The following is a 164,772-nucleotide window of genomic DNA, read 5'->3' as shown; positions in this document are numbered from 1 at the left end:
AATATTTATTCTTTATTTATCGTGAATGAAATCAAGGTAGTTTTGAAATAAGTGTTGAAAGTCTTCCAAACCACAGCAAGCCATACTCTCATCCTGATAAAGATGGAGATCTTCATCAAGCATTTCATCATCTGCATGTTGTAAAAAATTTGCTTTTACGATAGCTTCATCGTTATTTAAAAATAAACTATATTCACGCCCAATAAAACGCATATTTCTGGAATGTGTGGATGATGTAAGTTGAGTTAAGGCCACTTGGACTTGTGGAAGAATATCTGGTTGCAACGGCACCTCGATATTAAACCAATGGGCAAAGGCTTCGTATCCCATGGAACATTGAGTAAAAACCTTGCCGTAAAGATTATTAAATTGAAAATCCATATTAAATACTGAAAGAAGAACCACAACCACAAGTGCTTGATGCATTTGGATTGGTCACCACAAAACGTGAGCCTTGTAAGCCTTCTGTATAATCAACAGTTGCACCAATAAGGTATTGTAAACTCATCGGATCAACGACTAAATGAACACCATCTTTTTCGATAGTAAGATCACCTTCATTAACTTTTTCATCAAAAGTGAAGCCATATTGGAAACCACTACAACCACCACCCGTGATGTAAACACGGAGTTTTAAATTTGGATTTTCTTCTTCACTGATGAGTGTTTTTACTTTGGTTGCAGCTGCATCAGTAAAGATAAGAGGGATAGCTAAATCTGACATAATTTATTCCTAAATATAAATTTATTATTATTGATATAGATAGGTTATTATCTTACAAGACGTCTAGGCATTCAAGGAAAGGCAAAGATTTTTTCTAAAAAATCATAATAATGCTATAATACCTTAACATTTTAATAAGATTTACCAAAGAGGAGATTTTTATGCGTATTCCTTTGAGAAATGAAGAAGAAATTGAAAAATTACGCGAAGCTTGCCGTTTAGCTGCTGATGTACTTATCATGATTGAACCTTATGTAAAAGCAGGCGTAAGTACAGGTGAATTAAATGATATTTGCCACCGTTATATGGTAGAAGAACAAAAAACCATTCCTGCACCATTAAATTATCATGGTTTCCCAAAATCAGTATGTATTTCAATTAATGAAGTTGTATGTCATGGTATTCCAAGCGAAAGCAAAATCTTAAAAAATGGCGATATCGTAAACATTGACGTTACCGTGATTAAAGATGGCTATTATGGCGACAATTCAAAAATGTATATTGTTGGTGGTGAAACCAATATCCGTAGCCAAAAACTGGTTGATGCAGCACAAGAAGCACTTTATGTTGGACTTCGTACGGTTAAACCAGGCATTCGTTTACGTGAAGTGGGTAAAGCAATTCAACAATATACCGAAGCTCAAGGTTTTTCTGTTGTTCGTGAATATTGTGGACACGGGATCGGGACAGAATTCCACTGCGCACCGCAAGTTTTACATTATTATGGCGATGACGATGGCGTTGTGTTAAAAGAAGGTATGGTATTCACCATTGAACCGATGATTAATGCAGGTAAAAAAGAAACCCGCTTAATGAATGATGGTTGGACAGTGAAAACTAAAGATCGTAGTCATTCAGCACAGTTTGAGCATCAACTCGTAGTAACGAAAGATGGCTGTGAAGTGATGACGATTCGTGACGAAGAAATTGAAAGTGGACGTATTCAGCGCCACATGGTAAATCAATAATCACGCCACAAAATTCGGAAAAATTTATGCAAAAGGTAGGGTAATCTACCTGTTTTAATTCATATAACAAAAAACCTCGCTATTTTGCGAGGTTTTTTTACGGATTAATCGATTAGTCAATGCTTGGTTTAATTGTTAATAAGTTACAGTGTAACCGACTAATCACATGTTCCGCCGTATTACCAAGGAAAGCAGCCGCAAGTCCACGACGTCCTACGGTGCCTAAAACTACCATTTCTGCCTCGATCTGTTTTGCTACCTCTGGAATCACTTCTTCTGGGAAACCTTCAATAACATGCGCATGATCACTAGCAATACCGAATTTTTCACAAAGTACTTTCATATTCTCTTCATGTGACTGACGTTCACTCTTTTCAGTAGCTTTGTTTTGGAACTCAGGCATATCAATCGTAACATTAATTGCAGATGGTGGATAAGCACTTACAAGATGAACATTGCCACGTTCTAAATTATTTGCAATCGTCATGCCTAATTGGACTAATTCATCATTAAAAGTCACATGGGTTGCATCATCATCTCCTACGTTAACCGCAATCAGGATACGACGTTTATGTTGCCAATTTGTATTTCTTACCATCATAATTGGCGCTGGGCATTTACGCAGAAGTTGCCAGTCTTGTGGCGTAAAGAGAAGTGCGCTAAGACCTTCATCTTTAGCAACAGTATATTTTACGACAAGTTTAAAATGTTCTTTATCAACTGCTTCTGTTATCGCATCTGCTTCATTACTATTCCAAACAACTAATGTTTTAAATTGAATATCAGGATCATGATATTGAGCTAAAATTGGCTGAATTTCTTCACTACGTTTAGCAATAATACTATCACGCATCTTACGTTTATCTTCTTCGCTTGAAAGCAATTCAGACATCTCATATGCAATATCATATACCGACATGAACACTGTAATTTCAACTGGTTGAGGATTTTTTTGTTCTCGTGCCAATGCAACAGCACGATCCAGCGCATATTGTTTAGTTTTATTAGGTTCTAATACAACAAGCATTTTATTGAACAGCATAGATTGCCTCCATAGAATGGTACATTTTTGCTAAATGTTATACCAAAGCGACGAGAAGTGGAAGAAATAAAAATGAATAAAAAGAAGGGTATATTTTTATCACATTAAAAATATACCCTCATACATTAAGTGTTAAGCAATATTCAAACTTTGACATTGCGAGATACTAGCAAGGCTACTTAAGGCTTCCATATCAAGAATCGTAATGTATTTACCTTGTACATTTAAAATTCCCATTTTTTGGAATCGGCCGAGTAAACGGCTAATTGTTTCTACCGTTAAGCCAAGATAATTACCAATATCACTGCGCGTCATGGTTAATCTAAATTCACGTGCTGAAAAACCACGTGCAAAATAACGATTAGAAAGATTTTTAATGAAAGCAGCTAAACGGGTTTCGGCACTCATCTTAGATAAGAGCAAAATCATATGCTGGTTATCTTGGATTTCTTGGCTCATTAAACTCATCATTTTACGGCGTAATTTAGGAAATTTACCACTTAGCTCATCCAAAATTTCAAATGGAATTTCACAAACCATAGCGGTTTCTAAAGCCTGAGTAAAACTAGAATGATGCATTGAGAAGATACCATCAAAACCGACCAAATCACCGGGCAAATGAAACGCAGTAATTTGTTCTTCGCCTGTTTCGCTGATGGTATAAGATTTCATTGTTCCTGAGCGAATAGCGTAAATAGAAGTTAAAGGCTCACCCGCTTGGAAAAGAACTTGATTTTTTTGTACAGGTTTTTTTCGCTCAATGATATTATCCAATTGATTAAGTTCAAAATCATTTAGCGAAAAAGGGATGCAAAGTTGACTAATACTACAATTTTGACAATGAATGGTGCAGTTAGACGTTTGTCCTTTGCGTTCATTTTTTAATTCACCATATAATTTATTCATTTAAGTTCATCTCAGTGCGATAATGCGATAAAATTGATCTAACGCAATAAATGATATCATTAAATGTGCCAGTTAAAAAGTTATAATTTATAATAGACCAGTTAAGAAGGACGAAAAATGCCCGCAGAAATACTTACCAAGAAACGTCTTATCCAGCTTATTGCTGTGTTATGTGTACTTTTAAGTGCTTTTTTTTACCGCACTTATCATTACACACCGCCTGCACAACATACGGAAGTGGTTAAGAATACGAGCAAATAACATAACTAACTGTGCGTGTTGAAAAAATACGCTTGCATAGTTTATGGGAATCTTATAAAATCCACGCACTATTTTATGAAGTGCCTAAACTTCAGTGTTTAGACACTTATTTATTTTTTGTCTTCTGTTTCTTAGGGTATAAATAAAAAAATTCATACTTCCTGTTGCGACAGAAATGATTAGCTATAAACAATAGAGGAAAAGACTATTAAAAACGTAAGAAAAGCCCCAGCGGTTAATCGCCCAAATCGTATTAATGATGAGATTCGTGCGAAAGAAGTTCGTCTAATTGATGCAGAAGGTGAACAAGTAGGTATTGTGAGCCTCAAGAGCGCATTAGAACAGGCAGAACAATCAGAATTAGATCTCGTTGAAATTAGCCCAAATGCTGAGCCACCTGTTTGCCGTATTATGAACTATGGCAAATTTCTTTATGAAAAAAGCAAATCATTAAAAGAACAGAAGAAAAAACAGAAAGTTGTACAAGTGAAGGAAATTAAATTCCGTCCTGGTACAGACGAAGGCGACTATCAGGTAAAACTACGCAGCCTGATTCGCTTTTTAGAAGATGGGGACAAAGCTAAAATCACAGTTCGCTTCCGTGGACGTGAAATGGCTCACCAACGCTTAGGCTTTGAAGTACTAGAGCGTGTTAAAAACGACTTAGCGGATATCGCAGTCGTTGAAGCAGCACCTGGTAAACTTGAAGGTCGCCAAGCAATTATGGTACTTGCCCCTAAAAAGAAATAATGCGGCAATTCAAGTAATAAGTCATTAGTGCTTATTCGCCCATTATATTTTGATTAACAATATCAATGCGGAGTTTTTAAACAATGCCTAAAATTAAAACTGTACGCGGTGCAGCAAAACGCTTCAAAAAAACAGCGTCTGGCGGCTTCAAGCGTAAACAATCTCACTTACGTCATATTTTGACTAAGAAAACCACGAAACGTAAACGTCATCTACGTCATAAATCAATGGTTGCAAAATCAGATTTAGTATTAGTAGTAGCTTGCTTACCATACGCATAAGCAACGTACGGAATCGTAAAATTTTAGACAAATTATAGACAAATAGGAGATTTAATAATGGCTCGTGTAAAACGTGGTGTTATTGCAAGAGCACGCCATAAGAAAGTTCTTAAGGCTGCTAAAGGTTATTATGGTGCACGTTCACGTGTTTATCGTGTTGCGTTCCAAGCTGTAATCAAAGCTGGTCAATATGCTTACCGTGACCGTCGTCAACGTAAACGTCAATTCCGTCAATTATGGATTGCACGTATCAACGCTGCAGCACGTCAAAACGGTTTATCTTACAGCAAATTCATCAACGGCTTGAAAAAAGCTTCTGTTGAAATCGATCGTAAGATCCTTGCTGATATCGCAGTATTCGACAAAGTTGCATTCGCAGCTTTAGTAGAAAAAGCGAAAGCAGCACTTTAATTCTGAATAAGAATTAAAAAGAGAATAGCGTGGGTAATGCCACGCTATTTTTTTATGTGTAAAATAACAAAATTAAATCAGACAAGGGGAGTAGAGAAATGCAACAAAAAATTCATGCACATTTAAACGAGTTACAAAATGTTTTAGAAAAATATGAATTATGGTCACTTGTACCGCCAACTGCAGACGCACTTGCAAGTACAGAACCATTTGCAATTGATAAATTAGACGCTCACGAATGGCTACAATGGATTTTCATTCCAAGAATGCGGGTATTACTTGATGGGAATTTACCACTACCAACACAAATTGCGATTAGCCCTTACATTGAAGAAGCACTAAAAGATCACGATAATTTAGCAGATTTATTGGCACCATTATTGGCAATTGAAGAATTATTGCAAAAGGATAAATAAATGCTAGATATCCTTTATCAGGATGACAATATCATCGCTGTGAATAAACCTGCTGGAATGCTCGTGCATCGTAGTTGGTTAGATAAACACGAAACGGTTTTTGTTATGCAAACCTTGCGTGATCAAATCGGACAACATGTATTCCCAATTCACCGTTTAGATCGTCCAACATCTGGGGTGTTACTTTTTGCGTTAAGCAGTGAAACTGCAAATTTATTGTGTCAGCAATTTACGCAGAATCAGGTACACAAAACCTATTTAGCGGTGGTGCGAGGGTATGTGGAAGGCGAGGGTGAAATCGATTATGCACTAAAACCGAAATGGGATAAAATTGCTGATAAATTTAGCCAACGGGATAAAGAAGCTCAATCTGCTCAGACAGGGTATTGTGCATTACAAAAAGCAGAAATGCCGTATGGCGTGAAACGTTATGCAACTTCGCGTTATACTTTACTGCGTCTAATGCCAAAAACAGGACGTAAACACCAGATCCGTCGTCATTTAAAACACATTTTTCACCCAATTTTAGGGGATACTCAATATGGCGATTTACACCAAAATCGTGCTTTTAAGGAAAATATTGGTGTAGAACGATTAATGTTACATGCAGAAACATTATCCTTTACGCATCCTTATACAAATGAACAAATAACATTACATGCACCACTGGATGAAAATTGGAAAACAGTATTGGATCAATTACAGTGGACAATGCCCTAAAATGAATTTATGCGAGGAACTTTTATGTTAGATATGTCATTAGTAAATTTAACCCACGAACAGCAGCAAGAGGCTGTAGAGAAAATTCAAGCATTAATGCGTGAAGGCGTCAGTAGTGGTGAGGCGATTGCTTATGTTGCTGCAGAACTTCGCAAGGCACACCAAAGCAAAAAATCAATTGGAGAAATGCACGCTGAAGACGAAAGCGATAAGTAAAATCAATTAGTTATCTTATCGTTACGCCGTAACAAAATAAGCCCAATAAAAAACATCACGCCCCGATTTTCGTAAAAATTTTGTGAAAATCGGGGCGTGATTTTATCTTGTTGAGTAAATATCACGAATAATATTTCTGATTTGTAGAGATTAAATATTGGTAGTGGTGAGGCGATTGCTTATGTTGCTGCAGAACTTCGCAAGGCATACCAAAGCAAAAAATCAATTGGTGAAATGCACGCAGAAGACGAAAGCGATAAGTAAATCAATTAGTTATTTTATCGTTACGCCGTAACAAAATAAGACCAATAAAACATCACGCCCCGATTTTCGTAAAAATTTTTCAGAAAATCGGGGCGTGATTTTATGGTTTTATATTGCTTATGAAATTAGATGGCAAGACCACTGAGGTAGAAACCGACTAAAACAATAGCAATAATCACGGTGCCAACATTAAGTTTATGCCAATCACCTTTTACGATGCGACCAAGTACTAATGAGGCAAAGCCAAGCATGATACCTGTTACGATATTACCTGTTAACACGATAAATACCGCACAGATTAGACCGCTCATTGCGCCAACGCCGTCATTAAAATTGATATGGCGTACATTGCCCATCATCAATAAACCTACGTACATTAATGCAGGCGCGGTTGCGTAATTTGGAACGAGTGATGCAAGCGGTTGTAAGAAAAGCATGCAGAGGAAGCCAATTCCAACAACAACCGCAGTTAGACCAGTACGTCCGCCAGCAGCCGTTCCTGCAGCAGATTCGATATAAACTGCAGTAGGTGTTGCCCCTAATGCACCTGCTACGATACTCATAATAGAGTCAGAAGCTAGGGCTTGACCACCACGAATGATGCGATGATGACTATCTACAAGTTTTGCTTCTTCTGCTACTACACGGATAGTCCCTGTTGCATCGAATACCGCGGTCATTACTAATGCAAATACCACAGGTAAAATGGCTGGCTGTAATGCGCCTTTTACGTCCATTTTGAAGAAAAGGGAATCATCGCCAAAGTGTGGAATACGGAAAAAATGACCAGAGAATTTTACATTTGGATCGAAGATCATGCCGATAATGGTAATACCGATAATCACCCAAAGAATACCGCCTTTAATTTTACGATTTTCTAAACCGATAATTGTCACTAAGCCAAGGAGTGACATCCATACGGAGAAAGAAGTAAATTCACCAAATTTGATTGGTAAACCTGCGGTATTAGGTACAACGATACCCACGCCGTTAGAGGCAATTAGCAAAAGGAAAAGTCCAATACCAATCCCTGTTCCTTGGGCGATACTGATAGGCAGGTTTCTTAAAATCCATGCACGGACCCCTGTAATAGAGATACCAGTAAAGATAACCCCCATAACAAAAACAGCACCAAGCGCAACGGGAACGCTAACGTGCTGTCCTATAACAAGACTAAATGCCGTAAAGGCCGTCAGGGAAATGGCGGAACCGACAACCATAGGCGTGTTTGCCCATAAACCCATTAGCAATGAGCCAAGACCTGCGACTAAGCAGCATGCAATAAATGCACTTTCTTCAGGAAAACCTGCAGTGTGGAGCATATGGGGGAGAACGATAATGGAGTAAACCATCGCGAGGAAGGTCGTAAGACCTGCGGTTACCTCTTGGCGGACGGAAGATTTGCGATTCGATAAATCAAAGAACGTATCTAAAGACATTTGTGTACCTAGCTTTCTATTTTATAAAAGTGATACGTCCATATTTTAAAATTAAATGACAAAATAAGCAAATAATTGCGTAAAAATATTTTGAGAATTTTCCCCTTTTTCTTCATAAAAAATTTATACTGTGCGCATCGCAGTTTTTAGCAACAATAACAAGATGAAAAATAAGCATTATTCAATTTATTTAAAAGAAATCTTTAGCCGTAATATGCTGATTTGCGTATTTACAGGCTTTAGTTCAGGTTTACCGCTCTATATTTTAGTGTCATTACTGCCAGTCTGGTTACGAAAAGATGGTGTCGATCTGAAAACAATTGGCTTTTTTACGTTAGTGACGTTGCCTTTTACGTGGAAGTTTTTATGGTCACCATTAATGGATAGATATGTTCCGCCATTTTTGGGACGACGTCGTGGCTGGATGCTGATAACACAAGTCTTGTTATTAGTTTCACTTATGTTGTTTGGATTTATCAATCCAAAGACGGAAATGGGATTATCACTGCTTGCGGGGCTTTCCACTTTAGTTGCTTTTTTCTCAGCGAGTCAGGATATTGTTTTAGATGCTTATCGCCGTGAAATTTTGCCTGATAAAGAATTGGGGCTGGGTAATTCAATTCATGTGAATATGTACCGTGTGGCGGGATTGGTACCTGGGGCATTATCTTTAATCCTTGCTGATCATTATAGTTGGTGTGTCGTCTTCATTATTACGGCTTTATTTATGCTGCCAGGGCTATTTTTAACGTTAGTGTTAAGTTATGAGCCGAATATTCCGCTCAAAAAACATCGCACGCTCCGCGATAATGTTATTGAGCCTTTTAGTGAATTCTTTCGCCGAAAAGGGGCAAAAGCAGCACTGGGTGTGCTTGTTTTTATTTTCCTTTATAAACTTGGCGATAGTATGGCGACGGCATTGATTTCTCCTTTTTATTTAGACATGGGGTTTAGCCCAACGCAAATCGGGATCGTTGTCAAAAATGCTGCGCTTTGGCCCATGATTGTTGCTAGCATCGTAGGTGGCATCATCATGCTGAAAATAGGGATTAATCGTGCATTGTGGTTATTTGGTGTAGTGCAACTTGTCACTATTCTTGGTTTTGCATGGTTAGCGCATTTTGGGCATTTCGACCATGTCGATATGAAAGCACTATTTAGCCTAGCACTTGTAGTATCGGGAGAATATATCGGCGTAGGATTGGGAACTGCTGCTTTTGTTGCCTATATGGCAAGAGAAACCAATCCACTTTATACCGCAACGCAATTAGCATTATTTACAAGTTTTGCAGCATTGCCACGTGCAACTTTTAACAGTCAAGCTGGCGCATTAATTGAATATTTTGGTTATTATCATTATTTTTGGTTTTGTTTCTTTCTCGCCATTCCAGGAATGCTATGTTTATTTTGGGTTGCCCCTTGGAGTAATAAAGATGGAATGAATAGTACACGTCAGGAATTAAAGGAAGAAGATGCAAAAATCATTGCAGAAAGCGAGAAAAAAACGCCCAATGCGTAAAGGATGCGCAGTAAACGGTAGAGATTAAGACGTATTTTCGGTAAACTAGGCAAGTTTTTTTACATAACCAAGAGGTTTTTATGAATATTATTCTTTTAGGCGCACCAGGTGCAGGTAAAGGTACTCAAGCACAATTCATCATGAATCAATATGGTATCCCACAAATTTCGACAGGGGATATGTTACGTGCTGCGATTAAAGCTGGAACTGAACTTGGTAAACAAGCAAAAGAATTAATGGATGCAGGTAAATTAGTACCAGATGATCTTATCATTGCATTAGTTGAAGATCGTGTAAGCCAAGACGATTGCAAACACGGTTTCTTACTTGACGGATTCCCACGTACTATTCCTCAAGCAAATGCATTAAAAGAAGCAGGGATTAAAATTGATTACGTTTTAGAATTTGATGTCCCTGATGAAGTTATTGTTGAACGTATGAGTGGTCGTCGTGTTCACCCAGCATCTGGTCGTTCTTACCACGTTGTTTACAACCCACCAAAAGTGGAAGGTAAAGATGATGTAACTGGTGAAGATTTAGTGATTCGTGCAGATGATAAACCTGAAACTGTATTAGATCGTTTAAAAGTTTACCACGAAACAACTCAACCTTTAGTTGATTACTACCAAGCTGAAGCAAAAGCACACAAAACAAAATATTTCCGCTTAGATGGGACTAAAAAAGTAGATGAAGTAAGCAAAGAATTACGCGAAATTTTAGGGTAATTTTTTACTTATTCGTAAATAAAAAAGAGAGCAGTTAAATGCTCTCTTTTTTTATGAACGGGCATAAAATCACGCCCGCATTTTCAGAAAAATTTATGTATTATTTAGCGTAATAACCACCCATCGCACTATAAATTGCATTTTCGGTTTGAATAAGTTTATTCTTCGCACCGAGTAAAGCTAATTTAGCTGCGTTTTCTGAATTTTTCGCATTTAACCAGTCACGTAATTCTGTTACGCCAACGGTGTAACGATTCTTATAATATCGAGCCATATAAGCCGACGTATTATAAATGCCTTCTTCGTTATTAAATTGTTCTTGGGCTTGTTGGTAAGCAAAGTAGTTCTTATCGATTTCGTTTAGCGCTGTCGTAATACTTTGTTCAAAATTTACTTTCGCTAAGTTGTATGCGGCTTCTGAAATTTTTACGTTCCAACGAACCGTATTCCAGCTAAGGAATGGAAGATTGACTGAAACTAAACCAGAGGCAAATGGGCTATGTAAAGTTGTACCAATACGATCACTGCGTCCACCTAAACTTGCGCCAAGCGTAATGGTTGGGAACCAACTTTTTTGGGTTGCTTTCGCATCTTTAAAGGCACTATTTAATAAATAAAGTTTAGATTTAACATCAGGACGATTTGCGATAACCGAAACAGGGACGTTTAAATTTACGCCAGCAAGTTTAGTGTCTAATAGATTCGGTAATTGAATATTAAGTGGATCGCTTGGTTTTAAATTTAAAAGATTGCGCATCATTGCTTGCACAACTTTTTGTTGGTCTTGTAATTGGCTTAGATTATTTTCTGCCGCTAAAACCGCACGTTCTGTTTGGTTAGTGCTTGCTCCATCTACCACACCTTGTGCTTTTTTATTAAGCATAATGTGGTTGATTTGTTGGTAATCGTGAATGCTTTGTTCGGTGATTGTGATCGCTTCTTGTAAATAGGCAAGTTGATAATAAGTGCCAACCACAGCGTTAACTAAAGAAAGTTTTGCTGATTCTAAATCTTCTATGCTTGCAGAGTGTTGCCATTCAGCGGCAGAAGTTTGATCTGCCATACGTCGCCATAAGTCAAGGGTATAGCCTACATTGATACTGCCGTTGTAAAGTACAGGCGTGGTTGATGGTGGGAACCCGCCATTTGGATTTAATTGAGTATTTTGACCCGTTTTAATATTTTTTTGTGCTGAAGCACCAACGGTACCGCTAAAAGTTGGAACAAGGCTTGCACCGACTAAATTTGCTTTATATAAGGCAACATTTACCGCAATTGCTGCTTTAGCTAAATCTTTGTTATTAGCAAGGGCTTCTGCAACTAATTTATCAAGTTGGGGATCGTGATAAAGTTTCCACCAATCTTGATCTAATTTATATTGATCGGTAATTTTTTGATATGACTCGAAAGTTTTTTCACTTTGTTTATGTGAATCATCAATATTGGCACATCCCACTAAAAAGATAGAGAGTGCAACTGCCGTAGCAAGTTTTGTAGGCTTAAACATATTTATTCCTTATGCTATTCATCGTTATTACTTATGGATTTTTAACGTAAATATCAAAAAATCACATGCAAGATTGCAATGTAATGAACGTTCGTTCACCGCTGTGCAAATTTTACAAGGCAAAATGAGGAAAAGCAACCTCTGCTTTGTATTCTCTTTTTAAAACAGGTAGAATAGCAACACTTTTTTGTCAAATTTTATTGAGGTCAATAATGCACCATTCTGAACAATTAGAAAATACAGAGGCTCGTCCAACAAACTTTATTCGAAATATTATTGATGAAGATCTTGCAAACGGTACTTGTACACAGGTTCATACTCGATTCCCGCCTGAACCAAATGGCTACTTACACATTGGACACGCTAAATCTATTTGTTTGAACTTTGGTATTGCAAAAGATTATAACGGATTATGTAATTTACGTTTTGACGATACCAACCCAACCAAAGAAGAAGTAGAATACGTTGATTCAATTAAACAAGACGTTGAATGGTTAGGGTTTAAATGGGCAGGTCAGCCACATTATGCTTCAGACTATTTTGACGCTTTATATGGATATGCGATTGAATTAATCAAAAAAGGGTTAGCTTATGTTTGTGAGCTTACTCCTGATGAGATGCGTGAATACCGTGGGACTTTGACAGAACCAGGTAAAAATAGCCCGTATCGTGATCGTAGCGTAGAAGAAAACTTAGCCCTTTTTGAAAAAATGAAAAATGGGGAAGTGGAAGAAGGTAAAATGAGCCTTCGTGCGAAAATTGATATGGCATCGCCGTTTATGGTTATGCGTGACCCTGTAATTTATCGCATCAAATTTGCAACTCACCACCAAACTGGCGACAAATGGTGCATCTATCCAATGTACGACTTTACGCACTGTATCTCTGATGCGATTGAGCGTATTACCCATTCTATTTGTACATTAGAATTCCAAGACAACCGTCGTTTATATGACTGGGTGTTAGATCATATTTCTATTGAACGCCCATTACCGCACCAATACGAATTTTCACGTTTAAATTTAGAATACACACTCACTTCTAAACGTAAGTTACTCAAATTAGTAGAAGATAAAATCGTAGATGGTTGGAATGACCCTCGTATGCCAACAATTTCTGGTTTACGTCGTCGTGGTTATACGCCTGCATCATTACGTGAATTCTGTCGCCGCATCGGGGTAACAAAACAAGATAACGTTGTAGAATTTAAAGCGTTAGAAAGTTGTATCCGTGATGATTTAAATGAAAATGCACCACGTGCAATGGCGGTAATTAATCCATTACGTATTGTTATCGAAAACTTTGACGGCGAAGAAGTGCTAACTGCACCAAATCATCCAAATCGTGAAGAAATGGGCACACGCCAATTACCATTTACTCGTGAACTTTTCATTGATAAAGCAGACTTCCGTGAAGAAGCAAACAAACAATATAAACGTCTTGTTTTAGGTAAAGAAGTGCGCTTACGTAATGCTTATGTGATTAAAGCAGAACGTGTTGAAAAAGATGAAAATGGTGAAATCACAACCGTTTACTGTACATACGATCCTGAAACACTAGGTAAAAACCCAGCAGATGGTCGTAAAGTAAAAGGTGTAATTCACTGGGTATCTGCAAAAGATAACGTACCAGCTGAATTCCGTTTATACGATCGTTTATTCACTGTACCAAACCCAGGTGCAGCAGAAAATATGGAAGATGTGTTAAATCCAGAATCTTTAGTGGTAAAACACGGCTTTGTTGAAAAATCACTTGCTAATGCAGAACCAGAAAAAGCGTATCAATTTGAGCGTGAAGGTTACTACTGTGCAGATAGCAAAGATAGTACAGCAGAGCATCCAGTCTTTAACTTAACCGTAAGTTTGAAAGAAAGCTTCTAATATGATGAATTGCCTAGCCTAAAAAGCTAGGCAATTTTTTTTAGCCAAATTTTATTGAGGTAAGCAAAATGGCACGAAAAATTATTCTTGATTGTGATCCAGGTAATGATGATGCGATAAATATTCTTTTAGCATTATCCAGTGATAAATTAAATATACTGGGCATCACGACAGTTTTTGGCAATGTTGATGTAGAGAAAACGACACGTAATGCAAATTTAGTCTGTTCTCTTGTTAATAAGGTCGTTCCACTTTACCAAGGTGCATCAGAACCGCTTGTCTTACCTCGCATTGACGCTGCAGCTGTTCACGGTAAAAGTGGGTTATCGGGCGATCCTGATATAAAACCAATATTGTCTGTAGAACGCCAACATGCGGTTGAATTTATTATTGAAAGTATCTTACGCTATCCGCATGAAGTCACTCTTGTGCCAACCGCCTCTTTGACCAATATTGCGTTAGCGATGAAACTTGCTCCGCAAATTGTCCCTTTGATTAAAGAAATCGTGTTAATGGGAGGAAGTACAACATTCGGTAACCGTACACCTGCGGCTGAGTTTAATATTCTCGCTGATCCTCATGCTGCTGCAGTAGTATTCAGAAGCGCAGCACCCGTTACAATGTTTGGTTTAAACGCAACGCATCAAGTTTTGGCAACCCAACCTATTATTGATAAATTCTATACGCTTCAGACTAAAGTCGGTGATTTTGTTGCAGGGATTTTAGAACACTATAAAGCGTTTTATGAAAAACGATATGGTTTAGCAGGGGGCGCATTGCATGATCCGCTAACCGTTGCTTATCTGCTTGCACCAGAACTTTTTCGTTTTCAACCGATGGTGGTGGAAGTCGATACCTCCGAAACGCATAATATGGGACGAACAACTTGTGATGTGTGGGGATCTTGGCACGATGAGAGTCTGAAAAAAACGAAAGTTGCCGTAGAAGTAAATGCACAAGGTTTTTTTGAATTATTACTCACGCAGTTAAGTAAATTCGCATAAGTTATACTATAATTACAGGATACATTACGATCGTCGCTCATTGGGCGACGATTTGTTTTAAAAGGAAAGATAATGATAAAAACAGATGAATCAATTACGCCTCAATTTTGGGAAAAAAAATCACTTTTAGAAATGAACGAGGCAGAATGGGAAGCTTTGTGCGATGGTTGTGGTAAATGCTGTTACCGTAAATACCTAGATGAAGATGATGAGCTTTACTATACACGTATTGCGTGTAATCTTTTAAACACAAAAACAGGCAAATGCACTAACTATCCAAAGCGTTTCGAATATGAAGATGATTGTACAAAATTAACTAAAGATAATCTCCCTGATTTTACGTGGCTCCCTAAAACTTGTGCTTACCGTTTAATCTACGAGGGCAAACCATTATTTGATTGGCACCCGTTAATCTCAGGAAATTCTAAATCAGTTAAATTAGCAGGAATTGGTATTAAGAACGGGATTCATGAACGGGATGTTATTGATTGGTTCGATTTTATAATCGATGGAGAGTAATTTTTAATATATTTGTTTTTTTAACGATGCCATGTTTTATAAAAAATATGGCTCGTTTTTTTATGGAATTTTTTATTAAAAATAAGTTTATATAAGACACACCTTCCGAGTATTCTAACATCAAATATTCAATTAGTAAAAATTAATAAGATAATAAAGATAAATACCTCTGATGTTGGATAAAATAGTCAGTTATAGGTATTAACTAGATAAAAGTTTTATATTTAGAATGGCACATTAATTATTGATGATGAAGATTTTATAAGTTTATAAAATTTTTTATAAATTTATAAAAATTTTAGTCACCCTCTGTAAAGTTATGGATTGTTATTGGGGAATTTCTGATGAATAAAATTTTTAAAGTTATTTTTAATAAAACGACACAACGATTTGTTGTTGTATCTGAATTAGGCAAAAGCACAAATCGAGATAAATCACAAGTTCTTACAAAAACAACCTCCCTTATTAATAGATCTATCCACAGTATCTTTATGCTTAGCCTAGCTGCTTTAACAGTACAAAATGCAATGGCTGATAGTGTAGCAATTGGAAAAAATGAATATTTTAAAACCACGGCAACAAGCTGGGATAAGGGTGCAGCGCAAGGAAACGCAGTTGCATCAGGAGAAAATTCTGTTGCTGTTGGAAATAACTCAAGCTCTGGCGGAACAGTTTCTGTTGCAGTAGGTAGTCTAGCTAATAGTAGTGGTTACGGTTCAGTTGCGATTGGTAACGTTTCAAACTCTCAAGGGGGATATTCAACTGCACTAGGTGGTGCTGCTCAGGCCGTAGGATTAAATAGTACAGCTTTAGGTAATACGTCATCAGCAGCTGGAAATAATACTGTTGCCGTAGGTTATTCTGCAAACGCTCAATCGGATAATTCTACTGCTATTGGTGAAGGTAGCCAAGCCACAGCTCAAAATAGTAGTGCGTTTGGTAATTCAGCTATAGCGAGTGGCAACAATGCATTAGCGGTTGGTATTGGTGCTCAGGCAACAGCTTTAGATACAACAGTGTTAGGTACGTTAGCCAAAGCAACACAGCAAAATGCAATTGCCATTGGTGCGAATGCTTTGGCACAAGGTGCAGAAAGTATTGCGCAAGGGAATGAAGCACGTGCAATGATGGATCAGAGTATTGCTATTGGTTATAACACAAGTGCAGAATCTAATAATAAACAGGCTTCTCGTGGTATAGCAATTGGTTACAATACACACGCCGAAAATGAAGCTGCCTTAGCGATAGGGAGTTCATCAATGGCGAGTGCAGATTCCTCAACTGCCATTGGTCGAGGGGCAATTGCCGCAGGAAATGCAGCAATCGCCATTGGTAACTATACGAGTAATGAAATCAAACAGTATAGTGATGTTCAAGATGTCCCGCTCACACTACGTACCTTAGCCTCAGGTAATAATTCGCTCGCTTTAGGCTCTTCTGCTCATGCTATGGCAGATGATTCTGTTGCCTTAGGTTCAAACAGTGTTGCCGATCGCACTAAAGGTTTGGAAGGCTATGATGTAAGCCTTCCTTCTAGTAATGGCATAAGCCCAAATACCTCTCCAATTTGGAAAGCTACAGAGGCAGCAATCGCCGTAGGGAATGGCGCAAAAGTTACTCGCCAGATTACAGGGGTAGCTGCTGGTACTAAAGATACGGATGCAGTCAACGTTGCTCAGCTTAAACAAGTAAAATCACAATACGTTGCCGATAACGGATCCATTATTTCTCGTAAACCAAGTGAAGTTCTTTCCCTTACAGGTGGAGCAACAACAGGCGTAGCAGATAGTATTAAAACGACAGGCGATGCGAATGGAACAATTCGTTTCCAAGTATCTAATACGCTTAATGGAATGAATAAGATTACGTTTGGTATGCCTAATCAAGCTAACTCAAATGACACGGTTTCTATTAGTACTAATGGTATTAGTGCTGGTAATAAAGTGATTTCTAATGTCGCAAGTGGTGGCACAACGACAACGAATGCTGCAAATATTGGTGATATTGATAAAGCTATAAATCCTATTAAGAAACAAGTAGGAGAAAATCAGCAAAATATTCTTGATAATAAAAATAATATCAAATCGAATAAAAGTAGTATTAATACCATTAATGAAAAATTAAATAATGGTCTAAGTTTTGTTGCAGATAATCATGTTGCTGTTAGTAAAAAATTAGGTCAAACCTTAGAACTTAGTGGTGGTGCAAATCAAAATAATTTAACTAATAATAATATCGGTGTAAATGTTGAAAATGGAAAAATTAATATTCAACTTGCAAAAGATATTAAAGGATTAAATTCTATTATTGCAGGTAGTACAAAAATAGATACTCATGGTGTAGTTATTACGAATGGTCCATCTATAACGACAGCGGGAATTGATGCGGGTAATCAAGTGATCTCCAATGTTGAAAGTGGAGGTAATACTGATACTAATGCTGCAAATATTGGTGACGTGAAGAAATTTATTCACCCAATTCAAATAGAAGCAGATCAAAATAAATTAGATATTTTAGATAATCTAGATAAAATCTATCACAATGTTAATCTTATTTCTGATAATACCAATAAAATCACAAGCAACCAGAAAGCAATTAATAATGTTGAAACAACTGTCAATAAAGGAATAAGTTTTAGCGCAGATAGCGGTAATGTTAATAAAAAACTAGGTGGTACTTTACATCTTACTGGTGGTGCAAATAAATCAAAATTAACTACCGATAATATTGGCGTGAATATTGATAATCAAGGTAATGTTCATATCCAATTAGCTAAAGATTTAACAGGGTTAGATTCTATTCAAATTAAGAACGGTCCGTCTATTACAACATCAGGTATTAATGCAGGTAATAAAGTTATTTCTAACGTGGCAAGTGGTGGCAAAACGGCAACGAATGCTGCAAATATTGGTGATGTACAAAATGCAGTAAAACCAATTAAAACTGAGCTAACCCAGAATAAAAAGGATATTGCAAGCAATCTTCAAAATATTGATACCAATAAAGAAAAGATCGCTGAAAATGCTAAGAATATTCAAGGTAATACATCAAAAATCACTACCAATGAAAATTCAATTAATACCATTAATACAACCTTAGAAAAAGGAATCAGTTTTAGTGGTGATACTGGACATGTCAATAAAAAATTAGGTGAAACCTTAGAATTTATTGGTGGAGCAAAACAAACAGATTTAACCAAAGGTAATATTGGGGTAAATGTTGAAAACGGTAAAATAGATATTCAACTTGCTAAAGATCTTAAAGGATTGGATTCTGTTACCGTCGGTAATACTAAAATTAATAATCAAGGCATCTCTATCACTGGTGGTCCATCTATTACAACATCAGGCATTAATGCAGGTGCCAAAGTTATTTCTAACGTGGCAAGTGGTGGCACAACTACAACGAATGCTGCAAATATTGGTGATGTACAAAATGCAGTAAAACCAATTAAAACTGAGCTAGCCCAGAATAAAAAGGATATTGCAAGCAATCTTCAAAATATTGATACCAATAAAGAAAAGATCGCTGAAAATACTAAGAATATTCAAGGTAATACATCAAAAATCACTACCAATGAAAATTCAATTAATACCATTAATACAACCTTAGAAAAAGGGATCAGTTTTAGTGGTGATACTGGACATGTTAATAAAAAATTAGGTGAAACCTTAGAATTTATTGGTGGAGCAAAACAAACAGATTTAACCAAAGGTAATATTGGGGTAAATGTTGAAAACGGTAAAATAGATATTCAACTTGCTAAAGATCTTAAAGGATTGGATTCTGTTACCGTCGGTAATACTAAAATTAATAATCAAGGCATCTCTATCACTGGTGGTCCATCTATTACAACATCAGGCATTAATGCAGGTGCCAAAGTTATTTCTAACGTGGCAAGTGGCGGTGATGTTGGCACTAATGCAGCGAATATTAGTGATGTCAAAAGATTTATCGCTCCTGTTCAATCTGAAGTTAATACCAATAAATTAAATATTAAAAATAACTCGAATAAAATTGATGAAAATGCAACGAAGATTGCGAATAATGTTTCATCAATTAATACGATTAATTCTACCCTTGATAAAGGGCTAACTTTCATTGGTGATAGTGGTAAAGTTAATGAAAAATTAGGTGATACATTACATTTTACTGGCGGAGCGAATAAATCAAAATTAACTACTGATAATATTGGCGTGAATATTGATAAACAAGGTAATGTTAATATTCAATTAGCTAAAGATCTTAAAGGATTGGATTCTGTTGCTGTTGGTAATACTACGATCAATACACAAGGTATTACTATCACTGGCGGTCCATCTATTACTACATCAGGCATTAATGCAGATAATAAAGTTATTTCTAACGTGGCAAGTGGTGGCAAAACGGCAACGAATGCTGCAAATATTGGTGATGTGCAAAATGCAGTAAATCCAATTAAGGAAGATGTTCAAGTTAATACGAACGAAATTACAGATCTTAAAAATAACACCATTCAATTGGGGGGAAATAATAACTCTACCACGGATAAACAAAAACTTTCCCAAGCGAATGGCATAAAATTTGATATTTTAGGAACCGATGGTATTAATACGCAAGCAACTGCGAATAAAGTTACGTTAAGTCTTGATAAAGCAACGGTGCGTGGCTTAGCTCAAGAGGCGATAAAAGTCGTTGATGGTCAACACACTACAGTAACTGAAAAAACAGTGGGGAATACAAAACAGTACGCAGTTAATGTTAAAACAGATGGTTCGATTACTACTGGAAATAAGGGTATCGTAACAGGTGGTGTAGTCAAAGCAGCACTTGATGATCAAGTATTGGGTTATTCTGCAAATAAAGATGCAAAAGCGACAAGCCCACAAAAAACCGTGAAGTTGAGTGAAGGGTTAGATTTCAATAATGGTCAAAATACTACTGTTACGGTTGGGAATAACGGTCAGGTTACCTACAATATTAAATCTGATTTAACAAATATCCATTCTATCGCAAATCAAGGAACTAAAATTGCATTAGGTGACAACGGCGTGACCATGAGTAATGGTCGTGGTGCTGATGTGCAATTACACGGTATCCAAGCAGGAACGAACGCAACAGATGCGGCCAATGTTGGGCAATTAACAAAAGTCGCAGGTAATACGGATGAGATTAGTGTTGAAACTTCAACTAATACGACAGGCGGTAAAACCTATACGCTTAGCCTAGCTCCACAGTTAAAAAATGAAATTGCCCAAAATAAAGCAGAAGCTAGCAAGCATAGTTCTATTGTTGCAGAAAACGATAGCCTAACTGTGACACATGCGACAACAAATACCGCTGGCGGAACAGAATATAAAGTAGCTGTTAATCTTGGTACAGTTAGTGATAGTAATCAAACCCAAGCGGTTAGTGGAAGTGCAGTTAAAACTTATGTTGATGCGAAACAATTTGGCCTAACTGCTGGCGATGGACAACATATTTCTAAAGCACTAGATGACACTATTGTCGTTAAAGGTGCAAATAATCAATCTAATATTGTCACAAAAATTGAAAATGGTGCTTTAACGATTGGTTTAACCCAAGCCGCTCAAAATAAACTTCAACAAGCTGAGATTAACAAAACTGCCATTGCTAAAATTGGCAATATTGTTGGCATGGACGGAATTATTGTTTCTGGAAATCCAAATGTTAAAAATGGTACGGTTACATTAAAACTAGATAATGCAGTCGTACAAGCAGAGGCGAAAAAAGCGATTAAAGTTGTTAGCGGTAATCATACTTCTGTCACTGAGACTACAGATGGAACAGCAACACATTATGCAGTGAATGTCGTTACCAACGGTGAAGTGAAAGAAGGAAATACGGGTATTGTCACTGGTGGTGTCGTTAAAACAGCGCTTGATGATCAAGTATTGGGTTATTCTGCAAATAAAGATGCAAAAGCGACAAGCCCACAAAAAACTGTGAAGTTGAGTGAGGGGTTAGATTTCAAAAACGGTCAAAATACTACTGTTACTGTAGGGGATAACGGTCAAGTTACCTACGATATTAACTCAAGATTAACAGATATCCATTCTATCGCGAATCAAGGAGCTGAAATTGCATTAGATAATAATGGCGTGACCATGAGTAATGGTCATGGTGCTGACGTGCAATTACACGGTATCCAATCAGGAACGAACTCAACCGATGCGGCTAATGTAGGACAATTAACGCAAGTGACAGGGACCAATGGCGAGATTAAAGTGACGGGTACAAAAAATGCCGCAGGTGGCAAAACTTATACCGTTAATATTGATCCAAGCCTTAAACAGCAAATTAATGATAATACCGCACAAGCAGCTAAACATAGTGAAGTGATTTCGCCTGATCATACGATTAGTGTTACTCAAAATGCAGAAACGGCAGCTGGCGGAAAAATTTACCAAGTTGAAGTCAATAAGGGCAATATTGCTGTTAATGCAACAACCGGGGTAATTACACAACCTACTGATGCTGACAGTAATAAATTTGTGGATGCAAAATCATTGAGTGCTGCTTTAAGCCATATGGGCTTTGTAGTGAAATCGGGTAGTGATAAAGTCAATGAAGGTCAGATCATTCATTCTGGAAATGAAATCACTTTTACCGCAGGCGATAATATGCAAGTGATCCGTAATGGTAGTACCTTTACCTTTGCGACCAGTAAAACGCCAACTTTCAATAGTATAACAGTGGGCAATTCTACGAATAATCCTATTATTATCAATCAAAATGGTATTAATGCTGGTGACAAAGTCATTTCCCACGTGAAAAGTGGTGGAACAATTGCAGATAATGCTGCCAACATTGGTGATGTACAAAGTGCGGTAAATCCAATCAAAGAGGCAACGCAAGTTAATCATCAAAATATCACCAAATTACAGAATAATACCCTTCAAATTGGTGCAGGAAATAACACGGTAACGGATACTCAAAAACTCTCTAAAGCAGGCGGATTGAAGTTTGATATTGTCGGTGAAGATGGCGTAAATACCACAGCGACTGGCAATGAAATTAAAGTGAGCTTGGATAAAGACAGTGTTCGTCATCTTGCTCAAGAAGCGGTAAAAGTAATTGATGGTACCCATACTACGGTTACAACTGGAAAAGCTGGCAATGCGACGACTTACCAAATCAATGTGAAAACTGACGGTAAAGTCGTAAATGGTAACGAGGGTATCGTTACTGGTGGTGCGGTTAAAACTGCCCTTGATAATCAAGTAATCGGTTATTCTGCAAATAAAAAAGCGGACGCAACGCAGGCTCAGCAAACGATAAAACTTAGCCAAGGACTTGATTTTATTAATGGTACCAATACAACGGCTAAAGTTGAGGCGGGTGGAAAAGTAACATATAACGTTAACGCCAATTTAACAGGTATGTCTTCCATCGCAGGAAATGGTTCAAAAATTATTTTCAATAAAGATGGAATTACGTTAGGTAATTCAGCTCATCAAGCACCAATTGTACTACACGGCGTAAAAGCAGGTGAGCAAAATACCGATGCTGCTAATGTTGGACAATTAACTAAAGTAAAAGGGACAACAGGACAACTGGATGTTGGCATTTCTGGCACAACGGCGACAGGAAAAACCTATACAATTAGCCTTGATCCTGCTGTAACGCAACATATCCAAACGAATACGATTGAGGCGAAAAAACACAGTTCTGTTGTGGCTGAAGGTAATGGACTCACTGTCACCAATACCACTGAAAATTCAGTAGGAGGTACGGAATACAAAGTAGCATTAAAACTAGGTGATGTAGCCTCTACAAATACAACCCAAGCTGTAAGCGGTAGCGCTGTTAAAACCTATGTTGATGCACAAGAATTTGGGCTAACGGCAGGAGATAACAATACATTATCTCATCATTTAGGTAATGCAATTTCTGTAAAAGGTGCAGATAATCAGGCAAATATTGTGACGAAAATTGAAAACGGTGCCTTGACTATCGGTTTAACAAAAGCAGCCCAAGATAAACTTCAACAAGCTGATACCAATAAAAATGCCATTGCAAATATTGGCGATATCGTAGGGGATAACGGTATTACAGTTACAGGAAATGCCAATGTTAAAAATGGCGCAGTAACCTTAAAACTGAATGATAATGTCGTTCGTGGATTAGCTAAAGAAGCCGTGAAGGTGACTCATGGTAAAAATACGACGGTGACAGCTTCAACAGTGGGTGATGCGACAAACTATGCGGTAAATGTAATTACAGATGGGCAGGTTAAAGCAGGCAATAATGGTATTGTTACAGGGAATACTGTCCATGCTGCGCTTATGCCAATGGCAAAAGATATCGCTGGAAATAAAACACAAATTCAACAAAATGCTCACACCATTAATCAAGGATTACAATTTGGTGCAGACAGTGCTACGGCAACAGGGGCAAATCCTGTTACTAATAAATTGGGTTCACAAATTGATATTAAAGGTGATGGCAAAAACATTCACACTACCGTTGCTCAAACCATCAGTAACGGCAAAACAGACACAATAATTTCCGTTAATTTAGCAAAAAATTTAACCGATTTAAGTGGCGTGCATATTGCGAATGGTCCATCAATGACAACCGCAGGGATTAATGCGGGGGATAAACAGATTACGCATGTAGCAAGTGGCTTACAAGGGCAATCTATTGATAAGGCAACAGGTAGTACATTACAAAATGCGGCTAATATTGGCGATATTCAAACCGCAATTAAACCGATTGAGCAAGATGTTGCGACAAACAAACAAGATATTACGACCAATAAAACTACAATTGTGCGTAATACGCAACGTATTGACACAGTTCAATCTACTTTAAACAAAGGTCTTTCATTCAGTGCAGATAGCGGTAATGTAAATAAACGATTGGGCGATACCTTACATTTTGCGGGTGGAGCGGATAAAGCTAAGTTGACTGATCATAATATTGGCGTAAATGTTGAAAATGGCGTGATTCAAATTCAACTTGCTAAAAATTTAACGGGATTAGATTCAGTTACAGTGGGTAATACCAAATTAGACAATACTGGCATCACTATCACTGGCGGTCCATCAATAACAAGTACAGGTATTAATGCAGGTGATAAACAAATTACCAATGTTGCAAGTGGATTAGGTCATCAAACCCTAGATGATGCAGATTCTGCAACATTAATGCATGCAGCTAATATTGGTGACTTGAAAAATGCGATTATGCCAGTAAAAGAAGCAGTAAATGTAAACAAAACGAGCATTACTGCTCTAGGTAATAATACGATTGTGTTGGGTGGCGATAAAAATTCTCGCACTGAACAACAACATCTTAATAAGCAACATGGTTTGCAATTTAATATTGTTGGCAATGATGACATTGTGACCACAGCGAGCGGTGATCAAGTTGCAGTTCAGCTAAGCTCAGCAACAAAAGCGAAAATTGATCATGCTGCCGATAATGATTTGAGCAACCTCACATCAAAAGCGGATAAAGTGATTACAGGTTTAGGGACTATTGTAAAAACGGATGGTATTGCGTCTGTTTCAGAAACCCAAAATGCGCAAACTGGACAAGCAACTTATACGGTAACTGTACAGGCGAATGGACACGTAGCGGCAGGTGATCAAAATGCCGTGAGCGGTGATACAGTACATAAAGCATTGGTAGCGGGCAATGCGGCATTAACCGACAAAGGATTTAGCTTAGCGGGTGATGCAGGTAATACGGTACATAAAAATCTTGGTGAAACGATCAAACTTGCGGGCGATACTAATATCACCACTACGGGAGTTAACCAAGCAGGCGAAGTTAAAATTACATTAAATAAAGCATTAAAAAATCTGAATTCCGTGCAGGCTGGCAATACGACATTAAATAATGATGGTGTAACTATTGCCAATGGACCCGCTATGACAAGTACAGGCATTAATGCGGGTAATAAACAAATTACTAATGTCGCAAGTGGCTTATCGAATGGTCAAACCTTAGAAAATGCTACACAAACGACATTACAGCATGCAGCGAATCTTGGCGATCTTAAAACAGCGATAACCCCAATTCAACAAGCGGTTACGCATAATCAAACATCAATCGCAACCAATAAAACTACGATCGATAATGTGCAGACCCAAGTTAATAAAGGATTGAATTTTGTTGGTGATAACCATAATGCTCAAAATACGGCGACAACAATTAATGAAGCTTTAGGCGGAACATTAAGTATTGTTGGTGGTGCAGATAAATCTCAACTTACAGATAATAATATTGGTGTAAATGTTGAAAATGGCAAAATTCGAGTTCAATTAGCACAAAATCTTACGCACTTAACGGGAGTACATATCCTTAATGGTCCAGCCATGACAACCGCAGGAATTAATGCGGCTAATAAGCAAATTACTGATGTTGCAAGTGGTTTAGGTCAGGGACAAACCTTAGAAAATGCGGATCAAGCAACGTTGCGTCATGCTGCAAATATTGCTGATCTTAAACAAGCGGTCACAACGGTTAAAACGGATATGAGCAATCAAACACTTGCTTATTCTGCAAATAACACTGCTGCAAAACCACAAAAAACAGTTAAGTTAAGCGAGGGACTGAATTTCTTCAATGGTAGTAATACCACAGTAACTGTTGCTGATAACGGTAAAGTCACTTACAACCTAAATTCTGCATTAACAAATATCCAATCTGTATCAGGTGAAAATGCACAGATAGCATTAGGGAAAAATGGTATTACTGTTGGCGATAAAGCGCATGCTCCAGTTGCAATCCATGGCGTGAAAGCAGGTCAAGCACAGACCGATGCAACCAATGTGGGTCAATTAACTAAAGTTGAAGGACAAAGTAAAGAAGTTATTGTGAAAGGTACTGCTAATGCAACAGGAGGTACTACTTACCACGTAAGTTTAGCACCGAATGTGACACAAGCAATCGCAGATAATAAGGCTGAAGCTGCCAAACACAGTGAAGTTATTTCAGAAAATCATTCACTTAACATCACTGCGGATAAAACCACAGCAACAGGCGGTAAAATTTATAATGTTGAAGTTGCAACTACGAATTTAAATGTGGCGAATGGCAAAGTTGTTATGCCAAGTCATCAAGCCGAAAATAACGTAGATGCTGCCGCATCGAATAAATTTGTGACGGCTGGCAATATGGCAAATGTATTAAATAACATTGGCTTTACCCTTCAAGCACAAGGAAAAAATGGCTCGCTTATCAAAGCGGGTAGTCAAGTTAATTTAGCGAATACCGATGGCAATATTCATATTGAAAAAACAGCGACCAATGGCGATGTAACCTTTAATTTAAATAAATCTTTAAATCTTGATGCTCAAAATCAAGGTAGTGTGAGTGGTTTACAAAATCATCTTGTGGCGACTACCGATGCTAAAGCGGTCAGTCCAACGATCTCTACTCAAATCGAACATCAGGCTGCTACTGTGGGTGATGTTTTGCATGCTGGCTGGAATATTGCTCAAGGAACAGTAAATAAAGGTGTGATTAACCCATATAATACTGTAAGTTTTGCAAATGGAAATGCTACAACTGCGACTGTAAGTACCGAAAAAAATGGTCAAGTTTCCGTAAAATATGGCGTAAATGTTGATGACAACACCATTAAAATTAAAGATGGAAAACTAGAAGCGATTATTCCGAAAAATACGGCAATCATGGATTTACAAGTTGGGGCGGATAATACGCAAAATTCAGCAACACAGAAAGTCGCACCGATTACGCTTGATCAAAAAAATCATGCAATTAGTATTTTGGGTACTGATAATGAAGTGACAACTCAAGTAGTCGGTAATAATGTCAAAGTAGCGCTTGCTTCAAAAGTGAAAAATGAACTAGCGAAAGGCTTATTACATACAACGGTTTCTAAAGGTAATAACATCACTATTACCCCAACTAAAGCGACGGCAACACAAGGTGCAAATTATCAAGTTAGTTTGAACGCTGATTTGAATGGTATTGCCTCTATTCGCAATGGAGATACGGCAACAGGAACGCAAATTACACTAGATGCTCACAGCAAGAATGTGAATGTCCATGATGCTCATATTAGCCAAATCCAATCAGCGATAGCAGATCAATCTGGACAAAACTATCTAGACAAATTGCATGCTGCACAAAATCAAGCAACTACGGCACAAGATGCTGTAAATGTAACGGATTTAGCAAATACAGCCACGGCGCTTAATAATACGATTGCCAACAAAGTCACAAATCTTGAAATGCAATATCAAGGCGACAATACGCAAGTCACGATTAAGCGTAAACCTAGTGAAATCTTAACATTGAATGGCGGTGCAACGAGTGGTCTAGATGACAGTATTCAAACTGTTGGTAACGCAAATGGCTCCATTACTTTTAAAGTATCCAAAACGCTTAATGGAATGAGTAACATTACCTTTGAAAAACCAGCAGATAGTCAAAGCAATTCACCAGCGGTATCTATTGGTAAAAATGGTATTAGTGCGGGCAATCAACAAATCAAACATGTATTAAGTGGTGGCGATATTGACACCAATGCTGCAAATATTGGCGATGTGAAAAAAGCGATTGCACCTGTGCAACAACAAGTCACTCAAAATAAAGCGAGTATTGAGCTTAATACCAACGCATTAAACAAAATGGGAACAGTTGAAATCGCAGGTGATGGTGGTTTAGAAATTACTAGTGCAAATAAAAACCTTAAAGATGGTAACGTCACTATTAGCCTCAATAGTATCAGTGTTGCGAATCACTTAATGGACTCTGCAGCGGCTAAAAATGCGTTACAAGCAGGTCTTGGTGATGGCGAAAATAAAGCAGGCGATAAAGGGCTTATCAATGGTAATACATTACATGATGCACTTGGTAATCTTTCTGATGGCATCAAAGCACAAGGTTTAAACTTCGTTGGTGATAATTATCAAGCAGCAGATACCAATACTCAAATACACAAACCTTTAGGTAGCACCCTTACAATTGTTGGTGGCGCTTCTAAAGGTGCGTTGACGGAAAATAATATTGGTGTAAATGTTGAAAACGGCGAAATGAAAGTGCAATTGGCGAAAGAATTGAAAGGATTACTTTCTGTCCAAGCCGGAAGTACTGTTCTTAATGATAATGGCGTAACCATAAAAAATGGACCATCAATCACCAAACAAGGTATTGATGCAGCTTATCATATCGTGCGCAATGTGTCTGCGGGTAACATTAGTGATAACTCAAATGATGCGATTAATGGTAGTCAATTTAAAAAATTAGGTAACTTACTAGGATTAACCACCAATGCGGCTAAAACAGGATTTAATTTACCGCACTTCCATTCTTTAAAAGATATTATGGGAGCAAACACCGTTGCACCGACTTCTTTTACTGGCGCAATTGATAACCTAACGGATGTAGTGAATAAAGGATTTATCTTTGAAGGTAACAGTAGCCATGTCGGAAAACATGGAAATCAGCAATATCTTGGTTCAACCTTGCATATTGTAGGTTCTACTGTGCCAATCCAAGATGATAGTGATTATTCATCACAAAACTTGACGACTGTATATGTCAAAGATGCGCAAGGTAACGGTAAAATTATTATTAAAATGGATGATAAACCGACCTTTAAAGCCGTAACATTGACAAATGGTGCAGGTGCAACTGTCGTTAGCCCTGATGGTTTAACCATTGAAGATCAAGCTGGAAAAAGCCATATTTCGCTTACTCAGCAAGGTCTAAATAATGGTGGGCATGTTATTTCAAATGTCCATGCAGGCAAAAATGTGACAGATGCGGTTAATGTTGGACAACTTGATCATGCTAAAGCAGATTTAACTAACAGTGGATTACAATTTGGTGCAGATAAAGCGAGTACCGCAACGGGTTCAAATCCTGTTACGAATAAACTTGGTAGCCGAGTCGATATCAAAGGAGATGATCAAAACATTTCTACAACCGTATCGCAAAATGCACAAACGGGTGATACCACGATTAAAGTAAAACTTGCGCCGAAGATTAGCGTGGATAGTGTTCATGCAAAAGACAATATTCAAATTGGTGACAACGTCACAATTAATCGCAATGGTCTAACCATCAAAAATGGTCCGTCCTTAACAACAGATGGATTAAACAATGATAATAAACAAATCATTAACGTGGCGAGTGGATTAGGCGATACGAAGTTAAGTGATGCTAAAGGTAGCATGCTCACGAATGCCGTGAACGTAGGCGATTTAAAACAAGCCGTTAAAGATATGGATACGCATATTTCTGACCAAGTGAATAAAGTAGGTTTGAAATATAAAGCTAATGACGGCAAAACGCATCATCTCAACTTGAATAATGACGTATTAACTTTTAAAGACGGTAAAAATACGAAAGCGTCAATTAATGCTAATGGTGAGGTGAGCTACGATGTAGCACCTGATTTAACAGGTATCAAAACAATCAGTGGCGGTCCAAATGGTGCGAAAATTAGTTTAAGCCAAAATGATAAAACGATCAGTATCCATGGCGGAAAATTAACAGATGTTGCCAAAGGACGGGTTACGAAAGATTCAACAGATGCTGTAAACGGCGGTCAATTGTTTGATACGAATCAGAAAGTTGCTGAAAATACTGCAAACATTCAAAGTAACACGACAATGTTAAAACATGGTCTAAATCTTGTTGGCAATAGTGGATCAGGCAACCAACAATTAGGTTCTACACTAAAAATTGAAGGTAGTGCTAAAGATGAAAACGCAACTTACAGTTCCGACAACATCACAACCACCTATCAACAAGATGATCACGGTAATGGCGTTGTGAAAGTTGAAATGAAAGACAATCCAACCTTTAAATCAGTGGATGTTGCAGGAAATAACGGTGAAGAAGGCACGCACATCTCAAGTAAAGGCGTAACCGTTAAATCGGCAGACGGTAAAGATCAAGTATCTGTTACGGCAAAAGGCTTGAATAATGGTGGCAACGTGATCTCGAATGTTGCAGACGGCAAAGCGCCGACAGATGCTGTAAATCGTCGTCAACTGGATAAAGTGGAAAAAGATGTTGATATCTTGAGAAAAGGCATCGTAGGTAACGTAGGCAGGGAAATTTCTGATATGCAACAACGTATCAGTAAAAATAGAAAAGAAGCGAATGCAGGTAGCGCTGCCGCTATCGCAGCCGCCAACTTACCGCAACCATTCTTAGCTGGTCGTAGTATGGTGAGTGCAGCTGTAGGAAGCTATCGCAATCAACAAGCGATTTCTGTTGGGTTATCTCGTATTTCAGATAATGGAAAATGGATTATTAAAAGTTCACTTTCCGAAGATACGCAACATAATTTTGGTGTTGGTGCTGGTTTTGGTTATCAATGGTAATTAAAAACTAAATAAAATTAAAATAATCACGCCCCAATTTTCATAATTTTTTTTGAAAATTGGGGCGTTTTTTTATTTTTAAAAAGAAAATAATAGGGAATTGATACAATATTTTTGTGACTTTAAGAAAGTAATAAAACAAAAACTAGTGATAAATAAAAAAGTATTTGAGCAAGATATATTATGAATATTAAAAATTATCCATACCACCTTAGAGTAAAAATTAATATATTTTATAAAGGAGTATTTAGAAAGTATCTTTTTTAAAATAATGGATTTTGTAATAATATTGTTAATATTCAGTTAAATTAATAACTTATAGTATAAAATTAAATATAAATTTCAATATATTTTACCTATCAATATCATAGCTATAATTTTTTATAATGTTTTTTATTAATTAAATTTTTGCTAGGGAGCCTTATGAAATAAGGCTCCCTATTATATACATATGTATATAATTCTTTTGGATTAAGATGATTTAAATTAATTTTATCATATTGTTTAATAAAATTAATGATGTATCTTTGCAACTGATCAACAGTTTAGCATTAACACATGATTGATACCCCGACTTATTTAACTTTTAAGTGTTAGGTTGAACGTTGATATTAATAAAACTTGGGATGATATATTCCCTATATATTATTTTTTATAAACATAAGAGGTACTCATGTTAAACACTATTTCTACCAAAGCTTATATTGCAACGACAGAAGCTTTACGTTCTGGTATTCAACGTTTCGCACGTGATGAACGTGGTGTAACTGCGATCGAATACGGACTTATTGCTGTAGCAGTAGCGGCATTAATTATTGCTGTTTTCTACAACAAAGCTGGTTTTATTCATAAATTACAAGATAAATTTGGCGAGTTAACATCAGCTATTAGTTCTACTAATGCTAATTTAGCAGTTGAGTAGCTTTTATTGGTTCTTATTTTTTATGAAAATTAAGAATAAAAACTACCCATCCATTTAAATTTAACATTGTGAAATTAGTTTTTTTTATTTTTTTAATCGTTGCACTTTTGTGCAATTTGATTTGGATAAGCTGGACGGATATAAAATCACGCCTTATTACTAACCGCGCCATTCTTCTTACCGTCCTGCTTATCCTACCTTTTAGTTATATCTTATGGAGTAAAGTCTTTATTGTTCCAGCAGTCGTTACGCTGTTAATAGGGTTTATTCTCTTTATGCTAAATAAAGTAGGGGCGGGAGATGTTAAATTACTTTCTGTTCTTATGTTAGCCGTACCTTCCGAAGAAATAATGCCTTTTTTATTCTTAGTAACTGTTATTGGAGCAGTAATCGCAATTATGACGATAGTCTGGTTACTCTTTCATAAAAAAAGTTTTATGAAATATAAATTATCTTATGGTGTTGCTATTTGTGGAGGTTTTATTCTCAATTTTGCTCCGTATATCTTATCGGTTTATTCGCATTTCTAAGAATAAATTCCAATAGTTTAGTCCTTTAAATTTAAAGTTATTGAATTCGTTCTTATCCATTAGTTATCAGGATTTATTATGAATTATCGTTTACTTTTTATTATTTCTTTTCTTATTCTTGGCGTTGGCGTCGTCGGGTTATTATTTCTTGGAAAAGATGATCGTCCTGAAGTCGTACAGCAGGTTTTAACCCCGAAAGTGGTATATAAAGATGTTGTATTAACGACAGCAACGGCAACCCGTGATATCCCTAAAGGAACACTGATTCAACCAAGTGATTACAAGATTACTAACGAAACATTAAAACTAAAAGAAGGTGATGACAATAGTACAGCCACACCAAGTTTAGCTTTTAATTTACGTCAAACTATTGCCGACGGTGGAACAGGATCATTACTTGGTTTCCTTGCTCAAGAAAATATTACTAAAGGTTCTATTATTGACCCAAATAGTATTCTTTCACCTAAGGCAGAAAACTATATTTTAGCAAGCCTTGATCCTGATACTCAATTAGCTTATGTCTTGCCAATTAATGCTCGAAATACTTTCTTATTAACAACATTAAAAGCAGGTTCAAAAGTTTCTCTCTACGCAAGTTTTTCAGAAATTTCACCTGGGCAAGAAAGTCCAAAAGGGGATTTAGTTAAAGTCGTAGATTACGTTACGGTATTAAAAGTTAATCCGCCACAAAAAGATAAAGATCAAGATCAACAATCGTTAGGCAATATTATTTTAAAACTCAGTGCTAAAGATTTAAAAAACCTTTATCAATTACCGCGCGACATTATGTTGTTGCCTTTACCAGCCAAAGAACCTCAGCCTATTGATAGTCGTGGTTTATTAATTCGTCAATTACGAGGATAGATTATGCGTAAGTTTCTTGTATCAGCACTTTGTGTCATGAGTGCTTTCGTTAGTGCGTCTGCCATGGCAAAAGTGATTTATTTAGCCCCTGGCGATAGTCAACAACTTAATTTTGATGAAAAGATTGGCACGATTTTTGTAACAAATCCAAATGTCGCAAATTATAAAGTACTAGGTGATAAATCCTTATTACTTTATGCCAAACAAGAGGGCGAAACACAACTTGATGTATTAAGTCGTGAAGGTGAAAAATCGCTTCTAAAAAGTATGGTTTCAGTGACTGAGCTAGGTAATCTTACTCGTGCTAATGAGCAGATCAAAATTCAATTTCCAAATAGCCAATTACATATTGTGAAAATGGGTAAGGCCTATGTGATCGAAGGAAAAGCGGCGACCGAAGAAGAATTGCAAACCGTACAACGTATTGTTGCCGCTGCCGTAGATAGCAAATCTGAACGTGTCGATCGTGATTTAGATAAAGACGGACTTGGCAAAGATTTGTTGACTAAATATACCTACGATAATGTCATCAATAATGCAACGATCACTAAACCAAATCAAATTAATGTCCGTTTAAGTGTGGTCGAAATTGATCGCAATCTTGCTGAAAAACTAGGCGTATCTTGGGATAACTTAACCATGCGTATGGGTGATGTGCTGAAAGCACCTTGGACATGGGTAGGAAGTTTCTCAGGTGCATCAGGTGCCGCTGTCAAATTTACTGCGGGAAGCATGAGCGGATTTATCAATGCCTTAAATAGCAATGATAATGCCAAAGTTTTAGCAGAACCGAATTTATCGATGCTATCTGGTGAAAAAGCCTCTGTACTCATCGGCGGACAAATTCCATTTATTCAATACGATCGTCAAGGTAATCCAACAGTAATTTATAAAGATTACGGTATTGATTTAAATGTAGCAGCTAAAGTGCAAACCAATGGTCGTATTCGTATTGCACTCCAACAAGCCGTAACTGATGTACTCAATAAAAGTGTACAAGGTATTCCTGTCTTAGCGACAACAAGTAGTAAATCTATTTTTGAATTAGCGAATGGTGAAAGCTTTATTATCGGTGGCTTATATAACAAACGCCAATCTCAAGCGGTATCTAAAGTACCGTTCCTCGGTGATATTCCAGTACTAGGCGCTTTCTTCCGTGATACTAGCCAAAGCAAGCAAGAAAAAGAATTACTGATTGTGGCGACAGTCCATCTTGTGAATCCAGTTCAAGAAGAAAACATTGATTTACCTGATTTTGAAGTCGCTGGTACGTTAGAAAATTTCTTTAACTTAACCCCGCTTAAAAAAGTGTATGAACGTACTCAAGTAACGAATTTCCTACAACGTGGAGGATTTATCCAATGAGAAAAATTTTAACTGCTTGCACCGTAGGTCTATTGATAGCTTCTGCTCAAGCTGCTGAAAATTATCCAAATGTAGTGATTCCGACACAGGGAAGTATCGCACCAATTTTGACTCAACCTCAAGATTATGTGCCTGCACCTAATCAGGACTATACCAGTTTCAGTATGCAGTTACTTGCATCATTGGGAACGAAAGTGCAATACCCGCTGCAAATTATCTATAAACCGACACATAAAAAAGAAGCGGTAAATTTACGCCATTTTTTGGTTAATAACGGTGCGAAATATCGAAATATCCACCTTGTGCCAAATCGTACGGCAATTTATCCATTATACGTGCGTGCAATTGTTCATATGCCTAAGCAAGCAAATTGTTTGAGCTATAAAGAAATGGATGAGCAATTGGCGGATACCAATAAATTACAAAGTGCACGTCCTTGTTACAGCATTAACAACATGCATTTACAGACAGCTTTTTAGGAGCTTTATATGTTATTACTCGATAGTGAAAATGCAACTATCAATAGCGCTCGTAAAGTCGTAGTTATCTCTACTTTAGACAGTGTACAAAATCAACTTTCTCAATTGTTACGTTCACACGGTATTGAGCAAGTTGAAGTGATTAATCGTAGCTTACAAAGTGAAGATATTGTTTTAAATGCTGAAGAAACCGTAGGGGTCATCATCGATATTGGTGATGACACAGATGTCCAGCATATTACAGAACAGGTAAATGCGATTGTGCCACAACAAATGTGGTGCTGCCTTGTTGGTTGTAGCGACTCCATCAGTTTAGCGCAAAAACTTTTAGAGCAAAATATCCTCTATTTCAATCGTGATAGTCAATTGAACTTGATGATGAACCGCATCGTTTCTAGCACGATGAATATTCCGAATACCCGTAATACGGTAAAAGTATGCGTGTTAGGGTGCAAAGGTGGTGTAGGTGCAAGTTTTATTGCGTCACAGATTGCAAATGTTATTGCCGAAAATAAAAAAGTGCCTGTGCTTTTAGCGCAAGGTACAAATGGTACACAGGATCTCGACTTGTTATTTGATAAAAAATTAGCAGGTGGGGTAGTTGCATTTGAAGAAAATCTCGATTTATTAAATGGCGATTTTAAACAACTTTCATTAGAAGAAAGACAGAAATACAACTTTATTATCTACGATCAGCCAATTTTTAATGTATCAAAAGACGAACAAATAGGCTTTTTTGATATTGCCAATAGTTTTGTTCTAGTAGTGGATCGTCACCCTAATTCTTTGCGCATTGCAAAACGTTTTTTAGAACTATGCGAACGCCGTAAAGCACAAACAGGACAACTTATCCGTACCTTTATTTGTGTGATTGATAGCCGTATGGAACATGCAACCTTGATGTCAAAAGCTGATATTGAAAGTTTGCTTGGTTCGCCTGTAGATGCCGTTATTCCTTTTTTACGAAAAACGTCCGCACCAACTGTGTTGAGTATTAAGCTTTCTAAAAACATGACAAAAAGTATCACCGAGCTAACCCTCAAAATTATTGGGGTGCTATCACGGACAGCGAAAAAAGAAAAAAACAGTGTATTAAAAGCAATTTGGCAAAAAATTCTACGATAACGAGGTGGTATAGATGTTATCTCAAGAACAACAGGTTTTTTTTCGTGATGGGATTTTAAGTAATCTGGAAGTAAATCGTCTAGATACATTAAAAGAAGATCGAGAAAAATTAGTTAATGAACTCTCACAAATTGCCTTTCAAGTTGCAGCGAAGTCAAACCAATATTTAACAGCTGCCGATGCATTGTTAATGGCAGAAATGATAGGCGATGAATTACTTGGATTCGGACCATTACGTAGCTTAATGGAAGACGATACCGTCAACGATATTTTAGTGAATGGACCTAAAGATGTATGGGTAGAACGTCAAGGGATATTAGAAAAAACTGATAAATATTTTATTAGTAATGAACAACTTACGGATATTGCCCGTCGTTTAGTTTCTACTGTTGGGCGACGCATTGATGATGGTTCGCCATTAGTAGATAGCCGCTTGCCAGATGGTAGCCGTTTAAACGTGGTTATCCCGCCAATTGCTCTCGATGGAACCTGTATTTCTATTCGTAAATTTTCAAAGAATAAGAAATCGCTACAAGAGTTAATGAAATTTGGCTCTATGACGTTACAAATGGCGAATTTTTTGATTATCGCTGCACGTTGCCGAGTAAATATTATCGTGGCAGGGGGAACAGGTTCAGGTAAAACGACATTACTTAATGCCTTATCCGCTTACATTTCACCGACAGAACGTGTGATTACGATGGAAGATACCGCAGAATTGCGTCTTGATCAGCCTCATGTTGTCCGCTTGGAAACTCGTATTGCAGGGGTGGAACAAACAGGTGCAATTACCATGCAGGATTTGGTTATCAATGCATTGCGTATGCGTCCAGAACGTATCATCGTTGGGGAATGCCGTGGGGCAGAAGCATTTCAAATGTTACAAGCAATGAATACTGGGCATGATGGTTCAATGTCAACACTGCATGCTAATAGCCCACGTGATGCCATTGCTCGTTTGGAAAGTATGGTAATGATGTCTAATGCTAATCTACCTTTAGAGGCGATTCGTCGCAATATCAGCTCAGCGGTCAATATTCTCGTGCAAGCCTCACGTTTAAATGATGGTTCACGCCGTATCACCAATATTACGGAAATTATGGGAATGGAAAATGGACAAGTGGTTTTACAAGATATTTTCACTTTCCATCCATCAGCGGAACGTACGAAAGAAGGAAAAATTCAAGGCGAATTTATTAATCATGGTTTGCTTTCACGCAGTATCGTTGCACAACAAGCAATGGTTTTTAACTTAAGTGATGAATTAAAGTCAATTTTTGCGGAGTCCGTATGATTTTATATTACATCATTTTCTGTTTTGGTGGTTTGCTCCTACTTTATACGTTTAAACGTTTTTCAAAAACAAAACGCAAAATTAATCCTAATGAAACAAAAGTAAGTCCATTACAAACAGCTTGGCAAAAAACTAAGCAACAAGCAGCATTATGGCACTATTACTTTATTGACGGTAAACAACAGAATTTAATGCGTAATGTATTAATCGTTTGTATCGTTTATTTCATTACCTTAATTATTAATACGCAGTTTATTCGTTTTAATAGTTTTATGGTTACCGCAATTTTTGCAGTTTTATTTGTCATTACAGTTTGGAAATGGGGACGCCGCCGAAATCGAAAAGATTTTGAAGTTTCTTTTCCCGAAGTTATTCAAGTTTTAAATAGTGCTACAACGGCAGGGGCAGGACTTTTACAAGCCCTTGAACGTTGCGGACGAGATATTAAAGGGCGTCTTGGTGATGAGTTTAAATATATTTATCGCCGTTTAGCTATTGGGGAAGATGTAACTACTGTATTAGAAGATAGTTATACACGTTGGCCTTATAAAGAATTTTATTATTTCATTACTATTGTTCGGATTAACCTTGAAAAAGGCGGACAAATGAAAGAAGTCATTAATCGTTTAGGTCGTGTAATTGCCGATAGTAGAAAAATGGAGCAAAAAAAACGAGCAATGACATCAGAAGCGCGTATGTCTGCCATGATTGTTGGAGCGTTTCCTTTATTTTTCTTCATCTTTATGAAATTCCAAATGCCAGAAAACTTTGACTTTGTTATTTCTGATCCGAAAGGACGTTTAGTGTTGTATTACGTTTTAGGTTCAGAATTATTTGGTATGGGAATTATCTGGTGGTTAATGAAGAAGGCGACGTAATATGCTAGCAAATATTCTATTTTTCTTACTTATTCTTGGTGGCTTTATTTTAGTCATGGCATTCGCTTTTATTGCAAAACGAAAATATCAGCGCTATCGAGAAATATTACATGGTATTCGACCTAAAGAAAAAAGTGATGAAAATACTCATGGTAAACGAAAACAGCAGATTGAATTAGAGTTATTAATCATTAGTAATAATAAATTTCTAAGAATATTAGGGCTTATTGATAAAAACATTAAATTAAAGTTTTTAATCGCAGGGTTCGTAGTGTTATTAGTTTCGTTATTGAGTCAAGATCTTGATGATATAACAAAAATTATTACCTTTATCGTTGCTTTAATCTTAGCCATTATTATTCCTGGGATTATCACAGGGATCGTTGTTAAATCACGCATAAAATCCATTATGGTTGATTTACCTGGTTTTATTGATTTAACAGCAGTTTGTGTGCAAACAGGTATGAGTATTGATATGGCATTAAAACGTGTTGCAACGGATTTTAAAGTATTAAATCCCGATTTAACTTACGTCATGCTACGTATTATGCGTAAGGCAGAAATTACAAGTTTAAGTCAAGCATTAGATGAACTTGCTATTTCCTTACCAACCAAAGAAATTCGTATGTTTGTTACCGTAATGCAACAAAGTTTAAATTTTGGTTCTTCTATTTATAATCAACTGATTCAATTATCCGCAGATATTCGTGAATTACAGTTATTAGAGATTGAAGAAAGGTTAGGAACGTTAGCTGCAAAAATGAGTATTCCACTTATTTTGTTTATTATGTTCCCAATTATTATATTAATTCTTGCACCAGGTATGATGCGAGTATTCCCGCAAGCCGGTCTGTAAATATAAATTTATCTGATGAGGATAGGATTATGATTTTAAAAAAATTTTCTAAAACAACATTATTATTAGGTTTTTCTTTGGCATTAACGGCTTGTGTTAGTCATAGTAATAGTTATTCAAATATGAGCCAATCGGGAGAAATGCAAAAGCAAATTAATTTACCCGCTTTATTAAGTGACGTAAGCTTAAAAGAAAAACTATATACTTCTACACGGAGTTATGAGAAATTAATTAATTTATATAGAGGGGTATTAAAAGTATTACCGCATAATGATACTGCAACACGAAATCTTTATCTCTATAAATTATCACAGGCTTATTTTGACAAAGGCGATAATAAATCGGCTATCTTATATTCTCAGCCATTATTACTTGTTCCAAGTTATAAACAAAAAGCGATGAGTTTAAAATTAAAAGCCTTAATCCAAGCGGGGAATTATCGTGAAGGGTTAGATGTTGCGAACGAACTTATTCGTCTTAACCCGAATATGGCAGATACTTATAATAGTCAAGGGATTGCTTATGCCGAATTAGGACAAACTACCCAAGCTGAAAAGAGCTTTAATAAAGCACGTTCCTATTTCCTAGATGATCAAATTGCGATTAATAATCTTGCAATGTTAGATATTGTAAGAGGACGTTATAAAAATGCGGTACGTTTATTATTACCTCTTTATTTAAGTAATAATAAAGATCAACGTGTTGTATATAATCTCGTATTCGCATTAATTAAAAGTGGTGATAGTCGTTACGCTTTAGAAATTATTAAAAAAGAAGGTTTAAATACCAATGGTGCAGCGTTAGTAAATGCTTTAGAAGATACGCAACGTATTTCTCGACATATTACTTCACGCCACTAATTGACCGAATAAATTATTGCTATAAAAGGAGAGCGGGGTGCAATTACTTCAACGGATTTCCCAATTTAAACGCCAACAGAAAGGTGTTGCCAGTATTGAATTTGGTTTAACGATAGGTGTTTATTTGTTAGTAATTTTCATGATTTTTGAAATGGGGCGTATTGCGATAACCAATGCTTATTGGGATTTAGCCGTTACTGAAGCAGTACGCATTACTAAAAATCAAGATCTCCGCTCATCTGGCGGCGATTATGCTCAAGTTTTAAAACAGCAAATCGTCCGCCAATATAATCGTTATAGCGATAGTACTGTAATGGGAATTTTTGCCGCTAAATTACAGCCACCAGCTGTGACGGTAAATTATGCAGATAATATGCAAGATCTTTTAAAAGCCGTAGCAAATCCAAAAGGACAAGGGTTTACGAATAATAGTCGTAATGCACCTTTAGCACGGTATTTAATTACCTATAATTATCATTTTATGTTTGGATTACCTTTTTTAAATAATCCTGTAAATCAGTTATTTACTCGTCAATTTTTTGTGGTTCAAGAGTATGAGCGTTCAGACTTTAATTAAATTTCAGCTTATCCGTTTTTATCGTGATATGAGTGGTGCGGTGATTATCGAATTTTTCTTTTCGATTATTGTGTTGCTATTGCTTTTTTTCTTCATGTTTGATTTAGCTTTCACACGAGGAGAAATTGGGAAATTAGATAATTTATCTTATTCAATGGTGAATCTATTACGTGAACGAACACAACTTTATAGTGTAAATGGACACGTTAATGAAAATCTTTCTCCAGCAGAAATGCGAAATGGAAAAATTTTCTATCAAGATGTAGATAATTTTCGCATGCTGGCGAAATCAATGTTTTATGGCGATCCGCATGATAAACGTCCGCTTTATATTGTTTTAGGCTCTTTACAATTTGCAAAAACACCGCTTGATGCGAAACCACGCCTCGCAAATCCGACAACTATTTTGCAGGGCGATACAAACGTTTGTCATCCAACGACAGATTTAAAAACTTTACAGAATATTGCTCCCCGAAGTGAAGTGGATAACCAACGCATTTTACCGCTTTATCAAGTGACGGTTTGTGTACCATCGAAAAGTCTATTTAAATCATTCTTAGCGGGTAAAAATTATACGGAAGGTTTACTCCGTTCATCATCGGTTACCGTAGGGCGTTAGGAGAGAATGATGAAGCAGAAAAAATGGTTTAAACACTCACAAATTACGCAAAAACTTACCCATAAACTTTATGATTTTTATCATGATGAATCAGGGGTTTATGGTGTGATGACAGTATTATTAACGGCTGGATTAATTGGTTATATCGCTTTTGTTGTCGATGGCACGGGAATTTTGCTTGATAAAGCCCGTTTTACTCAAGGGCTGGAGCAAGGCGGATTATTTTTAACTGCTGAAGATAATTATTATCGTGGCAATAAAAAAACATGGGAAGTTAATAGTCAAGCAAGTTTTCCAACAGGAAACTTAACTGCTCATCAAAAGAATTTAATCAAGGTATTTGAAGAAAATGCTAAGGCTAACCACCTTGATTTTCAGGGAAATAAGCAGAAACGAGATTTTGCATATAAACAATATTTGCGCAATATTCAGATGTTAGAAGAATTAGTGCGCAGCTATTATTTACCTGAAAGTTATGTCGATTATACCACAAATGGGAATGCGCAGAATAATTTTAATATTGATGATCACTTTAGTTATCGTTGTGATTATCTTAAATCTGGCAAAGATGTAACCAATAATATTGGATGTGTTGTTAACGGGGATTTCATGCGTCCATCATGGCTTTATTGGGGCGATAAATATAAAAATGAATATGGTACAACCTTTAATCGAACTGAAAAGATTACCGCTGATACTATTTTCGTTACCAAAAAACGTGAAAATGTCCCTGTTGATATTATTTTTGTGAGTGACTTGTCTGGTTCAATGAATGAGGGGTTAAGTACTTCGCCAAATTCAACCAGTAAAATTACGATGCTAAGACGTGTATTTAAACAAATAATATCTGATATTTTAAAACCAAGCCAAACTAGTATTCCAAACTACAATCGTATCGGATTCGTTGATTTTGCATTGGGTGCTCAACAATGGCATGGAGATAAGCAATATTGTACATTACCTTATGTTCTGCCTGATACAAAAATGGAGTTTTATCGAATAGTGCATGATTGGTGGAAGGGTGATTATTACCAAGAGGTTAGTGCAACATTAAAAGATCAGATGGAATATAACTATTCGCATGGTTATGAATATAGGGACTGGTCTAGGTTTGAAAATGGTATTGATTATCTTAATACATTGAGACTTATAGATACGTTGAGTGGTAGTAATTTAGATACAAAAAATATGGTCGTTTTCCCCAAGGGAAGAATTTGTCTAGGGAAAAATAAAAATGATATATCAACACATGCTTGGTATAACAGTACTTCTCAAGATTTAGCTAAAGCTATTAATGATTTTAATCGTATCACTCCCGACGGTGGAACGTTATCATCAGCAGGATTAATTCTAGGAACGAATATGATGATGAATGTAAATCCAAAAACTGCGAATTTAAATACTAATACAAAACGTTTAATTGTTATTTTATCTGATGGCTATGATGAGGGCGCAGATGGTGATCCATCTTCAATTACCCAAACTCTGATTGCACCAAATAGCGATGGCTCGTTACGTGCAGATCGTTTTAATAATGAGGGCAAAAATGAGATGGGGCTTTGTGATCGGATTCGTCGACGTGTTAATACCTTACAAAAAAGCGAATATAAAACTTTTAATACAAAAATTAGTTTTATTGCTTTTGGATATGGCTCAAAAAAAGAATTAAACTCACAAGATAACCAACAAGCCGCAGCTCAACAAAGAGAGGCGTGGCATAAATGTGTTGGTGCGGGGAATTACTATTCTGCTAGCAACGAAAATGAACTTCTCGCTGCTTTCCGAGCTGCGACATCGGTAACGGAAGAAGTTGGGTCTGTTAGCGATCAAAAATTACAATTTGCGAATTAGACAATCTTTTCATTTTAGGTAATAACGCCTCAAATTTCATAAATTTTTTTGAAAATTGAGGCGTATTTTTTGTTATACCAAAATGAAAAAATATTCATGAATTTCAAATAGTTTGGAGATTAACTTCAAAAAGAATTTAAAAATCATATCCTTATGAATAAACAGGAAATAAATTTCCTTTAATTATGCGTGTTCACTCTAATAAATTAAACCTCTAGAGGTATTAACCCGCTCAAAATTTTATATTAAATAATATAAACGTTGATCAATTGTACAAGATTTTACACAAAATAGGTTAAGGGATTAATCATTGTATAAAATAATACATAATGTATAATCAATGCGCGCATTTTTTAATTAATTTCATTTCCAAAGGACTTACATATGAATAAGATCTTTAAAGTTATTTTTAATAAAAATACGCACCAACTCGTTGTTGTTTCTGAATTGGGGAAAAGTAAACATCAAGGTACCTCTCTTGCGAATTCATCTACGTCATCATCAATTAAACATGGCGTTGCGATAGCAATTCTAGGATTATCCACGTTGGCATTAAGCATTCAAATGGCATTTGCACAAGATGCACCGATGACAACAAGTGCTAATCAAATTGATCCAAATTTGATTGTTGGCAACGACCCAACATCAAACGATGACATGTTAAGAAGTCGAACTATCAAAAATACGCAAGTACATGAAGTCGGTGAAAGCCCTTTTACGGAAGAACCATTATTAGCAACAGATACAGTCAAAAAGACATGGTTAACGCCTGATAATTTACTCGTAATCGGTAAAGTAAGAAAGAGTGAAACATCATTTTTGCATCAGTTATCACATCTAACGGGGCATCAAGATATTGATGCGGTAGATATCGAAGAATTAAAACGTTTCTTTTTATTAGGCTACATTAAGGGAAATACTAATACTGGTGGAACCTCCAATAATAATCAATATTGGCGATCTACTATTCAAATTATTGGCGCTCAAGCGGATGCCAATAGTCACTATTCATCAGATAACTTAACGACGGTTTATTCCAAAAATGGAAGTGCTGATAGTACGATTACAATCAAAATGAAAGATGATCCTACGTTTAAACAAGTGACTCTGAAAAATGAGGCAGATCCACTAGCAAAAACGATAATTGATGGGCGTGGTGTCATCATTCATACTGCAGACGGCGGAAAGGTAAGTTTAACTGCACAGGGTTTGGATAATGGAAATAATCCAATTCGTAACGTAGGCGATGGCGTACAAGATACGGATGCGGTGAATCAGCGACAATTGAAAGCCGCAACGGCAGGACTTGCGGATAAAGGTTTAAAATTAAGTGCTAATAGTGGGGATACTGTAACCAATAAATTAGGCAGTGAAATCAGTGTTCAAGGGTCTGGTAACAAAGCGGATTTGGAATACAGTTCAGAAAATATAAAAACTAAAATAAATCAGAGTGCCGATAAAACAACGATTGATATTATGCTGGCGAAAGACTTAATTGATTTAGATGGGGTCCATATTAAAGATGGACCTAGTTTAACCCAAATGGGAATTGATGCCGCCGATAAGCGCATTTCCAATGTTGGAATGGGAAAAATTACTGCTAATTCTGGCGATGCAATTAATGGTAGCCAGTTTTATGCATTAGGTAATATTTTAGGCCTAACGCCAAATAAAATCTTAACAGGATTTACCCCGCCCACGTTCCAGCCTCTTATTAAAACGAATGGGGATATAGGGGCAGAAGCAATAGACTATCAAACCGCAATAAATGATTTAATCACGAAGATTAATCAAGGATTTATAGTTAATGGGAATAGCATGCTCCCTAACACTACGAATCAGCAATATCTTGGCTCAACAATTAATATTATTGGTGCTACGCCAAGTGACGGTGTCACATATTCAGATAGAAATATCACCACGGTTTACCAGAAAGATTTGCAGGGTAATGGAACTATTACGATAAAAATGTCGGAAACACCAAGTTTTGAGCAAATTACACTAGGAAAAGCCAATTCTCAGTCACATACTATTGTTGATGGTAATGGATTAATTATTCATTCTGCCAATGGCGGTAAAGTTACGGTTACAGAACATGGTTTAGATAATGGGGGAAATGTCATTGCGAATGTGGGCAAAGGTGTGGCACCTACAGATGCTGTAAATAAATCTCAATTAGATGAAGCAATTAAAGATTCAATTGTTGATGTCACAGACAAAGGATTGCTTTTTGGTGGTAATAGCGGACATACCGTGACGAATAAATTAGGATCAGAAGTCATTATTAAAGGGAATGGTCATGAGGACGATTACCAATATAGTGGCGAGAATATAAAAACCCGTGTTAATCAAGATGCATCTGGAAAAACCACGATAGATATTCTACTGGCTAAGAATTTAGCGGTAGAAAGTGTGACAGCACATGATCATGTAATGATTGGTTCTAATGACCAAAATGTTACGATAAAAGATTATGGTATTCATATTCAAAATGGACCAAGTTTAACTGTTGGTGGTTTAAACAACGCAGGGAAAGTCATTTCTAACGTGGCAGATGGGGTAAATGCGCAAGATGCAGTAACGATTTCACAACTAGAAAAAGTATATAACGTTATTAAAGATCAACTGGATAAAGGACTTGATTTTTCAGGAGATACAGGAGAAACGGCTAATACGGCTATTGGTTCTAGTGTAGAAATTTTAGGGGATCAAAATATTCAAACGCATGTTGAGAAAACGGCGGATGATAAGACGAAAGTGAATATCCACTTAAATGATCATTTAAACGTTAAAAACATTACCTTAAAAAATGATTCAATAGGTGGCACAACGATAGTTAATCAAGAGGGAGTGGCAATAAAATCTGCGACTGGTGAAAAGAGTGTTAGTTTAACAAGTCAAGGATTGGATAATGGCGGTAATGTAATTTCAAATGTGGCAGATGGTAAAGCTCCCACTGATGCAGTGAATGTTAAGCAACTCGATATTCTGGCGAATGATGTACAGGATTTGAAGAAAAATATTGGGGTCAATGTTGGGAGAGCGTTATCTGATATTCATCATCAAATTAAAGAAAATCGTAAAGAATCGCATGCAGGGATAGCTGCGGCTATTGCTACGGCTAACTTACCACAATCATTTTCTGCGGGAAGTAATACGGTAAGTGCTGCAGTTGGTATTTATCGTAATCAACAAGCGATCTCCATTGGTGTATCTCGAATTTCTGATAATGGTAAATGGACAGTAAAAAGTGCCATTACGCAAGATACGCAAAGTAATTTTGGCGCAGGAATGGGGTTAGGGTATAACTGGTAATTCTCTTGTCTGTTAAAACAAAGAGCCTTAATTGTCTAAAATGATAATTAAGGCTTTTTTCTTTTTAATATATATAAATAAATAACAAAAATTGAAATAGGATTCTTCTAAAATCAAGGAATATTACCGGTACAGGATCTATAGTAGCACCACAAGGTGGCGTAGCATTAGGTGCATTAGGTGCATTTTCTATTGCCGATCGTGCGGGACTCCCTGTTGATTGGACAAATGCAAAAGTTGGTGATCGCCCAGCAAGTAAAATATCTGTGCTAAATGGTGTGATAAATCAAAATATCGATCCGATGAAAGGACAAGTTTTCGGTCTAGGGTCGTTATCTGACATGAAAGCGATACAACATACTGCCGAATACACAAGGGGGCAATTTCTGTTGGTGGCGTAGGACAAGCTACAACAGGTGATAATCCTAAAGATCCAAATACTGATAAATATCATAAATGGCTTGGCACGGCTTATGGACCAGAAGAAGAATATACTCGACAAATCACACACGTTGCGGCGGGTTCAACAAATACGGATGCAGTTAATGTGGCCCAATTGCGTGGGGTTGCGGCCGTCATTCCAACTTATATTTACGTTAATACGAATAATCCTAATCAACCTTCAGGGCTTGATCCAGAATTTGGTGGTGCGCCAGATGCTAATAAAACTAATCACGGTATGGGGAATGTAAAAGCGGGGGCAGTAAATCCTTATGATATCACCATTGGGGTAAATGCAATTACTATACCTGATAGTACAACATCTCATACTGGGCAAGCTATATCGATTGGGCATAGTAGCACGGCAGCTGGTCCATCAGCGATTGCTATGGGGGCTTCCGCATGGTCGCAAATGGAAAGTATTGCAATTGGTAATGCGACTCAAGCAAATGGTATTGCTTCATTAAGTATAGGGTCAGGCGCAAAAGTCAATCTTGATAATAGCAAAAAATTCTAACGATAATGGGGGCGTGGCAATTGGGCATAATGCAATTGTTAATCATAAAAATGGAATTGCATTAGGTGATTCTGCCTTAGTAAGCACGTCAGGGGGAATTGCGATTGGTTCAGGATCTAATGCCGATACCGCAGGAGGTATAAAAGGATTTAATCCGCTTTCTTTAAAGGGTAAAAAAACCAATAACACCAGATACCAATGCCTTTCTTTCTACTGCAAATGTAGGGGCAGTTTCCGTAGGGGCTAAAAATAGTGAAAAAACAATCTACCGTCAAATTACTCATGTTGCCGCAGGTTCAAAAGATACAGACGCGGTCAATGTTGCACAATTAAAAGATCTGATTGTGCTCGGCTTAAATGTTTACGGTAATGAAAATCAAAGCGGAACGACAACAAATGGTCAATATCTTGGTTCTAGTATCAATATTATTGCTAATCCAGCCAATGGCGATATTCAGAAAGATTATTCTACTCAGAATTTGACAACGGTTTATTCACAAAATCCTCAAGGCGTAGGGACCATTACGGTAAAAATGAAACAAAAACCGCAATTTCAACAAATTACTTTAGGTAATGGTACCAATAAACCTAACACAGTGATTAATCAACAAGGTGTCACCATTACACCTGATACAAAAACGAACCCTCAAGCACAACCAGTATTCATTACTTCGGGTGGTTTAGATAATGGCGGAAATCAAATTAAAAATGTAGCAAATGGCATTCCGAAAGGAAAAACATTAACAGATGCGCCGAGTAGCAATGGTGCAACGATTGGCGATCTAAAACATGCTTTATCACCACTTCAAAACAATACCATCACGTTAACGGGTAATACAGGTGCTACAACCGCTGAAAAACTTGATCAAAAAGGCGGTTTAAACTTTAAGATTGCGGGAGATGAAGATATTACTACTAGTGCAAGTGGTAATGATGTCACCATCCAACTTAATAAGGATACGAAAGCGAAAATCGATAATGCCGCAGACAAAAACTTATCGAATATCACACCAGCAGGCAAGAAAGTTATTACTAGTTTAGGTACAATCGTTGCTCAAGGTGACAACGTCACAGTAAAAGAGACTGAAGATAAAACGACAGGACAACATACCTATACTGTATCAGTTGATAAGGACTTAAAAGGACTAGATGGAGTTCATATCATAAGCGGTCCATCTATGACGAAAAGTGGTATTGATGCAGGTAATAAAGTCATTACGAACGTTGCCCCTGGTAAAATTACACCAGATTCAAAAGATGCAGTGAATGGTAGTCAAATTGATTCATTAGGTAAAACGTTAGGTTTAAGCCCAGACAAAAATGGAACAGGTTTTGAAACACCGAAATTTACTCCGATTACCCAACCAGATGGAAAAGTGGGTATAGCACCAACCGATTACAAAAATGCGATTGGTAATGTTACTAATGCATTAAACAAAGGCTTTATTATCAATGGTAATACTTTGGGGCAAGGAACGAAAGATGGTCAACAATACCTTGGTTCAACCCTTAATATTATTGGTCAAAAAGCCATATCAGGTGTCACCTATTCAGCTGACAATTTAACAACTGTTTATACAAAAGATGCTCACGGAAATGGTACTGTTCTGATTTAAATGAAAGATCAACCACAATTTAAACAAGTGACTGTTGGTGATGGTACAAGTAAACCAGACACTGTGATTAATCCAAAAGGTGTCACTATTGCACCAGATACCAAGGCTAATCCAAAAGCACAACCAGTATCCATTACCTCAGGTGGTTTAGATAATGGCGGTAACCAAATTAAAAATGTCGCAAGCGGATTGGGTGGCGAATCTATTGATAGAGCGACAGGAAATGTTCTTAAAAATGGGGCAACCATTGGCGATATTAAAAAGGCGATGCAACAAGTTAACGCTATCGATGATAAAGGATTAAGTTTTGGAGCGGATAAGGCAGAAACAGCACAGGGTAAAAATCCTGTAACCAATAAGTTAGGCAGTGAGGTCGATATTCATGGAGATGGTGGCAATATTACCACCACTGTTTCTCAAACAGATAAAGACGGCATTAAAACGGATATTAAAGTAAAACTCAATTCTCATATTACCGTTAAATCTATTACTGGATTAGATAATGGATCTTTAAAATCAGGTTCAACAGATGCAGTTAATGGTGGTCAAATTCACTCATTATCTCAAGTTTTAGGTATTCATCCGAAATCAGATAATAGCGGTTTTGACGCCCCTAAATTCGATAAAATTTATGGTATTAATGGAAAACCACAAACAGAAGACAGTAATTTTACGGATACGCTTAATCATGTTATTACAACTTTAAATAAAGGATTCATTATTCATGCAAATCGTAATTTAGCCAATGGTCAGCAATACTTAGGTTCTGCATTATCCATTATTGGCGCCTCTGAAACTGGATCAGAAAAGGATTATTCATCTACCAACATTACAACGGTTTATTCTAATAGCCAAGGAAATGGAACAGTAAAAATTATGATGAAAGACAATCCTGATTTTAAACAAATCACTGTAAAAGATGCTGCTGGTGGGGCGAAAACTACACTTAATCCGAATGGCATTATTATTACCCCTTCAGCTGGAAGTGATACCAAACCTGTATCAATTACTTCAAAAGGTTTGGATAACGGGGGTAATCAGATTCATAACGTAGCTGCGGGAAGTGCTAAAAATGATGCCGTTAATAAAGGACAACTGGATAATGTCGTAAGTAAAGCTATCAATCAATCTACAACGGACTTAACCGATAAGGGATTGAAATTTAACGGAAATGAGGGTGGTCCTGTTACCAATAAACTTGGTAGTGAAATAGATATTAAGGGGGCGGGTACTAAAACAGATAGTGCATATAGCGGAGAAAATATCAAAACAAAAGTTAGCCAACAAAATGGTAATACAGCGATTGATATTATGCTAGCGAATGATTTAGAGAATTTGAGTGGCATTCATATTAAAAATGGTCCATCTATGACTGAAAAAGGGATTAATGCTGGTGGCAAGGTAATTACGAATGTTGGTGAAACCTATAAAGATATGCATGCTGCAGCTACAGTTGGTCAATTGAAAAAACTGTATCTTGACATTAAACACGGTGAAGCGCTACCTGCTAAAGGCTTAGATTTTTCCGCAGATACTGGCGGTTACGTAAATAATCCATTGGGTTCTACAGTGGAAGTCTTGGGGGATGGTAGCAATATTCAAACACATATTGAGAAAACAAAGGATGAGAAAACAAAAATTAATATTAATTTAAGTGATCATATCCATGTAAAACAAATTACGATACAAGATACTCCAGAACAAGGCTCAACAACGATTAATGATCATGGCGTAACAGTAAAATCAGCCGATGGAAAACAAGTTTCTGTTACCGATAAGGGACTTGATAACGGGGGCAACGTGATATCAAATGTTGCAGAAGGAAAAGCACCAACCGATGCCGTGAATGTAAAACAACTTAATGTATTATCTAATGAAATCAATACACTAAAAAACAGCATGGGAGGAGATATTGGTAAGGCCCTTCGTGATATGCGTCATCAAATTAAGCAAAATCGGAAAGAATCGAATGCAGGAAGTGCATCTGCTATTGCAGCAGCAAACTTACCACAACCATTCTCCGCAGGACGAAGTATTGTTGGCGCAGCAATTGGAAGTTATCGTAATCAACAAGCAATTTCTATCGGGGCTTCTCGAATTTCTGATAATGGTAAGTGGATCATTAGAAGTTCGATTACACAAGATACGCAGCATAATTTTGGTGCTGGTATGGGATTTGGATATCAATGGTAGAAAGTCGTTAAATTTTAGCGATGAGGGGGAACTCAAGGAAGAGCCCCATTTTTACATGCCGATAAAAAGAAAAAAAACCAGCCCGCAGGCTGGTAGGAAAGTAGTTTAGCTATTTATTTATAGTAACTAGTTATAATGATTAGGAACTTTATGAATACCAAGCTGTTTAATACATCGCTTGATGGGGTGCATGATATAAAAAAATAATACCCTTGCAAAGTGTAATGTTAATATTTATTGATTTATGTCAGAAAAAATATTTTTTTTAACTTTTTATTCATTACCTTATTACATTATGTGATCTACGTCACAGTGTAACTTGTTATTTTTTCTTAAAATATTAAAGATTATCAATCATACCAAAGAGGGTTCCCCATGAATAAAAATATTAAGTTACTTGCTTTAGCAGTAGCATTAGGTACGACGGTTTCTTTTTCAGCCAATGCAAAGGTTAACGTCCCTTATACCAATCAAGGTTTTTACACAAATGCACCATCTCAAGTAGCGGTGCATTTTGTTTCTGTAAAAGATATTGAGAATAGTCTTAAAGATCAGAAACCTATGACGGTAACCTTTGATATCGATGATACACTTGTATTCTCCAGCAGTTATTTCCATTATGGTTTTGATTTTGGTAAAGAAATGGGTTGGGGTAGCACACCAAAAGAAGTACTCCATTCTCAAAAATTCTGGGATTATATAGCAGACAGTGCTGATAAACTTTCTATTCCTAAAGAATCTGCGAAAAAAATTATCGCAATGCACTTAAAACGTGGGGATAAAATTGTATTTATTACTGGACGTACACCTCGTTCTGATGCCAAAAATGGAACAGTAACTGAAACGTCAAGAGTTCTACAAAAATACTTCAATATGCCGTATCCACCAGTGATTTGGTACACATCTGATACCCCACGTGATGGTTATAAATTTGATAAAACTTATTACCTCAAAAAAGTTGGCTCAAGCCTACATTATGGCGATTCAGATGTCGATATTCTAGCAGCACGTGAAGCAGGAATCCGAGGTATTCGTGTACAACGTTCTGCATCATCAACAAATCCACAAAATTTAAATGGTGGATATGGTGAAGAAGTAGTTATCAACTCTTCTTGGTAATCCCTCTTTAAAATAGGTAGGCAACGATATGAAAAAATTACTTTCCACAATCGCTTTATTATCAGCAATTCCAGCGGTTAATGCTGCACAATACGATGTATTCATTGATTTTGGAAGTAAGGTACAAAACAATGTTGCTACAATTTCTCACGCTCTTGAGGGCGTGGGAATCAATAGCCTTTATAATGAAGGTTATGTTGTACATATGACATTGTATCTTACAGAATATCAAAAAGAGGCATTACCTAAGATTAAAAAAGTTGTTGATAATGTAGCAACACAATTTTCACCATTTAAAGTTCAATTTACTGGATTACATGCAACACCAGGATATTGGCTAATGATGGATGCACAAAAATCACCAGAATTACAAAAACTTTCTGATAGTGTTGTCAAACAACTTGTTGATATTCGTGATACAAGTGCTGAAATCCCTGCATGGGCAAAAAATATCCCAGAAAAAGCAGCGAGTTTCAAAAAATATGGTTCACCGAATGTCTTTGCCAACTTTGATCCGCATATTACATTAACTACACCAGTAAATAAGATTGATTTAAGTCAATTTTTCCGCAATTATCCATTTACGCCATTTAAAGGTGAAATTAAAGGAATTGGTATTACGGAAGCGAATGATTTAGGACAATCTAAAACCGTAATTTACTATAAACCGTTAAAATAACCGCAGGATCACCATTTCTCCCTATCTATCGCCGTCATATTTTTGTAAAATAGGCGGCGTTTTTTCATTGGAGATAAATAAATATGTTAAAAGTTGCGATTGTTGCAGAATATGCATTAGCCGAAAAAGTAGTACAAGCTATGGAACACCATCATTTTGGTCAAAAAGTTGAACAGTTAACAACAGTGACTTTTAAACCTTTTGATGAAGATAAAGATCTTCGCTTTCATAAAAAAGCGGTACCAGAAGTATCAGTCGAAGATGTTGTATGGAGCGAGTTTGACTATGTATTATTTGCTGCAACATTAGAACAAGCACCTGTTATTGCCAAAGCTGCAGATGAAGGTTGTATTGTTATTGATATGTTAGGTGTATGTGCAAATTTACAAGATATTCCATTGGTTGTGCCATCAATTAATGATGAGCAAATTGAACATATTCGTTATCGAAATATTGTCGCACTACCAGATGCACAAGTCACTCAAGCCGCACTTGCATTAGATTCATTGGTAAAATCACAAAGCATTCAACAAGTTGTAATTACTTCATTATTGCCAGCCTCTTATGTTAATGAGGAATGTGTAACAGAATTAGTTGGTCAAACTGCACGTTTATTAAATGGAGTACCACTAGAAGAAGATCAGCAACGTTTAGCGTTTGATGTATTCCCGAAATATAAACTGTCTGTTCCAACCCAGTTACAGCGTATTTTCCCAGAATTGAATAACGTGATTTTCCACCAAGTTCAAGTTCCAGTATTTTATGGACTTGCACAGATGATTACAGTGAATTTTGATCTTGATGTTACACTATCTTTAAAACATCTATGGGAAGACGAAGAAATGTTTGATGTTCAGCTCCAAAAACTGGTCACACCAGTGAGTAATGGATTAGCTGAAAATGAAGAAGAAAGTGCAAAATTACACATTTGCCAAATTCAAGAACATCTACGTGGTATTGAATTTTGGAGCATTGCTGATGAGCAACGTTTTGATATCGCTAAAATGACCTTAGAATTGGCCGAACGAGTGACAACGTCACTTTAATTGGTGATATAAATTCGCTTAATTTATCTTTTTGTGTTTTAATAACGCAATATTTTTTCATTTTTTCAACGCATTATCATAATAAAGGAAGCATAATGAGCTGGATTGACAGAATTTTTAGTAAACAAACCTCCTCGAGTGGTAAAAAAGCAAATATTCCAGAGGGGATTTGGACAAAATGTACGGGATGTGATCAAGTTCTGTATCGTGATGAATTAACCCGACATTTAGAAGTCTGCCCGAAATGCGGACATCATATGGCAATTGATGCGCGCTCCCGACTATTAGCATTTTTAGATAAAGATAGTACGCAAGAAATTGGTGCAGATCTTGAACCTAAAGACGTGCTTAAATTTAAAGACTTAAAACGCTATAAAGAGCGTATTGCTCAGGCTCAAAAAACTACAGGTGAAAAAGATGCATTGATCGTGATGAAAGGTACATTATTTGGTATGCCTGTTGTCGTATGTGCCGCAAACTTTAATTTTATGGGTGGCTCAATGGGATCTGTTGTAGGTGCTAAATTTGTACTTGCAGCAAACGAGGCCATGACACTAGGTTGTCCATTAATTTCTTTCTCCGCAAGTGGCGGTGCGCGTATGCAAGAGGCACTTATCTCGCTTATGCAAATGGCGAAAACGAGTGCAGTACTTGCTAAATTAAAAGAGGCGGGTTTACCATTTATCTCTGTTTTGACTAATCCGACATTTGGTGGTGTTTCAGCAAGTTATGCGATGTTAGGCGATATTATTATCGCAGAACCAAAGGCTTTAATTGGTTTTGCTGGTGCTCGTGTTATTGAACAAACAGTTCGTGAAAAATTGCCAGAAGGCTTTCAACGTGCAGAATTTTTATTAGATAAGGGTGCAATAGATATGATTGTCAAACGTGCCGATATGCGAGATAGCATTGCAGATCTATTAGCAAAACTAATGCATAGACCGAATCCTCTTATGCCAGTAGAACAACCTCAAATTTTATCAGAATGTGAAACAGGTTGTGATACAGATACTGAGGAAATGTAGGGTACAACCATGCAAAATCATCATCCAATGATACTTAATGAAGAAACGCCACTTAGCCAGTGGCTTTCTTATTTAGAGCAGGCTCATGAAAAAGTAATTGATCTTGGATTAGAGCGAGTGGCGGAAGCTGCACGTGCGTTAAATCTTACAAATATTGCACCTTTTGTAATCACAGTCGGTGGTACGAATGGTAAAGGGACAACTTGTCGTTTACTTGAAATGTTACTTTTACGGGCAGGTTATAAAGTAGGCGTATATTCATCTCCCCATTTATTGCATTATCGTGAAAGAGTACGAATCAATCATCAATGCTTGCCTGATGAAGAGCATTGCAAGTCATTTAATTTTATCGAGAAAAATAAACCGAATTCCTTAACCTATTTTGAATTTGGAACGTTATCAGCCTTTAACCTTTTTAAAAAAGCAAAATTAGATGTGGTCATTCTAGAGGTTGGGCTTGGCGGTCGTTTAGATGCAACGAATATTATTGATAGTGATGTTGCTGTTGTTACGAGTATCGATATTGATCACACTGCTTTTTTAGGCAATACACGTGAAGAAATTGCGTTCGAAAAGGCAGGTATTTTCCGTGCAAATAAACCCGCTATTGTTGGTGAGCCAGATGCACCAATGACACTATTAAATTATGCGAATGAATTAAATTGTAAATTGTTCTGTCGCAATCGTGATTGGTCTTTTTCAGAAACAGGCGATACTTGGGAATGGCATAGTAAAAATAAACAATACAAGCATCTTCCTAAACCGACGATTCCACTAGCTAATGCGGCCACGGTCATTGCAACATTGCAATCTTTACCGTTCTCCATTGGCGATGAAATTTTAAAAGAGGTGCTAGAAACCGTTGAATTAACAGGACGTTTTCAAACAGTTTCTGCAGAGTTACGCCAAAAAATTGCACAAAAATATCAGCTAAATGAAACGATGATGCCAAACCTTATTTTAGATGTTGGGCATAATCCGCATGCGGCAAGATACTTATCAGAACGTATTACGCAATTACGTAAAAAAATGATCACGCCCGATTTTTCGGGGAAATTTTATGCACTTTGTGGGGTATTGCGTGATAAAGATTTAGCGGGTATTTTAACGCCATTAATTCCAGTTATGGATGGTTGGAATTGTTTAACATTAAATGGTGAACGTGGACAGTCTGGTAATGTGATCGCAGAAAAGCTAAAAATATTGGGCGTAGATTCACCAATAAAAAGTTTTGATGTTTTGGATCAAGGATTAAGCCAAATTTTATCAGAGTTAAAGAGGGAAGATACACTGATTATCTTTGGTTCTTTTCATACCGTCGCAGAGTTTTATCTTCTTATTGAAGAATAAGTGACGCCGTCACAATAGTTTATAACTAAATTAGGGAGTTTTCTTCATGGCATTGTTTAAGAAAATTCCTTATAATCCTCACTAATCGTTGTTTTAAAGGGAAAACTGATGTTTACATTATTAAAAAATTGGTATATTCGGCGATTTAGCGATCCGCAAGCAACAGCATTTTTAGCAATTCTCATTTTTGCGATTTTAATTGTTTATTTTTTTAGCAACTTGTTGGCACCATTATTTATTGCAATTATTTTTGCGTATTTACTTGAGTATCCAATTTCTTTATTACAGAATAAATTTCGCTTGCCACGTTTATTGAGTGTGATCATTGTCCTTTGTACGATGCTCGGGGTTGTTTTTGTTATTTTATTTGGATTATTCCCGATTTTATGGAGCCAGCTTGTGAAGTTGGTGACTGATTTACCTACAATGTTTAATAAAGCAAATATCTGGTTGTTAGATTTACCAAAACATTATCCAGAATTTGTTGATTATCAAATGGTTGATAGTATTTTTTCTGGAATTAAAAGTAAAATAATGGGATTTGCAGAAACCGCACTGACTTTTTCTGTTTCTTCATTAGTGAATCTTGTGACGCTAGGCATTTACGCATTTTTAGTTCCATTTATGGTCTTTTTCTTATTAAAAGATAAGAAAGATTTGATTGATTATGTTGTTCAATATTTGCCACGTAATCGTGCATTAGTTCGTAAAGTTTGGACAGAAATGCAATTACAAATGGCAAACTATGTACGTGGAAAACTTTTAGAAATATTAATTGTGAGTATTGTAACTTACGCTATTTTCTTATACTTCCACCTAAATTATGCCGTTTTACTTTCTGTTGCTGTGGGTATTTCTGTTCTTGTTCCATATATTGGTGCCGTACTTGTGACAATTCCTGTTGCATTAGTGGCTATTTTCCAATTTGGGACCACATCAACATTTTGTTATTTGATGATTGCTTATGTTATTACGCAATTATTAGATGGTAATGTCGTTGTACCATTTTTATTTTCTGAAGCGGTTAATCTCCATCCATTAACAATCATAGTATCTGTACTTATTTTCGGTGGATTATGGGGTTTTTGGGGCGTCTTTTTTGCGATCCCATTAGCTACGCTGATTAAAGCCATTGTAACATCTTGGCCATCGACTGAATCTGAAGTACAGAACTTGTAATTCTAGAGGAGTATCTGTATTGAAAAAAGGTATCATCTACCTTATTGTCTTTATGACAGCATTATTACTATGGGCAATGGATATGGTCTTTTATGAAGGCGATACACGTCCTACGAAAACATCTGATGCTTTACCAAGTAGTTATAATAGAGTAAAAAAAGATGACTTATTAAGAGTAGGAGTGGTTGCCAATCCCGTATCCTATTTTATTACCTCTAAAGGTGCAACTGGACTTGAATATGATTTAAGTCATGCGTTTGCAAAATATTTAGGGGTAAAAATAAATATTACTGAATATCCAACAAGAGAAGCGTTATTTCATGCATTATCTGAACACGATATTGATATTGCTGCATCAAATTTGTTATTTGATCCGAACAAAACTGCATTATATCAGCTAGGTCCTGCATATTATTCTGCCTCTTGGCAGTTGGTTTATCATAAAGGGACGTTACGTCCCAAAAATTTAAATGATTTAAAGGGTACCTTAGTGGTATCTAAAGGTTCTGGATTAAATGGATTACTCTTAGAACTAAAAGATCAATATCCCAATTTAACTTGGCAAATAGAAGATAAGACAGAAGAAGAATTATTGATAAATGTAGCAAGCCGTAAAATTCCTTATACTATTGCAAATTCTATTCTTGTTGCTACTAAACAGTCTATTCGCCCTGATATTGCCATTGCATTTGATGTCGCAGACGAAACAACCGTGCATTGGTATTTAGCGAAAAGTGATAAATTTGATCTCCAAGCAAAATTATTAGACTTCATGAATAAAGCAATGGAAGATGGCACCATTGCTAATTTAGAAGAAAAATACGTTAGTCATTTAAAAGAATTTAATTACATTGATAGCCGAACATATGTTGATGCAATCAAGAATATTTTGCCAAAATATAAACCATTTTTTGAAGAATATCGTGGTAATTTAGATTGGCGATTACTTGCCGCGGTTGCTTATCAGGAATCGCATTGGAATCCATTAGCCACATCACCAACTGGTGTGCGTGGTATTATGATGTTGACAAAAAATACCGCAGAAGCAATGAATGTTCCCGATCGACTTGATGCAAAACAGAGTATTCGAGGCGGTGCAGACTATCTCAATTTTCTGGTACAAAAAATGCCGGCTGAAATAAAAGAAGATCAACGTATTTGGTATGCCCTGGTTGCTTACAATATGGGGTTAGGGCATTTGTTTGATGCACTACAATTGACGAAAGATTTGGGCGGAAACCCCTATAATTGGTTGGACGTTAAAAATAACCTACCTTTATTAGGTAGAAGAGAGTATTATAGTAAATTAAAATATGGACATGCCAGCGGTATCCAAGCATTCCAGTATGTAGAAAATATTAGACGTTATCTTCATATTTTAAATAACTATTACCGTGTTAAAGCAAGTGAGGACGGAGAAGGGAATTTGCTACATGAAGAAGAGCAAGTATCACCACCGCCTCCGCCAGAATCTCAACCAGCAGAAGAAGCAGCCAGCAAGTCAGGCATGTGATAATTAGAGGACTGATTATGAAAAGAAGAAGACAAACCAACCTAAAAACAAAAGTATTACATCGTATTCATCGTCGGCTTCTTCGAATAAAACATGTTCGTGATACACGCAGAATGATCGGCTACAGAAGAACAGTTCATTTTATTTTAGAAAGTGACGACTAATAAAAAAACCGCAATTTATGCGGTTTTTTATTTGCATTACGGGCAACAATGTTTAGTAAATAAACTTCCTGTTTTTCCATTCCAATTTATGCCGACCAGCGTTGCTGGCTCAAAGCTTTGATATCCGCTATTTTGTGTTAAATTTGTTACTAATTCACCGACAAGAGGAATATGGGAAATAATCAAAATATTATGCAAACCCTCATCTTTCAGTACATTTAAATAATCAACAACCTGTGTACTATCGCCTAATGGAGTGAGATTTTTATCAACTTCCATTTTATTAGATAAGATCCCTTGATAAACTGAATTTATTACTGTAAAGGTATCTAGTGTACGTTGATATGGGCTAACTAGCACTTTATCAAATTTAATTGCATTGATAAGCAACCATTTTCCTTGATCAGTTACTTGAACCTTACCGATATCTGCTAAGGCACGTTCTTCGTCGCTGTTAGCAAAAATTTCAGCTTGCCCATGACGCATAATAAAAATATTCATTCTACACCTTAAACTCCATAAATTTACCCTAAAAGCAGGGCGTGATTACGCTTTTTTAATTACGTTTGCAATTTTTTCAGCGTAAGTTTGTGCTTTTTCCGCATCTTCACATTCAACCATAACACGGATAAGCGGTTCTGTACCTGATTTACGTAAAAGGATACGTCCAGTGTTCCCGAGCAATGTTTCAACTTCTTGAGCGACGGCTTTTACAGCTTCAGATTCGAGAGGGCTTTCGCCACCTTCAAAACGAACATTGATAAGCACTTGCGGATAAAGTTGAACGGCTTTGGTTAATTCATTTAACGAAAGTTTATGTTGGGCCATTGCACGCAATACTTGAAGAGAAGCAATAATGCCATCACCAGTCGTATTTTTATTGGCAATAATAATATGTCCAGAATTCTCACCGCCTAAAATCCAGTCATGAGCTTGCATTTTTTCTAATACGTAGCGGTCACCAACTTTTGCACGAACAAATGGAATCGCTAATTCTTTTAGTGCGATTTCTAAACGCATATTACTCATTAATGTGCCGACAACGCCTCCTTTTAATTTACCGCTACGTAACATCTCACGAGCAATAATGAAAAGGATTTGGTCACCATCCACTTTGTTACCTAAGTGGTCAACCATAATAAGACGATCGCCATCGCCATCATAAGCTAAACCCACATCAGCTTTGGTTTCTAATACTTTCTGTTGTAAAGCACGAATATCTGTCGCACCGCATTGCGCATTAATATTTACGCCATCTGGTGAAGTGCCGATTTCGATCACTTCAGCACCAAGTTCACGCATAACATTCGGTGCAATATGATAAGTCGCACCATTTGCACAATCTACGACCATTTTAAAACCGTCTAGGCTTAAATCAGCAGGGAAGGTGCTTTTACAAAATTCAATGTAACGTCCTGCAGCATCGTTAATACGACTTGCTTTACCAAGTTCTGCTGATGGTACGCAATCCATTGGTTGCTCGAGCATTTCTTCGATCGCTAATTCCACTTCGTCAGGTAATTTTGTTCCTTGTGTGGAAAAGAATTTAATTCCGTTATCATCAAAAGGGTTGTGAGAGGCTGAAATAACGATACCCGCTTCTGCACGGAAGGTGTGTGTTAAATAAGCAATAGCAGGCGTTGGCATAGGACCAGTAAATGCAGCTGAAACACCTGCAGCAGCTAAACCAGCTTCTAGAGCGGATTCCAACATATAACCAGAAATACGCGTATCTTTACCAATTAAGACTTTTTTAGACCCCGAATTTGCAAGAACTTTACCTGCAGCCCAACCTAATTTAAGTACGAAATCTGGTGTAATCGGCGCTTTACCGACTTTACCACGGACACCATCGGTACCAAAATATTGACGTTCTTTCATTTATAATCCTTATTTTATAAGTTTTAAGCGTTTAACATTGCTTGCCAAATTTGTAATGCATCCTGTGTCGCAGCGACATCATGAACACGTAAAATTTTTGCACCTTGTTGGGCAGCTAATAAAGCAGCCGTTACGCTACCTACCAAACGATCTTCAACAGATTTATTAAGTTGTTGACCAATCATAGATTTACGAGAAATACCGATGAGTAAAGGGTAGGGTAATTGTGCAAAAAAATGAGTATTTTTAAGAAGTTGATAATTATGAGAAAGTGATTTACCAAAGCCAAAGCCGAGATCCCATAAAATATGTTCAGGCTTAACACCTGCTTGTTGCGCGATTTTTGTTCTATCTAAAAGAAAAGTTAGTACCTCTTCTACAACATTTTTATAATACGGGGCGGTTTGCATAGTTCGAGGCTCACCTTGCATATGCATCAGACAAACGGGAAGATTAAGACTTACCGCTGTTTCAAGTGCATCTTTTTCACGCAAAGCACGAACATCATTAATTAAATCCATGCCGACTTTTGCAGCTTCACGCATAACAATTGCCTTAGAGGTATCAACCGAAATCCAACAGTCAAAACGTTGCGAAATAGCTTCAATAATTGGAATAACACGTTGTAATTCCTCTTGTTCTGTTACCGCTAATGCGCCTGGGCGTGTTGATTCGCCTCCGATATCAATAATACTTGCACCTTCTTGTAACATTTTTTCGACCTGAAAAAGGGCAGTATCAAATTTTAAAAATTTGCCCGCATCCGAAAAGGAATCAGGGGTAATATTTAAAATCCCCATGATTTTCGGAAAATTAAGATCGAGGACTTTATTTCTTGCATGAAGTTGCATAAAGAAAACCTACTTTTATATCAAATGTTGAACATTATAACGGAAAGCATTATAAAATAGAAAAATATTTACAAATAAATTTCATGACAAAGAAATAAAAAAATAACGCTAAATCAAGATTTTATTTAAAAAATAGCATATGATATAAACAATGTTTAATTAAATTAAAAAGGGTAAATTTATGAGTCATACTAACGAAGAACATATTTCAGACCGTTTGCAAAATGCATTAAAAGAATTACAAAATCCTGCATTAGCTCAAGATCTTTGGCATATTTTTAGAGAACAGCATTTTGACGGTTTTTTACCAGAATTTGTCGTAAGCCATTTATGTAAAAAATATCAAATGTCAAGCGAGGATCTTGCTTTAACGTTATTATCCATTGCCGCTTGTTACGCAAATCCAACCATTTCGCATTTTAGTGTTGGAGCGGTAGCTAAAGGGGAGTCAGGCAATTTTTATTTTGGTGCCAACCAAGAGTTTTGCGATAATCCGATAGCACAAACAATTCATGCAGAACAAAGTTCCATTTCACACGCTTGGATGCGAGGTGAAAAAAGTGTAACAGATGTTTTTGTAAATTACACACCGTGCGGTCATTGCCGACAATTTATGAATGAGCTCAATTCAGCATCACATCTTAAAATTCATTTACCAAATCAACCTATTCAAAATTTATATCATTATTTACCAAATGCGTTTGGTCCTAAAGATCTTAAAATCACGAATTTATTAATGGATAGAGAAGATAACGGTTTAAATCATGATACAAAATCTCCTATCATTTGGGCTGCACTTGAAGCTGCAAATCAAAGTCATGCACCATACTCAAAAACATATTGTGGCGTAGCATTACAGTTAGATAATCAGGAAATATTTAAAGGAAGCTATGCCGAAAATGCGGCATTTAATCCAAGCTTACCTGCATTACAAGTGGCGTTAAATCTTATTATTATGCGTGGTTATGAAATTGAAAATATTACTCGAGCAGTGATGATCGAACATCCAATTTCTTTATCATATCGCCGTAGCGGAAAAAATTTATTGAATTATCTAGGGAATGTAGAACTAGAGTATATCGAAGTATAATCATAAAACATGCGTACTTTAAATGGGTACGCATTTTTTTATTCTAATCCAAAATATCCTCAACCATACTTTTAAGATTTTGGCGCGTTAACTTAGTTAATTGTGTAACTGGAATACGTAAAGTTGGGATATTTTTTTCAGCAAAGAAATCATCTCGTTGACTGTCTTGTCCACGTGTTTTTGTATGAGTTGGACCATCAATTTCAACAATAAATAAATTATTCAGTTGCGTATCGCAAATCAGAAAATCCACACGTTTTTGATTAATTTTCCAAAGCAAAGGTTTATTTTTTCCATCTTCTTTAAATTTTGGTGTCACGATACACGAAAAAGGAATTTGCGGAAAAATATAGTATTGCGGGAAAGCTTGAGTAAATAACGTAAAAAAAATCTTTTCGCTGGGATTCATAATGGGAATGGTTTTATAAAGATTCGCATTAAACAAATATGATTTACGTTTCTTAGAAAAGAGTGCAACGATAAAAATAGCAAAAAGACAGAGCAGTCCGATACCGATCAGAGTTTTGTAAAATTCCATAATAAGTTTGCTAAAAAAAGAAAGGCAATGTAACACAATTAAAAATGAAATTCACTTATAGTATTCACGAATAAAAGAGAAAGAGAGTGTAAAGTTTTATAAACAAACGTAACAGAAGTGAAAGTTAAAAACAAATAACTAAAGCAATCAAAAACTTAGCATATTATCTTATTTAACATAATATACATTATACGAAGTTATAACCATTACATATTTATAAGAGGTTTTATAAGTTGGCTCATCAATATCAACGCATAAATAAAACACAGTGCAAATGCATTTACAGAAACAAACGATCAAAATGGCTAGCTAACTATTCAAATGCATGAATTTATGTAAGTAGATTAATTTATTATGTTTTTTATTTAATCATCCCTATATTTAGAATAAATTGCTATAACCCTTTATTCAAAAGCTATTCTCTCTTTCCTCATGTTGCATAATCTAAATTCTGGTAAGGTTAAATTCATCGCCTGTTCAATATTCTTATTTAAAAAATTTTTAAAGGATAATCTAAAACCTAAACACATCTATTCGGATAAAAAATTGCCCATATAAAATATAGTTATCTTCAGTATTAATATTGATTATAAGTAAGATTTTATATACAGTGATGAACATATCAGTCCTATTTTGTGACAATGTCACTTTTATAGATTTTCTTGCTAATATCTGATTAATATTAGATCTAATCGGTACCGTTTTTATTTGCACGACCGCCTTATCTATAAGATAATGGACCCCTTTTATAAATTTATTTACAGACAGGATTACACAGAATAATCACTGGGAGCATTCATGCAAATTTACATTACATTTAGTCTTTATTTGATTGTTATCTTGGGGATCGGAATTTACGCCTACCTATCCACAAATAACTTTGATGATTACATTTTAGGTGGGCGTAAAATGGGTGGCTTTGTGACAGCGATGTCTGCTGGCGCATCCGATATGTCAGGTTGGTTACTCATGGGTTTACCGGGCGCAATTTTTACATCTGGATTATCTCAGGCTTGGATTGCTGTAGGTTTAGTGCTTGGTGCCTATTTTAACTATCGCATTGTTGCGGGGCGCTTACGTATTTTCACGGAACATTATAATAATGCCCTCACCTTACCTGAATTCTTCGCACAACGTTTCCCGCATCAGAAAAAAGCATTAAAAATCATTTCATCTGCTATTATTCTTTTCTTCTTTACTATCTACTGCGCATCAGGCGTGGTTGCGGGTGCAAAATTATTCCAAAGCTTATTGCACATGGATTACAACGAAGCGTTATGGTTAGGTGCATTTGCAACGATTATTTACACCTTTATTGGTGGCTACCTTGCCGTTTCTTGGAGCGATACAATCCAAGCCTCACTTATGTTCTTCGCATTATTACTCGCTCCCATTATGGTGCTAATGAACTTAAGTTGGAACGACATCACTACAGCATTACATGCAAAAACCGCAATCACTCATATTCCATATGCAAACTGGCTACACGATGTATCTGGTATCGGTGTCATTTCAGCATTGGCTTGGGGGTTAGGTTACTTTGGTCAACCGCATATTCTGGCACGATTCATGGCGGCTGATTCTTTACAATCTTTAAAACAAGCACGTAAAATCGGGATTTCTTGGATGATTTTGTGCCTTGCAGGTGCGGTTTCTGTGGGTTACTTCGGGCTTGCTTACTTCACTGCTGAAGACATCCCACTCGCCCATCCTGAAGCGGTTTTCATTGAATTATCTAAATTATTATTCAACCCGTGGGTTGCTGGTGTCGTACTTTCTGCCATTTTAGCTGCGGTAATGAGTACCTTATCAGCACAACTTTTAATGTCATCTGCAGCCATTACCGAAGATTTTTATAAAGGCTTTTTACGTAAAAATGCCTCAAGTCGAGAACTTGTCTGGGTAGGTCGTGTGATGGTTTTAACCATTGCTGGTATTGCAATTTGGATTGCACAAAATCCAGATTCTAAAGTGATGGGCTTAGTATCTTATGCATGGGCAGGCTTCGGCGCAGCCTTTGGACCAATTATCATCATCTCATTATTTAACCGCCACATTAGTTCACGTGCTGCCCTTTGCGGAATGTTAGCGGGTGCCATTACAGTGGTGATTTGGAAACCATTAATGGCGTATTGGGGTTGGACAGATATGGCACAACTTTACGAAATCATCCCTGGTTTCTTAGCCTCGGCAACAATCGCGACTGCTTCTTCCCTTTTCCATCCCGTTGAGGAGGAAGTGATTAATAAATTTAATCAAGCGGTATCTGAATTTAAAAATAGCAAATAAAAAGCATTAAAATAACACGCCCTAATTTTCAGTAAAATTTATGAAAATTAGGGCTTTTTTATGTTAAATAGAAAGTGCATTTATGCGCATGCTTTAATTTAAATAATATAACTAACCGTAATAAGATAAATAAAGTAACTTATTAAATTGTCTATTTTTTAACTAAATTTTTAAGATTTCTTTGGGAAAATGATTCGGCGAGATTGTGTATAACGATTTTTAAAATACACATTATTCAATTCAGCGATCGTGATACCTTTCCGTGTTGAAGCGTGTACAAACCTTCCATTCCCCACATAAATTCCCACATGCGTATTTCGATTAAAGAAAATAAGATCGCCGATTTGAAGTTCTTTTTTCTCAACTGGTTTTCCAAGATTTTTTTGCTGACTTGTACTTCGTGGCAATCGCATTCCTAAATTATTCCGAAAAATAGTTTGCACAAAAGCCGAACAATCCATGCCTCGCCGTGATTCTCCGCCATAGCGATATGGTACGCCACGCCATTGTTGATACCCCTTCATAATTTGTGTACGCAAATTCATCTGTTGCTTTACGGATAATTCTGGTTCTGGCGGGATATCGGATGAACATCCCCAAAGACATGCTGATGCAGTCAAAGTCACAAATGCACTACGTAAAAACTGACTCACAAAATACATAAAACCTTCCCTAAAAGTTCATAATTTAATCAAATTACTCTAAAACTATACTTTATTCAATGCCTTATTGCGTTTTTCGTAATTTTACCGATAAAAAAGGGAATAACCTTACGATCATTCCCTTTTTCATTAATAAAGTTTCAGTTTCTATTAACCTACTCGACTACCCGCTTTGGCACCTTGGTCAACATCGAGAAGGAATAAGTTATCACCGCTTGCTGCGGATAAAATCATACCTTCAGAGATACCAAATTTCATTTTGCGTGGTGCAAGGTTTGCAACGAAAATTACATTGCGACCCACTAATTCTTCAGGGTTCGGATATGCTGCTTTGATGCCTGAGAAAATTTGACGAGTTTCACCGTTACCAACATCAAGGATAAATTTTAATAATTTTTTGCTTTCTGGTAACGCTTCACATTCTAAAACTTTACCGACACGCATGTCGATTTTCGCAAAATCATCAATCGTGATTTCTGGCTCGATTGGTTCGATTTGGGTATTTTCTTCCATTTTTACCTCTTTTTTCACTTTTGGAAGTTCTGCCGCATTGGCTTTTTTATTCGCTTCCATCATTTCTTCAATTTTTTTCACGTCTAAACGTTGGAATAATGCTTTAAATGGTGCGATTTGATGCGCCAATAATGGTGCATTTAAGTTATCCCACGTTAATTCATTTTGTAAAAACGCTTCACTACGTTTTGCTAATTCAGGCAATACAGGTTTTAAGTACCCCATTAATACACGGAATAATTCAATCCCCATTGAGCAAACTTGTTGTAATTGCTGCTCTGCCCCTTCTTGTTTTGCAATCACCCACGGTGCTTTATCGTCCACGTATTTATTCGCTTTATCACAAAGTGCCATCACTTCACGGATTGCTTTACTAAATTCACGTTTTTCATAGAGTTCTGCGATGATCGGCGCTTTTGCAGTAAATTCTGCGAATAATTCAGGATCTTCTAGCGTATCTGCGAGCATGCCATCAAAACGTTTTTGGATAAAACTTGCATTACGAGATGCTAAGTTTACTAATTTATTTACCACGTCAGTATTTACACGTTGTGCAAAATCTTCAAGATTCAAATCAATATCATCAATGCTGGGGCTTGATTTTGCTGCATAGTAATAACGTAAATATTCTGGATCTAAATGGTCTAAATAAGTTTTCGCTTGAATGAATGTACCGCGAGATTTAGACATTTTTTCACCATCAACAGTGACATAACCATGTACAAAAACGTTATTTGGTTTACGGAAATCCGCACCATCTAACATTGCTGGCCAGAATAAACTGTGGAAGTAAACGATATCTTTTCCAATGAAATGATAAAGTTCTGCCGCACTGTCTTTATGCCAAAATTCGTTAAAATCGATGTTAGGTTGTTTTTCACAAAGGTTTTTGAAGCTTGCGATATAACCAATCGGTGCATCTAACCAAACATAGAAATATTTGTTTTCTGTATCTGGAATTTTAAAGCCGAAATATGGTGCATCACGTGAGATATCCCATTGGTGCAAGCCACTTTCAAACCATTCTTGCATTTTATTTGCGACTTCGCTTTGCAACGTGCCAGACTGGATCCATTCTTGTAGCATGCCTTTAAATGCAGGCAAATCAAAGAAATAGTGTTCACTTTCTTTCATAACAGGCGTTGCACCAGACACGGCTGATTTTGGATTAATCAATTCCGCAGGGCTATAAGTTGCAGAGCAAACTTCGCAGTTATCGCCATATTGGTCTTCTGCTTTACATTTAGGGCAAGTCCCTTTTACAAAGCGATCGGGTAAGAACATTTGTTTTTCAGGATCAAAAAGCTGAGAAATGGTACGGCTTTTGATAAATCCTTTATTTTTCAAACGAAGATAAATCGCTTGTGCTAATTCTTTATTTTCTTCGCTGTGAGTTGAATGATAGTTATCAAAACTAATGTTAAAACCTTGGAAATCCACCATATGTTTTTGTTGAACTTCTGCGATAAGTTGTTCAGGCGTAATACCCATTTGATCCGCTTTTAACATAATTGGCGTACCGTGTGCATCGTCTGCACAAACAAAATAGGTTTGATTGCCACGCATACGTTGGAAACGCACCCAAATATCTGCTTGGATATGTTCTAACATATGACCTAAATGAATTGGACCATTCGCATAAGGTAATGCGCAGGTCACCAACATTTTTCTTGAGGTTTTATTCATTCGTTATCTCTCTTCTTAAAATAATGCGTAAAATTTATATACTTAAATCAAAAAGTATAAAATCCTCTCAATTTATAGCATTTTCATCAAATTTTAGCGGGAAATTTTAACGTAAAATATCTTTTTTTTCCATAACTTCCCTGCTTTTTAATTTTTAACTTAACACGTTGCCCATAGCGTGGTTAAATATAGCAACCAGAATAAAATAAAAAAGGAAAAAAGAAACGATGAGTATTATTTTTTCAGATAATTTGTCGCTAGATGTACAAAATCAACTCGCACAAAATTTACAAAATTTTCAACATCCTACATTAGAAAAAGATTTACTTAGTCTTAATGCCGTTAAAAAAATCACAAAATTCAATGACGAATTGCATATTGAATTAAAAATGCCATTCCCTTGGGAACTTGGATTAATTGCATTGGAAAGTGAATTGGATGACGTTTTCAAACAACTTACCGACACTCAAGCAATCCATTGGCATTTAAAAGCACAAGTTGCAACCATGAAACGTGCTAACCGTATGCCTGCTGTAAAAGGGGTAAAAAATATTATCGCAGTGACCTCTGGTAAAGGTGGCGTAGGTAAATCAACCGTTGCCGTGAATCTTGCCTTAGGTTTACAAGCATTGGGTGCTAAAGTGGGGATTTTGGATGCGGATATTTATGGTCCCTCTGTTCCGCTTATGTTGGGAAAACAAGATGAACGCCCAACTTCACCAGATAATAAACACATGACGCCTATCAGTGCTTATGGCGTATTAACTAACTCTGTCGGTTACCTCGTGCCAGCAGATAGCGCGACTGTATGGCGTGGTCCTGTAGCAAGTGGTGCGTTAGCGCAAATGCTTAATGAAACCCTTTGGGCTGAAAATGGTCGTGAATTGGATTATCTTGTGATCGATATGCCGCCGGGCACAGGGGATATTCAATTAACTCTCTCTCAACAAATTCCTGTAACAGGTGCAATCGTGGTAACCACACCGCAAGACGTGGCATTATTAGATGCAATCAAAGGCGTACATATGTTCCAAAAAGTATCAATTCCCGTGCTTGGTATCGTAGAAAATATGTCCGTTCATATTTGTTCTAACTGCGGTCATCACGAAAGCATTTTCGGTACAGGTGGCGCGGAAAAAATGGCAGAAAAATACCAATTAAACATTCTGGCTAAACTTCCTCTGCACATTCAATTACGCGAAGATATGGATAAAGGCACACCAAGTGTCGTGAGCCACCCTGAAGGTGAAATTGCTCAAGGTTTCCTTGAATTAGCACAACGTACTGCGGCTGAGCTTTACTGGCAAGGTTCTGTTATCCCTGATGAAATTCTTTTCACTGAAATTAAATAATCTTTAAATCAATCACGCCCCGATTTTCACATAAATTTTTACGAAAATCGGGGCGTGATAATATAAAACCTGCAAAAGTAACGATTCTATTTAACAGCTATTCTGCTTTCTTTGTTTCTTTATTTGTGACATTGTCACTTTTTTGAGCTTGTTGTGCGGCAAGTGTTTGCTCTATTGCCTTCAACTTTTTACGGCGACCGTAAGTTGTAAAAGCAAAAATAATCCCAAACGCAAAGCATACAATCGAAAAATTGAGGATAAAGTTTGCTACAAAACTATCCATAAAATTCCGTTTAATCACCCAGAGATCCATCAGCACAATCCCTTCGATAAAAAAGACGATCATTGTCCAAGAATGATGATTAACACGTTCACGTTGTAACTGCCATTTGTATTTGTTTTCAATCAAATTTTTGTTATCCATTTAAAGCCCCTTATTGCGTAATCACGCACTTTCTTTGATGTCGTCAACATAAAGGATTTATGCCTAAAAATCAATTTTTTAACTTAATTCAGACACTAAGGCAGTGCGTAATTGTTGTTTCTCACTAAAATTTAGGGCATGCCCTTCGCGATTTGTCACAATAAAAAAGTCTTGCGCCTTTTCACCAATAGTTGAAATCTTCGCACTATGCAAATTCAAAGCAAGTTCATAAAACACTTTACCAACACGGGCTAATAACCCTTGTTTATCTAATGTCGTTAATTCAAATTGCGTTTGATCTTTGGGCGTACGAATAAATCGAATTGCCGTTGGCACATCAAACGGTTGTATTTTTGTCTTTTGCAGTCCAATCATTGGCAAGGTATCAGCCATTAATGCCGTGGTTAAGGCCTTTTCTATTTGCAAGCAGCGATCTTCCGCCACATGCATATTATGCTTTTCCGAAATAATAAAGCTATCCAACGCATAACCATTGTCGCACGTCATAATTTGTGCCTGATGAATATCAATCTTTTTCTTCTCTAACACCGCAACGACTTTATAAAATAAGGCGGCCTGATCGGGGCAATAAATAAAGACTTCTGTCCCCTGTGCTTGCTGATATACTTTCACGCAGACTGCCTGAGAATTTTGTATAAGCCACTGACTATGCTGCACAATCTGCTCGCATTCGGTACGCAAAAAATAAGCTTCAGGAAACGTAGCCCAAAGTGCTTGAATTTGTCCCTCACCTATTCCCGCTTGCAGTAAAACCTGTTCTGCTTGTTCTCTTTGCTGTTGAGCATGATGTTCTGAATCATATGGAGTCACACACCCATGTTGTAATTGCGCTAAGGTATTTTCATAAAGTGTACTTAATAGACTTGCCTTCCACGGATTCCAGCGCTTTTCATCCGTGCCATAAATATCGGCAACAGTTAAACATAACAGTAATTTTAGCCGTTGAGGGGTTTTAACTTTCGCCGCAAATGCTTGAATAACATGCGGATCCTGAATATCACGGCGTTGTGCGGTAATCGACATCGTTAAATGATGTTGTACCAACCAAGCAATATCTTCTTGTTCCTCACGAGGAATACCGTGTAATTGACAAAAATCTTCGACATCTTTCAGTGCTAGCTCACTATGATCTCCCCCACGCCCTTTGGCAATATCGTGAAATAATGCGGTAAGATAAAGGGTTTGCAAGGTAATAGGATTTGCTTTTATTTCATTAAAAAGTTGGGTCGCCAGTGGAAAATCGACCGAATTATTAGATTCTCCAAGCTGTTCGAGGGTTTGTAAAACACGAATAATATGCTCATCCACCGTGTAACTATGGAACAAGTCAAATTGCATCAACCCTGTTATCCTTTGCCAATTTGGTAAATAATTTTTCAAAATACCGTAACGATGCAAAGGCACAATTACCTGCCTAATCGCATTGGGCTGTGCCAAAAGCGGTAAAAATTTTGCACGTGCATACGCATTCTCGCTCAATAAAGCTTGCGCATTATGACTGAATTTTAATAACTGGCGTAAGGTGTCAGGATGAATCTCAGATTCTGGATACTGTGCTAAATAATGAAATAATGTCCAAATCTGTTCTGGATGATGTTGGTAAATATCTTGCGTAGTTAAACGGATAAAATGCCCATTTTTCTCATAATTTTCGTCTAATTTCTGCAAACACGCCCCATTTTTCGGATAAAATTTTTGTAAATAATGTTGCACGATAATATGACAAAATACCGAAATAAATTGTGCAGCTTGAAAATACTCACGCATCATGGTTTCGACATTCGCATTCGGATAGTCATGATTTTCTGGATAACCTAAAAAGGCTGCCAATTGCTTTTGTTGTTCAAAATAAAGCCGATCATTCGGACGTGCATTTAATAGATGTAACGCATAGCGCAAGCGAAACAAGAATTGCTGACTCTGCTTAACTTGCTGATATTCTTCTTGATTTATCCAATTTTTTGCTAAAAGTTGCTCGAGATTTTTGGTGCCCGTATCTCGTAGGGCGAGCCAATACAATAAATGCAAATCACGTAAACCACCTAAATTGTATTTTAAGTCGGGTTCGAGGTTGTAACTGGTATGATGAAAACGCTGATAACGTTTTTGCTGTTCCGCCACTTTTGCATCGAAAAAAGCCACAGGTGACCAAGTTTCTGTCTGCGCTAACACGCAGGTTAATTCTTTGCTAAAGGCACTATCCCCACAGAGAAAACGGCGCTCAAGCAGATTGGTTGCGATAGTAATATCTTGTTGCGCTTGGGCAACCGTTTCCGCTAAATCCCGTACCGCAATCCCAATTTTTAAACCACAATCCCACAAAAATTGGATAAATTGCTCAATTTGGGTTTTATAGAGTGGTAAGACCTCTTTTTTCACCAAAACAAATAGATCTAAATCAGAATGTGGAAATAACTCCTTTCGTCCATAGCCCCCCACGGCAAACAACACGATATTCTCTGGGTTGGGAAAGAATGAAGCAAAAATAGTTTGCAGGCAATCATCGCAAAATTGCGTACGATTTTGCATCCATGTTTCGACATCTAATCCGTTAAAATACGGTTTCTCATACATCAAAAGATGTTGGAGTTGTAGTCGAACCGTTTCAATCTTGATAAAATCGGGGCGGTGGAATCTTGGCAATGATTGCATAAGGGTTTACCTATAAAAAATGAATGGGTAAAGTTTAGCAAATCACAAGAAAAATCTATATAAAATCTGTATTTAATTCGGAGTTTTACATGAAGAAAATCATTGCGTTTTTATGTCTATCAGCAAGTAGTTACGCCATTGCCTACGATGGTTTACCTAAACTTTATCAAACAGAAACAGATGCCTTATTACATAAAAATTCTACTGAAATTTTTGGACTAGTCCCCTACAATGATAACTACGTTATGATGACGGAATCGAATGGGAATTTTGCTTATCCGAAGAAAATGCAGCATGATGAAGTTAAATTTCAAATTAGTCTTGCCGTACCATTTTGGCGTGGAATTTTAGGGAAAAACTCCGTACTGGCGGGGGCTTACACGCAAACCTCGTGGTTTCAAATGTTGAATACCAAAGACTCCTCTCCGTTCCGTGAAACCAATTATAAACCCCAACTTTTCCTAGCATGGGAACTTGATTATCCCGTCTGGCACGGTTGGAAAATGGATGAATTTGAAGGTGGTTTCTTGCATGATTCCAATGGTCGCGATAATTCTGATAATAAGTCACGCAGTTGGAACCGCATTTATGGGCGTATCTCGTTTAGTAAAGATAACTGGCGCATTCAATTAAAACCGTGGTGGCGCATTCCAGAAAGCCACTCAAGCGATGATAACCCCGATATTCAAGATTACATGGGGCACGGCGATTTGATTATTGATTACTATACGGAAACCCATCAAGTTCATCTGAAAACCCACTATAACCCTCGCTCAGGAAAAGGCGGTGCGGAGCTTTCTTATAGTTATCCAATTAGTCGCTACGTTCGACTTTATGCCCAATATTATGGCGGTTACGGTGAATCTTTGATCGATTATAACAAAAATATTCAACGCATTGGGATTGGTGTGTCGCTCAACAATGTTTTCTAGTGACAACGTCACATAAAAAATAATCACGCCCCGATTTTCGCATAAATTTTTACGAAAATCGGGGCGTGATCTTCATTTTTAAAAATTAAATCAACGCAGATAAAATAAAGTCGCAACCCTCGGGGAGCGCCAATCCTTTACCTAATTCACGCCAACCGCACGGATAATGGAAATCCGAGCCACCGCTCGCTTTTAAAGCATGCGCTTCGGCTAAGGCTAATAAATGCTGACGTTGTTGCGGATTTTGCCCACACCCTGCGACTTCCATCGCATCGCCGTTCCACGCTTTAAAATCCGTAATCAGTTGTTGGAATTTTTTACGGCTTAATTCATAACGCAATGGATGCGCTAAAACCGCTTTTCCGCCCGCTTTTTGAATAATTGCAATCGCAGTCGGAATATCACACCATGACGGATTAATATAGGCTTTTTTGCCTTGTGCTAAATAACGTTTAAACGCCTGTGAAACATCTTTTACCACACCCGCCTCAACCAAATAGCGAGCATAATGGGCACGAGTCACCTCGCCTTCGCTAAGCTTTTTTGCTCCCTCATACGCATTCAGAATGCCTAGCTCTGCTAGTTTTTCACCGATAGCCAACGCGCGCTGGTGGCGGAATTGCTGCTGTTGTTGCAAAAGTGCTTGCAACTCAGGATCGTTCATATCAAAGCCTAACCCAACCACATGAATATCTTTGTTATTCCAACGGGTAGAAATCTCTACGCCATTGATAAAGGTCATATCGTGCTTTTCCGCAACTTCACGTGCCTCAGCAAGCCCATTCACCGTATCATGATCAGTAAGCGCTAATACCCTCACCCCCATTTCAACCGCCCGCAACACCACCTCACTCGGCGCCAACACCCCATCCGACGCCGTACTATGGCAATGGAGATCGTATTTTGTTGTAAACATCCTTGGTTCCTTAATCATTATATTATTTGCATAAATTTTTTTGAAAAAGTCGGCGTGATCCGACCAAAACAAAAAGGAAAGTCTTTAAACTTCCCTTTTTATAACAAATTTAATTAAGAAAATAAATTAATGTAACGCTTTCTCGATTTTTTCGTATAAGTCGTTGGAAAGATTATCAACTTTTTTGAGTTTTTCGAGTTGGGCTTTCATTAATGCTTGGCGTTCTTCATCGTAACGTGCATAGCGGATTAATGGTTCAATTAAGCGTGAGGCAACTTGTGGGTTGCTTGCGTTAAGTTGTTCCAATACTTCTTCTAAGAACGCGTAACCAGAACCATCTTTTTGATGGAATTGTGCGAGATTATGGGTTGAGAATGCACCAACAAGGCTACGCACACGGTTCGGGTTAGTCATGCTAAAACTGCGGTGATGCATTAAGTTTTTAACACGTGTTAGCGCAGCAGCATCTGGACGTGTGGCTTGAAGGGTGAACCATTTATCCATCACTAAACCATCGTGCGCCCATTTTTCTTCAAAATCAGTCAGCAAGACTTCGGCCGCTTCGCATTTACCTTGAGTAGCTGCTTTAAGCGCTGCTAAAGTATCAGTCATGTTATCCGCTTCAAAGTAATGGCGAGTAACGAGGCTTTCTCCCATTGGTAGCAATGCAAGATATTGCAAACATGCATTGCGTAATGCACGATCAGCAATCGCCTGTTGGTTAAATTCATAATGATCCGCTTTTAATTCACGATAAACTTTAACAAGATTATCTTTTAATGCATCTGCAATTCTATGTTGCATATAATCACGAATTTCAACAATCGCAGTTGGGTCAATTTGATCCACCCCTTCTGCAAACTCAACCGCTGTTGGTAAAGTGAGCAGTAAAGCAATGATAGACTCATGACCCTTCGCATTTTCTAAGCACCAGTTAAGTGCGTTTAAAAGAGCATCTGGGAAAACAAAGCCTTCATTCTTGCCATAACGTTTTAAGTTACAACGTAACACTTTGTTATAAAGCATTTGAGCTGCATCCCAACGGATAAAGTCATTTTCTGCAAATTTCATTAAAGTTACGAGCTGTGATACTTCGTATTCATAAGTCAATTTAACAGGCGCAGAGAAATCACAGAGTAATGCAGGAATTGGTTTGCTTGGTACGTGGTGGAATTCAAATGTTTGTTCTGCTTTAGTGACATTTAAGATTTCACTTAATGGTGTGTCCGTATTTGGCAACATAACAGGCTTGCCTTGTTCGGTATAAAGTGTCACTTTAAGTGGAATATGTAATGCAGTTTTTTCTTTTTGATCTGCTGTTTCTAGTGTGAATTGATGTACGTGTAAACGATAGCATTGTTTGTCAGCATCGTAATCATCAGTTACGGTTAATTGTGGCGTACCAGATTGGCTATACCAAAGTCTAAATTGCGTTAAATCTACACCTGATGCGGTTTCCATTGCACGGACAAAGTCATCACAAGTTGCAGCTTTTCCATCATTTTCTGCGATATATTGACGCATACCTGCTTGGAAACCTTCTTCGCCTAATAAAGTGTGCATCATGCGGATAACTTCTGCTCCTTTTTCATATACGGTCATGGTATAGAAGTTATTCATTTCAATCACTTTTTCAGGGCGGATTGGATGTGACATTGGGCTTGCATCTTCTGGGAATTGCATTGCACGTAATAATTTTACGTTGTTAATGCGATTCACCGCACGAGAACCCGTATCAGAAGAAAATTCTTGATCACGGAATACTGTTAGCCCTTCTTTTAAGCTTAATTGAAACCAGTCACGGCAAGTTACACGGTTACCTGTCCAGTTATGGAAATATTCATGTCCGATCACGGATTCTACGCCGAGGTAATCATCATCGGTTGCTGTTTGAGAATTTGCCAAGACGTATTTTGAGTTGAAGATATTTAATCCTTTATTTTCCATTGCCCCCATGTTGAAGAAGTCAACGGCAACAATCATATAAATATCTAAATCATATTCTAAACCAAAGCGTTCTTCATCCCATTTCATGGCTTTTTTAAGGCTTGCCATGGCGAAATCAGCACGATCTAAATTGCCTTTATCAACAAAAAGTTCAAGTTTGACATCACGTCCACTGCGGGTAATAAAATGATCTTCTAAAACATCAAAATCCCCTGCTACTAATGCAAATAAGTAGCTTGGTTTCGGGAATGGATCTTGCCATTCAACCCAATGTTTATCATCTGCTAAATTACCTTTAGCAATGCAGTTACCATTTGAAAGTAAGTATGGATAAGCCTTTTTATCGGCAGTAATTTTAGTGGTATAACGGGCTAAAACATCAGGACGATCAATAAAATAGGTAATTTGGCGGAAACCCTCGGCTTCACATTGCGTGCAAAGTGCTTCACCAGATTGATAAAGTCCTTGTAATGAAGTGTTTTTAGCAGGGTTAAGGCAGGTTTGAATTTTTAATTCAAAATCAGTTAAATTCTGTGGAATATCAAGCGTTAAACTTTCTTTATCTTTTTTATAATGCTCAATATCATGTCCATTTAATTTAACGGAAACAAGTTCCATACCATGACCATCAAGACGTAATTCTGTTGCTTGTGGATTTAAGCGTTTAACTTTACTTTTCGCTGTAACAAGAGTGTCATCGGCGTTAAGTTGAAAATCAAGGAAAATGTCGGTGATAGTGAAATCAGGCGTACGATAGTCTTTTCTATATTTTGCTTTGGCTTGCATAGGAAGTCCTTCTGTTGATTATGAATAAGAATTATCACTGTATGAGATAAGAACGACCGTTATAGAATATCACTAAATCTTTTTAAATACTAAAAAAGGTAAAAAAAAGCTCGCCAATTATCTCAAAAAAACAACGAAAAAGGCGAGCATTCACAGGAGTATCTGGTAGCTATATTAAAAAATCCAGCGGAAAAGCAAAATAACTACGAAGGCGTATAATCCAGCTAAAACATCATCAATCATGATACCAAAACCATTGGTGTAACCTTCATCAAAATGTTTGATTGGTGCAGGTTTCCAAATATCGAAAAGACGGAAAAGCAAAAAGGCTAAAAGCAAATATCCAAAAGAGAGTTTTGGTAATGCCAGCAAGGTAATGAAAATGCCAACAAATTCATCCCAAACAATCGAGCCATGATCATGAACGCCCATATCTTGTGAAGTTTGGTCACAAAGACGACAACCAATCCAAAAGGAAATGATGGTTAGAAGTAAAAACAGGGACCACCCCATATAATGTAATAAAAAAGCGCCGATAATGGTTGCTAACGCACTGCCCCATGTGCCTGGGGCAGTTGGCATTAATCCAGAACCAAAACCAACTGCGAATAAGTGTGTAGGATTACGTAAATTAATTTTCTTGCGTGGATCGTCTGTCATATTCATAGTTATCCTCCTCATGATTATTTAGAAAAGTGATCAAACCCTTGTGTAAAAGTAAAATCTACCACTTTTCCGTTACGTTGTAACGTGATTTTATTCTCTGCTCCATCTGTAATCCGACCAATACAACTAACAGGCACAGGAAGATCAGAAGATAAAATTGCCTTTTTAAAATCCTGAATTTTTGCCTCTGGTACAGTAAAGCAAAGTTCGTAATCTTCCCCGCCAGTTAATGCAAATTTTTCACAGGTAGCTAACGAGAATAATTGCGTTAATTCTTCTGAATAGGGTAATTTTTCTATATCAAGTTCCGCATGGCAATGACTACGCTCTAAGATATGTGTTAAATCAGCCATCAATCCATCAGATATATCTAAGGCGCATTGCGAAAAATCATGATCTAATAAATATTGCCCTAATGCGATACGTGGTGTTGGGCGTAAATGTCTAGCGACTACATAATTTTCTGCGAAAATCGGGGCGTCATAATTTTTCAATTCAGTATTTTTTTGCCCTAATAATAACGCCAAGCCTGCAGCACTATCACCTAGCGTGCCAGAGACAAAAATATAGTCGCCTACTCGGGCTTTATCACGACGTAATGCTTTCCCTTTTGGCAACAATCCTTGTGCAGTAATACTGATACAATGTAATTTCCCTTGTGTGGTATCACCACCGATTAAACTAACATTTTCTTTTGTTAATACTTCAAAGAAAGTTTCACTAAAATCTTTTAGCCAATCTTGATCAACTTCAGGCAAGGTCAAGGCTAATGAAATCCACGCAGGACGCGCGCCCATCGCCGCTAAATCACTTAAATTAGTTGCAAGGGCTTTATATGCTAAATCTTTTGGCGAAATTGTTGGAAGAAAATGTGTGCCTTCGACCATCGTATCGGTCGTAATGGCAATTTGTTGAGAAGGCGGACAATTTAGAATGGCACAATCATCACCAATGCTAAGGGCAACATCAGGGCGTTGTGGATTTTGTTGGGTTTTAAAATAATGCGTGATTAAATCAAACTCGCCCACTGTTTTTTCCTATAATAATTTTAAAAACAATAAAAAAGTGTGATTTTCACCACACTTTCTTATCTCACTAGCGATGTGCTGCGACTTTATCTAACACACCGTTAATATATTTGTGACTGTCTTCCGCGCCAAAAGCTTTTGCAACTTCAATCGCTTCATTGATAACTACTTTATAAGGAACATCACGTTCGAAAAGGAGTTCATACGCAGCTAAACGCAATACAGCACGTTCAATCGGATCAAGTTCTTCTAAAGAACGGTCTAATTCTGGTGCTAATGCTGCATCTACTGCATCAAGTTGATTTACAGTTTGACGGAAAAGTTTACGGAAATATGGTAAATCCGCCCCTTTACTTTCTTCTGGATTATCAACTAAAAAAGCTAATTCTACTTCGTCAGGTGCGTTTTTAGACACTTCCCAAGCATACATAGTTTGTGTTGCACATTCTCTTGCACGACGACGTGCGGAAGGTTTTTTCTTTTGTTCAGTCATTCTTTACTCTGCGTCAATTTGGGCTAATAAATTAATCATTTCTAATGCGACTAATGCTGCTTCTGCCCCTTTATTGCCAGCTTTCGTGCCAGCACGTTCAATAGCTTGTTCGATGCTTTCAGTAGTCAATACGCCGAATGCAACTGGAATATCTGCATTCATCATTACTTGACCAAGACCACTACTTGCTTCGCCAGCCACATACTCAAAATGCGCAGTACCGCCACGGATAACAGTACCTAGCGCTACGATACCGTCGAATTTACCAGATTTTGCAAGACGACTCGCCACGAGTGGAAGTTCGTATGCGCCTGGAACACGAACGATAGTAATATTGTCTTCGCTTACTTGACCATAACGTTTTAAAGCGTCGATTGCGCCTTCTAAAAGGCTTTCATTGATAAAACTGTTAAAACGTGCAATTGCAATTGCAATTTTTGCTTTAGGTGCAACGATTTGACCTTCTAAAACTTTCATATTTTATCCTTATCGGTAATGGATGAAAAAACTTAATTGAAGTTTAACATAAAACTTACAAAAATAGCACGCACCTAATACGCATTATTTTTCAGTAATTCCTTGAATTTTTGCGATAATGTTACTGGTTGAGCAACCATCTTCAAAATTTAAGACTTCGACTTGTCCGCCATTTGCCCATACTTCTTGGCTACCCGCAATTTCTTCAGGTTTATAATCTCCTCCTTTTACGAGAAGATCAGGCAGAATTTCACCAATTAAACGTTGTGGTGTATCTTCGCTGAATGGCACAACCCAATCCACAGAGGCTAAACCTGCAAGCACCGCCATGCGGTCTTGTAACGCATTAATTGGTCGCGTTTCACCTTTTAGACGCTTAACCGAATCATCTGTATTCACGGCAACGATTAAACGATCGCCTAATTTACGTGCATTTTCTAAATAAGACACATGTCCAGGATGTAAAATATCGAAACAACCATTTGTCATGACAATTTTTTCACCACGTGCTTTAGCATCGGCTACTGCTTTTTTCAATGAATTTTCATCCATTACGCCGAAACCATAGCAAGTACGTTGATGAATCGCATTTTCAAGTTCTGTAGTAGAAACAGTACTGGTTCCTAGTTTACCCACAACCACACCTGCAGCTACATTAGAAAGATAGCAAGCTTCTTCCAAAGAACGACCATCCGCCATTGCAGTGGCAAGGACAGAAATTACGGTATCGCCCGCGCCCGTTACATCAAAAACTTCTCTCGCTCGGGTTGGTAAGTGGAAAGGGGCTTGATTTGGGCGTAATAATGTCATCCCTTTTTCAGAGCGTGTCACTAATAAAGCGCTTAGATCGTAATCCGCAATAAGTTGTAACCCTTTGCGTTCAATATCTTCATCCGTTTCGCAAGATCCTACAACCGCTTCAAATTCACTCATATTTGGTGTGAGTAGTGTTGCACCACGATAACGTTCGAAATCCGTCCCTTTAGGATCGATTAAAACAGGTACATTGGCACGGCGTGCAATTTGAATCATTTTTTGTACTTGATTTAATGTCCCTTTACCATAATCGGAAAGAATTAACGCCCCAAAATTCGCAATATTTTTTGTTAATTTTGCTAATAGGTCATCACTCGATACATGATTGAAATTTTCTTCAAAATCAAGGCGTAATAATTGTTGATGACGAGAAAGAATACGGAGTTTAGTAATAGTTGGATGGCTTTCTAATGCAGTGAAATTACAAGTAATTTGATGTTGATTTAAAAGCGCACACAAACTCTCACCTGCTTCATCTTTACCGATAAAACCATGTAATTCAACGGGAACATTTAATGAAGCAATATTCATTGCAACATTAGCTGCTCCGCCTGCACGTTCCTCATTTTCTTGTACACGTACAACGGGAACAGGTGCTTCTGGCGAAATACGGTTTGTTGCACCAAACCAGTAGCGATCTAACATCACATCGCCCAATACTAACACCTTAGCACGTGGAAACTCTGCGGAATAAAAATTCATATTAATATCTCATTAATTAAAAAACTGTCGAGAGTTTATCATAAATACTAGAATTTTTTCTAAATAACTCGCTTTTTATGCATAAAAAATTCATTTTTCAGCCAAAAACCTGAATTTTTCATCGTTTCTGTTTTTATATAACATCAGTAATGCAAAAAAAGTAAACTTTCGGTAGAATGTTAGCTTTTAGTAAATTTTTGTAAATTCAGAATAAAAATAATTATGGCAAAAACAAAATTACCTACTTTCCAACTCTCTTTTCTTCATCCAAAACATTGGGGCCTATGGTTAGGCGTTGGGCTTTGGCGTGGTGCGGTTTCTCTTCCTTATCCTGTTATCCTAAAAATAGGTTCGGGGCTAGGTTGGCTCTTTGGAAAAGTGGGCGTTGGTAAAAAGCGTCTTAAAGTTGCGCGCCGTAATTTAGAGCTTTGCTTCCCAGATAAATCCCCTGCTGAAATCGAAGAAATGCTGAAAGAAAATCAACGATCTGTGGGGATGGCGATCATGGAAACAGGTATGGCATGGTTTTGGTCAGATAAACGTATCCAAAAATGGAGTGAAGTGCATGGTATTGAGTATATGTTACCTGAAAAAGGAGTGCTTTTTGTAGGGGTGCATTTTTTAACACTTGAGCTTGGCGCCCGTATTGCGGGGATGAAACGCCCAGGAATTGGGGTTTATCGTCCGAATGATAATCCTGTATTTGACTGGTTACAAACCCGAGGACGTTTACGTTCTAATAAAACCATGCTCGATCGCAAAGATGTTCGAGGCATGATTAAGGCATTAAAAGAAGGCGAAATTATTTGGTATGCGCCTGATCACGATTATGGACGCCGTAAATCTGTCTTCGCTCCCCTTTTTGCGGTGCCTGAGGCAGCCACAACAACTGGAAGTCATTTGTTAATTAAAGCCGCACCTGATGCACTTGTCGTGCCTTTTTCACCCGTACGTAAGGCTGATAATTCAGGCTATATCGTTGATGTTTCCCCTGCTGTTGATTTTAGCGATACACAAACAGAACTTGAAACGGCATGTAAAATGAATAAGGTAGTTGAACAAGAAATTTTAAAAGCACCTACCCAATATATGTGGATGCACCGCCGCTTTAAAACTCGTCCAAATGAAAATGATCCGAGTTTATACGATTAAAAATAAAAACTGCCTCTAAATGAGGCAGTTTTTTATTATGTTAGATTAAAAAGTCATTGAAACATTTATTTTAAAGTTACGCCCTGGCGCATAAAAACGCTCAATGCCTTGATTTTGAGTAAAACAGCCAATTGTTGGGTTTTCAGCTTGGCAGATCATATTACTTGTTCCGAAACGGCGAATAGATTGTAGGCTTTCCCATGTTGCATATTTTTTATTGAAAATATTATAAATTCCCAATTGAATAGTAACTTGTTTTGTTGGTTTAATATAACCAATCGCATCAAAAATATCATAAGATTTACTTAAATATTTTGCTGAAATATCATTTGGATCATAATTCGGAGATTGTTCCCGAATTTGATCAGCAGCATGATATGGATTATAGGTGTCTTTCGCTTTTTTCGCAGAAACATGAGTAAAGTAGAAATCAATGCCATATTTGTTCTCATGGTGATAGCCTAAAGAGAATACTTGTTTCATTGGCGAAATCATGTTGATTGGATACCAAATCTTACGTTGTTCGCCCTGCGCATTCTCATCAATACCGAAGGTTCGTCCTTTTTGATACTCCAATTTATATCCAACACTTAATCCTTCGAGCATTGAAGTAATATCGCCGAGTGCGAGATGACTATGAATATGAAAACCTTTTACCCACGCTTTAGAATTATTAATATTTTGGTACATACGATATGGAATACCATTTGTACTGCCATCTTTTCCAGTAAACTGCTTGTATCCTTGAAAAGCAAGTTGAATGAAATTATCGTAATTCGTTTTAAAAGCACCAAGCGTAATAAAACTATGTTGATGGTGGAAAGTTAAAGCGAGCTCTTTGGTTTTTGCTAACTCAGCCTTTAAATCTGGGTTAGCAACAATCGAGAAATCAGGATGTTTGAATGTAAAATACAACTCATCTGACGATGGCGCTCTAAATCCTGTTGCATATTTAAGTTGTACACGAAGAAAATCAAAGGGATCTAACGCTGTCGCTAAACTGTATGAACTATGGCTAAATTTACGTTTTCTACTTACTAAATAATCAATATTTTTCTGCGGATTACTTAAATAATCGGCGAGATTTTTCTCATATTCTTGTAAGGCTTGGGCATATTTTGGATCTTGGTAGCTGCCATCGGCATTTTTGCAACTGCCCGTTTTACAATTAAATTGTTTTGCATACCAACTTGGCTTTTGTGGGCGGATTAACGTTTTAGGCTTAACATACATACCTTGCAATAAACCTTGTGGTAAAGCGGGATCGGTTTCTTGGTTAAAGTGCGGTTGATGATTGATATGATCATAACGATAACCTAAATCAAAACTCACATAACGATTTACCCTGACATGGTCATTAATCGCAAATGCGCCTGTTTTTGTTTCAACTGGAATTAAGAAGGTAGTTGGCTTTTCTTCATGCGGAATCGTACAAGATGTACCTGGTTTACATGCTACTTGACCATTTTTATCAATCATATTGAAATACTTAGCCCACCATTTAATGTTTTTAGGACCATAACCACTACGGTTAATCATTTGTTTATCCATTTTAGATAAGACAAAATTGTAGGCTAATTCATTTTCGACTTCTTTGACACTAAAGAATTTAGTCAAATCAATATTAATCTGTTGAAGATCAGTATTTAATTTACGATCTGTCCATAAATTGGTACTGTAGCCTGGAGAAGATGGCTTGATTAATTGCCAATTATCAGCGCTTTCATACCCTATTTTTTCGCCTGTCCAACTATTTATTTTATCCGCTTGCCAACCGCTATAATTTTTGTCGTCCCACGCATCACCTTTATTAATCCATTTTGTTTTTTGTACTTTTACTTCTTTATAGAAATGGTCTTTATTTTGATGATCATCAACACTAAAAAGAATCCGTTCACGTTTTCCCTCAGGATTTTCGACCTCTAAAATAGTTTGTGGCTGGCTAAGATCAACAGCTTGTTTACCCTTTAACTTATAACCATTCCAAGAATTTCCTTCAATATTGTAATAAGTTAAAGAACCGTTACAGTTTTCGGATTGACAATCTATCCATAAGTTTCCTTTATCTACCGACGTATCCCATACATCAGATTGATTTTGCTTTTGATCGAATTGATTTTTTTCTGGGTAAGGGAACGCATTTCCTTTTGCATCCACAATAGCCAATGTTTTTTTACCATTTTCTTTTTTTATTTGTGCAGAATAATCGTCATTCCATTCCCAACTCGGCACTTCTTTTAACATTAATTTATTGCCATTTTTATCCACGATATCCCCATTTTTGAACTGTAAACCTAATGGATTTTGTACAGAATCGCAATTTTCGCCGCCGTCACAATATTCATCAGTTCGCGCACGTTGAGTGATTTTTTGATGAGAATAGGTGACTTTTAGACTATCCCAAAGCCAATTACTGTCATAATTTTCATAGCTAAATGCGACATTTCTACGTGTGCTACTATCATTGGTATGGCGTGATTCTTTTTCTGGTTTATCGGCATCAGTCATTAATGGTGCTAACGTATAAGACCAGTCATGTCCTCGGCTATGATGTTTATAATCATCATACATGATGGTAAATCGGTTTGAGTCATTTGGATTAAATCCTAACTTGAGTAATGTACTTTTTTTAGTGATGTGATAAGGATCAGCTTTTTGGCGACTACGTCCTTGTGCACCTTTAGCAGGAATATCAGGATAACTATCATAACCAAAATTTTCGGTTTCGTGCCCATCTCGATCCGTATAGATGGCTAAAACATCAAATTGTTTCCAACGTGCAGCTAGCGTTGGACTAAACATATATTGCCCGTCTGCGCTGCCATATCCTGTTTTGACCTTAAAATAAAATGGCTTATCAATTAAATAATCACGAGCATCTTTTGTTTCAAATAATACAGCGCCTCCCAAAGCACCGCTCCCACTTTTTACTGAATCTGCTCCTTTAGCAATATTGACTTGTTTCAGTGTTTCTATTTCAACGCCATTACGAGTATTATTAAAGTTACCGTACCCCTCAAATAATTCCTTAAATCCTTGTGAAGAAAGCGTTTCTGCCTGTTGCAATCCATCAATGGTAATATTAACCCGATTTTCATCAACACCACGAATACTATACCCACTGCTTCCCATCCTGCCTTTCTCAACGACAGATACACCTGTTTCATATTTCACTAAATCTTGGCTACTTTGTATTTGCTGAGCCTCAAAATTTTTAGCCGTTTTAACGGTTTCTGCAATTTTCTTTTCACGAATGGGAAGCATTTCTTGCTCACCAATCACATTAATTTCCTCTAATCTTGTCGGTTCCGCTTGTACAACAACGGGTAACAAACATGATAAAGTAACGAATGTTTTCCTTTTTAATCCGATTTTTGCTTTTGATTGGGGGGATAATTCAGAAGATGCATAGTTGCATACTTTGTTCATATAATACCTCTAATGACTCAAAATAAGAAAAGTTGCTACCTATATATGGTTAATTTAGTAACTGCCTGATATTGTATTAGCAAAATATTACTTTAGTCAATAAATACGAATCATTATCATTTAAAATAATTATTTATAATTAGAGGTTATTCTTCTGCCTTACCGATTTTTTAACTTACATTTTTAAGCAAATTCACGTAAAATACGCGCCATTTTCAACTAGAACATAGGAATTGTATGTCAACACAATTTGTTTATACGATGCATCGCGTGAGCAAAGTGGTTCCGCCGAAGCGTCAAATTTTAAAGGATATTTCTTTATCCTTTTTCCCTGGTGCCAAAATTGGGGTTTTAGGGCTTAATGGTGCGGGTAAATCTACCCTTCTTCGCATTATGGCAGGCGTAGATAAAGAATTTGAAGGTGAAGCTCGCCCACAACCAGGAATCAAAATCGGCTATCTTCCACAAGAACCAAAACTTGATCCTGAACAAACCGTTCGTGACGCGATTGAAGAAGCCGTGAGCGAAGTAAAAAATGCACTAAACCGTTTAGATGAAGTTTATGCCGCTTACGCAGATCCTGATGCAGATTTTGACAAATTAGCGAAAGAACAAGGTGAATTAGAAGCGATTATCCACGCACACGATGGGCATAACTTAGATAACCAATTAGAACGTGCTGCAGATGCCCTTCGTTTACCAGATTGGGACGCAAAAATTGCGCATTTATCAGGGGGTGAACGCCGCCGTGTTGCACTTTGCCGTTTGTTACTTGAAAAACCAGACATGTTACTTCTTGATGAACCGACTAACCACTTGGATGCGGAATCAGTAGCCTGGTTAGAACGCTTCCTTCACGACTATGAAGGTACTGTTGTGGCAATTACCCATGACCGTTACTTCTTAGATAACGTGGCAGGTTGGATTTTAGAACTTGACCGTGGTGAAGGGATTCCTTGGGAAGGCAACTATTCTTCTTGGCTTGAACAAAAAGAAAAACGTCTTGCACAAGAACAAGCAACCGAATCTGCACGCCAAAAATCGATTGAAAAAGAATTGGAATGGGTTCGCCAAAATCCAAAAGGTCGCCAAGCAAAATCTAAAGCTCGTATGGCACGTTTTGAAGAACTTAACCGTACCGATTACCAAAAACGTAACGAGACTAACGAACTCTTTATTCCACCTGGTGCTCGCTTAGGGGATAAAGTTATTGAAGTGGAAAACCTAAGCAAAGCTTATGGCGATCGTACTTTAATTGATAATCTATCTTTCAGCATTCCAAAAGGGGCGATTGTAGGGATTATCGGGGCAAATGGTGCGGGTAAATCTACCCTTTTCCGTATGCTTTCAGGTCATGAACAACCAGACAGCGGTAGCGTTACTTTAGGTGACACTGTCACTTTAGCATCTGTACACCAGTTCCGTGACGAAATGGATAATAGCAAAACCGTATGGGAAGAAGTTTCTGGCGGTTTAGATATTATGAAAATTGGTAACTTTGAAATCCCAAGCCGTGCATATGTGGGTCGTTTCAACTTTAAAGGTGTTGATCAACAAAAATGCGTGGGCGAATTATCTGGGGGTGAACGCGGTCGTTTACACTTAGCAAAATTATTGCAAGTAGGCGGTAACGTATTACTTCTCGATGAACCAACCAATGACCTTGACGTGGAAACCTTACGTGCGCTTGAAAATGCATTACTCGAATTCCCAGGCTGTGCAATGGTTATTTCGCATGACCGTTGGTTCTTAGACCGTATCGCAACGCATATTTTAGACTACGGTGATGAAGGTAAAGTAACATTCTACGAAGGTAACTTCTCTGACTATGAAGAATGGAAAAAGAAAACCTTTGGTTCTGATGCCCTTCAACCGCATCGCATGAAATATAAACGTATCGCTAAATAAGATCGATTAAAAATAAAAAAGCACATCGCCTTGATGTGCTTTTTTTCTTTATCACGCCCCATTTTTCCTAAAAAATTATAAAATTTATCGAAAATTGGGGCGTGTTTGTTCCTTTTTCATTCAACATTACATCCGATTTCTATCATTAAAATTATTACTTTGCATGATTTCTTCAATTTTCTTATCGGTATTATAATTGCTAAGCGAATAGACCGCCCAAATCGCAGCAGGCACCCAACCTAGCACTGTAATTTGTAAAATTAAACAAATAATTCCAGCAATTGGTCTTCCAATTGTGAAAAATACAAGCCACGGCAAGAAGATAGCGATACATAAACGCATAATTAATCCTATTAAACATAACTAATCTGAGTAGTTAAGTATATTACTTGTTAAATTTTTGATCAATTTTTATTTAAATAAAATATTGCTTAAATCCTGTTTATACGTTAAAAATAGCTCCCCTGCTTCAGGCATGGCTTGAATATCGAAATCTTCACCTTGATAACAAAATTGCAAACGATAGGCATGCAAATATGTTCTATCTGATTCGTGTCCACTATACAAAGCATCGCCCAAAATAGGGCTACCAAGGCTTTTCATCGCAACACGTAATTGATGCGTTTTGCCAGTATGAGGATGTAGAACAAAAAGACGTAAATTAGGGGCTAGACTTTGAGTATTAAAATAAGTGATTGCTGGGTTCTCCGACGTTTTCACCAATTTCCATGCTCCACGGCGCGCTTTTTGCATATCGCCCTTAATCCAGCCTTGTTTTTTCTTTGGTTTTTGATTAGATAATGCTAAATAAGTTTTCTTGACTTTATGCTCAGCGAATGCACGACTCAATTCGGCAGCAGCTGTAGCATTTTTAGCAAGAATTAATAGTCCAGAAGTCACTTTATCTAGCCGATGAACGAGCCAAATTTGTGGTACACTTAATTGTTCGGCAAGCTGTGTTGTTAACCCCGTATCCTGTTCGTCTTTATGAACACTCACTCCATGCGGCTTATAAATAACGAGAAAATCGGCGTGCTGAAAAATGATTTTGAAGTGCATAATTTAATATAGAGTAAATAAAATGATCGTTGATCGAATTATACCATACATTTTCCCGACCTTTATTTGGATAATGACCATTGCCGTTACTTTACGGTTACTTTTTAAAAAACAATCAGTTACGGCAATGCTTTCGTGGTTGATGATGATTTATATTTTTCCATTGGTAGGTATTATCGCTTACTTAATTTTTGGAGAAATTAATCTCGGTAAAAAACGTACCGAAAATTTTAATCGTATAAAACCTCGTTTTATCAAGTGGTATCATCAATTTGCGAATGATCGAGAACTTGTAAGTACGCATCAACCGCCAAAATTCCAATCGCTTTTCGATTTAGTGCAAGATCGCCTGACCATTCCTTGTGTAGTCGGCAATGAATTACACCTCTTTAATACGCCAGAAAGCATCATTAATAGTATTTTAAAAGATATTAAAAATGCTAAAAAAGAAATCAATATGGTGTTTTATATTTGGCAAAGCGGTGGTTTAGTTGACGAAGTGGAAAATGCGCTGATTGATGCCGTCCGCCGAGGCGTAAAAGTCCGTATCATGCTAGATAGTGTCGGTAGTCGTCCTTTCCTGCGCCATTCTCGCTACCATACTCTATGTAATCAAGGAATCGAGTTTGTAGAATGTCTTCATGTAAGTTTATTTCGTATGTTCTTCAGTCGTATTGATTTACGCATGCACCGTAAAATCATTGCCATTGATAATGAAATATCCTATACAGGCAGTATGAATATGGTCGATCCAAAATACTTCAAACAAGATGCCCACGTTGGCGAATGGGTTGATGTCCTGGTACGCATTGTTGGTCCTGTTTCTAGTATTTTTAATAGTTTACACGCAGTAGACTGGCAAGTGGAAACGGGGCAAACTCTCCCACTGACTTTACCGACACCAGAAAGTATTCCGCAAGATCCTGACAACTCTCACATGGTACAAGTCTTGGCGACAGGTCCAGGATTCCCTGATGATTTAATGGAACAAACCCTCGCCCAAGCGATTTTTTCGGCGAAGAAAAGCATTATTATCACCTCGCCTTATTTTGTGCCAAGTCATAGTATTGCCGAAGCACTTCAAGTCGCAGCTTATCGTGGCGTGGATGTTTCCATTATTTTACCGAAGAAAAATGATTCCATCATGGTGGAATGGGCAAGCCGAACTTTCTTTGATGACTTACTCTCTGCAGGTGTAAAAATTTATGAATTTAATCAAGGACTTTTGCATACCAAAAGCATCCTTATTGACGAACGCCTTAGCATGATCGGAACAGTAAACATGGATATGCGTAGTTTCTTGCTCAATTTTGAAGTGATGATTTTAGTCGAAGATAAAAGTTTTGCAGCAGAAGTTTATCAACTACAAAAAGGCTATATGGAAAATGCAACGCAAATGTCATATAAAGTATGGCGTGCGCGCCCGAGTTTCTATCGCATTATCGAGAAACTTTTCTTCCTGTTTAGCCCATTGCTCTAATTTTAAAAAATACGAAACACGCCCCGATTTTCGTAAAAAATTTTCGGAAAATCGGGGCGTGTTTTTATTAATTTTCTTGAATAAATGGATAAAACGGCTCGCCCCAATCAATTTCTGCATGATTTTCTAATGTAATATCAATCATAATCGGCAGTAAGTCCGCTAAAATTCGGGTTGCATCTTGTAATTGCGTACGATTCGCTTTGCTCAAATAGGTCGCTCCACCGTGCATAACTTGGTTACGCAATGTATAAAGGCGTTGGAAAATGGCGGTTAATAAGCGTTTTGTTTTGCGCCCTTCTAACGCATCTAATACGTATTCTTTCGCTTGTTCACTTTGGCGAAAATAGTCATGCTCATTCAGCTCACCATTATGAAAATCCCAAAATGGCTGGAAAACATATTTATTATCTAATAATAAACGAATAGATTGCGGGAATTTTTCCCAAATTAAGTTATAAACCCGATGCGTTTCATCGCAATCACAAATACGATATAAAAACTCATGCGACAGTTTTTTATCGCCTAAAAAATCGGTATTAATTTTTCGAGCATATAACGCATTAAAAGTAATCCATTGGAAAATAAATTTCGTATCAAGATCATGCGTTTCTTCCGCTTTTTTAAGCCAGCTTAATGCTCTATGTAACCGCAATTTAAAATTATCAGAATAAAGCCCTTGTTTACGATGTGCTTTAAAATGTTGCTCCAACCCATGACTTGTTAACATAAACTTTCCTCATTCATTCTCTATTTTGTGGTGAAAATTATAACAAAATTTACCTTTTAATTTGTAAGCATTTTATTTTAAATTCATCTTACGCCCTGATTTTCTGAAAAATTTTTACGAAAATCGGGGCGTTGCTTTTTATAACAGCGAAAATCAAGTAGAATATGGCACTTTGTTTATAAATTGTAAAAAAATTAAAAAATTATGAAATTTATCGTTAAACTTTTCCCTGAAATTATGATTAAGAGCGATAGCGTAAAAAAACGCTTCGTAAAAATCTTAACCAGCAATATTCGCAATACACTTCTAAAATATGATGAAGAAGTGGCTGTAATTCGCCATTGGGACTACATTGAAGTACGCACCAAAGATGCGTCTAAAAATGCCCAAATCCAAGAATTATTAGCTCTTATCCCAGGTATTCATCACATTTTAGTGGTGGAAGAAGTTCAAGTCGCTACCCTCCACGATATTTTTGAACAAACGCTTGCCCAAGTTGGCGATAGCTTAAATGGTAAAACCTTCTGCGTGCGTGCAAAACGTAAAGGTAAACATAAATTTACCTCTATCGAAATTGAACGTTACGTAGGTGGTGGTTTAAACCAAAATATCGAAACTGCGAAAGTTCAACTTAAAAATCCAGATGTAACCGTACGTCTTGAAGTTGAAGATGACAAAATGCTTTTCGTTAAAGAACGTATCGAAGGCTTAGGCGGTTACCCACTTGGTACACAAGAAGACGTGCTTTCTTTAATTTCAGGTGGTTTTGACTCTGGTGTATCCAGCTATATGCTTATTCGCCGTGGTTCTCGTGTTCACTATTGTTTCTTCAATTTAGGCGGTTCTGCACACGAAATCGGCGTAAAACAAATGGCTTACCACCTATGGCACCGTTACTCACTTTCTCATAAAGTGCGCTTTGTTGCGATTCCATTCGATGGCGTTGTGGGCGAAATTTTAGAAAACGTAGAAAATGGACAAATGGGCGTGGTGCTTAAACGCATGATGGTGCGTGCTGCAAGTAAAATTGCAGAACGCTTTGGTATTCAAGCCATCGTTACTGGTGAAGCACTCGGTCAAGTATCTAGCCAAACATTAACCAACTTACGTTTAATTGATGAAGCAGCAGATAGCCTCGTCTTACGTCCACTTATCACGCACGATAAAGAACAAATTATCGCACTAGCAAAAGAAATCGGTACAGACGATATTGCCAAATCTATGCCAGAATTTTGTGGCGTAATCTCTAAAAATCCAACCGTTAAAGCGGTTCGCTCAAAAATTGAAGCGGAAGAACAAAACTTCGATTTTGCTGTCTTAGAACGAGCGGTAGAGAACGCTGAAATTTTAGACATTAGACAAATCGCAACAGAAAGCGAAAAACAAGTACAGGATGTCGAATCTATCCAGACACTTGGTGAAAATGATGTCATTTTAGATATTCGTTCTCAAGAGGAAGTAGATGAAAAACCGCTTGAAATGCAAGGGATTTCAATTGTTCATCTACCATTTTATAAAGTGGGCAGTCAATTTGCGACCCTCGATCAAAGTAAAACTTACGTTTTATACTGCGAACGTGGCGTAATGAGCAAATTACAAGCCCTTTATTTAAAAGATCAGGGATTTGAAAACGTCCGTGTTTATCATCACAAATAACGCACGATGAGTTTTAAGCCCCTATATTTTTAAGGATTAGTTTATGCAATTACGCAAGAAGTTAGGGGCTTTATATCCCCTCGTTGTATTCTTTTTGATAAACCTTGCGGTATTTTTTGTTAGCCGCTTAGGTTTATGTTTATGGCAATCTAGCCGAGTATCGGCCGTTAATGGCTGGCATGTTATGTTTATACAAGGATTACGTATTGACATTTCTACACTTTGTTGGTTATTTGCCCTCCCAATTATTCTTACCTATTTTTTAGCAAGTAATAATGCGTTCGGACGTGTTATTAACTTTATTATTCGTATTTATCTCGTTGCGATTTCTGCTGTTATCGCCTTTATGGAAGCGGCAACCCCTGCTTTCATTAATACTTATGATTTTCGCCCAAATCGTCTTTTCTTTGAATACCTTAATAGCCCGAAAGAAGTGTTTAGCATGTTGGCGGCGGGACATACCTTTGCCCTCATCGTAACGCCAATTGTTACCATACTTATGATTATTGCTTACTGGAAAATTTCTGGTCGTGTGATGAAAAACATCACTTACCGTCCATGGTATTGGCGTATTGTGGCATTTTTAATCGTGGGTGGCTTAACCTTTATGGGCGCACGCTCTAGCTTTGAACACCGCCCAATCAACCCATCAATGGTAGCCTTCTCCCCTGATGCACTGGTGAACTCATTAGTCTTAAACTCAACCTATTCCCTTGGTTTTGCGATTAACCAAATGCAAAAAGAAGCGAATGCCGCTGAGCTTTACGGCAAAATGCCATTACCAGAAATCATCAAATTAGTGCGTGAGGCACAACACCGCCCCGATAGCATTTATCTTTCTAAAGAATACCCAACTTGGATTCATCACGATGCAACCTACAAAGGTAAACCGAAAAATCTTGTAATTATTCTTGAAGAAAGCTTAGGTGCGCAATTTATCGGTGCATTAGGCGATAAACGTGGTCTTTCACCGAATCTTGATCAACTTTCTAAAGAAGGTTGGTGGTTTAAACGTTTATACGCAACAGGAACTCGTTCTGTCCGTGGTATTGAAGCAACCATCACTGGCTTTACCCCAACGCCAGCGCGTAGCGTGGTAAAACTTCCATTAAGCCAACATGGGTTCTTTACTATCGCACGTGTCTTGAAAGAACATGGTTATGACACGTCTTTCATCTATGGCGGTGAAAAACAGTTTGATAACATGGCAACCTTCTTCTATAACAACGGTATCGATACCATCATCGACCAAAACGACTACAAAAATCCGAAATTTGTCGGCACGTGGGGCGTAAGCGATGAAGATTTATTTGACCGTGCGAATGCGACATTCACCAAACTTGCTAAAGAAGGTAAACCGTTCTTCAGCCTCGTATTCAGTTCAAGTAACCACGACCCGTTTGAATATCCAGACGGCAAAATCAAACTTTACGACAAAGAAAAAGCGACCCGCAATAATGCAGCAAAATATGCTGACTATGCGATTGGTCAATTCTTCAAAATGGCGAAAAATTCTGATTATTGGAAAAATACCGTATTCTTGGTTATTGCTGACCACGACTCACGCGTATTCGGCGCGACCCTCGTACCTGTACAACATTTCCATATCCCAGCCTTAATTATCGGAGCAGGTATCAAACCTCGCCAAGATAATCGCTTGGTAAGTCAGCTTGATATGCCGACCACACTGCTTTCCGCAATTGGTATCAGTGCGGATTACCCAATGCTAGGACAGGATTTAACCACAGATGAAGATCTCAACCGCAACTTTATGCAATTTGATAAAACTTTTGCATATCGTGTCGGCAACGATGTGGTTTTATTACAACCAAGCAAAGCGCCAGCGGGTTATACCTATAACCCAGAAACCCATAAACTCACCCCTGCCCAAGTGCCTGAGTTAATGAAAAAAGAAGCGCTCGCTTATGCTCTTTGGGGAAGTTATGCCTACGCGCATCACCTCTATCCAGCAAGCATTACACCAAGTAAAAAATAATCCATTTTTTGCTTAAATCACGCCCCGATTTCCGTAAATTTTTATGAAAATCGGGGCGTTTTTATTTTTTCTACGGTTTAATTTGAAGGAATGGCGGATATGTATTACATTATCGCCCTACACAAGATTCGCCATAAAATAAGGCACTTATCTCATTCTTACGCCTGAATTTTCATAAAATTTCACGAAAATTGAGGCGTGTTTTATTTTTTATAAAAACCACAAAGGACACATTTTATGTATTTGGTTGAAGTATTTTTCAAACAACTACCGAGTTATCAAGGCGATATGAATGCCGCCTATCAAGCGATAAATAAATTAATTGATGAATGGCGCTACAACGGGCAAATTATTGGGCGTGAGATTTCCCTTTATGTTGCAAAACAAGAAGATACAGAAGGCTTCGGCATGCGTGCCGTCTGCCCAGAACAACACAGCCTTTTACCTGAATGGAACAACCAATTTGTGGATAAAGCACTAGAAAAAGTCGAAAATTTAGGGCTATGGCTAGATAATTTACAAATTATTGCCGAGGATCTGAATGCCGAAATCACCTGTACAGAAAAACCAAGCTGGCAAATGCTCTACACTTCCTTTGTGCAATCTTGTTCTCCGCTTCACAGTGGCGACACCCTCGCGCCAATTCCGCTTTATAAACAATTAAAAGACGTGCCTCATCTCGCAAAAGATATCATTAAATGGCAAGAAAACTGGCAAGCCTACGACCAATTACAAATGAATGCCGCCGCTTTAGAAAAACTCGCCCTCGCCGAAATTTCACACGTGGACACCCGCCTTTTTAAACACGGTTACGCACTTCGCCAACAAATCGAAGAAGTGTCAGGTATCCCGACTTATTACTACCTTTACCGTGTCGGCGGTGAAGACCTCGCCACAGAAGAAAACCGCCACTGCCCCCTTTGCCAAAAACCGTGGAAACTCCAACAAAACCTCTTCGGCGTCTTCGACTTCAAATGCGACCACTGCCGCCTCCTCTCAAACATCGCATGGGATGTGCAGAGTTAAAAAAACAAAACCGCCCAAGGGCGGTTTTTTATATGATCTGTAATCGTTACCGTAATTATTCTACTTTCAATGTGTGTTTATGGATAAAAGTTTTTAATCCATCTATATGCTCAGCTAAATCCCCTTTTACCTTACGTCCCATCGCATCAAGTATAAAATGCGCTCCTTCCATTCGAGCAAGTTTCGCAGCAGGAACAAAATCACTATCTCCTGAAATCAAAACAATTTTATCTGCCAGTTTTTTTAAATAATAAAAAAGCCTAAGGGTCATCTATTTCGGAATAGTGAAACGAATCGCCAAAGGCTGGATGTTTGTATAAATATCAAGTATTGAAGATATTTAATTTTCTTCGATGGTATGCTACTCAGTAAAATTTGTCAATGTTTCAATTTTAAACAAAAATAGTATACAAACCATTTGAACCACACTATTTTCATTTTATCAAAAGCGTATAAATATGCCTTAGGGAGAATAAAAAATCACGATTAAGATCGCAAAAATAATCCTAGGGGATGGTGCTGTAAAAAAGAGTGATTATAATCCTAAAAACACAAAAAATTCTTTCAAGACAATAAAAACAACGATTTCGCCTGATTCGAACATGCTAATCAACTCTCATTTGAGCCTAGTTTCTTTTCAAGAGGTGACTCATTGATGTTTATAGGTATAGTAAAAATAATATAATTTAGGTGAATTGTGATTGACATTTCAAAATGAAATAAACATTCTGTACAAAATTGCAATAAATACCACGAAGTGTGATAATTACGTGGTATTATGCGTGATAGGAGGCATTATGCATACATCTAAAAAATCACAATATCTCGCTAATTTTATGGTCGGAGTTGGGTCTGTCTTGAATATTGCACCCATATTTTCAACTTCCGTACAAATAAAGCCCGCAAGCACTGATTTCGAAAATTTGCAAAAAGATTGGTACGCTGTAGGTCAATATTTTACGACGGCAATAAAAAAGGTCAAAAATGACGAAAGACAAACAAAATTTAAATAATAACCAGCAAATCGTTGATATCGTTACTAATACACCAGAATTATTAGAGGAAGTATTAAAGACACCCGAAGCAGAGACTGCAATGACGATTTTGTTTGCTCATCAACGTATTAGTGGACCTTTACCCCCTGCAAGTGAATTACAGCGTTATAACCAAGTCATTCCTAATGGTGCTGATCGTATTATGCAATTGGCTGAAAAAGAGCAAGAAAATCGCTATGCTATTCCTAAAATGTCACTGCACATTCAGCTTATCGGACTCTGTTTTGGTTTAATTAGCGTTATGCTAGTTGTTGGCTTCTGTTGTTACCTTGTTAGTAAAGAACAATATGGGGCGGCAGTGACAGTAATGATTTCTGTTCTAGTTGCTCTTGCAGGTATTTTCGTTATAGGAAAAGTTATCCCTGAACGTCACTCAGCATCACAAAATGATAAAGAAGAAAACTAATTTCTAATTGTCTACTAATATAAATTTTCACCCAATTACACTCGATTCAAGCAAAATATCAGGGGTAAAATTACTCGCCCCTTTCCCCATTAATAATCCGTTGCTGCTTCTTTGGTGACAGCAGAAAATAATCTATTTAGACGCAATGATTAATGCGTTTTTCTTAAAATTCCCGTGAAAAATACGATGTGGCCCGCAAAAACTGTTGTGACCGCTGGGGCGACGGAGCGTTTAACTATGACTGCTTAAGAATAAAATGGATTACGCAATGCAATAAAGTAAACGAGTAAACGTTTACTTTTAAAATATAATTACAAATTTAAATGCTTTGTTTACACTCTAAATATCCTAGATTGGAACTAGGCTAGCCGAAATTAGGTACTTGTTAATCATAAATTATGGCTTTATATCAAATACCAATCATTCCAGGGAGAACATATGGTTGCACTACTTAAGCGCTTAACAAACTTAAGCATTGTCGCAAACGTTTTGCAAAGCCCTACCCAATATCCAACATCCCGTCAGGGTTTTACGAAAGATCGTCAGAATTTGCAATCTGATGCAAAGAAAGTTTCATCATCACTAAACCGCAACATTGAAAAATATGGCAACAAAAAATACACAGGTTAAAGCTAAAAGCTTATCGGGTAATGAAATTTAACTCTCACATAGCCAAACGGATGGCCCGCTTTTAGATAAATGGATTGGAGCGATTAAATACTTTTCGTCCAGATCTTGTTGATTTCGTCATAGAACAAACTAAATTAGAAGCCGAAAGTCGTCAAAAAGGTGAAACGAAATTATTATGGTTTACCTTTATTGAACCGATTGGAGCCCTATTACTTGTTACATGTTGTATCAACATATCAATCTCTTCCAATTCACTCATCTAATCTTGCTTAAAACGGACTACGCTTCTATTACCAACCTATGTTTTTTCTAAAAACTTATTCTGTCACGCCAATAAAATTCCGATCGCTCCTCTATTCCAATAATTGATGATTAATTATCCAAAATTACCCTTTCTACACGGGGAAAATAAAAGAAAATTTGTTTTTGATAAGATCATGTGATTCATATTTAATCAATATGATTAATAAATATCATTATTTGTGCAAATAAAATACTTAATTATTCTATTTTATTAATTTTGTAGCATGTAGGCTATATAAATAAGAGGATTGTATCAAAAATTCCCGAGGATGTATCCGCATTCCTCGGGAATTTTTTATAAAAATGTAGCATATGATTTACATTTTAGAGTTAGTTATTCATTACTTTTTGAATATTTTCTTTACTCCAAAACCACAACGATAATCCACTTTGGCGGTCGGTGGCTTTGCGGACGGCCATTTTCCAGATGTCTTCAGTACTGAAAATCGTGACTTTTTCTTTGGCACGGGTTACGCCTGTGTAAAGCAATTCTTTGGTGAGGACGGGGTTAAATTCAAGTGGTAAAACGACAAAAGTATGCGCAAATTCCGAACCTTGTGATTTATGCACGGTCATGACAAAGGCACTTTCGTGTTGAGGCAAACGGCTTGGTAATTCGGATTGTCCGTTTTCAAACCAGTAGCGCCCTTTGATTTCGCCATCGGCATTTTTTTCCATAAGATAAAGTCCGATATCGCCATTATAAAGGTGGACGTTGCGGTCATTTTGGGTAATTAAAATCGGTTTGCCCGCATAATTTTCACGTCCTTGATGAAAATGAATTAGCCCTTGCTGTTTGAGCTTTTCAAAAATAAGGGCGTTTAGGCGTTCACTCCCTAAATTCCCTTTACGTACAGCGGTGAGAAAGCGCACTTGGTTAAAGGCTTTAAAAATCCGATCTAACTGCTCGGCAATCGGTAAATTATTTGCCTGAATTTCAGCGATTTCCTCTAAATAATGGCGGTATGCCTCACACGCCCTCTCAACAACGGTTTGTAAGGCGAGATGGGCTTTTTTCTCCTCGCTCAAATGCCCTTGCTTTGGAAAATCTAAATTCACCATTTCAATTTCTTTATGCTCAGTATCTTGAGCGAAAAGTTGCCAGCTTTCTTCGCTTTGTAAAGCATTGATTGATTTTGCCAACGCCCCAATCAATTTACGTTCACCAAAGCGGCGACTGGCAACGAGGTGGCAGAGATTATCACGCAAATAAGAAACGGCTGGTTGATGCGGTAAGGCTTCGCCTGTTACACGTTGGAGATAATCCGCATGGGCGCTACTGTAAGGCAACAACTCCCCTTTAAACTGCTGAAAACGCCCTAATTCCGCCAAAATTGCCCCCGCTTCAACAGAAGAAAGCTGATCTTGGTCGCCAAGCAGAATGATTTTTGTATCAGGGCGCAGGGCTTGTACGAGCATTGCCATAAGCCCTAAGTCAATCATACTTGCCTCATCCACCACCAGCACATCGATATTTAATAAATTTTTGGCGTGATATTTTGGCTCGGTAGAGAAATATTTAATCCCCAGCAAGCGGTGCAAGGTTTCGGCATCTTGTGGCAGGCTTTCACGCAGGCTATCGGAAATCTCAATATGTTCCCGTTCCACCAACGCTTTTAAAGAATTGTCTAAACTTTCTTTTAGGCGTGCTGCAGCTTTCCCTGTCGGTGCCACCAACTTGATGATCAGTTTTTCGTGATACAACGTTTGCAAGGCAAGTAATAATCGCGTAACGGTTGTGGTTTTCCCAGTACCTGGTCCGCCTGTTAGGACACAACAAGATTGTTTAATCGCAGTCGCTACGGCAATTTTTTGCCAAGCGTGCTTTTCTTCTGGGAGTAATTGAGTAAATTCTGCAGGGAATAATTTATCCAATGTAGCTTTAATTTCCGCATCGGAAAATGGTAAATTTTGTGTTTTTTTGTGGCGTGCAAAAAAGCGGGCAACACGCCTTTCATCTTGCCAGACGCGGTAAAAATAAAGTGAATCAAATTGAAAAACGAGCGGTGCAATTTTGGTTAATGGTTCGGCACTAAAAGCAATATGATCCGCGAGGCGACTTTGCCATTCGTGAATGGGATAAATCAATTTATTGCGAATACTTTGTTGCAACTCACGCTGTGATTGCGAAAGCAAAAAAGGATTCACGCCAAGATTTTCGTCTAATTTTATGCAACTATGCCCTGCTTGTTGTTGGTGATAGCTACAAAGCGCCGCTAAGAAAACAGCAAGATCGGCAATGCCTTGCTCGTAGTGATACGGTTTTTGTTTATTATCAATAAATTGGGCAAAATGATAATCGGCCGCACTGATAATATTTTCATCTTTTAGTTGTTTTAATAAAGTTAGCATGCAAACAGTGCCTCCAATGTATCCACCAACGTTTTGGTAGGTTTATCAAAATAAATGCCCTCGCCCGCTTGCCCCGTCATGCCTCTTAGGAAAGGATAAATCACACCGCCAAAATCACGCTCGTAGTCATAATCAGGTAAGCGACTACGCAAATATCGATTCAGTGCCACAACGTAGATTAAGTATTGCCAGTCATAATGTTCGTTTAACATTTTCTGACGGATATTGGTTTGGTTATAGGCATTTTGCGAGGTGCCGAGCATATTGGATTTATAATCCACGAGATAATATTTCCCTTCATGCACAAAGACTAAGTCAATAAAACCGTGCATCATGCCTTTAAAACTTTCTAAAATAAGCGGTTCACTTGGTAAGTGATGATGTTCTGCCAAGATCTGATTAAATTGCGTCGGATTAAATCGTTCTGGCACGCTAAAGAAAAATTCAAGTTCGTTAAGGCGTTCGTTTAAGGCAATATCTTTAAACGCAAGCGGATTGCCTTCCATAAATGGCGTTTCCAAAATGGCATTAATCCATAGACCTAGCCCAATGATTGTTAATTCTGCTTGTTCGTCATTTTCAAGAGGCATACCCATTTGTTGCGCTAAGTTCAAAAGCATTTGGCGATGTTCGAGCTGATTTGTATCTAAGCGAATTTGAAAATCAAGTTTTTCTAAAAAATGGTGTAATGCCGTCCCTACACGATTGCCTGCTGGAAATTGGAAAGGTGAATAGCCTTCTGGATAATCTGGGCAAGTGGTAATTTGCGTTGTTGTATCGTCATCAAGTAAAGTCATTGGATTAAATTGACTTTCTTCTTCATCATAATCGCGATCTGCCACAAAATATTGAATAGCATTTTGCTTTTGAGCGTATTGTTTGAAAAGATGTTGATATTTCATTTTGGTAAAACTGGATACCGACCAATCACGGCTAATTTTTCCTTGAAATTTTGCAACATCAAGTTGTAAATGCGCAGTTTCGGCGGTTAATGGTGTTTCAAAATGCGGTAAAGCCGTTGCCTCTTCAATCACAATATTCTCACCACCAGCAAGATTGCGCCAATTTTCTAATAAAGTTTGCGTTTTAATCGGTTCGTTTTTATCGGTCAGAACATCTGGCGTAAGGGCATTCCAAAGTCCATTCCAAGCTAAACGTTGCGCATTATTTTTCCCAAAGTAAGTGGGTAATGCCATAACGACTTGATATTTAGCACGGGTTAAAGCAACGTAAAGTAGGCGCATTTCTTCAGCTAAGGTTTCTTGCAGAATTTCATCATCATGTTCCCCTGCCATATCCCAAAGGACTTTGCCTTTCTCTTTATCGTAATAGGTTGGAATGTTATCGCCATTCTTACGACTTGAAAAACCGATAAATGGTAACCAAACCAGATCATACGCCAATCCTTTTGATTTATGGATCGTGACAATTTTAACAAGCGCCCTATCACTTTCTAAACGGATTTCTGCAGTGGAAAGTTTATTGTCACCACAAACTTGTTTTTCAAACCAATGAAGTAAGGCTGCTTCGCTTTCATTTAGCACACTTGCTTGTTGAAGTAATTCAGCAAGATGTAAATAATCCGTTAGCCTACGTTCACCGCCTTGTAATAAGAATAATCGTGTCATTAATTGTTCTTGTTGTAAAAGCTGGTGTAACATTGCCAACACGCCTTGATGTTGCCAGATGCGTTGATATTGTAAAAAACGTTGAACCGTCGCTTCCCATTCGCTTTCTTGTTGTTTAATCCTGTCAATATCGCCCATTGAAAGTGAAAAAAGCGCACAACTTAGTACATTGAGAATGTTTTTTTCATTAAGTGGGTTTAAACACGCTTGTAGAACAAAAAGCATGTCACGAGCAATATCGGTTTGGAATATATTAGACTTATCAGAAAGATAAACGGAATTAATCCCCTGTTTGGCTAAAGCATCTTTAATTAATTTCGCTTGTTTTGCATCACGTAATAAAACCGCAATATCTTTCGCTTGTAGCGTTTCTCCATCTAAGGTGGCTTGATTCTCTTTCGCACTTTCTAGCCATTGACGAATAGATAATGCGCAGGTTTCGGCAAAATCTTCCTCATTTAATTTGACAATTTTAGAACTCTTACCCGTGATATCCTCAATATCTTGTAGATAAATACGCATTGGCGGTTCTTTTCCGCCATTTAGCACAAAATTTAATTTCGATTTTGCCGCCGTGACAGCAGAAAAACGGATATCGTTATAAAGGAATGGCGAGGTATCGTTTTTCATTGAGAATAATGTATTTACACTCTCAATTAACCCCGCATTTGAGCGCCAGTTTTGATCAAGCGTAAATTGATTTTCTGCATCTTGTGCGGCTTTTAGATAAGAAAAAATATCCGCACCACGGAATTTATAAATTGATTGTTTTGGATCGCCGATCATCAGAAATCCGCTTGGAGCGCTATCTTGATGCGCTTTTAGGTAAATTTCGTTAAAAATAAAATATTGTTGCGGGTCGGTATCTTGGAATTCATCAATCATTGCAAAGGGATATTGATGGCGAATAACTTGTGCAAATTGCTCACTTTGCTCACCACGCAATGCTTTTTCCATTAACCATAACAAATCGTCATACGATTTCTCGGTATGGTTTTCTTTATAGTCACGCAGTTTATGAGTCACTTCTTTAGAAAAATAGTAAGCGAAAAGTTTTATGCTTTCTGCATATTTCTGCGCAAATTCCGCCTCCGCTTGCGCATAATCTTCCGCAAGGGTGAGCAACGGGTGGGTAAATGGATTTATGCCTTTTTTAAGGTTGTTCTCAAGTGCCGACTGCGTAAAATATTTTGAAAGTCTATCAGGTGCTAAGGCAAAATCAGATTGACTTGCCCATGTTTTCATATCGTTAAAGTAGCCAAGATAATTAGACACGCCTTTTGTCGCATATCTGGCAATATTTGCACTATTTTCATCAAAAAGACTTTCTAAAGCAGCGCAATGTGCCAACCACTGCGCCTTAAAATTCGTTTGAATTTTGGCAAAATCTGCCTGCAAAATGGCTTGTTCTTGTAAAAAATCAGATAAAGTTGAGCTGGTTAACATATCTTTTTGTGAAAGATTTATCGCAATATCCTTACCGATTAAATTACGTAAACGATCGAGAAGTGCGTCAGGTGAAACGCCATTTTTAGCAATAAATTTCGTCACTTCTAAAGATTGCGGGTAAAAACTCTCACGCCACACTTCATCCGCAAAGCGAGTTTTTAAATTTAATTCATCGCCCTCTTCTAATAATTGGATCTCAAAAGGCAAACCTGAATTAAACGCATAACGTCTTAACATACGCTGACAAAAACTATGAATCGTAAAAATTGCTGCAAGGTCAAAATCTTGCTCGGCGAGAGAAAGTTGCGTAATCGCAATATCCAGATTTGACGTTTTAAACACTGCCTGAATTAAATCGTATAAAAATGGATTATCTTTAAATTGTTCGCAATCCCCTGCCGCTCTCACTGCTTCAAAGGCAAGTTTTGCCTCATGGATACGTTCCCGAATACGCCCTTTTAATTCCTCTGTCGCCATTTTAGTAAAAGTTACTACCAAGATTTGATCGACACGCAATGGGATTGCAAAGGCATTTTCGCCGACTTGAAGTAATAAGCGTAAATAAAGCGAGGCGATGGTATGCGTTTTCCCCGTCCCTGCTGAGGCTTCAATTAGACTGGTTTTATTCAAAGGTAAGGTAATCGGATTTAAAGGCTGGATGGTTTTTGCTGTCATAACGTATGCGTGATTAAGAATAAAGTTATGTTATTTTAGCAAAATCTGGAAATGAAAAAAAATTACATAAATAAAAAAGAGGAAATCACTAGGACTTCCTCTTGCAATTCATTAACGTTGTTTATCGTAAAATAGCGGAATATGTGTCGCCTTTGCCATATTTTCTACATAAGTTTTCACTTTATGAGGGAATCGCAACCCTTTTACGCAAGTTAAATTACGTAACATCGGGAAAACGAGAATGTCTTCATAAGACAATTCATCGTTAAGACTGGTTGGCTTTTTAATTAATGCGCCAAGTCGTGCTAAATCTAATTCTAACTTTTCAATATAGTACGCTGAATTACGGACATTTTGTTCAAAGTTACCAATTTTCACGCTTTTCTTTTTCACAAAATATTCAATTGCGCCAGCCGTTGAAAATTCAGGTAATCCAAGCTGGATACAGCGCGGGTGTAATAATCGATAATAATAACTGCCGACATCTTCACACCACGCTTTGATTTCAGGTCGAACTTCATCTTTTAAAATCTTGGGACCAAATTTTTCATCAAAATAGCGCACGATATCCAGACTTTCGCCCATCGCACAACCATCATCTTTCACAAGAATTGGGACAACTTTTTTTCCAATCAATGCCATTGGAGTGGCTTCATTGTCATTTAATAAAGTAACTTCTTCCACACGTAAATTTTTAAGTCCTACTAACATGCGCGGTCGTACACAATAGGGACAATGATCGTATAGATAAAGCTTCATACAACGCTCCTTCATGATGAATATACTGCGATTATTTTCTCAAATTTTTTGTTAAATTGCTACGCCTCAATTTTCGGAAAAATTTATTTGAATCTTATTTTTTAATTGAACCAAGGCAAGGACAACCATGAAGAAAATCGCCTGAATTAAGATAATACATGCACCAGGTGAGGCATCAAGATAATAACTAACGATAAGCCCTAAGAAACTACTCAATAATGAAAAAAAGATAGCAATGGTAACCATTTGATAAAACTGTTTCGTTAATAAATAGGCTGTCATACCTGGTGAAATTAACATGGCCACAACCAGAATAACACCAACAACTTGCATTGCCATAACAATGGTGAGGGTCAATAAACTGAGTAAAAAATAATGAAGTTTTTTCGGAGAAAGTCCTGCAACATGACAATAATTAGGATCAAAGCAAAATAGAACAAAGTCCTTGCCTTTTAATAATAAAACTAATATTACTATTGCTGAAATAATCAATGTTTGATAGAAATCACCTCTTGTGATACCAAGTATATTACCAAAGAGAATATGTAATAAATGCTGTTCTGATTCAATTTTGCTAAAAAGCACTAAACCAAACGCAAACATACCAGCAAATACAATTCCCATGACTGTATCCTCTTTTAATCGAGAATGTTGCTTAATATACCCCATACTAAATGCACAAAATATTCCCGAAAGAAATGCACCAATAATAAGAGGAAGATTTAGTAAATAAACAATAACAATACCTGGTAAAACTGCATGTGATAATGCATCCCCCATTAATGCCCAACCTTTTAAAACTAAATAGCAAGATAAAATTGCTGAAATCGTTGCAACAATAACTGCGACAAACAAGGCACGTTGCATAAAAGGATAAGTAAAGGGTTCAGATAATAGATCAATCCAACTCATGCTTTTCTCCTCTATGTGATATTAAACAACCATATTTAGGAGAAAATAAGAAAGCAGCAAGAAATAATAATGTCTGCAATGAAACAATTACGCCACCCGTTGAACCATTTAGAAAATAACTCATATAAACCCCTAAGACAGATATAATGACACCAATCAATACTGAAATTTTTAATAATTGTTGAAATCTATCCGTTAATAAATAAGCCGTTGCACCTGGTGTGACAACCATTGCAATCACAAGAATTGCCCCGACTGTTTGTAATGCCACAACAATACATGCACTTAATAAAGTAAAAAATAATAATTTATATGCTGTTACATTTAATCCAACTAATTTAGCTTGAACTTCATCAAAGAATATAAGCATCAAATTTTTCCAAAAACAGAACAGTAATACAATACTCACAAAAGCAATAATTAAAACCTGATAAATATCATTTTGTGAGATGCCTAGAATATTTCCTAAAATAATTTCCTGAATGTTTACTGCTGTTGGATGTAACGAGATAATCAATAATCCTAGGGCAAAAAAAGTTGTAAAAATAAAACCTATAATGGCATCTTCACGTAATTTAGATAATGATTTTATCCAGAGAATGCTAGCAGCAGCAAAGATTCCCGAAAAGAAAGCACCAATTGCATAAGGGACTTCTAAATAATAAGCTATCGCTACACCAGGAACGACTGAATGGGATAATGCATCACCAATTAAAGACCATCTTTTTAGAATTAAATACCCTGAAAGAAACGCACAAATACCGCCAATTAAGGCACTTAACAACATCGCATTAATAATATATTGATAATGAAAAGGTTCTAAAAAACTCATTCTCCCTCTCCCTAAATCGAAATAGAAGGCTCACCGCTTGTCATATTCCAAAGATGTTCTTTATCAATAACTGCTACTGATTTATCTTCTTTCTTGTTCTGTTCACCAAATACTTTTTCTAAATTTTCTTGAGTAAAGGTATCTGCAATACTTCCTTCGGCAATTAATTGACGATTTAACATAATAATATGATCACAAAAGTTAGGAATAGCATTTAAATTATGCATAGAAATTAAAATAAGTTTTCCCATTTCTCTTAATTCTTTTAAAAGAGAAATAATAATATTAGATGTTGTAACATCAATACCAGTAAATGGCTCATCTAATAAAAATATATGACTTTCTTGCGCTAATGCTCTTGCTAAAAAAACACGTTTCTTTTGACCGCCAGATAACTCTCCAATTTGACGATCTTGTAAATCTGATATTCCCATTTTTTCAAGTGCATTTTGTACCTTTAATTTATCATTTTTAGTCGGTATACGAAGAAAATTCATATGTCCATAACGCCCCATCATTACAACATCATAAACCGTTACAGGAAATGACCAATCTACTTCTTCAATTTGTGGAACATACGAAACTAAATTAGCTTTTAATGCTTTATTAATAGGGAGTTCGCATATTTCTATTTTCCCTTTTTGAGGTTTAATTAAACCCATTAAACTTTTAAAAAGTGTTGATTTCCCACTACCATTAATTCCAATTAAGGCACAAATCATACTATTTGGTAAAGAAAAATTAATATCGTAAATTGCAAGATGTCCATTATTATAACGAACGGCCAAATCCGTTACGGTAATCATATTATTTTTCATTATATACTCCAAAGCCTTGGGCAATAGTCGTAATTGTTTTATCTAATAAATCCAAATAAGTCGGAACAGGTCCTTTACTTGTAGAGAGAGAATCAACATATAGTACCCCGCCATATTTTGCACCACTTTCATGAGCAACTTGTTTTGCAGGTTTATCAGAAATCGTACTTTCGCTAAAAATAACAGGAATTTGATTTGCACGAACCAGATCAATAAGCTCTTTCACTTGTTGCGGGGTTCCCTGTTGTTCAGCATTAATTGACCATAAATAGGCCTCTTTCAAATGGTAATGTTTCGCAAGATACCCGAATGCACCTTCACTAGTTGCTAAATATCGTTTTTGTTCTGGAATTTTAGAAAAAACGGTTTGAAATTTTTGATCCAATTTTTCAATCTTTTGAATGTAATTTCTTGCATTTTCTCTATATGTTTCTGCATTTTCAGGATCGTATTTAATAAATGCATCTCTGATATTATTGACATATAAAATCGCATTTTGGGGTGACATCCATGCGTGAGGATTGGGTTTACCTTTATAAGGTCCCTTATAAATAGAAAGTGGCTGAATACCCTCAGTGACAACCACAGAAGGAATTGGTGGCATATTTTCAAAAAAACGTTCAAACCAACTTTCCAGATAAAGACCATTCCATAAAATCAAATCTGCATTTTGCGCTTTGATGATGTCTTTGGGTGTAGGCTGATATTGGTGAATTTCGGCACCAGCTTTAGTTATAGATTTGACTGTTGCTTTATCGCCACCAACATTTTGAGCGATATCCTGAAGAATGGTAAATGTTGTAATAACATTAAGCTTTGCTGATACTGAAGCGGTATAAAAAACAAATAACAATGTAAGTAAATAACGCATATTTCTCTCCCCTAAAATAGTCATTGGGCGTATTATTAATACAAATGAGAATTATTATCAATACTAATTTATGATTGTTTTTGTTATCTTTCTTATATAACTCGAAAATAAAAAATAAGAGTCTTAGATGAAAGGCGTAAGATCACGCCCCAATTCGGCATAAATTTTATGCAAAATTGAGGAGTGAAAATGAGTTTAATAACTAACAGTCAAGATGTTTCATCAATGTTTTGGAATGGTTTTCTCAACTCGTTTCCGAAGTTTCTGTCCTGGTTTAAAAACAACAACTCGACGTGCTGATACGGGAACACTTTCTCCAGTTTTTGGGTTGCGACCAGGTCTTGATGCCTTTTCGCGTAATTCGAAATTACCAAAACCCGATAACTTCACATCCTCGCCCGCTTCCAGGCAAGCTCGAATTTCCTCAAAAAAACTTTCCACTAACATTTTTGCGTCGTCTTTATCGAGTCCAAGCGATTCTATGAGACGTTTTGCAATATCTTGTTTTGTTAAAGTCATAGTTTACTCTCTTAAATAGGCATTAAAACGAGATTCTAACGCACTGAGCACAGCTGAAATCACGGCGTTAATATCCTTTTCCTCCAAGGTTTTTTGCGTATCTTGAATAGTTAAGCTGACCGCTAAGCTTTTCTTACCCGCTTCAAGATTTGCACCTTGGTACACATCAAATAATGTCACATTCACAAGTTGTTCACCACCAGCCTCTTGGCAAGCATTAAGAATTGCTTGTGCAGGAACATCTTTGTCCACCACCAACGCAAGATCACGTTTATTCGCAGGGAAACGAGAAACTTCTTTTGCACTTGGTACTTTTTGTTCATTAATCGCAGACCATTTAATTTCAGCTACCACTGGTTTACCAGAAAGTCCTAAAGTTTGAATCACTTTCGGATGTACGGTTCCGATAAAGCCAATTTCTTCACCATCTAATAAAATGGCTGCTGATTGACCTGGATGTAATGCTGTAAATGATTTTGCTACAAATTGAAGACGATTTCCAGCTTTTGTCAAAGATAAAATGCGTTCTAAATCTCCTTTAAGATCAAAGAAATCCACATTTTCACCTTTACGTTCCCAAGTAATTGGGAAACGATCACCACAAATCACCGCACCAAGCATCATTTCTTGACGTACACCGCTTTCTGCATTTTCATCTGGAACGAAACGTAATCCAGTTTCAAATAAACGTACACGACTTTGTTGACGATTTTGGTTATAAAGCACCGCACCAAGTAAACCTGTCAATAAAGAAAGACGCATTGCTGACATTTCTTTAGAAATCGGATTTGGTAAAATCAATGCTTCCATTTCTGGATGAAGATGGCGTTGAATATCTGGATCCACAAAGCTATAAGAAATAATTTCTTGATAATCGCTGTCAACAAATGCTTGACGAATACGATTGATATTTAATTCTTTTTCTGGGCGTTCGTTAATTTGTAAATGTGCAAGCGGTGCATTATTTGGAATATTGTTATACCCATAAATACGCGCCACTTCTTCAATTAAATCTTCTTCGATTTGAATATCAAAGCGCCAGCTTGTTGGTGTCACTTGCCATTTATCATCGGTATAAGCGACATCAAAACCAAGACGGTTTAAAATATCAGTAACTTGTTCAGTCGGAATATGATGACCGAGCAGATTATCTAATTTTTCACGACGTAATGTGATCGCCTCAATTTTCGGTAAATTTTCTGCACTTTCTACTTTGCAAATTTCACCTGCTTCACCACCACAAATTTCTAAAATTAATGCGGTTGCTTTTTCCATCATTTTTTCAGCAATAGCGAAATCTACACCACGTTCAAAACGGTGTGATGAGTCAGTGTGTAAACCATATTGACGTGCGCGACCAGTAATGGCTAATGGCGCAAAGAATGCAGCTTCTAAAATGATATTTTTACTTTCTGCAGTCACACCACTTGCTTCGCCACCGAAAATACCTGCCATCGCTAATGCACCATTTTGGTCAGCGATAACTAATGTATTTTCTTTAAGTTTTACAGTATTACCATCTAAAAGCGTTAATTCTTCTTCAGGTTTAGCAAAACGCACTTGTACAGGTTGAGCGACTTTATCGGCATCAAATGCGTGCATTGGTTGACCGTAGGCTAATAAGATGTAGTTTGTTACATCCACAACAGGATCGATAGAACGAATACCACCACGACGTAATTTTTCTTGCATCCAACGTGGTGTTTTCGCATTCATATCGATATTTTTAATCATACGTAATAAATAACGTGGACAAGCAGCAGGCTCTTTCACTTCCATCGCCACTTTATCTGCGATAGTTGCTGGCACAGTTTTAATGTCTTCTTGATTCAACGGTAAACGGTTTAACACAGCTAAATCACGAGCCACGCCCATAATGCTTAAACAATCTGCACGGTTTGGGGTTAAGCTGATTTCGATCATATTATCATTTAAATCTAAATACTCACGGAAATCCATACCGATAGGTGCATCTGCTGGTAATTCTAAAATACCTTCTGAACCATCTTCTACGCCTAATTCACTAAATGAGCAAAGCATACCTTCTGATGGTTGACCACGTAATTTAGTTTTCTTAATTTTAAAATCACCTGGTAAAACCGCACCTTCGGTCGCACAAGCTACTTTTAAGCCTAAGCGGCAGTTTTTCGCACCGCAAACGATATCTAATAAACGATCGCCACCAACATTTACTTTGGTTACTTGTAATTTATCTGCATCTGGATGACGTGCGCATTCCACAACTTCACCAACCACAACGCCTGTAAAATCACCTGCTACTTTTTCAACGCCATCTACTTCTAAACCAAGCATAGTGAGTTGGTCGCAAAGCGTATCGCTATCAACTTCGGGATTTACCCATTCTCTTACCCAATTTTCACTAAATTTCATTTGTTAATCCTTCAATATCGTCAATACACTTATTTAAATTGTTCTAAAAAACGGAGATCATTTTCAAAGAATGCACGTAAATCTGTTACGTTGTAACGAAGCATAGTTAAACGCTCAACGCCCATACCTACCGCAAAACCTGAATATTCATTCGGATCGATACCAACATTGCGTAAAACATTTGGATGCACCATACCGCAACCTAATACTTCAAGCCATTTTCCGTTTTTGCCCATTACATCCACTTCCGCTGATGGTTCAGTGAATGGGAAATAAGATGGACGGAAACGTACTTTTAGATCTTCTTCAAAAAAAGCACGTAAGAAATCGTGTAATAAACCTTTTAATTCCGTAAAGTTTGCGTGTTTGTCTACATAGAGCAATTCAATTTGGTGGAACATTGGTGTATGTGTTTGGTCGTAGTCGTTACGGTACACACGTCCAGGAGCTAGAATACGGATTGGAGGTTGTTTTTTCTCCATGGTACGGATTTGCACACCAGAAGTTTGGGTTCTTAAAAGATGTTTTACATCAAACCAGAAAGTATCGTGATCGGCACGTGCTGGGTGATGTGCAGGAATGTTTAACGCATCAAAGTTATAATAATCATTTTCGATTTCTGGACCTTCTTCAGCAGTAAAGCCTAATTCAGAGAAAAATTGAACGATGCGATTAATGGTCATGGTCACTGGGTGTAATCCGCCTAATTCAGGACGACGACCTGGTAAGCTCACGTCAATACTTTCTGCTGCTAATTGTGCGTTAAGTGCATTTTCTTCCCATGCTTGTTTTTTCGCATTTAAAAGTTCTTGAACTTCCTGTTTTGCTTCATTAATTTTTGCCCCAACTTTAGGACGTTCAGCGGGATCTACATTACGTAAGCCTTGCATTAACTGTGTAAAATGCCCTTTCTTACCAAAATATTCCACACGTAATGCATCAAGCAAATCAAGGCGATTTTCTTCTAACGCATTAATGGCGTCTTTCGCCTGTTGTGTAATTTCCGCTAGGTTTTCCATACTTTCCTCTCGTTTTGTGAAAAATTTCCAATATAATTTTTTCAAATTAAAAATGATATAGATAATAATATCAAGCCATTAAAAAATCACGCCTTTTCTGCATTATTCTTAAACAATCGTACTTTATCATAGCGTTTTTATGCTTTTTCCTCTTACGATCTAATAAATCATGACTAATTTTAGCACGATAAATTTCTTCCATAAAAAAAGCGCTCATTTCTGAGCGCTCTTTTAAACTATCCCTATATTATTTTTTTTCTCCAATAATAGGAACAATTTTAGTAGCATGTGATCCTTTTTCACCCTGAACACGTTCAAAAGAAACTTTCTGACCTGCTTTTAATGTACGATATCCGTCCATATCAATAACTGAATAATGGGCAAAAATATCTTCATCTGATCCTTCAGCCGCAATAAAACCGAAGCCTTTCGCATTATTAAACCATTTAACAACACCAACTTCCATAACGAACCTCTTTCTGTGGTTTAATGTCTGAGCGTATCAACACAGACGGACAAAATTAATAAGACAAAACGCCTTATCCCTATAAAGCGGTATTATTTTTATCAAATTAGTTAAAATTTGCAAGATTTAAAAGTATTTTTTATAAAAACAGTTATATTTTAATCTCTTTTAGTATAAAAATCGCTCTTTTAAAGAGATAAATCATCCTGAAATGGTATTTGCTGGTATTTTTTTAAACGTTTTTTGAGAATTTTATATTAGGCTAATCTTCTCTAACTTCACGACGACCTAAAAACGAATGCATAAGTGTTGTTCCATCTACCATCTCTAATTCGCCACCAACAGGAATACCATGCGCAATACGACTCACTTTAATATGATATTGATGACACATTTCCGCAATATAATTCGCAGTCACATCACCTTCAATCGTTGGATTTGTTGCAAGAATCACTTCATTAAATTGTTCTTGTTCTAAGCGCATTTGTAACTTATCCAGACCAATTTCTCGAGGTCCAATGCCATCTAACGGAGAAAGATGCCCCATTAACACAAAATATTGCCCTGAAAATTGCCCTGTTTGTTCTATCGCTTGTATATCTACAGGTTGCTCTACGACACATAAAAGCCCACTTGCTTGGCGACGAGGATTATGGCAAATCGCACACACTTCTTGCTCAGTAAATGTTTGGCACTTTGAGCAATGTCCAATCTGCGCCATTGATTTTTCTAAAACTTGCCCAAGTTCTTGCCCTGCCTTTCTGTTACGTTGTAACAAATGATATGCCATACGCTGTGCGGATTTAGGACCTACACCCGGCAAACAACGTAATTTTTCGATGAGTTCTTCTAATAATGGACTGGTTTGCATAATATTTTACGATAACAAAGAAAAGACCGCACGCTACAAAATGTAAAACGTGCGGTGAATTAACGAGGGATTAGAAAGGAAGTTTAAAGCCTGGTGGTAAACTCATACCCGCAGTCACTTCTTTCATTTTTTCTTTTTGAAGTTCTTCAGCACGGCGTACTGCATCATTGAATGCCGCTGCGATTAAATCTTCTAACATTTCACGATCATCTTCCATTAAAGACGGATCGATTTCAATACGACGGCAGTTATGTGCGCCGTTAATGGTGATTTTTACTAAGCCTGCGCCAGATTCGCCAGTTACTTCAAGTTTTGCAACTTCTTCTTGCATCTTTTGCATGCGATCTTGCATTTGCTGTGCTTGTTTCATCAAGCCGCCTAAGCCACCTTTTCCAAACATAATATTTTCCTAAATTTATTAAAAAACAAGTCGCATTTTAGCGAAAAACTTCACAATATGCTAGAATACACCCCTCTTATTTTATTGAATTTTATCTATTATGCGTGTATTTGTTGCCGAAAAACCCAGTCTTGCTAGAGCGATTGCCGATGTCTTACCTCAACCTCATAAACGAGGTGATGGTTTTATTCAATGTGGTAACAATGATTATGTGACTTGGTGTATTGGTCATTTGCTTAGCCAAGCTGAGCCTGATGCCTACAATCCACAATTTAAACAATGGCGACGTGAATATCTTCCCATTGTGCCTCAACAATGGAAACTGATTCCACGCCCCGACGTTAAAAAACAGCTTGATACAGTTATTAAGCTTATTAATCAAGCCGATGAAGTGGTACACGCAGGCGACCCGGATCGAGAAGGACAATTACTGGTAGATGAAGTCTTTCATTACGCACAATTACCACGTGAAAAAATTCAAAATATTAAACGTTGTTTAGTGAACGACTTAACGCCTTCTGCCGTCAAAAAAGCCGTGGAACAACTGCGCAATAACAGTGACTTTATTCCCCTTTCTACGTCTGCACTCGCACGCGCCCGAGCGGATTGGCTTTACGGGATTAATCTCACTCGCAATTACACCATTCTCGGGCAACGTGCAGGGTTTCAAGGCGTGCTTTCCGTTGGGCGTGTTCAAACCCCCGTACTTGGGCTTATCGTCAATCGTGATCACGAAATCGAACATTTTCAACCAAAAGATTATTACGAAGTTCAAGCCGATATCATCACCCAAGATGAAAGCTCACCTTTCTTTAATCAAGCCCCTTTTAAAGCAATGTGGCAACCAAGTAAAGCGTGTGAAGACTATCAAGATGAGGATGGGCGCATCTTATCACGCTCACTGGCAGAATTAGTCGTCAACAAAGTCACACAACAACCTGCAAAAGTAACCAATTATATTGATAAACAAGAACTCGAAACAGCACCGTTACCTTACTCTTTATCAAGTTTACAAATCGATGCCGCACGCCTTTACCAGCTTTCAGCTCAACAAGTGCTGGATTGCTGCCAACGCCTTTACGAAACGCACAAACTGATTACTTACCCACGTTCCGATTGTCGTTATCTCCCACAAGAACAATTTGCCGATCGCCATAAGGTTTTATCAGCCATTAGTGCGCAATTAGAAGATTATCAACCGTTACCTGATATCATCAATCCAGAACAAAAAAATCGTTGTTGGGACAGCAAAAAAGTTGAGGCGCACCATGCGATTATTCCAACTATAAAATCGCATAAAGTGCATTTAAATCACGATGAACAACGCGTCTATACCCTCATCGCTCGCCAATATTTAATGCAATTCTGCCCAGATGCGGATTATCGTAAACGTCGCATTGAATTAGAAATTGCGGGCGGAAAATTTGTCGCTCAAAATCGCCAACTACAAAGTGCGGGCTGGAAAACGTTACTAAAAAGTGAAAAAAATAATGACGAAAATCGTGGCGTGGAAAATCCGCTTTATGAAGTAAAAAAAGGCGATATTCTGTTCTGTGAAAAAGCTGAAATTTTAACGAAAAAAACACAACCACCACGCCATTTCAGCGATGCAACATTACTTTCCGCCATGACAGGTATTGCACGATTTGTGGAAGATAAAGAACTGAAAAAAATTCTACGTGAAAGCGATGGTCTCGGCACCGAGGCAACCCGTGCCGGCATTATTGAATTGCTCTTTAAACGTGGTTTCTTGCGTAAACAAGGTCGTAACATTCACAGTACCGAAATCGGCAAAGCGCTTATCAATGCCCTTCCGCCAATCGCAACCAAACCAGACATGACGGCACATTGGGAACAACAACTCAATAAAATCAGCCAACAACAAGCCACATACCAAGAGTTTATGCAAAACCTATTCGCCCTCTTACCTGATCTTCTGCAGTATCAGAATTTTGAGGCATTGCGTGAATTAAGTACCGTAAGCAAAAATATTTCATCTCCTAAAAAATATACTAAAAAGAAAAATAATAAAAATACTCATGAATAAACACGAAAACTATGAAATTCTTAATCTTATAGGATACGGACTTGCTAAATTTGATAATGATCTTATTCAGCATTTTAATTTTAAATCTAAAACAGATTTTTTTAAATATTGTGTAAAAATTGGATTAGCAGCAACGCCATCAGTAATAAAAAATAGAATGGATTTATTTGATCCCTTTTTTCCTAATCATCGGAAAGGATGGTGGCAAAAGAAAGACGCATACCGTCACAGAAAAATATTTATTGATAATTTATTTGGAAATGAAAATGCTTTAGGGTTTGCTAATATTATTAAATTATATTTAAAAAACCAATATTTCTTACAAATTGATACCCCAAATATCAAACCAATTTTACAATCTAAATTTAAAAAACTGCAAACTACTGGATTGGAAGCAGAGTTATTTTTTATAAATAATTTCAAAAGGATAGATATTTTTAAAAATGGTTCTTTAGAAGATGCCCGTTTATATGGAGATGGATATGATTTTCAAATTACCACAGAAAATAATATTTTTCTATCAGAGATAAAAGGGATTCGCCATACCGAAGGAACTTTTAGGCTCACTGAGAATGAGTTTATTAAAGCAAAAGAATATAAAAATAATTATATTATTACAGTAGTACTAAATTTAAATAACAATCCCCGATTTATCACCATTCCTGATCCAGTTCATAATTTAAAGTTTCATGAAAGATGGATTCAATCGAAAATAAATCGAGAATATCACTACTCGGGGAAAATCACTTTAGATAGTCATTATTCTTAACACATATCTTTATTTTATATTTTTTACGCCCCATTTTTCATAAATTTTTATGATTTTTGGGGCGTATTTTTTATCGCTTTTATAAACTTCTCTCCCCCTGTACTAATCTTAAAAATTTCTAAACTAATAGATAAATACACATAATCAAAAAGTATAATTTTTATACTGTTCTATTACTTTTATTGATTTATATCAATAAAAATATCTTTATATGCGCTTAAAGTTTGTCCTAAATTCAACCACAAACACAACAAAGGAGCATAATATGTCTAAATTTATTAAACTTACTTCTGTAGATAATAGTCCAGTTATTATCAACTTAAAACGTACACAAATCATTACACCAATCCAAAATTTACAAGGAAAAACGCTTACTCGTATTTTCTTTAAAAATGGTACGATTTGGGATGTAACTGAAGATATTGATACGATTATGAGCCAAATTGAAAAATTTCAACATCCAGAAAAATGTTGCTAATTGAGTAAATTTGTACCATGAAAGGCACCTCACAGTGCCTTTTTTATTTTTTAAAGATCATATTCTAGTAATATCATCATAACTAAAATAAAGTAAAATTATTTTATACATGATTAATTTTTAATCTTTTATTATTGACTAATTTTTGTGTAGTGCTAAGGTGTACGAACCTAAGTTGATAAGTTTATAGACCGTATAAAATGGTTGACCTATTTCTACCTTAGGCATCCCATCTTATTTAAGATGATAAATTGATGATCAAATTCCACAGGAGTTTATTATGCATTTTGAAATTTACACTGATAAAGCAGGCGAATTTCGCTGGCGCCTAGTTGCAGGCAACGGTAATATTATTGCAACAGGTGGTAACGGCTACAAACATCGCAAAGACTGCGAACACGGCATCGACCTTGTAAAATCAACCACTTCTACAACTGAAGTGAGAGAGAAATAAATTCTTATTACATGAGTACAAAGCCCGAGTGTGTCGGGCTTTGGTCTTTATAAACACTTTTTTATTGAAGTCTATGCATGTACTTGATAGGCTAGACCTATATATTAATATAGGAGTCTAAATAGTGAAACTTTCTGATTTTGTTAAAAATTTTCATAATTACCCCGTTCTTTTTATTGGCAGCGGCTTTAGCCTACGATATTTAAAAAACTCATTTAACTGGAATGATCTACTAGAGAACATCGCATACAAAATACACGGAGACGAAGAAAGATATTTAGAATTAAAAGCACACTATAAGATAAAACATTCAAATAATAATACTCAGATTTTTCCCAAAATTGCTAGCGATCTTGAAACTGATACAAAAAATATTCTTGGAAAAAAAGAGAATAGACGTCATCCCGACTTTGAACAAATTAATAATAAATTTTTTGAACTTACAAAATTAAATAAGGAAGCAAGTAGATTTAAAATCTTAATTACAGAAATGCTGTCAAACTTAGAAAAGAAGACTACCCCTCTTTTAAAAGAAGAGCTTATGTTATTAAAAAAAGCAAAAAAAAATATTAGCTCAATCATTACAACTAATTATGACTTATTAATCGAAGAAATTCTTGAATTTGATCCACTTGTTGGAAATAATATCTTACTGAGCAATCCGTACGGTTCTATATATAAAGTGCATGGTTGTATAAATGATCCTGCTAGCTTAATTATAACAGAAGATGATTATAAAAAATTTAAAGAGTCCTACGAGTTAATCAGAGCTCAGTTATTATCTTTATTTATTCACCATCCAATAATATTTATTGGATATAGTATTGGCGATGAAAATATTAAAGCACTTTTAAAAACTATTTTTAATTATGTAAAACCTAATACAGATCAGGCAAAAAAAATTAGAGATAATTTTTTACTTATAGAATATGAAGAAGGATCTCAATCTGATGATGTATGTGAACATGATATAGAGTTAGAAGGATATGAAACAATAAGAATTAATAAATTAAAAACTGATAATTATTCAAACTTATATACAGAAATATCTAAATTACAACTCCCAATATCTACATTAGATATTCGAAAAGTGCAGAATATTGTAGCAGAAATCGTGAATAGTGCAAATATAGAAGTTAATCTTACCGAAGATTTGGACTCTTTAAGTAATAATGATAAAATTTTATTCATTGGTTCCAAAAGAAGTATTACCTATGTTTACCACACGTCATCACAAGTTATGGCTAACTATTTTACTCTTCTTAAAGAGAAAAATAATTCGTTAGTTAGTTTTATAAATAATCAAAATATAAATAGTAGAAATTTTTTCCCAATTTATGGATTTAGTAAGATTTTCAATAATCTCCAAAACGTGGATACCTATAAAAACAATCAAGTCTCAAAATTAAAGCAAGCAATTATGAAAAACCAAGCGTATATAGAGGCTAATAGTATTGATGATATTCAACATAATGAAGATATTACAAAATCCTTAAAAGAAGATACTATTTTTTATAATGTATATAAAAAGAATATCACATTGGAGGAATGTGAATTATATTTAAAAGACTATCCAAATAAACATACTACCCCCTACAGAAAGTTGCTATGTCTATATGATTACATGATGCATGAAACTATATCATTATAACCTAATCAAAATTAGATAATAAATATATTTCTAGCTTTAAATAAGAAGTAAAGATTCATTAGTTTCTAAAACTGAAGTAAGAGAAAAATAAACTCTATAAAAAAGCTCGGATTAACCGAGCTTTTGTTAGAAATCACACTAAGAATTGCTTCTTCTAAAATTATTATCATCCTGACAATATTCTAAGCAATCCTGAATTATTCCACTTAATCGTAAGATATTTTCTGGGCGATCAATAATAATTTGGTTACCATTCAATTCCAGTTTTGCTCGTTTAATTTCTTTTTTATGCTCCTCTGTCAAATCAATCGGAACAATGATTGATGGACGTTGCCTATTATCGAAATAACGTAGCATCCATCTATTTGATTTCCCATCAAACAATATATTGAAATAGCTTTCAGTATCTTTTGCAACAATATTAATCTCATCACCAACAATCATCTGAACATAATCAAAAAGTAATCGTTCCGTGTAAGTCGTAACAATTTTACTATTTTCTGGATCCACAATTGGTGCCGTTTCATCAATAACTGCTGAATCTTCTAAAGGAGTATCTAGAGGTTCCTCTTTCCCTGATAATCCATATACAACCATTGCACTTACTGCTTTTTCTACTGCTTGCTTAACTATTGGCTGAATACTCTCTAAAAAACGCTGATTAAGTTGTCTCCCAATATTAGAACGTCCTGCTACATATCTAACGAAATCAAGATCCACTTCTTTTAGGCTAGAATTTATTGTTTTAGTAAAACTCGTTAGATAAATACTTTCTTCTGCAAGCACCCTTAAAGCCTCAGGTTGAAATTTATCGTAGCAGAATTTAGATAATTGTTTAATCTTAGAAATATCAAAATGCTCTACATCCTCAAAATTTACTTTTAAGAATGGTGTCCGATCCATCAAGTTTTTTTCATTTAAATCAGTAAAAAATAACCATTCTTTTCCGTTTGTCAATGCCGCCACTGTAACTTCAGGCGTAGCATTAAAATATCTTGATAACTGAGGAGAATGGTTACTTAAATTTTCTGAGTATGGCTTAGCCTCTATGAACATCACGGGAAGATCATGACAAAATAATGCATAATCAACACGCTCGCCATTTTTACAACCTTGGAAATCTGCGGAATATTCTGCTTTTACTTTTGTCGGATCATACGGTGAAAAACCTAGAATATCTAAAAATGGCAAAATGAGTGCTTGTTTAGTTGTTTCCTCTGTAGTACAAAAATTGCCAACTTTAGATACATGTTGTGCATGAGAAAGAAGACGTTCTTTGAAAAGATTATCAATCATCCTAATAATATCCTATTCTAATTTATAAATTTCGGACATTATACAGTTTTTATTAAAAAAAACAACGGACTGATATAGAGTAAAGTATATAATTAAAATATAAATTATTGATTTTAAAAGGATTTTTAAATAGTTGGTGCTCTGGGCGAGACTTGAACTCGCACGTCCGATGGACACTACCCCCTCAAGATAGCGTGTCTACCAATTCCACCACCAGAGCATTTTTGGTATGTAAGATATTCTTATCGAGGAATATCTGTATTACTTTGAGTTTTCGCAGCTGTCTGTTCTTGTTGTTGAACTTGTTCTGCTACTTGTGATAGGTTGTTAAAACCTTCATTCTTTGCACTGTGATGAGAATTGATATTTCCCAATGCAATGCTAATTAAAAAGAAAATTGTCGCTAAAACGGCAGTTGTGTGCGATAAGAAGTTACCTGCACCACGTGAACCGAAGATAGTTCCAGATGCGCCACCACCAAATGAAGCACCTACGTTAGCTCCTTTACCTTGTTGAATAAGGATAAATCCGATTAATACAACCGCGATAATTAAGTAAATAACAAGTAGAGCTTCGTACATTTTCTTTCTCTAAATAAAATGAAAAAATTCTAAATAACCTTGTTCGCTAAGGAACGGAGCGAATATTACCAAATATATTTTTTGTTGCAAGTCTTTTTTAGCTAAATATATTCATTTGCTTTAAAAATATGCTACTTGCTTGATTTAAAAGCATATATTGTCTTTTAAAATGAAGAAAACCCCAACGATAAAAAATTATTGGGGTTTTTCATAAATTTCTGTGAAAATCGAGGCGTGTTTTATTCTGGCGCTACGCCGATGAAGTATTTATCAAGTTCGTGTAATTCATCACGCAAGGCAGCAGCGCGTTCAAATTCAAGATTTTGAGCGCATTTATACATTTCTTGTTCCAATTTTTTACGTTGTTTTTCGTATTGTTTTGGATCATGAGTGAAAGTGTAATCCGCTTTCGGTTCTGCAGTTTTAGTATTTGAGCTTGATTTTTTCGCTCCACTTCCCTGCCCGATATCTAACATTTCGCCAACCTTTTTATTTAAGCCTTTTGGCACAATGCCATTATCCTTATTAAATTGCATTTGTTTTTCACGGCGGCGATTAGTTTCGGTTATCGCTTTTTCCATTGAGTTAGTAATGCGATCCGCATAAAGAATCGCTTTCCCTTTTAGATTTCGAGCAGCACGTCCTATGGTTTGAATAAGAGAACGTTCGGAACGCAAAAAGCCTTCTTTATCTGCATCCAAAATGGCGACAAGAGAAACTTCAGGGATATCCAACCCTTCGCGCAATAAGTTGATTCCCACCAACACGTCAAATTCGCCTAAACGTAAATCACGCAAAATTTCTACACGTTCTACGGTATCAATATCAGAATGCAGATAACGTACTCGTACGCCATGTTCTTCCAAATAATCCGTTAAGTCCTCCGCCATTTTTTTCGTTAGCACTGTAACTAAAACACGTTCATTATTATCCGCTCGTACACGACATTCTGAAAGCAAATCGTCAACCTGTGTGGAAACGGGGCGCACTTCAATTTCAGGATCAAGCAAGCCTGTTGGGCGAATAACCTGATCAATCACTTCTCCACATGATTTTTCTAATTCATACGGTCCAGGCGTTGCAGAAACGTAAATCGTTTGCGGGGCTTGTGCCTCAAATTCCTCAAATTTCATCGGGCGGTTATCCAAGGCTGATGGCAAGCGGAATCCATATTCCACCAACGTTTCTTTACGCGCTCTATCGCCACGGTACATCCCGCCAATTTGCGGAACGGTAACGTGGGATTCATCAATAACCAACAACCCGTCTGCTGGTAAATAATCAAATAACGTCGGCGGTGGCGCGCCTTCAGGGCGGTTTGCCAAATAACGTGAATAGTTTTCAATCCCTGAGCAGTAGCCTAATTCATTCATCATTTCAATATCAAATTGCGTGCGCTGGGTAATACGTTGTTCTTCGAGCAACTTATTATTTTCTAAAAGATAAGCACGACGCTCTGCCAATTCGACTTTTACTTTTTCTATCGTATCTAAAATACGCTCACGTGGCGTGACATAGTGCGTTTTCGGATAAATGGTAAAACGCGGCACTTCGCCAAAACTGGTATTGGTGAGCGGATCGAAAAGGCTTAAGCGCTCAATTTCATCATCAAATAATTCAATGCGTAATGCTTGATCGTCTGATTCAGCAGGGAAAATGTCAATCACTTCCCCACGCACACGAAACGTCCCACGCTCAAAGGCTTGATCATTACGAGTATATTGAAGTTCTGCCAGTTGCGATAAAATTTTACGCTGATTAATAATTGCCCCTTTGCGTAAATGCAACATCATTTTGAGATAGCTATCGGGATCACCTAGCCCATAAATTGCTGAAACAGAGGCAACCACAATAACATCCCGCCGTTCTAATAACGCTTTTGTTGCAGAAAGACGCATTTGTTCAATTTGATCATTTACTGACGCATCTTTTTCAATAAAAGTATCGCTTGCGGGTACATAAGCCTCTGGTTGGTAATAATCATAATAAGAAACAAAATACTCTACCGCATTTTCAGGGAAAAATGCTTTCATTTCGGCATACAGTTGTGCAGCCAGTGTTTTATTGGGCGCTAAAATCATGGTTGGGCGATTTTCTTTGGCAATTACGTTCGCAATAGTAAAGGTTTTGCCTGACCCCGTTACGCCAAGTAGAGTTTGATGAGCTAACCCTGCATCAATATTTTCTGTTAATTTTTTTATTGCCTCAATCTGATCGCCCGCAGGCTTAAATTCAGAATGGATTTTAAAACTTTTACTTTTCATCTTTTTTTATCTTCTGTTAATTTAATCGTATGTTAGCACAAAATACCTGTAAATAAGCAGTTAAGTCTTTGAGTTGTACACAGTGTAATTATGTCAAGATTTTAAGGCGATTTTTTTTTAATTTTTTTTCATTGTTAGGGGTTTACCTTTTTTAACCTATTGAAAAATAAATAAATGTTATTTTTCAATCATTTTTAAACTCATCTTTCAAAACCCTTGTAATACTAAGGGGTTAAGGGTGATATTCTTGCATTTTCCACAAAGTTATCCACAGAAAATGTGGATAGAATTTTATTTCTCTATTTTGCCATTAATCTCACTTGAATAATCAATTTTAAAAAAATTTAAATTTTTTTGCATTTAGGTGTTGACAATATTTTAAATATCCCTATAATGCGCGGCTCATCCTTGTGGTTATGAAGTTATTCCTCCTTAGTTCAGTCGGTAGAACGGCGGACTGTTAATCCGTATGTCGCTGGTTCAAGTCCAGCAGGAGGAGCCAAATTTTCTTTTGGAGTGTTTTTATTTATCTCCTTTTATAAAAACCTTTTCAAAAACGAAGCCCCATACTATCGTTATGGGGCTTATTTTTTATCTAAACTCCCCCTTTTCTGCCTATCCTGATTTGTCGGTAAAATATTTGGCAAATAATCACTTTCACTTTATGATATGTCACTTTTAAATTTTATGGTTTTATAGAATGAATACCAATCAAGACAAACAAGATAAGAAACAAATCTACAATTTCAATAAATTGCAAAAACGCCTACGCCGTAATGTGGGGAATGCAATTGCCGATTTCAATATGATTGAAGAAGGCGATAAAGTCATGGTATGTCTTTCTGGGGGGAAAGATAGCTATGCTTTATTAGATATTTTATTAAATCTCCGTCATAACGCCCCAGTCCACTTTGATATCGTTGCCGTAAACCTCGACCAAAAACAACCTGGCTTCCCAGAACACGTGCTACCACAATATTTAGAAAGTATTGGTGTGGATTACAAAATCGTGGAAGAAAATACTTACGGTATCGTAAAAGAAAAAATTCCTGAGGGCAAAACAACCTGCTCGCTCTGCTCACGTTTACGTCGTGGTATTTTATATCGCACCGCAACGGAATTAGGCGCAACTAAAATTGCACTCGGTCACCACCGTGATGATATGCTCGAAACTTTATTCTTGAATATGTTCTACGGCGGCAAAATGAAATCAATGCCACCGAAACTGGTCAGCGATGATGGTAAACACGTTGTTATTCGCCCACTTGCGTACTGTAAAGAAAAAGATTTAATCAAATATGCGGATGCAAAACAATTCCCGATTATTCCGTGTAACCTTTGTGGTTCTCAGCCTAACTTACAACGCCAAGTTATTAAAGAAATGCTACAAACGTGGGATCGTCAATATCCAGGACGTATTGAAACCATGTTCAGTGCGTTACAAAATGTGACGGCGTCACACCTTTGCGATCCACGCTTATTCGATTTTAAAAATATTCGTCAAGGTAGTACGCTTGCAGGTATTGAAGGCGATATTGCTTTTGATAAAGAAGAAATGCCAAACGCAACAACAACTTTCACTCCAGATGATGACAGTCTAATTTTAGTTAAAGAAGTGAGCTAATTTCTACAAAATTACGACAACATAAAAACCGCAACCTTCTTAAAAAGGTGCGGTTTTTTTATTATTTTTCTGCCCTACATTAGCGTTTCTTAATCTAAATGTACCAGTAGTTCGCTAAGCATTTTAGTGAGAAATTTTGAAAAAATAGGCTTATCACGACCAGAATTATCCTGCAAAAACACATAGAAAACGTCCCCTATTTAAAAAAATATTTGATAAATATTGCTGATTTATTGAATGCTTTCAGGTCACTCTTTTCTTTTACTAAAAGATGTAACATTATGTATTTTTTCTATTATTATTCGGTTAAATTTAAATTAACTATTTGTAAAATAACACGATTGAGTTATCTAATATCCTACCAAATAAGTAATATTTAGGCATTTTATTCAGTTATTTTTATAAACTCCCCCCTAGTATATTGACATGTTTCCAATCTTCCCTTTAAAATGCCTACACTTTTTATTTTTTGATTGTTATAGGAGCTTTTATGTTTAAAAAACTTTTATTAACCTCAGTAGCGGTCGCTGTCGCTGTGCCAGCTTTTGCACAAAGTAGCCTTATCGATCGTATTAATGATCACGGCACTATCGTGGTAGGAACGGAAGGAACGTACAAACCGTTTACTTACCATAATGCAGATGGCAAATTAACTGGCTATGATGTAGAAGTGACACGTGCTGTCGCAAAAAAATTAGGCGTAAAAGTAGATTTTCGTGAAACCGAATGGAGTGGCATGCTTGCAGGGTTAAAATCAGGTCGTTTTGATATGGTTGCCAACCAAATTTCACTCACCACGCCTGCACGCCGAGCAACTTTTGATAAATCAGCTCCTTATGACTATTCAAGTGATGTGTTAGTTACCCGCAAAGATGAAAATTCCATTAAAGGGTTAAATGATATTAAAGGAAAACGTGCTGCATCTGCATTAAATTCACATTACGGCGAAGTTGCACAACAATATGGTGCAATCATCGTTCCAGTTGATGGTATGGCAATGGCTCTCACACTCATCGGTCAAAAACGTGCTGATCTCACCTTTAACGATTCTTTATCTGTTTTAGATTATTTAAAACAACACCCAAATGCGCCTTATAAAATTGTATGGGCATCACCAGACAAACGTGCTGTCGGTTTTGGTTTAAATAAAGGAAACGAACAAGCGCTTGAAAAAATTAATGCTGCGCTTGAAGAACTTCGCAAAGATGGCACATTAAAACAACTTGGTATTGAATTTTTCGGGAAAGATATTAGTGTTAAATAGTTTATTACATAGTTTACCTTTTATGACCGATGCACGGGTTGCTTTGGTCACTGATGCCTTTCTTCCGATGGTTAAAGCAGCGGTAATGGTATCAATTCCACTCGCTATCGTTTCCTTTATTTGTGGAATGATTATTGCTGTTTTAGTCGCTTTAGTACGTGTTACCCCAGTCAAAGGGTTCTTCCACGGGCTTTTATATAGTTTAGTCAAAGGGTATGTGTCTATTATCCGTGGTACGCCATTACTCGTACAATTAGTTATTGTTTTCTACGGATTACCTGCATTAAATATTTTTATTGATCCTATCCCTGCTGCAATTATCGGTTTTTCTTTAAATATCGGGGCGTATGGTTCTGAAATTGTGCGTGCAGCAATTACTTCTGTTCCAAAAGGACAATGGGAAGCGGGATATAGTATTGGTATGAGCTATATGCAGACTTTCCGTCGCATTATTGCTCCACAAGCTATCAAGGTAGCGATTCCACCGCTCAGTAATACCTTTATCGGTTTATTTAAAGAAACATCACTTGCGTCAATCGTTACCGTAACAGAAATGTTCCGTGTAGCACAACAAATGGCAAATATGTCATACGACTTCTTGCCTGTTTACATTGAAGCTGCAGCGATTTACTGGTGTTTCTGCTTTGTTTTATTCTTAATTCAAGCGCGTATTGAAAAACGCTTAAATTGCTTTGCCTCTTAATATTGAGAAGGAATTGATTGATGATTAAAGTTCGTAATATTCATAAAACTTTTGGCGAAAATAAAGTGCTAAAAGGTATCGATCTTGATATTAAAAAGGGGCAAGTTGTCGTTATCCTTGGTCCTTCTGGTTCAGGTAAAACCACATTTTTACGCTGTTTGAATGCCCTAGAAATTCCAGAACAAGGAACGATTGAATTTGAAGATAATGCCCCACTTCTTTTTGATTTTGCTAAAAAGCATGGTAGTAAAGAGATTTTAGCGTTGCGTCGTAAATCGGGCATGGTTTTCCAACAATATAACCTTTTCCCGAATAAAACCGCATTGCAAAATGTGACTGAAGGTCCTATTCAAGTCCAGAAACGTGATGCCAAAACTGTCCAAAAAGAAGCAGAACAACTGCTTGCGAAAGTGGGTTTAGCGGATAAAAAAGATCTTTATCCTTACCAGCTTTCTGGCGGACAACAACAACGTGTTGGTATCGCGCGTGCATTGGCGATTAAACCTGAATTGATGCTATTTGACGAACCGACTTCTGCCCTTGATCCAGAACTCGTGCAAGAAGTGTTAAATACCATGAAAACCCTTGCAAAAGAAGGTTGGACGATGGTTGTGGTGACGCATGAGATTAAATTCGCTTTAGATGTCGCAGATACCGTGATTGTGATGGATAAAGGGCATATCGTAGAACAAGGTGCGCCACAAGATTTATTCCATAACCCACAACACGAACGCACACAAGCTTTCTTAAAGCAATTACGTGCGAAATAAGGTTATTATATAAATTTTCCCGAAAATCAGGGCGTAAAAAAGCGATGCTCGTGGGCATCGCTTTTCTTTTTTAACGAAGATAAAGATTCACGCAACCTTATTCTTTGCAAATTAATTTCGCCACCTTTTGCCAAATAGCCTCGCCATACTTTCCATTCTGCAAGGCGGCATAAATCTGCTGTTTGTTCACCGTATTTATGCCCTGAGTACAACGATAACTTTCACTATCGTATTCAAAATGCACACCTGATAGTAGAAAACTTCCCTTCCCCCATTGCCCTGAAATCACGGCAGGCAAACCATTGGGATAGAAAAAGTGACGATCAACTTTTGCAGAATCGCCCACAAAGCCACAGCCTCCGTAATATAAAGCTTGCATGGCATTCCCATGCGAATCGATGATCTGAATCATCTTTTGGCAATCGCTACTGCCATCATAAAGGCGATGATGTGCTAATTCCGCGAATGCGCCTTTTCCACATCCAGGAAAAAATTTTAGATAACGCTCCCCGACGATTCGGCTATTTTCACCCGTAAAATCAATATGATCACACGCAAAATACGCTCCTGCACAAATCCCAAGATAATGCCCACCTTGTGCGACAAACTGCACAATTTTTTCACACCCCATCTGCCCCAAAGCATTTAAATATGGCAAATCCGCCCCACCACCGACAATCAGTGCCTGATAACGGTGCAACTCGCCTTGCAAAATTTGTTTTGCCGAAATTGGTGATAGGTGAAAACGCCCCAAGCCGCAACTTGCTATGCGAAGTTTTTCTGCTGCTACGGCAAACAAAGAGGTAAAACCTAAGTTACCCACGCCCTCATCGTTATATATGGCGATAAAATATTCTTTTGCTAACATCTTTATTTTCTTCTAAATCTCATTTATAGTGCGATTTTTATTCTATTTTCAACTAAGAGTTATACTTATGATGATTATTCAACAAACAAAATTTTTCTTTATTGATAACAGCCTGAAAGTCACGGCAATTAAGGCGATCATTGGTTCGCTATTTATTGCCTTATTAGCCCAAGTTTCTATCCCACTTCAACCCGTCCCCATTACAGGACAAACCCTTGGTGTAACCATTGTTGGTTTTGCATTTGGCAAACGTGCAGGGGTTGCCAGTGTCGCACTCTACTTATTAGAAGGTGCCCTTGGCTTACCTGTCTTTGCAAATGGTAGCAGTGGCATTGCTGCTTTCTTTGGACCTACGGGGGGCTATTTATATGGTTTCTTAGCGACTGCTTATATTCTAGGCTATTTTTCTGACAAAGGCATTTTAAATTACCCAATGGCCGCATTTTTTATCGCAATCATTGCCTCTGCAACTACTTTCGTTTTTGGATTATTCCAACTTTCATTCTTCGTCCCTGCGGATAAAGTCCTTGAATATGGTTTCACCCCATTTATTGCTGGTGGTTTACTCAAAGCCCTTATCGCAAGTTTTACCGTATCGGGTGCTTATAAACTCAGTAAAAAACTTGATGAAAAAATGCAATAAAAACTTTGCTTAATATTAGAAACGAAAAAGGCTAATGGTTGCTTAACAGTCATTAGCCTTTTATTCTATTTGAGTGCTTTAAGATAATTCTAATACCCTTCCCCTAACAGATTCGGGAGGAACGTTTTTTGTTGGACGCGTTTAACTTGGGTTTCAATATCGCCATTTGCGTGGAGGGTGACTTCGCGCCAGCCGGGCTGAAGTTCGTCAAGTTTAAACTTATGGTTAGCGGGTTTAAATTGAATACAAGTTGATGGTGTGGACATCACACGATAACCTTCCCACATTTTATCCATACTTTGATGGATATGCCCGCCGAGAATCCCTTTTACATTAGGGTATTTTTTCAAGATCGTTAATAAATCATATACATTACGCAAATTGTGCTGATCGAGCCATGCGGAATCAGTCGAAATAATATGATGATGAAAAACCACCAAGGTATAACGTTCTGGATTTTGATAGAGTTTCTGATCAAGCCATGCTAATTGGCACGGGCTTAAGCGTCCGTATGGCACACCATAAACCTGGCTATCTAAAAGTAAAACTTGCCAGTGTTTACCCATGAGAATATGTTTGTGTGGAAAAATATAATCAGGGTACTGCCCCAATACTTCGTGCATATCGGGTAAATAATCGTGGTTGCCTGTTGTCCAAAAGATAGGTTTATTGAGTGATTTAATTTGCTGACAAAAACGCTCATAGCTTTTCTTCGCACGATCTTGCACCAAATCACCTGTTGCAAGTACGCATTCGTAAGGGAAAGTATCCGCTACCACTTCTTTTAAAACTTGTGAAAAAGAATCCGACGTATTCATTCCCAATAACGCACTACTTTCATCTTCAAAAAGATGGGGATCGGTTATTTGAATAAATTTTACGGCATCTGAATCGATATTATGTTGATAAGCGTCACTCAACGTTTTTTTCCTCTTTTGATTAGCTGTGCATAAGGTACAAATTTTTCTCTTTAAATGCACTCACAAATGTTCAAAAATGTTAACAGCTTCATATTTTTTAAACAATTTTGTTAAAAAAATATGACGTACTTCACACTTTTTACATACATTTTATGACGCTTAAAATTAAAAATAACTTGATTTTGCTAAATAAAAATACAACTCGTAAAAATTATCCCCAAGCTTGGATTAATTTTTGATAATTTAATTGTAACCATTGCAAACCAAGCACGGCGATACAGTTATCGATTTCACCATTGCTTACCATTTCGTAGGCTTTTTCACGTGGCAACACATGTACACGGATATCTTCGTGTTCTTCGGCTAAACCATGTAAACCTTGAGCGGTTGTGCTATCGGTCATGCCCGCTAGGATATGGATACGTTCTATCGTGCCACCTGGGCTGTCCCATACGCTAAGGGCATGGGTGAGGTTTTCAACTTTAATGCCCGCCTCTTCTTCACTTTCACGAATTGCTACTTCTTCTGGACTTTCCCCAGTTTTGACCATACCTGCGATTAATTCTAAAAGCCATGGTGAATTGTTGAGTTTTGGATCGTAAGCACCGATTCGCACTTGTTCCACCATCACCACTTCATCACGCATTGGATCGTACGCAATAACGGCAACGGCTGCGCCTTTAATCAGTAATTCACGCACAACGATATCACTTTCCCCGCCAGCAAACAGTTTATGCTTAAAGTAAATCTTTTTTAGTTTAAAAAAGCCATCATAAAGCGGTTCTTCTCGCAAAATTGTAAGATCCTCGTAACCGAATTTTTGCATCTGTCTTTCCTCCAATTATCATTATTTTTTGGGCTAGTGTAACCCAATTCATGCAAAGGAGGAATAAAAATATCTCTATGATTTTATACGATAAAACGTTGCAAAACGAGGTAATCCCTTTTTAGTAAAACCACGATATTGATAGGTAATGACCGTTCCTATTGGTGGTGGATTTTGGCGCTCTTTATCGCTAAATCCTGAACCGATCCGAAAGGTGCCATATTGGTTTTGGCAAATAACCGATCCTAACATGCCTTGATATTTTCCTCGCCCATCTCGATAGGCAATCACTTTACATTCGTCATCTAGTAAGGGTTTAAATTTTAAAATTTGATCACTCCGCCCATGTTGATAATTCAATTTTGGATTACGCAATACAATACCTTCTCCGCCATTATCCACCACTTGGTGAAAAAACGTCATCATCTGCGTTTTTGATTGAATCGGAATTTGCGGGATAATTTTTATCGGTGCATTGGGGTGCTTTTGCAAATACTGTTTTAACGTAGCAAGCCGTTGGAATAAATCACCTTGAGCATTCGGTACATCAAATACGTTTAATTTAATCTTAGACCAACCCTTATCTCCTTGTGAACGTACGATACGAGATACTTCATCAAAGGCTTGGCGTTGAATAAAAAGCTCGCCGTCAATCGCAAACGGCGGAAAGTGCTTGGTGAAATAAGGCGGAGGGGTCAATACGCGTTTCTGGCGACTATAAAGTGCTTTGCCTGTCCAATAACCACGCACACCATCTAGTTTTTCGCTCATCACCCAACCTTGCAAAGATTGTCCGTGATAAACCTTTAATAACATGAGTTGTGGTGGCAATGGTTCTGTTACCGAATAGATTTTCATCGCCCATAGGCTAATGATAAGTAAAATAAATAATTTGTTCATACTCTCCCTCCGAGACAAATACTTTAAAGCGATGAGAGAGTAAAAATCTTTTTTTGAGTGAAAAAATGCGATCACGCCCGCAAAATCATAAAAATTTTTACGAAAAAAGGGGCGTAATTGCTTTTATTCGAGGTTTTCAGGTAGGAATAATGGACCAAGTGGCATTTCTGGTAATTGAAAATGTTCAGGGTAAAATGCTTTGACTAAATATAATCCGTTCGCTTTTGCTGTCGGGGCAGCTTGAGAGCGATCTTTTAATTCTAATAAGGTTTTCATCCAATCTACTGGTTTATTGCCTGCGCCAATTTCTAATAAACTGCCGACAATATTTCGCACCATGTGATGTAAAAACGCATTCGCTTGAATATCTACTACGATATAATCGCCGTGGCGCGTTACTTTGACATGATGCACATTACGCCATGGGGTTTTAGATTGACATTGTGCGGCACGGAATGAAGTAAAATCTCGTTCGCCTAATAATGCTTGGGCTGCCTCGTGCATTTTATGATGATCGAGTGGCAAATGGTAATGGGTCACGCCTGCAGATAAAATCGCACCACGTTGTTTTTGATTTAAAATAATGTAGCGGTAACGGCGTGCTGTTGCACTAAAGCGTGCGTGAAAATCTTCATCGACAATTTTTGCCCAACGCACAGCAATATCATCAGGTAAATTCGCATTGGTGCCAAATGTCCACGCTTTTTCTGGGCGGTTTGCTTGAGTTTCAAAATGCACAACCTGCCCTGTCGCATGCACGCCCGAATCAGTGCGCCCTGCACAAAAGACTTCGATCGGCTCATTCGCAACAAAAGACAAGGCTTTTTCTAATTCTTCTTGTACACTTCTGACTTTCTCTTGTCGTTGCCAACCGTAATATTTTTCACCAAGATATTCTACGCCAAGCGCAATTTTCATTTTTTCTCCTTTTTATTAGCCATAAAAAAACGCCAAATTGCTTTGGCGTTTTTTCTCAACCTAAAAATTAAGCACGTTTGAAATCGATGTGCACTAGTTTTGGTTTGAATGGGTGACGTTGCATTGCTTGTACTTTTACAGGCACTTCTTTACCGTCAACAACTAAAGTAATAACTTCGCTATAGAAGCTGTCATGAGCTTGTGCGTTGTTTACTTCATCGTGGTTTAAGATGATAGAAACTGGTGCTTCTTCACCACCGTAGATGATTGCTGGGAATTCACCATTGTGACGTAGGCGGCGGCTCGCACCCTTACCATACGCAGTACGTGTTTTTGCTTCAAATGTAAATGCCATTTTTGCTTTCTCTAATAAAATTAATTTAAAAATAAAACCGCAGGCGACCCAGCGGTTTCTCGTATTTTGTCAAAGCATTTGCTTTGAGCGACGCATTATAAGGGGAAATACGGAAAAAAGCAAAACAAATTCACATTTTTAGCCTAAATCAAGTTACGGCACTTCTTTCCTTGACAAGCCCTCGCTTTTCCTAAAAACTAGCCTCGTTTTTATTTCGTGAGGTTAATTATGACTATTCTGGTTACAGGCGGTGCGGGATACATCGGTTCGCACACTTTAGTAGAATTAATGAAAGCGGGATTAGAGGTTGTCGTATTGGATAATTTATCTAATTCAAGCGAAGTATCTTTAGACCGTGTGGCACAAATTACAGGAAAAAAAGTGCCTTTCTACCGTGGCGATATTCTCGATCGTGACATTTTACGCAAAATTTTTGCCGAACATTCTATTACGTCCGTTATCCATTTTGCAGGGCTTAAAGCTGTCGGTGAAAGCGTACAAAAACCGTTAGAATATTACCAAAATAACGTAACTGGCTCTATCGTGCTTTTAGAAGAAATGCTCCGTGCGAGCGTTTATAGCATTGTATTTAGCTCATCAGCAACCGTTTACGGCGATCCACAAATCGTGCCAATTACTGAAGACTCCCCTGTCGGCGGTACCACTAATCCATACGGCACATCAAAATATATGGTAGAACGTATTTTAATGGATACCTGCAAAGCTAATCCGAAATTAAGCGCAGTTATCCTCCGCTATTTCAATCCAGTGGGTGCGCACGAAAGTGGCTTAATCGGTGAAGATCCAAATGGTATCCCGAATAATCTTTTACCATACATCAGCCAAGTTGCCGTGGGTAAATTAGCGAAACTGTCTATATTCGGCGACGACTACCCAACCCCAGACGGTACAGGGGTTCGTGATTATATTCACGTCGTTGACCTTGCACTTGGGCATTTAAAAGCGCTCGAAACGCACGCAACTGACGCAGGCTGCCATGTTTATAACTTAGGCACAGGAACAGGTTATTCTGTACTGGATATGGTCAACGCCTTTATGAGTGCAAATAACGTTGACGTACCTTATCAAATCTCCCCACGTCGCCCTGGTGATATCGCAACTTGCTATGCTGATCCGAAAAAAGCGTGGGAAAAACTAGGCTGGAAAACAGAACGCGACCTTAACACCATGATGCGTGACACTTGGAATTGGCAAAAAAACAATCCAAATGGTTATAAATAAGATTTTTCTCCACTAAAACAAAAACTCACCTCAAAATATCTAAGGTGAGTTTTTTATTTTTCAAGCAAATAAAAAGACTGACTTCTATTGCTAGAAATCAGTCTTTTGTAAAAATCCTACTACTGGGAATCAGTCTTTTTTGGTGGGGAAAAAAATGGGGTGAGAACATAGCCTAATCCATAATAACTATACCCAGAATTCATCTTACAAATATCCATATTTCCAGCAAGACACCAATAAAAAGGGGCGGCAAAATGGTAGCCTAGCCTATAAAAACATCCCTGTTTATATTTAAAATACGTGTCTAGAAGTGATTCATATTGGCTATAATCCTTTTTATTATAGTATAATTTGTCAAAATCCGTATCCGCTACAGATTGCAAGTAATCAAATCTTTCCTTTTCTTTTTTGCTCCCAAATGCATATTTATCTGCAAGTTGATCGCATTTATCTATATCATTATTGGTAATTTTTTTATTACTTTTTACCCAATACTCATTTTCTCCAGGAGGACCATTTCCTAAATAACATCCAGATAAGACTAAGATTAAGCATGATAATATTAGGTATCTCATTTTTTATTCTCCTTTTACCACTAAATAAAATTAATGGTTTTTAAAATCACGCCAGTAAATTCGTGAAATTTTATGGATTTACTGGAATCTATATTATTTCCCTATAATTACGAATGAAAGCACTATTCATATAGGTTTTATAATTTAATTTCATATTTCCGTACTTCCTTGTTATTAGATTATGAGTAATAAAAAAAGAATAATCCTACATTGCTTTGCGTATTTATAAATATCACGTCCGGTTAGCATTTAGGATAATTTATAAGATTATTAAATTGTACACCTATCATTCATTGACGGCAATAAAATACTTTTAAAGAATTACTCTAACATTTATAAAATTTTTTACGTTTAAATTAATTTTGTCTAATATATAAAAAAGACTGACTTCTATTGCTAGAAATCAGTCTTTTGTAAAAATCCTACTACTGGGAATCAGTATTTTCCTGTGGCGAAGGAGATGAAGGGAAAATATAATTTAATCCATACCCGCTATACTTTATATTTTCCTTACAAATATGCATATTCCCAATAAGGCACCAATAAAAAGGAGCATTAAAACGATAACCTAAATCGTAGAAACATTTACTACTCAATACAGATACTTTGTCCACTAAAGAATTATATCTATCATATTTTGCTTTATTAGCCATCAGTTTAAAAGGCTCCTTCATAAATTCATCGTCTAGCTTATCCAATGAATCTCTCTCTTCCTTAGTTAAATATAATGTCTCTACTTTTTTATAGCATGCCATCTGTTCATTAATAGGTATTTTTTTACCATTTTTTATCCAAAGTTCTGTTTCATCCGGAGGACCATTCCCTAAATAGCATCCAGATAAGACTAGAGTAAAACATAATAATATTAGATATCTCATCTTTTATTCTCCTTTTACCACTAAATAAAATTAATGGTTTTAAAATCACGCCAGAAAATTCGTAAAATTTTATGGATTTACTGGCGGGGTAAACTATTTTTTATTATCATTAAAATGGACTAAATCATAGGGATAGTATTTATGATCTTTGACCACATCATCATCTATTCCTAAAATTTTAACTAACCCACATACATCAAATGCCCAGTAGCCATCATAATTTTCTCTTTCATGACGTCCATACCAAGGTTGCCCTTGATTAAAACGATACCAGTTTGCCATAGTGTTTTTTAGCGCTTTCACCTTATCTTCACTATTTAATAACCGCTCTAAATAATTTACTTTAAACTTCGCACGCTTCCCTTCATTAGGCTTTAATCCTAAATATTTAATATAGAGTTCCAAAGTAGGGTCAATGTATGGCTGTGCATTATCCACAATACTTTGAAGATATGGTAAAAATTCTTCTTTTCTATCTTCATAACATACCCCAATAGAAAATAAATCTAGAAGATCGCCTAAGTCCATATACTGATTTTTTCCTACTGCTTTACTATAATAACTCAGCCACTCCTTATAATATGGATAAAGTTCATCAGGACTTTTACCAATAGAATAATATTGTCTAAAAATCCTACTATATGCTATCGACAATACTGAGAGGCACGTGTTAATTCCATGCCATGCTTTTTCTCTCTATCCTCACTGAGATATGTTTTCCACTTAGAAATAAAATCTTCAGTTTCATTAATTCGATTTTCAAAAAATTTTTCATCTTGTATGGTATCGCGCATTTTATTCTCCTGTGCTTTGGAAGAAAGGTATCACGCCAGCAAATTCGTGAAATTTTATGGATTTACTGGTATTTATATTACTTTACTCGTCTATACGGAATAATCGTTTAAATGTTGCTTTAATTCTATTTTTAAATTTCTTTGCTTCCATATCTGCTTCATGCTCAATTTGAATACGTTTTTCACCCCATTCAAAATGCGTATCAAAACTATAGTCTTGCATAAAATCATATGGATCTTTGTATTCTTTTAAAGGCGCATAAACAATTAATTCTTTAGGTGCTGTAGGACGATCAATATTTAAATCAAACCCTTTTAAAGTCGCAAGTTTCGCATAAGTTAACACAATAAAATTGAGGTAAAAATCGAAATAAGCATCAAGATCATGCATTCTTCTTCTTTCTACTTTAGGGACTAATAACATATTTAATGCCTCTTCCATACCCTGAATATCCTTTTTACACATAGCTAAAAAGAATTTATGATCAGGGATATAACGGATCTGGTTTTTCTTATTACTCTCTAAAAAACCTACCACAGATTTTTCTAGTGTTTCCCAATCATCATTAAGTGCAAGTAAAATATGGTATAAAAGAAACCCTCCATTAGGCATATAACTTGCTGTACACTTCGCATATTTATCTAAGAAATAAGATATGTTAGATTTTAGATATCCCATTAGTTCAGGACTATCAGACAAAAAAATCCACCACGCTAGATAGCATGGCATTACTTTAACTTTATAATTCTCCATAAATGTTAATTTTGCAGCAACATAGATCTCCTGTTTAAACTTATCAACATCATTAAATTCAAGCAATGCTTGTGAAGCTAGTTTTTGATGATAAACACTTGTAAGCCAAAGTGTATTCACCTTTCTAATACCATATTCAAATTCTTTTATTATTATATCTCTACGAATCCTATCATTTTCTAAATATCCAATAACATGTTCTACACTTTCTTCATAATTACGCTTAGAAGCACTACCAATATAGGTTTTATAATTTAGATTCATATTTCCCTGCTATTGCGTTATGGGTTATTAAAAGAATAATCCTGTATGCTTTGCGTATTTATTTTTAATCTCCAAATATCACATCTGCTCGGCACTTAGGATAATTTATAAAATTTGCGAATTGTACACCTATCATTCATTGACAACAACAAAATACTTTTAAAGAATTACTCTTGCTGCCTTTTATAATATTTTTTATATAATATTTTTTGACGTTTAAATTAATTTTTATCCAATAAATAAAAAGGACTGACTTCTATTGCTAGAAATCAGTCCTTAGGGTTATATAAATTTTTAAGGGTTAAAAAATTATTCTACGCTACGTAGTAATTCGTTGATTCCCACTTTACCAAGTGTTTTTGCATCCACTTTTTTCACGATTACTGCGCAGTAAAGGCTGTATTTGCCGTCTTTTGATGGTAATGAACCAGATACGACCACTGAGCCGGCTGGGACGCGTCCGTAGTGGATTTCACCTGTTTCGCGATCGTAAATTTTGGTTGATTGCCCAATGAATACGCCCATTGAGATCACGCAGCCGTCTTCTACGATAACGCCTTCTACGATTTCAGAACGTGCGCCGATAAAGCAGTTGTCGCCGATGATAGTTGGGTTCGCTTGTAATGGTTCTAATACGCCACCAATGCCTACGCCACCTGAAAGGTGAACGTTTTTACCGATTTGTGCGCAAGAGCCTACCGTTGCCCAAGTATCAACCATGGTACCTTCACCGACGTAAGCACCGATATTGACATAAGATGGCATTAATACGGCATTTTTACCGATGAATGCCCCTTTACGTACCATTGCAGAAGGCACAACACGGAAACCTTCTTTTTCAAAACGTGCTTGATCGTAGTCTGCAAATTTTAGTGGTACTTTATCGAAGTATTTCGTTTCTGCGCCATCAATAAGTTGGTTTTCGTTAATGCGGAAAGAAAGTAATACCGCTTTTTTAAGCCATTGATGAACAACCCATTCGCCATCAATTTTTTCAGCAATGCGGAATTTTCCGCTATCTAATCCGCCAATTACGCTTTCAACGGCGGCTTTGGTCGCTTGATCGACGTTTGTTGGTGTAATTTCAGCACGACGTTCAAAAGCTTCTTCAATAATTTGTTGTAATTGATTCATAAATTTTCCTTTTTAAATAAAGACGTTCTTTTTTACCATATTTGAGGGAATAATTCACGGTTATTGCGTAAAAATCTTTAAGATTAAATTTTCATTTTTTGGCAATTTATCGTGGATTCGGGCGGTTTCGACACAAAGCATGTGTTGATAGGCATCCGCACTCATTGCACTGGTTGCCTTTTCCCAAGGGTTCCAGACAACGGTATCGGACGCATTACATTGCATAATGGAAATTTTATCAGTGCCATCAAGGATAGACACTTCACTTTCTCGTGGAATGCGGTAGCAACAGTCTGTATGCCCATTGATATGGCGGATAGGCGGTACGATTTCATCACGCTGCGTCACAAAATTAAAACAGCTTTCAGGAAGTCCTTCTACCCCAACATTTTTAATGTTTGATACTTGAAAATAACTATGAAGCGCCACTTGAGCGGGATCTTCTAAGTAGTGTTTAAACATAAGATGACAATGCTGATCAAACTGCATTTCAAGGCGTGCTTCAATCATGCCATTTTTATCAAACAGCCCAAAAACGAGATATACACTTTGTGGAGTGACGTGATGGCTGACTAATTCCCATAAGCTTATGCGTGCATAACCGTGCGCTGGAGTGCCTGCATTATTAAACCACGGATAACAAATCGGGATACCGCCACGAATGGCTTTGCCTAGTTGAAAAGGCTCAATATCGCTTAGCCAAAGCAAACTTTTGTCTTTGCCTTGCGGTTGCCATTGTAATAATTGTGCGCCTTGCAAAGAGATAAGCGCATCGCCGATTGGGTGGTGAATTTCCACCATCGGGATCTCGTTATAAGTCCATAAGGTTACGCCTGTTGCCAGTTCACGTAATTTTGTTTTTTTGATATTTTCTGCAGGTTGCATAACTAAATTCCTCCACACACCCGTGCGATAACGACAATAAGCGTAGTTAATAATCCAGAAACGGCTATCGCCACCCCTGACATTGCCCCTTCCAATTCGCCCATTTCGATGGCTTTTGTAGTACCAACGGCATGACTACAAGTTCCTATAGCAATGCCTGTTGCGATTGGGTTTTTAATTCTAAAAATTTTCACCAACATCGGTGAAAGAATTGCGCCTAGAATCCCTGTCACAATCACGGCAGCAACGGTAATGGCTGCGGTTCCGCCTAATTGTTGGGTAACGGTTAAGGCAATCGGCATAGTAACAGATTTCGGTACAAATGAAAGCGCCAGATTATCCCCTAACCCCAAGGCTTCACAAAGGAAATATGCACTCGTCATGGAAACAAGTGATCCCACTAAACAACCTGCACAAATAGGGATAAAATTCTCTCTCAATAAATTCCATTGAATATAAACCGAATAGGCCAATGCAACCGTTGCTGGTCCAAGGAAAAATGAGATCGCTACCGTGCCACTTTCATATTCTTCAAGCGGAATGTCGGTGACAAGTAAAAGTAAAATTAGAATGGCAGCAGAAACCAGTAAAGGGTTCGCAAAGGGGGTTTTTAGTTTGCTATAAAGCCACGTTGCCCCTTTAAATGTCACAACTGAACAGAGTGTGCCTAAAGTCAAGATACCAATAAAATGCCAGTACATCTTTTCTCTCCTTAAACCCGAGATTGTTTACGTGCAATAAGACGCGAAACAATCGCAACAGTGGTTACTGTGGCAATAAAGACTAAAATTGTGGTAACAATGCAAACAAAGGCAAATTTTAAATATGCACCTTTTAAGAGTGTGGTACAACTCATTAAGGCGACAGCAGCGGGTAGAAAGAAGATCGCCATATATTTTAAGAGGAAGGAACATGCCTCATGAATATATTTTGATTTCAATGCACCACTGAGTAGAAAAATAAGGAGCAAAACCATACCGAGAATATTCCCCGGAATGACGGGCATAAAATGAGATAGCCCCACTCCCAAATAATAAATGCCGACAATTAAAACTAATTGCAACACTAATTTTGTTTCCATAAAAGCGAGGCGTTGTAATTTAATCCGTATTCGCGCCCGCTTATATTTTGATTTTGTAATTAACATAATGACTCCAAATACATATTTTTAAAATTCTTTTTTACAATGAAAAATGCGACCATTTTGAAGTGTCAAATATGGTCGCATTCTTTCTTTTCAATTATTGTCCGTAAACAGGATAACGGCGGCAAAGTGTAATGACTTTTTCTTTAATATTATGAATAACTTCGCTTTCTTGTTCAGTGCCGATACTGTCTAAAATATCGCATATCCAGTTTGCTAATTCGCGTACTTCAGTTTCACCAAAACCGCGGCGAGTCGCTGCGGGTGTGCCAATACGAATTCCTGATGTCACGAATGGGCTTTGTGGATCATTCGGTACGGAATTTTTGTTCACGGTAATATTAGCTTGACCAAGTGCCGCATCCGCCGCTTTACCTGTAATATTATGACGAACGAGATCCACTAGGAAAAGGTGGTTTTCAGTCCCGTTTGACACAATATCGTAATCACGTGCTTTAAACACTTCCACCATCGCTTTAGCATTTTTCAATACTTGGTGTTGATATGCGGTAAATTCAGGTTGAAGTGCCTCTTTAAAGCAAACCGCTTTCGCTGCGATAACGTGCATTAATGGACCGCCCTGATTGGTTGGGAAGACCGCACTATTTAATTTTTTATAAAGTGCTTCATCGCCAGTCGCAAGGATTAAGCCCCCACGCGGACCTGCTAATGTTTTGTGTGTAGTTGTCGTAACAACGTGTGCATGGGGAACAGGATTTGGATAAATTCCTGCCGCAACTAGCCCTGCAACGTGTGCCATATCTACAAATAAGTAAGCACCCACTTCATCCGCAATTTCACGCATTTTCGCCCAATCCACCACTTGTGAATAAGCAGAAAAACCTGCCACAATCACTTTTGGCTGATGTTCAATGGCTAATTGACGTACGTTATCGTAATCAATCAAGCCTTGCTCATTAATCCCGTATTGTACAGAGTGATAGATTTTGCCTGAAAAACTCACTTTTGCGCCATGCGTTAAATGACCACCGTGATCAAGGCTCATACCTAGAATGGTATCCCCTGCAGATACTAATGCAGAATATACGGCTGCATTTGCTTGTGAGCCTGAATGTGGCTGGACGTTTGCATAATCTGCGCCAAATAGTTTTTTCGCACGCTCAATCGCAAGATTTTCAACAATATCAACAAATTCACAACCGCCATAATAGCGTTTGCCCGGATAGCCTTCTGCGTATTTATTGGTTAATTTCGAACCTTGCGCTTCCATTACCAATGGGCTGGTATAGTTTTCTGAGGCAATTAACTCAATATGATCTTCTTGGCGTTGTGCTTCTTCCGCCATAGCGGCATAAAGCTCAGGATCAAATTGTGCAAGGGTTAAATCATTATTAAAAATACGCTGCATAAACTCTCCTTTTATCTTCAAAAAACGGACTTTATTCTACTCGGATTACTCCAAAAGAAAAACCCTCATATTGCCAGATTTTAAGCATTAGACTCCTATATCTATTTTTTCGATCAGGATCGCAACATCTTTTTTCTCATTTTTGCATAATCTATTTTATTTTTGAGAACAAAATATGATTCAACTTAGCCAACATAAAATCGCTGAAATTCTTTTGCGTTTAAACCAAATTCCGCATCTCGGTCAGCGCTCAATTATGCAAATTTTAGAAAAAATCTCCCTCACCGATTTACTAAACTACGATCGAGAGGCATTCCGTCATTTAGGTTGGAATGAAAAACAAATTAGAGCGTGGTTTCATCCAAATGAAGTGGAAATTGAAAAAACATTACAATGGGCGCAACAAGATGATTGCCATCTAATGACAATTTTTGATGAGGACTACCCTTATCTTTTAAAACAAACGGCAACGCCACCATCGTTATTATTTACCCGTGGTGAAAAATCACTTTTAAATACGCCACAAATGGCAATGGTGGGCAGTCGGCATTGTTCGTCTTATGGCGAATATTGGGCAAAATATTTTGCAATCGAACTGACATTGGCAGGATTTCATATTACTAGCGGTTTAGCGTTGGGGATTGATGGCTTTTGCCATGAGGCGGTTGTAAATATGAATGCCCAAACGATCGCAGTGTTGGGTTGTGGTTTGAATCATATTTACCCCAAATCGCATGTCCCCTTAGCCAAAAAAATTCTCGAAAATCGGGGCCTGATTGTATCAGAATTTTTGCCCGACCAACCGCCAATCGCTAAACATTTTCCCCAACGGAATCGAATTATCAGTGGCTTATCGCAAGGTGTCCTAGTCATTGAGGCGGGGCTAAAAAGCGGATCGCTCATCACAACCCGCTACGCCCTTGAACAAAATCGTGATATTTTTGCCCTACCGGGTAACATCCAAAATCAATTTAGCCAAGGTTGCCACCAATTAATTCGCCAAGGGGCAACGCTTGTGGAGTCGGTTGAGGATATTCTAGAAGTTATCCAACCTTATCAGTATGTTTCCTCTCATAAGCCACCTGCCATGCTTGAACCACAACAAGCCCTTCGGGAAGAACCACCGCTTTTAAAACATATCGGCTATCACCCCATTTCCCTTGATGAGCTTGCTGAGAAAACCCAGATGCCAATTGATACACTTATGTGCGAATTGCTCGATCTTGAATTACAAGACTGGCTTGTCCAAGAAAATGGTTTATACCGCCGTATTTGAGTAACGATATAAACGGTAACAGACTTGCCCTGTAACACGCTCTTTCTCGCATACCCAATTTGCAGAAAGTGACAACGTCACGCCTTTTTCCGTTTCGACATACACAAGGGCATTGTCTTTTAGCCAGTGGTATTCTTCCAATAACGCAAGGGTTTGTTTCACTAAATCAAAATGAAATGGCGGATCAAGAAAAACAAGATCAAATTGTTGATTTCCCGTATTTTGGCGTAAGAATTGTAACGTATCGGTGCATTTTACTAGCCCTTTATCCGTTTTTAGCGCTTTTAGATTTTGCGATAATTGTGCAGCAACACGTTTATCTTTTTCTAAAAACAGCACTTCTTGCGCACTGCGTGATAATGCCTCAAAGCCTAGAGAGCCACTTCCTGAAAAGCAATCGAGAACCGTCGCCCCTGCTACTTCGCCCATTAACCAGTTGAATAACGTTTCTTTAACACGATCGCCTGTTGGTCTTAATCCTTCGGAATTGAGTACGGGTAATTTTCTACCACGCCATAATCCTGAGATGATTCTAACCTGTCCAATTGCATTTGATTTATTATCTGCCATATTTCGTTGATTTTTTTTCATAGAGATTTCTTAATTTATGCTAGAATACGCAAGTTTTTATCTAGTGTAATAGATTTCCTGACGAATTTGGGAAATAAATAAAATTTTTAATCAAAAGTGAGATTATTTTATGTCAAATGAGAGCAAAAAAGGCGGTTTCTGGTCATTATTTGGATTCGGTAGAAAGAAAAAAGCAAAAGATATCCCGAATGACGAACAACAGCTTGAAACAAAAGTAGAAACTGAACTCGCTGCCCAAGAAACTACGCCTGTAGCACAGACATCAGCACAAGAAGATGTTGAAGTCGCAGAAAAAGTTATCGCACAAGAAAAAGCCGTGATTGTTGAAGAAAAACCAACGGCGCAAGAAGAAAACGAGATTACTGAACAACCTATTGTTGAATCTGAAACGGCGGTTATTGAAGAATCATCTGACGCAGAAAAAGCAACTATTGCAGAAAACCAACCTATCGTTGAATCCGAAACAGCACCGATTGTTGAAAATCAACCTGTTGTAGAAGAAGAACCTGCGGTTGTTGAAGAACAACCTATTGCAGAAGAAGAAACTGCGGTTGCTGAAGAACAACCTGTTGCAGAAGAAGAAACTGCGGTTGCTGAAGAGCAACCTGTTGCAGAAAAAGAAACTGCGATTATTGAAGAACAACCTATTGCGGAAGAAGAAACTGCGATTGTGGAAGAACAACCTACTGCGGAAGAAGAACCTGTGGTTGTTGAAGAACGGCCTACTGAGGAAGAAGAAACGGCGGTTGTTGAAGAACAGCCTGTTGCGGAAGAAGAACCTGCGGTTGTTGAAGAACAGCCTACTGCGGAAGAAGAAACCGAGGTTGTTGAAGAACAACCTGTTGCAAAAGAAGAAACCGCGGTTGTTGAAGAACAGCCTGTTGCGGAAGAAGAAACTGCGATTGTTGAAGAACAGCCTGTTGTAGAAAAAACGCAAGAAAAACCAAAAGGTCGTGGCGGTTTCTTTAGCCGTTTAGTGCGTGGTTTAGTCAAAACTAAACAAAATATCGGTTCAGGTTTTAAAGGGTTATTTAGCGGTAAAAAAATCGATGATGATTTGTTTGAAGAATTAGAGGAACAATTACTGATTGCAGATATTGGCGTACCTACAACAACTAAGATTATCAATAACTTAACCCAACACGCTAGCCGTAAACAATTGAAAGATGCCGATCTGCTTTATCAACAACTTAAACAAGAATTAAGCGATATCATTGCGCCTGTTTCTGCCCCACTTGAAATTGACTCAAGTAAAAAACCTTATGTTATTTTAATGGTTGGTGTGAATGGTGTGGGTAAAACCACAACTATCGGGAAACTTGCTCGCCAATTCCAACAACAAGGTAAATCGGTGATGCTTGCAGCTGGGGATACTTTCCGTGCGGCGGCTGTCGAACAATTACAAGTTTGGGGCGAACGCAATAATATTCCTGTTATCGCACAAAAAACAGGTTCTGACTCTGCCTCTGTTATTTTTGATGCGATGCAATCGGCTGCGGCAAAAAATATCGATGTGCTTATTGCGGATACCGCAGGTCGTTTACAAAATAAAGATAACTTGATGAATGAGCTTAAGAAAATTGTGCGTGTTATGAAAAAATATGATGAAACTGCACCGCACGAAATTATGCTCACCCTTGATGCAGGTACAGGTCAAAATGCAATTAGCCAAGCAAAACTCTTTAACGAAGCGGTTGGCGTAACTGGAATCAATATCACCAAACTTGATGGTAGTGCAAAAGGTGGGGTTATCTTCGCTATCGCGGATCAATTTAAACTCCCAATCCGCTACATCGGCGTCGGCGAACAAATCGAAGACCTCCGCCCATTCAACGCCGAAGAGTTTATCGATGCGTTGTTTGAAAATTAATTAATACTACTCCGTTACTTTCTTGCTTAGGCAAGAAAGTAACATTTTTTAACATTACCTCGCCCGATCTCTCTTAGATTTTTTCCTGTTCTTCTCTTTTTCTTCTTATTTAGCTCAATGTGTTGTTTAAATTCTTCCCACCAATCAGGATTCCCCTCAGGGTCACATTTAAATATTTCAGTCAAGGCTACACCAATATTAAATGACTGTATTCCATCAACATGTTCCGATAATGATGGTGAGATCCGCTGTTTTAAAGGATTTAAGATAAAATCAATACCTTTTATTCTCGCTTGTTTTGCGGCAGGAACAAAATCACTATCCCCTGCAATTAAGACCATAGTATCTACTAATTTTTCATAAGCCAGTATCGTAATATCCATTCCTAATTTTACATCAACGGATTTTTGTGTAACTTCGTAATACCAATCATCATTGGTTAAACTATCCCACTTCCGTTTTCCTACTCTCAGTTCTTTTAATACATTGCCTTTTATCTGCCAGTCTGTCGTTTGTAAAGTTCCCATTCTTAGAGCTGTTTTTCGTGTTTCTTTTAATTGCTCATGGAATTTATTTCATAGAATATTCATAGGTTCAGCTTTAAAGTTTTTATCTCTAGGCGTCACTAAACCATCTTCACAGAGTGGATACTTTACTTGCTTATCAAGAGGTGGGCTATCATAGTAGTATACACGGTATAATTCTATTGGTTCCCTATCTATATGCTGCCCGTGCTTTCTCTCAATGTGAAATTTTACAATTTTCCAAAACAAATCGATCAACGTATTTTCTGTTAATTTTGTTTTTGAAAAATATCTCCTATGAAAATAGGAAACCCTGGCAAAGAAAAATCCTCCATCAAATAAAATAGCTACCTTTTTCACAATTAACTCCAAATAGTTATATAAAATAAATTTATAAAAAAACTCACAACCGCCGATACAGATAGTACAATAGTCTGTGAGCTGCTGTGAGTTTGCAATGTAATTATAGTAAACAATAATACACATTAAATCAACTAAAAATTGAGCACATAAATACCACGCCCCAAAAATCATAAAATTTTATGAAAATTGGGGCGTGGTTATTTTGGCTTTCTTAAATTAAGAAAGTATTGGCTTATAAGATAAAGCGGCTTAAATCTTCGTTTTCGACAACGAGATCAAGGGCGTCGGTGACGTAAGCGCCATCAATTTCTACGCTTTGACCATTCATTTCGCTTGCATCGAAAGAGATTTTATCCATGAGGCGTTCCATTACAGTGTGTAAACGACGTGCACCGATATTTTCGGTTTTTTCATTTACATGGAATGCTGCTTCTGCAATTTTCTTGATTGCATCTTCAGTGAAAGTAATGCTCACACCTTCTGTTGCCATTAATGCTTGGTATTGTTCAGTTAGTGACGCATTTGGTTCGGTAAGGATGCGTTCAAAATCTTCTGCAGTTAATGCTGAAAGTTCTACACGAATCGGTAAACGACCTTGTAATTCTGGGATAAGATCAGATGGGCGTGACACTTGGAACGCACCTGAGCAGATGAATAAAATATGGTCGGTTTTTACCATGCCGTGTTTGGTGTTTACAGTGGTTCCTTCGACTAATGGAAGTAAGTCACGTTGTACACCTTCACGTGATACGTCTGCACCGCTGTATTCGCCTTTTTTACAAATTTTATCAATTTCATCAATGAAAACGATACCATTTTGCTCTACTGCATCAATGGTTTTTTGTTTTAATTCTTCAGGTTTGATAAGTTTTGCTGCTTCTTCTTCGATCAATACTTTTAACGCATCTTTGATTTTCATTTTGCGTTTTTCAGTTTTATCTGAAGAAAGGTTTTGGAACATAGATTGCAGTTGGCTTGTCATTTCTTCCATGCCTGGTGGGGTCATGATTTCTACGTTCATGCCTTGTGAAGCAACATCGATTTCGATTTCACGATCATCAAGTTGTCCTTCACGTAATTTTTTACGGAAAACTTGGCGTGTTGCGTTATTTGGATCAGTACTTTCTACATTACCCCATTGATCTTTCGCTGGCGGTAATAATGCGTCAAGAACGCGTTCTTCAGCCAATTGTTCAGCACGCACTTTATTTTTTTCAATTTCGTGCTGGCGAACAAGATTCATGGCACTCTCGGTTAAGTCACGAATAATGCTGTCCACTTCTTTACCTACATACCCTACTTCGGTAAATTTGGTCGCCTCAACTTTGATAAATGGTGCTTTGGCTAATTTTGCTAAACGGCGTGCGATTTCAGTTTTACCCACACCAGTTGGACCAATCATAAGGATGTTTTTTGGGGTCACTTCATGACGTAGTGGTTCTTGAAGTTGCATACGGCGCCAGCGGTTGCGAAGTGCAATGGCAACGGCACGTTTTGCATTTGCTTGTCCGATGATGTGTTTATCTAATTCAGAGACAATCTCTCTTGGTGTCATTTCAGACATAGTTCTATCCTTTTTCACCGAGCCCGTTGTGATGCGGGCTCATTGTTATGATAATTTTTATAATCGTACTCTAATTTTGTGGGCTATCTTTTTTAGCCTCGTTCATCAAAATTAGTCTTATAATTATGGTAATTCTTCGATTGTGAAGTTTGTGTTAGTGAATACGCAGATATCGCCCGCAATTTTTAAAGATTTTTCTACGATTTCACGAGCTGATAGATCGGTATTTTCTACGAGTGCACGAGCAGCTGAAAGTGCATAGTTGCCACCTGAGCCGATCGCTAAAATTTGATCTTCTTCTGGTTGTACTACATCACCAATACCTGTGATGATAAGGCTTTCCGTTTCGTCTGCAACGATCAACATTGCTTCTAACTTACGTAAAGCTCGGTCAGTACGCCAGTCTTTTGCTAATTCAACAGCACTTTTTAATAAGTGTCCGTTATGCATTTCTAGCTTACGTTCAAAAAGCTCAAAAAGTGTAAACGCGTCTGCTGTACCCCCTGCGAATCCTGCAAGGACTTTCCCTTTATACAAGCGTCTTACTTTACGTGCATTACCTTTCATGACGGTATTACCTAAAGAAACTTGTCCATCGCCGCCGACGACGACTTTACCATTGCGTCTAACGCTGACAATTGTTGTCATTTGTTTATCCTTTTTATTGTAAAACGTTTTACTAATATGGAGATAAAAGCCAAGATTTCAAGTGATAGGGTAATAAATTTTCGGATATAATTACGAGAAAGCGGGATTTTTAGGCATAAAAAAACAGGTCATAAGACCTGTTTTTTACTAAATATTCAAAAATTATTTTTGAACTTTACCTGGTAATTCGATTGATTTAGCAGGTTTGATTAAGAATTCTGGTAAGTTTTCTACTTTATCACAGTTCAATTGTTGCATTACTTGTAAGAATTCGCGTTTCAAGATTTGAGCAACTTGGTCACCACCTTTCTTACCTAATGCACCAACACCGTACATCCAAGCACGACCTAAGAAACAGAATTCAGCACCGCTTGCGATACAGTTTGCGATATCTGGACCACTGCGCATACCACTATCCATCATAACGGTCATTTTGCCTTTTAATACGTCAAGGATTGGTTTTAAGGTTGCGATACTTGATGGACCCGCATCTAATTGACGACCACCGTGGTTAGACACGATAACACCGTCAAGGTTAAGATCTAATGCAGTTTGTGCATCTTCTGGGCTCGCCATACCTTTGATAACGATTTTACCTGGCCAAATATCTTGAATACCTTTGATACGATCAACAGTTAATTTACCATCAAAGAAGTCATCCATGAAGATACCTAATTGACGAAGATCCATACCTTTGTTCATGTATTTTTCAAGAGTTTTGAAACGTGGTAATACACCATTTTGTAATGTTTCAATTGCCCAAGTTGGTTTGGTTGCTGCGTTTAAGATATTACGGAAATACATTGCAGGTGGCATACCGAAACCGTTATAGATATCACGTGGACGGTAACCGAAGGTTGGTACGTCTGCTAATAAGCAAAGTACACGACAGCCGTTATCCCATGCACGTTTTAAGATATCTTTACGATATTCATCGTCTTTTGGATAGTAAAGTTGGAACCAGAAACGACCATCTGTGATTTTCGCACATTCTTCAATGCTCATTGTAGTTACAGTTGAGAGCATGAATGGAAGGTTGTGATCTTTTGCAGTTTTCGCAAGAATTTCAGAACAATTCGGCCACATTAAACCTTGTAAACCAACGGCACTGATACCGAATGGTGCATCATAAACTTCGCCAAATAGCTCTTTCTTGGTTGAAGATTCGCGATAGTCAGTCATGTATTTTGATAATACTTCTACTTCACGAATTTCTGCAGTATTTTTGTGAACATTGATATCTTCGTTACAACCTTCTGATAAGTAGTCATAAGAAAAACGTGGCATACGTTGTTTAGCACGACGGCGTAAATATTCAACGCTTGGATATTTCACATTAATATCGAAACTCATAATCCTCTCCTTAATATATAAAAGGATTGTTAAATGGTGATAACCTGCCGACCTCGTCGGCAGATATTTTAAAACAAACTCCTACCATTTGAATTTAATCTTTTTTAAATGGCGGGTTACGGTTGCTAATTTTACATTATTTTTACATTTTGCCAACTCTTTTTTCATTAATTACACATGAAAAAATAGTGGAATTATAGTTAATGCAACAACCGCTGCGATAATACCGTAAACAATCATTGGAACGATTGTTTTCTTAATGATAGTCCCTTCTTGATTATCAATATTTAATACGGAACTTACTGCCACGATATTATTGATACATACCATGTTACCCATTGCCCCACCTACTGATTGTAATGCAAGGATTAAGGTTGCAGATAGCCCTGTCATTTGTGCTGTTGATAATTGAACACTACCAAATGTTAAGTTAGATACAGTATTAGATCCTGAGAAGAATGAACCAATAGCACCTAAATATGCTGCAAATAATGTCCAGTAATGACCTGTTGCTTCTGCGAAACTTTTACCAATGATTTTAACCATTGAGTGATCACCACCTACTAACATTAATTTAACCATAATTAATGCGCCAACCAATGCCAAGAATGGGTTACGACTTTGTTGTAAACTTTCTTTAAAGATTGCGCCAGTTTGTTTTGCTGAAAGTGCGAATACTGGTACAGCAATTAATACAGTAATTACAAATGGAATTAATGCTGGTACATATAAAAGTTTATAACTAGAAGTAATGTTTGTACCGAAGATATGATTTAAACTTAATACTAAACCTTTACTTACATCAAAGTAACCTAATGAACCTAATTGAACCCCTACCCAGTGAGTCGCATCATTTAACATACCTTTGAATGGAAGTTGTTTAATACGAGTAATGATAAGGATAAAAATTAATAATCCTGTAGGGAAAAGTGCTTTAGTTAATGCTTTACCTGTTACAGCACTTGCTTCAGTGTGGCTTTCATCTTTTTCAAGACCCCAACCTTTATTAGCCGCCCATACAGAGATAAATAGACCAACCGCACCACCAACTAATGCAGGGAATTCATAGTTTACAAATGCAATTAATACGTAAGGAATTACACAAGCGAAAACACTAATGTAGATAAATACGATATTTTTACGAATTTGTTGCCAACTTACGATGAAACGTAATGCCATTACTGGAATAACGATAGATGCAAATGCGTGGATAGTTGCACTAATCGCACCTACTTGTAGAATTTCATGTGTTGGAAGATTTAATGGTGCAAAACCGAACCAAGTTGGTGTACCTACCGCACCGAAAGAAACTGGTACAGAGTTCATTACAAGTGCAAGCATTGCAACACGTAATGGTGGAAAACCTAAACCAACAAGAATTGGTGCAGCGATCGCAGCTGGTGTACCAAAACCACTCGCCCCTTCGATCATGAAGGCAAAAGCCCAACCGATAATCATCAATTGTGCGACTGGATTTGGATTAATGTGACCTAACCACTTACGTAATGTATCTGTTACACCAGAAACATCACAGAAACGGTTAAATAAAATCGCACCAAAGATAACAGTAATCGGTGTTTGTACAGCGATTAATGCTGACATGATGTTTGCACTTACAGTTACGATATCCGTTTGGAAATACACCAATTGGATAATCAAAATAACTGCTGCAATCCATGGAAGTGCAACATATGAAGGCCACGCCTTACGTTTTACCATTAAATAAATGAGTAAAACAATGGGAAAGATACTCAAAAAAAGTGCCATATAAGCTCCATTTAATAGTTAAAGATAAATAAAAAACTAATCTGGGCGAGATTGTAATCCATTTTGTAAGTTTAGTGTAATGCAAATGTTAAAAATGTGATTATAATCACATAAAAATAACGCCTTTGCTGATAATTATGGCAATCTCAAAAAAATAAATAGAAAATTATTTTAAAAATTATAAGGTTAGGTAATTTTGTCCATTTGTTATTATCTCACCTAACATCTGCCCTTTTTTCATAAACTCAGCCAGCAAATTACTCAAAAAGTCATATAAAAATTAGGGGTTTAAATACTTTTTCTACTATCTTATGTTTTTTCGCTAAATTGTAATAACGGGTCGCGGAGTTTAACAAAATTATTTTAAAATGTTAAAAAAAATTTGCCTGTTTTTAATTAAAAAAAACAGGCAAATTTATATTCGTTTTTGCTATAAATGCTACTTATTGTAATTTTTGTGTTAAATCAAGAACTTCCTTGATCTGTGCTTGGGTGAGTTTACCTTCATTTACGAAGCGCACTTTTCCAGCTTTATCCAATACAACAATCAAACTATCTTCTGGTTTTAGATCCCATGCTTTTTTCACAACACCTTTGTTATCCATCACAACTTGCGTACCTGGATGATCTTTTTTACCATTATTTACAGCACGTTCAATTAAAAATCCAGTACCAAACATTTCATCATCACCATTGATAATTGTTGTTGTTTGATAATTTTTAGGATTCAATTTTTCTTTTCCTAAAAGAACCATTAAATCGTTATTCATTTTTTGTGCGCTTACACGTCCAGCAATGTGTTGTAATACTCGCACTTTACCTTTTAATTCTTGGCTATACCATGGTTTATGACCGATTTTGCCATCTTGTAATGTTACTTCCCCAGAATCAGTTACTGTTACTGCGGGTAAAGGCTGGTTAAGGTGAATGTTATTTGCTTGTACTAAGCCCGCAAAAAAAAGTGCAGTACTTAATAATAACTTTTTCTTCATTTTTTGTTTTTATCCTTTAATAAAGTAGTGAGTAAAAATTTCATCTAAATGAGTGACTAGCGTTTCTTTACCCGCTAGCTCATCATTGTCCCATGCATCTAATAATACTTGTTTATTCATTTGCTGAGCAAGTTTTTGGGATAATGGAAAATAAGTTAAGTGCCACGGTTCACGCCCAAATAAATATTGCTCAGGTAGATCAAGAAAACAAAAAGAAAATCCGAATTTTGGGGCGTGTTCTTTTAACCATTCTGTTAATGGATAAAAATACCCACCTTTTTCGTATTCCCAGGGTTCTAATTGTAATGTTTTGTCTTGTGGTAATAATTCGGGATCATAAATATCTATTTCCGTTCCCCAATGATGGCGACTCAATCCTGGTAAGGCTGACCAACGCAAAATCGCTTGGCATTTCTGCCAGTCATTTAACACATTGAGATTAACGGGCGTACTTGTATCATCATGAACCTTACGTTGTCCAGTAAATTTTGCATTCCAAATCACCTTTTGGCGTTCAAAATCACGAAAACTGCTTGCTGGTTGTAAATTAAAGCCCGCTTTCTTTGCTGCTTGCTGCAATTTTTTAAATGCATCTGCTACCTCAGGTTGTAAATAATGCCCCTCTTTTTCTAATGGCATTAAATGTGAGCGTGTTTTTCCCGTTAAAATAGCATGATTTTTTTGCATCATAACCTCACTTAGATAGCAAATCTTCTAAAATCATTTGATAGATTTTTTCCAATTTAATGAGATCCTCACAACTTGTCCACTCATTCACTTTATGAATAAGGGCATTAATCGGACCTAATTCAACCACCTCAGCGCCTGTTTGTGCGATAAACCGTCCGTCCGAGGTTCCGCCAGTGGTATTTAATTCACTTTCAACCTGTGTCACATTTTTTACAGCATTTTTTACAGCATTTGTAAAACGCCCTGGTGCAGTAAAGAAAGGTTTCCCTGATAAATGCCATTTTATTTCATATTTTAATGCATTTTCTTTTAATAAAGTTTCAACGATATTTTCAATTATTTCGTGATTCAATTCAGAACTGTAACGTAAATTAAATTGAATATCTACATAAGGCGGAATGACATTTGTACTCCCCTGCCCTGCATGAATGTTAGTGATTTGCAAACTCGTTTTTGGAAAAAATTCATTACCTTGATCCCATTCATAATTTACAAGTTGCGTCAAGAAAGGAAGCACACGATGAATTGGGTTCTCCGCTAAATGCGGATAAGCAACATGCCCTTGAATACCAAAAATCCGTAAATAACCAATTAAAGAACCACGTCGTCCATTTTTTACAACATCACCGAGTTTTTCTGTGCTGCTCGGTTCGCCAACTAAACAATAAGTGACAGGCTGTTGATTTTCGATAAGCCACTCCACCACTCGTTTTGTCCCATTCTTACCACTATCTTCTTCATCTGAAGTAATTAGAAAAGCAACGGTTCCGTTATGATTTGGATGGGCTGTTACAAAATTTTCAGCAGCAACAATCATGGCGGCAAGTGAGCCTTTCATATCCGCTGCACCACGCCCAAATAAACGATCGCCAATAATTTCTCCCGAAAACGGGGGCGTGTGCCATTGACTCTCATCGCCAACAGGTACGACATCCGTATGCCCTGCAAAAACAAAAACTGGTTCGCCATGCCCATGCGTTGCCCATAAATTATGCGTATCATCAAAATGTAAATCAGTTATCTGAAATCCTTTTTTACATAAGCGTGTTTTTAAGATTTCTTGGCAACCCGCATCATTTGGGCTAATACTTGGTCGTTTTATCAAATTTTGTGCAAGATCAATTGTCGAACCTAGTTCATTCTTTTGCATTTTTTGTTCCTTATTATTTAGGCATAAGGTAATTTTATCTGTTCTAAATCAATTTATGACATAGAATTTTATCAAGTTACAAACATTTTGCGTGTTTTTTATTCGAATGTAACATAATTAACATTGTATTTTTCTATCATTACTTACAAAAGGTGTCGCACTTTCTAAGTTTTCGTACTAGAATAGCAGACCGAGTACTTAAAATTAACTTTATATTTACATTTGCTAAGTTTTTACGTTAATTTGTACAATAATTATTCAGTTTACTCCACCGTTTAATTTTTTAATTAAACATATCATTAACTTTTTAACAAAAAAGGAAAAGACTATGTCAGATACATTAAGAAATGACGTAGATCCAGTCGAAACTCAAGATTGGTTATTAGCTATTGACTCAGTTATTCGTGAGGAAGGTACAGAAAGAGCCCAATACATCATCGAACAACTCATGCAACACGCCCGCACACAAGCTGTTTCTCTACCTTCTGGTCTTACTACAGACTACATCAATACCATTCCTGTTTCAGAACAACCACAATATCCAGGTAACTTAGATTTAGAAAAACGTATCCGTGCTGCGATTCGTTGGAATGCGGTGATGATGGTTCTTCGTGCATCTAAAAAAGATTTAGAACTCGGTGGTCATATCGCAACTTATCAATCTGAAGCAACACTTTATGAAGTTGCTTACAACCACATTTTCCGTGCACGTAACGAAAAAGATGGCGGTGACTTAGTTTACTTCCAAGGTCACAGTGCACCGGGTATGTACGCACGTGCATTCGTTGAAGGTCGCTTAACTCAAGAACAAATGGATAACTTCCGTCAAGAAGTTCACGGTAAAGGTCTTTCTTCTTACCCACACCCTAAATTAATGCCTGATTTCTGGCAATTCTCTACCGTTTCTATGGGTCTTGGACCATTGAACGCAATCTACCAAGCTCGTTTCTTAAAATACTTACATAACCGTAACTTAAAAGATACTAGCGAACAAACCGTTTACGCTTACTTAGGTGACGGTGAAATGGACGAAGTAGAATCACGTGGTGCTTTAGCATTCGCTGCACGTGAAAAACTTGATAACTTAGTATTTGTTATCAACTGTAACTTACAACGTCTTGACGGTCCTGTTACTGGTAACAGCAAAATCGTTCAAGAACTTGAAGCTAACTTCACTGGCGCTGGCTGGAAAGTTATCAAAGTTCTTTGGAGCAGCAAATGGGATGCATTATTCGCGAAAGATACAAGCGGTAAATTAATGCAACTTATGATGGAAGTTGTAGATGGTGACTACCAAACTATTTCTTCTAAAGATCCTGCATACATGCGTGAACACTTCTTCGGTCGTTACCCAGAAACTGCTGCATTAGTTGCAGACATGACTGATGAAGAACTTTCTACTTTAACTCGTGGTGGTCACGATCCACTTAAAGTATTCGCAGCATATAAAGCAGCGAAAGAAGTTAAAGGTCAACCATGTGTTATCCTTATGCACACTGTTAAAGGTTACGGTATGGGTGCTGCGGCTGAAGGTCGTAACATTGCTCACCAAGTTAAAAAACTTAACATGGACAGCGTTAAACACATCCGTGATTTCTTCAACATTAACTTAACTGATGAAGAAGTTGAAAAACTTCCATACATCACTTTCCAAGAAGATTCTGAAGAATACAAATACTTACACGCACGTCGTAACGAATTAAAAGGTTATGTACCAAGCCGTTTACCACGCTTTACACAACAATTAGACGTTCCTGCGTTAGAAGAATTCTCTCAATTATTTGAAGCACAAGCTCGCCCAATTTCTACTACTATGGCGTTCGTTCGTACTTTAAATATTCTATTGAAAAAACAAGGTCTTGGACAACATATCGTTCCAATCGTAGCGGATGAAGCTCGTACATTCGGTATGGAAGGTTTATTCCGTCAAATCGGTATCTACAACCCGAACGGTCAAACTTACGTTCCACAAGACCGTGATCAAGTAGCTTACTACCGTGAAGCAACTGATGGTCAAGTTCTACAAGAAGGTATCAATGAACAAGGTGCAACAGCATCTTGGATCGCAGCAGCAACATCTTACTCTGTAAATGATGTTCCAATGATTCCATTCTTCGTTTACTACTCTATGTTCGGTTTCCAACGTGTTGGTGACTTAATGTGGTTAGCAGGTGACCAATTAGCACGTGGTTTCATGATCGGTGGTACTTCTGGTCGTACAACATTAAATGGTGAAGGTTTACAACACGAAGATGGTCACAGCCATATTCAATCTTCTATCATCCCTAACTGTGTATCTTACGATCCAGCATTCGCATTTGAAGTTCCAGTAATCATCCAAGACGGTATCCGCCGTATGTATGGTCCAGAACAAGAAAATGTTTACTACTACATCACAACCTTAAACGAAACTTACGATCAACCAGCAATGCCAGCAGGTGCTGAAGAAGGTATTCGTAAAGGTCTTTACAAATTTGAAACTGTTAAATCAGAAGGTAAAGAAAAAGGTAAAGTTCAATTACTTGGTTCTGGTTCTATCTTACGTCACGTTCGTGAAGCTGCTCAATTATTGGCTAAAGACTACGGTATTAGCTCTGATGTTTATAGTGCAACTTCATTTACTGAAGCAGCACGTGAAGGTGAAACAACTGTTCGTTGGAACATGTTACACCCAACAGAAACTCCACGTGTTCCATACGTAACTCAAGTAATGAACGATGCTCCAGCTATCGTTGCAACTGACTACGTGAAACTATTCCCAGAACAAATCCGTGCATTCGTACCAACTACAAACTACACTGTATTAGGTACTGACGGTTTCGGTCGTTCTGACAGCCGTGAAAACTTACGTGAACACTTCGAAGTGAACGCTCACCATGTTGTAATTGCTGCACTTTCTGCACTTGCTAAAGAAGGTAAAGTTGAAAAACAAGTTATCGCAGATGCAATTGCTAAATATGGTATCGATGCAGACCGCATTAACCCACTTTACGCATAAGTAGTTGGGTTATTCACGTAACCTCTTTTAACCCAAAGGTGAGCATTTTTATGCTCACCTACTAACAAGGAAAATAAAAATGACAAAACAAATCGATATTCCTGATATTGGTAGTGACGAAGTAACAGTAACGGAAGTAATGGTAAAACCAGGCGACAAAATCGCAGTTGACCAATCTGTTATCAATGTAGAAGGCGACAAAGCATCTATGGAAGTTCCTGCACCAGAAGCAGGCGTTGTAAAAGAAGTTCTCGTAAAAGTGGGCGACAAAGTTACAACTGGTACTCCAATGTTAATTCTTGAAGGTGCAGACGCAGCAGCGGCTCCAGCACCAGCTCAAGCAGCTCCTGCTCCAGCAGCAGCACCTGCAGCATCAAAAGTGGTTGATGTTTGCGTTCCAGACATCGGCGGTGACGAAGTTAACGTAACTGAAATCATGGTTAAAGTTGGCGACACTATTTCTGAAGAACAATCTTTAATCACTGTTGAAGGTGATAAAGCATCTATGGAAGTTCCAGCACCAATCGCAGGTACCGTTAAAGAAATCTTAATCAAAGTAGGCGACAAAGTTTCTACTGGTTCTTTAATCATGCGTTTTGAAGTTGCAGGAAGCGCAACTGATGCAGCACCTGCTCCAGCAGCACAAGCAACTGCACCAGCAGCGGCAGCAACTTCTGCAATTAAAGATGTAAACGTTCCAGATATCGGCGGTGATGAAGTTAACGTAACTGAAATCATGGTTAAAGTAGGTGACACTGTTTCTGAAGAACAATCTTTAATCACTGTTGAAGGTGATAAAGCATCTATGGAAGTGCCAGCACCATTCGCAGGTACTGTTAAAGAAATCCTAATCAAAGTAGGCGACAAAGTTTCTACTGGTTCTTTAATCATGCGTTTTGAAGTTGCGGGAAGCGCACCAGTTGCGGCACCTGCTCCAGCAGCACAACCTGCAGCAGCGGCTCCAGCTCCAGCGGCAGCACCTGCTCCAGCAGCTCAACCAGCAGCGGCAGCAAGCGCATCTGAAGTTGAATCTGCAAAATCTTTCGCACACGCAACTCCTGTTGTTCGTCGTTTAGCTCGTGAATTTGGCGTTAACTTAGACAAAGTTAAAGGTACTGGTCGTAAAGGTCGTATCATGAAAGAAGACGTTCAAGCTTACGTTAAAGCAGCGGTTAAAGCAGTTGAAAGTGGTGCAGTCGCAAGCGGTAAAGCAGACGGTGCTGGCTTAGGTTTATTACCATGGCCAAAAGTTAACTTCAACAAATTCGGTGAAACTGAAGTTCAACCATTATCTCGCATCAAAAAAATCTCTGGTGCAAACTTACACCGTAACTGGGTAATGATTCCACACGTTACTCAATGGGATAAAGCAGACATCACTGGTCTTGAAGCTTTCCGTAAAGAACGCAATGCATTCTTAGCGAAAACTAAACAAGACGTTAAAATTACTCCACTTGTTTTCATCATGAAAGCAGCGGCAAAAGCACTTGAACAATTCCCATTATTCAACAGCTCATTAAGCGAAGATGGCGAAAGCGTTATCTTGAAAAAATATGTAAATATCGGTGTTGCTGTTGATACACCAAACGGCTTAGTTGTTCCTGTATTTAAAGATGTAAACAAAAAAGGCGTTCTTGAACTTTCTCGTGAATTAATGGAAGTTTCACAAAAAGCACGTCAAGGTAAATTAACTGGTAGCGACATGCAAGGCGGATGCTTCACTATTTCTAGCCTTGGTGGTATCGGTGGTACTCACTTCACTCCAATCGTGAATGCACCAGAAGTTGCTATCTTAGGTGTATCTAAATCAGATATGGAACCAGTATGGAACGGTAAAGAATTTGAACCACGCTTAATGCTTCCATTATCATTATCATACGATCACCGTGTGATCGATGGTGCTGATGGTGCGCGTTTCATCACATTCTTAAGCCAAGTTCTTGCTGACTTACGTCATTTAGCAATGTAATAAATATTATTTAGTGGGCAATACACTTGCCCACTTCTACCCAACAAATAGGCGAAATTTAATCGCAAATTATTCGAGGTAAAAAATGAAAGAAATTAAAACTCAAGTTGTTGTACTCGGCGGTGGTCCTGCTGGTTATTCAGCAGCATTCCGTTGTGCTGACTTAGGTTTAGAAACTGTTATCGTTGAACGTTTCTCAACCCTAGGTGGTGTTTGCTTAAACGTAGGTTGTATTCCATCTAAAGCATTATTACACGTAGCAAAAGTTATTGATGAAGCAAAATCTTTAGCAGCTCACGGTGTTGTATTCGGTGAACCTAAAACTGATTTAGAAAAAATCCGTTCTTGGAAAGATAAAGTAATCGGTCAATTAACTGGCGGTTTAGCTGGTATGGCTAAAATGCGTAAAGTTCAAGTGATCAATGGTTATGCAAACTTTGATAGCGCAAACAGCATGATCGTAACTAGCCCAGAAGGCGAAACTAAAGTTACTTTTGATAACGCAATCATCGCTGCTGGTTCACGCCCAATCCAATTACCATTCATTCCACATGAAGATCCACGTATCTGGGATTCAACAGACGCACTTCGCTTAAAAGAAGTTCCTAAGAAACTTCTTATCATGGGCGGTGGTATCATCGGTTTAGAAATGGGTACTGTTTACCATGCACTAGGTTCTCAAATCGAAGTAGTTGAAATGTTCGATCAAGTTATCCCTGCTGCGGATAAAGACGTTGTTCAACTATTCACTAAACAAATCAAAGATAAATTTACCCTTCTTTTAGAAACTAAAGTAACTGCAGTTGAAGCAAAAGAAGACGGTATCCATGTATCTATGGAAGGCAAAAATGGTGTTGATACTCGCGTTTATGACGCAGTACTTGTTGCTATCGGTCGTACACCAAATGGTAAACTTATCTCTGCAGAAAAAGCAGGCGTAAACGTTGATGAACGTGGTTTCATCCGTACTGATAAACAAATGCGTACAAACGTACCTCACATCTTCGCTATCGGTGATATCGTTGGTCAACCAATGCTTGCTCACAAAGGTGTTCATGAAGGTCACGTAGCTGCTGAAGTTATCGCAGGATTAAAACACTTCTTCGATCCAAAAACTATCCCATCTATCGCTTATACTGAGCCAGAAGTTGCATGGGTTGGTAAAACTGAAAAAGAATGTAAAGCAGAAAACATCAACTACGAAGTGGCTAAATTCCCATGGGCTGCATCAGGTCGTGCAATCGCATCTGACTGCTCAGAAGGTATGACTAAACTTATCTTCGATAAAGATTCTCACCGCATTATCGGTGGTGCTATTGTGGGTACTAACGGTGGTGAATTATTAGGTGAAATCGGTTTAGCAATCGAAATGGGTTGTGATGCTGAAGATTTAGCGTTAACTATCCACGCTCACCCTACTCTTTACGAATCAATCGGTTTAGCGGCAGAAGTATTTGAAGGTTCTGTAACTGACTTACCAAATGCAAAAGCGAAAAAGAAATAAGCTAGTGCTTATTGAATAAACAAATCCCATCCTCGTGATGGGATTTTTTCTGTAAATAAAATAGATATGATCTAATCACATTAAATTTGAGAGCGCATAACTTGACAAAGTCACTATGCCCCGTTTTAATAAAAGAACGTTATTTCAACGTAATATAATAAAAAAGGATAAATAAAACCGTGATTATTGTTTATGGTTTAAAAACAAAAATTCAACCTCGCAAACAACAACTAATGGATATCATTTTTCATTGCTTACATCTTGAGCTAGGCATTCCTCCAAAAAAACACGCATTACGTTTTATTGGATTAGAAGCCGAAGATTATTACTATCCAGAAGGTCGTACAGATGACTTTACCGTTATCGAAATTAATCTTATGCAGGGACGTACCGAATTTACTAAAAAACGCTTAATTAAAATGCTATTCAGTGAATTGGAAGATAAACTGGGTATTTCCCCGATAGATGTTGAAATCACGATAAAAGAGCAACCCGCACATTGCTGGGGATTTCGTGGAATGACGGGCGATGAGGCTCGTGACCTAACGTATAGCATCGAACGATAAAAAATGCGGTATTTTTTGTTTTTGAAAAATACCGCATTTTATATCTTTTATTTAATAATACGAAGTGAGAATGCCTATGTTTGAAAATATTATTGCTGCACCTGCAGATCCGATTTTAGGACTCGCCGAAGCATTTAAAACCGATCCACGTCCTAACAAAATTAATCTTGGAATCGGAGTTTACAAAGATAATAACGGTAACACGCCTATTTTAAATAGTGTTAAACAGGCGGAAACCGAACTTTTAGCAGATGAAACAACTAAAAGCTATTTACCAATAGACGGGCTTCCACAATACGATATTCTGACCCAAACACTTTTATTTGGAGAGCATGCTGAAATTATTCAATCCGCACGAGCTAAAACTTCCCAATCTGTGGGAGGAACAGGTGCTTTACGCATTGCAGCCGAATTTTTGAAAAGCCAAACACCTGTCAAAAAAATTTGGATAAGCCATCCAACTTGGCCAAACCATCTTGCTATTTTTGCAGCAGCAGGTATTGAGATTGCAGAATATCGCTACTACGATGCCCAAAACCACTGTTTAGACTGGGATAATATGCTTGCCGACCTTAGCCATGCACAACCTGGCGATGCTGTGCTATTCCACGGTTGTTGCCATAATCCAACGGGAATTGACCCAACGCCTGAACAGTGGCAGCAACTTGCTACCCTTTCTGCAGAAAAAGGTTGGTTACCTGTTTTTGACTTTGCTTATCAAGGTTTAGCGAATGGGCTTGAAGAAGATGCAATCGGTTTGCGTTGTTTTGCAAAATGTCATAAAGAATTGCTTGTTGCAAGTTCGTATTCTAAGAATTTCGGACTTTATAATGAACGAGTTGGTGCATTTACACTCGTAGCTGAAAATGCAGAAATTGCTCAACGCGCTCAAAGCCAAGTAAAACGAATTATCCGTACGCTTTATTCTAACCCACCTTATCATGGCGCTGCCTGTGTCAAACTCATTCTTTCCGATCCTACTCGTCGCCAACTTTGGGAAAATGAGCTTAATGCCATGCGAGATCGCATTAAAGCAATGCGCCAACAACTTGTTACAGGATTAGCACATTATGGTGCGCAAGAAAACTTTGATTTCATTCTTGAACAAAACGGAATGTTCTCTTTTAGTGGATTATCCCCTGAACAGGTTGAGCGTTTAAAAGAAGAATTTGCGATCTATATCGTGCGTTCAGGACGCATTAATGTTGCAGGCATTACACCAGAAAATATTGATTATCTCTGCCAAAGTATCGTGTCCGTTTTATAATAATCACGCCCCAAAAATCATAATTTTTTATGATTTTTGGGGCGTATTTCTTCTTTTTTGTCGCAATAAAATCCTTTTACCCACTATCCGATAAGCAATTTATTTTATAGAATAAGCCCCTTTCTCTAAGAACCGTTAATTCCCAGATAAAAATTTGGGGAGTTTTTGGTCGTTCTCCTTTATTTATACGGTTTGGCATAAAATATATGGTATAATTTTACTAATTTTTTTGTTGGTATTTTTTATGAACACACGTTGGACAATTTTTTTAGGTATTATTGCCGCTATCGTTTTTGGATGGTTTTATCATCTCAATCAATTAGCGAACCCTCAGTCACTTATCTTGTCTGATAAAAAAGGAGAATTGAGTACACCAACTTACATTGGTGAAAATATGCAGACCCTCGCTTTTAATAAAAATGGCGATAAAGATTATGAAGCGACAGCGCCCAAAGTTATCTATTACCAAGAAGCTGGGCTCACTCAATTTCAGTCCCCTGATCTCATATTATTTAGTGACAATGCCACCAACGTAGTACCAGCATGG

The 164,772-nt window shown here is 37.3% G+C and carries 139 protein-coding genes, 2 tRNA genes and 1 pseudogene (1 of these 142 cut by a window edge); 73 read left to right on the top strand and 69 right to left on the bottom strand.

Annotated features, from left to right (window positions below; translation table 11 throughout):
- Window positions 1–12: 12 nt before the first annotated feature.
- Entirely contained in the window at window positions 13–426 is a 414-nt protein-coding gene (locus EL259_RS08545; RefSeq protein WP_126600770.1) for a YacL family protein, read from the bottom strand.
- Window positions 383–724: an iron-sulfur cluster insertion protein ErpA gene (gene erpA / locus EL259_RS08540; RefSeq protein WP_408608230.1), complete on the bottom strand. Its 342-nt coding sequence runs from the start codon at window positions 722–724 to the stop codon at window positions 383–385. The genes EL259_RS08545 and erpA overlap by 44 nt, the downstream gene beginning before the upstream one ends.
- A gap of 161 nt (window positions 725–885) precedes the next feature.
- Between erpA and map the strand changes: the two genes are divergently transcribed.
- Window positions 886–1,692: a type I methionyl aminopeptidase gene (gene map, locus EL259_RS08535; protein WP_126600766.1), complete on the top strand. Its 807-nt coding sequence runs from the start codon at window positions 886–888 to the stop codon at window positions 1,690–1,692.
- Window positions 1,693–1,804: 112 nt separating this feature from the next.
- On the opposite strand, the gene uspE is transcribed toward map, so the two are convergent.
- Window positions 1,805–2,734 (bottom strand): universal stress protein UspE, encoded by a 930-nt coding sequence (gene uspE / locus EL259_RS08530; protein ID WP_126600764.1) that lies wholly within the window; start codon window positions 2,732–2,734, stop codon window positions 1,805–1,807.
- Between the two features lie 132 nt (window positions 2,735–2,866).
- The gene (locus tag EL259_RS08525) at window positions 2,867–3,640 is read right to left on the bottom strand and encodes an FNR family transcription factor (protein WP_126600762.1); all 774 of its coding nucleotides are present in this window, start codon (window positions 3,638–3,640) and stop codon (window positions 2,867–2,869) included.
- Between the two features lie 117 nt (window positions 3,641–3,757).
- Between EL259_RS08525 and EL259_RS08655 the strand changes: the two genes are divergently transcribed.
- The 8 genes from EL259_RS08655 to EL259_RS08765 all read left to right on the top strand — a co-directional run bounded on the left by EL259_RS08655 (window position 3,758) and on the right by EL259_RS08765 (window position 6,959).
- Window positions 3,758–3,901, top strand: a complete 144-nt coding sequence (locus EL259_RS08655) for a hypothetical protein (RefSeq protein WP_172594245.1) — start codon at window positions 3,758–3,760, stop codon at window positions 3,899–3,901.
- A gap of 192 nt (window positions 3,902–4,093) precedes the next feature.
- Window positions 4,094–4,651: a translation initiation factor IF-3 gene (gene infC / locus EL259_RS08520; protein ID WP_456297954.1), complete on the top strand. Its 558-nt coding sequence runs from the start codon at window positions 4,094–4,096 to the stop codon at window positions 4,649–4,651.
- Between the two features lie 83 nt (window positions 4,652–4,734).
- Window positions 4,735–4,932 (top strand): 50S ribosomal protein L35, encoded by a 198-nt coding sequence (rpmI, locus tag EL259_RS08515; protein ID WP_005542274.1) that lies wholly within the window; start codon window positions 4,735–4,737, stop codon window positions 4,930–4,932.
- Window positions 4,933–4,989: 57 nt separating this feature from the next.
- Window positions 4,990–5,343 carry a 50S ribosomal protein L20 gene (gene rplT / locus EL259_RS08510; protein WP_126600758.1) on the top strand — a complete coding sequence of 118 codons (354 nt, stop codon included), beginning with the start codon at window positions 4,990–4,992 and terminating at the stop codon, window positions 5,341–5,343.
- Window positions 5,344–5,441: 98 nt separating this feature from the next.
- Complete coding sequence (locus tag EL259_RS08725) at window positions 5,442–5,759, top strand: YqcC family protein (RefSeq protein WP_126600757.1); 318 nt, start codon at window positions 5,442–5,444, stop codon at window positions 5,757–5,759.
- Window positions 5,760–6,479: a tRNA pseudouridine(65) synthase TruC gene (gene truC / locus EL259_RS08500; protein ID WP_126600755.1), complete on the top strand. Its 720-nt coding sequence runs from the start codon at window positions 5,760–5,762 to the stop codon at window positions 6,477–6,479. It abuts the gene before it with no gap.
- Between the two features lie 24 nt (window positions 6,480–6,503).
- Entirely contained in the window at window positions 6,504–6,695 is a 192-nt protein-coding gene (locus EL259_RS08495; RefSeq protein WP_126600753.1) for a YoaH family protein, read from the top strand.
- Between the two features lie 156 nt (window positions 6,696–6,851).
- A complete protein-coding gene (locus tag EL259_RS08765) occupies window positions 6,852–6,959 on the top strand; it encodes a YoaH family protein (RefSeq protein ID WP_126600945.1) in 108 nt (35 codons plus the stop codon).
- Window positions 6,960–7,084: 125 nt separating this feature from the next.
- On the opposite strand, the gene EL259_RS08485 is transcribed toward EL259_RS08765, so the two are convergent.
- Complete coding sequence (locus EL259_RS08485; protein ID WP_126600752.1) at window positions 7,085–8,398, bottom strand: NCS2 family permease; 1,314 nt, start codon at window positions 8,396–8,398, stop codon at window positions 7,085–7,087.
- A gap of 163 nt (window positions 8,399–8,561) precedes the next feature.
- Here EL259_RS08485 and EL259_RS08480 point away from each other — a divergent pair, with 163 nt between their 5' ends.
- Both EL259_RS08480 and adk read left to right on the top strand, forming a co-directional pair.
- A complete protein-coding gene (locus EL259_RS08480) occupies window positions 8,562–9,917 on the top strand; it encodes an AmpG family muropeptide MFS transporter (protein WP_126600750.1) in 1,356 nt (451 codons plus the stop codon).
- 80 nt (window positions 9,918–9,997) lie between these two features.
- Window positions 9,998–10,642: an adenylate kinase gene (adk, locus tag EL259_RS08475; protein ID WP_126600748.1), complete on the top strand. Its 645-nt coding sequence runs from the start codon at window positions 9,998–10,000 to the stop codon at window positions 10,640–10,642.
- A 100-nt stretch (window positions 10,643–10,742) separates the two neighbouring features.
- Here adk and tdeA read toward each other — a convergent pair whose 3' ends face one another.
- Entirely contained in the window at window positions 10,743–12,149 is a 1,407-nt protein-coding gene (tdeA, locus tag EL259_RS08470) for a toxin/drug exporter TdeA (protein WP_126600746.1), read from the bottom strand.
- 212 nt (window positions 12,150–12,361) lie between these two features.
- Here tdeA and glnS point away from each other — a divergent pair, with 212 nt between their 5' ends.
- From glnS to mltF, 29 genes and pseudogenes are all read left to right on the top strand, one after another.
- A complete protein-coding gene (gene glnS / locus EL259_RS08465) occupies window positions 12,362–14,029 on the top strand; it encodes a glutamine--tRNA ligase (protein ID WP_126600744.1) in 1,668 nt (555 codons plus the stop codon).
- Window positions 14,030–14,097: 68 nt separating this feature from the next.
- Window positions 14,098–15,033: a nucleoside hydrolase gene (locus tag EL259_RS08460; RefSeq protein WP_126600742.1), complete on the top strand. Its 936-nt coding sequence runs from the start codon at window positions 14,098–14,100 to the stop codon at window positions 15,031–15,033.
- A gap of 72 nt (window positions 15,034–15,105) precedes the next feature.
- Window positions 15,106–15,552, top strand: coding sequence for a YcgN family cysteine cluster protein (locus EL259_RS08455; RefSeq protein WP_126600740.1), 447 nt, complete (start codon window positions 15,106–15,108; stop codon window positions 15,550–15,552).
- Window positions 15,553–15,896: 344 nt separating this feature from the next.
- Window positions 15,897–30,872, top strand: a complete 14,976-nt coding sequence (locus EL259_RS08450) for a YadA-like family protein (protein WP_126600738.1) — start codon at window positions 15,897–15,899, stop codon at window positions 30,870–30,872.
- Window positions 30,873–31,545: 673 nt separating this feature from the next.
- Window positions 31,546–31,794, top strand: a complete 249-nt coding sequence (locus EL259_RS08445) for a Flp family type IVb pilin (protein ID WP_126600736.1) — start codon at window positions 31,546–31,548, stop codon at window positions 31,792–31,794.
- A 68-nt stretch (window positions 31,795–31,862) separates the two neighbouring features.
- A complete protein-coding gene (locus EL259_RS08440; RefSeq protein ID WP_126600734.1) occupies window positions 31,863–32,324 on the top strand; it encodes an A24 family peptidase in 462 nt (153 codons plus the stop codon).
- A 78-nt stretch (window positions 32,325–32,402) separates the two neighbouring features.
- The gene (locus EL259_RS08435; RefSeq protein ID WP_126600732.1) at window positions 32,403–33,188 is read left to right on the top strand and encodes an SAF domain-containing protein; all 786 of its coding nucleotides are present in this window, start codon (window positions 32,403–32,405) and stop codon (window positions 33,186–33,188) included.
- Window positions 33,189–33,191: 3 nt separating this feature from the next.
- Window positions 33,192–34,553: a type II and III secretion system protein family protein gene (locus EL259_RS08430; protein WP_126600730.1), complete on the top strand. Its 1,362-nt coding sequence runs from the start codon at window positions 33,192–33,194 to the stop codon at window positions 34,551–34,553.
- Window positions 34,550–35,032, top strand: coding sequence for a hypothetical protein (locus tag EL259_RS08425; protein WP_126600728.1), 483 nt, complete (start codon window positions 34,550–34,552; stop codon window positions 35,030–35,032). The genes EL259_RS08430 and EL259_RS08425 overlap by 4 nt, the downstream gene beginning before the upstream one ends.
- Window positions 35,033–35,041: 9 nt before the next feature.
- Window positions 35,042–36,157, top strand: a complete 1,116-nt coding sequence (locus EL259_RS08420; protein ID WP_126600726.1) for a pilus assembly protein — start codon at window positions 35,042–35,044, stop codon at window positions 36,155–36,157.
- 13 nt (window positions 36,158–36,170) lie between these two features.
- Window positions 36,171–37,451 (top strand): CpaF family protein, encoded by a 1,281-nt coding sequence (locus tag EL259_RS08415; protein ID WP_126600724.1) that lies wholly within the window; start codon window positions 36,171–36,173, stop codon window positions 37,449–37,451.
- On the top strand, window positions 37,448–38,329 hold the full coding sequence (locus tag EL259_RS08410) for a type II secretion system F family protein (RefSeq protein ID WP_126600722.1): 882 nt from the start codon (window positions 37,448–37,450) through the stop codon (window positions 38,327–38,329). Before EL259_RS08415 ends, EL259_RS08410 begins: the two co-directional genes overlap by 4 nt.
- A 55-nt stretch (window positions 38,330–38,384) precedes the next feature.
- Window positions 38,385–39,185, top strand: a complete 801-nt coding sequence (locus EL259_RS08405; protein ID WP_408608242.1) for a type II secretion system F family protein — start codon at window positions 38,385–38,387, stop codon at window positions 39,183–39,185.
- A gap of 29 nt (window positions 39,186–39,214) precedes the next feature.
- Window positions 39,215–40,045, top strand: a complete 831-nt coding sequence (locus EL259_RS08400) for a tetratricopeptide repeat protein (RefSeq protein ID WP_126600718.1) — start codon at window positions 39,215–39,217, stop codon at window positions 40,043–40,045.
- Between the two features lie 37 nt (window positions 40,046–40,082).
- Window positions 40,083–40,622, top strand: coding sequence for a TadE/TadG family type IV pilus assembly protein (locus EL259_RS08395; protein WP_126600717.1), 540 nt, complete (start codon window positions 40,083–40,085; stop codon window positions 40,620–40,622).
- Window positions 40,600–41,241 carry a tight adherence pilus pseudopilin TadF gene (tadF, locus tag EL259_RS08390; RefSeq protein ID WP_126600715.1) on the top strand — a complete coding sequence of 214 codons (642 nt, stop codon included), beginning with the start codon at window positions 40,600–40,602 and terminating at the stop codon, window positions 41,239–41,241. Before EL259_RS08395 ends, tadF begins: the two co-directional genes overlap by 23 nt.
- A 6-nt stretch (window positions 41,242–41,247) precedes the next feature.
- Entirely contained in the window at window positions 41,248–43,092 is a 1,845-nt protein-coding gene (locus tag EL259_RS08385) for a TadE/TadG family type IV pilus assembly protein (RefSeq protein ID WP_126600714.1), read from the top strand.
- A gap of 384 nt (window positions 43,093–43,476) precedes the next feature.
- On the top strand, window positions 43,477–46,407 hold the full coding sequence (locus tag EL259_RS08380) for a YadA-like family protein (RefSeq protein ID WP_126600712.1): 2,931 nt from the start codon (window positions 43,477–43,479) through the stop codon (window positions 46,405–46,407).
- A 367-nt stretch (window positions 46,408–46,774) separates the two neighbouring features.
- A complete protein-coding gene (locus tag EL259_RS08375) occupies window positions 46,775–47,365 on the top strand; it encodes a hypothetical protein (RefSeq protein WP_126600711.1) in 591 nt (196 codons plus the stop codon).
- Between the two features lie 182 nt (window positions 47,366–47,547).
- Window positions 47,548–47,700: pseudogene (locus tag EL259_RS08760) on the top strand (hypothetical protein); the annotation flags it as partial.
- A 9-nt stretch (window positions 47,701–47,709) separates the two neighbouring features.
- Window positions 47,710–48,981, top strand: a complete 1,272-nt coding sequence (locus tag EL259_RS08365; protein WP_126600708.1) for a hypothetical protein — start codon at window positions 47,710–47,712, stop codon at window positions 48,979–48,981.
- Window positions 48,982–51,174, top strand: coding sequence for a YadA-like family protein (locus EL259_RS08360; RefSeq protein ID WP_126600706.1), 2,193 nt, complete (start codon window positions 48,982–48,984; stop codon window positions 51,172–51,174).
- Between the two features lie 375 nt (window positions 51,175–51,549).
- Window positions 51,550–52,293, top strand: coding sequence for an acid phosphatase AphA (aphA, locus tag EL259_RS08355; protein WP_126600704.1), 744 nt, complete (start codon window positions 51,550–51,552; stop codon window positions 52,291–52,293).
- A gap of 28 nt (window positions 52,294–52,321) precedes the next feature.
- Window positions 52,322–52,972 carry a DUF1045 domain-containing protein gene (locus EL259_RS08350; protein WP_126600702.1) on the top strand — a complete coding sequence of 217 codons (651 nt, stop codon included), beginning with the start codon at window positions 52,322–52,324 and terminating at the stop codon, window positions 52,970–52,972.
- Between the two features lie 83 nt (window positions 52,973–53,055).
- A complete protein-coding gene (locus EL259_RS08345) occupies window positions 53,056–54,018 on the top strand; it encodes an oxidoreductase (protein WP_126600700.1) in 963 nt (320 codons plus the stop codon).
- Window positions 54,019–54,113: 95 nt separating this feature from the next.
- On the top strand, window positions 54,114–55,043 hold the full coding sequence (gene accD, locus EL259_RS08340) for an acetyl-CoA carboxylase, carboxyltransferase subunit beta (protein ID WP_126600699.1): 930 nt from the start codon (window positions 54,114–54,116) through the stop codon (window positions 55,041–55,043).
- 27 nt (window positions 55,044–55,070) lie between these two features.
- The gene (gene folC, locus EL259_RS08335) at window positions 55,071–56,393 is read left to right on the top strand and encodes a bifunctional tetrahydrofolate synthase/dihydrofolate synthase (protein ID WP_408608241.1); all 1,323 of its coding nucleotides are present in this window, start codon (window positions 55,071–55,073) and stop codon (window positions 56,391–56,393) included.
- A 108-nt stretch (window positions 56,394–56,501) separates the two neighbouring features.
- Window positions 56,502–57,572: an AI-2E family transporter gene (locus EL259_RS08330; RefSeq protein WP_126600695.1), complete on the top strand. Its 1,071-nt coding sequence runs from the start codon at window positions 56,502–56,504 to the stop codon at window positions 57,570–57,572.
- A gap of 19 nt (window positions 57,573–57,591) precedes the next feature.
- On the top strand, window positions 57,592–59,085 hold the full coding sequence (gene mltF / locus EL259_RS08325) for a membrane-bound lytic murein transglycosylase MltF (RefSeq protein ID WP_232019047.1): 1,494 nt from the start codon (window positions 57,592–57,594) through the stop codon (window positions 59,083–59,085).
- Window positions 59,086–59,285: 200 nt separating this feature from the next.
- On the opposite strand, the gene sixA is transcribed toward mltF, so the two are convergent.
- Genes sixA through folP form a run of 3 tightly spaced genes read right to left on the bottom strand, consistent with a single transcriptional unit; the run spans window position 59,286 to window position 61,981 of the window.
- Window positions 59,286–59,750, bottom strand: a complete 465-nt coding sequence (gene sixA, locus EL259_RS08320; protein WP_126600693.1) for a phosphohistidine phosphatase SixA — start codon at window positions 59,748–59,750, stop codon at window positions 59,286–59,288.
- A gap of 45 nt (window positions 59,751–59,795) precedes the next feature.
- A complete protein-coding gene (gene glmM, locus EL259_RS08315; protein WP_126600691.1) occupies window positions 59,796–61,130 on the bottom strand; it encodes a phosphoglucosamine mutase in 1,335 nt (444 codons plus the stop codon).
- Window positions 61,131–61,153: 23 nt separating this feature from the next.
- Window positions 61,154–61,981: a dihydropteroate synthase gene (gene folP, locus EL259_RS08310; RefSeq protein ID WP_126600689.1), complete on the bottom strand. Its 828-nt coding sequence runs from the start codon at window positions 61,979–61,981 to the stop codon at window positions 61,154–61,156.
- 181 nt (window positions 61,982–62,162) lie between these two features.
- Between folP and cdd the strand changes: the two genes are divergently transcribed.
- Window positions 62,163–63,071 carry a cytidine deaminase gene (gene cdd / locus EL259_RS08305; RefSeq protein ID WP_126600687.1) on the top strand — a complete coding sequence of 303 codons (909 nt, stop codon included), beginning with the start codon at window positions 62,163–62,165 and terminating at the stop codon, window positions 63,069–63,071.
- A 43-nt stretch (window positions 63,072–63,114) separates the two neighbouring features.
- On the opposite strand, the gene EL259_RS08300 is transcribed toward cdd, so the two are convergent.
- The gene (locus tag EL259_RS08300) at window positions 63,115–63,609 is read right to left on the bottom strand and encodes a DUF2726 domain-containing protein (protein ID WP_126600685.1); all 495 of its coding nucleotides are present in this window, start codon (window positions 63,607–63,609) and stop codon (window positions 63,115–63,117) included.
- A gap of 798 nt (window positions 63,610–64,407) precedes the next feature.
- On the opposite strand from EL259_RS08300, the gene putP reads away from it, so the two are divergent.
- Entirely contained in the window at window positions 64,408–65,898 is a 1,491-nt protein-coding gene (gene putP, locus EL259_RS08295) for a sodium/proline symporter PutP (RefSeq protein ID WP_126600684.1), read from the top strand.
- Window positions 65,899–66,068: 170 nt separating this feature from the next.
- Here putP and EL259_RS08290 read toward each other — a convergent pair whose 3' ends face one another.
- Both EL259_RS08290 and metG read right to left on the bottom strand, forming a co-directional pair.
- Window positions 66,069–66,560 carry an NlpC/P60 family protein gene (locus tag EL259_RS08290; protein WP_126600682.1) on the bottom strand — a complete coding sequence of 164 codons (492 nt, stop codon included), beginning with the start codon at window positions 66,558–66,560 and terminating at the stop codon, window positions 66,069–66,071.
- Window positions 66,561–66,710: 150 nt separating this feature from the next.
- On the bottom strand, window positions 66,711–68,759 hold the full coding sequence (gene metG / locus EL259_RS08285) for a methionine--tRNA ligase (RefSeq protein WP_126600680.1): 2,049 nt from the start codon (window positions 68,757–68,759) through the stop codon (window positions 66,711–66,713).
- A gap of 227 nt (window positions 68,760–68,986) precedes the next feature.
- Here metG and apbC point away from each other — a divergent pair, with 227 nt between their 5' ends.
- Entirely contained in the window at window positions 68,987–70,111 is a 1,125-nt protein-coding gene (apbC, locus tag EL259_RS08280) for an iron-sulfur cluster carrier protein ApbC (protein ID WP_126600679.1), read from the top strand.
- A 97-nt stretch (window positions 70,112–70,208) separates the two neighbouring features.
- On the opposite strand, the gene EL259_RS08275 is transcribed toward apbC, so the two are convergent.
- Both EL259_RS08275 and glnD read right to left on the bottom strand, forming a co-directional pair.
- Window positions 70,209–70,535, bottom strand: a complete 327-nt coding sequence (locus EL259_RS08275; protein ID WP_126600677.1) for a hypothetical protein — start codon at window positions 70,533–70,535, stop codon at window positions 70,209–70,211.
- A gap of 78 nt (window positions 70,536–70,613) precedes the next feature.
- Window positions 70,614–73,208: a bifunctional uridylyltransferase/uridylyl-removing protein GlnD gene (gene glnD, locus EL259_RS08270; RefSeq protein WP_126600674.1), complete on the bottom strand. Its 2,595-nt coding sequence runs from the start codon at window positions 73,206–73,208 to the stop codon at window positions 70,614–70,616.
- A gap of 89 nt (window positions 73,209–73,297) precedes the next feature.
- Here glnD and EL259_RS08265 point away from each other — a divergent pair, with 89 nt between their 5' ends.
- Complete coding sequence (locus EL259_RS08265) at window positions 73,298–74,140, top strand: phospholipase A (RefSeq protein ID WP_126600672.1); 843 nt, start codon at window positions 73,298–73,300, stop codon at window positions 74,138–74,140.
- A gap of 85 nt (window positions 74,141–74,225) precedes the next feature.
- On the opposite strand, the gene EL259_RS08260 is transcribed toward EL259_RS08265, so the two are convergent.
- The 7 genes from EL259_RS08260 to hldE all read right to left on the bottom strand — a co-directional run bounded on the left by EL259_RS08260 (window position 74,226) and on the right by hldE (window position 81,971).
- Complete coding sequence (locus tag EL259_RS08260; RefSeq protein WP_126600670.1) at window positions 74,226–75,056, bottom strand: PHP domain-containing protein; 831 nt, start codon at window positions 75,054–75,056, stop codon at window positions 74,226–74,228.
- Between the two features lie 126 nt (window positions 75,057–75,182).
- Window positions 75,183–77,789, bottom strand: a complete 2,607-nt coding sequence (gene pepN / locus EL259_RS08255; protein ID WP_126600668.1) for an aminopeptidase N — start codon at window positions 77,787–77,789, stop codon at window positions 75,183–75,185.
- A gap of 174 nt (window positions 77,790–77,963) precedes the next feature.
- Window positions 77,964–78,455 (bottom strand): phosphatidylglycerophosphatase A family protein, encoded by a 492-nt coding sequence (locus EL259_RS08250; protein WP_408608229.1) that lies wholly within the window; start codon window positions 78,453–78,455, stop codon window positions 77,964–77,966.
- 17 nt (window positions 78,456–78,472) lie between these two features.
- Window positions 78,473–79,483: a thiamine-phosphate kinase gene (gene thiL / locus EL259_RS08245; protein ID WP_126600666.1), complete on the bottom strand. Its 1,011-nt coding sequence runs from the start codon at window positions 79,481–79,483 to the stop codon at window positions 78,473–78,475.
- Between the two features lie 67 nt (window positions 79,484–79,550).
- Entirely contained in the window at window positions 79,551–79,976 is a 426-nt protein-coding gene (nusB, locus tag EL259_RS08240) for a transcription antitermination factor NusB (protein ID WP_126600664.1), read from the bottom strand.
- Window positions 79,977–79,979: 3 nt separating this feature from the next.
- Window positions 79,980–80,453: a 6,7-dimethyl-8-ribityllumazine synthase gene (gene ribH / locus EL259_RS08235; RefSeq protein WP_126600662.1), complete on the bottom strand. Its 474-nt coding sequence runs from the start codon at window positions 80,451–80,453 to the stop codon at window positions 79,980–79,982.
- 84 nt (window positions 80,454–80,537) lie between these two features.
- Window positions 80,538–81,971 carry a bifunctional D-glycero-beta-D-manno-heptose-7-phosphate kinase/D-glycero-beta-D-manno-heptose 1-phosphate adenylyltransferase HldE gene (hldE, locus tag EL259_RS08230; RefSeq protein ID WP_126600660.1) on the bottom strand — a complete coding sequence of 478 codons (1,434 nt, stop codon included), beginning with the start codon at window positions 81,969–81,971 and terminating at the stop codon, window positions 80,538–80,540.
- A gap of 222 nt (window positions 81,972–82,193) precedes the next feature.
- Here hldE and EL259_RS08225 point away from each other — a divergent pair, with 222 nt between their 5' ends.
- Window positions 82,194–83,123 carry a Kdo(2)-lipid IV(A) acyltransferase gene (locus EL259_RS08225; protein ID WP_126600658.1) on the top strand — a complete coding sequence of 310 codons (930 nt, stop codon included), beginning with the start codon at window positions 82,194–82,196 and terminating at the stop codon, window positions 83,121–83,123.
- A 45-nt stretch (window positions 83,124–83,168) separates the two neighbouring features.
- On the opposite strand, the gene EL259_RS08650 is transcribed toward EL259_RS08225, so the two are convergent.
- A complete protein-coding gene (locus EL259_RS08650) occupies window positions 83,169–86,552 on the bottom strand; it encodes a TonB-dependent receptor domain-containing protein (RefSeq protein ID WP_172594244.1) in 3,384 nt (1,127 codons plus the stop codon).
- Window positions 86,553–86,789: 237 nt separating this feature from the next.
- Here EL259_RS08650 and ettA point away from each other — a divergent pair, with 237 nt between their 5' ends.
- Complete coding sequence (ettA, locus tag EL259_RS08215; protein ID WP_126600656.1) at window positions 86,790–88,460, top strand: energy-dependent translational throttle protein EttA; 1,671 nt, start codon at window positions 86,790–86,792, stop codon at window positions 88,458–88,460.
- Window positions 88,461–88,586: 126 nt separating this feature from the next.
- Here the strand turns inward: ettA and EL259_RS08210 are convergent, their stop codons facing one another.
- Complete coding sequence (locus tag EL259_RS08210; RefSeq protein ID WP_126600655.1) at window positions 88,587–88,802, bottom strand: YqaE/Pmp3 family membrane protein; 216 nt, start codon at window positions 88,800–88,802, stop codon at window positions 88,587–88,589.
- Between the two features lie 69 nt (window positions 88,803–88,871).
- Entirely contained in the window at window positions 88,872–89,519 is a 648-nt protein-coding gene (locus tag EL259_RS08205; RefSeq protein WP_172594243.1) for a TIGR01621 family pseudouridine synthase, read from the bottom strand.
- A gap of 22 nt (window positions 89,520–89,541) precedes the next feature.
- Here EL259_RS08205 and cls point away from each other — a divergent pair, with 22 nt between their 5' ends.
- Entirely contained in the window at window positions 89,542–90,999 is a 1,458-nt protein-coding gene (gene cls, locus EL259_RS08200) for a cardiolipin synthase (RefSeq protein ID WP_126600651.1), read from the top strand.
- 67 nt (window positions 91,000–91,066) lie between these two features.
- Here cls and EL259_RS08195 read toward each other — a convergent pair whose 3' ends face one another.
- A complete protein-coding gene (locus EL259_RS08195; protein WP_126600649.1) occupies window positions 91,067–91,729 on the bottom strand; it encodes a HEPN domain-containing protein in 663 nt (220 codons plus the stop codon).
- A gap of 204 nt (window positions 91,730–91,933) precedes the next feature.
- Here EL259_RS08195 and thiI point away from each other — a divergent pair, with 204 nt between their 5' ends.
- The 3 genes from thiI to EL259_RS08180 all read left to right on the top strand — a co-directional run bounded on the left by thiI (window position 91,934) and on the right by EL259_RS08180 (window position 96,407).
- Window positions 91,934–93,385 (top strand): tRNA uracil 4-sulfurtransferase ThiI, encoded by a 1,452-nt coding sequence (gene thiI / locus EL259_RS08190; RefSeq protein ID WP_126600647.1) that lies wholly within the window; start codon window positions 91,934–91,936, stop codon window positions 93,383–93,385.
- A gap of 43 nt (window positions 93,386–93,428) precedes the next feature.
- Complete coding sequence (locus EL259_RS08185; RefSeq protein WP_126600645.1) at window positions 93,429–95,381, top strand: LTA synthase family protein; 1,953 nt, start codon at window positions 93,429–93,431, stop codon at window positions 95,379–95,381.
- Window positions 95,382–95,618: 237 nt separating this feature from the next.
- Complete coding sequence (locus tag EL259_RS08180; RefSeq protein ID WP_126600643.1) at window positions 95,619–96,407, top strand: Zn-ribbon-containing protein; 789 nt, start codon at window positions 95,619–95,621, stop codon at window positions 96,405–96,407.
- Between the two features lie 55 nt (window positions 96,408–96,462).
- Here the strand turns inward: EL259_RS08180 and EL259_RS08175 are convergent, their stop codons facing one another.
- Complete coding sequence (locus tag EL259_RS08175; RefSeq protein WP_126600641.1) at window positions 96,463–96,678, bottom strand: NYN domain-containing protein; 216 nt, start codon at window positions 96,676–96,678, stop codon at window positions 96,463–96,465.
- Window positions 96,679–97,204: 526 nt separating this feature from the next.
- On the opposite strand from EL259_RS08175, the gene EL259_RS08170 reads away from it, so the two are divergent.
- From EL259_RS08170 to EL259_RS08160, 3 genes are all read left to right on the top strand, one after another.
- Window positions 97,205–97,420 carry a hypothetical protein gene (locus EL259_RS08170; protein ID WP_126600639.1) on the top strand — a complete coding sequence of 72 codons (216 nt, stop codon included), beginning with the start codon at window positions 97,205–97,207 and terminating at the stop codon, window positions 97,418–97,420.
- On the top strand, window positions 97,392–97,868 hold the full coding sequence (locus EL259_RS08165) for a DUF2335 domain-containing protein (protein WP_126600638.1): 477 nt from the start codon (window positions 97,392–97,394) through the stop codon (window positions 97,866–97,868). Before EL259_RS08170 ends, EL259_RS08165 begins: the two co-directional genes overlap by 29 nt.
- A gap of 438 nt (window positions 97,869–98,306) precedes the next feature.
- Window positions 98,307–98,498: a hypothetical protein gene (locus EL259_RS08160; protein ID WP_126600636.1), complete on the top strand. Its 192-nt coding sequence runs from the start codon at window positions 98,307–98,309 to the stop codon at window positions 98,496–98,498.
- Between the two features lie 633 nt (window positions 98,499–99,131).
- Here EL259_RS08160 and recD read toward each other — a convergent pair.
- The 13 genes from recD to EL259_RS08090 form a co-directional block, all read right to left on the bottom strand.
- Window positions 99,132–101,153 carry an exodeoxyribonuclease V subunit alpha gene (gene recD / locus EL259_RS08150; RefSeq protein ID WP_126600634.1) on the bottom strand — a complete coding sequence of 674 codons (2,022 nt, stop codon included), beginning with the start codon at window positions 101,151–101,153 and terminating at the stop codon, window positions 99,132–99,134.
- Window positions 101,147–104,905, bottom strand: a complete 3,759-nt coding sequence (gene recB, locus EL259_RS08145) for an exodeoxyribonuclease V subunit beta (RefSeq protein WP_126600632.1) — start codon at window positions 104,903–104,905, stop codon at window positions 101,147–101,149. Before recB ends, recD begins: the two co-directional genes overlap by 7 nt.
- Before the next feature lie 111 nt (window positions 104,906–105,016).
- On the bottom strand, window positions 105,017–105,664 hold the full coding sequence (gene grxB / locus EL259_RS08140; protein WP_126600630.1) for a glutaredoxin 2: 648 nt from the start codon (window positions 105,662–105,664) through the stop codon (window positions 105,017–105,019).
- 66 nt (window positions 105,665–105,730) lie between these two features.
- Complete coding sequence (locus EL259_RS08135; protein ID WP_126600628.1) at window positions 105,731–106,576, bottom strand: metal ABC transporter permease; 846 nt, start codon at window positions 106,574–106,576, stop codon at window positions 105,731–105,733.
- Complete coding sequence (locus tag EL259_RS08130) at window positions 106,563–107,408, bottom strand: metal ABC transporter permease (protein WP_126600626.1); 846 nt, start codon at window positions 107,406–107,408, stop codon at window positions 106,563–106,565. Before EL259_RS08130 ends, EL259_RS08135 begins: the two co-directional genes overlap by 14 nt.
- A gap of 11 nt (window positions 107,409–107,419) precedes the next feature.
- Window positions 107,420–108,226 carry a metal ABC transporter ATP-binding protein gene (locus EL259_RS08125; RefSeq protein WP_126600625.1) on the bottom strand — a complete coding sequence of 269 codons (807 nt, stop codon included), beginning with the start codon at window positions 108,224–108,226 and terminating at the stop codon, window positions 107,420–107,422.
- Entirely contained in the window at window positions 108,216–109,097 is an 882-nt protein-coding gene (locus EL259_RS08120) for a metal ABC transporter substrate-binding protein (RefSeq protein ID WP_126600623.1), read from the bottom strand. The genes EL259_RS08125 and EL259_RS08120 overlap by 11 nt, the downstream gene beginning before the upstream one ends.
- A gap of 222 nt (window positions 109,098–109,319) precedes the next feature.
- Window positions 109,320–109,616 carry an integration host factor subunit alpha gene (locus EL259_RS08115; protein ID WP_126600621.1) on the bottom strand — a complete coding sequence of 99 codons (297 nt, stop codon included), beginning with the start codon at window positions 109,614–109,616 and terminating at the stop codon, window positions 109,320–109,322.
- A 3-nt stretch (window positions 109,617–109,619) separates the two neighbouring features.
- Entirely contained in the window at window positions 109,620–112,007 is a 2,388-nt protein-coding gene (gene pheT, locus EL259_RS08110; RefSeq protein WP_126600619.1) for a phenylalanine--tRNA ligase subunit beta, read from the bottom strand.
- Window positions 112,008–112,036: 29 nt separating this feature from the next.
- Entirely contained in the window at window positions 112,037–113,026 is a 990-nt protein-coding gene (pheS, locus tag EL259_RS08105) for a phenylalanine--tRNA ligase subunit alpha (protein ID WP_126600617.1), read from the bottom strand.
- A gap of 247 nt (window positions 113,027–113,273) precedes the next feature.
- Window positions 113,274–113,492, bottom strand: coding sequence for a cold shock domain-containing protein CspD (cspD, locus tag EL259_RS08100; protein WP_126600615.1), 219 nt, complete (start codon window positions 113,490–113,492; stop codon window positions 113,274–113,276).
- Between the two features lie 262 nt (window positions 113,493–113,754).
- Entirely contained in the window at window positions 113,755–114,363 is a 609-nt protein-coding gene (gene recR / locus EL259_RS08095) for a recombination mediator RecR (protein WP_126600613.1), read from the bottom strand.
- A 70-nt stretch (window positions 114,364–114,433) separates the two neighbouring features.
- A complete protein-coding gene (locus EL259_RS08090) occupies window positions 114,434–114,763 on the bottom strand; it encodes a YbaB/EbfC family nucleoid-associated protein (RefSeq protein WP_126600611.1) in 330 nt (109 codons plus the stop codon).
- 100 nt (window positions 114,764–114,863) lie between these two features.
- Here EL259_RS08090 and EL259_RS08085 point away from each other — a divergent pair, with 100 nt between their 5' ends.
- From EL259_RS08085 to EL259_RS08065, 5 genes are all read left to right on the top strand, one after another.
- A complete protein-coding gene (locus EL259_RS08085; RefSeq protein WP_126600610.1) occupies window positions 114,864–116,810 on the top strand; it encodes a DNA topoisomerase III in 1,947 nt (648 codons plus the stop codon).
- On the top strand, window positions 116,803–117,579 hold the full coding sequence (locus EL259_RS08080) for a DUF3883 domain-containing protein (RefSeq protein WP_232019046.1): 777 nt from the start codon (window positions 116,803–116,805) through the stop codon (window positions 117,577–117,579). Before EL259_RS08085 ends, EL259_RS08080 begins: the two co-directional genes overlap by 8 nt.
- Window positions 117,580–117,844: 265 nt before the next feature.
- Window positions 117,845–118,057, top strand: a complete 213-nt coding sequence (locus tag EL259_RS08075) for a hypothetical protein (protein ID WP_126600606.1) — start codon at window positions 117,845–117,847, stop codon at window positions 118,055–118,057.
- Window positions 118,058–118,337: 280 nt separating this feature from the next.
- A complete protein-coding gene (locus EL259_RS08070; protein ID WP_126600604.1) occupies window positions 118,338–118,511 on the top strand; it encodes a YegP family protein in 174 nt (57 codons plus the stop codon).
- Between the two features lie 124 nt (window positions 118,512–118,635).
- Window positions 118,636–120,162 (top strand): SIR2 family protein, encoded by a 1,527-nt coding sequence (locus EL259_RS08065; protein ID WP_126600602.1) that lies wholly within the window; start codon window positions 118,636–118,638, stop codon window positions 120,160–120,162.
- Window positions 120,163–120,300: 138 nt separating this feature from the next.
- Here EL259_RS08065 and EL259_RS08060 read toward each other — a convergent pair whose 3' ends face one another.
- The 4 genes from EL259_RS08060 to uvrB all read right to left on the bottom strand — a co-directional run bounded on the left by EL259_RS08060 (window position 120,301) and on the right by uvrB (window position 124,303).
- The gene (locus EL259_RS08060) at window positions 120,301–121,458 is read right to left on the bottom strand and encodes a type I restriction endonuclease (RefSeq protein WP_126600600.1); all 1,158 of its coding nucleotides are present in this window, start codon (window positions 121,456–121,458) and stop codon (window positions 120,301–120,303) included.
- 134 nt (window positions 121,459–121,592) lie between these two features.
- Window positions 121,593–121,678 (bottom strand) — tRNA-Leu (locus EL259_RS08055).
- 22 nt (window positions 121,679–121,700) lie between these two features.
- Window positions 121,701–122,039, bottom strand: coding sequence for a preprotein translocase subunit SecG (gene secG / locus EL259_RS08050; protein WP_126600599.1), 339 nt, complete (start codon window positions 122,037–122,039; stop codon window positions 121,701–121,703).
- A 239-nt stretch (window positions 122,040–122,278) separates the two neighbouring features.
- Window positions 122,279–124,303 carry an excinuclease ABC subunit UvrB gene (uvrB, locus tag EL259_RS08045; protein ID WP_126600597.1) on the bottom strand — a complete coding sequence of 675 codons (2,025 nt, stop codon included), beginning with the start codon at window positions 124,301–124,303 and terminating at the stop codon, window positions 122,279–122,281.
- A gap of 426 nt (window positions 124,304–124,729) precedes the next feature.
- On the opposite strand from uvrB, the gene EL259_RS08040 reads away from it, so the two are divergent.
- The 5 genes from EL259_RS08040 to EL259_RS08020 all read left to right on the top strand — a co-directional run bounded on the left by EL259_RS08040 (window position 124,730) and on the right by EL259_RS08020 (window position 128,664).
- Window positions 124,730–124,805, top strand: a tRNA-Asn gene (locus EL259_RS08040).
- A 198-nt stretch (window positions 124,806–125,003) separates the two neighbouring features.
- Window positions 125,004–125,927, top strand: a complete 924-nt coding sequence (gene ttcA / locus EL259_RS08035; RefSeq protein WP_126600595.1) for a tRNA 2-thiocytidine(32) synthetase TtcA — start codon at window positions 125,004–125,006, stop codon at window positions 125,925–125,927.
- A 490-nt stretch (window positions 125,928–126,417) separates the two neighbouring features.
- A complete protein-coding gene (locus EL259_RS08030) occupies window positions 126,418–127,191 on the top strand; it encodes an amino acid ABC transporter substrate-binding protein (protein WP_126600593.1) in 774 nt (257 codons plus the stop codon).
- A 22-nt stretch (window positions 127,192–127,213) separates the two neighbouring features.
- Window positions 127,214–127,894 carry an amino acid ABC transporter permease gene (locus tag EL259_RS08025; RefSeq protein WP_408608240.1) on the top strand — a complete coding sequence of 227 codons (681 nt, stop codon included), beginning with the start codon at window positions 127,214–127,216 and terminating at the stop codon, window positions 127,892–127,894.
- Between the two features lie 20 nt (window positions 127,895–127,914).
- A complete protein-coding gene (locus tag EL259_RS08020) occupies window positions 127,915–128,664 on the top strand; it encodes an amino acid ABC transporter ATP-binding protein (protein WP_126600589.1) in 750 nt (249 codons plus the stop codon).
- A gap of 97 nt (window positions 128,665–128,761) precedes the next feature.
- Here EL259_RS08020 and EL259_RS08015 read toward each other — a convergent pair whose 3' ends face one another.
- Window positions 128,762–129,532, bottom strand: coding sequence for a BPL-N domain-containing protein (locus EL259_RS08015; protein ID WP_126600587.1), 771 nt, complete (start codon window positions 129,530–129,532; stop codon window positions 128,762–128,764).
- Between the two features lie 67 nt (window positions 129,533–129,599).
- Between EL259_RS08015 and EL259_RS08010 the strand changes: the two genes are divergently transcribed.
- On the top strand, window positions 129,600–130,175 hold the full coding sequence (locus EL259_RS08010) for a biotin transporter BioY (RefSeq protein WP_126600585.1): 576 nt from the start codon (window positions 129,600–129,602) through the stop codon (window positions 130,173–130,175).
- A gap of 89 nt (window positions 130,176–130,264) precedes the next feature.
- On the opposite strand, the gene cpdA is transcribed toward EL259_RS08010, so the two are convergent.
- The 5 genes from cpdA to rplY all read right to left on the bottom strand — a co-directional run bounded on the left by cpdA (window position 130,265) and on the right by rplY (window position 134,094).
- A complete protein-coding gene (gene cpdA, locus EL259_RS08005) occupies window positions 130,265–131,095 on the bottom strand; it encodes a 3',5'-cyclic-AMP phosphodiesterase (protein WP_126600583.1) in 831 nt (276 codons plus the stop codon).
- A gap of 211 nt (window positions 131,096–131,306) precedes the next feature.
- On the bottom strand, window positions 131,307–131,921 hold the full coding sequence (nudF, locus tag EL259_RS08000) for an ADP-ribose diphosphatase (protein WP_126600581.1): 615 nt from the start codon (window positions 131,919–131,921) through the stop codon (window positions 131,307–131,309).
- 75 nt (window positions 131,922–131,996) lie between these two features.
- Window positions 131,997–132,821, bottom strand: a complete 825-nt coding sequence (locus EL259_RS07995) for a DNA ligase (RefSeq protein ID WP_126600579.1) — start codon at window positions 132,819–132,821, stop codon at window positions 131,997–131,999.
- 123 nt (window positions 132,822–132,944) lie between these two features.
- The gene (truA, locus tag EL259_RS07990) at window positions 132,945–133,739 is read right to left on the bottom strand and encodes a tRNA pseudouridine(38-40) synthase TruA (protein ID WP_126600577.1); all 795 of its coding nucleotides are present in this window, start codon (window positions 133,737–133,739) and stop codon (window positions 132,945–132,947) included.
- A gap of 67 nt (window positions 133,740–133,806) precedes the next feature.
- Entirely contained in the window at window positions 133,807–134,094 is a 288-nt protein-coding gene (gene rplY / locus EL259_RS07985) for a 50S ribosomal protein L25 (RefSeq protein ID WP_126600575.1), read from the bottom strand.
- 228 nt (window positions 134,095–134,322) lie between these two features.
- Between rplY and galE the strand changes: the two genes are divergently transcribed.
- A complete protein-coding gene (galE, locus tag EL259_RS07980) occupies window positions 134,323–135,336 on the top strand; it encodes a UDP-glucose 4-epimerase GalE (RefSeq protein WP_126600573.1) in 1,014 nt (337 codons plus the stop codon).
- A gap of 119 nt (window positions 135,337–135,455) precedes the next feature.
- Here galE and EL259_RS07975 read toward each other — a convergent pair whose 3' ends face one another.
- From EL259_RS07975 to glyA, 10 genes are all read right to left on the bottom strand, one after another.
- Window positions 135,456–135,911: a hypothetical protein gene (locus EL259_RS07975; RefSeq protein WP_126600572.1), complete on the bottom strand. Its 456-nt coding sequence runs from the start codon at window positions 135,909–135,911 to the stop codon at window positions 135,456–135,458.
- Window positions 135,912–136,336: 425 nt separating this feature from the next.
- Window positions 136,337–136,789 carry a hypothetical protein gene (locus tag EL259_RS07970; RefSeq protein WP_126600570.1) on the bottom strand — a complete coding sequence of 151 codons (453 nt, stop codon included), beginning with the start codon at window positions 136,787–136,789 and terminating at the stop codon, window positions 136,337–136,339.
- Window positions 136,790–136,882: 93 nt separating this feature from the next.
- The gene (locus tag EL259_RS07965) at window positions 136,883–137,443 is read right to left on the bottom strand and encodes a PoNe immunity protein domain-containing protein (RefSeq protein WP_172594242.1); all 561 of its coding nucleotides are present in this window, start codon (window positions 137,441–137,443) and stop codon (window positions 136,883–136,885) included.
- Window positions 137,434–137,583: a hypothetical protein gene (locus EL259_RS08645; protein WP_172594241.1), complete on the bottom strand. Its 150-nt coding sequence runs from the start codon at window positions 137,581–137,583 to the stop codon at window positions 137,434–137,436. The genes EL259_RS07965 and EL259_RS08645 overlap by 10 nt, the downstream gene beginning before the upstream one ends.
- Before the next feature lie 82 nt (window positions 137,584–137,665).
- Complete coding sequence (locus EL259_RS07960) at window positions 137,666–138,601, bottom strand: Imm49 family immunity protein (protein WP_126600568.1); 936 nt, start codon at window positions 138,599–138,601, stop codon at window positions 137,666–137,668.
- Window positions 138,602–138,910: 309 nt separating this feature from the next.
- On the bottom strand, window positions 138,911–139,735 hold the full coding sequence (gene dapD, locus EL259_RS07955; protein ID WP_126600566.1) for a 2,3,4,5-tetrahydropyridine-2,6-dicarboxylate N-succinyltransferase: 825 nt from the start codon (window positions 139,733–139,735) through the stop codon (window positions 138,911–138,913).
- A gap of 60 nt (window positions 139,736–139,795) precedes the next feature.
- The gene (locus EL259_RS07950) at window positions 139,796–140,620 is read right to left on the bottom strand and encodes a D-hexose-6-phosphate mutarotase (protein WP_232019044.1); all 825 of its coding nucleotides are present in this window, start codon (window positions 140,618–140,620) and stop codon (window positions 139,796–139,798) included.
- Window positions 140,621–140,622: 2 nt separating this feature from the next.
- On the bottom strand, window positions 140,623–141,321 hold the full coding sequence (locus EL259_RS07945) for an LrgB family protein (protein WP_126600564.1): 699 nt from the start codon (window positions 141,319–141,321) through the stop codon (window positions 140,623–140,625).
- Window positions 141,322–141,332: 11 nt separating this feature from the next.
- Window positions 141,333–141,767 carry a CidA/LrgA family protein gene (locus tag EL259_RS07940; protein WP_126600562.1) on the bottom strand — a complete coding sequence of 145 codons (435 nt, stop codon included), beginning with the start codon at window positions 141,765–141,767 and terminating at the stop codon, window positions 141,333–141,335.
- Between the two features lie 94 nt (window positions 141,768–141,861).
- Window positions 141,862–143,124: a serine hydroxymethyltransferase gene (gene glyA, locus EL259_RS07935; RefSeq protein WP_126600934.1), complete on the bottom strand. Its 1,263-nt coding sequence runs from the start codon at window positions 143,122–143,124 to the stop codon at window positions 141,862–141,864.
- Between the two features lie 184 nt (window positions 143,125–143,308).
- Here glyA and dprA point away from each other — a divergent pair, with 184 nt between their 5' ends.
- Complete coding sequence (gene dprA / locus EL259_RS07930; RefSeq protein WP_126600560.1) at window positions 143,309–144,409, top strand: DNA-processing protein DprA; 1,101 nt, start codon at window positions 143,309–143,311, stop codon at window positions 144,407–144,409.
- Here the strand turns inward: dprA and rsmD are convergent.
- Window positions 144,392–145,000, bottom strand: a complete 609-nt coding sequence (rsmD, locus tag EL259_RS07925; protein WP_232019043.1) for a 16S rRNA (guanine(966)-N(2))-methyltransferase RsmD — start codon at window positions 144,998–145,000, stop codon at window positions 144,392–144,394. The genes dprA and rsmD overlap by 18 nt on opposite strands.
- A 109-nt stretch (window positions 145,001–145,109) precedes the next feature.
- Between rsmD and ftsY the strand changes: the two genes are divergently transcribed.
- Window positions 145,110–146,870 (top strand): signal recognition particle-docking protein FtsY, encoded by a 1,761-nt coding sequence (ftsY, locus tag EL259_RS07920; protein ID WP_126600558.1) that lies wholly within the window; start codon window positions 145,110–145,112, stop codon window positions 146,868–146,870.
- Between the two features lie 26 nt (window positions 146,871–146,896).
- Here ftsY and EL259_RS08720 read toward each other — a convergent pair whose 3' ends face one another.
- The 9 genes from EL259_RS08720 to dapE all read right to left on the bottom strand — a co-directional run bounded on the left by EL259_RS08720 (window position 146,897) and on the right by dapE (window position 155,921).
- Window positions 146,897–147,397, bottom strand: a complete 501-nt coding sequence (locus tag EL259_RS08720) for an NYN domain-containing protein (RefSeq protein WP_232019041.1) — start codon at window positions 147,395–147,397, stop codon at window positions 146,897–146,899.
- A 48-nt stretch (window positions 147,398–147,445) separates the two neighbouring features.
- On the bottom strand, window positions 147,446–147,754 hold the full coding sequence (locus EL259_RS08715) for a hypothetical protein (RefSeq protein ID WP_232019040.1): 309 nt from the start codon (window positions 147,752–147,754) through the stop codon (window positions 147,446–147,448).
- A gap of 235 nt (window positions 147,755–147,989) precedes the next feature.
- Window positions 147,990–149,321 (bottom strand): HslU--HslV peptidase ATPase subunit, encoded by a 1,332-nt coding sequence (hslU, locus tag EL259_RS07910; RefSeq protein WP_126600556.1) that lies wholly within the window; start codon window positions 149,319–149,321, stop codon window positions 147,990–147,992.
- Window positions 149,322–149,444: 123 nt separating this feature from the next.
- On the bottom strand, window positions 149,445–149,969 hold the full coding sequence (hslV, locus tag EL259_RS07905; protein WP_126600554.1) for an ATP-dependent protease subunit HslV: 525 nt from the start codon (window positions 149,967–149,969) through the stop codon (window positions 149,445–149,447).
- Window positions 149,970–150,131: 162 nt separating this feature from the next.
- Entirely contained in the window at window positions 150,132–151,322 is a 1,191-nt protein-coding gene (locus EL259_RS07900) for an alpha-hydroxy acid oxidase (RefSeq protein ID WP_126600552.1), read from the bottom strand.
- Between the two features lie 171 nt (window positions 151,323–151,493).
- Window positions 151,494–153,089, bottom strand: a complete 1,596-nt coding sequence (locus tag EL259_RS07895; protein ID WP_126600550.1) for an L-lactate permease — start codon at window positions 153,087–153,089, stop codon at window positions 151,494–151,496.
- Window positions 153,090–153,532: 443 nt separating this feature from the next.
- The gene (locus EL259_RS07890; RefSeq protein WP_126600547.1) at window positions 153,533–154,081 is read right to left on the bottom strand and encodes a YtfJ family protein; all 549 of its coding nucleotides are present in this window, start codon (window positions 154,079–154,081) and stop codon (window positions 153,533–153,535) included.
- Between the two features lie 9 nt (window positions 154,082–154,090).
- On the bottom strand, window positions 154,091–154,768 hold the full coding sequence (locus EL259_RS07885; RefSeq protein WP_126600930.1) for a M15 family metallopeptidase: 678 nt from the start codon (window positions 154,766–154,768) through the stop codon (window positions 154,091–154,093).
- Window positions 154,769–154,775: 7 nt separating this feature from the next.
- Entirely contained in the window at window positions 154,776–155,921 is a 1,146-nt protein-coding gene (dapE, locus tag EL259_RS07880) for a succinyl-diaminopimelate desuccinylase (protein ID WP_126600545.1), read from the bottom strand.
- A gap of 328 nt (window positions 155,922–156,249) precedes the next feature.
- Between dapE and aceE the strand changes: the two genes are divergently transcribed.
- The 6 genes from aceE to lptC form a co-directional block, all read left to right on the top strand.
- The gene (gene aceE, locus EL259_RS07875; protein ID WP_126600543.1) at window positions 156,250–158,919 is read left to right on the top strand and encodes a pyruvate dehydrogenase (acetyl-transferring), homodimeric type; all 2,670 of its coding nucleotides are present in this window, start codon (window positions 156,250–156,252) and stop codon (window positions 158,917–158,919) included.
- A gap of 79 nt (window positions 158,920–158,998) precedes the next feature.
- Window positions 158,999–160,888, top strand: a complete 1,890-nt coding sequence (gene aceF, locus EL259_RS07870; protein WP_126600541.1) for a pyruvate dehydrogenase complex dihydrolipoyllysine-residue acetyltransferase — start codon at window positions 158,999–159,001, stop codon at window positions 160,886–160,888.
- Between the two features lie 85 nt (window positions 160,889–160,973).
- Window positions 160,974–162,392: a dihydrolipoyl dehydrogenase gene (gene lpdA, locus EL259_RS07865; RefSeq protein WP_126600540.1), complete on the top strand. Its 1,419-nt coding sequence runs from the start codon at window positions 160,974–160,976 to the stop codon at window positions 162,390–162,392.
- 179 nt (window positions 162,393–162,571) lie between these two features.
- Window positions 162,572–162,958, top strand: a complete 387-nt coding sequence (locus EL259_RS07860) for a tautomerase family protein (protein ID WP_126600538.1) — start codon at window positions 162,572–162,574, stop codon at window positions 162,956–162,958.
- A gap of 76 nt (window positions 162,959–163,034) precedes the next feature.
- On the top strand, window positions 163,035–164,225 hold the full coding sequence (locus EL259_RS07855; RefSeq protein WP_126600536.1) for an amino acid aminotransferase: 1,191 nt from the start codon (window positions 163,035–163,037) through the stop codon (window positions 164,223–164,225).
- 244 nt (window positions 164,226–164,469) lie between these two features.
- Window positions 164,470–164,772 carry the 5' portion of an LPS export ABC transporter periplasmic protein LptC gene (gene lptC, locus EL259_RS07850; protein WP_126600534.1) on the top strand. It continues 279 nt past the right edge of the window, so 303 of the gene's 582 nt are visible here — the first part of the coding sequence; the start codon lies at window positions 164,470–164,472; its stop codon lies off the right edge, out of view.

Source organism: Actinobacillus delphinicola (assembly GCF_900638385.1).
GTDB classification, from domain to species: Bacteria; Pseudomonadota; Gammaproteobacteria; order Enterobacterales; family Pasteurellaceae; genus Actinobacillus_C; species Actinobacillus_C delphinicola.
The sequence above is the reverse complement of the archived record's forward strand: the minus strand, read 5'-3'. Positions and strand labels throughout refer to the sequence as shown.

What these genes read in the sequence shown, in the direction of transcription:
- EL259_RS08545 (WP_126600770.1), bottom strand. Translation starts at nt 426, where the DNA reads ATGCATCAAGCACTTGTGGTTGTGGTTCTTCTTTCAGTATTTAATATG.
- erpA (WP_408608230.1), bottom strand. Translation starts at nt 724, where the DNA reads ATGTCAGATTTAGCTATCCCTCTTATCTTTACTGATGCAGCTGCAACC.
- map (WP_126600766.1), top strand. Translation starts at nt 886, where the DNA reads ATGCGTATTCCTTTGAGAAATGAAGAAGAAATTGAAAAATTACGCGAA.
- uspE (WP_126600764.1), bottom strand. Translation starts at nt 2,734, where the DNA reads ATGCTGTTCAATAAAATGCTTGTTGTATTAGAACCTAATAAAACTAAA.
- EL259_RS08525 (WP_126600762.1), bottom strand. Translation starts at nt 3,640, where the DNA reads ATGAATAAATTATATGGTGAATTAAAAAATGAACGCAAAGGACAAACG.
- EL259_RS08655 (WP_172594245.1), top strand. Translation starts at nt 3,758, where the DNA reads ATGCCCGCAGAAATACTTACCAAGAAACGTCTTATCCAGCTTATTGCT.
- rpmI (WP_005542274.1), top strand. Translation starts at nt 4,735, where the DNA reads ATGCCTAAAATTAAAACTGTACGCGGTGCAGCAAAACGCTTCAAAAAA.
- rplT (WP_126600758.1), top strand. Translation starts at nt 4,990, where the DNA reads ATGGCTCGTGTAAAACGTGGTGTTATTGCAAGAGCACGCCATAAGAAA.
- EL259_RS08725 (WP_126600757.1), top strand. Translation starts at nt 5,442, where the DNA reads ATGCAACAAAAAATTCATGCACATTTAAACGAGTTACAAAATGTTTTA.
- truC (WP_126600755.1), top strand. Translation starts at nt 5,760, where the DNA reads ATGCTAGATATCCTTTATCAGGATGACAATATCATCGCTGTGAATAAA.
- EL259_RS08495 (WP_126600753.1), top strand. Translation starts at nt 6,504, where the DNA reads ATGTTAGATATGTCATTAGTAAATTTAACCCACGAACAGCAGCAAGAG.
- EL259_RS08485 (WP_126600752.1), bottom strand. Translation starts at nt 8,398, where the DNA reads ATGTCTTTAGATACGTTCTTTGATTTATCGAATCGCAAATCTTCCGTC.
- EL259_RS08480 (WP_126600750.1), top strand. Translation starts at nt 8,562, where the DNA reads ATGAAAAATAAGCATTATTCAATTTATTTAAAAGAAATCTTTAGCCGT.
- adk (WP_126600748.1), top strand. Translation starts at nt 9,998, where the DNA reads ATGAATATTATTCTTTTAGGCGCACCAGGTGCAGGTAAAGGTACTCAA.
- tdeA (WP_126600746.1), bottom strand. Translation starts at nt 12,149, where the DNA reads ATGTTTAAGCCTACAAAACTTGCTACGGCAGTTGCACTCTCTATCTTT.
- glnS (WP_126600744.1), top strand. Translation starts at nt 12,362, where the DNA reads ATGCACCATTCTGAACAATTAGAAAATACAGAGGCTCGTCCAACAAAC.
- EL259_RS08460 (WP_126600742.1), top strand. Translation starts at nt 14,098, where the DNA reads ATGGCACGAAAAATTATTCTTGATTGTGATCCAGGTAATGATGATGCG.
- EL259_RS08455 (WP_126600740.1), top strand. Translation starts at nt 15,106, where the DNA reads ATGATAAAAACAGATGAATCAATTACGCCTCAATTTTGGGAAAAAAAA.
- EL259_RS08450 (WP_126600738.1), top strand. Translation starts at nt 15,897, where the DNA reads ATGAATAAAATTTTTAAAGTTATTTTTAATAAAACGACACAACGATTT.
- EL259_RS08445 (WP_126600736.1), top strand. Translation starts at nt 31,546, where the DNA reads ATGTTAAACACTATTTCTACCAAAGCTTATATTGCAACGACAGAAGCT.
- EL259_RS08435 (WP_126600732.1), top strand. Translation starts at nt 32,403, where the DNA reads ATGAATTATCGTTTACTTTTTATTATTTCTTTTCTTATTCTTGGCGTT.
- EL259_RS08430 (WP_126600730.1), top strand. Translation starts at nt 33,192, where the DNA reads ATGCGTAAGTTTCTTGTATCAGCACTTTGTGTCATGAGTGCTTTCGTT.
- EL259_RS08425 (WP_126600728.1), top strand. Translation starts at nt 34,550, where the DNA reads ATGAGAAAAATTTTAACTGCTTGCACCGTAGGTCTATTGATAGCTTCT.
- EL259_RS08420 (WP_126600726.1), top strand. Translation starts at nt 35,042, where the DNA reads ATGTTATTACTCGATAGTGAAAATGCAACTATCAATAGCGCTCGTAAA.
- EL259_RS08415 (WP_126600724.1), top strand. Translation starts at nt 36,171, where the DNA reads ATGTTATCTCAAGAACAACAGGTTTTTTTTCGTGATGGGATTTTAAGT.
- EL259_RS08410 (WP_126600722.1), top strand. Translation starts at nt 37,448, where the DNA reads ATGATTTTATATTACATCATTTTCTGTTTTGGTGGTTTGCTCCTACTT.
- EL259_RS08405 (WP_408608242.1), top strand. Translation starts at nt 38,385, where the DNA reads ATGGCATTCGCTTTTATTGCAAAACGAAAATATCAGCGCTATCGAGAA.
- EL259_RS08400 (WP_126600718.1), top strand. Translation starts at nt 39,215, where the DNA reads ATGATTTTAAAAAAATTTTCTAAAACAACATTATTATTAGGTTTTTCT.
- tadF (WP_126600715.1), top strand. Translation starts at nt 40,600, where the DNA reads ATGAGCGTTCAGACTTTAATTAAATTTCAGCTTATCCGTTTTTATCGT.
- EL259_RS08385 (WP_126600714.1), top strand. Translation starts at nt 41,248, where the DNA reads ATGATGAAGCAGAAAAAATGGTTTAAACACTCACAAATTACGCAAAAA.
- EL259_RS08380 (WP_126600712.1), top strand. Translation starts at nt 43,477, where the DNA reads ATGAATAAGATCTTTAAAGTTATTTTTAATAAAAATACGCACCAACTC.
- EL259_RS08360 (WP_126600706.1), top strand. Translation starts at nt 48,982, where the DNA reads ATGAAAGATCAACCACAATTTAAACAAGTGACTGTTGGTGATGGTACA.
- aphA (WP_126600704.1), top strand. Translation starts at nt 51,550, where the DNA reads ATGAATAAAAATATTAAGTTACTTGCTTTAGCAGTAGCATTAGGTACG.
- EL259_RS08350 (WP_126600702.1), top strand. Translation starts at nt 52,322, where the DNA reads ATGAAAAAATTACTTTCCACAATCGCTTTATTATCAGCAATTCCAGCG.
- EL259_RS08345 (WP_126600700.1), top strand. Translation starts at nt 53,056, where the DNA reads ATGTTAAAAGTTGCGATTGTTGCAGAATATGCATTAGCCGAAAAAGTA.
- accD (WP_126600699.1), top strand. Translation starts at nt 54,114, where the DNA reads ATGAGCTGGATTGACAGAATTTTTAGTAAACAAACCTCCTCGAGTGGT.
- folC (WP_408608241.1), top strand. Translation starts at nt 55,071, where the DNA reads ATGATACTTAATGAAGAAACGCCACTTAGCCAGTGGCTTTCTTATTTA.
- EL259_RS08330 (WP_126600695.1), top strand. Translation starts at nt 56,502, where the DNA reads ATGTTTACATTATTAAAAAATTGGTATATTCGGCGATTTAGCGATCCG.
- sixA (WP_126600693.1), bottom strand. Translation starts at nt 59,750, where the DNA reads ATGAATATTTTTATTATGCGTCATGGGCAAGCTGAAATTTTTGCTAAC.
- glmM (WP_126600691.1), bottom strand. Translation starts at nt 61,130, where the DNA reads ATGAAAGAACGTCAATATTTTGGTACCGATGGTGTCCGTGGTAAAGTC.
- folP (WP_126600689.1), bottom strand. Translation starts at nt 61,981, where the DNA reads ATGCAACTTCATGCAAGAAATAAAGTCCTCGATCTTAATTTTCCGAAA.
- cdd (WP_126600687.1), top strand. Translation starts at nt 62,163, where the DNA reads ATGAGTCATACTAACGAAGAACATATTTCAGACCGTTTGCAAAATGCA.
- EL259_RS08300 (WP_126600685.1), bottom strand. Translation starts at nt 63,609, where the DNA reads ATGGAATTTTACAAAACTCTGATCGGTATCGGACTGCTCTGTCTTTTT.
- putP (WP_126600684.1), top strand. Translation starts at nt 64,408, where the DNA reads ATGCAAATTTACATTACATTTAGTCTTTATTTGATTGTTATCTTGGGG.
- EL259_RS08290 (WP_126600682.1), bottom strand. Translation starts at nt 66,560, where the DNA reads ATGTATTTTGTGAGTCAGTTTTTACGTAGTGCATTTGTGACTTTGACT.
- metG (WP_126600680.1), bottom strand. Translation starts at nt 68,759, where the DNA reads ATGAATAAAACCTCAAGAAAAATGTTGGTGACCTGCGCATTACCTTAT.
- apbC (WP_126600679.1), top strand. Translation starts at nt 68,987, where the DNA reads ATGAGTATTATTTTTTCAGATAATTTGTCGCTAGATGTACAAAATCAA.
- EL259_RS08275 (WP_126600677.1), bottom strand. Translation starts at nt 70,535, where the DNA reads ATGGATAACAAAAATTTGATTGAAAACAAATACAAATGGCAGTTACAA.
- glnD (WP_126600674.1), bottom strand. Translation starts at nt 73,208, where the DNA reads ATGCAATCATTGCCAAGATTCCACCGCCCCGATTTTATCAAGATTGAA.
- EL259_RS08265 (WP_126600672.1), top strand. Translation starts at nt 73,298, where the DNA reads ATGAAGAAAATCATTGCGTTTTTATGTCTATCAGCAAGTAGTTACGCC.
- EL259_RS08260 (WP_126600670.1), bottom strand. Translation starts at nt 75,056, where the DNA reads ATGTTTACAACAAAATACGATCTCCATTGCCATAGTACGGCGTCGGAT.
- pepN (WP_126600668.1), bottom strand. Translation starts at nt 77,789, where the DNA reads ATGCAAGCCAAAGCAAAATATAGAAAAGACTATCGTACGCCTGATTTC.
- EL259_RS08250 (WP_408608229.1), bottom strand. Translation starts at nt 78,455, where the DNA reads ATGAATATGACAGACGATCCACGCAAGAAAATTAATTTACGTAATCCT.
- nusB (WP_126600664.1), bottom strand. Translation starts at nt 79,976, where the DNA reads ATGACTGAACAAAAGAAAAAACCTTCCGCACGTCGTCGTGCAAGAGAA.
- ribH (WP_126600662.1), bottom strand. Translation starts at nt 80,453, where the DNA reads ATGAAAGTTTTAGAAGGTCAAATCGTTGCACCTAAAGCAAAAATTGCA.
- hldE (WP_126600660.1), bottom strand. Translation starts at nt 81,971, where the DNA reads ATGAATTTTTATTCCGCAGAGTTTCCACGTGCTAAGGTGTTAGTATTG.
- EL259_RS08225 (WP_126600658.1), top strand. Translation starts at nt 82,194, where the DNA reads ATGGCAAAAACAAAATTACCTACTTTCCAACTCTCTTTTCTTCATCCA.
- EL259_RS08650 (WP_172594244.1), bottom strand. Translation starts at nt 86,552, where the DNA reads ATGAACAAAGTATGCAACTATGCATCTTCTGAATTATCCCCCCAATCA.
- ettA (WP_126600656.1), top strand. Translation starts at nt 86,790, where the DNA reads ATGTCAACACAATTTGTTTATACGATGCATCGCGTGAGCAAAGTGGTT.
- EL259_RS08210 (WP_126600655.1), bottom strand. Translation starts at nt 88,802, where the DNA reads ATGCGTTTATGTATCGCTATCTTCTTGCCGTGGCTTGTATTTTTCACA.
- EL259_RS08205 (WP_172594243.1), bottom strand. Translation starts at nt 89,519, where the DNA reads ATGCACTTCAAAATCATTTTTCAGCACGCCGATTTTCTCGTTATTTAT.
- cls (WP_126600651.1), top strand. Translation starts at nt 89,542, where the DNA reads ATGATCGTTGATCGAATTATACCATACATTTTCCCGACCTTTATTTGG.
- EL259_RS08195 (WP_126600649.1), bottom strand. Translation starts at nt 91,729, where the DNA reads ATGTTAACAAGTCATGGGTTGGAGCAACATTTTAAAGCACATCGTAAA.
- thiI (WP_126600647.1), top strand. Translation starts at nt 91,934, where the DNA reads ATGAAATTTATCGTTAAACTTTTCCCTGAAATTATGATTAAGAGCGAT.
- EL259_RS08185 (WP_126600645.1), top strand. Translation starts at nt 93,429, where the DNA reads ATGCAATTACGCAAGAAGTTAGGGGCTTTATATCCCCTCGTTGTATTC.
- EL259_RS08180 (WP_126600643.1), top strand. Translation starts at nt 95,619, where the DNA reads ATGTATTTGGTTGAAGTATTTTTCAAACAACTACCGAGTTATCAAGGC.
- EL259_RS08175 (WP_126600641.1), bottom strand. Translation starts at nt 96,678, where the DNA reads ATGACCCTTAGGCTTTTTTATTATTTAAAAAAACTGGCAGATAAAATT.
- EL259_RS08170 (WP_126600639.1), top strand. Translation starts at nt 97,205, where the DNA reads ATGCATACATCTAAAAAATCACAATATCTCGCTAATTTTATGGTCGGA.
- EL259_RS08165 (WP_126600638.1), top strand. Translation starts at nt 97,392, where the DNA reads ATGACGAAAGACAAACAAAATTTAAATAATAACCAGCAAATCGTTGAT.
- EL259_RS08160 (WP_126600636.1), top strand. Translation starts at nt 98,307, where the DNA reads ATGGTTGCACTACTTAAGCGCTTAACAAACTTAAGCATTGTCGCAAAC.
- recD (WP_126600634.1), bottom strand. Translation starts at nt 101,153, where the DNA reads ATGCTAACTTTATTAAAACAACTAAAAGATGAAAATATTATCAGTGCG.
- recB (WP_126600632.1), bottom strand. Translation starts at nt 104,905, where the DNA reads ATGACAGCAAAAACCATCCAGCCTTTAAATCCGATTACCTTACCTTTG.
- grxB (WP_126600630.1), bottom strand. Translation starts at nt 105,664, where the DNA reads ATGAAGCTTTATCTATACGATCATTGTCCCTATTGTGTACGACCGCGC.
- EL259_RS08135 (WP_126600628.1), bottom strand. Translation starts at nt 106,576, where the DNA reads ATGAGTTGGATTGATCTATTATCTGAACCCTTTACTTATCCTTTTATG.
- EL259_RS08130 (WP_126600626.1), bottom strand. Translation starts at nt 107,408, where the DNA reads ATGAGTTTTTTAGAACCTTTTCATTATCAATATATTATTAATGCGATG.
- EL259_RS08125 (WP_126600625.1), bottom strand. Translation starts at nt 108,226, where the DNA reads ATGAAAAATAATATGATTACCGTAACGGATTTGGCCGTTCGTTATAAT.
- EL259_RS08120 (WP_126600623.1), bottom strand. Translation starts at nt 109,097, where the DNA reads ATGCGTTATTTACTTACATTGTTATTTGTTTTTTATACCGCTTCAGTA.
- EL259_RS08115 (WP_126600621.1), bottom strand. Translation starts at nt 109,616, where the DNA reads ATGACTTTAACAAAACAAGATATTGCAAAACGTCTCATAGAATCGCTT.
- pheT (WP_126600619.1), bottom strand. Translation starts at nt 112,007, where the DNA reads ATGAAATTTAGTGAAAATTGGGTAAGAGAATGGGTAAATCCCGAAGTT.
- pheS (WP_126600617.1), bottom strand. Translation starts at nt 113,026, where the DNA reads ATGGAAAACCTAGCGGAAATTACACAACAGGCGAAAGACGCCATTAAT.
- cspD (WP_126600615.1), bottom strand. Translation starts at nt 113,492, where the DNA reads ATGGAAGTTGGTGTTGTTAAATGGTTTAATAATGCGAAAGGCTTCGGT.
- recR (WP_126600613.1), bottom strand. Translation starts at nt 114,363, where the DNA reads ATGCAAACCAGTCCATTATTAGAAGAACTCATCGAAAAATTACGTTGT.
- EL259_RS08090 (WP_126600611.1), bottom strand. Translation starts at nt 114,763, where the DNA reads ATGTTTGGAAAAGGTGGCTTAGGCGGCTTGATGAAACAAGCACAGCAA.
- EL259_RS08085 (WP_126600610.1), top strand. Translation starts at nt 114,864, where the DNA reads ATGCGTGTATTTGTTGCCGAAAAACCCAGTCTTGCTAGAGCGATTGCC.
- EL259_RS08080 (WP_232019046.1), top strand. Translation starts at nt 116,803, where the DNA reads ATGAATAAACACGAAAACTATGAAATTCTTAATCTTATAGGATACGGA.
- EL259_RS08075 (WP_126600606.1), top strand. Translation starts at nt 117,845, where the DNA reads ATGTCTAAATTTATTAAACTTACTTCTGTAGATAATAGTCCAGTTATT.
- EL259_RS08070 (WP_126600604.1), top strand. Translation starts at nt 118,338, where the DNA reads ATGCATTTTGAAATTTACACTGATAAAGCAGGCGAATTTCGCTGGCGC.
- EL259_RS08060 (WP_126600600.1), bottom strand. Translation starts at nt 121,458, where the DNA reads ATGATTGATAATCTTTTCAAAGAACGTCTTCTTTCTCATGCACAACAT.
- secG (WP_126600599.1), bottom strand. Translation starts at nt 122,039, where the DNA reads ATGTACGAAGCTCTACTTGTTATTTACTTAATTATCGCGGTTGTATTA.
- uvrB (WP_126600597.1), bottom strand. Translation starts at nt 124,303, where the DNA reads ATGAAAAGTAAAAGTTTTAAAATCCATTCTGAATTTAAGCCTGCGGGC.
- ttcA (WP_126600595.1), top strand. Translation starts at nt 125,004, where the DNA reads ATGAATACCAATCAAGACAAACAAGATAAGAAACAAATCTACAATTTC.
- EL259_RS08030 (WP_126600593.1), top strand. Translation starts at nt 126,418, where the DNA reads ATGTTTAAAAAACTTTTATTAACCTCAGTAGCGGTCGCTGTCGCTGTG.
- EL259_RS08025 (WP_408608240.1), top strand. Translation starts at nt 127,214, where the DNA reads ATGACCGATGCACGGGTTGCTTTGGTCACTGATGCCTTTCTTCCGATG.
- EL259_RS08020 (WP_126600589.1), top strand. Translation starts at nt 127,915, where the DNA reads ATGATTAAAGTTCGTAATATTCATAAAACTTTTGGCGAAAATAAAGTG.
- EL259_RS08015 (WP_126600587.1), bottom strand. Translation starts at nt 129,532, where the DNA reads ATGTTAGCAAAAGAATATTTTATCGCCATATATAACGATGAGGGCGTG.
- EL259_RS08010 (WP_126600585.1), top strand. Translation starts at nt 129,600, where the DNA reads ATGATGATTATTCAACAAACAAAATTTTTCTTTATTGATAACAGCCTG.
- nudF (WP_126600581.1), bottom strand. Translation starts at nt 131,921, where the DNA reads ATGCAAAAATTCGGTTACGAGGATCTTACAATTTTGCGAGAAGAACCG.
- EL259_RS07995 (WP_126600579.1), bottom strand. Translation starts at nt 132,821, where the DNA reads ATGAACAAATTATTTATTTTACTTATCATTAGCCTATGGGCGATGAAA.
- truA (WP_126600577.1), bottom strand. Translation starts at nt 133,739, where the DNA reads ATGAAAATTGCGCTTGGCGTAGAATATCTTGGTGAAAAATATTACGGT.
- rplY (WP_126600575.1), bottom strand. Translation starts at nt 134,094, where the DNA reads ATGGCATTTACATTTGAAGCAAAAACACGTACTGCGTATGGTAAGGGT.
- galE (WP_126600573.1), top strand. Translation starts at nt 134,323, where the DNA reads ATGACTATTCTGGTTACAGGCGGTGCGGGATACATCGGTTCGCACACT.
- EL259_RS07975 (WP_126600572.1), bottom strand. Translation starts at nt 135,911, where the DNA reads ATGAGATACCTAATATTATCATGCTTAATCTTAGTCTTATCTGGATGT.
- EL259_RS07970 (WP_126600570.1), bottom strand. Translation starts at nt 136,789, where the DNA reads ATGAGATATCTAATATTATTATGTTTTACTCTAGTCTTATCTGGATGC.
- EL259_RS08645 (WP_172594241.1), bottom strand. Translation starts at nt 137,583, where the DNA reads ATGCGCGATACCATACAAGATGAAAAATTTTTTGAAAATCGAATTAAT.
- EL259_RS07960 (WP_126600568.1), bottom strand. Translation starts at nt 138,601, where the DNA reads ATGAATCTAAATTATAAAACCTATATTGGTAGTGCTTCTAAGCGTAAT.
- dapD (WP_126600566.1), bottom strand. Translation starts at nt 139,735, where the DNA reads ATGAATCAATTACAACAAATTATTGAAGAAGCTTTTGAACGTCGTGCT.
- EL259_RS07950 (WP_232019044.1), bottom strand. Translation starts at nt 140,620, where the DNA reads ATGCAACCTGCAGAAAATATCAAAAAAACAAAATTACGTGAACTGGCA.
- EL259_RS07945 (WP_126600564.1), bottom strand. Translation starts at nt 141,321, where the DNA reads ATGTACTGGCATTTTATTGGTATCTTGACTTTAGGCACACTCTGTTCA.
- EL259_RS07940 (WP_126600562.1), bottom strand. Translation starts at nt 141,767, where the DNA reads ATGTTAATTACAAAATCAAAATATAAGCGGGCGCGAATACGGATTAAA.
- dprA (WP_126600560.1), top strand. Translation starts at nt 143,309, where the DNA reads ATGATTCAACTTAGCCAACATAAAATCGCTGAAATTCTTTTGCGTTTA.
- rsmD (WP_232019043.1), bottom strand. Translation starts at nt 145,000, where the DNA reads ATGAAAAAAAATCAACGAAATATGGCAGATAATAAATCAAATGCAATT.
- ftsY (WP_126600558.1), top strand. Translation starts at nt 145,110, where the DNA reads ATGTCAAATGAGAGCAAAAAAGGCGGTTTCTGGTCATTATTTGGATTC.
- EL259_RS08720 (WP_232019041.1), bottom strand. Translation starts at nt 147,397, where the DNA reads ATGGGAACTTTACAAACGACAGACTGGCAGATAAAAGGCAATGTATTA.
- hslU (WP_126600556.1), bottom strand. Translation starts at nt 149,321, where the DNA reads ATGTCTGAAATGACACCAAGAGAGATTGTCTCTGAATTAGATAAACAC.
- hslV (WP_126600554.1), bottom strand. Translation starts at nt 149,969, where the DNA reads ATGACAACAATTGTCAGCGTTAGACGCAATGGTAAAGTCGTCGTCGGC.
- EL259_RS07900 (WP_126600552.1), bottom strand. Translation starts at nt 151,322, where the DNA reads ATGAGTTTCGATATTAATGTGAAATATCCAAGCGTTGAATATTTACGC.
- EL259_RS07895 (WP_126600550.1), bottom strand. Translation starts at nt 153,089, where the DNA reads ATGGCACTTTTTTTGAGTATCTTTCCCATTGTTTTACTCATTTATTTA.
- EL259_RS07890 (WP_126600547.1), bottom strand. Translation starts at nt 154,081, where the DNA reads ATGAAGAAAAAGTTATTATTAAGTACTGCACTTTTTTTTGCGGGCTTA.
- EL259_RS07885 (WP_126600930.1), bottom strand. Translation starts at nt 154,768, where the DNA reads ATGCAAAAAAATCATGCTATTTTAACGGGAAAAACACGCTCACATTTA.
- dapE (WP_126600545.1), bottom strand. Translation starts at nt 155,921, where the DNA reads ATGCAAAAGAATGAACTAGGTTCGACAATTGATCTTGCACAAAATTTG.
- aceE (WP_126600543.1), top strand. Translation starts at nt 156,250, where the DNA reads ATGTCAGATACATTAAGAAATGACGTAGATCCAGTCGAAACTCAAGAT.
- aceF (WP_126600541.1), top strand. Translation starts at nt 158,999, where the DNA reads ATGACAAAACAAATCGATATTCCTGATATTGGTAGTGACGAAGTAACA.
- lpdA (WP_126600540.1), top strand. Translation starts at nt 160,974, where the DNA reads ATGAAAGAAATTAAAACTCAAGTTGTTGTACTCGGCGGTGGTCCTGCT.
- EL259_RS07855 (WP_126600536.1), top strand. Translation starts at nt 163,035, where the DNA reads ATGTTTGAAAATATTATTGCTGCACCTGCAGATCCGATTTTAGGACTC.